General features: G+C 73.3%; 200 protein-coding genes, 1 tRNA gene and 2 pseudogenes (1 of these 203 only partly in view). 90 read left to right on the top strand and 113 right to left on the bottom strand.

Annotation, left to right across the window (positions count from 1 at the left end):
- The 3 genes from AB0424_RS12310 to AB0424_RS12300 all read left to right on the top strand — a co-directional run.
- On the top strand, positions 1–675 hold the 3' end of the coding sequence (locus tag AB0424_RS12310; RefSeq protein ID WP_366304500.1) for an ATP-binding protein. Its footprint begins 801 nt before the window's first position; 675 of the gene's 1,476 nt are visible here — the last part of the coding sequence; its start codon lies off the left edge, out of view; it ends in the stop codon at positions 673–675.
- Between the two features lie 460 nt (positions 676–1,135).
- On the top strand, positions 1,136–1,342 hold the full coding sequence (locus tag AB0424_RS12305; RefSeq protein ID WP_366304498.1) for a helix-turn-helix domain-containing protein: 207 nt from the start codon (positions 1,136–1,138) through the stop codon (positions 1,340–1,342).
- The gene (locus tag AB0424_RS12300) at positions 1,339–2,703 is read left to right on the top strand and encodes a tyrosine-type recombinase/integrase (RefSeq protein WP_366304496.1); all 1,365 of its coding nucleotides are present in this window, start codon (positions 1,339–1,341) and stop codon (positions 2,701–2,703) included. Before AB0424_RS12305 ends, AB0424_RS12300 begins: the two co-directional genes overlap by 4 nt.
- 198 nt (positions 2,704–2,901) lie before the next feature.
- Here AB0424_RS12300 and AB0424_RS12295 read toward each other — a convergent pair.
- Positions 2,902–2,983: transfer RNA gene (locus AB0424_RS12295), tRNA-Tyr, on the bottom strand.
- A gap of 170 nt (positions 2,984–3,153) precedes the next feature.
- Between AB0424_RS12295 and AB0424_RS12290 the strand changes: the two genes are divergently transcribed.
- From AB0424_RS12290 to AB0424_RS12275, 4 genes are all read left to right on the top strand, one after another.
- Positions 3,154–3,645: a YajQ family cyclic di-GMP-binding protein gene (locus AB0424_RS12290; RefSeq protein WP_366304495.1), complete on the top strand. Its 492-nt coding sequence runs from the start codon at positions 3,154–3,156 to the stop codon at positions 3,643–3,645.
- 106 nt (positions 3,646–3,751) lie between these two features.
- Positions 3,752–4,249, top strand: a complete 498-nt coding sequence (locus tag AB0424_RS12285; RefSeq protein WP_366304493.1) for a methylated-DNA--[protein]-cysteine S-methyltransferase — start codon at positions 3,752–3,754, stop codon at positions 4,247–4,249.
- Positions 4,246–4,875, top strand: coding sequence for an alpha-ketoglutarate-dependent dioxygenase AlkB (locus tag AB0424_RS12280; protein ID WP_366304491.1), 630 nt, complete (start codon positions 4,246–4,248; stop codon positions 4,873–4,875). The genes AB0424_RS12285 and AB0424_RS12280 overlap by 4 nt, the downstream gene beginning before the upstream one ends.
- Before the next feature lie 10 nt (positions 4,876–4,885).
- On the top strand, positions 4,886–6,124 hold the full coding sequence (locus tag AB0424_RS12275; protein ID WP_366304489.1) for an amino acid permease: 1,239 nt from the start codon (positions 4,886–4,888) through the stop codon (positions 6,122–6,124).
- On the opposite strand, the gene AB0424_RS12270 is transcribed toward AB0424_RS12275, so the two are convergent.
- The 14 genes from AB0424_RS12270 to AB0424_RS12205 form a co-directional block, all read right to left on the bottom strand.
- Complete coding sequence (locus tag AB0424_RS12270) at positions 6,090–7,109, bottom strand: hypothetical protein (RefSeq protein WP_366304488.1); 1,020 nt, start codon at positions 7,107–7,109, stop codon at positions 6,090–6,092. The two genes, AB0424_RS12275 and AB0424_RS12270, sit on opposite strands and share 35 nt — an antisense overlap.
- A 7-nt stretch (positions 7,110–7,116) precedes the next feature.
- Positions 7,117–7,512, bottom strand: a complete 396-nt coding sequence (locus tag AB0424_RS12265; RefSeq protein WP_366304486.1) for a YccF domain-containing protein — start codon at positions 7,510–7,512, stop codon at positions 7,117–7,119.
- A complete protein-coding gene (gene htpX / locus AB0424_RS12260; protein WP_366304484.1) occupies positions 7,509–8,372 on the bottom strand; it encodes a zinc metalloprotease HtpX in 864 nt (287 codons plus the stop codon). Before htpX ends, AB0424_RS12265 begins: the two co-directional genes overlap by 4 nt.
- Positions 8,373–8,545: 173 nt before the next feature.
- Positions 8,546–9,001, bottom strand: a complete 456-nt coding sequence (gene mscL / locus AB0424_RS12255) for a large conductance mechanosensitive channel protein MscL (protein WP_366304482.1) — start codon at positions 8,999–9,001, stop codon at positions 8,546–8,548.
- A 37-nt stretch (positions 9,002–9,038) separates the two neighbouring features.
- Positions 9,039–10,532, bottom strand: coding sequence for an NADH-quinone oxidoreductase subunit N (locus AB0424_RS12250; RefSeq protein WP_366304480.1), 1,494 nt, complete (start codon positions 10,530–10,532; stop codon positions 9,039–9,041).
- Positions 10,529–12,082, bottom strand: a complete 1,554-nt coding sequence (locus AB0424_RS12245; RefSeq protein ID WP_366304781.1) for an NADH-quinone oxidoreductase subunit M — start codon at positions 12,080–12,082, stop codon at positions 10,529–10,531. Before AB0424_RS12245 ends, AB0424_RS12250 begins: the two co-directional genes overlap by 4 nt.
- 27 nt (positions 12,083–12,109) lie before the next feature.
- A complete protein-coding gene (locus AB0424_RS12240) occupies positions 12,110–14,089 on the bottom strand; it encodes an NADH-quinone oxidoreductase subunit L (protein ID WP_366304479.1) in 1,980 nt (659 codons plus the stop codon).
- The gene (nuoK, locus tag AB0424_RS12235) at positions 14,086–14,460 is read right to left on the bottom strand and encodes an NADH-quinone oxidoreductase subunit NuoK (protein ID WP_366304477.1); all 375 of its coding nucleotides are present in this window, start codon (positions 14,458–14,460) and stop codon (positions 14,086–14,088) included. Before nuoK (AB0424_RS12235) ends, AB0424_RS12240 begins: the two co-directional genes overlap by 4 nt.
- Entirely contained in the window at positions 14,460–15,014 is a 555-nt protein-coding gene (locus AB0424_RS12230; RefSeq protein ID WP_366304475.1) for an NADH-quinone oxidoreductase subunit J, read from the bottom strand. The genes nuoK (AB0424_RS12235) and AB0424_RS12230 overlap by 1 nt, the downstream gene beginning before the upstream one ends.
- Positions 15,011–15,568 carry an NADH-quinone oxidoreductase subunit I gene (locus AB0424_RS12225; protein WP_366304474.1) on the bottom strand — a complete coding sequence of 186 codons (558 nt, stop codon included), beginning with the start codon at positions 15,566–15,568 and terminating at the stop codon, positions 15,011–15,013. The genes AB0424_RS12230 and AB0424_RS12225 overlap by 4 nt, the downstream gene beginning before the upstream one ends.
- Positions 15,568–16,536, bottom strand: coding sequence for a complex I subunit 1 family protein (locus AB0424_RS12220; protein ID WP_366304472.1), 969 nt, complete (start codon positions 16,534–16,536; stop codon positions 15,568–15,570). The genes AB0424_RS12225 and AB0424_RS12220 overlap by 1 nt, the downstream gene beginning before the upstream one ends.
- The gene (locus AB0424_RS12215) at positions 16,533–17,750 is read right to left on the bottom strand and encodes an NADH-quinone oxidoreductase subunit C (protein ID WP_366304470.1); all 1,218 of its coding nucleotides are present in this window, start codon (positions 17,748–17,750) and stop codon (positions 16,533–16,535) included. The genes AB0424_RS12220 and AB0424_RS12215 overlap by 4 nt, the downstream gene beginning before the upstream one ends.
- Positions 17,747–18,322: an NADH-quinone oxidoreductase subunit B family protein gene (locus AB0424_RS12210; RefSeq protein ID WP_366304468.1), complete on the bottom strand. Its 576-nt coding sequence runs from the start codon at positions 18,320–18,322 to the stop codon at positions 17,747–17,749. The genes AB0424_RS12215 and AB0424_RS12210 overlap by 4 nt, the downstream gene beginning before the upstream one ends.
- Entirely contained in the window at positions 18,313–18,741 is a 429-nt protein-coding gene (locus AB0424_RS12205; RefSeq protein ID WP_366304466.1) for an NADH-quinone oxidoreductase subunit A, read from the bottom strand. The genes AB0424_RS12210 and AB0424_RS12205 overlap by 10 nt, the downstream gene beginning before the upstream one ends.
- A 135-nt stretch (positions 18,742–18,876) precedes the next feature.
- On the opposite strand from AB0424_RS12205, the gene AB0424_RS12200 reads away from it, so the two are divergent.
- From AB0424_RS12200 to AB0424_RS12180, 5 genes are all read left to right on the top strand, one after another.
- Positions 18,877–20,058: a sensor domain-containing protein gene (locus AB0424_RS12200; protein WP_366304464.1), complete on the top strand. Its 1,182-nt coding sequence runs from the start codon at positions 18,877–18,879 to the stop codon at positions 20,056–20,058.
- Between the two features lie 179 nt (positions 20,059–20,237).
- The gene (locus AB0424_RS12195) at positions 20,238–21,527 is read left to right on the top strand and encodes a sensor domain-containing protein (protein ID WP_366304462.1); all 1,290 of its coding nucleotides are present in this window, start codon (positions 20,238–20,240) and stop codon (positions 21,525–21,527) included.
- 171 nt (positions 21,528–21,698) lie between these two features.
- Entirely contained in the window at positions 21,699–22,379 is a 681-nt protein-coding gene (locus tag AB0424_RS12190) for a response regulator transcription factor (RefSeq protein ID WP_366304779.1), read from the top strand.
- Positions 22,380–22,645: 266 nt separating this feature from the next.
- Positions 22,646–24,583, top strand: coding sequence for a 2-oxoacid:acceptor oxidoreductase subunit alpha (locus AB0424_RS12185; RefSeq protein WP_366304460.1), 1,938 nt, complete (start codon positions 22,646–22,648; stop codon positions 24,581–24,583).
- The gene (locus AB0424_RS12180) at positions 24,576–25,637 is read left to right on the top strand and encodes a 2-oxoacid:ferredoxin oxidoreductase subunit beta (protein WP_366304459.1); all 1,062 of its coding nucleotides are present in this window, start codon (positions 24,576–24,578) and stop codon (positions 25,635–25,637) included. The genes AB0424_RS12185 and AB0424_RS12180 overlap by 8 nt, the downstream gene beginning before the upstream one ends.
- Positions 25,638–25,693: 56 nt before the next feature.
- On the opposite strand, the gene AB0424_RS12175 is transcribed toward AB0424_RS12180, so the two are convergent.
- From AB0424_RS12175 to AB0424_RS12160, 4 genes are all read right to left on the bottom strand, one after another.
- On the bottom strand, positions 25,694–27,871 hold the full coding sequence (locus tag AB0424_RS12175; RefSeq protein ID WP_366304458.1) for a bifunctional serine/threonine-protein kinase/ABC transporter substrate-binding protein: 2,178 nt from the start codon (positions 27,869–27,871) through the stop codon (positions 25,694–25,696).
- Positions 27,872–27,874: 3 nt separating this feature from the next.
- Positions 27,875–30,112: a bifunctional serine/threonine-protein kinase/ABC transporter substrate-binding protein gene (locus AB0424_RS12170; protein WP_366304456.1), complete on the bottom strand. Its 2,238-nt coding sequence runs from the start codon at positions 30,110–30,112 to the stop codon at positions 27,875–27,877.
- Positions 30,109–30,954, bottom strand: coding sequence for a hypothetical protein (locus AB0424_RS12165; protein WP_366304454.1), 846 nt, complete (start codon positions 30,952–30,954; stop codon positions 30,109–30,111). Before AB0424_RS12165 ends, AB0424_RS12170 begins: the two co-directional genes overlap by 4 nt.
- An 85-nt stretch (positions 30,955–31,039) precedes the next feature.
- Entirely contained in the window at positions 31,040–31,462 is a 423-nt protein-coding gene (locus AB0424_RS12160; protein ID WP_366304453.1) for a helix-turn-helix domain-containing protein, read from the bottom strand.
- Positions 31,463–31,560: 98 nt separating this feature from the next.
- On the opposite strand from AB0424_RS12160, the gene AB0424_RS12155 reads away from it, so the two are divergent.
- Positions 31,561–32,427, top strand: coding sequence for an SDR family oxidoreductase (locus AB0424_RS12155; protein WP_366304452.1), 867 nt, complete (start codon positions 31,561–31,563; stop codon positions 32,425–32,427).
- Between the two features lie 93 nt (positions 32,428–32,520).
- Entirely contained in the window at positions 32,521–33,546 is a 1,026-nt protein-coding gene (rarD, locus tag AB0424_RS12150; RefSeq protein WP_366304450.1) for an EamA family transporter RarD, read from the top strand.
- 28 nt (positions 33,547–33,574) lie between these two features.
- On the opposite strand, the gene AB0424_RS12145 is transcribed toward rarD, so the two are convergent.
- Positions 33,575–33,895 carry a DUF6401 family natural product biosynthesis protein gene (locus tag AB0424_RS12145; RefSeq protein ID WP_366304448.1) on the bottom strand — a complete coding sequence of 107 codons (321 nt, stop codon included), beginning with the start codon at positions 33,893–33,895 and terminating at the stop codon, positions 33,575–33,577.
- Between the two features lie 140 nt (positions 33,896–34,035).
- On the opposite strand from AB0424_RS12145, the gene AB0424_RS12140 reads away from it, so the two are divergent.
- Positions 34,036–34,683: a DUF4291 domain-containing protein gene (locus tag AB0424_RS12140; protein ID WP_366304446.1), complete on the top strand. Its 648-nt coding sequence runs from the start codon at positions 34,036–34,038 to the stop codon at positions 34,681–34,683.
- On the opposite strand, the gene AB0424_RS12135 is transcribed toward AB0424_RS12140, so the two are convergent.
- Both AB0424_RS12135 and AB0424_RS12130 read right to left on the bottom strand, forming a co-directional pair.
- Entirely contained in the window at positions 34,626–35,279 is a 654-nt protein-coding gene (locus AB0424_RS12135; RefSeq protein WP_366304445.1) for an NAD(P)-binding domain-containing protein, read from the bottom strand. The genes AB0424_RS12140 and AB0424_RS12135 overlap by 58 nt on opposite strands.
- Positions 35,280–35,407: 128 nt before the next feature.
- Positions 35,408–35,995 carry an ABATE domain-containing protein gene (locus tag AB0424_RS12130; protein WP_366304777.1) on the bottom strand — a complete coding sequence of 196 codons (588 nt, stop codon included), beginning with the start codon at positions 35,993–35,995 and terminating at the stop codon, positions 35,408–35,410.
- A gap of 60 nt (positions 35,996–36,055) precedes the next feature.
- Between AB0424_RS12130 and AB0424_RS12125 the strand changes: the two genes are divergently transcribed.
- Positions 36,056–36,523 carry a VOC family protein gene (locus tag AB0424_RS12125; protein WP_366304443.1) on the top strand — a complete coding sequence of 156 codons (468 nt, stop codon included), beginning with the start codon at positions 36,056–36,058 and terminating at the stop codon, positions 36,521–36,523.
- 261 nt (positions 36,524–36,784) lie between these two features.
- A complete protein-coding gene (locus AB0424_RS12120; protein ID WP_366304441.1) occupies positions 36,785–38,092 on the top strand; it encodes a M28 family metallopeptidase in 1,308 nt (435 codons plus the stop codon).
- A gap of 82 nt (positions 38,093–38,174) precedes the next feature.
- Here the strand turns inward: AB0424_RS12120 and AB0424_RS12115 are convergent, their stop codons facing one another.
- Complete coding sequence (locus AB0424_RS12115) at positions 38,175–39,374, bottom strand: sigma-E factor regulatory protein RseB domain-containing protein (protein WP_366304439.1); 1,200 nt, start codon at positions 39,372–39,374, stop codon at positions 38,175–38,177.
- Between the two features lie 152 nt (positions 39,375–39,526).
- On the bottom strand, positions 39,527–40,537 hold the full coding sequence (locus AB0424_RS12110; RefSeq protein ID WP_366304437.1) for a polyprenyl synthetase family protein: 1,011 nt from the start codon (positions 40,535–40,537) through the stop codon (positions 39,527–39,529).
- Between the two features lie 166 nt (positions 40,538–40,703).
- On the opposite strand from AB0424_RS12110, the gene AB0424_RS12105 reads away from it, so the two are divergent.
- Together AB0424_RS12105 and AB0424_RS12100 are read left to right on the top strand one after the other, a co-directional pair.
- Positions 40,704–42,209 (top strand): peptide MFS transporter, encoded by a 1,506-nt coding sequence (locus AB0424_RS12105; protein ID WP_366304435.1) that lies wholly within the window; start codon positions 40,704–40,706, stop codon positions 42,207–42,209.
- Positions 42,210–42,238: 29 nt separating this feature from the next.
- A complete protein-coding gene (locus AB0424_RS12100) occupies positions 42,239–44,236 on the top strand; it encodes a CocE/NonD family hydrolase (RefSeq protein ID WP_366304434.1) in 1,998 nt (665 codons plus the stop codon).
- 58 nt (positions 44,237–44,294) lie between these two features.
- Here the strand turns inward: AB0424_RS12100 and AB0424_RS12095 are convergent, their stop codons facing one another.
- Positions 44,295–45,614, bottom strand: a complete 1,320-nt coding sequence (locus tag AB0424_RS12095; RefSeq protein ID WP_366304432.1) for a peptidase — start codon at positions 45,612–45,614, stop codon at positions 44,295–44,297.
- A 291-nt stretch (positions 45,615–45,905) separates the two neighbouring features.
- On the opposite strand from AB0424_RS12095, the gene fahA reads away from it, so the two are divergent.
- Positions 45,906–47,132, top strand: coding sequence for a fumarylacetoacetase (gene fahA, locus AB0424_RS12090; protein WP_366304430.1), 1,227 nt, complete (start codon positions 45,906–45,908; stop codon positions 47,130–47,132).
- On the opposite strand, the gene AB0424_RS12085 is transcribed toward fahA, so the two are convergent.
- The 16 genes from AB0424_RS12085 to AB0424_RS12010 all read right to left on the bottom strand — a co-directional run bounded on the left by AB0424_RS12085 (position 47,133) and on the right by AB0424_RS12010 (position 64,858).
- Complete coding sequence (locus AB0424_RS12085) at positions 47,133–47,954, bottom strand: carbohydrate-binding protein (protein WP_366304428.1); 822 nt, start codon at positions 47,952–47,954, stop codon at positions 47,133–47,135.
- A 42-nt stretch (positions 47,955–47,996) separates the two neighbouring features.
- A complete protein-coding gene (locus AB0424_RS12080; RefSeq protein WP_366304426.1) occupies positions 47,997–48,926 on the bottom strand; it encodes an AraC family transcriptional regulator in 930 nt (309 codons plus the stop codon).
- A gap of 191 nt (positions 48,927–49,117) precedes the next feature.
- Entirely contained in the window at positions 49,118–50,767 is a 1,650-nt protein-coding gene (gene nuoN, locus AB0424_RS12075) for an NADH-quinone oxidoreductase subunit NuoN (protein WP_366304424.1), read from the bottom strand.
- Positions 50,764–52,335 carry an NADH-quinone oxidoreductase subunit M gene (locus tag AB0424_RS12070; RefSeq protein ID WP_366304423.1) on the bottom strand — a complete coding sequence of 524 codons (1,572 nt, stop codon included), beginning with the start codon at positions 52,333–52,335 and terminating at the stop codon, positions 50,764–50,766. The genes nuoN and AB0424_RS12070 overlap by 4 nt, the downstream gene beginning before the upstream one ends.
- A gap of 5 nt (positions 52,336–52,340) precedes the next feature.
- Complete coding sequence (nuoL, locus tag AB0424_RS12065; protein ID WP_366304421.1) at positions 52,341–54,236, bottom strand: NADH-quinone oxidoreductase subunit L; 1,896 nt, start codon at positions 54,234–54,236, stop codon at positions 52,341–52,343.
- A gap of 10 nt (positions 54,237–54,246) precedes the next feature.
- Complete coding sequence (nuoK, locus tag AB0424_RS12060) at positions 54,247–54,546, bottom strand: NADH-quinone oxidoreductase subunit NuoK (RefSeq protein WP_017239464.1); 300 nt, start codon at positions 54,544–54,546, stop codon at positions 54,247–54,249.
- Positions 54,543–55,370: an NADH-quinone oxidoreductase subunit J gene (locus AB0424_RS12055; protein WP_366304419.1), complete on the bottom strand. Its 828-nt coding sequence runs from the start codon at positions 55,368–55,370 to the stop codon at positions 54,543–54,545. The genes nuoK (AB0424_RS12060) and AB0424_RS12055 overlap by 4 nt, the downstream gene beginning before the upstream one ends.
- Complete coding sequence (gene nuoI / locus AB0424_RS12050; protein WP_366304417.1) at positions 55,367–55,966, bottom strand: NADH-quinone oxidoreductase subunit NuoI; 600 nt, start codon at positions 55,964–55,966, stop codon at positions 55,367–55,369. Before nuoI ends, AB0424_RS12055 begins: the two co-directional genes overlap by 4 nt.
- On the bottom strand, positions 55,938–57,299 hold the full coding sequence (gene nuoH / locus AB0424_RS12045) for an NADH-quinone oxidoreductase subunit NuoH (protein WP_366304415.1): 1,362 nt from the start codon (positions 57,297–57,299) through the stop codon (positions 55,938–55,940). Before nuoH ends, nuoI begins: the two co-directional genes overlap by 29 nt.
- Positions 57,296–59,794 carry an NADH-quinone oxidoreductase subunit G gene (locus AB0424_RS12040; protein ID WP_366304414.1) on the bottom strand — a complete coding sequence of 833 codons (2,499 nt, stop codon included), beginning with the start codon at positions 59,792–59,794 and terminating at the stop codon, positions 57,296–57,298. The genes nuoH and AB0424_RS12040 overlap by 4 nt, the downstream gene beginning before the upstream one ends.
- Positions 59,791–61,140 (bottom strand): NADH-quinone oxidoreductase subunit NuoF, encoded by a 1,350-nt coding sequence (gene nuoF / locus AB0424_RS12035; protein WP_366304412.1) that lies wholly within the window; start codon positions 61,138–61,140, stop codon positions 59,791–59,793. Before nuoF ends, AB0424_RS12040 begins: the two co-directional genes overlap by 4 nt.
- Positions 61,140–61,880 (bottom strand): NADH-quinone oxidoreductase subunit NuoE, encoded by a 741-nt coding sequence (gene nuoE / locus AB0424_RS12030; RefSeq protein WP_366304410.1) that lies wholly within the window; start codon positions 61,878–61,880, stop codon positions 61,140–61,142. Before nuoE ends, nuoF begins: the two co-directional genes overlap by 1 nt.
- Entirely contained in the window at positions 61,877–63,199 is a 1,323-nt protein-coding gene (locus AB0424_RS12025; protein WP_366304408.1) for an NADH-quinone oxidoreductase subunit D, read from the bottom strand. The genes nuoE and AB0424_RS12025 overlap by 4 nt, the downstream gene beginning before the upstream one ends.
- Entirely contained in the window at positions 63,199–63,930 is a 732-nt protein-coding gene (locus AB0424_RS12020) for an NADH-quinone oxidoreductase subunit C (RefSeq protein WP_366304406.1), read from the bottom strand. The genes AB0424_RS12025 and AB0424_RS12020 overlap by 1 nt, the downstream gene beginning before the upstream one ends.
- Positions 63,927–64,481, bottom strand: a complete 555-nt coding sequence (locus tag AB0424_RS12015) for an NADH-quinone oxidoreductase subunit B family protein (protein WP_030318842.1) — start codon at positions 64,479–64,481, stop codon at positions 63,927–63,929. Before AB0424_RS12015 ends, AB0424_RS12020 begins: the two co-directional genes overlap by 4 nt.
- Before the next feature lie 17 nt (positions 64,482–64,498).
- On the bottom strand, positions 64,499–64,858 hold the full coding sequence (locus AB0424_RS12010) for an NADH-quinone oxidoreductase subunit A (RefSeq protein WP_019888619.1): 360 nt from the start codon (positions 64,856–64,858) through the stop codon (positions 64,499–64,501).
- 657 nt (positions 64,859–65,515) lie between these two features.
- Here AB0424_RS12010 and AB0424_RS12005 point away from each other — a divergent pair.
- On the top strand, positions 65,516–66,361 hold the full coding sequence (locus tag AB0424_RS12005; protein ID WP_366304404.1) for a C40 family peptidase: 846 nt from the start codon (positions 65,516–65,518) through the stop codon (positions 66,359–66,361).
- Positions 66,362–66,436: 75 nt separating this feature from the next.
- Here the strand turns inward: AB0424_RS12005 and AB0424_RS12000 are convergent, their stop codons facing one another.
- The 3 genes from AB0424_RS12000 to AB0424_RS11990 are packed head-to-tail and all read right to left on the bottom strand — an operon-like array spanning position 66,437 to position 69,896.
- Positions 66,437–67,678 (bottom strand): ABC transporter permease, encoded by a 1,242-nt coding sequence (locus AB0424_RS12000; RefSeq protein ID WP_366304403.1) that lies wholly within the window; start codon positions 67,676–67,678, stop codon positions 66,437–66,439.
- Positions 67,675–68,445, bottom strand: coding sequence for an ABC transporter ATP-binding protein (locus AB0424_RS11995; protein ID WP_366304401.1), 771 nt, complete (start codon positions 68,443–68,445; stop codon positions 67,675–67,677). Before AB0424_RS11995 ends, AB0424_RS12000 begins: the two co-directional genes overlap by 4 nt.
- Entirely contained in the window at positions 68,442–69,896 is a 1,455-nt protein-coding gene (locus tag AB0424_RS11990) for a peptidoglycan-binding domain-containing protein (protein ID WP_366304400.1), read from the bottom strand. The genes AB0424_RS11995 and AB0424_RS11990 overlap by 4 nt, the downstream gene beginning before the upstream one ends.
- 334 nt (positions 69,897–70,230) lie before the next feature.
- On the opposite strand from AB0424_RS11990, the gene AB0424_RS11985 reads away from it, so the two are divergent.
- Positions 70,231–70,644 (top strand): hypothetical protein, encoded by a 414-nt coding sequence (locus AB0424_RS11985; RefSeq protein WP_366304399.1) that lies wholly within the window; start codon positions 70,231–70,233, stop codon positions 70,642–70,644.
- A 38-nt stretch (positions 70,645–70,682) separates the two neighbouring features.
- The gene (locus AB0424_RS11980; protein WP_366304397.1) at positions 70,683–71,609 is read left to right on the top strand and encodes a hypothetical protein; all 927 of its coding nucleotides are present in this window, start codon (positions 70,683–70,685) and stop codon (positions 71,607–71,609) included.
- A gap of 49 nt (positions 71,610–71,658) precedes the next feature.
- Here AB0424_RS11980 and AB0424_RS11975 read toward each other — a convergent pair whose 3' ends face one another.
- The 5 genes from AB0424_RS11975 to AB0424_RS11955 all read right to left on the bottom strand — a co-directional run bounded on the left by AB0424_RS11975 (position 71,659) and on the right by AB0424_RS11955 (position 76,997).
- Complete coding sequence (locus AB0424_RS11975; RefSeq protein WP_366304395.1) at positions 71,659–72,945, bottom strand: geranylgeranyl reductase family protein; 1,287 nt, start codon at positions 72,943–72,945, stop codon at positions 71,659–71,661.
- 158 nt (positions 72,946–73,103) lie between these two features.
- Positions 73,104–73,799, bottom strand: coding sequence for a demethylmenaquinone methyltransferase (locus tag AB0424_RS11970; protein WP_366304394.1), 696 nt, complete (start codon positions 73,797–73,799; stop codon positions 73,104–73,106).
- Between the two features lie 63 nt (positions 73,800–73,862).
- Positions 73,863–74,462: a hypothetical protein gene (locus AB0424_RS11965; protein WP_366304392.1), complete on the bottom strand. Its 600-nt coding sequence runs from the start codon at positions 74,460–74,462 to the stop codon at positions 73,863–73,865.
- Between the two features lie 5 nt (positions 74,463–74,467).
- Complete coding sequence (mqnC, locus tag AB0424_RS11960) at positions 74,468–75,667, bottom strand: cyclic dehypoxanthinyl futalosine synthase (RefSeq protein WP_366304390.1); 1,200 nt, start codon at positions 75,665–75,667, stop codon at positions 74,468–74,470.
- Positions 75,668–76,124: 457 nt separating this feature from the next.
- Positions 76,125–76,997 (bottom strand): menaquinone biosynthesis protein, encoded by an 873-nt coding sequence (locus AB0424_RS11955; protein WP_366304388.1) that lies wholly within the window; start codon positions 76,995–76,997, stop codon positions 76,125–76,127.
- A gap of 340 nt (positions 76,998–77,337) precedes the next feature.
- On the opposite strand from AB0424_RS11955, the gene AB0424_RS11950 reads away from it, so the two are divergent.
- The 14 genes from AB0424_RS11950 to AB0424_RS11885 all read left to right on the top strand — a co-directional run bounded on the left by AB0424_RS11950 (position 77,338) and on the right by AB0424_RS11885 (position 100,724).
- A complete protein-coding gene (locus AB0424_RS11950) occupies positions 77,338–77,541 on the top strand; it encodes a cold-shock protein (RefSeq protein WP_015035453.1) in 204 nt (67 codons plus the stop codon).
- A 221-nt stretch (positions 77,542–77,762) separates the two neighbouring features.
- The gene (locus tag AB0424_RS11945) at positions 77,763–78,179 is read left to right on the top strand and encodes a DUF1992 domain-containing protein (protein ID WP_366304385.1); all 417 of its coding nucleotides are present in this window, start codon (positions 77,763–77,765) and stop codon (positions 78,177–78,179) included.
- A 79-nt stretch (positions 78,180–78,258) separates the two neighbouring features.
- A complete protein-coding gene (locus tag AB0424_RS11940) occupies positions 78,259–78,768 on the top strand; it encodes a DUF664 domain-containing protein (RefSeq protein ID WP_366304384.1) in 510 nt (169 codons plus the stop codon).
- 119 nt (positions 78,769–78,887) lie between these two features.
- A complete protein-coding gene (locus AB0424_RS11935; protein WP_366304382.1) occupies positions 78,888–80,996 on the top strand; it encodes a VCBS repeat-containing protein in 2,109 nt (702 codons plus the stop codon).
- A 159-nt stretch (positions 80,997–81,155) separates the two neighbouring features.
- Positions 81,156–83,420, top strand: coding sequence for an FG-GAP-like repeat-containing protein (locus AB0424_RS11930; protein WP_366304380.1), 2,265 nt, complete (start codon positions 81,156–81,158; stop codon positions 83,418–83,420).
- 69 nt (positions 83,421–83,489) lie between these two features.
- A complete protein-coding gene (locus AB0424_RS11925; RefSeq protein WP_366304378.1) occupies positions 83,490–85,805 on the top strand; it encodes a VCBS repeat-containing protein in 2,316 nt (771 codons plus the stop codon).
- A gap of 43 nt (positions 85,806–85,848) precedes the next feature.
- Entirely contained in the window at positions 85,849–88,137 is a 2,289-nt protein-coding gene (locus AB0424_RS11920) for a VCBS repeat-containing protein (RefSeq protein ID WP_366304376.1), read from the top strand.
- Between the two features lie 59 nt (positions 88,138–88,196).
- A complete protein-coding gene (locus AB0424_RS11915) occupies positions 88,197–90,467 on the top strand; it encodes a VCBS repeat-containing protein (RefSeq protein ID WP_366304375.1) in 2,271 nt (756 codons plus the stop codon).
- Positions 90,468–90,632: 165 nt separating this feature from the next.
- Complete coding sequence (locus AB0424_RS11910) at positions 90,633–92,873, top strand: VCBS repeat-containing protein (protein WP_366304373.1); 2,241 nt, start codon at positions 90,633–90,635, stop codon at positions 92,871–92,873.
- A 50-nt stretch (positions 92,874–92,923) separates the two neighbouring features.
- A complete protein-coding gene (locus tag AB0424_RS11905; RefSeq protein WP_366304371.1) occupies positions 92,924–93,256 on the top strand; it encodes a hypothetical protein in 333 nt (110 codons plus the stop codon).
- A gap of 48 nt (positions 93,257–93,304) precedes the next feature.
- A complete protein-coding gene (locus tag AB0424_RS11900; RefSeq protein WP_366304369.1) occupies positions 93,305–95,503 on the top strand; it encodes a VCBS repeat-containing protein in 2,199 nt (732 codons plus the stop codon).
- Between the two features lie 98 nt (positions 95,504–95,601).
- On the top strand, positions 95,602–97,896 hold the full coding sequence (locus AB0424_RS11895) for a VCBS repeat-containing protein (RefSeq protein WP_366304367.1): 2,295 nt from the start codon (positions 95,602–95,604) through the stop codon (positions 97,894–97,896).
- 58 nt (positions 97,897–97,954) lie between these two features.
- A complete protein-coding gene (locus AB0424_RS11890) occupies positions 97,955–98,605 on the top strand; it encodes an HAD-IA family hydrolase (RefSeq protein ID WP_366304776.1) in 651 nt (216 codons plus the stop codon).
- Between the two features lie 100 nt (positions 98,606–98,705).
- Complete coding sequence (locus AB0424_RS11885; RefSeq protein WP_366304365.1) at positions 98,706–100,724, top strand: protein kinase; 2,019 nt, start codon at positions 98,706–98,708, stop codon at positions 100,722–100,724.
- On the opposite strand, the gene AB0424_RS11880 is transcribed toward AB0424_RS11885, so the two are convergent.
- Together AB0424_RS11880 and AB0424_RS11875 are read right to left on the bottom strand one after the other, a co-directional pair.
- On the bottom strand, positions 100,713–101,117 hold the full coding sequence (locus tag AB0424_RS11880; RefSeq protein ID WP_366304363.1) for a Zn-ribbon domain-containing OB-fold protein: 405 nt from the start codon (positions 101,115–101,117) through the stop codon (positions 100,713–100,715). The two genes, AB0424_RS11885 and AB0424_RS11880, sit on opposite strands and share 12 nt — an antisense overlap.
- On the bottom strand, positions 101,117–101,566 hold the full coding sequence (locus AB0424_RS11875) for a DoxX family protein (RefSeq protein WP_366304362.1): 450 nt from the start codon (positions 101,564–101,566) through the stop codon (positions 101,117–101,119). The genes AB0424_RS11880 and AB0424_RS11875 overlap by 1 nt, the downstream gene beginning before the upstream one ends.
- Before the next feature lie 232 nt (positions 101,567–101,798).
- Between AB0424_RS11875 and AB0424_RS11870 the strand changes: the two genes are divergently transcribed.
- The 7 genes from AB0424_RS11870 to AB0424_RS11840 all read left to right on the top strand — a co-directional run bounded on the left by AB0424_RS11870 (position 101,799) and on the right by AB0424_RS11840 (position 109,913).
- On the top strand, positions 101,799–102,155 hold the full coding sequence (locus AB0424_RS11870; RefSeq protein WP_366304360.1) for a PadR family transcriptional regulator: 357 nt from the start codon (positions 101,799–101,801) through the stop codon (positions 102,153–102,155).
- Entirely contained in the window at positions 102,152–102,901 is a 750-nt protein-coding gene (locus tag AB0424_RS11865; protein WP_366304358.1) for a hypothetical protein, read from the top strand. The genes AB0424_RS11870 and AB0424_RS11865 overlap by 4 nt, the downstream gene beginning before the upstream one ends.
- Before the next feature lie 160 nt (positions 102,902–103,061).
- Positions 103,062–104,405, top strand: a complete 1,344-nt coding sequence (locus tag AB0424_RS11860) for an NAD(P)-binding domain-containing protein (RefSeq protein WP_366304356.1) — start codon at positions 103,062–103,064, stop codon at positions 104,403–104,405.
- Positions 104,406–104,596: 191 nt separating this feature from the next.
- The gene (locus tag AB0424_RS11855) at positions 104,597–105,964 is read left to right on the top strand and encodes an alpha/beta hydrolase (RefSeq protein WP_366304354.1); all 1,368 of its coding nucleotides are present in this window, start codon (positions 104,597–104,599) and stop codon (positions 105,962–105,964) included.
- Between the two features lie 158 nt (positions 105,965–106,122).
- Complete coding sequence (locus AB0424_RS11850) at positions 106,123–108,345, top strand: acetate--CoA ligase family protein (RefSeq protein WP_366304352.1); 2,223 nt, start codon at positions 106,123–106,125, stop codon at positions 108,343–108,345.
- Between the two features lie 12 nt (positions 108,346–108,357).
- Positions 108,358–109,146, top strand: coding sequence for an enoyl-CoA hydratase-related protein (locus tag AB0424_RS11845; RefSeq protein ID WP_366304350.1), 789 nt, complete (start codon positions 108,358–108,360; stop codon positions 109,144–109,146).
- Positions 109,147–109,304: 158 nt separating this feature from the next.
- Positions 109,305–109,913 (top strand): flavin reductase family protein, encoded by a 609-nt coding sequence (locus AB0424_RS11840; protein WP_366304349.1) that lies wholly within the window; start codon positions 109,305–109,307, stop codon positions 109,911–109,913.
- Between the two features lie 20 nt (positions 109,914–109,933).
- Here AB0424_RS11840 and AB0424_RS11835 read toward each other — a convergent pair whose 3' ends face one another.
- The 3 genes from AB0424_RS11835 to AB0424_RS11825 all read right to left on the bottom strand — a co-directional run bounded on the left by AB0424_RS11835 (position 109,934) and on the right by AB0424_RS11825 (position 113,096).
- Complete coding sequence (locus AB0424_RS11835) at positions 109,934–110,437, bottom strand: hypothetical protein (RefSeq protein ID WP_366304347.1); 504 nt, start codon at positions 110,435–110,437, stop codon at positions 109,934–109,936.
- A 23-nt stretch (positions 110,438–110,460) separates the two neighbouring features.
- Complete coding sequence (locus tag AB0424_RS11830) at positions 110,461–111,771, bottom strand: MFS transporter (RefSeq protein WP_366304346.1); 1,311 nt, start codon at positions 111,769–111,771, stop codon at positions 110,461–110,463.
- Positions 111,772–111,887: 116 nt separating this feature from the next.
- Complete coding sequence (locus AB0424_RS11825; RefSeq protein WP_366304775.1) at positions 111,888–113,096, bottom strand: MFS transporter; 1,209 nt, start codon at positions 113,094–113,096, stop codon at positions 111,888–111,890.
- A gap of 101 nt (positions 113,097–113,197) precedes the next feature.
- Here AB0424_RS11825 and AB0424_RS11820 point away from each other — a divergent pair, with 101 nt between their 5' ends.
- Positions 113,198–114,178 carry a helix-turn-helix domain-containing protein gene (locus tag AB0424_RS11820; protein ID WP_366304344.1) on the top strand — a complete coding sequence of 327 codons (981 nt, stop codon included), beginning with the start codon at positions 113,198–113,200 and terminating at the stop codon, positions 114,176–114,178.
- On the opposite strand, the gene AB0424_RS11815 is transcribed toward AB0424_RS11820, so the two are convergent.
- The 3 genes from AB0424_RS11815 to AB0424_RS11805 all read right to left on the bottom strand — a co-directional run bounded on the left by AB0424_RS11815 (position 114,139) and on the right by AB0424_RS11805 (position 117,457).
- A complete protein-coding gene (locus AB0424_RS11815) occupies positions 114,139–115,359 on the bottom strand; it encodes an MFS transporter (protein ID WP_366304342.1) in 1,221 nt (406 codons plus the stop codon). The genes AB0424_RS11820 and AB0424_RS11815 overlap by 40 nt on opposite strands.
- A gap of 98 nt (positions 115,360–115,457) precedes the next feature.
- On the bottom strand, positions 115,458–116,507 hold the full coding sequence (locus tag AB0424_RS11810) for an alcohol dehydrogenase catalytic domain-containing protein (RefSeq protein ID WP_366304340.1): 1,050 nt from the start codon (positions 116,505–116,507) through the stop codon (positions 115,458–115,460).
- The gene (locus AB0424_RS11805) at positions 116,504–117,457 is read right to left on the bottom strand and encodes an SDR family oxidoreductase (RefSeq protein WP_366304338.1); all 954 of its coding nucleotides are present in this window, start codon (positions 117,455–117,457) and stop codon (positions 116,504–116,506) included. The genes AB0424_RS11810 and AB0424_RS11805 overlap by 4 nt, the downstream gene beginning before the upstream one ends.
- Before the next feature lie 101 nt (positions 117,458–117,558).
- On the opposite strand from AB0424_RS11805, the gene AB0424_RS11800 reads away from it, so the two are divergent.
- Positions 117,559–118,485 carry a cyclase family protein gene (locus AB0424_RS11800; RefSeq protein WP_366304337.1) on the top strand — a complete coding sequence of 309 codons (927 nt, stop codon included), beginning with the start codon at positions 117,559–117,561 and terminating at the stop codon, positions 118,483–118,485.
- 175 nt (positions 118,486–118,660) lie between these two features.
- Here AB0424_RS11800 and AB0424_RS11795 read toward each other — a convergent pair whose 3' ends face one another.
- From AB0424_RS11795 to AB0424_RS11780, 4 genes are all read right to left on the bottom strand, one after another.
- Positions 118,661–119,104 (bottom strand): ATP-binding protein, encoded by a 444-nt coding sequence (locus AB0424_RS11795; protein ID WP_366304335.1) that lies wholly within the window; start codon positions 119,102–119,104, stop codon positions 118,661–118,663.
- A 355-nt stretch (positions 119,105–119,459) separates the two neighbouring features.
- The gene (locus AB0424_RS11790) at positions 119,460–120,329 is read right to left on the bottom strand and encodes an acyl-CoA dehydrogenase family protein (RefSeq protein ID WP_366304333.1); all 870 of its coding nucleotides are present in this window, start codon (positions 120,327–120,329) and stop codon (positions 119,460–119,462) included.
- Between the two features lie 6 nt (positions 120,330–120,335).
- The gene (locus AB0424_RS11785) at positions 120,336–121,472 is read right to left on the bottom strand and encodes an acyl-CoA dehydrogenase (RefSeq protein ID WP_366304331.1); all 1,137 of its coding nucleotides are present in this window, start codon (positions 121,470–121,472) and stop codon (positions 120,336–120,338) included.
- Positions 121,472–122,674 carry an amidohydrolase family protein gene (locus tag AB0424_RS11780; RefSeq protein ID WP_366304329.1) on the bottom strand — a complete coding sequence of 401 codons (1,203 nt, stop codon included), beginning with the start codon at positions 122,672–122,674 and terminating at the stop codon, positions 121,472–121,474. Before AB0424_RS11780 ends, AB0424_RS11785 begins: the two co-directional genes overlap by 1 nt.
- Positions 122,675–122,808: 134 nt before the next feature.
- Here AB0424_RS11780 and AB0424_RS11775 point away from each other — a divergent pair, with 134 nt between their 5' ends.
- Positions 122,809–124,320, top strand: coding sequence for an AMP-binding protein (locus AB0424_RS11775; RefSeq protein WP_366304327.1), 1,512 nt, complete (start codon positions 122,809–122,811; stop codon positions 124,318–124,320).
- On the opposite strand, the gene AB0424_RS11770 is transcribed toward AB0424_RS11775, so the two are convergent.
- Complete coding sequence (locus AB0424_RS11770) at positions 124,289–124,669, bottom strand: STAS domain-containing protein (protein WP_366304325.1); 381 nt, start codon at positions 124,667–124,669, stop codon at positions 124,289–124,291. The genes AB0424_RS11775 and AB0424_RS11770 overlap by 32 nt on opposite strands.
- Positions 124,670–124,850: 181 nt before the next feature.
- Here AB0424_RS11770 and AB0424_RS11765 point away from each other — a divergent pair, with 181 nt between their 5' ends.
- Both AB0424_RS11765 and AB0424_RS11760 read left to right on the top strand, forming a co-directional pair.
- On the top strand, positions 124,851–125,432 hold the full coding sequence (locus AB0424_RS11765) for a sigma-70 family RNA polymerase sigma factor (protein WP_366304323.1): 582 nt from the start codon (positions 124,851–124,853) through the stop codon (positions 125,430–125,432).
- Complete coding sequence (locus AB0424_RS11760; RefSeq protein WP_366304322.1) at positions 125,429–126,682, top strand: maleylpyruvate isomerase N-terminal domain-containing protein; 1,254 nt, start codon at positions 125,429–125,431, stop codon at positions 126,680–126,682. Before AB0424_RS11765 ends, AB0424_RS11760 begins: the two co-directional genes overlap by 4 nt.
- 557 nt (positions 126,683–127,239) lie before the next feature.
- Here the strand turns inward: AB0424_RS11760 and purU are convergent.
- Together purU and AB0424_RS11750 are read right to left on the bottom strand one after the other, a co-directional pair.
- A complete protein-coding gene (gene purU, locus AB0424_RS11755) occupies positions 127,240–128,091 on the bottom strand; it encodes a formyltetrahydrofolate deformylase (protein WP_366304320.1) in 852 nt (283 codons plus the stop codon).
- Positions 128,092–128,218: 127 nt separating this feature from the next.
- Positions 128,219–128,662 carry a hypothetical protein gene (locus AB0424_RS11750; RefSeq protein ID WP_366304773.1) on the bottom strand — a complete coding sequence of 148 codons (444 nt, stop codon included), beginning with the start codon at positions 128,660–128,662 and terminating at the stop codon, positions 128,219–128,221.
- Between the two features lie 191 nt (positions 128,663–128,853).
- Between AB0424_RS11750 and AB0424_RS11745 the strand changes: the two genes are divergently transcribed.
- Complete coding sequence (locus AB0424_RS11745) at positions 128,854–130,176, top strand: ABC transporter substrate-binding protein (RefSeq protein ID WP_366304318.1); 1,323 nt, start codon at positions 128,854–128,856, stop codon at positions 130,174–130,176.
- 54 nt (positions 130,177–130,230) lie between these two features.
- On the opposite strand, the gene AB0424_RS11740 is transcribed toward AB0424_RS11745, so the two are convergent.
- A complete protein-coding gene (locus tag AB0424_RS11740) occupies positions 130,231–131,697 on the bottom strand; it encodes a hypothetical protein (RefSeq protein WP_366304316.1) in 1,467 nt (488 codons plus the stop codon).
- A 133-nt stretch (positions 131,698–131,830) separates the two neighbouring features.
- A complete protein-coding gene (locus AB0424_RS11735; RefSeq protein WP_366304315.1) occupies positions 131,831–133,213 on the bottom strand; it encodes a transcriptional regulator in 1,383 nt (460 codons plus the stop codon).
- A 276-nt stretch (positions 133,214–133,489) separates the two neighbouring features.
- Here AB0424_RS11735 and AB0424_RS11730 point away from each other — a divergent pair, with 276 nt between their 5' ends.
- From AB0424_RS11730 to AB0424_RS11720, 3 genes are all read left to right on the top strand, one after another.
- On the top strand, positions 133,490–134,155 hold the full coding sequence (locus AB0424_RS11730; protein ID WP_366304314.1) for a bifunctional DNA primase/polymerase: 666 nt from the start codon (positions 133,490–133,492) through the stop codon (positions 134,153–134,155).
- A gap of 74 nt (positions 134,156–134,229) precedes the next feature.
- A complete protein-coding gene (locus tag AB0424_RS11725; protein WP_366304312.1) occupies positions 134,230–135,129 on the top strand; it encodes an ABC transporter ATP-binding protein in 900 nt (299 codons plus the stop codon).
- Complete coding sequence (locus tag AB0424_RS11720) at positions 135,126–136,778, top strand: transporter (protein ID WP_366304311.1); 1,653 nt, start codon at positions 135,126–135,128, stop codon at positions 136,776–136,778. Before AB0424_RS11725 ends, AB0424_RS11720 begins: the two co-directional genes overlap by 4 nt.
- A 113-nt stretch (positions 136,779–136,891) precedes the next feature.
- Here AB0424_RS11720 and AB0424_RS11715 read toward each other — a convergent pair whose 3' ends face one another.
- Positions 136,892–137,440 carry a precorrin-3B C(17)-methyltransferase gene (locus tag AB0424_RS11715; protein WP_366304309.1) on the bottom strand — a complete coding sequence of 183 codons (549 nt, stop codon included), beginning with the start codon at positions 137,438–137,440 and terminating at the stop codon, positions 136,892–136,894.
- A 130-nt stretch (positions 137,441–137,570) separates the two neighbouring features.
- Between AB0424_RS11715 and AB0424_RS11710 the strand changes: the two genes are divergently transcribed.
- Positions 137,571–138,125 carry a GNAT family N-acetyltransferase gene (locus AB0424_RS11710; protein ID WP_366304307.1) on the top strand — a complete coding sequence of 185 codons (555 nt, stop codon included), beginning with the start codon at positions 137,571–137,573 and terminating at the stop codon, positions 138,123–138,125.
- Positions 138,126–138,194: 69 nt separating this feature from the next.
- Here AB0424_RS11710 and AB0424_RS11705 read toward each other — a convergent pair whose 3' ends face one another.
- Positions 138,195–138,737: a GNAT family protein gene (locus tag AB0424_RS11705; protein ID WP_366304305.1), complete on the bottom strand. Its 543-nt coding sequence runs from the start codon at positions 138,735–138,737 to the stop codon at positions 138,195–138,197.
- 92 nt (positions 138,738–138,829) lie between these two features.
- Here AB0424_RS11705 and AB0424_RS11700 point away from each other — a divergent pair, with 92 nt between their 5' ends.
- Positions 138,830–139,360 carry a hypothetical protein gene (locus AB0424_RS11700; RefSeq protein WP_366304303.1) on the top strand — a complete coding sequence of 177 codons (531 nt, stop codon included), beginning with the start codon at positions 138,830–138,832 and terminating at the stop codon, positions 139,358–139,360.
- A gap of 45 nt (positions 139,361–139,405) precedes the next feature.
- Positions 139,406–139,960, top strand: a complete 555-nt coding sequence (locus AB0424_RS11695; RefSeq protein ID WP_366304302.1) for a GNAT family N-acetyltransferase — start codon at positions 139,406–139,408, stop codon at positions 139,958–139,960.
- Between the two features lie 75 nt (positions 139,961–140,035).
- Here AB0424_RS11695 and AB0424_RS11690 read toward each other — a convergent pair whose 3' ends face one another.
- The 3 genes from AB0424_RS11690 to AB0424_RS11680 all read right to left on the bottom strand — a co-directional run bounded on the left by AB0424_RS11690 (position 140,036) and on the right by AB0424_RS11680 (position 142,350).
- A complete protein-coding gene (locus AB0424_RS11690; protein ID WP_366304300.1) occupies positions 140,036–140,608 on the bottom strand; it encodes a dihydrofolate reductase family protein in 573 nt (190 codons plus the stop codon).
- Positions 140,609–140,779: 171 nt separating this feature from the next.
- Positions 140,780–141,346 (bottom strand): hypothetical protein, encoded by a 567-nt coding sequence (locus tag AB0424_RS11685; RefSeq protein ID WP_366304298.1) that lies wholly within the window; start codon positions 141,344–141,346, stop codon positions 140,780–140,782.
- 593 nt (positions 141,347–141,939) lie between these two features.
- Positions 141,940–142,350 (bottom strand): hypothetical protein, encoded by a 411-nt coding sequence (locus AB0424_RS11680; protein WP_366304296.1) that lies wholly within the window; start codon positions 142,348–142,350, stop codon positions 141,940–141,942.
- Between the two features lie 81 nt (positions 142,351–142,431).
- Between AB0424_RS11680 and AB0424_RS11675 the strand changes: the two genes are divergently transcribed.
- Positions 142,432–143,247 (top strand): helix-turn-helix transcriptional regulator, encoded by an 816-nt coding sequence (locus AB0424_RS11675; RefSeq protein WP_366304294.1) that lies wholly within the window; start codon positions 142,432–142,434, stop codon positions 143,245–143,247.
- A complete protein-coding gene (locus tag AB0424_RS11670) occupies positions 143,244–143,417 on the top strand; it encodes a DUF397 domain-containing protein (protein ID WP_366304292.1) in 174 nt (57 codons plus the stop codon). Before AB0424_RS11675 ends, AB0424_RS11670 begins: the two co-directional genes overlap by 4 nt.
- A 60-nt stretch (positions 143,418–143,477) precedes the next feature.
- Here the strand turns inward: AB0424_RS11670 and AB0424_RS11665 are convergent, their stop codons facing one another.
- Positions 143,478–144,701, bottom strand: coding sequence for an FG-GAP-like repeat-containing protein (locus AB0424_RS11665; RefSeq protein ID WP_366304291.1), 1,224 nt, complete (start codon positions 144,699–144,701; stop codon positions 143,478–143,480).
- Positions 144,702–144,890: 189 nt separating this feature from the next.
- Here AB0424_RS11665 and AB0424_RS11660 point away from each other — a divergent pair, with 189 nt between their 5' ends.
- Positions 144,891–146,096 (top strand): hypothetical protein, encoded by a 1,206-nt coding sequence (locus AB0424_RS11660; protein ID WP_366304289.1) that lies wholly within the window; start codon positions 144,891–144,893, stop codon positions 146,094–146,096.
- Here AB0424_RS11660 and AB0424_RS11655 read toward each other — a convergent pair.
- The 3 genes from AB0424_RS11655 to AB0424_RS11645 form a co-directional block, all read right to left on the bottom strand.
- Positions 146,077–146,886, bottom strand: coding sequence for a N,N-dimethylformamidase beta subunit family domain-containing protein (locus AB0424_RS11655; protein ID WP_366304287.1), 810 nt, complete (start codon positions 146,884–146,886; stop codon positions 146,077–146,079). The genes AB0424_RS11660 and AB0424_RS11655 overlap by 20 nt on opposite strands.
- A 96-nt stretch (positions 146,887–146,982) precedes the next feature.
- Positions 146,983–148,056 (bottom strand): alpha/beta hydrolase, encoded by a 1,074-nt coding sequence (locus AB0424_RS11650; RefSeq protein WP_366304285.1) that lies wholly within the window; start codon positions 148,054–148,056, stop codon positions 146,983–146,985.
- Positions 148,057–148,510: 454 nt separating this feature from the next.
- Positions 148,511–149,200 carry a metal-dependent transcriptional regulator gene (locus AB0424_RS11645; RefSeq protein ID WP_053644941.1) on the bottom strand — a complete coding sequence of 230 codons (690 nt, stop codon included), beginning with the start codon at positions 149,198–149,200 and terminating at the stop codon, positions 148,511–148,513.
- Between the two features lie 150 nt (positions 149,201–149,350).
- Here AB0424_RS11645 and AB0424_RS11640 point away from each other — a divergent pair, with 150 nt between their 5' ends.
- Entirely contained in the window at positions 149,351–150,106 is a 756-nt protein-coding gene (locus tag AB0424_RS11640; protein WP_366304283.1) for an SIS domain-containing protein, read from the top strand.
- A 68-nt stretch (positions 150,107–150,174) separates the two neighbouring features.
- On the opposite strand, the gene AB0424_RS11635 is transcribed toward AB0424_RS11640, so the two are convergent.
- Positions 150,175–151,068 carry an NAD(P)-binding domain-containing protein gene (locus AB0424_RS11635; RefSeq protein ID WP_366304281.1) on the bottom strand — a complete coding sequence of 298 codons (894 nt, stop codon included), beginning with the start codon at positions 151,066–151,068 and terminating at the stop codon, positions 150,175–150,177.
- Between the two features lie 61 nt (positions 151,069–151,129).
- Here AB0424_RS11635 and AB0424_RS11630 point away from each other — a divergent pair, with 61 nt between their 5' ends.
- Positions 151,130–151,480, top strand: a complete 351-nt coding sequence (locus tag AB0424_RS11630; protein ID WP_366304280.1) for a helix-turn-helix domain-containing protein — start codon at positions 151,130–151,132, stop codon at positions 151,478–151,480.
- A 103-nt stretch (positions 151,481–151,583) separates the two neighbouring features.
- Here the strand turns inward: AB0424_RS11630 and AB0424_RS11625 are convergent, their stop codons facing one another.
- Positions 151,584–152,912: a PAS domain-containing protein gene (locus AB0424_RS11625; protein ID WP_366304278.1), complete on the bottom strand. Its 1,329-nt coding sequence runs from the start codon at positions 152,910–152,912 to the stop codon at positions 151,584–151,586.
- A 334-nt stretch (positions 152,913–153,246) separates the two neighbouring features.
- Here AB0424_RS11625 and AB0424_RS11620 point away from each other — a divergent pair.
- Positions 153,247–153,669: pseudogene (locus tag AB0424_RS11620) on the top strand (RRXRR domain-containing protein); the annotation flags it as partial.
- 139 nt (positions 153,670–153,808) lie between these two features.
- A complete protein-coding gene (iscB, locus tag AB0424_RS11615; protein WP_366304771.1) occupies positions 153,809–154,801 on the top strand; it encodes an RNA-guided endonuclease IscB in 993 nt (330 codons plus the stop codon).
- Positions 154,802–155,058: 257 nt separating this feature from the next.
- On the opposite strand, the gene pdxH is transcribed toward iscB, so the two are convergent.
- Positions 155,059–155,685: a pyridoxamine 5'-phosphate oxidase gene (gene pdxH, locus AB0424_RS11610; protein WP_366304769.1), complete on the bottom strand. Its 627-nt coding sequence runs from the start codon at positions 155,683–155,685 to the stop codon at positions 155,059–155,061.
- A gap of 222 nt (positions 155,686–155,907) precedes the next feature.
- Between pdxH and AB0424_RS11605 the strand changes: the two genes are divergently transcribed.
- The gene (locus AB0424_RS11605) at positions 155,908–157,008 is read left to right on the top strand and encodes a citrate synthase 2 (RefSeq protein WP_366304277.1); all 1,101 of its coding nucleotides are present in this window, start codon (positions 155,908–155,910) and stop codon (positions 157,006–157,008) included.
- Between the two features lie 96 nt (positions 157,009–157,104).
- Here AB0424_RS11605 and AB0424_RS11600 read toward each other — a convergent pair whose 3' ends face one another.
- A complete protein-coding gene (locus AB0424_RS11600) occupies positions 157,105–158,184 on the bottom strand; it encodes a 2-oxoglutarate and iron-dependent oxygenase domain-containing protein (protein WP_366304276.1) in 1,080 nt (359 codons plus the stop codon).
- Between the two features lie 381 nt (positions 158,185–158,565).
- Here AB0424_RS11600 and AB0424_RS11595 point away from each other — a divergent pair, with 381 nt between their 5' ends.
- Positions 158,566–159,600 (top strand): M4 family metallopeptidase, encoded by a 1,035-nt coding sequence (locus tag AB0424_RS11595; RefSeq protein ID WP_366304274.1) that lies wholly within the window; start codon positions 158,566–158,568, stop codon positions 159,598–159,600.
- Positions 159,601–159,625: 25 nt separating this feature from the next.
- Here AB0424_RS11595 and AB0424_RS11590 read toward each other — a convergent pair whose 3' ends face one another.
- From AB0424_RS11590 to AB0424_RS11545, 10 genes are all read right to left on the bottom strand, one after another.
- Entirely contained in the window at positions 159,626–160,225 is a 600-nt protein-coding gene (locus tag AB0424_RS11590; RefSeq protein ID WP_366304273.1) for a TetR/AcrR family transcriptional regulator, read from the bottom strand.
- A complete protein-coding gene (locus AB0424_RS11585) occupies positions 160,213–160,941 on the bottom strand; it encodes an enoyl-CoA hydratase family protein (RefSeq protein ID WP_366304272.1) in 729 nt (242 codons plus the stop codon). Before AB0424_RS11585 ends, AB0424_RS11590 begins: the two co-directional genes overlap by 13 nt.
- Entirely contained in the window at positions 160,938–162,524 is a 1,587-nt protein-coding gene (locus tag AB0424_RS11580; RefSeq protein WP_366304270.1) for an AMP-binding protein, read from the bottom strand. Before AB0424_RS11580 ends, AB0424_RS11585 begins: the two co-directional genes overlap by 4 nt.
- A 125-nt stretch (positions 162,525–162,649) precedes the next feature.
- Positions 162,650–163,081, bottom strand: coding sequence for an excalibur calcium-binding domain-containing protein (locus AB0424_RS11575; RefSeq protein ID WP_366304768.1), 432 nt, complete (start codon positions 163,079–163,081; stop codon positions 162,650–162,652).
- Positions 163,082–163,412: 331 nt separating this feature from the next.
- Positions 163,413–164,546, bottom strand: a complete 1,134-nt coding sequence (locus tag AB0424_RS11570; RefSeq protein ID WP_366304268.1) for an acyl-CoA dehydrogenase — start codon at positions 164,544–164,546, stop codon at positions 163,413–163,415.
- Positions 164,543–166,426, bottom strand: coding sequence for a biotin carboxylase N-terminal domain-containing protein (locus AB0424_RS11565; protein WP_366304267.1), 1,884 nt, complete (start codon positions 166,424–166,426; stop codon positions 164,543–164,545). Before AB0424_RS11565 ends, AB0424_RS11570 begins: the two co-directional genes overlap by 4 nt.
- A gap of 11 nt (positions 166,427–166,437) precedes the next feature.
- On the bottom strand, positions 166,438–168,036 hold the full coding sequence (locus AB0424_RS11560) for a carboxyl transferase domain-containing protein (RefSeq protein WP_366304265.1): 1,599 nt from the start codon (positions 168,034–168,036) through the stop codon (positions 166,438–166,440).
- A complete protein-coding gene (locus AB0424_RS11555; RefSeq protein WP_366304263.1) occupies positions 168,033–169,793 on the bottom strand; it encodes an acyclic terpene utilization AtuA family protein in 1,761 nt (586 codons plus the stop codon). The genes AB0424_RS11560 and AB0424_RS11555 overlap by 4 nt, the downstream gene beginning before the upstream one ends.
- Positions 169,790–170,578 (bottom strand): TIGR03084 family metal-binding protein, encoded by a 789-nt coding sequence (locus AB0424_RS11550; protein WP_366304261.1) that lies wholly within the window; start codon positions 170,576–170,578, stop codon positions 169,790–169,792. The genes AB0424_RS11555 and AB0424_RS11550 overlap by 4 nt, the downstream gene beginning before the upstream one ends.
- Positions 170,579–170,827: 249 nt before the next feature.
- Entirely contained in the window at positions 170,828–171,988 is a 1,161-nt protein-coding gene (locus AB0424_RS11545) for an acyl-CoA dehydrogenase family protein (RefSeq protein WP_366304259.1), read from the bottom strand.
- A gap of 148 nt (positions 171,989–172,136) precedes the next feature.
- Between AB0424_RS11545 and AB0424_RS11540 the strand changes: the two genes are divergently transcribed.
- Positions 172,137–172,739 carry a helix-turn-helix domain-containing protein gene (locus tag AB0424_RS11540; RefSeq protein WP_366304257.1) on the top strand — a complete coding sequence of 201 codons (603 nt, stop codon included), beginning with the start codon at positions 172,137–172,139 and terminating at the stop codon, positions 172,737–172,739.
- A gap of 578 nt (positions 172,740–173,317) precedes the next feature.
- On the opposite strand, the gene AB0424_RS11535 is transcribed toward AB0424_RS11540, so the two are convergent.
- The 3 genes from AB0424_RS11535 to AB0424_RS11525 are packed head-to-tail and all read right to left on the bottom strand — an operon-like array spanning position 173,318 to position 175,883.
- Entirely contained in the window at positions 173,318–174,283 is a 966-nt protein-coding gene (locus AB0424_RS11535) for an HAD family hydrolase (RefSeq protein ID WP_366304255.1), read from the bottom strand.
- Complete coding sequence (locus AB0424_RS11530) at positions 174,280–174,636, bottom strand: LysR family transcriptional regulator (protein ID WP_366304253.1); 357 nt, start codon at positions 174,634–174,636, stop codon at positions 174,280–174,282. Before AB0424_RS11530 ends, AB0424_RS11535 begins: the two co-directional genes overlap by 4 nt.
- Before the next feature lie 59 nt (positions 174,637–174,695).
- Positions 174,696–175,883, bottom strand: a complete 1,188-nt coding sequence (locus AB0424_RS11525) for an AfsA-related hotdog domain-containing protein (protein WP_366304251.1) — start codon at positions 175,881–175,883, stop codon at positions 174,696–174,698.
- 121 nt (positions 175,884–176,004) lie between these two features.
- Here AB0424_RS11525 and AB0424_RS11520 point away from each other — a divergent pair, with 121 nt between their 5' ends.
- Complete coding sequence (locus AB0424_RS11520) at positions 176,005–176,607, top strand: ScbR family autoregulator-binding transcription factor (RefSeq protein ID WP_366304249.1); 603 nt, start codon at positions 176,005–176,007, stop codon at positions 176,605–176,607.
- A gap of 103 nt (positions 176,608–176,710) precedes the next feature.
- Here AB0424_RS11520 and AB0424_RS11515 read toward each other — a convergent pair whose 3' ends face one another.
- The 6 genes from AB0424_RS11515 to AB0424_RS11490 all read right to left on the bottom strand — a co-directional run bounded on the left by AB0424_RS11515 (position 176,711) and on the right by AB0424_RS11490 (position 183,342).
- Entirely contained in the window at positions 176,711–177,769 is a 1,059-nt protein-coding gene (locus AB0424_RS11515) for a DMT family transporter (RefSeq protein ID WP_366304247.1), read from the bottom strand.
- Positions 177,770–177,940: 171 nt separating this feature from the next.
- Entirely contained in the window at positions 177,941–179,572 is a 1,632-nt protein-coding gene (locus tag AB0424_RS11510) for a class I adenylate-forming enzyme family protein (protein WP_366304246.1), read from the bottom strand.
- Positions 179,573–179,600: 28 nt separating this feature from the next.
- The gene (locus AB0424_RS11505) at positions 179,601–181,496 is read right to left on the bottom strand and encodes an arginine decarboxylase (protein ID WP_366304244.1); all 1,896 of its coding nucleotides are present in this window, start codon (positions 181,494–181,496) and stop codon (positions 179,601–179,603) included.
- A gap of 104 nt (positions 181,497–181,600) precedes the next feature.
- Positions 181,601–181,783: a DUF1272 domain-containing protein gene (locus AB0424_RS11500; RefSeq protein ID WP_366304242.1), complete on the bottom strand. Its 183-nt coding sequence runs from the start codon at positions 181,781–181,783 to the stop codon at positions 181,601–181,603.
- A 101-nt stretch (positions 181,784–181,884) separates the two neighbouring features.
- Entirely contained in the window at positions 181,885–182,262 is a 378-nt protein-coding gene (locus AB0424_RS11495; protein WP_366304240.1) for a VOC family protein, read from the bottom strand.
- 216 nt (positions 182,263–182,478) lie between these two features.
- Positions 182,479–183,342 carry an EamA family transporter gene (locus AB0424_RS11490; RefSeq protein WP_366304766.1) on the bottom strand — a complete coding sequence of 288 codons (864 nt, stop codon included), beginning with the start codon at positions 183,340–183,342 and terminating at the stop codon, positions 182,479–182,481.
- 350 nt (positions 183,343–183,692) lie between these two features.
- Here AB0424_RS11490 and AB0424_RS11485 point away from each other — a divergent pair, with 350 nt between their 5' ends.
- Positions 183,693–184,550, top strand: a complete 858-nt coding sequence (locus AB0424_RS11485) for a LysR family transcriptional regulator (protein ID WP_366304239.1) — start codon at positions 183,693–183,695, stop codon at positions 184,548–184,550.
- Positions 184,551–184,728: 178 nt separating this feature from the next.
- Here AB0424_RS11485 and AB0424_RS11480 read toward each other — a convergent pair whose 3' ends face one another.
- Positions 184,729–185,661: a DUF2199 domain-containing protein gene (locus AB0424_RS11480; protein WP_366304237.1), complete on the bottom strand. Its 933-nt coding sequence runs from the start codon at positions 185,659–185,661 to the stop codon at positions 184,729–184,731.
- Between the two features lie 9 nt (positions 185,662–185,670).
- Positions 185,671–188,613, bottom strand: coding sequence for an FAD-binding and (Fe-S)-binding domain-containing protein (locus tag AB0424_RS11475; protein WP_366304235.1), 2,943 nt, complete (start codon positions 188,611–188,613; stop codon positions 185,671–185,673).
- Positions 188,614–188,664: 51 nt separating this feature from the next.
- On the opposite strand from AB0424_RS11475, the gene serC reads away from it, so the two are divergent.
- Complete coding sequence (gene serC / locus AB0424_RS11470) at positions 188,665–189,783, top strand: phosphoserine transaminase (protein ID WP_366304233.1); 1,119 nt, start codon at positions 188,665–188,667, stop codon at positions 189,781–189,783.
- Between the two features lie 100 nt (positions 189,784–189,883).
- Here serC and AB0424_RS11465 read toward each other — a convergent pair whose 3' ends face one another.
- A complete protein-coding gene (locus AB0424_RS11465) occupies positions 189,884–190,873 on the bottom strand; it encodes a WD40 repeat domain-containing protein (RefSeq protein ID WP_366304231.1) in 990 nt (329 codons plus the stop codon).
- Positions 190,874–190,979: 106 nt separating this feature from the next.
- On the opposite strand from AB0424_RS11465, the gene AB0424_RS11460 reads away from it, so the two are divergent.
- Both AB0424_RS11460 and AB0424_RS11455 read left to right on the top strand, forming a co-directional pair.
- Positions 190,980–191,831 (top strand): alpha/beta hydrolase, encoded by an 852-nt coding sequence (locus AB0424_RS11460; RefSeq protein ID WP_366304229.1) that lies wholly within the window; start codon positions 190,980–190,982, stop codon positions 191,829–191,831.
- A gap of 79 nt (positions 191,832–191,910) precedes the next feature.
- Positions 191,911–192,600: a GDSL-type esterase/lipase family protein gene (locus AB0424_RS11455; protein ID WP_366304227.1), complete on the top strand. Its 690-nt coding sequence runs from the start codon at positions 191,911–191,913 to the stop codon at positions 192,598–192,600.
- 47 nt (positions 192,601–192,647) lie between these two features.
- On the opposite strand, the gene AB0424_RS11450 is transcribed toward AB0424_RS11455, so the two are convergent.
- Together AB0424_RS11450 and thpR are read right to left on the bottom strand one after the other, a co-directional pair.
- The gene (locus AB0424_RS11450) at positions 192,648–193,637 is read right to left on the bottom strand and encodes an aldo/keto reductase (RefSeq protein WP_366304225.1); all 990 of its coding nucleotides are present in this window, start codon (positions 193,635–193,637) and stop codon (positions 192,648–192,650) included.
- Positions 193,638–193,813: 176 nt separating this feature from the next.
- Positions 193,814–194,398 carry an RNA 2',3'-cyclic phosphodiesterase gene (thpR, locus tag AB0424_RS11445; protein WP_366304223.1) on the bottom strand — a complete coding sequence of 195 codons (585 nt, stop codon included), beginning with the start codon at positions 194,396–194,398 and terminating at the stop codon, positions 193,814–193,816.
- Between the two features lie 33 nt (positions 194,399–194,431).
- Between thpR and AB0424_RS11440 the strand changes: the two genes are divergently transcribed.
- Positions 194,432–194,932, top strand: coding sequence for a GNAT family N-acetyltransferase (locus AB0424_RS11440; RefSeq protein ID WP_366304221.1), 501 nt, complete (start codon positions 194,432–194,434; stop codon positions 194,930–194,932).
- Positions 194,933–195,269: 337 nt separating this feature from the next.
- Here AB0424_RS11440 and AB0424_RS11435 read toward each other — a convergent pair whose 3' ends face one another.
- Positions 195,270–196,607 carry an MFS transporter gene (locus AB0424_RS11435; RefSeq protein ID WP_366304219.1) on the bottom strand — a complete coding sequence of 446 codons (1,338 nt, stop codon included), beginning with the start codon at positions 196,605–196,607 and terminating at the stop codon, positions 195,270–195,272.
- Between the two features lie 56 nt (positions 196,608–196,663).
- Positions 196,664–197,125 carry a MarR family transcriptional regulator gene (locus AB0424_RS11430; protein WP_366304217.1) on the bottom strand — a complete coding sequence of 154 codons (462 nt, stop codon included), beginning with the start codon at positions 197,123–197,125 and terminating at the stop codon, positions 196,664–196,666.
- Positions 197,126–197,325: 200 nt separating this feature from the next.
- Here AB0424_RS11430 and AB0424_RS11425 point away from each other — a divergent pair, with 200 nt between their 5' ends.
- Positions 197,326–197,550: a hypothetical protein gene (locus tag AB0424_RS11425; protein ID WP_366304215.1), complete on the top strand. Its 225-nt coding sequence runs from the start codon at positions 197,326–197,328 to the stop codon at positions 197,548–197,550.
- Here AB0424_RS11425 and AB0424_RS11420 read toward each other — a convergent pair.
- Positions 197,520–198,965, bottom strand: a complete 1,446-nt coding sequence (locus AB0424_RS11420; RefSeq protein WP_366304213.1) for an NCS2 family permease — start codon at positions 198,963–198,965, stop codon at positions 197,520–197,522. The genes AB0424_RS11425 and AB0424_RS11420 overlap by 31 nt on opposite strands.
- Positions 198,966–199,120: 155 nt before the next feature.
- On the opposite strand from AB0424_RS11420, the gene AB0424_RS11415 reads away from it, so the two are divergent.
- Together AB0424_RS11415 and AB0424_RS11410 are read left to right on the top strand one after the other, a co-directional pair.
- Positions 199,121–199,405, top strand: coding sequence for a DUF2530 domain-containing protein (locus tag AB0424_RS11415; RefSeq protein WP_366304211.1), 285 nt, complete (start codon positions 199,121–199,123; stop codon positions 199,403–199,405).
- A 96-nt stretch (positions 199,406–199,501) separates the two neighbouring features.
- Positions 199,502–201,910 (top strand): HAD-IC family P-type ATPase, encoded by a 2,409-nt coding sequence (locus AB0424_RS11410; protein WP_366304209.1) that lies wholly within the window; start codon positions 199,502–199,504, stop codon positions 201,908–201,910.
- A 10-nt stretch (positions 201,911–201,920) separates the two neighbouring features.
- Here AB0424_RS11410 and AB0424_RS11405 read toward each other — a convergent pair whose 3' ends face one another.
- Positions 201,921–205,064 carry a molecular chaperone Hsp90 gene (locus tag AB0424_RS11405; protein WP_366304207.1) on the bottom strand — a complete coding sequence of 1,048 codons (3,144 nt, stop codon included), beginning with the start codon at positions 205,062–205,064 and terminating at the stop codon, positions 201,921–201,923.
- A 227-nt stretch (positions 205,065–205,291) separates the two neighbouring features.
- A complete protein-coding gene (locus tag AB0424_RS11400) occupies positions 205,292–206,221 on the bottom strand; it encodes a DUF3027 domain-containing protein (protein ID WP_366304205.1) in 930 nt (309 codons plus the stop codon).
- A gap of 484 nt (positions 206,222–206,705) precedes the next feature.
- Here AB0424_RS11400 and AB0424_RS11395 point away from each other — a divergent pair, with 484 nt between their 5' ends.
- From AB0424_RS11395 to AB0424_RS11380, 4 genes are all read left to right on the top strand, one after another.
- A complete protein-coding gene (locus tag AB0424_RS11395) occupies positions 206,706–208,085 on the top strand; it encodes an MFS transporter (protein ID WP_366304203.1) in 1,380 nt (459 codons plus the stop codon).
- A gap of 75 nt (positions 208,086–208,160) precedes the next feature.
- Positions 208,161–208,640 carry a DUF2771 domain-containing protein gene (locus tag AB0424_RS11390; RefSeq protein ID WP_366304201.1) on the top strand — a complete coding sequence of 160 codons (480 nt, stop codon included), beginning with the start codon at positions 208,161–208,163 and terminating at the stop codon, positions 208,638–208,640.
- 7 nt (positions 208,641–208,647) lie between these two features.
- Positions 208,648–209,406, top strand: coding sequence for a futalosine hydrolase (locus tag AB0424_RS11385; protein WP_366304199.1), 759 nt, complete (start codon positions 208,648–208,650; stop codon positions 209,404–209,406).
- A complete protein-coding gene (locus tag AB0424_RS11380; RefSeq protein ID WP_366304197.1) occupies positions 209,403–210,257 on the top strand; it encodes a 1,4-dihydroxy-6-naphthoate synthase in 855 nt (284 codons plus the stop codon). The genes AB0424_RS11385 and AB0424_RS11380 overlap by 4 nt, the downstream gene beginning before the upstream one ends.
- 24 nt (positions 210,258–210,281) lie before the next feature.
- Here the strand turns inward: AB0424_RS11380 and AB0424_RS11375 are convergent, their stop codons facing one another.
- Positions 210,282–210,665, bottom strand: a complete 384-nt coding sequence (locus AB0424_RS11375) for a cold-shock protein (protein ID WP_033211384.1) — start codon at positions 210,663–210,665, stop codon at positions 210,282–210,284.
- A 141-nt stretch (positions 210,666–210,806) separates the two neighbouring features.
- Between AB0424_RS11375 and AB0424_RS11370 the strand changes: the two genes are divergently transcribed.
- A complete protein-coding gene (locus AB0424_RS11370; RefSeq protein ID WP_366304195.1) occupies positions 210,807–211,085 on the top strand; it encodes a hypothetical protein in 279 nt (92 codons plus the stop codon).
- Here the strand turns inward: AB0424_RS11370 and AB0424_RS11365 are convergent.
- Positions 211,073–211,693 (bottom strand): HAD family hydrolase, encoded by a 621-nt coding sequence (locus AB0424_RS11365; protein WP_366304193.1) that lies wholly within the window; start codon positions 211,691–211,693, stop codon positions 211,073–211,075. The two genes, AB0424_RS11370 and AB0424_RS11365, sit on opposite strands and share 13 nt — an antisense overlap.
- Before the next feature lie 101 nt (positions 211,694–211,794).
- On the opposite strand from AB0424_RS11365, the gene AB0424_RS11360 reads away from it, so the two are divergent.
- From AB0424_RS11360 to AB0424_RS11350, 3 genes are read left to right on the top strand one after another with little or no spacing between them, the layout of a single operon-like run.
- Positions 211,795–212,799, top strand: a complete 1,005-nt coding sequence (locus AB0424_RS11360) for an iron chelate uptake ABC transporter family permease subunit (protein ID WP_366304191.1) — start codon at positions 211,795–211,797, stop codon at positions 212,797–212,799.
- Positions 212,796–213,908, top strand: a complete 1,113-nt coding sequence (locus tag AB0424_RS11355; protein WP_366304189.1) for an iron chelate uptake ABC transporter family permease subunit — start codon at positions 212,796–212,798, stop codon at positions 213,906–213,908. Before AB0424_RS11360 ends, AB0424_RS11355 begins: the two co-directional genes overlap by 4 nt.
- A complete protein-coding gene (locus tag AB0424_RS11350; protein ID WP_366304187.1) occupies positions 213,905–214,726 on the top strand; it encodes an ABC transporter ATP-binding protein in 822 nt (273 codons plus the stop codon). Before AB0424_RS11355 ends, AB0424_RS11350 begins: the two co-directional genes overlap by 4 nt.
- Positions 214,727–214,748: 22 nt before the next feature.
- Here the strand turns inward: AB0424_RS11350 and AB0424_RS11345 are convergent, their stop codons facing one another.
- On the bottom strand, positions 214,749–215,924 hold the full coding sequence (locus AB0424_RS11345) for a hypothetical protein (protein WP_366304185.1): 1,176 nt from the start codon (positions 215,922–215,924) through the stop codon (positions 214,749–214,751).
- Positions 215,925–216,017: 93 nt separating this feature from the next.
- On the opposite strand from AB0424_RS11345, the gene AB0424_RS11340 reads away from it, so the two are divergent.
- Complete coding sequence (locus AB0424_RS11340) at positions 216,018–218,606, top strand: helicase C-terminal domain-containing protein (RefSeq protein WP_366304183.1); 2,589 nt, start codon at positions 216,018–216,020, stop codon at positions 218,604–218,606.
- Positions 218,607–218,612: 6 nt separating this feature from the next.
- Here the strand turns inward: AB0424_RS11340 and AB0424_RS11335 are convergent, their stop codons facing one another.
- The gene (locus AB0424_RS11335) at positions 218,613–218,978 is read right to left on the bottom strand and encodes a hypothetical protein (RefSeq protein ID WP_366304181.1); all 366 of its coding nucleotides are present in this window, start codon (positions 218,976–218,978) and stop codon (positions 218,613–218,615) included.
- Between the two features lie 283 nt (positions 218,979–219,261).
- Here AB0424_RS11335 and AB0424_RS11330 point away from each other — a divergent pair, with 283 nt between their 5' ends.
- From AB0424_RS11330 to AB0424_RS11315, 4 genes are all read left to right on the top strand, one after another.
- A complete protein-coding gene (locus AB0424_RS11330; protein ID WP_366304179.1) occupies positions 219,262–220,902 on the top strand; it encodes a DNA repair helicase XPB in 1,641 nt (546 codons plus the stop codon).
- Between the two features lie 414 nt (positions 220,903–221,316).
- Positions 221,317–223,338 (top strand): ATP-binding domain-containing protein, encoded by a 2,022-nt coding sequence (locus AB0424_RS11325; RefSeq protein WP_366304177.1) that lies wholly within the window; start codon positions 221,317–221,319, stop codon positions 223,336–223,338.
- The gene (locus AB0424_RS11320; RefSeq protein ID WP_366304175.1) at positions 223,335–223,733 is read left to right on the top strand and encodes a VOC family protein; all 399 of its coding nucleotides are present in this window, start codon (positions 223,335–223,337) and stop codon (positions 223,731–223,733) included. The genes AB0424_RS11325 and AB0424_RS11320 overlap by 4 nt, the downstream gene beginning before the upstream one ends.
- A gap of 120 nt (positions 223,734–223,853) precedes the next feature.
- The gene (locus AB0424_RS11315) at positions 223,854–224,885 is read left to right on the top strand and encodes a saccharopine dehydrogenase NADP-binding domain-containing protein (protein WP_366304173.1); all 1,032 of its coding nucleotides are present in this window, start codon (positions 223,854–223,856) and stop codon (positions 224,883–224,885) included.
- A gap of 24 nt (positions 224,886–224,909) precedes the next feature.
- Here the strand turns inward: AB0424_RS11315 and AB0424_RS11310 are convergent, their stop codons facing one another.
- Complete coding sequence (locus tag AB0424_RS11310; RefSeq protein ID WP_366304171.1) at positions 224,910–225,665, bottom strand: helix-turn-helix domain-containing protein; 756 nt, start codon at positions 225,663–225,665, stop codon at positions 224,910–224,912.
- A 268-nt stretch (positions 225,666–225,933) separates the two neighbouring features.
- On the opposite strand from AB0424_RS11310, the gene AB0424_RS11305 reads away from it, so the two are divergent.
- On the top strand, positions 225,934–226,599 hold the full coding sequence (locus tag AB0424_RS11305) for a DUF4097 family beta strand repeat-containing protein (RefSeq protein ID WP_366304169.1): 666 nt from the start codon (positions 225,934–225,936) through the stop codon (positions 226,597–226,599).
- A gap of 30 nt (positions 226,600–226,629) precedes the next feature.
- A pseudogene (locus AB0424_RS11300) lies at positions 226,630–226,734 on the top strand (ABC transporter); the annotation flags it as partial.

Raw genomic sequence — 226,734 nt, 5'->3', positions numbered from 1 at the left:
CGCGCCCTGTTCAGCGACGGCGACGTCTACCGCTCCCGCTATCGCCGCCCCCTGCTGCTGACCGGGATCGACGTCGGCGTCATCCGCCCCGACCTCGCCGAACGCCTCCTCCCCCTCCGTCTGGAGCGCCCGCAGGTGCGGCGGACCGAGGCGGAGCTGTGGGCGGAGTTTGAGGATGCCCTGCCGGTCATCCTCGGCTCCCTGCTCGACCTCACCGTCACCGTCCGCGCCACCGAGGCCGATATCCCCACCGACCTGCGCATGGCCGACTTCGCCCACCTGTGCGCCCGGCTCGACGCAGCGGCCAGCATGGGAGCTCTGGACGCCTACCGGGCCAGCCTGGACGACCTGAACGACGACGTCATCGAGGGCGACCTGCTCGCGCAGACCGTCCTCAAGCACGCCGCCGGCCTGGATGCGGGCAGGGAGGTACGGATGACGTCCTCGGAGTGGCTGCACTGCCTCACCCATCTCTACAGCGGCGAGGAGTGCCGCCCGGTGCCCAAGGGGTGGCCCACCACCGGCAAGGTCCTCTCCGACCGTCTCAAGCGGCTCCAGCCCACCCTCGCCGCCCGGGGCGTCCTCGTCGACTGGGGCCGCACCAGCGCCGCCCGCTACATCGAGGTCACCCGACCCGCCCCGCTGTCGCCCGCGCAGGCCGAGGGCATGTTCTGATCCGACCGGGACCCGCACAGGCAAGAGGAGCACGCCTCGCCCAGGGAGCGGGGTGCTCCTCTTGTTGTTCGGCGGCTTGCCGCCGCCATGGGTCGTGCCGCGACGCGGCTCCGCTTTCACGCTCGAAGACGCGCACAACAACAGACACCACCCCCTTCTCTTTTCCTAAGAAGAGAGACGCTGCGTCACCCGCGTCACGAGCACCCAGTAAACGGCCTGCCACCTGCGACTACAGCCGTGACGCAGACGCTCGACGGCTGCGTCATCCCGCGTCACCCGCGTCACCGGTGACAAAGCCCTGCGTCACCCATGACGCACCCCCAGAGCCCCCGCGTCACTGAAAACCGCAGGTCAGAAGCTCAAGTGACGCGCAGGACGCAGTGACGCAGGAATCCACACCTCGGACACACACGGGCGTGACCCCGCCCGCTCACCGAATCTCGCCGCGATGAGGAGACCCATGGCCCGCACCGTCCGCCGCCGTCCGCCCGTCGACGAGTGGCTCCCCCTGACCGACGTCCTCGACGAGATCGGCATCACCCGAGCCACCTACTACCGCTGGCGCAACCGCGGCTACGGCCCCGAGGTGAGGCGCCTGCCCAACGGGCACCTGCGGGTCCGCCGCAGTGTGCTCGACGCCTTTCTGAACGAACTGGAGACCGTGTGACCGAGTGGAGCTACACCGTACGAATCTGGAGCATCAGGAAGCGGCCGTATCGCAAGCCATACCAGCTCCGGTGGCAGGTCGGCACTCGGCCGCATTCCGAGTCGTTCCTGACGCTTGGGCTCGCTGAGAGCCGACGGGCGCAATTCATCACGGCGACTCGTGAGGGTGAGCCGTGGGACGTCGACAGCGGGCTGCCGAAGTCGATGGTTCAGAAGGCCAAGGACATCTCCTGGTACCAGCACGCCAGGAACTACGTGGAGTTGAAGTGGGACCACTCCCCTGCCTCCACCCGCCGGAACCTCGCCGAGGCCATGGCCACCGTGACGCTCGCCCTGGTGAAGGACACGAAGGGCATGGGCGATCAGAAAGCCGTACGCCGCGCGCTCTACACCTGGGGCTTCAACGTCAACCAGTGGAAGAAGGAGGCGCCGGAAAACGTGGCAGCACTGCTCGCGTGGGTGGAGCGGAAGTCGGTCCCCACGTCGCAGCTTTCCGACCGGATGCTCGTTCGCCGGGCCCTGGACGCCTGCGCCCGCAGGCTGGACGGGAAGACGTCCTCCGGCTCGGTCATCGCCAGGAAGCGGGCCATCTTTCACCAGGCCCTCGGCATCGCCGTGGACGCCGAGCTGCTGGCCGAGAACCCCATGTCCACGCTCAAGTGGAAGGCACCGGAGCGGGTAGAGGAGGAAGTCGACCCGGCAGCCGTGCCGGACCCGGTGCAGGCCGCCGCGCTCCTCGCCGCCGTCGGCCGGCAGGGCGACCGCGGGCGGCACCTGGAGGCGTTCTTCGGCTGCCTGTACTACGCCGGCGCCCGACCCGGGGAGCTGGTCGGCGTCCGGCTCCAGGACTTCGACCTGCCCCGTCGCGGGTGGGGGCTCGTCCGGCTTCGGGAGAGTCGGGCACGGTCGGGTAGCTCCTGGACGGACAGCGGTGAGGCTCACGACCGGCGCGGCCTGAAGCACCGGACTCGGAAGGCCGTCAGGCACGTGCCGATCCCGCCCGAGCTGGTCGCGAAGCTGCGGTGGCACGTCACTCTGTACGGCGCCCACGCGGACGGGCGGGTCTTCCGGACGGCGCGGGGCGGCATGGTGCAGGAGAGCGGGTACGGCGAGGTCTGGGCGAACGCGCGGCAGGAAGCTCTCAGCCCGTCCGAACAGGAATCGAAGCTGGCCAAGCGGCCGTATGACCTTCGTCACGCCGCCGTCTCGACGTGGCTCAGTTCCGGGGTGGAACCCCAGTTGGTCGCCCAGCGGGCCGGCCACTCGGTCGCCGTCCTCTTTCGGGTCTACGCGAAGTTCCTGAAGGGTGGCGACGAGGCCGCGAACGCCAAGATCTCCGCCAGGCTGAGCCAGCACCGATGAGTCACGCCGACGGCTGTTGACGGGCGGCCGGTCCACAGCCACACACGAGGGCTGGATTCCCGTCCACGGGCCGTCCAGAGGCGCTGGTAGAGAGGGTGATTCGGCGGGACAGAGCGAGACAGTCGGGCCCTGGTCTCACCTTTACACGCAAACGGCCCCTGATCGCGTTTCCGCAGATCAGGGGCCGTTTTTATCGCGTGGCGACGCCAGGATTCGAACCTGGGTAGGCTAAGCCGACGGATTTACAGTCCGCTCCCATTGGCCACTCGGGCACATCGCCATGAGATCGCTGCCGTGGAGCCGCTGTGAGGCGGTGTTCCCTGGCAACGACGTAAACAATACCTGATGCCGGGGGGTGGTCCGCCACCGGGTTGATCAGCGGTGGGGCCGTGGCGAACCCCCTAGGCTTTGGGCTGTACCCCACAGCATCCGAAGAAGGAGCCACGAGTCATGGCCGACTCCAGTTTCGACATCGTGTCCAAGGTCGAGCGGCAGGAGGTCGACAACGCCCTCAACCAGGCCGTGAAGGAGATCTCGCAGCGCTACGACTTCAAGGGAACGAACGCCTCGATCGCGTGGTCGGGCGAGAAGATCCTGATGCAGGCGAGCGGCGAGGAGCGGGTGAAGGCGATCCTCGACATCTTCCAGTCCAAGCTGATCAAGCGGGGCATCTCGCTGAAGTCGCTGGAGGTCGAGGGCGAGCCGCAGCTGTCCGGCAAGGAGTACAAGCTCTTCGCGTCGGTGCAGGAGGGCATCTCCCAGGAGAACGCCAAGAAGGTCGCCAAGGCCATCAGGGACGAGGGTCCGAAGGGCGTCAAGGCGCAGGTGCAGGGCGACGAGCTGCGGGTCAGCTCGAAGAGCCGGGACGACCTGCAGGCCGTGCAGGCGCTGCTCAAGGGCAAGGACTTCGACTTCGCGCTCCAGTTCGTGAACTACCGCTGACCTCGTAGCGGGTCGTGAGGGTCGTGTCCGAATACCGCCAGCCGCGGGTTCGGCGGTCCCCGCACACTGGTCTGAGGAAGACCCGTGCCGGGGAGAGGAACCAGTCATGACCGTGTACGCGTACGTCGACGGCCCCCTGGGCGAGATGCTGCTGGTCGGGCGGCTCGCCGAAGGGGGCCGTGCCGTGCTGCGCTCGCTGTCCCTGCCGGGGCAGAAGGGCGCCGTCGAGGTCGAGGACGGCTGGACGCTCGCGCCGGAGGCGTTCGAGGAGGCCGCCGGGCAGCTGGCCGAGTACTTCGCCGGCCGGCGGGACCGGTTCGACCTGCCGCTCGCGGCCGACGCCGGGACGGAGTTCCAGCGGCGGGTGTGGCGGGCCCTGGAGGAGATCCCGTACGGGACGACGGTGTCGTACGGGGAGATCGCGCGGCGGGTCGGCTCGCCGGGGGCGGGGGTGCGGGCCGTGGGCACCGCGATCGGGCGGAACCCGCTGCTGGTGGTGCGGCCCTGTCACCGGGTGATCGGGGCCGACGGGAGCCTGCGCGGGTACGCGGCGGGGCTGGAGCGCAAGGAGAGGCTGCTCGGCCTCGAAGGGGCCGGGGTGTGACCGAGGGGCTCTTCCCCCGGGAGCGGGCCGAGGTGGCGCCCGGCGCGGTGCACGTGCCGGGGTGGCTTCCGTTCGCGCGCCAGCGGGAGCTGGTGGACGCCTGCCGGGAGTGGGGGCGGGGGCCGGGGGCGTACCGGCGGACCGTGCTGCCGGGCGGAGGCGTCATGTCGGTGGCGTCGCTGTGTCTGGGCCGGCAGTGGGTGCCGTACCGCTATCTCGACGCGGCGGGGCCGGAACTGCCCGGCTGGCTGGCCGCGCTGGGCCGGGAGGCGCTGGTCGAGGCGTACGGCGACCACGGCGGCTTCGCGCCGGACACCGCGCTGGTGAACTTCTACGCGCCGGGGGCGCGGATGGGGATGCACCAGGACCGGGAGGAGCGGTCCGGTGCGCCGGTGGTGTCGCTGAGCCTCGGGGACCGGTGCGTCTTCCGGTTCGGGAACGAGGAGAACCGGGGACGGCCGTACCGGGACGTGGAGTTGTCCTCCGGCGATCTCTTCGTCTTCGGCGGGGACTCGCGGTGGGCGCACCACGGCGTGCCCGTCGTGCACCCGGGGACGGCGGAGCCGGCGCTCGGCCTGGCGGGGCGGCTGAACATCACCCTGAGGGAGACCGGGCTCACCCCTTAGTGTGCGGTCCATGACAGAGGAACTGCGCCGGTCGCTCGGCGTCTTCGACGCCGTCGTGATCGGGCTCGGCGCGATGGTCGGAGCCGGCATCTTCGTCGCGCTCGGACCGGCGGCCGAGGCGGCCGGTTCGGGCGCCGGAGTGCTGTGGGGGCTCGGGGTCGCCGCCGTCGTCGCGTACGCCAACGCCATGGCGTCGGCCCGGCTCGCCGCCCGGTATCCGGCCTCCGGCGGTACTTATATTTATGGTCGCGAACGCCTTGGTTCGTTCTGGGGGTATCTGGCCGGCTGGGCGTTCGTGGTCGGCAAGACGGCCTCCTGCGCGGCGATGGCGCTGACCGTCGGGGCGTACCTCTGGCCGGAGCGGGCCGCTGCGGTGGCGGTCGCGGCGGTGGTGGCCATGACGGCCGTCAACTACGGCGGAGTCCAGAAGTCCGCCCTGGTCACGCGGGTCGTCGTGGCGGTGGTGCTCGCGGTGCTCGCGGCCGTGGCCGCGGTGTCCCTGGGCGCCGGCGGGGCGTCCCGCGCCACCCTCGGCGGGGAGCTCGACGCGGGCGGGGTCCTGCAGGCCGCGGGTTTGCTCTTCTTCGCGTTCGCGGGGTACGCGCGGATCGCCACGCTCGGCGAGGAGGTCCGCGACCCGGCTCGCACGATCCCCCGGGCGGTGCCGGTCGCGCTCGGGATCGCGCTCGCCGTCTACGGGCTGGTCGCGGTGAGCGTGCTCACCGTGCTCGGCCCGCAGGCGCTCGCCCGGTCCGCCGCGCCGCTGGCCGACGCGGTCCGCGCGGCGGGCGCCGGGTGGCTGGTGCCGGCCGTCACCGCGGGCGCGGCGGTCGCGGCGCTCGGCTCGCTGCTCTCGCTGGTCCTCGGGGTGTCCCGGACGACCCTGGCGATGGCCAGGGACGGCTATCTGCCGGCCGCGCTGACGGCCGTGCACCCCCGCTTCCGGGTGCCGCACCGGGCGGAGGTCGCGGTGGGCGCGGTGGTGGCCGTGGTGGCGGCGACGGCGGACGTGCGGGGCGCGATCGGCTTCTCGTCGTTCGGCGTGCTGGTCTACTACGGGATCGCGAACGCCTCCGCGTGGACCCTCGGCGGCCGGAGCCGGCCGCTCGCCGCGCTCGGGCTCGCCGGGTGCGGGGCGCTGGCCTTCGCCCTGCCCCTCGGGTCCGTCCTCGCCGGGTCGGGGGTCGTCGCGGCGGGTGTGGTGGCGTGGGCCGTCAGTCGAGGACGAGCCGTACCCCCGCGGCCGTGAGGCCGTCGACGAACTCCCCGAAGGTGGCCGGGCGGTCCTCGACGTAGGGCAGGACGCCCAGGCAGGCGCGGGCCACGTCGGCACGGTGCCAGACGAGCGTGGCGCCCGCGAGGAGCTCGCCGACGGCCCGGGGCGCTCCGACGGCGAGGGCGCCGCCGGGACCGTGGACGGCCTCCCCCAGGGCGCAGAGGAGGGAGTCCTCGTCGACGACGTCGGCGCCGTCGAGGTGGTACGTGGTGCCGGGGACGATCTCCGGGGCTCCGGCGGACCTGCGGGCGGCCTGGGTGAGCCACTCGCCGCGCGCCGCCCCGGTGAACCGGCGCCAGGTCCCGGGTTCGGCGGGGCGGTCGCCCCGCCACAGCTCCCAGACCTCCCGGACCTGGTGCGGCACGAGGCCCGCCCGGGGGAAGGAGACGGTGAGGTCGACCAGGTCGTGGGCGCGGAGCGAGGCGCCCCAGCGGGTGATGCGGCCGGCGGCGGCCTCGTGGTGGACGCGGCCCACCGTGTCCAGGACCTGGTAGCGGACGGCGTCGAACTCGGCCGCTCCGGCGGCGAGGGCGTCCCGCAGCCCGCCGCGGGGCGAGCAGCCGACGAAGGTGACGTCGGTGTGGGTCCGGTCCGCCGGTTCCGGCGGCGAGACGCGGACGAGGTTCCCGCAGGGCACGGCCGGGGCCCCCGTGTACGACCTGCGGGGGCCCTCGTCCGACTCGACGGTCACGACGTCGCCGCGCGCGCCGAGGACCCGGACGCCGGTGAAGGCCCACGCGAGGCCGTCGGGGGTCTCGACGTGGAGCGTGCCGAGCGGCGCCGTGCCCTCCACGACGGCCTGGGTGACGGCCCGGGCCAGTTCGCCGCGCGGCTCGCAGCCGCGCAGCTCGTGGACGGGGCGCGGGGACGGTACGGGCTCCCCGTACAGGCCGTCGACGTCCTTGCAGAGGGCGACGGCGTACACGCCGGAGACGAGGGCGTACTTCGGTTTCCGCACCGGGGGCTCAGGCCCGGTAGCCGAATGCCTGGTCCGAGGGGACGATCTCCTTGCCGAGCGGCAGCAGGGAGACCGGGATCAGCTTGAAGTTCGCGATGCCGAGCGGGATGCCGATGATCGTGATGCAGAGGGCGATGCCGGTGGTGATGTGGCCGAGGGCGAGCCACCAGCCCGCGAGGATCAGCCACAGGACGTTGCCGACGCAGGAGGGCGCGCCGGCGTCGGGGCGGTCGACGACCGTGTGTCCGAACGGCCAGAGGGCGTAGACGCCGATGCGGAAGGCCGCGAGTCCGAAGGGGATGCCGATGATCGTGATGCAGAGGAGGACTCCCGCGAGCATGTAGCCGAGGAACATCCAGAATCCGCACAGGATCAGCCATATGACGTTGAGGATTGTCTTCACGGTCGTCGACCTGCCATCTGTTCGAGCCGGGCGATGCGCTCGGCCATCGGCGGATGGGTGGAGAACATCTTGGACATGCCCTTTCCGGGCCGGAAGGGGTTCGCGATCATCATGTGGCTCGCGGTCTCGATCCGCGGCTCGGGGGGCAGCGGCAGCTGCTTGGTGCCCGCGTCGAGCTTCCGCAGGGCGCTGGCGAGGGCGAGCGGGTCGCCGGTGAGCTGGGCGCCCGAGGCGTCGGCCTCGTACTCGCGGGAGCGGGAGATGGCGAGCTGGATGACCGAGGCCGCGATCGGGCCGAGGATGAGGATCAGGAGGTAGCCGAGGATGCCCGGGCCGTCGTCGTCGCTGGAGCGGCCGACCGGGATCAGCCAGGCGAAGTTGACCAGGAACATGATCACGGAGGCGAGAGCTCCGGCGACCGAGGAGATGAGGATGTCCCGGTTGTAGACGTGGCTCAGCTCGTGGCCGAGGACGCCCCGCAGCTCGCGCTCGTCGAGGATCGCGAGGATGCCCTCGGTGCAGCACACGGCGGCGTTGCGCGGGTTGCGGCCGGTGGCGAAGGCGTTGGGCGCCTGGGTCGGCGAGATGTAGAGCCGGGGCATGGGCTGGCGGGCCTGGGTCGAGAGCTCGCGCACCATCCGGTAGAGGGCGGGCGCCTCGAACTCGCTGACCGGGCGGGCGCGCATGGCGCGCAGGGCCAGCTTGTCGCTGTTCCAGTACGCGTACGCGTTGGTGCCGAGCGCCACGACGAGCGCGACGATCAGACCCGTACGGCCGAAGAAGCTGCCGATGACGATGATGAGGGCGGAGAGCCCTCCGAGGAGTACGGCGGTCCTCAGCCCGTTGTGCCGGCGGTGCACGGTACGCCCTCCTGGTGGTGCGGCAGGGGAACCCTTCGCTTCGTGGCGGTCCTCCCCCGGACTTCGTCAGGGGGGACCCTCACGTCCAGTGGACCCTCCCGTACAGGTCAACGCCAGGCGGGAGGCGCGGGTTCCCCCGGCCGCACCGGGACGGCCGTGGGCCGTTCGGGTGATCAGCGGGGGGCCGGGACGGCCAGCTTCTCCAGGGTGGTGGCGGTGGGCTCGACCTCGCTGGTGCAGTGGCCGCAGCGGGTGGCGATGGCCGGGATCTCGCTGAAGCAGCGGGGGCAGTCGCGCTTCTCCGACTTGGGGTCGGCGGCCTCGACCTTGACGAACCTGTCCTGGATCTTGGTCATGGGGACGACGATCACGAAGTAGAGGACGGCGGCCGTGATGAGGAAGGCGATGACGGCGGCGATGCCCAGGCCGTACGGGAAGACGGTGCCCTGGATCGTGAAGCTGGCTTCGCTGAAGTCGCCGACGGAGCCGGTGGCGAGACCGATGAGGGGGGTGATGAACGCCTTGCTGAAGCCGGTGACGACGGCCGTGAACGCCGATCCGACGGCCAGACCGATGGCCATCGAGATGACGTTCCCGCGAAGTATGAAGTCCTTGAATCCGTTCAGCACGGGGTGATGCTCCTCGGTGTCTCTCTGTGGGGGGAGGTCAGAACAGGGCCGTCGCCGCGAAGCGGAGGGCGAACTGCGGATAGCCCGACAGCACGACGCCGACGGCGGCGGTCAGCGCGATCGCCAGGGTGACCGGCGCGGGGGCCCGGTGGCGGACGGGGGTGCCTTCCGGGGTGCGGAAGAGCAGGGCCGTCCAGCGCAGGTAGTAGTACAACCCGATCACGACGTTCACGCCCATGATCACGGCGAGCCAGCCCAGGCCCGCGTCGACGGCCGCCGAGAAGACGGTCACCTTCGCGAAGAGGCCGATGATACCCGGGGGCAGTCCGGCCAGGTTCAGGAGGAAGAAGCCGAGCGCGAGGGCGGCCGCGGGGCTCGCGGCGTACAGCCCGCGGTAGTCCGCCAGCCGGTTGCCGGGGTGGGTGCGGGCGACGAGCGTGACGACCGCGAAGGCGCCGAGGTTCACGACGGCGTACATCAGGGCGTACGCGACGGTGGCCCCGACCTGGTCGTCGCCGGAGTACGCGGCGGCGGCGATGGGCACCAGGAGGTAGCCGGCCTGGGCGACGGACGACCAGGCGAGCAGCCGGACCGCGCTCCACGCGCGCGTGGAGACCTGGCGGAGGGCGGCGACGTTGCCGGCGGTCATCGTGACCGCGGCGAGGACGGCGAGCGCCGGGCCCCACACGTCCGCGTACGAGGGGAAGGCGACGACCGTCACCAGGATGAGCCCGGTGAAGCCGACGGCCTTGCCGACCACGGAGAGATAGGCGGCGACGGGCAGCGGGGCGCCGACGTACGTGTCGGGCACCCAGAAGTGGAAGGGGACGGCGGCCGTCTTGAAGGCGAAGCCGACCAGGGTGAGGGCGACGCCGGCCTCGGCGAGCGTCTGCAGCTGGCCGGGGACGTCGTCGAGGCGCTGGGCGATCTCGGTGAGGTGGAGGGTGCCGGTCGCGGCGTACACGAAGCTGACGCCGAGCAGCGTCACGGCGGTCGCCGTGACGGAGGAGAGGAAGAACTTCAGCGCGGCCTCGCCGGACATCCGGTCGCCGCGCCGGAGGCCGACGAGCGCGAAGGCGGGCAGCGAGGCCACCTCCAGGGCGACGACGAGGGTCGCCAGGTCCCGGGAGGCGGGCAGCAGCGCGGCGCCGGCGGCCGAGGACAGCAGCAGGAACCAGTACTCGCCGGCCGGCAGCTTCTCGCGGGTGTCGGCGAGCGAGAGCAGGGCCGTCAGGAGGGCGCCGCCGAGGACGAGCAGCTGGATGACGAGGGTGAACTCGTCGGCGGTGTAGCTGCACGCCGTGACGCGGGTGTCGGCGGTGAGGCAGAAGGTCTCGCGGTCCCCGGCCCGCAGCGGGACGAGCAGCGCGAGGGCGGCGGTGAGGCCGCCGATCGCGGTCCAGCCGAGGAGCTGCTTGCGCTCCTGGGGGACGAAGAGGTCGGCGACGAGGACGGCGAGCGCGACCGCGGCGGTGAGGGTCGGGGGCGCGATCGTGAGCCAGTCGACGGACTGGACGAGCGACGACGTCACTGGGTGCCTCCGGCGAGGAGCTGCTGGACGGCCGGGTCGGTGAGGCCGAGGAGGACGGCGGGCCAGAGTCCGGCGAGGACGGTGAGGGCGACGAGCGGGGTCCAGGCGGCGAACTCGTACCCCTGGACGTCGGCGATCGCCGTCTCCCCCGAGGGCCGCGGGCCGCCCATGCAGACGCGGCGCACGACGAGGAGGAGGTAGGCGGCGGTGAGCAGGGTGCCGAACGCGCCGATCGCCATGAAGGTGAGGAAGGCGGGGCGGCTGAGGCCCTCGGCGGGTTCGAAGGCGCCGAACAGGGCCAGCATCTCGCCCCAGAAGCCGGCCAGGCCGGGCAGTCCGAGGGAGGCGACGGCGGCGAAGGCGAGGAGCGCGCCGAGGCGGGGGGCGCGGCCGTAGAGGGCGGCGCCGGTGGCTCCGGCGAGGGTGTCGAGGTCGGCCGTGCCGTACCGGTCCTTCACTGCGCCGACCAGGAAGAACAGCAGGCCGGTGACGAGGCCGTGGGCGATGTTGGCGAACAGCGCGCCGTTGACGCCGGTGGGGGTCATGGTGGCGATGCCGAGGAGCACGAAGCCCATGTGGCCGACGGAGGAGTACGCGATCAGGCGCTTCAGGTCGCCCTTGCCGCCGGGCCGGACGAGGGCGAGGCAGGCGAGCGATCCGTAGATGATGCCGGCGACCGCGAAGGCGGCGAGGGCGGGCGCGAAGGTCCGCATGCCGTCGGGGGCGATCGGCAGCACGATCCGGACGAAGCCGTACGTGCCCATCTTCAGCAGCACGCCGGCGAGGAGCACCGAGCCGACCGTGGGGGCGGCGGTGTGGGCGTCCGGGAGCCAGCTGTGCAGCGGCCACATCGGGGTCTTCACCGCGAGCCCGACGCCGATCGCGAGGACCGCGATGATCTGCACGGAGGCGGTCAGGCCGCGGCCGTTGTCGGCGGCGAGCGCCACCATGTCGAAGGTGCCGGCCTTCACCCCGATCAGGAGCAGGCCGAGCAGCATGACGACGGAGCCGAGCAGCGTGTAGAGGATGAACTTCCAGGCGGCGGGCCCCCGGCCCCCGCCGCCCCAGCGGGCGATGAGGAAGTACATCGGGACCAGGACCGTCTCGAAGGCCAGGAAGAACAGGACGAGGTCGAGGACGGCGAAGGTGGCGAGGGTGCCGGACTCCAGGACGAGCAGGAGGGCGACGAAGCCCTTGGCGGACGGGCCGGCGGGCATCTTGAAGTAGCTGTACAGCGCGCAGAGGAAGGTCAGCAGCGCGGTCAGCACGAGAAGGGGGAGCGAGATGCCGTCGACGCCGAGGTGGATCCGCACGTCGAGCGCGCCGATCCAGACGACGTCGGTCGTGGCCTGCATCCTCGACGGGTCGTCGTGGTCGAAGCCGAGCGCGAGGACGACGGCGGCCAGCAGGATCACACCGGTGACGGTGACGCCGTGGCGGAGCACGGCCTGGTCGGGCGACGTCCCCTTCAGCCCCGGCGGGGCCGGGAGGAGGGCGGCGGCCGCGCCGAGCAGCGGGCCGGCGACGATCGCCACGAGGAGGAACTGCATCACGGATTCGCTGATATCGATCACGGCTCACGCTCCGGCGGCGGCGTTGGCGAGGGCGACGGCGGCGATCGCCAGGACGACGGAGCCGGCGAGCAGGGCGCTCAGATAGGTCTGGACGTTGCCCGTCTGGGCGCGGCGGACGAGCCAGCCGAGCCCCTTGGCGCCGTCCGCCGCGCCGCGGACGTAGGTGTCGACGACCTCGCGGTCCAGGAAGCGGACCAGGGACGCGGCGGCGAGGACGGGGCGGACGAAGGCGGCCCGGTAGACGGCGTCCAGGTGGAAGCCGTCGGCGGCCGGGCGGTGCAGCGGCCCGAGGAGGGCGCGGCCGGGGTCGGCCGGGTCCCGGGCGGGGTGCGGCAGGCGCAGCGCCTCGGCCTCGACCTGGCCGGCCTCCGCGTCGGGGTGGGCGACGTGCGGGACGGGCGCGGTCACGGGGGTCCTGGCGGCGAGGGTGCGCCAGACCGCGTAGGTGATCACCCCTCCGGCGACGGCGAGGCACGTGCCGAGGACGGCGGTGGTGAGGGTCGGGGTGAGGGCGTTCCCGTCGAACCAGTCGTCGAGGAAGGACGCCGACAGTCCGAAGCCCAGCGAGGGGATCGCGAGCACCCAGAGGACGGCCGTCATGGCGATCGGCTGGCGGCCGTGGTCGGGTGCCTCGGCGCCCCGGCCGCGGAAGGTGCGCAGCCAGAGGCGGAGCGCGTAGGCGGCCGTGAGCAGGGCGGTCAGGAGGCCCGCGACGAGCACGGTCCAGCCGGCCCCGGCGGGGGCGACGTCCCGCTCGCCGAGCGCGGTGTGCTCGGCGGCCACGAGGACGGCCTCCTTGGAGAAGAAGCCGGCGAAGGGCGGGATCGCGGCGAGCGCGAGGAGTGCCACGGTCATCGTCCAGTAGGCGTCCGGGACGCGCTTCGCGAGGCCGCTCATGCGGGACATGGCGGTGAGCGAGTTCGTGCCGGCGGCGTGGATGACGGTGCCGGCGGCGAGGAAGAGCAGCGCCTTGAAGGCGGCGTGGGACAGCAGGTGGAAGACGGCGGCGCCGCGGTCGCCGACGGCGAGGGCACCGGCCATGTAGCCGAGCTGGCCGATGGTCGAGTAGGCGAGGACGCGCTTGATGTCGTCCTGGGCGAGCGCGGCGAGCGCCGAGCCGACCATGGTGATCGCGGCCATCACGGCGAGCACGGTCATCGCGGCGGCCGAGGCGGCGAAGACGGGCAGCAGCCGGGCGGTGAAGTAGATGCCGGCGGCGACCATCGTCGCCGCGTGGATGAGCGCGGAGACGGGGGTGGGGCCGGCCATCGCGTCCGGAAGCCAGGTGTGCAGCGGGAACTGCGCGGACTTGCCGGCGACGCCCGCGAGCAGCAGCAGCGCGATCAGGGTGGGGTGGTCGAGGCCGCCGCTCGCGACGGCGCCGAGGACGCCCGGGATCCGGAAGGTGCCGGCGTCGGTGCCGAGGGCGAAGATACCGATGAGGAAGGGGACGTCGCCGAGCTTGGTGACGAGGAACGCCTTGAGGGAGGCGGAGCGCGCCTCGGGCGTCTCCCAGTAGTGGCCGACGAGGAAGTACGAGCAGATGCCCATGATCTCCCAGCCGACCAGCAGCACCATCAGGTCGCCGGAGTAGACGACGAGGAGCATCGCGGAGGTGAAGAGGGAGACGAGCGCGGCGTAGGAGGGGTAGCGCGGGTCGTCGCGGAGGTAGCCGGTGGAGTAGATCTGCACGCAGGTCGCGACGACGCCGACGAGCACCGCGACGAGGGCGGCGAAGCCGTCGACGTAGAGGCTCAGGTCGATGGGGACGGAGCCGGTCGGCGTGAGCTGGGTGGTGGCCTCGATCGTCTTCCCGCCGCCCTGGCGGACGGCGACGAGGACGGCGAGGACGGCCGCGGCGAGCGGCGGCAGCACGGCGAGCGGGCGGACGAAGCCGGGCGCGGTACGGCCCAGGAGGAGTCCGGCGACGGCGCCGAGGAAGGGCAGGACCGGGACGAGGACGGCCAGGGTCGTGGTGGTCACGCGGTGGCCTCGGCCTTCTCGCCGGTGGGCGTCTCGTCTGCGGGGGCGTCGTCCGGCGCCCCGGGGCGCTCCGCCGTGTCGCGGAGCCGGTCGACGTCGGAGGTGCCCTTGTTGCGGTGCACCATCAGGACGATCGCGAGACCGATGCCGATCTCCGCGGCCGCGATGGCGATGGTGAAGAGGGTGAGGGCCTGGCCCGCGTGCAGGGTGTCGCGGAGCCAGACGTCGAAGGCGACGAGGTTGAGGTTGACGGCGTTGAGCATCAGCTCGACCGACATCAGGACCAGGATCGCGTTGCGGCGGGCGAGGACGCCGTACAGGCCGACGCAGAAGAGCAGGGCGGCGAGGACGGCGGGGTAGGCGAGGTGCATCAGCGCTCCTGCTCCTTCTTCCGGGAGAGGACGATCGCGCCGACCAGCGCCGCGAGGAGGAGCACCGAGAGGGCCTCGAAGGGCAGCACCCAGTGCCGGAAGAGGATCTCGCCGGTGACCTCGGTCGAGCCCTGGACGGCGCCGTCGAGGTCGATCCACGTCGTGCGGAAGGCGTCGACGACCACCCAGACCAGGGCGACGGCGGCGGCGAGGGCGACGGCGAGGGCCACCGGCCGGTTGCCGGAGTCGGCGTCCGGGGAGCGGCCGATCGGCGCCTTGGTGAGCATCAGCCCGAAGAGGAGGAGGACGACGACGGAGCCGACGTAGATCAGAACCTGGACCCAGGCGATGAACTCGGCGGTCAGGAGGAGGTACTCGACGGCGAGGCCGCCGAGCGCCACGACCAGCCAGAGCGCGGCGTGCACGAGCTGCCGGGTGGTGACGGAGACGAGGGCCGCGCCGAGGGTCACGAGGCCGACGAGGACGAAGGCGATCTCGACGCCGGAGGGCGAGAGGAAGCCCTGCGTCTGCTGCGCCGTGGCGGCGAGGGTCACTGCTGGTCCTCCTGGGCCTCGGCCGCGGCGGCCGCGGCGGCGGCCTTCTCCGCGGCCTTGCGGGCGGCGGCGATCTCCTTCGGCTCCTCCGCGCGCGGGTCGAGCGCGGGCGGCTCGGGCACGGTCCACATCCACTCGCGGAGCTTGTCGCGCTCGTGGGTGAGCTCGTGGATGTCGGTCTCCGCGTACTCGAACTCGGGCGACCAGAACAGCGCGTCGAACGGGCACACCTCGATGCAGATCCCGCAGTACATGCAGAGCGAGAAGTCGATGGCGAAGCGGTCGAGGACGTTGCGGCTGCGCTCGCGGCCGCCGGGCGCGGCGGCGGGGACCGTCTCCTTGTGGGAGTCGATGTAGATGCACCAGTCGGGGCACTCGCGGGCGCACAGCATGCAGACCGTGCAGTTCTCCTCGAACAGGCCGATGACGCCGCGCGTGCGGGGCGGCAGCTCGGGCTGGACCTCCGGATACTGCGCGGTGACGTTCTTCCTGGTCATCGTGCGGAGGGTGACGGCGAGGCCCTTGGCCAGGCCGGATCCCGGGATCGGGGCCATTACTGGATCGCCACCTTCACGATGCCGGTGAGTGCGATCTGCGCGAGCGCGAGCGGGACGAGGGTCGTCCAGGCGAGCTTCTGGAGCTGGTCCTCGCGCAGGCGCGGGTAGGTCACCCGCAGCCAGATCACGACGAACGCGAGGACCGCGGTCTTGAGGAGGGTCCACACCCAGCCGAGGCCGTCGCCGCCGAACGGGCCGTGCCAGCCGCCGAGGAACAGGACGGTGGTGAGGCCGCACAGGACGACGATCCCGGCGTACTCGGCGAGCAGGAACAGCGCGAACCGCAGGCCGGTGTACTCCGTGTACGCGCCGAAGATGATCTCCGAGTCGGCGACGGGCATGTCGAACGGGGGCCGCTGGAGCTCCGCGAGCCCCGCGACGAAGAACACCGCGGCGCCGACGATCTGCCACGGCACCCACCACCACTCGAAGGCGTCCAGGACGCCGGGGAGGGAGACGGTGCCGGCGGCCATGGCGACGGACGCGGCGGCGAGCAGCATGGGGAGTTCGTACGCCAGCAGCTGTGCGGCCGTCCGCAGACCGCCGAGCAGCGAGAACTTGTTCGCCGACGCCCAGCCGGCCATCAGGCTGCCGAGCACCCCGACGCCCATCACGGCCAGCGCGAAGAAGACGCCGGCGTCGATCACCTGGCCGACGGCGCCCTCGCCGGGCCCGATCGGGATCACGACGAGCACGAGGAGGTACGGCAGGAGCGCGACGGCCGGCGCGATCTGGAAGACCCGGCGGTCGGCCTCGGCCGGCACCACGTTCTCCTTCTGCGCGAACTTCACGCCGTCCGCGACGAGCTGTGCCCAGCCGTGGAACCCGCCCGCGTACATGGGGCCGAGCCGGCCCTGCATGTGCGCCATGACCTTGTGCTCCGCCTGTCCCACGACGAGCGGCAGCACCAGGAACACCGCGAGCAGGATCACCAGCCGCAGGGCGACGTCGAGTGCGTCATTCACGCGGGATCGCCTCCGGCGGGGTCGGTCGGTTCGGGCTTGTCGGCACGCGGCTCGGGCTCGTCGGCCGGGGGCTCGGGCTGCTCGGCCGGGGGCGCCGCCCGCTCGGCCGAGGGCTCGGGCTTGTCGACCGGGGTCTCCGCCCGCTCGGCCGAGGGCTCGGGCTTGTCGGCCGGGGCGGGGCGGTCGTCGTCGAAGGCCGGGCGGGCGTGGTGCCACGGGGCGTCCGAGCTGCGGGTGCGCGGGGTGGCCGGGGCGGCGTCCTCCGTGCGGGGGGCCTGGCTCGCCGAGCCGTCGGCCGCCGAGCGGCTGCGGCGCGGCGGACGGGCCGCCGGGGTGTCGGCCGCCGGGGTGTCGGCCGCGGGGGCCTGGCTGACCGAGCCCTCCGTCACCGAGCGGGAGCGCCGCGGCGGGCGGGCCGCCGGGGCCGTGCCCGGCTCCGGGGCGTCCGGGGCCTGAGGCGCGGGCGTCTGGCCGGCGGAGCCCTCCGTCACCGAACGGGTGCGGCGCGCCGGACGGGCCGCCGGGGTCTCGGCCGCGGGGGTGTCGGCCGCGGAAGCCTGGCCGGCGGAGCCCTCCGTGACGGAGCGGGTGCGGCGGACGGGGCGGTCGCCGGCGGCGGGCCGGGCGGGGGCCGGGGGGAGCTGGCCCTTCAGCGGGCCCCACTCGTTGGGGTCGGGGACGCCGGGCGGCAGCATCTGGCGGCGCTTGGGGCCGCCCTCGTGGGACTCGCCCGGCTCCTTGGCGCCGGGCCACGCCTTGGCGACGCGGGCGGCGAGGACGAAGTCCTTGCGGAGGGGGTGGCCCTCGAAGTTCTCGGGGAGCAGGAGGGGGACGAGGTGGGGGTGGCCGGTGAAGTCGACGCCGAACATCTCGTGGGTCTCGCGCTCGTGCCAGCCCGCGCCCGCGTAGACGCCGATCGCCGTGGGGAGGACGGGGGCGGAGTGCGGGACGGTCGTGCGCAGGAGGAGGCGGCGGGGGCGGCCTCCGGCGAGCGCGACGACGTGGGCGCAGACGCGGAAGCCGGTGCCCGGCTCGTCGACGGCGCTCAGCCAGTCGAAGTAGGTGCAGCCCAGCGCGTCGCGCGCGGTGGTGAGGGCGGCGATCCAGGAGGCCGGCGGGACGTCGACGGTCAGCAGGTCGTACGCCTGCTCCGCCGTCGCCTCCTCGCCGAAGACCTCCGTCACGGCGTCGGGCAGGGAGTCGTAGCCGCTCATGCGGTGCCTCCCGGCGGCGGGACCAGGGGGCTGGTCAGCTGGGAGACGGAGGCGGCGGTCGCGTACCGCTCGGCCAGGTTCTCCCGCGCGATCTTCTCCTGGAGCTTGAGGATGCCCTGGAGCAGCGCCTCGGGGCGGGGCGGGCAGCCCGGCACGTACACGTCGACGGGGATGATCTGGTCGACGCCCTTGGTGACGGAGTACGAGTCCCAGTAGGGGCCGCCGCAGTTGGAGCAGGCGCCGAAGGAGATGACGTACTTCGGCTCGGGCATCTGCTCGTACAGGCGCTTCACGGCCGGGGCCATCTTGTCCGTCACCGTGCCGGAGACGATCATCAGGTCGGCCTGGCGCGGTCCGGGCGCGAAGGGGATGACGCCGAGCCGGATGAAGTCGTGGCGGGCCATGGACGCGGCGATGAACTCGATCGCGCAGCAGGCGAGGCCGAAGTTGAAGACCCACAGGCTGTAGCGGCGGCCCCAGTTCAGGACCACCTTCATGGGCTCGGGGGCGAGGCGGGCGAGCGGCCCCAGCTTCGGAGCGGGCACGGGGGTGGGCAGGGGTGTTACGTCCATGCCAGGACGCCCTTCCTGTACGCGTAGAGCAGGCCCACGGCGAGGAACCCGAGGAAGACGAACATCTCGACCAGGGTCGTGGCGCCGTAGCCGGGTGCGGCGAAGACCGTCGCCCAGGGGAAGAGGAAGATCGAGTCGACGGCGAAGACGACGTACAGGAAGGCGTAGACGTAGTAGCGGACCTGGGTGTGCGCCCAGCCCTCTCCCACGGGGTCGACGCCGCACTCGTAGGTGAGGAGTTTCTCCGGCGTCGGCACGACGGGCCTGAGCAGCCGGTTGGCCGTGAAGGCCACGGCCACGAAGAGCACGCCGACGACGGCGAGCAGGCCGACGACGGAGTACGTCTGGAAGTAGTCCGCCGCGTCGGCCGCGACAACGGTCGGTTCCCGCACGTCCGCCCCTCGGTCTCGTTGTCTCATGAGTCACTTCTGTACGGACGCGAGTGTAGGCCCTGCTAAAGGGACCGTAAGCAGTCGCGGGTGGGGTTATCCCCCCTCCACCTCACCCACCTCCCCCATGGCGTCGCGCCCTCGCCGACCGGCAGTCTGGGGACCATGAGCGCCGATCTTGAATCCGCCGGGACCCCCGGCTCCGCCGATGCCCCCCGTCCGCCGCTGCGGCTCGCCTACGGCAGGGAGACCTGGAAGGAGATCGCCTTCCTGCTCTCCAATCTCTTCACGGCGCTGGCCGGATTCGTCTACGCGGTGGTGAGCGTCCTGCTCGGCGTCGGGCTCTCGGTGACGGTCATCGGTCTCCCGCTGCTCGCGCTGGGGCTGGGCGGCGCGCGTCTGATCGGCCGGTCGGAGCGGGCGCGGGCCCGCGGCCTGCTGGGGGTGCGGGTCGCCGAGCCGTCCCGGCTGCCGCGGCGCCGCGGCTTCTTCCCGTGGCTGTGGAGCTCGCTGAAGGACCCGGTGGCGTGGCGGACCCAGCTGTACGGGCTGATCCGGCTGCCCTGGGGGATCGTGACGTTCACCGTCGGGCTGGTCTCGCTGCTCGTCCTCTGGCCGGTGCTGCCCTTCCTGGCCCGCGGCCTGTCCAACGCCGACCGCGGCATGGTGCGGGGACTGCTGTCGCCCTCCGACGAGCTGGAGCGGCGGATCGCCGAGCTGGAGTCGGACCGGGGCGTGGTCGTCGACACCGCGGCGGCGGACCTGCGGCGCATCGAGCGGGACCTGCACGACGGCGCGCAGGCCCGGCTCGTCGCCCTGGCGATGGGCCTGGGTCTGGCGAAGGAGAAGCTGCTGGACGACCCGGAGGCGGCCGCGGCGATGGTCGACGAGGCGCACGGCGAGGTGAAGCTCGCCCTCCAGGAGCTGCGGGACCTCGCCCGCGGCATCCATCCCGCCGTCCTCACCGACCGGGGGCTCGGCGCGGCGCTCTCGTCCGTCTCCGCGCGCTGCACGGTGCCGGTGAAGGTGGACGTGGACCTGGCCGAGCGGCCCGCGGAGGCCATCGAGGGCATCGCGTACTTCACGGTCTCGGAGCTGCTGCAGAACGTGTCCAAGCACGCGCGGGCCCGGTCGGCGTCCGTGGACGTGTGGCGGTCGGGCGACCGGCTGATGCTCCGGGTCGGGGACGACGGGGCCGGCGGGGCGCGCCTCGACGGCGGTACGGGGCTCGCGGGGCTCGCGGAGCGGCTCGGCGCCGTCGACGGCCTGCTGGTCCTCGACTCGCCCGAGGGCGGTCCGACGACGGTCACGGCGGAGCTGCCGTGGCGCTCACGCCCGGCCGCGTGACCCGCGTCCCGCGGTCCGCCCCGGGCGCGGGGTAGGGAAAACCCCCGCCCGGAGAGGCCCACCCGCCTCATGGTCCGCGGGACGGCGGAACGGAAGGCTGGAGCACGTACCGCCGGGCCCCTCGGTCCCGGCACCAGGGCACCCGGGCCCACGGCCCCGAGTAGAGAAGGACGACCGCGATGGCCTCCCACCGCCTCCCCGCCGCGATCCGCGCGCCGTTCGAGGCCCGCACCTGGCGCGCCTTCGGTTACGTGCTGGTCGGGCTGCCGCTCGGCGTCTGCTGGTTCGCGCTCTCCGTCGCCTTCGTGTCGGCCGGCGCGGGGCTGCTGATCACCTTCCTCGGGGTGCCGATCCTGGCCGGAGCGCTCGCGATGTGCCGGGGCTTCGGCGTGGTCGAGCGGGCCAGGGCGCGCGGTCTGCTGGGGCTGGACGTGGCCGCTCCGGAGCCGGTGCGGGGCCGGACGGGCGGGGCCTTCTCGTGGATGGGCGCGATGCTGAAGAGCGGCGCCTCGTGGCGGCACCTGCTGTACGCGGTCCTCCACATGCCGTGGGCGGTGTTCTCGTTCTCCGTGGCGGTGGCGCTCTGGGGCTGGGGCTGGGGCCTCTTCACGTATCCGCTGTGGCAGTGGGTCTTCCCCGTGTACGCGGGTCAGGACGGCCTGCAGCTGTACGGCGACGGGACCCACGACTTCTACCTCGACTCGCCCTTCGAGATCGGGGTGACCTGCGCCGTCGGGCTGCTGTTCGTGCTGATGGGGCCGTGGGTGCTGCGCGGGCTCGTGGGCGTGGACCGGCTGCTGGTCTCGGGGCTCCTGGGCCCCTCGCGGCTGGCCTCCCGCGTCACCGAGCTGGAGTCGGACCGGGGCGTGGTCGTCGACACCGCGGCGGCGGACCTGCGGCGCATCGAGCGGGACCTGCACGACGGCGCGCAGGCCCGGCTGGCGGCGCTCGCCATGGACCTGGGGCTGGCGAAGGAGAAGCTGCTGGCGCGGGACCCGGAGGCGGCGGCGGTGCTGGTCGACGAGGCGCACGGCGAGGTGAAGCTGGCGCTGAAGGAGCTGCGGGACCTGGCCCGGGGCATCCACCCGGCGGTCCTCACCGACCGGGGGCTCGACGCGGCGCTCTCCGCGGTCGCCTCCCGCTGCTCGGTGCCCGTCTCGGTCGACGTGGACCTGCCGGCCCGGCCCGTCCCGGCGATCGAGGGCATCGCCTACTTCACCGTCTCGGAGCTGCTGCGCAACGTCACCGAGCACGCGCGGGCGCGGCGGGCGTGGGTGGACGTGTGGCGGGCGGGCGACCGGCTGATGCTCCAGGTGCGCGACGACGGCGTGGGCGGGGCGGCCGTGACCTCCGGGGCGGGGCTGGCGAAGCTCTCGGGGCGGGTGGGCGCGGTGGACGGCGTCCTCGCCGTGGACTCCCCCGAGGGCGGTCCGACGACGGTGACGGTGGAGCTGCCCTGGCGGGCGTAGGGGGTGTCTTGTCGATCAGCCCGGCATGATCGGCAAGACACGCCCCAGGACGGGCGCGCCCCGGCCCGCGGGCCGCGCCGGGGCGGCCGGATCGCCCCCGCGGGGCGGGGGGCGGGTGCGATGCTGAGGTCCTCATCGGAAGATCGGACATGGGGGCTTCACGGCGTGGGTGTGCAAGACGTGGCGGGGCGGGTACGGGTGGTCATCGCCGAGGACTCCGTCCTGCTCAGGGAAGGGCTGACCCGGCTCCTGACCGACCTGGGGCACGAGGTCGTCGCCGGGGTGGGGGACGGTGAGGCGCTGGTCGAGACCGTCGCGGGGCTCGCGGGCGAGGGTGCGCTGCCGGACGTGGTGGTGGCGGACGTGCGGATGCCTCCGACCCACACGGACGAGGGGGTCCGGGCGGCCGTACGGCTCCGCAAGGAGCACCCGGGGCTGGGGGTGCTCGTGCTGTCGCAGTACGTGGAGGAGCAGTACGCCACCGAACTCCTGGCCGGTTCCAGCCGGGGTGTGGGCTATCTGCTGAAGGACCGGGTCGCGGAGGTCCGCGAGTTCGTGGACGCGGTCGTGCGGGTGGCCGGGGGCGGCACGGCCCTGGACCCGGAGGTGGTGCAGCAGTTGCTGGGCCGCAGCCGTCAGCAGGACGTGCTGGCGAACCTGACCCCGCGGGAGCGGGAGGTCCTCGGGCTGATGGCGGAGGGCCGGACGAACTCGGCGATCGCGAAGGCGCTGGTGGTGAGCGACGGCGCGGTGGAGAAGCACATCAGCAATATCTTCCTGAAGCTGGGCCTCTCCCCGAGTGACGGTGATCACCGACGGGTACTTGCGGTGTTGACGTATCTGAAGTCCTGATCATCTGACACTCTGTCAGATAGTCTGACTCTCGACCGGGGATAAGGCGGAATCCGACTTTCCGGAACACTCCGGGTGGCGGCAGAACGTGACAATTCATAGCAAGAGGGCGTCTCAAAAAGAGGTCCGTCATGTGGGAAGTCCCGGGAGGGCCCTCCCTGCCGTCGTAGGGTGGGCCTCGGGACGGACGGTGATCGGCCGACCGCATCCCGAGCCTTCTCCGCCTCCGGCGGAGAGTCCCCTTGCCGCGAGGGAGGTCCAGTTCAGTGACCAGCCAGGTCAGTAGCGAGGCCGGTGAGGCCCTGCTCGGGGAGCAGCGCAGCGCCCCGGCGACGCCCCACCACGGCACCGAGAAGGAAGTGCGCCGTCTCGATCGGGTGATCATCCGCTTCGCGGGCGACTCCGGTGACGGCATGCAGCTCACGGGTGACCGGTTCACCTCGGAGACGGCGTCCTTCGGGAACGACCTCTCCACGCTGCCGAACTTCCCGGCCGAGATCCGGGCACCCGCAGGGACCCTGCCGGGCGTCTCGTCCTTCCAGCTGCACTTCGCCGACCACGACATCCTGACGCCGGGCGACGCCCCGAACGTGCTGGTCGCGATGAACCCCGCCGCGCTGAAGGCCAACATCGGCGACGTGCCGCGGGGCGGCGAGATCATCGTCAACACCGACGAGTTCGCCAAGCGCGCCATGGCCAAGGTCGGCTACGCGGCCTCGCCCCTGGAAGACGGCTCCCTGGACGCGTACCACGTCCATCCGGTGCCGCTGACGACCCTGACGGTCGAGGCGCTCAAGGACTTCGGTCTCTCCCGGAAGGAGGCCGAGCGGAGCAAGAACATGTTCGCGCTCGGGCTGCTCTCGTGGATGTACCACCGGCCGACCGAGGGCACCGAGGCGTTCCTGCGCCGGAAGTTCGCGAAGAACCCGCAGATCGCCGAGGCCAACGTGGCCGCCTTCCGGGCCGGCTGGAACTTCGGCGAGACCACCGAGGACTTCGCCGTCTCCTACGAGGTCGCCCCGGCGACCCGGGCCTTCCCCACCGGCACGTACCGCAACATCTCGGGGAACCTCGCCCTCTCCTACGGGCTGATCGCCGCCGGCCGGCAGGCGGACCTGCCGCTCTACCTCGGCTCGTACCCCATCACCCCGGCCTCGGACATCCTCCACGAGCTGTCCCGGCACAAGAACTTCGGCGTCCGCACCTTCCAGGCCGAGGACGAGATCGCCGGCATCGGCGCCGCGCTCGGCGCGGCCTTCGGCGGCTCGCTCGCCGTGACGACCACCTCGGGCCCCGGCGTGGCGCTCAAGAGCGAGACGATCGGCCTCGCGGTCTCCCTGGAGCTGCCGCTGCTCGTCGTCGACATCCAGCGCGGCGGGCCCTCCACCGGCCTGCCCACCAAGACCGAGCAGGCCGACCTCCTCCAGGCCATGTACGGCCGCAACGGCGAGGCCCCGGTGCCGGTGGTGGCCCCGAAGACCCCCGCCGACTGCTTCGACGCCGCCCTGGAGGCGGCCCGGATCGCGCTCACCTACCGCACCCCGGTCTTCCTCCTCTCCGACGGCTACCTCGCCAACGGCTCCGAGCCCTGGCGCATCCCGGACGTCGAGGAGCTCCCCGACCTGCGGACGCTGTTCGCCACCGGCCCGAACCACACGCTCGACGACGGCACCGAGGTCTTCTGGCCGTACAAGCGCGACCCCGAGACCCTCGCCCGCCCCTGGGCCGTGCCCGGCACCCCCGGCCTCGAACACCGCATCGGCGGCATCGAGAAGCAGGACGGCACCGGCAACATCTCGTACGACCCGGCCAACCACGAGTTCATGGTCCGCACCCGGCAGGCCAAGATCGACGGCATCGACGTCCCCGACCTGGAGGTCGACGACCCGGACGGCGCGAGCACCCTCGTCCTCGGCTGGGGCTCCACCTACGGGCCGATCACGGCGGCCGTCCGCCGCCTCAGAGCCGCCGGCAAGCCCGTCGCCCAGGCCCATCTGCGCCACCTCAACCCCTTCCCGAGGAACCTCGGCGAGGTCCTGAAGCGGTACGAGAAGGTCGTCGTCCCGGAGATGAACCTCGGCCAGCTCGCCACCCTCGTCCGGGCGAAGTACCTCGTCGACGCCCGCAGCCACACCCAGGTCAACGGCATGCCGTTCAAGGCCGAGCAGCTCGCGGCCGTCCTCAAGGAGGCCATCGATGCCTGAGCCCACGGAGACCCTGCTCAGCCTGGTCCCCAAGGCCGAGGCGCAGCAGACCATGAAGGACTTCAAGTCCGACCAGGAGGTCCGCTGGTGTCCCGGCTGCGGTGACTACGCCGTCCTCGCCGCCGTCCAGGGCTTCATGCCCGAACTCGGCCTGGCGAAGGAGAACATCGTCTTCGTCTCCGGCATCGGCTGCTCCTCCCGCTTCCCGTACTACATGAACACCTACGGGATGCACTCCATCCACGGCCGCGCCCCGGCCATCGCCACCGGCCTCGCGACCTCCCGCCGCGACCTCTCCGTCTGGGTCGTCACCGGCGACGGCGACGCCCTCTCCATCGGCGGCAACCACCTCATCCACGCGCTCCGCCGCAACGTGAACCTCAAGATCCTGCTCTTCAACAACCGGATCTACGGCCTCACCAAGGGCCAGTACTCGCCCACCTCCGAGGTCGGCAAGATCACCAAGTCCACCCCGATGGGCTCCCTCGACGCACCCTTCAACCCGGTGTCGCTGGCGCTCGGCGCGGAGGCGTCCTTCGTCGCCCGGACCGTCGACTCCGACCGCAAGCACCTCACCGAGGTCCTGCGCCAGGCAGCCGCCCACGACGGGACCGCGCTCGTCGAGATCTACCAGAACTGCAACATCTTCAACGACGGCGCCTTCGAGGTCCTCAAGGACAAGGACCAGGCCCAGGAGGCGGTCATCCGCCTCGAACACGGCCGGCCCATCCGCTTCGGCACGGACGACGCCAAGGGCGTCGTCCGCGACCCGGTGACCGGCGACCTCCAGGTCGTCACCGTCACCCCGGAGAACGAGGCGCGCGTCCTCGTCCACGACGCCCACGCCGCCACGCCCACGACGGCGTTCGCCCTCTCCCGGCTCGCCGACCCCGACACCCTCCACCAGACGCCCATCGGCGTCTTCCGGTCCGTCGGACGCCCGGTCTACGACACGCTGATGGCCGATCAGCTGGAGACCGCCGTGGAGCAGTACGGCAAGGGCGACCTGGGCCAGCTCCTCACGGGCAACGACACGTGGACGGTCGTCGGCTAGGCCGCCCACCCCGTACGACCTCGGGGGCCCGGTCCGCGGCGCGGACCGGGCCCCTCTCACGTGCCCTTCACCGCCGCCTCGTCGAACTTGCCGAGGAAGCGCGGCACTCCGCCCTTCACCTGCCAGAGGAAGAGGCCGGCGAGGGCGATGGGCTTGCTCGCGTCCGTCAGGTGCGTGTACTTCCTGACCAGACCTTGGTACGGCTTCTGCACGAAGCCGTTGCGGACGCCCGTCGCGACCGCCTCGGCGTTGTTGCCGGCCGCCAGGCGCAGCGCCTGGAGCGCCCAGTTGGCGAGGTCGTACGCCTCGGTCGCGAACCGGTCCACCGGGGTCGTGCCGGCGAGGCCCCAGCGCTTCCGGTACGCGGCGGCGAACGCCCGGGCCGCCGTGAGTCCGTCGGGATCGACGTACCCCGTGCCGAAGTACCAGCCTTCGCCGGCCTGGCCCGCGACGGTCAGGAACTCCGGCTGGAGCGCGTGCTCGACGCTCCCGCAGGGTCCCCGGTATCCCTGGTCGCGCAGGGCGCGGGCGCACAGGGCGGCCCGGCGCGGCGAGGCCCCCGCGAACAGGACGCCCTGGGGGTCGGTCGCGAGGGCGGCGCGTACGGCGGGGCCGAAGTCCTCGCCGTCCGCCTCCACGGGATGCGAGGTCACCTTCGCGCCCTTCTCCGTCGACGGCGGGTACTCCTTCAGGTTCCTCACGAGCATCCAGCTGTACTCTCCGGCGGCCCGGTCCTCCACGATGGCGATCCGGAGGGCGTCGTGCTCGGCAAGGTAGCGGGCGAAGGGGATGGCCATCATCAGCTGACGGGTCCGCGGCTGGAAGTAGGTGGCCTTGGTCTCCTGACCGTTGATCTGCGTGCTCGGGACGTCGGCGACGACGCTGGCCAACGGCATCGCCTGGAGCACGAGTTCATTGGCCGCGGCCACCGCGGTCGGATTCGTCGTCGGCCCGAGGACGCCCACCAGCCGGGGGTCCTTGAGCAGCGCCGCCGCGGCGGCCTTCGCCCGCGCCGGGCTCCCCCCGTCGTCCTCGACCCGGAGCCGCACGTCGAAGGGCCGGTCGGCGCGGGCGTTGAACTCCTCCACGGCCAGCCGGATGCCGCGCTCCTGCCCCCGCCCGTCCGACTTGGTGGGGCCGCTCAGGTCGGTGAGGACGCCGACCGTGTAGGAGGCGAGGGGGCCGCCGGTGGCGCCCGTGCCCGCGCCGCCCGGTGAGCGGGTGAGGAGCCAGGCGGTGAGGCCGCCGGCGCCCGCGACGGCGGCGGCGGAGCCGACCATGAGGAACCGGCGGCGGGAGACGCCCGGGGCCGGTTCCTCGCCGGTGAGCAGGGTCGGTTCGGCGACGGGCAGGTCGAGAACGCGGGTGGAGCGCTGGGCGATCAGCGCGGGCAGGCCGGGCGGCAGCCAGTCGCCCGCGGGCCCGTCGGCCGCGCCCAGGGCCGCCTGTACCTCGGCGGCCGTGGGCCGGTCCGCCGGGTCCTTGGCGAGGCAGGCGGTGACCAGGGGCAGGAGGGTGTCGGGCACGTCGTCGAGGTCGGGTTCCTCGTGGACGGTGCGGTAGACGACGGCCGCCACCGCGCCCGCGCCGAAGGGCCGTTCGCCGGTGAGCGCGTACGCGAGGACGCAGCCCAGCGAGAAGACGTCGCTGGCCGGGCCGACCTCGCCCGCCCCGGCGACACGGGCCTGTTCCGGGGCGAGGAAGCCGGGGGTGCCGATCATCGCGTCGGTGGCGGTCAGGGCGGTCGCGCCGGCGGAGCGGGCGATGCCGAAGTCGATGAGCCGGGGCCCGTCGAGGGCGAGGAGGACATTGCCCGGCTTGACGTCGCGGTGGACGAGCCCCGCCTCGTGCATGTCGACGAGGGCGGAGGCGAGCCGCGCGCCCAGGGCCCGGACCGTCGGCTCGGGGAGGGCGCCGTGCAGGGCGACGGCCTCGGCGAGCGAGGGGCCGGGCACGTACTCGGTGGCGAGCCACGGTTCGCGGGCCTCGGGGTCGGCGCCGAGGACGCGGACGACCCAGCGGCCGGTGATGCGCTCGGCGGCGCGGGCCTCACGGCGGAACCGCTCCCGGAATCCGGGGTCGGCGGCGTGCTCGGCGCGGATGAGCTTGAGCGCGGCGAGCGTCCCGCCGGCGGCACGGGCGAGGAAGACCACGCCCATGCCGCCGGCGCCGAGCCGCCCGAGGAGGCGGTAGCCGGCGATCGTGGACGGGTCGGCCTTGCGCAGCGGCTGCACGGGTCACGCCTTCTTGTCGTTCTCGGGCTTGTTCGGCAGCAGGGGCGCGGAGCCGATCGGCTTGTACGCGCCGTTCTGCACCGCGAAGACGAAGGTGCCTCCGAGCCCCAGGTCGCCGAACTCGTTGAAGTGGTATCCGCCCATCACACCGGTGTACTTCTGCTTGCGCAGCGCGGCCCACAGGCCCTTGCGGGCGGGCTTGCCGCCCCCCTTCGCCTGGGCGGTCAGCTGCTGGATCGTCATGGAGACGACGTCGTACGACTCGCCCGCGTAGTACGCGGGGGCCGCGCCGAACCGCTTGCGGTGGGCGGCGACGAAGGCCGCGGCAGGCTTCTGCGCGGTGGGGTCGGCGACGGGCGCGCACACGAACCAGCCCTCGGCGGCGGCTCCGGCCTGCTGGAGGAAGTCCTGGCCGAAGACGGCCTGGCCGGTGAACCTGGGTCCGGTGAAGCCGAGCGCCACGAGGGCGCGGGCGGCGTGGACGGCGGTCTCGGTGACTCCGCAGTGGACGTACGCGTCCATGCCGGCGTCGATCATCTCGCCGAGCACGCGGCGGTACGTGGCGGCGTCGGCGTGAGCGGGGACGACCCGGAAGTGCGGGGCGATGCCGGCCTGACCGAAGCCGAAGCGCACGCCACCGGTGACCTGCCAGCTGTAGTGGTCCTCGGTCCGGTCCTCCAGGACCCCGGGCCGGCGGACCTGGGGCAGCAGGGTGGCGGCGAAGGAGAGATGGGTGCCCGCGCTGATGTGGTTGGGGATGGCCCGCAGGAACGTCTCGTTGGGCGTGGTGCCCGCGCGCAGGGTGAGCAGGTTGTATCCCGCCGAGACCGTGATCAGCGGGATGCCGGACTCCTCGAAGGCGGGCATCACGGCCTGGGCGACGGCGTCGCTGGTGGGGCCGAGGACGGCGAGGACCCCGGGGTCGGTGGTGAGCGTCTTGGCGGCCCCCAGGGCCCGGGGGGCGTCGCCGCGGTCGTCGACGACCTTGAGGGCGAGCGTGAAGGGCTTGTCCTTGCGGGCGTTGAACTGTTCGACGGCCAGGCGTGCGCCGCGCTCCTGGGCCTGGCCGATCTCCTTGGCGGGGCCGGACAGGTCGGCGAGGACACCGATCGTCCAGGCGGTCCGGGGCGGGGTGGCCTTCTTGCCGCCGCCCTTCGCGTCGTCCTCGTCGTCGCCGAGCCCCGCCCAGAGGGCCGCCGCGCCGCCGCCCGCGGCCAGCACGGCGGCGCCGGAGGCGAGCAGCAGGAAGCCGCGTCTGTTCTTCTTCGCGTCGGCCGGGACGGTGGTGCCGCCGGCCTCGGTGACGTCGATCTCAGGGAGGGCGAGCATCCGGGCCGAGCGTTCGGCGATGGTCCGGACGACGGGGGCGGGCAGCCATTCGGCGCCGTCGCCGGGCTTGTCCTCGACGAGCCGGACGCCGATCCCGGCCGCGGTGGGCCGTCCGGCGGGGTCCTTGGCGAGGCAGGCGCGGACCAGGTCGAGCAGTCCTTCGGGGACGCCGGTGAGGTCGGGTTCGTCGTGGACGGTCCGGTACATCAGGGCGTCCACGGCGCCGGTGCCGAACGGGGGCCGTCCGGTCGCCGCGTAGGCGAGGAGGCAGCCGAGGGCGAAGACGTCGGCGGGCGGGCCGATGGCGTCGGTACGGGCCTCGGCCTGCTCGGGGGCGAGGAAGCCAGGGGTGCCGACGACCATGTCGGTGGCGGTGAGCGCGGTCTCGCCGGTGGCGCGGGCGATGCCGAAGTCGATGAGGCGGGGTCCGTCGACGGCGAGCAGGACGTTGCCGGGCTTGACGTCGCGGTGGACGAGTCCGGCCGCGTGCACGGCGGCGAGGGCGCGGGCGACGGACCAGCCGAGGAGGCGGACGCTGCGCTCGGGCAGCGGGCCGTGCGCGGTGACGGCCTCGCCCAGGGACGGACCGGCGACGAAGGCGGTGGCCATCCACGGTTCCGGGGCGTCCGGGTCGGCGCCGGTGACGGGGACGGCCCAGGGGCTGGAGACCCGGCGGGCGGCCTCGACCTCGCGGCGGAAGCGGGCCCGGAAGTCGGGCTGGTCGGCCTGGTCGGCGTGGGTGACCTTGACGGCGGCGAGCTCGCCCGCGGCGGTGCGGCCGAGGTAGACCACGCCCATGCCGCCGGCGCCGAGGCGGCCGAGGAGCCGGTAGCCCGCGATCGCCGACGGGTCGGACGGCAGCAGCGGCTGGAGGGCGCCGGGCTCGGGACGGGGCTGCGGAGGGGTGCTCACGACTGGACCTCCAGCTCGCGCTGGGCGCGGTCGAGCATGGTGACGAGGGCCTGGACCTGCGCCTGGGACGTGCCGACGTGCTCGGCGTCGCTGAGCTCCTGGTAGCCGGGGGCGCCCTTGACGACGGTGGCGACGGTGACCTGGCCGAGCCGGGACTGGTACCAGCTGTAGGGCTGCTTCCCCTTCACGGCGTCGTTGAGGTAGTAGCCGCCCTCGCGGATGGAGTCGTGGGCGGTGGTGTTGCCGCCGACGCCGAAGGGGTTGCCGAGCGACATGAGGCCGGTGATGCTCTCGCCGTCGCGGAGTTTCTGGTCGGGGCAGTTCAGCGCCTCTTCGAGGGTCGAGGCCATCTCCCAGTCGGCGTCGGACTCGGTGCGGTGGATGGTGACGGTGGCGGCGACCCGCAGGACGCCCTTGCCTCCGACGGCGGGGAGTTCGGCGTAGGCGGTGACGCTGGCGAGGACGCCGGCGGGCCTGGCGCCGGTCTCCCAGGAGCAGTTGGCGCCGAGGACGGGCCAGTAGTCCGGGTTGCTGAGGTACGGGGTGCGCTTGACGTAGCCGGCGGCCCAGTCGTCGGGTCCGGCGACGACGGCGAGGGCGAGGCGGCGTGCCTCGGCCTCGGTCTTGGGCGCGCGCTTCGGGTCCGGGGTGAACTCCAGGGCGGTGGGGGTGGATGCCGGGGCGGTGGTCGACGCCTTGGCGGTTCCCGTCGTCGCGCTCGTACTCCCCTTGCCGTCGGGTCTCTTCCCGTCGTCGTCCCCGCCGGCGCACCCGGTGGCCATCAGCCCGCCCACCAGTACGGCGCAGCAGGCGCGCAGCAGTCTTCGGTCCCCGTACGTCACAGCTCCCCCTACGGTCCCTCACGGTTTCCCCCGAACGTGAGCAGATCGTACGGTGCGGCGCGGACAACTCGCCCGGGCTACAACGTCATTGGGACGAACCGGTAGCGGTCTCGCGACGCAGTGCGTCGTAGCGTTCGCGGGCGGCGGTGACCTCGGGGACGCGCTGGTCGGTCCAGCGGGCGAGCTCCCGGACGCGGCGGGCGGCCTCCTCGCCGAGGGGGGTGAGGGAGTAGTCGACGCGGGGCGGGATGACGGGCTTGGCGTCGCGGTGGACGAAGCCGTCGCGCTCCAGGGTCTGGAGGGTCTGGGTGAGCATCTTCTCGCTGACGCGGCCGACGTGCCGGCGGAGCTCGCTGAAGCGGTAGGAGCGCTCGTGGAGGGCGATGAGGATGAGGACCCCCCAGCGGCTGGTGACGTGCTCCAGGACGAGGCGGGCGGGGCACATGGCGCCGTCGACGTCGGCCAGCAGGCTCTTCGGCGGGTTCGTCGCTTCCTCACTTACTCCCATACCAGTACCTTACTTCAAAGTGGGTACTTACGAAAGGTTAGCGCCCGACGTACGGTGAGTGCATCGCCCACCGCACCCCCTCGGGAAGAGGAAGCATCATGAGCATCGTCGTCACCGGAGCCACCGGCCAGCTGGGCCGTCTCGTCATCGACGCCCTCCTCGCCACCGTCCCCGCCGGGACCGTCGCCGCCGTCGTCCGGAACAAGGAGAAGGCGGCCGACCTGGCCGAGCGCGGCGTCGAGCTGCGGATCGCCGACTACGGCAGGCCGGAGACGCTGGCGGAGGTCTTCGAGGCCGGCGACCGGGTGCTGCTGATCTCGGGCAGCGAGGTCGGGCAGCGCGTGGCGCAGCACGGCGCCGTGATCGACGCGGCCCGGGCGGCGGGGGTGGCCCAGCTCGCGTACACCGGCGTCCTCGGCGGCGACGACGCCGACTTCGACCTGGCGGCCGAGCACAAGGAGACCGAGCGGCTGATCCTCGCCTCGGGCCTGCCGCACACCTTCCTCCGCAACGGCTGGTACACGGAGAACTACACCGCCAACCTCGCCCCGGTCCTGGCGCACGGCGCCGTCGTCGCCAACGCCGGCGACGGCCGGATCGCCTCCGCGAGCCGCGCCGACTACGCCGCCGCCGCGGCCGCCGTCCTGACCGGACCGGCCGAGGAGCACCTGAACAGGGCGTACGAGCTGAGCGGCGACACCGCGTGGTCGCTCGCCGAGTACGCGGCCGAGGTCGCGGCGCAGTCCGGCCGGGAGATCGTCTACAGCGACGTCCCCGCCGAGGCCCACCTCGCGATCCTCACCGGCGCCGGAGTCCCGCAGGTCTTCGCCGAGATCCTGGTCGACGTCGACCGGGCCGTCCGGCACGGCGCGCTCGCCCTGCAGACCGGCGATCTGGCCCGCCTCATCGGCCGCCCCACCACCCCGATCGCCGTGACGATCAAGGAAGCGCTGGCCTCCGCGTAACGGGGTCATGACCGTATCGCGGTACGGGCATGACAACCCGCCCCGTGCGGCGCTACCTTCGACAGGACAGCGCGGCGCGGGGCAGGAGGTCCGGTGAAGACGGATGACGAAGGAAGAGCAGGCTTGCTCTACGGGATCGGCGCCTACGGGATGTGGGGCCTGGTCCCGCTCTTCTGGCCGCTCCTGAAGCCCGCGGGCGCGGTCGAGATCCTCGCCCACCGGATGGTGTGGTCCCTGGTCGTCGTCGGCGTGGCCCTGCTCGCGCTCCGCCGCTGGGGCTGGATACGCGAGCTGGTGCGCAGTCCGCGCAAGCTCGGCATGATCACGGTCGCCGCCACCGTCATCACGGTGAACTGGGGCCTGTACATCTGGTCCGTGAACACGGGGCACGTCGTCGAGGCGTCCCTCGGCTACTTCATCAACCCCCTCGTCACCATCGCCCTCGGGGTCCTCGTCCTCAAGGAACGGCTCCGCCCCGCGCAGTGGGCGGCCGTCGGCGTCGGCTTCGCCGCCGTCCTGGTCCTCGCGATCGGGTACGGGCAGCCGCCGTGGATCTCGCTCACCCTCGCGTTCTCCTTCGCCGTCTACGGCCTGGTGAAGAAGAAGGTCAACCTCGGCGGCCTGGAGTCCCTCGCCGCGGAGACCGCCGTCCAGTTCCTGCCCGCCCTGGCCTACCTGGTCTGGCTCGGCACCCAGGGCACCCTGGCCTTCGGCACCGAGGGAGCCGGCCACACCGCCCTCCTCGCCGCCACCGGTGTCGTCACGGCCGTCCCGCTGATCTGCTTCGGCGCGGCCGCCATCCGCGTACCGCTGTCGACGCTGGGCCTGCTCCAGTACCTGGCGCCGACCTTCCAGTTCCTCCTCGGGGTCGTCTACTTCCACGAGGCGATGCCGGCCGAGCGCTGGGCGGGCTTCTCGCTCGTCTGGCTGGCACTGACGCTGCTCACCTGGGACGCCCTGCGCACCGGCCGGCGGAGCAGGGCCGAGATCGAGGCGGCGAAGGCCGCGGCGGCCGCCGACGCCCCGCCCGCGGCACCGGCCGACGGCGACACCCCGCCCTCCACGCCGGCCGACGCCGACATCGCGGCCTCCCCGCCGCCGGCCCGGGCCGGCGGCTGACCCCGGGCCGGCGACGGAGGGTCGGCCCTCAGCCGGCCAGCAGGTCGTGCTCGCGGATCAGCCAGCAGACCGCCGTCAGCCGGAGGGTGGCGAAGTCGTGGCCGGCCGGCTCGGTCCACTCGACCTCGGAGAGCCGGTCGGTGAACCCGAGGACGTAGTCGGCGAGCTCCTCGCGCCGCGGGGCCGGGTTCGGCCGGCCGCGGCGGGGCGCCGGGACGAGCGCCTCGCGCACCGCCGCGGCGTGCTGGTCGACGGCGGCCACGAGCCCCGGCGCGGAGGCGAACTCCGCGAGCCGGGGCATGTACGTGGCGGCGACGCCGATCAGCGGGCAGCCGGGCGAATCGTTCATCCCCCCACATTAGGCCCGTACGGGGGCGCCCCGGCCGTGACGTCGGTCGCAGTCGGAGGGCCCCCGGCCCGAGCTCCGGAGTGCCCGAAGGCCCGGAAATCCGGTGGCCCCGCGTGGCCGCCGCCGAGCACCCTGGGCCCATGGAAGAGCCGACGTACCGGATCCGGGCGCTCCACACCCCGGACACCGTCACCGTCTACCAGGCGTACCCGCCCGCGATCGGGCTGCCCGCGGCCCGGGACGGGCGCTTTCCGGCCGCCTGGAAGCGGGACCGGATGACGTGGGTCAAGCCGTCGTTCCTGTGGATGATGTACCGCTCCGGCTGGGGGGCGAAGGAGGGCCAGGAGACCGTCCTCGCCGTGGAGATCGCCCGTGAGGGCTTCGAGTGGGCGCTGCGGAACGCCTGCCTCTCGCACTACGTCCACGGGTTCCACCCCGACCGGGACGGCTGGCGGCGACGGCTGCGCGAGGCCCCGGCCCGGGTCCAGTGGGATCCCGAGCGCGACCTCCGCCTGCGGCCGCTGCCGTACCGGTCGCTCCAGCTGGGCCTCTCGGGCGAGGCGTCCCGCGCGTACGCGGACGAGTGGACCGTCGGCGTCACCGACGTGACCGCGCTCGCCCACGAGGTCCACGGCCTCGTCCGGGCCGGTGAGCCGGAGGCCGCGGGCCGGCTGTTGCCCCGCGAGGAGCCGTACCCGACCCCCGACGGCCTCCTGGGCCACCTGGTCGTTCAGGAACCGGCGACGGAGACGGCGAGGTTGAAGTCGCCGGTGCCGAGCACCCCGTAGAGGCGCAGCCACAGCTGCATGAGCTGCTCGGTGGCGCGGGCGCTGGACAGGTCGCCGAGGTCGACGATCCGGTCGGCCGGCCAGCCGAAGGAGCCGAGCAGACCGGCGACGACGGCCTTCGCGGCCTCGTCGTCGCCGCTGAGGAACACGTTGTGGGCGCCGGGGACCCGGTCCGGGTCGACCATGACCGTGTTGGTCATGGTGTTGAGCGTCTTGACGACGCGGGTGTCGGGGAACGCCCGCTGGAGCTGCTCGGCGAGGCTGCCGCCCTCGGGGGTGACCACCTTGGGCGGGAAGCCCTCCGAGAAGTCGAGCGCGTTGGACACGTCGACGAGGACCTTGCCGCGCAGGTTGTCCGCGCCCGCGGCCTGCAGGACGGCGAGGGAGACGAGCCCGCCTGTCGCGTTGACCACCAGCTCGGCGGGGGCCGCGGCGTCGGCGAACGTGCCGTGTCCGCCGCCGTGCTCCTCGGCCCACTTCACGGCCTCGGCGTTGTCCGCGGTGCGGGAGCCCATGGTGACCTCGTGCCCGAGCGAGGCCAGCTTGGTGGCGAGGCGACGGCCGACCTCACCCGTTCCCAGTACGGCGATGTGCATGGGCGTGCGCTCCTTCGGGGCGGCGGGGACCGGAGGTCCGGGAGCCCGACCCTACGGCCTGCGGGGCGCGGCGGACGTCCCGTTCCGTCCCGGGACGGCGCCTGCCACCCGTACGCCGTCCCGGCCCCTCAGCCTTCCTCCTGCGCGGGGGTGCGGGCGCGGTGCGCCCGGACCTTGTGCCGGTTGCCGCACCGGTCCATCGAGCACCAACGGCGGCGCCCGGGGCGGGAGGTGTCGACGAAGAGCAGGGCGCAGTCGTCGGCGCCGCAGGTCCTGACGCGGTCGGCCCAGGCCCCGGTGAACAGCTCGACCGCGTCGCGGGCGACCGTCGCCAGGAGGCCGGTACCGGTGGCGCCGGGGGCCCAGGCGCGGGTGCCGTCGGCGGCGACGAGGGCGGCCAACGGGGTTCCGGCGGCGGCCGTGTTGAGGACCTCCAGGGGACCGGGCGGCAGGGCCCTCCCCTCGGCGCGGGCGAGCGCCAGGTCCCAGAGCGCGTCCCGGGTGTCCCGTACGGCGGCCAGCTCGGCGTCCGTGACCGTGACGGCGAGGCCGGGCGGCAGCCGGCAGTCGCGCACCCAGTCGTGGAGACCCTCGACGCGGTCGAGGGTCTCGTACTGGGAGGCGACGGGGCCGCGGCCGCCGGTGAGCAGCAGCTCCAGGCAGAGCGCGCCGGCGTCGAACCGGAAGCTCTGGCCGTGGCGGGGCCGGAGGGTCATTCCGGCGGATCGGGTGGTTCCGGTGGCGGACTCGGTCACGTAACCACTATAACGAGTTACATGACAGCGATCCATTGGAAGCTTGTGCTCGACGCCGCCGACCCGCACGCCCAGGCCACCTTCTGGGCGGCCGCGCTCGGCTACCTGGAGGAGGACCACGACCCGCAGATCCGTCGCCTCCTGGACCTGGGGGCGGCCCCCGCCGAGGCGACCGTCACCCTCCACGAGGGCACCGACCGGGCCCGTCTCGCCTGGCGCGACCTGGCCGCCGTCCGCCACCCGGACGACCCCCACGACCCGGTGACCGGCGGGGGCCTGGGCCGCCGCCTGCTCATCCAGCGCGTTCCCGAGCCGAAGACCACCAAGAACCGCCTCCACCTGGACCTGCACCCCGAGGCGGGCACCCGCGACGCGGAGGTCGACCGTCTGGGGGCCCTCGGCGCCACGGTCCTGCGCCGCGTCGACGAGCCCTCCGGCTCCTGGGTCGTCATGGCCGACCCCGAGGGCAACGAGTTCTGCGTGCACTGAGCGAACAGGGGGGGCAGGGGCACGGACGGAACAAGAGGGAAGAGGGAGGGGGGTACGGAGAGGTGCGTCCGGTGAGCGAACGGGGCTGACCGGTTTCCGCTCTTGACGCGGAGTCAAAATCTCGCTGAACATTCAGCACGCACAACAGCACAACTGAACACCGCACATGCACTCGCACAGCTCCAGCGCCTCGTGGCACCCAAGCCCGAGGCGTCTCGCACGTTCCGTCCCATCCCCGTTCGGAATCCGGAGCCCCCACAGATGAACATCTCCGTGCCCAGACGCATCACCGCGGCCGCCGCCCTCGCGGCGCTCGCGCTCGGCGGACTCACCGGCACCGCCTCCGCCGGTTCGCAGGCCGCCGCGGCCGCGCCCGACATCTCGCTGGCCAACGTCAAGCAGCACTTGACGGACCTCCAGTCGATCGCCACCTCCAACGGCGGCAACCGCGCCCACGGCCGTACCGGCTACAAGGCGTCGATCGACTTCGTGAAGGCCAAGCTGGACGCCGCCGGCTACACCACCACCCTGCAGACCTTCACCTCCAGCGGCGCCACCGGCTACAACCTGATAGCCGACTGGCCGGGCGGAGACCCGAACCAGGTCCTGATGGCCGGTTCGCACCTCGACTCGGTCACCTCGGGCCCCGGGATCAACGACAACGGCTCCGGCTCCGCCGCCGTCCTGGAGACGGCCCTGGCCGTCTCCCGTGCCGGCTACCAGCCCACCAAGCACCTGCGCTTCGGCTGGTGGGGCGCGGAGGAGCTCGGTCTCATCGGCTCGAAGTACTACGTCAACAACCTGCCGAGCACCGAGCGTTCGAAGGTCAAGGGCTACCTGAACTTCGACATGATCGGCTCGCCGAACCCGGGATACTTCGTCTACGACGACGACCCCACCATCGAGAAGACGTTCAAGGACTACTTCGCCGGTCTCGGCATCGCCACGGAGATCGAGACGGAGGGCGACGGCCGCTCCGACCACGCCCCGTTCAAGAACGTCGGCATCCCGGTCGGCGGCCTCTTCACCGGCGCCGACTACACCAAGACGGCGGCCCAGGCCCAGAAGTGGGGCGGCACCTCCGGTCAGGCGTTCGACCGCTGCTACCACTCGTCCTGCGACACGACGGCGAACATCAACGACACCGCCCTCGACCGCAACAGCGACGCCATCGCCCACGCGATCTGGACGCTCTCCGGGGCCACCACGCCGCCCACCGGCACGGTCTTCGAGAACACCGCGGACGTGACCATCCCGGACTCCCCCGGAGCCGCGGTGACCTCCTCGGTGACCGTCTCCGGCGTCACCGGCAACGCCCCGAGCAACCTCGCCGTCGGCGTGGACATCATCCACACCTACCGCGGTGACCTCGTGGTCGACCTGATCGCCCCCGACGGCTCGGTCTACAGCCTGAGCAACCGCTCCGGCGGCAGCGCCGACAACATCCAGCAGACCTTCACCGTCAACGCCTCCAGCGAGGTCGCCAACGGCGTCTGGAAGCTGCGCGCCCAGGACAAGGCCGGCGCCGACACCGGTTACATCAACGGCTTCAAGCTGACGTTCCCGTAGGGCCCGAGAGAACTCCCGGGTGGGTCGGTGACCATCGCCCCCGACCCGCCCGGGGTCCCAACCCGGCCGCGGCCGGACGCCGTCACTTCGCGGCGTCGGCCGCCTTCACCAGCGCGTCCTTCGTCACCGCGCCGACGTAGACCTTGCCGTCGTCGGTGAGGAGCGCGTTCACCAGCTTCGTCTTGAAGACGGTGCCCGAGCCGAACGTGCCGGTGACCTTGTCGCCGAAGGAGTCCAGGAAGCCCTGGAGCTCCTTCGGCGCCTCGTCCGTCTTCGGGGCCGGAGCACCCGTGTCGAAGGACGCGATCGCCGTCCAGCCCTCGCCGATCACCTTCGGTCCGGTGCCGCCGCCCGCGAGGTCCCCGAGGCCGCCGAAGCCCTTCCCGAGGCCGCCGAGACCGTCCTCGAAGCCCTCCGGCAGGTCGTCGCCGGACCCCTTCGGTCCCTTCTCCGCGGCGCCCTCGGTCACCTTCGCGCCCTTCGGCGCCTCGAAGGTGAACTCCGAGGCCGCCGGCCGGCCGAAGTCGACCTTCGTGAAGCCCGCGTCGACGACCGGCTTGCCGCCCTCGACCGAGGAGAGGGTGAACTTCAGCGGGGTGCCGGTGGACGCGTCGACCGCGATCTTCACCGACTCGACCGTCGAACCGGCCTGCTTCGGCTTGATCACCAGCTGGTACGCGTCCCGGCCGGCCACCTTCGCCGTGCCGCCGACGGTGATCGACGTGGTGTCGCCGGCCGCCTTCAGGACCTCGTCCGCGAGTTCCTTGGGCGTGCCCGGGAGCTCCTTGTCCGCCTCGGGGGCGCCGGCCGCGCCCTTCTCGTGGAAGACCTCGTTCGACTTGCTGTCGTAGCCCCAGACGTCGTCGCCGTTGTGGATCAGGCTGTACTCGTCGGAGCCGTCGAGCAGGGTGAGCCGCTGGCGCTCGGGGCCGTCGGCCGCCACGCGCAGCGTGTGGGTGCCCGAGACGAGCTCGGTGAGCTTCTCCGACGGGTCCGCGGAGGCGGAGCCCGAGCCGCCGCCCAGGCCGGACGCCAGGCCGCCGAGGGCCGGCAGCCCCAGGTCGGTGGAGATCCGGAAGGTGCCGGACAGGGTCTGGGTGTCCGACGCGGCGACCTTCTCGATGAGCTGCTGGGCCGTGATCTCGGGCAGGTCCGGGTCACCGGACGCCGCGAGCGCCGGGACGAGGCCGATGGTCGCCGCGGCCACTCCGGCCACCGCGACCGGGACGACGTACCGGCTCGCCTTGCGACGGGTCTCGCTACGGGCTTCGTTCGCTGCCATGGTCTCCGCTACCTCCGTGCGCCCTGTGTGGTCGATGTACCCATCTGACCAAAGCGGGCGCCGGAAGGCGTCAGCCCCCGGGATCAACTCGCGTACTGCTGCGGGATGACCCGCCGGCGCGGCGGCCTCGCCCGCGCGGCGTACGGGACCCCTCAGCCCGCGCGGTGGACCACCGCGTCGCAGAGCTCGCCCAGGGCCGACTTCGCGTACCCGTCGGGCAGCGGCGCCAGCATGGCGCGCGCCTCCTCCGCGTACCGCACGGTGTCCCGGCGGGCCTGCTCCAGGGCCGGGTGGACGCGCAGCCGGCGCAGGACCTCGGCGTGCCGGTCGTCGTCGGTGAGGTCGCCGTCGACGAGGGCGACGAGCTCGACGTCCTCGGGGCGGCCGTGGGCGGCGGCCGCGGCCCGCAGGTGCAGCACGGGCAGGGTCGGGATGCCCTCGCGCAGGTCGGTGCCGGGGGTCTTGCCGGACTCGTGGGAGTCGGAGGCGATGTCGAGGACGTCGTCGGCGAGCTGGAAGGCGACGCCGAGCCGCTCGCCGTACTGGGTGAGGGTGTCGACGACGCTCTCGTCGGCGCCGGCCATCATGGCGCCGAAGCGGCAGGAGACGGCGACGAGGGAGCCGGTCTTGCCGCCGAGGACGTCGAGGTAGTGGTCGACGGGGTCCCGGCCGTCGGTCGGTCCCGCCGTCTCCAGGATCTGGCCGGTCACCAGGCGTTCGAACGCCTCGGACTGGATCCGAACGGCCTCGGGGCCGAGGTCCGCCAGCGTGTGCGAGGCACGGGCGAAGAGGAAGTCACCCGTGAGGACGGCGATCGAGTTGCCCCAACGGGTGTTGGCGCTGTCGACACCGCGCCGCACGTCGGCCTCGTCCATGACGTCGTCGTGGTAGAGCGTGGCCAGGTGGGTCAGCTCGACGACCACGGCGGAGGGCACGACGCCCGGCGCGTAGGGGTCGCCGAACTGGGCGGCGAGCATCACGAGCAGGGGACGGAAACGCTTGCCACCGGCGAGGACCAGGTGCTGCGCGGCCTCGGTGATGAAGGGGACATCGCTCTTGGTGGCGTCCAGGAGGCCCGCCTCCACAGCCGCCAAACCGGTCTGGACATCGGCCTCAAGAGCCTGGTCCCGCACGCTAAGACCGAACGGCCCGACGACGGTCACGAGGGGGTCTCCTGTCTGCTGACGCCTGCTGACGATCACATGGATTGTCGATGTGTCGCTGGATGCACTCCAGCCAGCGTATCCGGTCACCTTTCGATCACCGTGGGCGCCTTCCCGTCACCCCCGGTATGTTCGTGATCAGCTGATACGACCAGGAGTAGCCGTTTTGTCCCGAACAACGATCGACACCGACCCGAACGGCGAGCAGCCGCCCCCCGAGGACGACCACGCCTTCCTCGGCCACCCGCGGGGCCTGCTGACCCTGTCCGGCCTGGAGGTCTGGGAGCGGTTCTCGTTCCTGGGCATGCAGGCCATCCTCGTCCTGTACTTCGCCGCCGCCGTCGCCGACGGCGGCCTCGGCATGGACCCCGGCAACGCCGCCTCGGTGGCCGCCGCCTACGGCACCCTGGTCTACCTCGTCTCGGTCGCCGGCGGCTGGCTCGCCGACCGCATCCTCGGCTCCTACCGGGCCGTCCTGTGGGGCGGCATCCTGATCGCCTGCGGCCACTACGCCATGGCGGTGCCGACGGCCGCCATGACCTGGGTGGGCCTCGGCCTGATCAGCGCCGGCACCGGCCTGCTCAAGCCGAACGTGGCGACCATGGTCGGCAAGCTCTACCGCACCGACGACGACCGCCGCGACGCCGGATTCGCCCTCTACTACATGGCGATCAACATCGGCGCCTTCGCCGGCCCGCTGATCACCGGCTGGCTCGCCGACCACCAGGGCTACCACTGGGGCTTCTCGGCCGCCGCGCTCGGCATGACCCTCGGCCTCATCCAGTACGTCGCCGGCCGCCGTCACCTGGCCGGACGCAAGCACTCCGCCGAGTTCGCCCTCGCCCCGGACGCCATGCGCCGGGCCGTCCGGACGATCGTCGTCGGCGCCGTCGTGGTGGCCGTCGCCGCCACCGGGCTCGCCCTCGCGGGCTGGCTCACCCTGGACCGGTTCGTGGACGTGCTCACCGTGATCTCGGTGATCGCCCCCGTCGTCTACTTCTGGGTGATGTTCACCAGTCCCCGGGTGACGGCCGAGGAGCGCGGCCGCCTCAAGCCGTACATCGTGCTCTTCCTGGCCTCGGTGGTCTTCAACTTCATCCTCTTCCAGGCGTACTCGACGATGATCCTGCTCGCGTCCACCAACGCCCGCACGACCATCCTCGGCTTCGACTTCCCGGCGAGCTGGTACGCCTCCGCGCTGGGCGCCTTCGAGGTCCTCCTCGCCCCCGTGGTGGCCGGCGTCTGGGCCCGGATGGGACACCGGCAGCCGCACGCCTCCAACAAGATCGCGTTCGGGGTGATCCTCGGCGGCCTGTCGTTCCTCCTGATGGTGCTGCCGACCTCGGGCCACGCCGACGACAGCTACCGGATGGCCGCCTGGTGGATCGTCGGCTCGTACCTGCTGCTCGGCCTCGGCGACGTCCTCCTGGAGACCTCCGGGATGTCCGCCACCAGCAAGCTCGCCCCCAAGGCGTTCTCCAGCCAGACGATGTCGCTCTGGTTCCTCTCCCTCGCGCTCGCCAACGGCATCCAGGCGCAGACCGTGAAGCTCTACGACGACGTCTCCAAGCCCGTCTACTTCGGCGTGAACGGCGCCGTGGCCGTCGCCGTCGGCCTCGTCGTGATCGCCCTGGCGCCCTGGCTGCGCCGCACCATGCACCCCGTCCACTGAGGCCGCCCGAGGTACACGAGGTAACCGCGATGAAGATCCGCACCGACTTCCCGTACGAGACCCGCCACGAGGACGTCCGCATCCCCCTGCCGGACGGCACCAGGCTGTACGCGCGCGTCTGGCGGCCCGTCACCGACGAGCCCGTGCCGGCGCTCCTGGAGTACCTGCCGTACCGGCTCACCGACTGGACGGCGCCCCGCGACCACCAGCGCCACCCCTGGTACGCGGGACACGGCTACGCCTCCGTGCGGGTCGACGTCCGCGGCCACGGCAACAGCGAGGGCCTGCCGGGCGACGAGTACGACGCGGTCGAGCTCGCCGACGGCGTGGCGGTGGTGAACTGGCTCGCCGAGCAGGAGTGGTGCACCGGCAAGGTCGGCATGTTCGGCATCTCCTGGGGCGGCTTCAACTCGCTCCAGATCGCCGCCCTCGCCCCCGAGCCGCTCAAGGCGGTCGTCACCGTCTGCTCCACCGACGACCGGTACGACAACGACGTCCACTACATGGGCGGCTCGGTCCTCGGCGTCGACATGCACGCCTGGGCGGCCACCATGCTCGCCTTCGCCGCCCGCCCGCCGGACCCCGCCCACGTCGGCGACGAGTGGCGCGGGATGTGGCTGCGGCGCCTGGAGGCCGTGGAGCCCCTCATCCACACCTGGCTCGCCCACCAGACCCGCGACGCGTACTGGAAGCACGGCAGCGTCTGCGAGGACTACGGGGCCGTCCGCGCCGCCGTCCTCGCCGTCGGCGGCTGGCACGACCCCTACCGCGACACCGTCCTGCGGCTCGTCCGGCACCTCCCCCAGGACCGGGTGCGGGGGATCATCGGCCCCTGGTCCCACCAGTACCCGGACCGCGGACTGCCGCCGGGCCCCGCCATCGGCTTCCTCCAGGAGACCCTGCGCTGGTGGGACCACCACCTCAAGGGCGTCGAGAACGACGTGATGGCCGAACCGCTGCTGCGCTCCTGGATCAGCGAGACGCACCCGCCGGCCACCGTCTACGAGGAGCTGCCCGGCCGCTGGGTCGCCGACCCGTCCTGGCCCTCCCCGCACGTCACCCCCGTCACGTACGGCTTCCAGGGCGAGCCCGTGGTCGTCGACTCGCCGCAGCAGACCGGGCTCGACGCGGGCCGCTTCTTCCCCTTCGGCAACGACGCCGACCTCCCTCCCGACCAGCGCGAGGAGGACGCCCACTCGGCGTGCTTCGACTTCCCCGTGCCCGACGACGGCGGACCCATCGAGATCCTGGGCCGGCCGTCGGTCAGCCTCGCCCTGCGGAGCGCCGCGCCCACCGGGCAGGTGATCGCCCGGCTCTGCGACATCGCCCCGGACGGCTCCTCCACCCTCGTCACCCGCGGCGCGCTCAACTTCTCCGCCCGCTACGGCCGCGACCGGGCCGTGGAGGCGCAGATCGGCGAGACGGAGAGCTTCGACTTCGAGCTGAACGCCATCGGGCACACCTTCCCGCCCGGTCACCGGGTCCGCCTCGCGGTCTCCTCCACGTACTGGCCGTGGATCTGGCCCCAGCCCGACGCGGCGGGCTTCACCCTCGACCCGGCGGGCTCGCACCTCACCCTGCCGGTGCGCGCCCCCACCGAGGACGCCGTGGAGTGGGAGGAGCCGGAGCAGTCCGCGCCGCTCGGCGTCGTCTACCCGAGCACCCTGGAGGAGCCCCGCCCGGAGCGGGTGGTGGTCCGGGACGTCGCCAAGGGCGAGTGGCGGCTGGACGTCGACCCGAAGTACGGCGGCACGCGCGTGTACCCCGACGGCCTGGAGTTCACCGAGGACGCCGTGGAGACGTACACGATCGACGAGAGCGGGCCGCTGTCCGCCCGGACCCGCTCGGAGTGGTCGATCCGGCTGCACCGGCCCGAACTCGCCTGGGACTGCACCGTCGACACCCGCTCGGAGATCTCCTGCGACGCGGACGCCTTCTTCACCCGGAACGAGGTGGTGTGCAAGGAGGGCGGCGAGGTCCTCTTCCACCGCACCTGGGAGGAGCGGATCGTCCGCACGGCGGGCTGAGGACGCGCGAAGGCGCCCGCGCCCCCGGCGGGGGGGGTGCGGGCGCCTCCGTGTCGGATCAGGCGCTGGCGCCGGCCTTGCGGCGGCGGGCGACGACCATCGCGCCGGCGCCCAGGGCGACGGCCCCGGCGGCGGCGAGGCCCAGCGGCAGGGTGTCGTTCGCACCGGTGGCGGCGAGCGTGCCGGTCACGGGGGTGTTCGACGAGCCGCCCTGCTGGGTGGTGTTCGTGGTGCCCGTCGTCGGGGCGGGAGTGGCGGTGGTCTCCGACGGGGCCGGCGTCGGCTTGCCGCCCTTGTCGGCCGCCTTGATGACGAAGTCGACGTCGGGGTAGTCGTCGCTCATGCCGCACGAGCCGTCGTTGTTCTCGTACTCGGCGTAGGCAAAGGCGACACCCCGGCCGGCGGGCGCGTCGGCGGCGACCGTCAGCCGCAGCTTCACGTCGTACGAGGCGCCCTTGGCGAGCCTGCCGACATCGACGGACTCGTACTTGTCGGTGAACGGCGTCCACTCCAGGACGTCGGGGGACGACCACTCGATCGGGATGAGACGGCCCTGGAGGGCGGTCTCGTCGTCGATCTCCTCGCCCGGGTCCGGGAGGCGCACGGCGTTCGCGAAGGCGTCGACGACGTCCAGGGCGTGGTCGGACGTGTTGGTGAGGCGCAGCGAGAAGACGGCCGGCTTGCCCGCGGTGAGCGTCTTCGGGCCGCTCAGGGTCAGCTTGAGGGCGTCGTCGACCTTGCACTCCCCCTCGATCTCCTCGGCGATCTCCAGGGCTTCCTTGGCCTCGTCGAGGTCGCGCTTGGCGGCCTTCTCGACCTTCTGCGCGAGGCCGAGCACGTGGAACGCGGCGACGTTCGCGTCCTCCACCGCCTTCTGGGCCTCCTTGGCCTTGGCGTCGGCCGCGGTCTTCGCGGCGGCGGCCTCGTCGGCGGTCTTCTTCGCGGCGGTGACGGCGTCGGCGGCGGCCTTCTTCTCCTCGTCCGTCGCGGTCTCGGGCAGCTTCGTCACGGCCTCCTCGGCCTTGGCGAGCGCCTCGTCGGCGGCGGTCTTCGCGGCGGCGGCCGCCTCGGCGGTCTGCCGGGCGGTCGAGAGCGCGGCCCTCAGCGGGTGGTCGGCCTTGTCCAGGGCCTCGATGGCGGCCTCGGCCTCGGCGACCTCGGCCACGGCCTCGTCGTACGCCTTCCGGGCCGCGGCGACGGCGGCCTTGAGCTCCTCGACGGACGGCATGTCGTCCTCGTCGTCCTCGTGGGAGGAGGGCTTCTGGGACTGCGGCGCGGCCGGCTTGGTGTCGGCGAAGGCGGGAGCGGCCGAGAGGAACACCACCGGCGTGGTCACGGCGGCGGCCACGGCGGTCGCGAGTATGCGGCGGATCTTCACGTTGCGGACCTTTTCCTGGTCAGAGAAAGAGTGCGAAGTGTGGGGGCGGGCGGTTGCTGCGGGGGGCTTCACGCGGCGCCGCGCCACCGCGATCGTAAAGCGCGGCGGTCTCCCCCGGCGCCCTGTTTCCGCAGCTCACGGCCGGGTTCGGAGCACGTCTCGCGCGCATACGGGACATACGAGGGCAGTTGCTCACGGAGGCCGCGGTTTCTGTGTGATCCATGTCATCAGCGCCCGGCGGCCCGGCCCGTAACGTGTCCCCCACACACCTGGAAAGCGAGGCACGCACCGATGTCCGAGCACAGCCCGCTCGACCTGGCCGACGGCGATCCCTTCGGCCCGCACAACCTCCCGTACGGCGTCTTCTCCACCGCCGACGAGCCCGGCCGCCGCCGGGTCGGCGTCCGGATCGGCGACCACGTGCTGGACGCGGGTGCCGCGGCGCACGCGCTCGGCTCCCCGTACGCGGACCTGCTCGCGCAGCCCACCCTGAACCCGCTGCTCGCGGCCGGGCGGACCGCCTGGCGCGACGTGCGCCGCGCGCTCACCGCGTGGGTGACGGTGCCCGCGCACCGGGCGGACGTCGAGCCGCTGCTGCACCCGCTGGACACGGTGACGCTGCACCTGCCGTACGAGGTCGCGGACTACGTCGACTTCTACGCGAGCGAGCACCACGCCACGAACGTCGGCCGGATGTTCCGCCCCGACGGCGACGCGCTCACGCCCAACTGGAAGCACCTGCCCATCGGTTACCACGGCCGCGCGGGCACGGTCGCCGTCTCCGGCACCGACGTCGTACGCCCCTCGGGCCAGCGCAAGGCGCCGTCGGACCCGGCCCCGGTGTTCGGCCCGTCCGTCAAGCTGGACATCGAGGCGGAGGTCGGCTTCGTCGTCGGCACCCCGTCGCGGCTCGGCCGGCCGGTGCCGCTCGCCGACTTCCGCGAGCACGTCTTCGGCCTGACGCTGCTCAACGACTGGTCGGCGCGGGACGTGCAGGCGTGGGAGTACGTGCCGCTGGGCCCCTTCCTCGGCAAGTCGTTCCAGACCTCGGTCTCGGCGTGGGTGACGCCCCTGGAGGCGCTGGACGCCGCCCGCACCGCCCCGCCCGCGCGGGACTACCCGCTCCTGCCGTACCTGGACGACGCGGACGCGGAGGAGCAGGGCGGCTTCGACCTGCGCATCACGGTGGAGATCAACGGCGAGGTGGTCGCCGAGCCGCCGTTCTCCTCCATGTACTGGACGGCGGCCCAGCAGCTCGCCCACATGACGGTGAACGGCGCCTCGCTGCGCACGGGTGACCTCTACGGCTCCGGGACCGTCTCCGGGCCCGAGGTGAACCAGCGCGGTTCGCTCCTGGAGCTCACCTGGAACGGCCGGGACGCGCTCGAACTGGCCGGTGGCAAGCGGACGTTCCTGGAGGACGGCGACGAGGTCGTCCTGACGGCCTGGGCGCCCGGCCCGGACGGCACCCGTGTGGCGCTGGGCGAGGTCCGGGGCCGGGTCGTGCCCGCCGCGTAGTTACCGGAGCCGCCAGAGCGCGGGGACGTTCGGCGGCTCCCAGCCGGCCTGGGCCGTGTGTGCCTGGAGGCACACATAGCCCGGGCCGCCGTACGTGACGGTGTCCCCCGCCCGGTAGGCGGTCCCGGCGGCCCAGGTGCCGCCCGGGGAGCCGGTGGGGGTCGCGGTCGGCGTCGGCCCCGGGTCCTGCGGGACGTTCAGGACGAAGTCGAAGGCGGCCTCCCGGGCGCCGCCCGCGTCCCGGACCGTCATGAGCAGCCGCGGGTCGAAGATGGTGTCGGTGTTGTTGCGGGGCTCGTTCGGGAAGTACAGCTGGGTGGTCAGCACCGGGCGGCCGGGGGCCTGGAGCTTGACGTGGATGTGCCGGGTGCGGCCCGGGTAGAGGCCGGGCACGATCGTGGTCAGCCGGAAGGCGCCGGACGCGTCGGTGAACTGGTGCCCCCGGAAGCGGAATCCGGAGTTGTCGTAGGCGCCGTTGGTGTCGGCCTGCCAGAAGTCGAGCAGCACGCCGGATATCGGCCGGCAGGCCAGCCCGAAGACGTAGCCGCTGACGGTGAGCCGCACGCCGGCGGTGCCGGCCTCCACCAGGCTGCTGCGCAGCGGTGAGTTGGGCTTGAAGTACGGGCCCTCGGTCTGCGCGGGGGTCGGGTCGTCGCCGTCGTCGCACTCCGGGGTGAGCGCGGGTGCCGCCTCGCCGGCGGTGAGGGTACGGGCGAGTGCCGGTACGCCCATGAGCACGGCGGGCGCCGCCATGCCGGCGGCCAGCGCGGCGCGCAACACCGTCTTGCGGGTGACGTGCCCGGTGGTGGTCTCGTTGTCCATGCCTGCTCCTCGGATGTGGGGGGCTGGGGGATCGGCACGAACCTAGGCGCGGGGGCCGTCGCCTTCGAGGGACGGAGTGCGGCGGTCGTGGTGTTTTCGGAAGTTCCCCGGGCTCCGTCCGGTCTCGCGGCGGAAGAAGCGGCAGAAGTACGCGGGGTCGTCGAAGCCGACCCGGGCCGCGACCTGACGGATCGACAGGCTGGTCCCCACGAGAAGCCGTTGGGCCTCGGCGGTGCGGGCGGCGCGCAGCAGGTCCCCGGGGGTGCGGCCGGTGGCGGCGCGGACGGCCTCGGCGAGGTAGCCGGGGGTGACGCCGATCAGCTCCGCGCACTCCCGTACGGTCCGGCCCTCCGCGCCGGTACGGGCGGCCAGCCGGGCGAACTCCTCGGCGACGGCGCCGGGCCTGCCGGGCGGGGGTCCTGCCGCGCCCGGCCCCGGCAGCCGCGCCGTGCGGACCAGGAGGACGTGCAGCAGGCTGCGCAGCACGGTCGCGAAGCCGTCGGCGCCGTGTCCGTACTCCTCGACGAGTTCGGCCATCAGGCGGGCGGTCCGGGCGTGTGTGGGCCCGTCGAGGGTGAGCCAGGGCTGTTCGCCGAGGCGGTGCAGGAGGTCGCGGTCGCCGGGGTGGTCGAGGAGGAAGTCCTCGGTGAAGAGGACGACGGTGCCGTCGAGGCCGCGGGCGTCCTCCCAGTGGTGGAGCCGGCCGGGCAGGATCAGGCCGAGGTGGGGCGGGCGGAGCGGCCAGCGGGCGAGGTCGAGGACGTGGGCGCCGGTGCCGGAGGTGACGTGGACGATCTCGTAGAAGGTGTGCCGGTGCGGGAAGGCGGCCCTGGACATGGGGCCGATGGTGTCGAAGGTCCCGGCGGCGAAGGGCACCCGGTCGGGCAGCCGGACCTCCAGGCGGTGCATGGGCGGGTCGCCGGCCCGGGGGGCGGCGCACGGGGTACCCGGTAAGACGGTGGTGTCGCTCATCGCGCCGCTTCCCTCTCGACGACTGGTACAGACCATTCGGGGCGGCCCCCACGATGGCACGGGCACCTCCCGCGGGTCACCCCCGCGTCCGGCAGCCGGCAGTCGGCAGTCGGACCGCGCGACGCCCGCCCCGGACACGCCGGAGGGGCCCGGCTCGCCGTGAGCCGGGCCCCTCCACGCGCGCGGGGCGCCTACCGGACGAACACGCTCGCCTGGCCCGCCAGATCCAGGAAGTACTGCGGCGCGAAGCCGAGCACCAGCGTGACCACCACGCCCGTCGCGATGGTCAGCGTCGTCAGGGCCGACGGCACGGCGACCGTGGGGCCGTCCGCCTTCGGCTCGCTGAAGAACATCAGCACGATGACCCGGATGTAGAAGAACGCGGCGATCGCCGAGGAGATCACACCGACCACGACGAGCGCTCCCGCGCCGCCCTCCGCCGCCGCCGAGAAGACGGCGAACTTGCCGGAGAACCCGGAGGTCAGCGGAATGCCGGCGAAGGCGAGCAGGAAGACCGCGAACACCGCCGCGACGAGCGGCGAACGGCGTCCGAGCCCGGCCCACTTGGAGAGGTGGGTGGCCTCGCCGCCCGCGTCCCTGACCAGGGTGACGACGGCGAAGGCGCCGATCGTCACGAACGAGTACGCGCCCAGGTAGAAGAGGACGGAGGAGATCCCGCTCGGCGTGGCCGCGATGACACCGGCGAGCAGGAAGCCCGCGTGCGCGATCGACGAGTACGCCAGGAGCCGCTTGATGTCGGTCTGGGTGATGGCGACGATCGCACCGCCCAGCATGGTGACGATGGCGACGCCCCACATGACCGGCCGCCAGTCCCAGGTGAGGCCCGGCAGCACCACGTACAGCAGGCGCAGCAGCGCGCCGAACGCGGCGACCTTGGTCGCGGCGGCCATGAAGCCGGTGACCGGGGTCGGGGCGCCCTGGTAGACGTCCGGGGTCCACATGTGGAACGGCACGGCGCCGACCTTGAAGAGGAGCCCCGTCAGGACCATGGCGAAGCCGATGAGGAGCAGCGCGTCGTTGCCCATGGTGTCGGCGAGCGCCGGGTCGACGGAGGCGACCGTGCCGTCGACGACGTTGGCGATGGTGGCGTACGAGACGGAGCCCGCGTAGCCGTAGAGCAGGGCGATCCCGAAGAGCAGGAAGGCCGAGGAGAAGGCGCCGAGCAGGAAGTACTTGACGGCCGCCTCCTGCGACATCAGCCGCTTGCGGCGGGCGACGGCGCAGAGCAGGTACAGCGGGAGGGAGAAGACCTCCAGGGCGACGAAGAGCGTCAGGAGGTCGTTGGCCGCCGGGAAGACCAGCATGCCGGCGATCGCGAACAGCGCGAGCGGGAAGACCTCCGTGGTGGTGAACCCGGCCTTGACGGCCGCCTTCTCCTGCTCGCTGCCCGGGACGGCGGCGGCCTCGGCTGCGAAGGAGTCGACCTTGTGGCCGTGGTCGGCCGGGTCGAGCCTGCGCTCGGCGAAGGTGAAGACCGCGACGATCGACGCGAGGAGGATGGTGCCCTGGAGGAAGAGGGCGGGCCCGTCGACGGCGATGGCGCCCATCGCCGCGATGTGGGCCTTGGTGGAGCCGTAGCCGCCGGCGGCCAGGCCGACGACGGCGGCGAAGGCGGCGGCGAGCGCGAGGACGGACAGGAAGACCTGGCCGAGGTAGCGGCCCTTGCGGGGCACGAACGCCTCGACGAGGACGCTGAGGATCGCGGCGCCGATCACGATGAGCACGGGCGAGAGCTGCGTGTACTCGATGTGGGGCGCCGGGATCTTGGCGATCGGCTCGGCGGCCGTCGTCCACAAGCTGTGGACAGCCAGGGAACTCACTTGGCGGCCTCCACTTCGGGCTGGGGGTCCTTCTGCTGGACGTCGGACATGGTGTGCCGGACCGCCGGGTTCACGACGTCCGTCAGGGGCTTCGGGAAGACGCCCAGGAAGATCAGGACGGCGATCAGCGGGACGACCACCGCGAGTTCGCGCGGCCGCAGGTCCGGCAGGCTCCGGACCTCCTCCTTCACGGGCCCGGTCATCGTCCGCTGGTACAGGACGAGGGTGTAGAGCGCGGCGAGGACGATGCCGGTGGTGGCGATGACGCCGGCCACCGGGTACCGCACGTACGTCCCGACCAGGACGAGGAACTCGCTGACGAACGGGGCGAGTCCGGGCAGCGACAGGGTCGCGAGCCCGCCGATCAGGAAGGTGCCGGCGAGCACCGGGGCGACCTTCTGCACACCGCCGTAGTCGGCGATGAGCCGCGAGCCGCGCCGGGAGATCAGGAAGCCGGCGACGAGCATCAGGGCGGCCGTCGAGATGCCGTGGTTGACCATGTAGAGCGTGGCACCGGACTGGCCCTGGGTGGTCATCGCGAAGATGCCCAGGATGATGAAGCCGAAGTGCGAGATCGACGCGTAGGCCACCAGGCGCTTGATGTCCCGCTGGCCGACGGCGAGCAGCGCGCCGTAGACGATGCTGATCAGGGCGAGCACGATGATCGCGGGGGTGGCCCACTTGCTCGCCTCGGGGAAGAGGCCGAGGCAGAAGCGGAGCATCGCGAACGTGCCGACCTTGTCGACGACGGCGGTGATGAGGACCGCGACCGGGGCGGTCGCCTCCCCCATCGCGTTCGGCAGCCAGGTGTGCAGCGGCCAGAGCGGCGCCTTCACCGCGAAGGCGAAGAAGAAGCCGAGGAAGAGCCACCGCTCGGTGCTGGTCGCCATCTCCAGCGAGCCGTTGGCCCGCGCCTCGGCGATCTCCGTGAGCGAGAAGTTCCCCGCGACCACGTAGAGCCCGATGACGGCGGCCAGCATGATGAGGCCGCCGACCAGGTTGTAGAGCAGGAACTTGACCGCCGCGTAGGAGCGCTGGGCGGCCGCGTTCTCGTCGGAGCCCGTGTGGGCCCGGTCGCCGAAGCCGCCGATGAGGAAGTACATCGGGATGAGCATGGCTTCGAAGAGGATGTAGAAGAGGAAGACGTCGGTGGCCTCGAAGGAGAGGATCACCATCGCCTCGACCATGAGGATCAGGGCGAAGAAGCCCTGGGTCGGGCGCCAGCGCGAGGAGGTCGTCTCCAGCGGGTCGGCGTCGTGCCAGCCGGCCAGGATGACGAAGGGGATCAGCAGGGCGGTGAGCGCGATGAGCGCCACCCCGATGCCGTCCACCCCCAGCTCGTAGCGGACCCCGAAGTCCTTGATCCAGGCGTGCGACTCGGTCAGCTGGTACCGCTCGCCGCCCGGCTCGAAGCGCGCGAAGACGACGCCGGCGAGGACCAGGGTGGCGAGCGAGACCAGCAGCGCCAGCCACTTGGCGGCGGTGCGGCGGGCGGCGGGGACGGCGGCGGTGAGGATCGCACCGACCGCCGGAACCGCTGCCGTCGCCGTAAGGAGCGGGAATGACATGGTGGTTACACCGCCCTCATCAGCAGGGTCGCGGCGATCAGCACCGCAGTACCTCCGAACATGGAGACCGCGTAGGTGCGGGCGTAGCCGTTCTGGAGCTTGCGCAGCCGGCCGGAGAGTCCGCCGACGGAGGCCGCGGTGCCGTTGACCACGCCGTCGACGAGGGTGTGGTCGACGTACACGAGCGAGCGGGTGAGGTGCGTGCCGCCCGTGACGAACACGGCGTGGTTGAAGTCGTCCTGGAGGAGGTCGCGGCGGGCGGCCCGGGTGAGCAGCGAGCCGCGGGGGGCGACCACCGGGACGGGCCGGCGGCCGTACTGGAGGTAGGCGATGCCGACGCCGATCACCATGACGGTGACGGTGGCGGTGGTGATGACCCCGGCGCCGATCGGCGGGTGGCCGTGCTCGAAGCTCGTCACCGGCTCCAGCCAGGCGACGAACCGGTCGCCGATCCCGAAGAAGGCGCCCGCGAAGACGGAGCCGAGGGCCAGCAGGACCATCGGCACCGTCATCGACGCGGGCGACTCGTGCGGGTGGGGCGCGTGGCCCTCGGCGTCGGGCTGCCAGCGCTTCTCGCCGAAGAAGGTCATGAGCATCACGCGGGTCATGTAGTACGCGGTGATGGCCGCGCCCAGCAGGGTGACCGAGCCGAGGATCCAGCCCTCGGTGCCGCCCTTGGCGAAGGCCGCCTCGATGATCTTGTCCTTGGAGAAGAAGCCGGACAGGCCGGGGAAGCCGATGATCGCCAGATAGCCGAGGCCGAAGGTGGCGAAGGTGACCGGCATGTACTTCCGCAGGCCGCCGTACCTCCTCATGTCGACCTCGTCGTTCATGCCGTGCATGACCGAACCGGCGCCGAGGAAGAGACCGGCCTTGAAGAAGCCGTGGGTGACCAGGTGCATGATCGCGAAGGCGTAGCCGATGGGGCCGAGGCCGGCCGCCAGGATCATGTAGCCGATCTGCGACATCGTCGAGCCGGCGAGCGCCTTCTTGATGTCGTCCTTGGCGCAACCGACGATCGCACCGAAGAGGAGCGTGACGGCGCCGACCACGGTGACGACCAGCTGGGCGTCCGGGGCGGCGTTGAAGATGTCGGCGGAGCGGACGATCAGGTAGACGCCCGCGGTCACCATCGTGGCCGCGTGGATGAGGGCCGAGACCGGGGTCGGGCCCTCCATCGCGTCCCCGAGCCAGGACTGCAGCGGCACCTGGGCCGACTTGCCGCAGGCCGCGAGGAGCAGCATCAGGCCGATCGCGGTCAGGGTGCCCTGGCCGGCCTTGTCGGTCTCCGCGAAGACCGGCCCGAAGGCGAAGGTGCCGAAGGTGGTGAACATGATCATGATGGCGACCGAGAGGCCGATGTCGCCGACCCGGTTGACCAGGAACGCCTTCTTCGCGGCGGTGGCCGCGGAGGGCTTGTGCTGCCAGAAGCCGATCAGGAGGTACGAGGCGAGGCCGACGCCCTCCCAGCCGAAGTACAGCAGCAGGTAGTTGTCGGCGAGGACCAGCAGCAGCATCGCCGCGACGAACAGGTTGAGGTAGCCGAAGAAGCGGCGGCGGCGCTCGTCGTGCTCCATGTAGCCGATGGAGTACACGTGGATGAGCGTGCCGACCCCGCTGATCAGCAGGACGAACGTCATCGACAGCTGGTCGAGCTGGAAGGCGACGTCCGCCTGGAAGCCCTCGACGGGGATCCAGGTGTAGAGCCGCTGGTGCATGGCCCGGTCGTCGGCGCTCCTGCCGAGCATGTCGGCGAAGAGCGCCAGGCCGACGGCGAAGGACGCGGCCGCGAGCAGCGTGCCGATCCAGTGCCCGGACCTGTCGAGCCTGCGGCCGCCGCAGAGCAGGACGATCGCGCCGAGCAGGGGCGCGCCGATGAGCAGCGCAATGAGATTTTCCACGGTCAGCCCCTCACAGCTTCATCAGGCTGGCGTCGTCGACCGAGGCCGAATGGCGGGCACGGAAGACGGACACGATGATCGCGAGCCCGACGACGACCTCCGCGGCGGCGACGACCATCGTGAAGAACGCGATGATCTGGCCGTCGAGGTTGCCGTGCATGCGGGAGAAGGTGACGAACGCGAGGTTGCAGGCGTTGAGCATCAGCTCGACGCACATGAAGACCACGATCGCGTTGCGCCGGATCAGGACCCCGGCCGCACCGATGGTGAACAGCAGGGCGGCGAGGTACAGGTAGTTGACGGGATTCACCGGGTGGCCTCCTCTTCGTCCCGGTCCCGGCCGAGCCGCTCCGAGGAGCGCTGCTCCAGGGCCTTGAGGTCGGCCATCGCCTCGGCGGACACGTCCCGGATCTGGCCCCGCTTGCGCAGGGTCTGCATGACGGTGAGCTCCGCGGGCGTGCCGTCCGGCAGCAGGCCGGCGACGTCCACGGCGTTGTGCCGGGCGTAGACGCCGGGCGCGGGCAGCGGCGGCAGGTGCTTGCCGTCCCGTACGCGCTGCTCGGAGAGCTCGCGCTGGGTGCGGGCCCGCTCGGTGCGCTCCCGGTGGGTGAGCACCATCGCGCCGACGGCGGCGGTGATCAGGAGCGCGCCGGTGATCTCGAAGGCGAAGACGTACTTGGTGAAGATGAGGGCGGCGAGGCCCTCGACGTTCCCGCCGTAGGCCGCGTTGGCGGCGCCGAGGCCGGCGAACTCGGTCAGCGACGCCTGGCCGATCCCGGCGATCAGCAGGATGCCGAAGCCGAGGCCGCAGGCCGCCGCCCACCAGCGCTGCCCCTTGATGGTCTCCTTCAGCGAGTCCGCGGCGGTGACGCCGACGAGCATGACGATGAAGAGGAAGAGCATCATGATCGCGCCGGTGTAGACGACGATCTGGACGATGCCGAGGAAGTACGCGCCGTTGGCGAGGTAGAAGACCGCGAGGACGATCATCGTGCCGGCCAGCGACAGGGCGCTGTGCATGGCCTTCTTCATCAGGATCGTGGCGAGCGCGCCGATGACGGCGACGGTGCCGAGGACCCAGAACTGGAACGCCTCGCCGGTGGAGGTCGTGTAGGCCGCGAGGGTGGCGTTCATGCGTCCGCCCCCTCCGGCTCGCCCTTCTCGCCCCGGGAGACGGCGACCTGCCGGACGGTGCCGGGGGCGGCCTCGGTGACCAGGCCCCGGTAGTAGTCCTGCTCGGTCATGCCGGGGAAGATCGCGTGCGGGGAGTCGACCATGGTCTCCTCCAGGCCCGCGAGCAGCTGCTCCTTGGTGTAGATCAGGTTCTCGCGGGAGGAGTCGGCCAGTTCGAACTCGTTGGTCATCGTGAGCGCGCGCGTGGGGCACGCCTCGATGCACAGCCCGCACAGGATGCAGCGGGCGTAGTTGATCTGGTAGACGGCGCCGTAGCGCTCACCGGGCGAGTAGCGCTCCTCGTCGGTGTTGTCCGCGCCCTCGACGTAGATGGCGTCGGCGGGACAGGCCCAGGCACACAGCTCGCAGCCGACGCACTTCTCCAGGCCGTCGGGGTGACGGTTGAGCTGGTGCCGGCCGTGGAAGCGGGGCGCCGTCGTCTTCTGCTGCTCCGGGTACTGCTCGGTCAGCCGCTTCTTGAACATGGCCTTGAAGGTCACGCCGAAACCGGCCACCGGATTCTGGAAGTCAGACACCGTCCGTCTCCTTTCCGTCATTCGCAGTAGCGGTATCGGGGGCGCCACTGGCCACGAGGTCCCGGTCGCGCCGGGGCCTGCGCCGCGGCACGGGGGGCAGCGACTGCCCGGGCTTGGGCGGTACGGGGAAGCCGCCGGCCAGCGGGTCGAAGGCGGGCGCGGACTCGGGGGCCGCGGGCCCGGCCTTCGTCCTCCGGTCGCGGAACAGGTCCACGAGGAAGGAGAGCAGCAGCAGTCCGAGGACGGCGCCGGCGACGTACAGGACGATGTTCGAGAAGGCGATGTTCTCGTTCCGCATGGCCCGGACGGTGGCGACCAGCATCAGCCAGACCACGGAGACGGGGATGAGGACCTTCCAGCCGAGCTTCATCAGCTGGTCGTAGCGGACCCGGGGCAGGGTGCCGCGGAGCCAGATGAAGAAGAACAGCAGCAGCTGGACCTTGACGACGAACCAGAGCATCGGCCACCAGCCGTGGTTCGCGCCCTCCCAGAACGTGGAGACGGGGTACGGGGCCCGCCAGCCGCCCAGGAAGAGGGTCACCGACACGGCCGAGACCGTCACCATGTTCACGTACTCGGCGAGCATGAACATCGCGAACTTGATGGACGAGTACTCGGTGTTGAAGCCGCCGACGAGGTCGCCCTCGGACTCCGGCATGTCGAACGGGGCGCGGTTGGTCTCGCCGACCATCGTGATGATGTAGATGATGAACGAGACCGGCAGCAGGATCACGAACCAGCGGTCCGCCTGCGCCTCGACGATCGCCGACGTCGACATCGACCCGGAGTAGAGGAAGACGGAGGCGAAGGCCGCGCCCATCGCGATCTCGTACGAGATCATCTGCGCGCAGGAGCGGAGACCGCCGAGCAGCGGGTACGTGGAGCCGGAGGACCAGCCCGCGAGGACGATGCCGTAGATGCCGACGGAGGCGACCGCGAGCACGTACAGCATCGCGATCGGCAGGTCGGTGAGCTGCATCGTGGTGCGCTGGCCGAAGATCGAGACCTCGTTGCCGGCCGGGCCGAAGGGGATCACGGCGATCGCCATGAAGGCGGGGATCGCGGCGATGATCGGGGCGAGGACGTAGACGACCTCGTCGGCCTTCCGGACGATCACGTCCTCCTTGAGCATCAGCTTGATGCCGTCCGCGAGGGACTGGAGCATGCCCCAGGGGCCGTGCCGGTTGGGGCCGATGCGCAGCTGCATCCAGGCGACGACCTTGCGCTCCCACACGATGGAGAAGAGCACGGTCACCATGAGGAAGGCGAAGCAGAAGACGGCCTTGATCAGGACGAGCCACCAGGGGTCCGTGCCGAACATGGACAGGTCTTCTGCGGCGAGCGGCATGCTCATGCCTGCACCTCCGTGACGTCGGCGGGGCGCGGGGCCGCCGGACCGATGCGGACCAGGTCGCCGGGGCGGGCGCCGGTGTCGGAGAGGACGCCGCGGCCCACGGAGTTCAGCGGGAGCCAGACCACGCGGTCGGGCATCTCGGTGACCTGGAGCGGAAGGGCCGTGGAGCCGGCCGGGCCGGTCACCTCCAGGACGTCGCCGTCCTTGACGCCGGTGTCGGCGGCGGTGGCGGCGGAGAGCCGGGCGACCGCCGCGTGCCGGGTGCCGGCCAGCGCGGTGTCGCCCTCCTGGAGCCTGCCGAGGTCGAGCAGGAGGCGGTGTCCGGCGAGGACGGCCTCGCCGTCGCCGGGCCGGGGCGCCGACTGACCGGGCTCGGCGGGCTCGGTGGCCCGCTCCTCGGTCCAGCCGCCCAGCCGGTCCATCTCCCGCCGCACCGACCGCAGGTCGGGCAGGGCCAGGTGGGCGTCGAGGGCGTCGGCGAGCATGTGCAGGACGCGCGCGTCGGACGGGGCGAGCGGCCGGGTCATCTGCTCGGGCTTGAGCGCGGCCTCGAAGAGCCGGGCCCTGCCTTCCCAGTTGAGGAAGGTGCCGGGCTTCTCGGCGACGGCGGCGACCGGGAGGACGACGTCGGCGCGCCGGGTGACCTCGCTCGGGCGCAGCTCCAGGGAGACCACGAAGGCGGCGTCGAGCGCCTCGCGCGCGCGGGCCGGGTCCGGCAGGTCGGCGACCTCGACGCCGGCGACGAGCAGCGCGCCGAGTTCGCCGGTGGCGGCGGCCTCCAGGATCTGGCCGGTGTCGCGGCCGTAGCGGTGCGGGAGTTCGCGGACGCCCCAGGCGGCGGCGACCTCCTCCCGGGCGCGCGGGTCGGTCGCGGGCCGGCCGCCGGGCAGCAGCGCCGGGAGGGCGCCCGCCTCGACGGCTCCGCGTTCGCCGGAGCGGCGCGGGATCCACACGAGCCGGGCGCCGGTGGCGGCGGAGGCGCGCAGGGCGGCGGTGAGCGCGCCGGGCACGCCGGCGAGCCGCTCGCCGACGGCGATGACGGCGCCCTCCCGGCGCAGCGCGTCGGCGGCGGCGGGGCCTTCGCCCTCCAGGCCGACCCGGGAGGTCAGCGCGTCGAGCCATTCGGTCTCGGTGCCGGGCGCGGCCGGCAGCAGGGTGCCGCCCGCCTTCTCCAGGCCGCGGGTGGCGAACGGGGCGACGGCGAAGGTCCGCTGGCCGTGCTTGCGCCATGCCTTGCGGAGCCGGAGGAAGACGCCGGGGGCCTCCTCCTCGGACTCCAGGCCGACGAGGAGCACGGCGGGCGCGGCTTCGAGCGAGGTGTAGGTGACGCCGCTGCCGTCCAGGTCCCGGCCGCGGCCGGCGACGGCGGAGGCCAGGAAGTCGGCCTCCTCGCCGGAGTGGACCCGGGCCCGGAAGTCGACGTCGTTGGTGTCGAGGGCGACCCGGGCGAACTTGGCGTACGCGTAGGAGTCCTCGACGGTCAGCCGGCCTCCGGTGAGGACGCCGGTGCGGCCCCGGACGAGACCGCGGGCGGCGGCCTCCAGGGCCTCGGGCCAGGAGGCGGGCTGCAGCTCGCCGGTCCCCGGGTCACGGACGAGCGGGGTGGTGAGCCGGTCGCGCTGCTGCGCGTACCGGAAGCCGAAGCGGCCCTTGTCGCAGATCCACTCCTCGTTGACCTCGGGGTCGTCGGCGGCGAGCCGCCGCATGACCTTGCCGCGCCGGTGGTCGGTGCGGGTGGCGCAGCCGCCGGCGCACTGCTCGCAGACGGACGGCGAGGAGACCAGGTCGAAGGGGCGGGAGCGGAAGCGGTAGGCGGCCGAGGTGAGGGCGCCGACCGGGCAGATCTGGATGGTGTTGCCGGAGAAGTACGACTCGAAGGGGTCGCCCTCGCCGGTGCCGACCTGCTGGAGCGCGCCCCGCTCGATCAGTTCGATCATCGGGTCGCCCGCGACCTGGTTGGAGAAGCGGGTGCAGCGGGCGCAGAGGACGCACCGCTCGCGGTCGAGCAGGACCTGGGTGGAGATGGGGACCGGCTTCTCGTACGTCCGCTTGACGCCCTCGAAGCGGGACTCGGCCTGTCCGTGGGACATGGCCTGGTTCTGCAGGGGGCACTCGCCGCCCTTGTCGCAGACGGGGCAGTCCAGCGGGTGGTTGACGAGCAGCAGCTCCATCACGCCGTGCTGGGCCTTCTCGGCGACGGGGCTGGTCAGCTGCGACTTCACCACCATGCCGTCGGTGCACGTGATGGTGCAGGAGGCCATCGGCTTGCGCTGGCCCTCGACCTCGACGATGCACTGGCGGCAGGCGCCCGCGGGGTCGAGGAGCGGGTGGTCGCAGAAGCGCGGGATCTCGATGCCGAGCTGTTCGGCGGCGCGGATGACGAGCGTCCCCTTGGGGACGGAGATCTCGGCGCCGTCGATGGTCAGCGTCACGAGATCCTCGGGCGGCACCGGCGCGCTGCCGCCGCCACTGGGGGTGGACGCGATGACGGTCATGCGGTCACCTCCTTGTGGTTGTCCGCCCAGGCGGTCGACTTGGCCGGGTCGAAGGGGCAGGCCCGGCCGGTGATGTGCTGCTCGTACTCCTCGCGGAAGTACTTCAGCGAGGAGAAGATCGGGGAGGCGGCGCCGTCGCCGAGGGCGCAGAACGACTTGCCGTTGATGTTGTCGGCGATGTCGCCCAGCTTGTCGAGGTCGGACAGCTTGCCCCGGCCCGCCTCGATGTCGCGGAGCAGCTGGACGAGCCAGTACGTGCCCTCGCGGCAGGGGGTGCACTTGCCGCAGGACTCGTGGGCGTAGAACTCGGTCCAGCGGGTGACGGCCCGGACGACGCAGGTGGTCTCGTCGAAGCACTGGAGCGCCTTGGTGCCGAGCATGGAGCCGGCGGCGCCGACGCCCTCGTAGTCGAGGGGGACGTCGAGGTGCTCGTCGGTGAACATCGGGGTGGAGGAGCCGCCGGGGGTCCAGAACTTGAGGCGGTGGCCGGGGCGCATGCCGCCGCTCATGTCGAGGAGCTGGCGCAGGGTGATGCCGAGGGGGGCCTCGTACTGGCCGGGCGAGGCGACGTGCCCGCTGAGCGAGTAGAGCGTGAAGCCGGGGGACTTCTCGCTGCCCATCGACGTGAACCATTCCTTGCCCCGGTGGAGGATCGCGGGAACGGAGGCGATGGACTCGACGTTGTTCACCACGGTGGGGCAGGCGTACAGACCGGCGACCGCGGGGAAGGGCGGGCGCAGCCGGGGCTGGCCGCGGCGCCCTTCGAGCGAGTCGAGCAGAGCGGTCTCCTCGCCGCAGATGTACGCGCCGGCGCCGGCGTGCACGGTGAGTTCGAGGTCGAGGCCGCTGCCGAGGATGTTCCGGCCGAGGTAGCCGGCCGCGTACGCCTCGCGCACGGCCTCGTGGAGGCGGCGCAGGACGGGGACGACCTCGCCGCGCAGGTAGATGAACGCGTGCTGGGAGCGGATCGCGTAGCAGGCGATGATCATTCCCTCGATGAGGGAGTGCGGGTTGGCGAAGAGGAGGGGGATGTCCTTGCAGGTGCCGGGCTCGGACTCGTCGGCGTTGACGACGAGGTAGTGCGGCTTGCCGTCGCCCTGCGGGATGAACTGCCACTTCATGCCGGTGGGGAAGCCGGCGCCGCCGCGTCCGCGGAGGCCGGACTCCTTGACGTAGGCGATGAGGTCGTCGGGGCTCATCGCGAGGGCCCGCTTGAGTCCCTGGTAGCCTTCGTGGCGCTCGTAGGTCTCCAGCGTCCAGGAGTCGGGCTGGTCCCAGAACGCCGAGAGGACGGGCGCCAGGAGCTTCTCGGGGCTGGTGTTGTCGATCTCGGCGGCCAAGGTCATCACTCCCCCTCCTGTCCGGAGGTCTCGCCACGCGGGTGGATGATGCGGTGCTTCGGGTTCTCGCCCTTCGCCAGGCGCAGCCCGACGAGGGAGGCGGGGCCCGCCCCGCCGGTGGCCTCGACGGCGCCGGGGCGCTCGTCGGGGAAGCCGGCGAGGATGCGGGCGGTCTCCTTGAAGGTGCAGAGCGGGGCGCCGCGGGTGGGTTCGACGGTCCGGCCGGCCCGCAGGTCGTCCACCATCTGCTTGGCGGAGGCGGGGGTCTGGTTGTCGAAGAACTCCCAGTTGACCATCACGACGGGCGCGAAGTCGCAGGCGGCGTTGCACTCGATGTGTTCGAGGGTGATCTTGCCGTCGTCGGTGGTCTCGTTGTTGCCGACGGCGAGGTGCTCCTTGAGCTCCTCGAAGATGGCGTCGCCGCCCATGACCGCGCAGAGCGTGTTGGTGCAGACGCCCACCTGGTAGTCGCCGGAGGGCTTGCGCCGGTACATCGAGTAGAAGGTGGCGACGGCGGTGACCTCGGCGGTGGTCAGGCCGAGGAGTTCGGCGCAGAACCGCATGCCGGTGCGGGTCACGTGGCCCTCCTCCGACTGCACGAGGTGCAGCATCGGCAGGAGCGCGGAGCGGGAGTCCGGGTAGCGGTCGATGATCGCGCGGGCGTCGTCCGTCAGGCGGGCGAGGACCTCGGCCGGGTAGGCGGGGGCGGGGAGCTGGGGCATCCCCAGGCTGACGTTCTCCGTCATCGGTCGACGCCTCCCATCACGGGGTCGATGGAGGCGACGGCGACGATGACGTCGGCGACCTGGCCGCCCTCGCACATCGCGGCCATGGCCTGGAGGTTGGTGAAGGACGGGTCGCGGAAGTGGACCCGGTAGGGACGGGTGCCGCCGTCGGAGACGACGTGCACGCCGAGCTCGCCCTTGGGGGACTCGACGGCCGCGTACGCCTGTCCGGCCGGGACCCGGAAGCCCTCGGTGACCAGCTTGAAGTGGTGGATCAGGGCCTCCATGGAGGTGCCCATGATCTTCGCGATGTGGTCGGGCGAGTTGCCGAGGCCGTCGGGGCCGAGGGCGAGCTGCGCGGGCCAGGCGATCTTCTTGTCGCCGACCATGACGGGGCCGGGCTCCAGGCGGTCGAGGCACTGCTCGACGATCCGGAGCGACTGGCGCATCTCCTCCAGGCGGACGAGGAAGCGTCCGTAGGAGTCGCAGGTGTCGGCGGTCGGGACCTCGAAGTCGTAGTCCTCGTAGCCGCAGTACGGGTCGGACTTGCGCAGGTCGTGCGGGAGGCCCGCCGACCGGAGGATCGGTCCGGTGGCGCCGAGGGCCATGCAGCCGGTGAGGTCGAGGTAGCCGACGTCCTGCATGCGGGCCTTGAAGATGGGGTTGCCGGTGGCGAGCTTGTCGTACTCCGGCAGGTTCTTCTTCATGGTCTTCACGAACTCGCGGACGGCGTCGACGGCGCCGGGCGGGAGGTCCTGGGCGAGGCCGCCGGGGCGGATGAACGCGTGGTTCATGCGCAGGCCGGTGATCAGCTCGTACAGGTCCAGGATCATCTCGCGGTCCCGGAAGCCGTAGATCATGATCGTGGTGGCGCCGAGCTCCATGCCGCCGGTGGCGATGCACACCAGGTGGGAGGAGAGCCGGTTGAGCTCCATGAGCAGGACGCGGATGACGCTGGCGCGGTCCGGGATCTGCTCGGTGATGCCGAGGAGCTTCTCCACGCCGAGGCAGTACGCCGTCTCGTTGTAGAACGAGGTGAGGTAGTCCATGCGCGTGACGAAGGTGGTGCCCTGCGTCCAGGTCCGGTATTCGAGGTTCTTCTCGATGCCGGTGTGGAGGTAGCCGATGCCGCAGCGGGCCTCGGTGACGGTCTCGCCGTCGATCTCCAGGATGAGGCGGAGCACTCCGTGGGTGGACGGGTGTTGGGGGCCCATGTTGACGACGATCCGCTCGTCGTCGGCCTTGGCCGCGGACTGGACGACCTCGTCCCAGTCGCCGCCGGTCACCGTGTAGACGGTGCCTTCGGTGGTCTCGCGGGGAGACGCTTCTGAGGTGGACATCAGCTGTACGACCTCCGCTGGTCCGGAGCCGGGATCTGGGCGCCCTTGTACTCGACCGCGATGCCGCCGAGGGGATAGTCCTTGCGCTGCGGGTGGCCCTGCCAGTCGTCCGGCATCATGATCCGGGTGAGGGCGGGGTGGCCGTCGAAGACGATGCCGAAGAAGTCGTACGCCTCGCGCTCGTGCCAGTCGTTCGTCGGGTAGACGGCGACCAGCGACGGGATGCGCGGCTCGGCGTCGGGGGCCGAGACCTCCAGGCGGATCAGCCTTCCGTGGGTGAGCGAGCGCAGGTGGTAGACGGCGTGCAGCTCGCGGCCCTTGTCGCCCGGGTAGTGGACGCCGGAGACGCCCGTACAGAGCTCGAAGCGGAGCGCCGGGTCGTCGCGCAGGGTGCGGGCCACGCGGACGAGGTGCTCGCGCTCGATGTGGAAGGTGAGCTCGTCGCGGTCGACGACGGTCTTCTCGATGGCGTTCTCAGGGAGCAGTCCCTGCTCCTCCAGGGCGCCTTCGAGTTCGTCCGCGACCTCGTCGAACCAGCCGCCGTACGGGCGGACGGCCGGGCCGGGGAGCCGGACCGAGCGGACGAGGCCGCCGTATCCGGTGGTGTCGCCGCCGTTGTTCGCGCCGAACATGCCACGCTGGAGGCGTACCTCCTCGCCGTGGTCCCCGCGCTGGCCCGGCAGGTTCTGCGCGCTCAGCTCCTTCTCGGGGTTGGGTGTCTCGTCACTCACCGGAGCAGACCCTTCAATTCAATGGTCGGCAGCGCCTTGAGCGCCGCTTCCTCCGCCTCGCGGGCCGCCTCCTCGGCGTTCACGCCGAGCTTGGAGCTCTGGATCTTCTGGTGGAGCTTGAGGATCGCGTCGAGCAGCATCTCCGGGCGCGGCGGGCAGCCGGGGAGGTAGATGTCGACCGGCACGATGTGGTCGACGCCCTGCACGATCGCGTAGTTGTTGAACATGCCGCCCGAGGAGGCGCAGACGCCCATGGAGATCACCCACTTGGGGTTGGGCATCTGGTCGTAGACCTGCCTCAGGACGGGCGCCATCTTCTGGCTGACCCGGCCGGCCACGATCATCAGGTCGGCCTGGCGCGGCGAGCCGCGGAAGACCTCCATGCCGAAGCGGGCCAGGTCGTACCGGCCGGCTCCGGTGGTCATCATCTCGATGGCGCAGCAGGCGAGGCCGAAGGTCGCGGGGAAGACGGACGCCTTGCGCACCCAGCCCGCGGCCTGTTCGACCGTCGTCAGAAGAAAGCCGCTCGGGAGTTTCTCTTCGAGTCCCATAGGTGCCCCTCAGCCCCTCAGTCCCATTCCAGACCGCCGCGGCGCCACACGTAGGCGTAGGCGACGAAGACGGTGAGCACGAAGAGCAGCATCTCCACGAGCCCGAAAAGCCCCAGGGCGTCGAAGGTGACGGCCCAGGGGTAGAGGAAGACGATCTCGATGTCGAAGACGATGAAGAGCATCGCCGTCAGGTAGTACTTGATCGGGAAGCGACCGCCTCCGGCGGGAGTGGGCGTCGGTTCGATGCCGCACTCGTACGCCTCAAGCTTTGCCCTGTTGTACCGCTTTGGCCCGATAAGCGTGGCCATGACCACGGAGAAGATCGCAAACCCCGCACCCAGGGCACCGAGCACGAGGACGGGCGCGTACGCATTCACGCTCCTCGCTCCTTCCAGTCGTCCTTGACCGTTGGACCGCACCGCCGGCGTGAAAGATCGCCCCCATGTGAGGCAGTTCACAAGCCCGGCTGCCCCGCATCCTATGCCCGCCCCTCTGTGATCTGCGACACGGGGTACACCAAGGACTTTGTGATCTCCACCACCTGACGAAGGATCATGAAGTCGGATGAGCGGTGATCTTGTCGCGCGAAGCGCCCAGGTGATCACCAGATGTGACATCCGGACCGGAAGTCGCTGCTCGGAGGGGGTGTCGCACTATCAAGTGTTGGCCGATGCAAGCAAATTGGTGGTGGACGCATCCGGGTGATAAAGGAAGCCGCCGTCCCCCGGTCGGGGGGTCCGGCGTACGGAGATGGACGCGTGCACGGATTCACGAGCGTTCATGTGACCTGCGTCACGCCACAAGGCCGCCAAAAATGTGGGGCTTGGCCATCGGCGTCAAGAGGTGGTAAGCGTCGGGCAATTCGGACCTTTCAATGAAAACCCGTGATCACGGGCCAGATGAGTGATGCCCGATTTGCCCGTTACGGCGTCAATAAGGGCGCCAGAGAAGCGGATTGAGTGGTTCCGAACGTAACTGTGGCGCAACCCACGTTTCTTGAAGGGAACCGCGAACCCCTGATAGCGGTTGTCCCCATGTCCCACACCGCTCACATACCCAGCCACCGGAAGCCCCGCCGCAGCGCTTCGAAGCTCGCCCTGCGCGCCGGAGTTGCCGGTGGCGTCCTCGGCACCATCGCGGTGGCCGGAGCTGCCGGGCCGGCCAACGCCGAGCCGGTGACCGAGACCATCGAAATGCCCACCCTGGGCTCCCTCGACGTCGGCGGCCTCGCGAGCGCCGTCGCCGCCTCCGCCGAGGCGTCGCAGCAGGAGGCCCTCGACCAGAGCCTGGAGAGCCAGGAGAACCTGGCCCTCCAGAAGGCCGCCAAGGACGCCAAGAAGGCCAAGGCCGAGGCGGACCGCAAGGCCGAGGCCGAGCGCGCCGAGAAGGCCCGCGCCAAGGCCGAGCAGGAGCGCCAGGAGGCCGCCGCCCGCGCCTCCCGCGACAGCGAGCGGACCCAGCTCTCCGCCCAGTCGTCCGGCGACACCTCCGGCTCCTCCGTCGGCGACAGCACGCAGGCCCCGACCGGCTCCGCCGCCGCGATCGTGGCCTTCGCCCGTGCCCAGGTCGGCGACGCCTACGTCTCCGGCGGCACCGGCCCCAACTCGTGGGACTGCTCCGGCCTCGTCCAGGCCGCGTACCGCGAGGCCGGCATCGACCTGCCCCGCATCTCGTACCAGCAGTCGAGCATGGGCACCTCCGTCTCCCTGAGCAGCCTCCAGCCGGGCGACGTCCTCTACTGGGGCAGCCGCAGCGGCTCGTACCACGTCGCCATCTACGTCGGCGGCGGCAAGTACGTCGGTGCGCAGAACTCCTCCACCGGTGTGGTCGAGCGCTCCCTGGACTGGGACATGCCCTCGGGCGCGGTCCGCATCCTCTGATCTCCGCACGACGAAGGGCCGTCACTCCTCGGGGGAGTGACGGCCCTTCGTCGTGCCCGCCGCCGGGCGCGGACGTCAGTGGCGCAGCGCCTCGGCCGGTTCGATCCGGGCGGCCCGCCACGCCGGGTAGAGGCCGGCCGCCAGGCCGGTGGCGAGGCCGATCGCCGGGGCCGCGGCCGCGGTCAGCGGATGGACGACCGGCGTCCAGGCCCGCACCAGCGCCACCCCGACCACCGCGCATACGCCCAGCGCCGTGCCGACGAGCCCGCCGAGAGCACCCAGAACGCCCGATTCCGCCATGAATTGGGCGGTGATGTGCCGTCGCCGCGCCCCCAGCGCCCGGCGCAGCCCGATCTCGCCGGTCCGCTCCAGTACGGCGACGAGGGTGGTGTTGGCGATGCCGACCGCCCCGATGGCCAGACAGACCGCCGCGAGCAGCAGGAAGAGCCGGTCGAGGTCGCCCGTCACGCCGGCCCGCAGGGTCCTCGGGTCCGGCGGCGGCACCGCCTTCAGGTACTCCGGATGGTCCGGGCGGAGCGCGACCGGCGCCTCGTCCGCGATCTGACGGGCGGCGCCGGGTTCCGTCGCGACGAGCATCCGCGCCGCTCCGTCCGCCGGCGGGCCCCAGATCCGCTCGGCCGTGGTCCGGGGCACCGTCACCGCCATCAGCAGGTCCGGCCGGCGCCGTACGTCGTCGACGATCCCCGTCACCGTGAACGGCTCGTCCCCGATGAACACCGCGGGCCGCGTCCGCAGCGTGGTGATGCCGAGCCGGGCCGCGACCGACGACCCGAGGACCGCCACCGGCTGCGCCGCCTCCGACGCGAACCCGTCGTACAGCCGGCCCTGCGCGACCCGGGGGACGGTGGCCCGCAGCGCTCCCGGCGAGGCCGCGACGACGTCGATCCGTTCGCCGTCCGCGCCGTCGCCGACGGGTGCGGCGCGGACGGTGGTGCCCGGCGCGAGGCGCACGGTCCACAGGACGCCGGCGTCCCGCACCCCGCCGAGCCGCTCGATCCGGGCATCGGCGTCGGCGGGGAAGCCGGGGCCGGCGAACTCGTCGCGCTCCCGGGCGACGTCCTCCACGGTGACCTCGGTGGCGGTCAGCAGGTCGAAGCGGGAGTCGATCCGCGCGGACGCCGTCGCCGTCAGGCCGAGGACGGCGACGAACGCGCCCACCCCGAGGACCGTGCCGAGCGCGGTGAGCGCCGACCGCCCGGGGCGCCGCGCCAGCCCCGCGACCGCCTCGGAGAGGACGTCGCGCGGGGAGAGGCGCGAGGGCTCCACGGCCCGGGGGGCGCGGCCCGGGCGCCTCATCCGGGGCTCCGCTCCGCCGCCGCCCGGGGCCGTTCGGTCAGGACGCCGTCCCTGATCGTCACCGTGCGCTCCGCGCGGGCGGCGACCTCGCGGTCGTGGGTGATGACGAGGACGGTCAGGCCGGCGGCGTGGAGCGCGCCCAGGAGCGCGAGGACCGTCTCCGCGTTCCCGGAGTCGAGGTTGCCCGTGGGTTCGTCGCAGAGCAGCAGCGACGGCCCGGCGGCGAGCGCCCGGGCGATGGCGACGCGCTGGCGCTCCCCGCCGGAGAGCCGCGCGGGCAGGGAGTCCGCCCGGTGGCCGAGCCCGACCCGGTCCAGTGCCTCGCGCGCGCGTCCCTCGCGTGCGGCGCGGGGCACGCCCGCGTACACCGTGGAGAGCATGACGTTCTCCGTCGCGCTGCGGTGCGGCAGGAGGTGGAACGCCTGGAAGACGAAGCCGATGCGGCGGCCGCGCAGGGCCGTGCGTTCGCCGTCGCGGAGGGCGGAGGTGTCGATGCCGTCGAGCAGATAGCTGCCCTCGGTGGGGGCGTCGAGCAGCCCCACGACGTTCAGGAAGGTGGACTTGCCCGAGCCGGAGGGTCCGACGACCGTGACGAACTCCCCTGCGTGGACGACGAGTTCGCAGGGACGCAGGGCTCGGACGGGCGGCGGGCCCGGGTAGGTGAGGCCGACTCCGCGGAACTCGACGACGGGGGGCGCGGGGGTGGGGTGGGGGGTGCGCGGGTCCGGCTCGCGGTCCCGCGCCCGTGCGCGTCCGGGCGGGGTCACGGTGTCCCTCCGGTGTCCGGGTCGGTGCCGGTCGCCGCCACCCCGGTCACCACGCTGTCGCCCTCGGCGAGGGCGCCCGGGGTGAGGGGGACGACCTCCACGCAGCCGTCTCCGAGGGTGCCGGTCCGCACCTCGACCGGCTCCTGGCGGCCGCCGCCGCGGACCGCGGTGACGACGGTCCTGCCGTCCGCGCCGGCGGACACGGCGGTGACGGGCACCACGAGGGCCTCGCCGTCGGTGGAGGCCGCCTCGACGGTGAGGCGCACCTCCCGGCCGGCGAGGTCGGCCGGGAGCTCCCGGTCGGGAGTGACGGTCAGGAGGTAGCCGACGGGGCCGTCGGCGGCGGGGGCGGCGCTCCCGGTCTCCTCGGGGCCGGCGGCGCCGTCCGGGGGCGGAGCGCCGCGGCGGCGGGTGGCCGTGCCGGCCACGGAGGTGACCTCGGCGGTGCGTTCGGCGCCGGTCTCCTCGTCCAGGACGCGCACCGTCCGGCCGGGCCGGACCATCCCCCTCTGGTGCTCCTGGAGGTAGCCGCGGGCCATGAGCCGCCCGGAGGAGAGCGTCATCGGGGAGCCGCTGACCGGGGAGCCGGGGGCCACGTCGACGGTGGCGACCCGGGCGGGGAAGCGCTCCACGAAGACGATCTCCGCGGCGGGGACCATGGGTCCGGCGGCCGCCCTCGCCGCGGCCAGCGCGGTCCGGGCGTCGGCGAGGTCGGCGGCGGCCCGGTCACGGGCCTTGCGCAGCGCCCTGAGCGCCGTGGCGTCCGGCGGGGCGAGCAGGGCGTCCCGAGTGTCCTCGGCGGCGCGTTCGGCGCCCGTGACGGCCCGGCGGGCGCCGTCGACGGCGGCGCCGCCGTCGTCGACCGCGGGGCGTGGGTCGTACCCGGCGGAGGAGTAGAACTCCGTCACCGCCTCCTCGGTCCCGGCGCCGAACGTGCCCCTCGGGTCGCCGCCGCGGCCGTGTCCGAGGGCGGCCAGCGCGTCCTGGAGCTGGGCGACGTCGGTGCCCCTGGCCCCCGGTCGGAGGTCGCGGTAGGCGGGGAGACGCCCCGGCAGGACGACGACCGGGCGGCCCGACACCTCCAGGACGACCTGCCCGGGGCGGACCGTCGCACCCGCGGCGACCGGCACCTTCGTCACGACGGCCGCGCCGCCCTCGCCGCCCGCCGCGGGCGCCGCGACGCGGACGGTCTGCCCGGCGACGACCGTCCCGCGCAGGACGACCGTCTCGTGCAGCACGCGGCGCTCGACCCGGGCGGTGAGCACGTCGGGCGGCGGCGGGCCGGCGGCGGCGGCGAGCTGCGCCGGCGAGGTGACGAGGGTTCCGGCGACGACGCCGGCGCCGGTGAGGAGCACGGCGCCGGCGGTCAGGGCCGCGACCCCGGCGACGCCCCGCGACGGGCGCGGACGGCGGTCGGCGGGCTCGCCGTCCGGGGTGGAGGTCTCAGCCATCTGCGACCGCCCCGTCGCGGTCGCCGCCGGACACCGGGGCGTACGCGGGAAGGGTCTCGGGCGGCAGGAGGGCGGCCTGGGGACGGGTCATCGGTGCGGTCCTTCCGGGGGGTTTCCCGTGACCCTAGCCATGCGGACGATCGTTCGGTGGCCGCATCAAGAGACAGTGAAATCAGGCCAGTTACCGGGTGTAAACCGTGTCTTCTCTGGCGCGAAGAGCCGTAGACCGCGACCGATTCATGACGTGTACTTCTCAATCGGCGCCGCACGGTCCCCCGGTGTCCCGCGGCTCCGTCCCGCCCCGCCACCCCCTCCCGTCCCGAAAGGCCACGGCATGCAGAGCACGATCGCCCGGCGCGCCATCAGCACGGTGGTCGCCCTCGCCGCCCTCGGAGCGGGTGTCCTGGCCAGCGGCGGCACCGCCGCGGCCGAGACCAAGGACGGCGAGCTGGAACTCCGCGAGTTCGGCCTCTTCTACAACTCGTCCCTGCTGGGCTCGGTCTTCGACCTCTACCTGGGCGACTCGAACCTCGCCGACGACCGCTTCGCCGGCTACGGCTCCGGTCAGGGCCAGATCGTCGACAACAACGCCGCCTCGTACTTCAACCGCGACCGGGTCGTCTGGTACGTCTACACCGGCGCCTTCGCCGGCGGCGTCGAGGGCAGCCTGCCGGCGAACTACTACGGCAACGCCTCCGCGACGTTCAAGAACCAGGTCTCCTCGGCGTACCACTACAAGGCCCGCTGACCCGCCCCTCGTTCCGCCCGGACCACCGGAGCAGCCCCATGCGCCCGCGCGCCCCGCACGCCGCCGCCGTCCTGCTGGGCGCGGCACTCCTCACCGCCTGCGCCTCCGGCACCGACGGCCCCTCCGCCGCCGCCCCCGCCCCGCCGTCCGACGTGACGGACGCGGCACGGCTGTCGTACCCGCTGGACGGCTACAAGCCCACGGACGAGGAGAGCCGCGGCATCGAGCGGGCCCAGGCGCTGCTGACCGCCGACTGCATGCGGCGGTTCGGCTTCTCCTACCGGCCGCCGGAGCAGCCGCGGCCGGTCCGGTCCGCCGCCGCGTCCCGATACGGACTCACCGACGCGGCGACCGCCTCCCGGTACGGCTACGCGCCCCGCGGCGGAGCGCTGCCCCCGCCCAAGGCCCCCGCGGACGACGGCCTCGGCGCCACCGGCGAACTGGTCCTGGGCGGACCGCCGCTCCGCGGCCGCGTCCCGACGAGCCTGGCCGAGTCCGAGCGGACCGACAGCGGACGGACGGTCAACGGCCGGAAGGTCCCCGTCGGCGGCTGCGGACGCGAGGGCTTCCTGCGGATGTACGCGCCGAGGGAGGGCGCGGTCGACGCCCTCTTCGTCTTCCGGCTGGAGACGGAGGCGTACACCAGGGCCCGGCAGGACCCGTCGGTCGCGCGGGCCGTCGACGCGTGGTCGCGCTGCATGGCGGAGAAGGGCTACCGGACCGACGACCCCGTCAGCCCCCAGCAGGACCTGGGGCTCCCCCCGGACGCGTTCGGCGGGCCGAGGGCGATCGCCGCCGCCGCGCAGGACGTCGCCTGCAAGAGGAGGACCCGGCTCGTCGGCCTCTGGTACGCCGCCGAGGCCGGCTTCCAGAGGGAGGCCGCCGAGCGGCACGCCGAGACCCTGACCCGGGCCAAGTCGGAACTCGACGCCCGGATCAGGCTGGCGGCGGCGCGCAACGGCTGACCGTCCCGGCCCGGGAGCGGCGGCGCGGGCCGTCGGCCCCCGCCCCGGCTCATGCCTTCGGCGCGACCTTCGACAGGCCGTTGATGATGCGGTCCATGGCGTCGCCGCCCGTCGGGTCCGTGAGGTTGGCGAGCATCTTCAGCGTGAACTTCATCAGGAGCGGGTGGGTCAGACCGTGCTGGGTCGCGAGCTTCATGATCTTCGGGTTGCCGATGAGCTTCACGAAGGCGCGGCCCAGCGTGTAGTAGCCGCCGTAGGTGTCCTTGAGGATCTGCGGGTAGTTGCGCAGCGCCAGCTCGCGCTGGGCGGGCGTCGCGCGGGCGTGCGCCTGGACGATGACGTCGGCCGCGATCTGGCCGGACTCCATGGCGTACGCGATGCCCTCGCCGTTGAACGGGTTGACCAGGCCGCCCGCGTCGCCGACGAGCAGCAGGCCCTTGGTGTAGTGCGGCTGGCGGTTGAAGGCCATGGGCAGCGCGGCGCCGCGGATCGGCGTCGTCATGTTCTCCGGGGTGTAGCCCCAGTCCTCCGGCATGGACGCGCACCACGCCTTGAGGACCTCGCGCCAGTCCAGCTCCTTGAAGGCGGAGGAGGAGTTGAGGATGCCGAGGCCGACGTTCGACGTGCCGTCGCCCATCGGGAAGATCCAGCCGTAGCCGGGCAGCAGCCGGTCCTGCGGACCGCGCTTGTCCCACAGCTCCAGCCACGACTCCAGGTAGTCGTCGTCGTGGCGCGGGCTCGTGAAGTACGTCCGCACCGCCACGCCCATCGGACGGTCCTCGCGCCGGTGCAGGCCCATGGCGACGGAGAGCCGGGTCGAGTTGCCGTCGGCGGCGACGACGAGGGGCGCGTGGAAGGTCACCTCGCGCTTCTCCTCGCCGAGCTTGGCGTGGACGCCGGTGATCCGGCCCGTGCGGTCGTCGATGACCGGGGCGCCGACGTTGCAGCGCTCGTAGAGCCGCGCGCCGGCCTTCTGCGCCTGCCGGGCGAGCTGCTCGTCGAAGTCGTCGCGCTTGCGGACGAGTCCGTAGTCCGGGTACGAGGCGAGGTCCGGCCAGTCGAGCTCCAGGCGGACGCCGCCGCCGATGATCCGCAGGCCCTTGTTCCGCAGCCAGCCGGCCTCCTCGGAGATGTCGATGCCCATCGACACGAGCTGCTTGGTGGCGCGGGGGGTGAGGCCGTCGCCGCAGACCTTCTCGCGGGGGAACGCCGTCTTCTCCAGGAGCAGGACGTCGAGTCCCGCCTTCGCCAGGTAGTACGCGGTGGTGGAACCCGCCGGGCCCGCCCCGACGACGATCACATCTGCGGTGTGCTCGGAGAGGGGCTGCTCAGTCACGGCGGGGTCTCCCGAAGGTTCGGCGATGAGGACGTATCGCAGTCTATGGCGGGCGGACCCGGCGGAAACGGAGGGCCCTCGCCCGCCTCGCCCCGCTCCCCCGCGGCCCGCCGCGCGCGGGGGACGCGGCCCGGGCGCGGCCGGGACGCGGCGCCCGGTCAGTCGGTCTTGAAGCCCCGGTGGAGGGCCACGATGCCGCCGGTCAGGTTGCGCCAGGCCACCTTCGACCAGCCGGCCTTCCGCAGCAGGCCCGCCAGGGTCGGCTGGTCCGGCCAGGACTGGATGGACTCGGCGAGGTACACGTACGCGTCGGGGTTGGAGGAGACGGCACGGGCCACCGGCGGCAGCGCCCGCATGAGGTACTCCTCGTACACGGTGCGGAACGGCGCCCACGTCGGGTGCGAGAACTCGCTGATGACGACCCGGCCGCCCGGCTTCGTCACCCGGTACAGCTCGCGCAGCGCCTGCTCGGTGTCCTGGATGTTCCGCAGCCCGAAGGAGATGGTGACGGCGTCGAAGACGTCGTCACGGAAGGGCAGCTTCGTGCCGTCGCCGGCCGTGAACGGCATCCACGGGTGCCGCTTCTTGCCGACCCGCAGCATCCCGATCGAGAAGTCGCAGGGCACGACGTACGCCCCCGCCCGCGCGAACGGCTGCGACGAGGTGGCCGTGCCGGCGGCGAGGTCCAGGATCCGCTGCGCCGGCCGCGCGTCGACCGCCTTCGCGACCTCCTTGCGCCAGCGCCGGTCCTGCCCGAGGGAGAGCACGTCGTTCGTGAGGTCGTAGTTCGCCGCCACGTCGTCGAACATCGTGGCGACTTCGTGCGGCTGCTTGTCCAGGGATGCTCGCGTCACCCGGCCATTGTGGCAGCCGCCGGATTTCCCCCTCGTACCGCTTCGACCTTTTCGGCCCGGGAGCTACCTGCGGCGGAAGACCAGGCGGCCGGCGAGGACGGTCGCCACGCAGGTGGCGGGGCCGAGGCGGACGAGGGAGGCCCGGTCGGGGACGTCGAAGACGGCGAAGCGGGCCGGTGCGCCGGGGGCGAGGCGCGGGAGGAGGACGAGGGGGCGCGGGGAGAGGGACGGCGGGCCCGGCAGGGAGGCGGGGCGCTGCCCGACCGCCAGGCCGGCGCGGCGGACGGCGTCCTGGGCGGCCCGGGAGCGCAGGTCGCCGGCGACGGCGACGGTGCCGTGGGCGAGGAGTCGCTGGACGCCGCGGCGGGCGGACGCGCCGAGCCGCGCCGGGTCGGCGCGGAAGAGCTCCGCGGCCCGCTCCCCGGTGATCGGCGCGGTGCCGAACGTGTCGGCCTCGCGCGGGTCGGGGTGGTAGGTGCCTTCGAGGAGTTCGGGCCCGTACGGGTTGAGCAGGCCGGGCGTGAGGATGCCCGGCCAGCGGCGCAGCCGGGCGTCCTCGTGGGTGGCGGCCAGCTCGTCGTAGGGACCGACGGCGGCGATGCGGTCGCCGTCGGCCAGCACGGCGGTCTCGGGGGACGCCTCGGCGACGTGGAGGGTGAGCACGGGCGTCAGTTCGCGTCGAGGAGCTTCAGCTCGGGGTGGGCCGTGCCGCCCTCGATCGCCGTGGACGAGATGTGCGAGGCCACGCGCTCGTCGACCGGGTCGTTCGCCGGGTCGTCGTGGACGACGATGTGCTCGTACGTCGTGGTGCGCTGCGCCGGGACGCGGTCCGCGGTGCGGATCATGTCGATCATCTCGCGCAGGTTGGAGCGGTGCCTGGCGCCGGCGGAGGAGACGACGTTCTCCTCCAGCATGATCGAGCCGAGGTCGTCCGCGCCGTAGTGCAGGGTCAGCTGGCCGATCTCCTTGCCCGTGGTCAGCCACGAGCCCTGGATGTGGGCGACGTTGTCCAGGAAGAGCCGGGCGATCGCGATCATGCGCAGGTACTCGAAGAGCGTGGCCTGCGTGCGGCCCTTCAGGTGGTTGTTCTCGGGCTGGTAGGTGTACGGGATGAAGGCCCGGAAGCCGCCCGTCCGGTCCTGCACGTCACGGATCATCCGGAGGTGCTCGATCCGCTCGGCGTTGGTCTCGCCGGTGCCCATGAGCATGGTGGAGGTGGACTCGACGCCCAGCTTGTGGGCGATCTCCATGATCTCCAGCCAGCGCTCGCCGCTCTCCTTCAGCGGGGCGATCGCCTTGCGCGGCCGCTCGGGGAGCAGCTCGGCGCCGGCGCCGGCGAAGGAGTCGAGGCCGGCCGCGTGGATGCGGGTGATCGCCTCCTCGACGGAGACGCCGGAGATGCGGGCCATGTGCTCGACCTCGGAGGCGCCGAGGGAGTGGATGACCAGCTGCGGGAAGTCCTTCTTGATGGCGGCGAAGTGCTTCTCGTAGTACTCGACGCCGTAGTCCGGGTGGTGGCCGCCCTGGAACATGATCTGGGTGCCGCCGAGCTCCACGGTCTCCGCGCAGCGGCGCAGGATGTCGTCGAGGTCGCGGCTCCAGCCCTTCTTGGTGTCCTTCGGCGCGGCGTAGAAGGCGCAGAACTTGCACGCCGTCACGCAGACGTTCGTGTAGTTGATGTTCCGCTCGATGATGTACGTCGCGATGTGCTCGGTCCCCGCGTACCGGCGGCGGCGCACCGCGTCGGCGGCCGAGCCCAGCGCGTGCAGGGGGGCCGAGCGGTACAGGTCGAGCGCCTCCTCGGGGGTGATCCGGCCACCCGCGGCGGCGCGGTCGAGAACGGACTGGAGTTCGGCCTTCTCGGTCACCGGGTGCGTCCCTTTCGGAGGGGTTCTGATCGACCGAACCAGCCTACGCCAGCGGTCCCGGCGGCTTCCGCAGGGTGCCCGGTGGGGGCGGCGGGTGCGGCCGGGCGACCCGTCCACCGGGGCGGCCCGGCGAATGTCCGGTGAATTGCCGGGGCCGGAGGAATACCCTCGGCGGCTCGGGAACCCGGCATTCCGTGCACTCCCCACCGGACCGGAGACGTGGAATGCCTCCGCTCCCGCACGGCGGCGGGCCGCATTCCGCGACACCGTCCGCGGGAACCGGAACGGCCGCATTCCACGGGCGTCCGAAAGGGTGCGCGCCGGGGAGCCCGCCGGAGACGGGCCGGTATTTCTTTCGGGTAATTCGGGAGGACCGGCGGCGCCCGGCCGTCGAGACCCGGCGCCTATCGCCTGACGGTGCCTTTCGGTGCGCCGGCGGCCGTCGACGCGCGGCCGGCTATCGGTGCGCCGGCGGCAGGAGTTCGACGGTGACGTCGGCCGGATAGCCGGTCGTGGCGCCGGTCCTGCGGGCGAACTCCCGGACCCCGGCGAGCTGCTCGGGCCCGAAGCGGAAGTCGAGGGTGCGGAAGTACCGCTCCAGGAGTTCGGCGTCGAAGGTCTCCCAGCGGGCCGCCTGCTCGGCGACCTTGGCGACCTCCTCCAGGGAGAGGTCGCGCGAGGCCAGGAACGCCTGGTGCACCTCGTGGACCGTCTCCGGCTCACGGGCGAGGAAGTCCTTGCGGGCGGCCCAGACGGCGAAGACGAACGGGAGGCCCGTCCAGTCCTTCCACATCTGCCCGAGGTCGTGGACCTGGAGGCCCAGCCGGGGCGCGTCGTGCAGCGAGGCCCGGAGCGCGGCGTCGCCGATGAGGACGGCGGCCTCCGCCTCCTGCATCATCAGGCCGAGGTCCGGCGGGCAGGTGTAGTAGTCCGGTGCGACCCCGAACCGCTCGGAAAGCAGCAGCTGGGCGAGGCGCACAGAGGTGCGGGAGGTGGAGCCGAGCGCCACGCGCGCGCCGTCCAGCTCCTCCAGGGGGCGCTGGGAGACGATCACGCAGGACATGACGGGGCCGTCGCAGCCGACGGCGATGTCCGGGAGGGCGACGAGGTCCGACGCGTTGCGGAGGTACTCGACGAGGGTGATGGGGCCGATGTCGAGATCGCCCCGGACGAGCCTCTCGCTGAGCTTCTCCGGGGTGTCCTTCGTGAGCTCGAGATCGAGGAGCGTTCCGGTCCGTGCGAGCCCCCAGTAGAGGGGAAGGCAGTTCAGGAACTGGATGTGTCCGACGCGGGGCCGGCTGCGCTGGTGGTCATCGGTTGCATTGTCCACATCGCGAGGCTAGACCCGTCTCGCCCCGTGGGCATCGCCGGGTCGCCGGGACGGCGTCGGCGGGTCGGGGAGGCGGGTGCCGCCGGGGCGCGAGCGCGGTGTCGGCGGGGCCTCGCCGGAGGGATCCGCGTCAGCACGCGGAAGAAGATCAAACATGTGGGTGACGTGATCTTTCCCTCTACCGCCCCGAGCGTCCTGCGTGCTACGCTCAACGCAAGTTGCAGTTTGGTTTCCCTTGCAGTACAGAGCCTGCGGAGCATGTGACCCGCAGGCTTTTGTAGTTTTCAGACTTGTTTGCAGGTTCTGGAGCAGGGCGACCCTTTGGCCCATAGGAGGGCTCATGGCTACCGGAACCGTGAAGTGGTTCAACGCTGAAAAGGGCTTCGGCTTCATCGCCCAGGACGGCGGCGGCCCGGATGTCTTCGTCCACTACTCCGCGATCAACGCGAACGGCTTCCGTTCGCTCGAGGAGAACCAGCTCGTGACCTTCGACGTCACGCAGGGCCCGAAGGGCCCGCAGGCGGAGAACGTCTCCCCGGCCTAAGGTGCCTGGGTCGGCGAACACGCACGACTAGAGCAGTACCCAAGGAGCCCCGCTCCGTGCCTCCGGGCACGAGCGGGGCTCCTGCCTTTCCCGTCGGGCCTCCCGTCGGGACGGTACGTGAGCACGGACGTACGCTTCGTGGCCGTGCCGTCGAAGCGCGTGCCGCGGTGACCTGCCGCGAGAACCGCCCCCGTCCCGTCGCGGTTACGTAGGCTGGACACATGACCGAACGGAAACCCCCCGGCGTCGACTTCGAGTCATTCGTGGACAAGCAGATCCGCGAGGCGGCGGAGCGCGGCGAGTTCCGGAACCTGCCCGGCTTCGGCAAGCCCTTCGCGGACGACTCGGCGCCCTACGACGACCTGTGGTGGATCAAGGGCAAGATGCACCGCGAGGGCGGCTCGGTACTGCCCCCCTCGCTCGCCCTGCGCAAGGAGGCCGAGGACGCGCGGGAGGCGGTGGCCGCCGCCGTCTCCGAGAGCCAGGTCCGGCGCATCCTCGGCGAGATCAACACCAAGATCGCCGCGGCCCTCGCCCGGCCGCCGGCCGGTCCGCCGCTGGGCCTCCGGCCCTTCGACGTCGACGAGACGCTGGAGTGGTGGCGCGAGGAGCGGTCGGACCGGGAGCAGCGGGGGTAGTCCCCGCACCGTCAGGGGGGTGTCGTGCCGGTCGGGGCCCCGTCCCGCCCGACCGGATCTCCGGGCGAGAGGAGCCCCCATGAACAGCGCCGGTCTGCTGGTCGACTCGTTCGGCCGGATCAGGGAGGTCGTCCACGAGGCCGTGGAGGGCCTGGACGACGCGGAGCTCGCCGCACGGGTCACGCCGGACGCCAACCCGGTCGCCTGGCTCGTCTGGCACCTCACCCGCGTCCAGGACGACCATCTCGCGGACGCCTTCGGCACCGCCCAGCTGTGGACCTCGGACGGCTGGGCGGACCGCTTCGCCCTGCCCTTCCCCGAGCACGCCACCGGCTACGGCCAGACCCGTGCCCAGGTGGGGAGGGTCCGCGCCCCGGGAGACCTCCTGCTGGGCTACCACGACGCCGTGCACGCCCGGACCGTCGACCTGGTCGGCGGGCTGACCGACGCCGATCTGGACCGGATCGTGGACGCGTCCTGGGACCCGCCGGTGACCCTCGGCGTCCGGCTCGTCTCGGTGATCGCGGACGACCTCCAGCACGCGGGCCAGGCGGCGTACGCACGGGGTCTGTTGAACGCGCAAACATAGGGCAACCATCCGGGGTCCCCACGTGTCTGACGGTACGACACGTGGGGATTCCCCTGTGTGCTTGCCGAGGGCGCCGCCGACCGCACGCCGCACCCTCTCCGGGGGAGGAACGTTTCATCTTGTCGAGCACCGCCGCATCCCGCCGCCGCCTCGCCGCGGCCGTCACCGTCACCCTGGCCGTCACGCTGGCCGCCGGAACCGTCGGGGCGCCGGCGTTCGCGGCGCCGGCCGCCGTCGCGCCGCCGAGCGGCGCCGCGCAGGCGACTTCGGCGGCCCTGACCTTCCCGAGGAGGGCCGAGATCGCCTTCTCGGGCACGACGGGGTTCCTCTCCAGCGACGGACTGTGGACCGGATACGACGGCGTCACGGCCCAACGCGGCTTCTCCCACGACTGGCAGGCCACCGGGGCGCCCGACCTCATGGCGACGGACGGGGCGTTCGAGTCCCGGATCTTCGACGTGGCCAGGGGCACCACGGTGCTCCACATCAACAGCCAGATCCAGGGGCCGATCGGGACGTTCGTGGGAGCCGCCGGCACCTCGCTCTTCACGTACACCCAGACCCGCGCCTTCCTGATGCACACCAGGTCCGGCGCCACGACGACCAGCCGCGCGGTGACAGGAGTACCGGCCGGCGCCTCGGACGTCTCCGTCCAGGCCGGCAACGCGTCGTACGGTGTGGTCACCTACTCGGCGACGGTGGACGGCACGCCGAAGCGGTACCGGGGGCTCGTCGACCTGGCCGCCGGAGGAGTCGTCGAGACCTACGAGGTACCGGCGGACATCTCGGGCAACGCCGCCGTCTCGGACGAGGTCGTCGCCTGGTCCGAGGGCGGCGACGTGGTCGTGATCACGCGGGCCACGGGTGCGCGGAAGCGCATCGCCGCCAACCGGACCGGCACGCCGAGTCACGTCGGTCTGATGGGCGACTGGGTGACCTACACGACGGCCTCGGCGATCGACCACGGCAACGCCATCGCCCACCACCTGACCGACGGCCGCACCCTCAGATTCCTCTACGAGGCCACCTCGGTCGTCAGCGACCCGAGCGGCTTCCAGCTCCTCCGGGGCACCGACCAGGGTGTCGAGGGGCTCTACCGACTCGCGTTGGGCACCGACGGAACCCCGGCCGTCACCCTTGTCGCTCCCCTGGCACCGATCCCGCCGCTCCGGTTGCTCGGGCACACCGTGCCGGCCGTCGCCGACCTCGACCGGCCGGGCGATCACACCATCGCGTGGAAGTTCAGCGCGAACTTCGACGGCTGGGCCGAGGTGCGGCATGTGAAGACCGGCATGTCGAGAATGGTGTTCGCCGGGCTGGACGGCCTCATGCCGGCCGAGATCGACCTGCAGGATCCGCGCCGGGACGCGCTGCCCAACGGTGACTACACGTGGACGGTGGACGTCACAGGAGAGGGAGGCTACGTCCTGAAGAAGTCCGGCACGTTCCGGATCACGCGGAAGACCAAGCCGCACGACTTCGACGACAACGGTTCCGCCGACCTCCTCGCGCGGGACGCGAGCGGGACGCTGTGGAGCCGTCAGGGGCTCGGCGGCCCGCTGAAGGTGGGTACCGGCTGGGGCGTGTACGACCGGATCGAGGCGGCCGGGAACCTCGGCGGCTCCGCGGTGGGCGACGTCGTCGCGCGGGACAGGACCGGGGTCCTGTGGCTGCACAAGGGCACCGGCGACGGCCGGTTGGCGAACCGGATCCGGGTCGGCACGGGGTGGAACACGTACGGCCTCCTCGCGGGGGGCAGCGACGTCACCGGCGACGGCCGGCCCGACCTCCTCGGCGTCAACGCGGCCGGCGTCCTCTGGGTCCACCAGGGCACCGGCAGGGACACCGCGCCGTTCGCCGCCACGCGCAGGAGCGCCGGCACCGGCTGGGGCGTCTACAACGAGATCGCGGCCGTCGGGAACGTCGCCGGAGCCGCCGCGGGCGACCTCGTCGCCCGCGACCGGGCCGGTGTCCTCTGGCTCCACCTCGGCAAGGGCGACGGCACGTTCGCGCCGCGTGTCCGGATCGGCTCCGGCTGGAACGAGTACACCCAGCTGGTCGCCGTCGGCGACGCCGACCGCGACAGCCGCAACGACCTGGTCGCGTACAGCCCGGTCGGCGGCCAGGTCTACCTCTACTCCGGCACGGGCAGGTGGCAGGCCCCGTTCAAGGGGCGCGTGAGCACGGCGTACCGCGCCGAGGGCGCCACGTACGACCACTGGTCCTGATCGCCCGCGTCCCACCGGCCGGGGCGCCCGCGCCGGCCGATGGGACGACGGACCGAATCCGGCCACACGGCCGTACAACCACCGGCGCACACCACGAGTCTCATCGGGCGGGGGCACGCACGCGTGTGCGAACCGCCCGCTACTCACAGGGGGAAACACTTGCTCTCCGTACGCTCCACCCAGCGGCGTCTCGGCGCGTCCGTCGCCACCGTCCTCGCCGTGACGCTCGGCGCGGGCGCGCTCACCGTCCCCGCGGCCTCGGCCGCGGTGCTCCCGGCCGCCGGGGCGAGCACGACCGGCACGACACAGCAGGCCGCGGTCGCCTTCCCCGGCGGCGCCGCCGTGATCATCGCCTCGGGCACGACCGGCTTCCTCAGCTACGACAAGACGGTCCCCGAGTACCGCTGGACGCCGTACGACGGCGGCGCGCCGACCGTCATGCCCGGGGTCCCCGCCACGACGGGCACCGGCAGCGGCGACCTGGTCGTCTCCGTCGAGTCCGACAAGGTGTCGCTGCGCGACATGGGGACGAACGGCACGCTCCACAGCGTCTGGCTGGGCACCCTCGACGGCCCCGGCGGCGAGGGCAGCGTCACCGTGGCCTACGGCGGGGCCGCCGGCAGCGCCCTCTTCACCACCGTGAAGCGCGAGGCCGGCCTCTCCCTCGTCCAGCACGTCCAGGGCAAGAGCCCCGTCACCGTCACCGGCCTGCCCACCGGCCTGCAGTACGCCAGGGTGCACCCCGGCACCGCCGAGCACGCCCTGGTCACCTACGTCACCGCCGCGGGCGCGCGCCACCGCGCGGTGCTCGACCTCGCCACCGGCGCGGTGACGGAGACGTACGAGACCCCCGCGTCCGCCACCTACGGCGACGTCGCCGTCTCCGCGACCAGCATCGCCTGGGTCGAGTACGACACGAACGCCCACACGGCCCGCGTGGTCGTCCGCGCCCGCGGCGGGAGCGCGACCGACACGATCGTGCCGCTGGGCGAGACCTGGATGCTCGGCGCGATCGAGATCGGTCTCGTCGGCGACCGGCTGACCGTCTCGCAGCGCGGCGGCCTCGACAGCACCGCGCCCGACCCGCTGCACGCCCTCACCGCCCACAGCCTCACGGGCGGCGCCGCGGTCCCGCTCCTGGACCACGTCACCTCGGCCGTCGCCACGGCCGACGGCGGCCAGTTGGTCCGCGGCGGCCGGATCGACGGCGGCGAGGGGCTCTACCGGATCACCCCCGGCCAGGACGGCACGCCCGTCGCCACGCTCGTCGCCTCGACCGGCAAGCCGACCGGGCTCGTGTTCACGAAGCCGGCGGACGTGCCGGCCACGGTCGAACTCGACAGGTACCGCGGCAACGTCACCTTCAAGTGGCACCTGAACCGCGGCAACGCGGACTACCGGGTGACCCTGCGCCACGTCCGGACCGGCAAGAGCATCACCGTCTCCCGGCCGCAGATCGGAACCGACCTCGTCGCCCACCTCGACTGGCGCGGCGACCTGTTCAGCGAGGCCGGGCCCGTCCCCGACCTCAGCGCGTACAACGGCGCGTACACCTGGGAGATCACCTCCAGGCCGCTCAACGGCATCGGCACGCCGATCACGGACCAGGGCACCTTCACCGTCGTCCGCAAGGCCAACCCGCACGACTTCGACGACAACGGCTCCCCCGACCTCCTGTCGCGGGACACCGGCGGCGTCCTGTGGCGGGACAGCACCTTCGACAGCCCGTACACCCACGAGATCACCTCGCAGCGCTCGCGGGTGGGAGCCGGCTGGAACGTCTACGACCGCGTCGAGGCGGCCGGTGACATCGCCGGTTCGACCGTCGGCGACCTCGTCGCCCGCGACAAGGCCGGCGTCCTCTGGCTCTACCAGGGCGACGGACGCGGCAGCTTCACGACCCGTACCCGGATCGGCGGCGGCTGGCAGGTCTACGACCGGATCGCGGCCGGCAGCGACCTGGACGTCGACGGCCGTCCCGACCTCGTCGCCACCGACAAGGCCGGCGTCATGTGGCTCTACAAGGGCACCGGCAAGGCCAACGCCCCCTACACCGGCCGCACCCGCGTCGGCGCCGGCTGGAACGTCTACGACCACCTCACCGCCACCGGCGACCTGTACGGCGTCGACGCCCCCGCCGGCGACCTCGTCGCCCGCGACAAGGCCGGCGTCCTCTGGCTCTACGAGGGCGACGGACGCGGCAGCTTCCGCACCCGCATCAGGATCAGCGCCGGCTGGAACTCCTTCTCCGACATCGTCGGCTCCGGCGACGTCAACCGCGACGGCATCCCCGACCTCGTCGCCCGCGACGCGGTCAACCACCACGCCTACGCGTACCTCGGCACGCACATCAAGAACCGGCCGCTCGACAACCCCCGGCTGACCGAACTCGAAGCGAACAAGGCGTACAACCTTTTCTCCTGACTGATTGTCTGATCGGACGGTATGCACGGACATGTGCCTGCCGTCCGATCTCTCTTCAAGGAGATGCCCGTGACCCCAGGCACGACCCGGCTCCGGCTCACCGCCGCCGTCGTCACCGTCCTCACGATCACCGCGGGCGCGGCGTTCACCGCCGCCCCGGCCGGTGCGGCGCCCGTGACCGGTACGGTCTCCGCCGCCCCGGCGGCGGACCCGCGGCCGGGGTACGTGCTCGGCGCGAACGTGGACGTCGTCAGCTGGGGCAGGAGCGGCTTCCTCGGCTCCACCAGCAGATCCCTCTACCCCGAAGGGGTGGAGACGGTGTACCGCTGGTATCGGGCGGACGGCACGTCGACCTTCCTCGCACGGTCCGTGGAGGGGGAGCAGACCATGACGGGCGACCTCGGCGGCTCCGACATCGTGGCGAAGAAGTCCTACGTCTCGGGCAGCACCCGGATCGAGCTCCGCGACATGGCCGCGCCCGCCGGCACGGCCCCCGTCGTCTTCGACCTCACTGCACGGGGTTCCGGGTACACGTACCTGGCCACGGCGGGCTTCGGCATCCTCGTCGAGGTGGGACCCACCAACGGCCCGAAGGAGCTGCGTCTCCTCACCAAGAGCGGCGCCACGGTCTCCGAACGCAAGGTCACCGGAGTCCCGGCGACGTTCGGCAGCGCCGTCGGGGGGGTGACAGGGACGCCCGACGCGGCCGTCCTCTCGTACTACCCGGTCCGCGAGGGCGGCAAGACCGGTGTGGTCGTGGTCGACCTGACCGCCGGCGCGGTGACGCGTACGTACGATCCCCTGCCGTACGGCACGGACGGCTATCGGCGGGCGACGGCCTCATCGACGAAGCTCGCGGTGTGGCGGGGCGCGGACCTGGTCGTGACCGACCGTGCCACCGGGACGGACACGTCGGTCCCCGTCGGCCGGGCCACGGCTCCCGCGCTGGTCGGTCTGCTCGGCGACTGGGTCGCCTACGGCACGCGCACCGGCCCGTACGCGCACCAGGACGGCCCCCTCCAACAGTTCACGGCCCGCTCGCTCGCCGACGGCCGGACGGTCGGGCTGCTCGATTCCGCGACGGGCGAGGTGGTGCGCGCCCCGGACGGCACCCTCCTCGTCGAGGGCCGGACCGCCGCGAAGGGCGAGGGCGTCTACCGGATCGCCCCGGGCGCCGACGGCACCCCGGTCGCCGAACTCGTCTTCGCCACCGGCGAGTCGGCTCCGCTGGCCGTCCTCTCGACGGACTTCGCCCCCGTCCTCGACCTCGACGCCGCGCGGTACGGGCAACTCGGCATGGAGTGGTCGCTGTCCCACGGCGCGTTCTCCTACACCCTGGAGATGATCCACAAGCGGACCGGCGAGAAGTTCGTCCACACCGGCAGGGACGACGTCTACACCTACGGCAGGCTGGCCTTCTCCTGGGACGCCGCGGCCGCCGGCGCCACCACCGGGAGCGCCACGCGCGGGAATCCGTACAACGGCGACTACACCTGGAACCTGACCGTCACGCCGGACAACGGCGTCGGCCCCGACGTCCACGCCACCGGGGAGGTCAGGATCGTCCGCAAGCCGAAGATGCACGACTTCGACGACAACGGCTCTCCCGACGTGCTCTTCCGCGACGAACTCGGCTACCTGGGGGGCATCGACACCCGGTACGACACCGAGTCCCGGCGGGTCGAGTCCACCGGGCGAACCCAGTCCTTCGGCGGCGGCTGGAACGGCTACAAGCTGATCTCCGCCGTCGGCGACATCGCCGGGACGACCGCGCCGGACGTCGTCGGCCGGGACACCGCCGGCGTCCTCTGGCTGCACCAGGGCACCGGCGACACCCGCAACCCCCTCGCCGACCGCGTCCGCATAGGCGCCGGCTGGAACATCTACACCCAGCTCACCGGCGGCAGCGACGTCACCGGCGACGGCCGCGCCGACGTCCTCGCCACCGACACCGCCGGCGTCATGTGGCTCTACAAGGGCACCGGCAAACCCACCGCACCCCTCGCCAACCGCGTCAAGGTCGGTGCCGGCTGGAACATCTACAACCAGATCACCGCCGTCGGCGACATCGGCGGAGCCCCCGCGGGGGACTTCGTCGCCCGTGACAAGGCCGGCGTCCTCTGGCTCTACCTCGGCCGGGGCAACGGCACCTTCACCACCCGCGCACGGCTCGGAGCCGGCTGGAACGAGTACAGCCGGCTCGTCGGCGTCGGGGACGCGACCGGGGACGGCCGCGCCGACCTTTACGCGTACGGGCCGAACCACTCCTCGTACGTCTACGCGGGGTCGGGAAGCCCCTCGATGCCCTTCGCGCGCCGGACGCCCACCGACCTGCTGATCTTCGGCAGCACCAGCGGCGACCCGTACGTCACCCACGTCACCTGACAGCCCGCGTCCGACCGTTCCGATCCGAGAGGAATCGATTCCCTTGTCTCCCTCCCGCACAGCACGACGACGCCTCACCGCCGCGGTCCTCACCGCCCTCGCCGTCACCGCCGGTACCGCGGTGACCTCGGTCCCGGCCACCGCGGTACCGGCCGCGGCGGGGACCGCCGCCGGGACGGCGGCGGATCCCGCGCCCGTGCCCGCGGTGCCGGCCACGACGTCCCTCCTCGGCTCGGGTCCGCACGGCTTCCTCGGCTCCACGGAGCACTACGACAGCGAGGGGATGTTCGGCTACGACTACGTCTGGTACCGGCCGGACGGCACGTCCACCCTGCTGTCCAAGGCGTACACCGGGGGGCCCGCGTCCCCGAACGGGTTCGTGTCCGACGTCGTGGCGGTCGCCGACGACCACGACTACCGGGTGATCCGGCTGCACGACATGGCGAAGCCGGCCGGTACGGCCCCGGTCGTGATCGACCTCAAGCAGCTGGGCCCGACGCACCGGTTCGTGGCGGCGTACGGCTCGACGCTCCTGGTGGAGGTGGGGACGTACGACGCGCCGAAGGAGCTGCACCTGGTCACGAAGAACGGGAACAGCCTCGACGACCGCAAGGTCACCGGTGTCCCGGCCGACATCGGCCAGGTGGCCACGGCGAGCGGAGCGGACGGCACCGCCTTCGTCACCTACAGGCTGCCCGGCGCCGGCTACACCAAGAGCGCCCATGCCGTGATCGACCTGGCGTCGGCCGCGGTGACGCGGACGTACCCGCCCCTGACCGCCGGGAACGGCGGCTACTGGAACGCGGCCGTCTCCCCGGAGAAGCTCGCCGTGTGGAGGGGCGCGGACCTGGTCGTGACCGACCGGGCCACCGGCACGGACACCTCGATCGCCGTCGGGCAGGCCGGGGGCGCCTCGACGCTGGGCCTGTTCGGGGAGTGGGTCGCCTACGGCAAGTCCACTGCGCCCGGCGGGGGAAGGGCCGGCGACCCGCTGCTGCCCCTCACGGTCCGCTCGCTCGCCGACGGCCGCACGCTACAGGTGCTCGACCGTGTGTCGGGCGTCGCCCCCGGCCCGGACGGCACCCTTCTCGCCCGCGGCGGCACGGTCGACCAGGGCGAGGGCGTGTACCGGATCGCCGTCGGCGAGGACGGCGTCCCGACCGCCGAACTCATCGCCTCCACCGGCGAGTCGACCGCGCTGACGTTCCTCTCGACGAGCATCGGCCCCGTCGTCGACCTGGACGCCCAGAACAACCGGGTGTACCTGAACTGGAAGCTGTCGCACGGCGACTTCACGTACACGGTGGAGCTGATCCACAAGCGGAGCAGGCAGCGCTACCACCACGAGATGTCGAGCGGCTACGGCAGTTTCGCCTTCCTCTGGCGCGGCAACTTCGCCCGGAGCGAGGGCGATCCGGGCAAGGCGGCGTTCAACGGCGACTACACGTGGGAGCTGACCGCCAAGCCGACCAACGGCATCGGCCCGGACCTGAAGCGGTCCGGCGACTTCACGATCGCCCGCAAGCCCCGGATGCACGACTTCGACGACAACGGGGCCCCCGACCTGCTCTTCCGCGACAGCCAGGGCACCCTGCGCCGCCAGGACACCATGTACGACGTGTGGAAGAGCAAGGTCGTACCCGCCGAGGACCCCGAGTACATCGGCGGCGGCTGGAACGGCTACAAGCTCATCGAGGCGGTCGGCGACGTCGCCGGGACGACCGCGCCGGACGTCGTCGGCCGCGACGCCGCCGGCGTGCTCTGGCTGCACCAGGGCACCGGCGACGAGCGGAAGCCGCTCGCGGACCGCGTCCGCATCGGCGCGGGATGGAACATCTACACCCAGCTCGCGGGCGGCAGCGACGTCACCGGCGACGGCCGGGCCGACGTCCTCGCCACCGACACCGCCGGCGTCATGTGGCTCTACAAGGGCACCGGCAAACCCACCGCACCCCTGGCCAACCGCGTCCGCCTCGGCGGCGGCTGGAACATCTACCCCCAGATCACCGCCGTCGGCAACGTCGCCGGAGCCCCCGCGGGAGACCTCGTCGCCCGCGACAAGGCCGGCGTCCTCTGGCTCTACCTCGGCAACGGCAACGGCACCTTCGCCAGCCGGGTCCGCATCGGCGGCGGCTGGAACCAGTACAGCCAGATCGTCGGCATCGGCGACGCCACCATGGACGGCCGCGCCGACCTGTACGTCTTCGGCCCGCAGAACACCTCGTACGTCTACCCGGGCACCGGCAGCTGGCGGACTCCGTTCGCGACCCGCGTGCCCACCGACGCACTGGTCATCAACAGCTCCGGCTGGGGCATCGACCACGTCACCTGATGCCGTCCGCATCCCCCACGCGCCCCGACACGTCACGCATCCCAGAGGAAACGATCCCCTTGACTCGTTCGCACAGACCCCGCCACCTCGCCGCCGCCGTGACGGCCGTCCTCGCCGTCACCGCGGGCGTCGCCGTCACCGCGGTGCCGGCCGCCACCGCCGCCCCGAACGCCGTGCGGGAGGCGCAGGCGCCGCAGGCCGCCGAGGCGGTGACCACCCTCCCGAGGAACTCGCAGGTCGTCAGCGCCGGAACCACCGGGTTCCTCAGCACGGTCGGGACCCCGACCGGCTCCGAGTACCGCTGGACGAACCACACGACGGGCGTCACCACGGTCCTCGCCGAACCGCTCACCTCCTACATCGGCAGCGGCTCCGACATCGTCTTCTCCCGCAAGCAGGGGGAGAGCGTCTACTGGATCAACGACATGGCCCACCCGAGCGGCATGCGGACGGGCATCACGCCGCCCGCCTCGTACTACGTGCGCGCGGCCGTCGGCTCGTCGCTCGTGGCGTCCTCGGTCAGCGAGACCGACCAGCTCAGCGTCGTCCTGCTCCGCAAGGACAGCGGCACGACGGGCATCACCACCACCCCCGTGCGGACCGGCACCGACGGCAAGGGCATCCCGGCCGACGCGCGGCTCGGCAGGATCGCCCTGACGGCCCCCGGCATCGCCGTCCTCCAGTACTCCACGGGCACCCTCGACGACGCCCGGTACTACGCCGCCGCCGTGGACACCTACACCGGCGAGGTACTGGAGACGCTCCCGGCGGGCACGAAGCCGATCGCCGCCTCCTACGCGACCGCCACGCACTGGTCCTGGATCGAGTACACGAACCCCGACCGGGTCCGCCTCTTCACCGCCCCGCGCGGCGGCCTCGGCTCGCCCGCGTCGACCTCCACCGACCTCGGGTACCTCGACGGCGGCTCCGGCATGCACGTGGGCGTCGTCGGCGACTGGGTCACCTACGCCCGGCCGTTCGGCGGCTCGGCCGACTCCCCGTCGGCGCTCTACCCGCTGACCGCGCGTTCCCTCACGGACGGGAGGACCGTCAAGCTCCTGGACCACGTGGCCACCGTCTCCACCGCCTCCGACGGCTCCCTCCTCGTCCGCGGCGGCACCCTCGCCCAGGGCGAGGGCATCTACCGGATCGCGCCGGGCGGCGACGGCACCCCGGCCGCCACCCTCGTCGCGGGCACCGACGCGCCGACGGCACTCAAGCTCACGGGCAACGACGTCCCGCCCGTCGTCGACCCGGACCAGAACGGCGGCACGACGACCTTCACCTGGGGCCTCTCCCGCGGCAACGCCTCCGGCACCGTCACCCTGCGGCACACCCGCACCGGCAGGGCGGAGACGATCAGCTTCTCCGGCCTCGGCGACACCGTCGCCAACACGGGCACGGTCCGGTTCAAGTGGCAGGGCACGCTCACCGGCTTCTCCGCGTACAACGGCGACTACACCTGGGACTTCCGCGCCAAGCCGAACAACGGCATCGGCCCGGAGGTGCGGCAGACCGGCGCCTTCAAGGTGGTCCGCAAGCCCGCCGGGCACGACTACACGGACAACGGCACCCCCGACCTGCTGCTCCGGGACTCCGCCGGCCGGCTGTGGCGCGACGACCTCGTCAAGGGCCAGTTCTCGGACTACATCCACGAGACCGAGCACAAGCTGCTCGGCGCCGGCTGGAACGCCTACGACCAGATCGAGGCCGTCGGCAACGTCGCTGGCGGCAGCGCCGGCGACCTCGTCGCCCGCGACACCGCCGGCGTCCTGTGGAGCTACCTCGGCAAGGGCGACGGCACCTTCGCCACCCGCACGAAGATCAGCGCGGGCTGGCAGGGCTACAACAAGATCACCGGTGGCAGCGACGTCACCGGCGACGGCTGGGCCGACCTCTTCGCCACCGACACCGCCGGCGTCCTGTGGCTCTACCAGGGCACCGGCAACTGGAAGACCCCCTACTCGGGCCGCACCCGCGTCGGCGCCGGCTGGAACGGCTTCAACCAGATCGTCGCCACCGGCGACCTCATCGGCACCGCCCACGGCGACCTCGTCGCCCGCGACACCGCCGGCGTCCTGTGGCTCTACCCCAGCACCGGCGGCGCCGGCTTCGGCGCCCGCGTCCGCCTCGGCGGCGGCTGGGGCGGCTTCACCCACCTCGTCGGCACCGGCGACGCCGACCGTGACGGCCGCAGCGACCTCCTCGCCTACTCCCCCACCGGCGGCACGCTCGTCTACGTCGGCACGGGCAACCCGTCGGCGCCCCTCACCCGCACCTACACCTCGCTGTACCCGTCGGGCTCGACCTCGTACAACCTGATCGGCTGAGCAGGACACCCGTCCCGTCCCCCCCGGCGTCGCCCCGCCGTGGGGACGGGACAGGCGAAAGATCGAACTGGTGAAGGAGATGCGCACAACCCTTCGCCGCCCCCAAGAGTCCCCTCCTTGACGGCGGATCACCGCCGCCGCAGCACTCCGGGGGGAAGGATCCCTTTGATCCGCGTTCACACACCTCAGCGCCTGCTCGTCACGGCCGTCACGGCCGTCCTCGCCGTCACCGCCGCGGGCATGACCACCCCCGCGGCTGCGGCGCCCTCCACCACCGCGTTCACGGCCGCCGCCCTCGCGGTCACGGCGGGCGAGCAGGACGCTGCCCCCGCCCTGCCCGCCGGCTCGCACCTCGCCGCCGGAGGCCCGTCGGGCGTCCTGACCTCCGTCGCCACCGAGACGGGGACCGAGTACCGCTGGACGCGGTACTCGACCGGCGTCACCACCGTGCTCCCTCCCGGCCCCTACCTGGGCAGCGTCGGGACCGACCTCGCCGTGACGTCCGCGGAGGGCGTCCACACGCTGTACGACCTCGGCACCGGCGCGGACCCCGTCGTCGTGGACACCACCGCCCTGGGCCCGAACGCCGACCTCCAGCGCCTGGCCGGATCCACCCTCGTCATGGCCCGGCCGAACGCCGTCGGCGGCACCGAGGTCCACCTCGTCGACAAGCCGGAAGACACGGTCGTCGACCGCACCGTCACCGGCCTGCCCGCGAACGCGTGGGTCTACCGCTACGAGGTGTCCACCCCCGACACCCTGCTCCTCGCCTACAACACGGCCGGTGCCCCCGGGAAGCACCTCGCCATCGTGGACGTCGCCACCGGCGCCGTCACGGACACGAGGCCCCTCCCCTTCGTCGCCAACGAGGGCGACGCCACCGCCACCGCCCGCCTCGTGGCCTGGACCGAGCCCGCCGCCGACGGCTCCGTAACGCTGGCCGTGGCCCCCCGCGGCGACACCTCGGTCACGCGCACCCCGCTCGGCACCGGCAACGTCCAGGTCGAGCTCCTCGGCGACCAGTGGGTGACGTACGGCGTCGGCTCCTACCGACAGACCGCCCCCAACCCCCTGCACGGCCTCACCGCCCGCTCCCTGACGACCGGAAGGACCGTCAAGCTCCTCGACAGCATGGAGCGCGTCGTCGGCGACGCCCACGGCGGGCTGCTCGTGCGGGGCGGCACCGCCGCCCACGGCGAAGGCGTCTACCGCGTCTCCGTCGACGCCGCCGGCGCCCCCACCGCCACCCTCGTCGCGACCACCGGCGAGCCCACCGCCATCGGCGCGGTGACCCGGCAGACCCCCGGCACCGTCGACTTCGGCACGGGCGGGAACGCCCGGTGGTCGTGGGAGTTCGACCGGGGCAACGTCGAACTCCGGCTCCAGCTGACCCACACCGCCACCGGCCGGCGGTGGACGTCCGAACCCCAGCACCTGGACCGGGCGCACGTCCTCGGGGTCGAGTGGACCGGCATGACCGACAACCGCACCTCCGCTCCCAACGGCGCCTACACCTGGCGGATGACCGCCCGCCCCACCGACGGCATCGGCCCGGTCCTGGAGCGGACCGGCGCCCTCACCGTCGCCAACAGGCCCGCCCCCCACGACTTCTCCGACAGCGGCGCCCCCGACCTCCTGGTCCGCGACGGCTCGGGCCGGCTCCTCGGCTACGACGCCCGCCAGACCCTGTACGAGACCGGGCGATGGGGCACCCCGTCGCAGCGCGAGCGCGTCGACCACGGCCCCGGCTGGAACGCCTACGACCGCCTCACCGTCCCCGGCGACGCGGGCGGCTCCGCCCACGCCGACGTCCTCGGCCGCGACAGGACCGGTGTCCTCTGGCTCCACCAGGGCACCGGCAAGGGCTTCTCGCCCCGGACGCGGATCGGCGGCGGCTGGCAGATCTACGACCAGCTCGCCGCCGGCAGCGACGTCACCGGCGACAACCGCCCCGACCTCGTCGCCACCGACAAGGCGGGCGTCATGTGGCTCTACAAGGGCACGGGTTCGTCCTCCACCCCGTACGCGAACCGTGTCCGCGTCGGCGCCGGCTGGACCATCTACGACCGGGTCACCGCCACCGGCAACATCGCCGGAGCACCCGCCGGCGACCTCCTCGCCCGCGACAGGGCCGGCGTCCTGTGGATGTACCTCGGCAAGGGCGACGGCACCTTCGCCACCCGCATCCGCGTCGGCGCCGGCTGGAACCGCTACTCCGACATCGTCGGCGTCGGCGACACCAACCGCGACGGCCGCCCCGACCTCGTCGTCCAGGGCGTCGCCGGCGGCACCCACGAAACCCTCGCCCACTACCTCGGCACCGGCGACTGGCGCGCGCCCTTCGGCTCCCGCCAGGGGGTCTACAACCCGGAGCCGCTCGGCACCGGCGACGTCACCCTGTTCTGACCCTCGGACCACCCCGAGCGCCCCGACCCCTTCAAGGAAGGCATCCCCCCTTGCTCCGCACCCGCGCCCGTGCTCCGTTCCGCCTCGCCGCAGCCGCCGCCCCGGTCGGGGCGGCGGTGACCGCCGACGACCCGGTGCAGGACGAGACCGTCGGCAAGGGCGACGGCACCTTCGACACCCGCATCCGCGTCGGGGGCGGCTGGAACGAGTTCGCCACCACCTTCGGCATCGGCGACGCCGACCGTGACGGCCGCAACGGCCTGGTGGCCCTCGACGACAGCGGCATGCCGTACCTCTACAAGGGCACGGGCAGCCGGCGCGCCCCCTTCCAGGGCCGCACTCCCGCCTACTCCTATGCCCGCCTTCCCATCAGCACGTTCTGAACAGCGGCCGCGGTGTCTTTGCACCGCGCCATCCCAGGGGGTAACACCATGAAGCACGCACACACACGTCACGGCCGGCGGCTGGCCGTAGCGGTCACGGCGGTCCTGGCGGTCACGGCCACGGCCGGGACGCTGGTGACCGCTCCCGTGGCGGGGGCCACGGTCGTGGCGGGGGTGCAGGACGCGTCGGTGACGCTGCCGGCGGGCGAGGTCCTCGCCAGCGCGGGCACGACCGGGTTCCTCACCTCGAAGGACGACGGGACCGGCGGGGCCACGCTGACGTGGACGAAGTTCGCCGACGGGTCGAGGACGACGATTCCGGGGGCGTACGGCCTCCCGACGCGCTCGGACACCGTGATCGCGCAGCAGGACGGACAGTTCGTCCTGCGGGACATGGCCTCGGGCGGCTACCCCGTCTACGTGAAGCCGGCCGGGCGCATCGAGGACTACATGGTCGTCGGGGCGGTGGGCTCGACGGTGTACCTGAGCGCGCCCAACAACAACGGCGCCCAGGACCTCTACCGGCTGACCCGGGTGAACGGGGTGCAGCAGCAGGAGAAGATCTCGTACCAGATCGACGCGCAGAACTTCCGGGTCATGGCGCACTCGGGCGCCGACGTCCTCATCCTCTTCACCCGGAAGGGGAGCGGCGACACGCACACGTACTGGCAGGCGACGGCGAGCGTGCTCGGCGGCTTCATGCGGACGCCGTGGACCACCGGGGCCCGCGTGTCGAGCGCGACCGCCGCGATCTCCCCGTCGTACCTCGCGTGGACGGAGTACCCGGACGGAGTCACGCGGCTGGCCGTGCAGAAGCGGAGCGAGTACGCCCCGTTCAAGAGCATCAACCTGGGAGTGGGGACCGGTGGCGAGCTCGTCGGGTTCTCCGGGGACTGGGTGCTGTACGGGGTGCCGGGCGGGCTGAACGCGTCCGTCCGCAACCCGCTGCACGCGCTGACCGCGCAGAACCTCGTCACGGGGGCGACCACCACCCTGCTCGACCACTTCACGGCGGCGACGGTCACGCCGGACGGGATCGTCGTCCAGGGCGGCAGGATGACCGACGGCGAGGGACTGTTCAGGATCACCGAGTCCGCCACCGAGCCGCAGGTTGCGCTCGTGGCACCGACGCCCGGTGCCTCGTCGACGCCGTCCGTGGTCGGCAGCAAGGTCCCGGCCGTGGCCCAGCTGGACCGCAACGGCGGGCTCGTGCCGATGGAGTGGACGCTCTCGCGCTCCAACGTGACCCTCGACGTGACGCTGCGGCACAACGCGACCGGGAAGGCGTTCACGAAGCGCCTGGTGGAGCCGACGGCTCCGGCGCGGCTCACCTGGGACGGCCTGACGGGCGGGGTGAGCGCCCCGAACGGCGCCTACACGTGGCAGGTCGTCGCGACGCCGCTGAACGGCATCGGCGGCCAGGGCTACGCGACCGGCTCCTTCACGGTGGCCCGACAGGCCAACCCCCACGACCTCACCGACAACGGCTCCCCCGACCTCCTCGCGCGGGACGCCTCCGGCACCCTGTGGCGGGACGACACCCTCGACTGGCCGGTGGCCGGCCAGGTGACGCCGGCGAAGCCGCGCGTGAAGGTCGGTGCCGGGTGGAACGCGTACAACCTGATCGAGTCGGCGGGGAACATCGCGGGCGCCCCCGCCGGTGACCTCATCGCCCGGGACACGACCGGTGTCCTGTGGAGCTTCCTCGGCAAGGGCGACGGCACGTTCGCGAACCGCGTCAAGATCGGCCCCGGCTGGGGCGTCTACACCGCGATGGCCCCGGGCTCCGACCTCACCGGCGACGGAAAGGCCGACATGGTCGCCACCGACACCGCCGGCGTCCTCTGGCTCTACAAGGGCACCGGCGCCTGGAACGCGCCCTACTCCGGCCGCACGAGGCTCGGACCGGGCTGGGGCGCCTACAACCAGATCACCGCCACCGGCAACATCTCCGGCGGCCCGGCCGGCGATCTCGTCGCACGGGACGCGTCGGGCGTGCTGTGGCTGTACCAGGGCAAGGGCGACGGCACGTTCGCGGGCCGCGTGCGGATCGGCGGGGGCTGGAACGCGTACAGCCAGCTGGTGGGCGTCGGGGACGCGAACAACGACGGGCGGCCCGACCTCCTCGCCTACGGCGCCGCCGGCACCCACGTGTTCCTGGGCACGGGCTCGTGGTCGGCCCCCTTCACCAAGTCGACGACGCCGCTGTACGCGGGCGAGGGAACGAAGTTCACCTCGGTGTCGTGACGCGGGCGACCCCGGCGTACAACCTTTCGAAACCCTCTTGAGTCTTGTGGGCGTGGAGGTGCCCGCCACGCCCGCAACTCTGGGGGAGGAACACCGTTTTGTCCGGAGCACGTACGTCCCGCCACCGGCTCGCCGCCGCCGTCGCACTCGCCGTCACCGTCGGCACGCTCTCGGCCGCGCCGGCGGCGGTGGCCACGACCACGGCCGCCGGCGAGGCGGCCCCCGGTGCCACGACGGAACAAGGCCCCCTCGCCATGCCGGCCGGCGCGCAGGTCGTCGGCAGCGGCCCTTCGGGGTTCCTTGCGACGCACCTGGAGGGCACGACGCGCGTCTACACGTGGACGCGGCACGAGGACGGTGTCCAGACCCGGCTGCCCGGGTCGCGGTACGCGGCGAGCCCCGGCACGGACATCGTCGTGCGCATCGAGGGCACCACGTACACGTACGTCGACATGTCCACCGGGGCCGAGGTGGCGGCCTTCGACACCGCCACGTTCGGCGGAGCCTATTCGCTGTTCCACCACACGGGCACCACGCTCGTCGCGGCCACCTACGTGAACAACCATCGCGAAGTGCACCTGTTCAGCAGGGACGGGCAGGGGCGGCTCGTCGACCGCAAGTTGACCGGCGTGCCCGACGACGCCGCCTACATGCGCTTCGACACCGGAGCGCGGTCCGGCACCGGCGCGCCGGACACGCTCCTCGTCCTCTACGGCACCCGCCCGGACCGCGTGGAGAAGTACCGGGTGGCGCTGGTGGACGTGGCCACGGCCGCCGTAGTGGAGACGTACGACGCCCCCGGGACCCGATCGACGTCCGCCTCGGCCGTGTCGTCGACCCACGCGGTCTGGACCGAGTGGCCCAGCCCGGGCGGGTTGGCCCTCGCCGTGACCCGGCGGGGCAGCACGGAGACCGAGCGACTGCCCCTGGGCAAGGCGTACTCCTCGTCCAGCGTGAAGCTGATGGGCGACTGGGTCGTCTACGGCACGCTCGGCGGGGGCACCTCGACCCTCTCCACCCCTCTTCACAAGCTGACCGCGCGCTCGCTGAAGACCGGCGAGACGGTCGAGCTCCTGGACCACGCGTCCAACGTCACACAGTCCGCCGACGGCTCCCTGATGGTCACCGCCGGCACGGTCGCCCAGGGCGAGGGCATCTACCGGATCGCCCCGGACGAGACGGGCAGGCCCGCCGCGTCCCTCCGGGTGACCACCGGCGTCCCGACGGTCCTCACCGTCAAGGGCGAGACCGCGCCTCCCAGCGGCGTGGTCGACCTCGACCGCAACGGCGGCTCGCTGAAGACGTCGTGGACGTTCAACCGCCACAATGCCACGGTGCGCCTGGTCATCCGGCACACCGGGACCGGCAGGCAGTGGGACTCCCTCGCCCAGGCGCCGCGCACGGCGGACAAGCCCTTCGACATCACCTGGGACGGCACCTTCAACGGCACCGGCGCCGGCCTTCCCGCCCACAACGGCGACTACACCTGGACGATGACGGCGCAGCCCGCCAACGGCATCGGCCCGGACGTCGTCCGGAACGGCGCCTTCACGGTGGCCCGCGCGGTGCGCCCGCACGACTTCAACGACAACGGATCGCCGGACCTGCTGATCCGCAGCCGCCAGGGCCTCCTGAACGCCTTCGACGGCAAGCACGTCCTGAACACCGCGGAGACCAACGTCTTCCAGCCTCACGCCCTCGGCGCCGGCTGGGGCGTGTACGACGAGATCCTCACTCCTGGCAACGCCGCCGGCACCCCGTACCCCGACCTCCTCGGCCGCGACAGGACCGGCGTCCTCTGGCTGTACCAGGGCACCGGGAAGGGCTTCTCCACGCGCGCCCGCATCGGCGGCGGGTGGCAGATCTACAACAAGCTCGCCGCCGGCAGCGACGTCACCGGCGACGGCCGAACCGACCTCCTCGCCACCGACACAGCAGGCGTCATGTGGCTCTACAAGGGCACGGGATCGACCTCCACCCCGTACGCGAACCGTGTCCGCGTCGGTGCCGGATGGAACATCTACGACCGGGTCACCGCGACCGGCAACCTCGCCGGAGCCCCCGCGGGCGACCTCGTCGCCCGCGACAAGGCCGGCGTCCTCTGGACGTACCTCGGCAAGGGGGACGGCACCTTCGACACCCGCACCCGCGTCAGCGGCGGCTGGAGCAGGTTCGACACCCTCGTCGCCGCGGGCGACACCGACGGCGACAGCAGGAACGACCTCGTCGCCTACGACCGTGACACCGACTCCGTCACATCCGTCATCCTGTACCGGGGAACGGGCAGCTGGAAGGCACCCTTCGCGTCCGGCTCCTCGCTGTACAACTACCCCCTGCACAACATGGACCCGTCGGGCATCGCCCTCGGCGGATACGGCGAGACCGTCCACTGACGGGTTCCCGAAGCGGCCGGCGCCCCGGATGCGAGGACGACGTAGCATCCGGGGCGTGATCACCGAGAACCCCGCCCCCGTACCCGCCCACACCCACGTCCTCTTCGACGTCGACGGCACGCTGATGGACGCCGTGGCCAACCAGCGGCGGATGTGGCACGCCTGGGCCGGGCGGCAAGGGCTGGACGGGGAGGAGGTGTACGCCGTCGCGCTGCGGACGCGTCCGGTCGAGACGTTCGCGACCGTGGCTCCCGGGCTCGACGCGGACGCCTGCCTCGCCCTGCTCCACGAGCTGGAGGACGAGGACGTCCGTACGGGGACGTACACGGCGTTCGACGGAGCGGCCGAGCTGCTCGCCGCGCTTCCCGCCGACCGCTGGGCGCTGGTGACGTCGAACTACGAGCACCGCGTCCGCGGCCGTTTCGAGCGGACCGGGCTCCCCCTTCCCGGGCTCGTCGTGGACGCGGCGTCGGTGACGGAGGGGAAGCCCTCCCCCGTCCCGTACCTGCTCGCCGCGGAGAGGCTGGGCGTCGATCCGGCCGACTGCCTGGTCGTCGAGGACGCGCCGTCCGGGGTCCGTTCGGGGCTCGCCGCCGGCATGACGGTCTGGTCGGTGAACGGCCCGGCTCCCGTGGCCGGCGCCCACCGCCACTTCCCCACCCTCGCCGAGGCGGCCGAGGAGATCCTGGCGCCGCTGATCCGGACCTGAGCCCTCCGGCCAGACCCCTTTCCTCACCCTCAACAACAGGACCGCAACGAGGAGTTGGGTTCCGTTCAGATGGCAATCACCCTCGGCTAGGGTGTGGCCCATGCAGGGGGAACCGGAGAATCGTTCTACTTTCGAGCGCCTGAAGGGCAGCGGGGCCATGCCGCTGGAGCCGGGGGACCCCCGGCGGATCGGGGCGTTCAGGCTGCTCGGGGTGCTGGGGTCCGGAGGGATGGGCCGCGTCTATCTCGGCGCGGTGGAGGGCAAGTTCGCGGCGGTGAAGCGGGTCCTGCCCGTACTCGCCGAGGACGTCGACTTCCTCAACCACTTCGGACACGAGCTGGACAACCTCGCCCGGCTGCCCGCGGGCGCCAACACCAGGCTGCTCGCCAGCGACCGCACGGCGAAGCCCCCGTGGTTCGCCACCGAGTTCATCCCCGGGATCACGCTCAACGAGGCGATCCGCCTGCACGGCGGCCCGCTGCCCGGCGACTCCCTCTGGCGCCTCCTCCGCGGCGCGGCGGCGGGCCTGCGGGTCGTGCACGGCGCCGAGATGGTGCACCGCGACCTCAAGCCGTCCAACGTCATGCTGACCGGCGACGGGCTCTCCCTCATCGACTTCGGCGTCGCCCGCGCCGCCGACCAGAGCCGGCTGACCAGGACCGGCATGGTGATCGGGACGCCCGCCTACATGGCGCCCGAGCAGGCCGTCGCGGACCGCCGGCTGAGCGGCGCGGCGGACGTCTTCGCGCTCGGCAGCCTCCTCCTCTACGCGGCCAACGGCCGGCCTCCCTTCGGCGACGGCTCGGGTCCGGACCTGCTCTACCGGGTCGTCCACGCGGAACCCGACTTCGGGGGGCTGGCCGAGACCGAGCCCGCGCTGGCGGAGCTCGTACGGCGGTGTCTGGCGAAGGATCCGGCGGACCGGCCGACCGCCGACGACCTCGTCGGGCTCGCCGAGGAGCGGGCGGCGGGCGCCGTGTGGCCCGCGGCGGTGGCCGAGCGGATCGGCGAGCGGGCGGCGTTCGCGGCGGAGGCACCGACGGCCGCGCAGCTGGCGGCGCTGGAGGAGGCCGAGCCCGCCGAGGACGTCGCGACGGCGTCGCTGACCCCGCAGGGCGGCCGGGAGCCTGCGACGGCCTCGCCCGACCCGCTGGCCGTCACCGGCGGCGGGGCCGCCCCCGGCGAGCGGAGCAAGCGCCGCAACCGCTTCGTCATGCTCGCCGTGCCCGTCGTGGTGGCGACCGGCACCACCCTCACCGTCGCCCTCGGCCCGTACGAGATGGGCCGCCTGGGCGCCGGTCCCGGCGCCTCCCCCTCCCCCTCCGCGGTCGTCTCGCAGCCGGCGGCCGTGCCGCCGTCGGGCGGGACCGGCTCCCCGTCCGGCACGACCCCGGCCCCGAAGCCGCCGGCGTCCACCCCGCCCGGCGCCTCTCCCGGCGTCCCCGTCCCGCCGCCGGCCGACGGGGGCGGGGCGGACGGAGGCGCGGCCGTCGGCGGCGCGGCGGGCGGTGGCGGTGGCGGTGCGGGCGGCACGGGCGCGGTGCCCGGCGGGTCCGGTTCGGGCTCCGCTTCCGGATCGGGGGCCGGGTCGGGTTCCGGGTCCGGTTCCGGGTCCGGTTCCGGGTCCGGTGGGGCGGCGACGACCCGGCCCGCTCCCCCGCCGGCCCCGACGACCACGAAGCCGGCGCCACCGCCGTCCGGAGGGAGTTCGGCGCCGTCGGGGACGTACTCCCTGGAGAACGCGAACACCGGCGACTGCCTGGCGGAGTACAACGCCGGCTTCGGCGACATCGTCACCACGGCCGAGTGCGGCGCCCCGGGCAACAGCGGCGCGACCTACTGGTACTCCTGGACGTACTCGCCCGGCGCGAACGGAACCTTCCGCCTGGTCAACAGGCACTCCGGCCGCTGCCTCCAGCCGGCCGGCAACACCGCCGTCACCACCGCCGCCTGCAACGGCGCGAGTCTCCAGTCCTGGAAGGTCGTCTCCTCGTCGTCGTCCGGACGGAGCTTCAGGAACATGAGCGACGGACGGTGTCTGACGTCGGGTTCCTTCGCCATGACCTACACCTGCGGTTCCGGCGCCGGCCAGCTCTGGCGGAACATCTCAGCCCTGTGAGCGGGGCGGCCCGAACACGGGGACGGTGACCTCGCCCTCCGGCCGGAAGGCGACCTCCAGGTCCATGCCGATGCGCAGGTCGTCGTGCGGCACGTCGACGACCTGCGTCATCATGCGGGGGCCTTCGGGCAGGTCGACGACGGCGGCGACATAGGGGACGCGGTCGCCGAACGGCGGCAGGTCGTTCCGGTGCACGACGGACCAGGTGTAGAGCGTGGCGCGGCCGCTCGCCGGCTCCCACCCGACCTCCTCGCTCCAGCAGTACGGGCAGAACTCGCGCGGATAGTGATGGGCGCGGGCACAGGCCGTGCAGCGGCGGACGAGGAGACGCCCCTCGGCGGCGGCGTCCCAGTACGGGCGGGTGAAGGCGTCGACGTCGGGGCCGGCGGTCATCAGAAGAGTCCGATCGCGGAGTCGAGGGACCAGGTCTGCCAGGACACGGCGAAGAGCGCGACGACGGAGATGAGCGCCATCATCGCGTTCTGCCCCTGCTCGGCCCAGTCGTGGATCATCAGGACGAGGTAGAGAAGGTTGAGGAGCAGGCCGCCGACGAGGGCGACCGGCGTGAGCAGACCCGCCACCAGGCCCAGGCCGAGGGCGAGTTCGGCGTAGACGACGACGTACGCCATCAGCCGGGGCCGCGGCGCGACGACCGCGTCGAAGCCCTTCCTCACCGGCGCCCAGCGGTGCCTGCCCGCGACGTCGGCCGCCCACGCGATGCCGGTGCCGCGCTCGAACCAGCCCTTCCTGTCCTTGTGCCGCCAGCTCTCCAGCCACCACAGGCCGAGGCCGATGCGGAGGACGGCGAGCCATTCGGCGCCGGTGAGCCAGAGGGTCTGCATGGGCGTCCTCTCGACGGAGCTCGATGGACCGGGTGGGGCGTTCGCCCGTTTCTGACGGTACGTCAGTTCAGCGCAGGGCGGGCGGGGAGCGCAAGAGGCGGGAGCCTCGGGGCACTCCGAGGTCACCCCGGGGCACTCCGGCCGGCATCCCGGAACTCCGGCGCCGGCATCCCGGAACTCCGGCGCCGGCAAGGCTTGCAGGAATCATTCGTCAGCAGGTACCTTGCGACACATGGTACTGCCGGGTGGGTCGCGATCAGGAGTGAGTCAACTCCGCCGAGGAATCCTGCAGTTCTGCGTCCTGGCGCTCCTGCGCGACGGCGAGAGGTACGCCTTCGACCTGGTGCGGGAGCTCTGCGACGCCCACGGCCTCGTCACCAGCGAGGGCACCATCTACCCGCTGCTCTCCCGCCTCCGCAAGGAAGGCTGGGTCGACACGGCCTGGCGGGAGTCCGACTCGGGCCCCCCTCGGCGCTACTACACCCTGACCCCCACCGGGCGGGCAGCCCTGGACGAGTTCTCAGGCGAGTGGGGCACCTTCAAGACCACCGTCGACAACCTCCTCAGCAGTGAAGGGAGCCACGGGTGATCTCGAGGCGAGAACAGCTCATCGACGAGTACCTGCGCCGCTTCGACAACGCGGCCGTGTTCCTCCCCGCCGACCGCCGGGAGGAACTCAGGCAGGAGATCGTCGAGCACATAGACGCCGGTCTGGAAGAGGCCGACGCCGTCCACTCCGCAGTGGTCCGCAGCGTCCTCGAACGCCTCGGACCCCCCGCCGACATCGTCGCGGCCGAAGTGGGCGGCCCGCGCTCGACCGGGTCCACCCCGGTGGTGATCCCGGCGATCCCCCCGACGGCTCCCCCGAGCACCCCGCCCGCCCCGTCGGCCCCGCCCGTCCCGCCGGCCCCGCCCGCCCTGGACAAGGCCGAGGGCGGGAGCGAAGGCGCGACCGGGTCGTTCGCCGCGCCCCACCCCCTCCCCTCTCCCCCCTCTCCCGCCGCGACCGGTTCGTTCCCGCCGCCCCCGACCCCCTCGCCGCTCCCGTCGCCCACGCGGCGGAGGACCGCCGTCCTGATCGGGGCGGCGGCGGCGGTGATCGCCTTCGGCGTGCTCACCCTGGGCGTTGCTGCGTCGAGCGGCGACGCGGGGACGGCGCCGTCGTACGAGGCCCCCGTCGCCACCGCCACGGCCGACGAAGGCCCCGGCGGCACCCCCACCGACGCGCCCACCGAGGAAGGCGGCGAACCCACCGACGCGCCCTCGCCGTCGTCCCTCGAGCCCACGTCGCCCCCGTCCCCGACCTCGGTCGAACCCACGGCGTCGCCCTCCTGACCCTCGCGGACAGAGGCCCGGGCGGCGGGTGCCGGACCCGCAGCCGGGACCCGCCGCCGGGTCCGGTAGCGGGGATTCCGGTCGGTACGTGACCGATTCGCAACCGAAATCCCTCTTGACCGAGACCCACTACGTGTACACGTCATTACGCTCAGCATTCATGGCCACCACCCCCCGTTCACCGCACGTCGAACCGCCCGCCCAGCCCGTGTACGTCATCGGCGGCGGCCCCGGCGGGCTCGCCGTCGCCGCCGCCCTCGGCGCGCGAGGCGTCCGGGCCGTCGTGCTGGAGAAGTCCGACGCCGTCGGCGCCTCCTGGCGCACCCACTACGACCGGCTGCGGCTCCACACCACCCGCCGGCTCTCCGCCCTCCCCGGCCTCGGGATGCCCCGCTCCTTCGGCCGCTGGGTGGCCCGCGCCGACGTCGTCCGCTACCTGGAGAAGTACACCGAGCAGCACGAGCTGGAGGTCGTCACCGGCGTCGAGGTCTTCCGCGTCGAACGGGTCGGCACCGAGTGGATCCTCCACGCCACCGGCGGCCGCCGCCTCACCGCCCGCGCCGTCGTCGTGGCCACGGGCTACAACCACACCCCCCGTATACCCGACTGGCCGGGGCTGGCGGAGTACGCGGGCGGGGACGCGGGGGCTTCCGGGGGCGGCGCGGAGACCGATGCCGCAGCCGTGACCGACTCCCCCGCCGAGACCGGCGGCGGCGCGGAGACCGGTGCCGCCGCGGACGGTTCCGCCGTCGCGGTGGTGGCCGACCCCGAGGCACCCGTCGCCCCCTCCGGCACCCCGCGGCTCGTGCACGCGCGGGAGTACCGCAACCCCGAGCCGTACCGGGGCAAGGACGTCCTCGTCGTCGGGGCCGGGAACACCGGGGCCGAGATCGCCGCCGATCTCGCCGGGGGCGGCGCCGCGCGGGTACGCCTCGCGATCCGCACCGTGCCGCACATCGTGCGGCGCACCACCGCCGGCTGGCCCGCCCAGCGGACCGGCATCCTCGTCCGCCGGCTCCCCGTCCCCCTCGTCGACCGGATGGGCGGCCTGATGGCCCGGTTCGCCGTGCCCGACCTCTCCGCGTACGGGCTGCCGCGGCCGACCACCGGCCTCGCCACCCGCCAGCGCCAGGGCGCCGTCCCCGTCCAGGACGTCGGCCTCATCGACGCCGTACGGGCCGGCACCGTCGAGATCGTCGCCGCCGTCGACGGCTTCGACGCCGGCGAGGTCCTCCTCGCCGACGGCACCCGTGTCGCCCCCGACAGCGTCATCGCCGCCACCGGCTACCGGCGCGGCCTCGAACCGCTCCTCGGCCACCTCGACGTCCTCGACGCGACCGGCCGCCCCGTCGTCCACGGGGCCCGCACCGCGCGCTCCGCCCCCGGCCTCTACTTCACCGGCTTCACCAACCCCATCAGCGGCATGTTCCGCGAACTCGCCCTCGACGCGGAACGCATCGCCCGCCGCATCTCGAAGACCAAGCCCCACCCGGCCACCACCTGACCACCCGGCCACCCGGCCACCCGGCCACCCCTCGTCACGTGCCGGGTGGCACGCACCCGACTGCTCGTCACCACCCGCTTCACGTACGCCCGCTCAGGGGGATTCCCCGGTTCCGGGGTAGGGCTGGCCACCCTCCTCGCCGGGGGGCCGTCGGATGTCCCGGCGATCACCGGCTCCGTAGCGTCGTCGTCATGACCCAGACGACAGACCGGACGACAGACCGCACCACGGACCGCACCAAGGACCGCACCACGGCCCGCACCGCGAGCCGGGCCACGCCCCGCGCCACGACGCCCGCCCGCGCGGGTCTGCCCGGGCGGCGACGCAGGGCCCGCCGGGCACTCGCCGCCGCGACGGCCGTCGTCGTCACCGCCCTGGCCGTCGCCCCGGCGTCGGCCGCGTCCGCACCCCGTCCCGCGCCGGCCCCGGCCCCCGCGCACCAGGCCCTCGGGCGCGGCACCCTCCTCGGCGTCACCCCCGTGGCCGACCTGAGCCGGGCCGAGGTGGCGGCGTTCCTCGAGGGTGCCGGCGTCGACACGTCGACCGTGCGCCACGGTCTGCGGGGCTACCGGCTCACCTACCGGACGGTGACGCCACAGGGGGCGCCGACGACCGCCACCGGACTGCTGGTGCTCCCCCAGGGCGGCGAGCGTCGGCTCGATCTGGTGGCGGACACGCACGGCACGATGGTCCACCGTGACTACGCACCTTCCGTGGCGGAGGACTTCGGCCTCTACGCGCCCTATCTGCACGCCGCGGCGGGCCGCGCCGTCGCCGCCCCGGACTATCTCGGGCTCGGCAAGGGCCCCGGCCTCCACCCGTACATGGACACCGCCTCCTCCGTCTCGGCCTCGCTCGACATGCTGCGGGCCTCCCGGACCGCAGCGGCCTCGCTCGGCAGGCCGCTCACCGGGGACGTGTACGGCACGGGGTTCTCGCAGGGCGGCCAGGTCGCCATGGCGCTCGGCCGCGAGCTGGCGCGGGGCGCGGACCGGCGCTTCAGGCTGCGGGCCCTCGCGCCGGTGGCCGGACCGTACGACCTGCGGGGCGCCGAGGTCCCCGCCCTGCTCGACGGCCGGGTCAACGACATCAGCGGCGTCTTCTACATGGCGTACTTCCTCACCGCGCAGAACCGGCTCCACCCCGTCTACGCCGACGCGGCCGAGGCGTTCCGGCAGCCGTACGCGGGGTACGTGGAGCGGCTCTTCGACACCCGGCACACCGAGGAGGACATCGTCACGAAGCTCCCCGGCTCCGTGCGGGAGCTGCTGACCGACGCGTTCCTCCGTCGGCTGGGCCACCCGACCGGCGGCCTGCTGTCCGCGCTCAAGGCGCAGGACGGCACCTGCGACTGGAGGCCCGAGGTCCCGGTGCGGCTGCACGCCGCGGCCGGCGACACGGACGTGGTGATCGCCAACTCCGTCAGCTGCGCGGCCGACCTGGCCCGCAACGGCGTGAAGGCCCCCGTGATCGACCACGGGAAGGCCGACCACAACGGCTCCTTCAAGCTGGCGGGTCCGCAGATCGTGCGCTGGTTCGACCGGCTGGCACGCGACTAGAGGACGCCCGGGGGCGCCGCCGGGTCCACGGAGCGAGGGAGGGGGAGGGGAAGCCCACGCGAAGAGACCAGCGCACGAGCATTCCTGACTGAGTGTCAGTTAGGTAATCTGATGATGCGTCAGGTCAGTTGGCAGGGGCGGAAAGGTGGAGCGGAACGATGCTCGGATCGACTCACGGCACCTTCACCACCGATCTCCGCGCACGGGTGGACGCGTGCGGGGAGGGGCCGAGGACGGCGGTGCACGGCGTGACCGCGGCGCCGGGCGACACGGATGTCAGCGGGAGGCCGCTGTACGCGCCGGTGCCGGACCTGGACCGCTTCTTCCGGCCCGAGTCGGTGGCGGTGGTGGGGGCGTCGGACGCGGAGGGACGGCCGAACACCGGGATCACCCGCCAGTTGATGGCGTGGGCGGAGCGGGTGGGGGCGCGGATCGTGCCGGTGCACCCGACGCGGGAGAGCGTGTTCGGGATCGCCTGCGTGCCGTCGGTGCGCGCCCTCGCGGAGCCGGTGGACCTGGCGGTGCTGCTGGTGGCCGACCCACTGCCGTTGATCGAGGAACTGGCCGAGACGAAGGTGAAGTTCGCGGTGGCCTTCGCCTCGGGTTTCGCCGAGACAGGGGAGACGGGGGCGGCCGCGCAGGAACGTCTCGCCGCCGCCGTGCGCGGCTCGGGGCTGCGGCTGCTCGGCCCCAACACGAACCTGAACGCGTTCGAGCGGTTCCGGGAGGACCTGGACGGTCCGGCCGTGGCGCTCATCACCCAGTCCGGCCACCAGGGACGGCCGGTGTTCACGCTGCAGGAGCTGGGCGTGCGGCTCTCGCACTGGGCGCCGACCGGGAACGAGGCGGACCTGGAGACCGCGGACTTCCTGTCGTACTTCGCGGGGCGGCCCGAGGTGGGGGCCATCGCCTGTTACGTGGAGGGGCTGAAGGACGGCAGGTCGTTCCTGCTGGCGGCCGACCGGGCCGCGCGCCAGGGGGTGCCCGTCGTGGCCGTGAAGGTGGGCCGGACGGAGACCGGGGCGCGTACGGCCGCGTCGCACACGGGGAAGATGACGGGGGCGGACCGGGTCGTCGACGCGGCCATGCGCCAGTTCGGGGTGATCCGGGTCGACGGGCTCGACCAGCTCCAGGACACCGCGACCCTGCTCGCCCGGGCGCGCCGGCCGCTGGCGGACGGGGTCGTCGTCTACTCGATCTCCGGGGGCACGGGCGCCCACTTCGCGGACCTCGCCACGGCGGCCGGGCTCGAACTGCCCACGCTCGGGCAGGGCAAGCAGGACGAGCTGCACCAGTGGATCCCGGAGTACCTGAACGTCGCCAACCCGGTGGACAACGGCGGTCATCCGGTGGGCGACTGGCGCGGCCGGAAGATCATCGACGCGATCCTCGCGGACCCGTCGGTCGGCGTCCTCATCTGTCCGATCACCGGCCCCTTCCCGCCCATGAGCGACAAGCTCGCGCAGGACCTGGTCGACGCGGCCGAGGCGACGGACAAGCTGGTGTGCGTGGTGTGGGGGTCGCCGCTCGGGACGGAGGAGGCGTACCGCACGACGCTGCTGGGGTCGTCGCGCGTGGCCACCTTCCGAACGTTCGGCAACTGCATCGGGGCGGTCAAGGCGTATCTCGACCACCACGCCTTCACCACCGGCTACCGCTCCCCGTTCGACGAGGCCCCGCGCACCCCGTCGCCGTCGTTCCGCAAGGCGCAGGCGCTGATGCGGCCGGGCCGGCGGCTCAGCGAGCACGCGGCGAAGCAGCTGCTGCGGGCGTACGGGATACGGGTGCCGCGCGAGCAGCTCGTCACGAGCGCGGCGGCGGCGGTGCGGGCGGCGGGGCTCGTGGGCTATCCGGTGGTGATGAAGGCGTCGGGGGCGCAGCTGGCGCACAAGACGGAGCTCGGGCTCGTGAAGGTGGGGCTGACCTCGGCCAGCCAGGTGCGGGACGCGTACCGCGAGCTCACGGACATCGCCCGGTTCGAGTCGATCGACCTCGACGGCATCCTGGTCTGCCAGATGGTGGGGCGCGGGGTCGAGATGGTCGTGGGCGTGACCCGGGACGAGCTGTTCGGCCCGACGGTGACGGTGGGTCTCGGCGGTGTCCTCGTCGAGGTCCTGGGCGACACGGCCGTGCGGGTCCCGCCGTTCGGCGAGCCCGAGGCGCGTTCCATGCTCGACGAGCTGCGCGGGCGGGCCCTCCTGGACGGCGTCCGCGGCGCCCCGCCGGCCGACGTCGACGCGCTCGTCGAGGTCGTCCTGCGCGTGCAGCGGATGGCCCTGGAGCTCGACGGCGACCTCGCCGAACTCGACATCAACCCGCTGATGGTGCTGCCGCGCGGCCAGGGCGCGGTCGCCCTGGACGCCCTCGCGGTCTGCCGATAGGAGTCCTCCTCGATGTCCGACGTCCTGCACAGTGTCGAGAACGGCGTCCTGCGGATCACCCTCAACCGCCCCGAGGCGATGAACGCCGTGACCTGGGACCAGCGCGAGCGGATCATCTCCCTCCTCGCCGACGCCTCGGCCGACGCCGCCGTCCGGGCGGTGGTGGTGACCGCCACGGGCCGCGGCTTCTGCGCGGGCGCGGACCTGCGCGGAGGTCCGGCGGCCGGCGGCGAGCGGGTGGCGGGGGACGTGGCCCGGATGATCCGTCGCGGCGCACAGCGCTTCATCGGGGCCGTACTGGACTGCGAGAAGCCGGTCGTCGCCGCCGTCAACGGCACCGCGGCGGGCATCGGCGCGCACCTGGCCTTCGCCTGCGACCTGGTGATCGCCGCGGACTCGGCCCGTTTCGTCGAGGTGTTCGCGCGGCGCGGCCTGGTCCCGGACGGCGGCGGCGCCTACCTGCTGCCCCGGCTCGTCGGCCCGCAGCGCGCCAAGGAGCTGCTGTTCTTCGGCGACGCGGTGTCCGCGGCCGAGGCGAAGGACCTCGGCCTGGTGAACCGCGTCGTCCCGGCCGCCGATCTGGACGAGGCGGCCCGCGAGTGGGCCGAGCGCCTCGCCCAGGGCCCCACCCGCGCCCTCGCCCTCACCAAGCAGCTCGTCAACGCCTCCTTCGACTCCGACCGCGCCACCGCCTTCGCGGCCGAGGCCGTCGCCCAGGAGCTCAACATGACCACCCGCGACGCCCAGGAGGGCGTGGCGAGCTTCGTGGAGCGCCGGGAGGCGAAGTACGAGGGCCGCTAGGGCCTGTCGTCACATTCCCCTCTGCCCCGCGGGCAACGAGGGGATTTTGACGACAGGCCCTAGCGGAGGCCGTCCCACCGGGGCGGTCCGGGAGGCCCCCGGCGCGGCGGTTCGTCCGTCGTGCCGGGGGCTTCCTATCTGACGAAGCGTCAGTTTCAATGGGGGATGTGATGGGACATGCGGGGATGGCGGCCACCGTCGTCCGACACCTGAGAGCGGCCGGTTCGCCGACGGCCGTGGAGCCACTGCCCCGACCGGTGCTGCGCGCGGTGCGGGAGGACGAGCGGCCACCGGTCGATCCGGCGGAGTTCCGCCGGGTCCTGGGTCACTTCGCGAGCGGGGTGACGATCGTGACGGCCGTGGACGCGGAGGGGCCGGCGGGGTTCGCCTGCCAGTCGTTCGCGTCGCTGTCGCTCGATCCGCCGCTGGTCGCGTTCATGGTCGCCCGTACGTCGACGACATGGCCGCGGATCGCGGGCGCCGGCTCGTTCTGCGTGAACGTGCTGGGTGCCGACCAGGGCGGTCTGTGCCGGTCGTTCGCGGTGAGCGGCGCCGACAAGTTCGCCGGGGTGGAGTGGGCTCCGGCCCCGGTCACCGGCGCCCCGCGGCTCGCGGGCGCCCCGGCGTGGATCGACTGCGCGATCACCGCCGTCCACACGGGCGGCGACCATCTGATCGTGGTGGGCCGGGTCGACGCCCTGGGAGCGGCCGAGGAAGGGGATCCCCTGCTGTTCCACCGGGGCCGGTTCGGGCGGTTCAGCGCCTGAACCGCCCGGGGGCCCGCTCGTCAGTCCTGTGCGTACAGGACGATCCCGCCGGCCAGGAAGGCGGTGACGACGACGAGGGCGCCCCACAGGAGGAGCGTCACGAAGTGGCCCTGGCGGACGTGGCGGGTGAGGAGCACCGCCACGGCCAGGGCCGTCGCGCCGGCCGCCCAGCCCCAGGCCCCGGCGAGGGGGGCGAGGAGGCCGCCCGCGAGGGCGGCCAGGGCGAGCTGCCAGCGGAGGGGACCGCTCTCGAAGCGGCGGCCGAGGTCCTCACCGAACAGGACGGCGGGCAGGACGAGGACGGCGGAGACCGCGAAGGCGGCCAGCACGCCGAACACCGCCACCAGCGGCAGGCCCAGCAGGAACAGGCCGCCGCCGCCCCCGGACTCCTCGCCGGACGCCGGCTCACGGCTCAGACCGACGGTCATCAGCGCCGCCAGCGCCACCCCGGCCTCCAGGCACAGCGCCAGCGTCGAGACCCTCAGCATCCGGGCGTGCGTGCGCCCCATGTCAGGACCGCTCATCGGCGATCACCCCCTGGGGCCCATCATGCTCCTGCCGGGGCGGGGAGCTTCGTCCGGGGCCGCCGGATGACCAGGGCCATCAGGGCCGCCGCGGCGCACAGGGCGCCGGAGGCGTACCAGACGACGTCGTAGCTGCCGAAGACGTCGCGGGCGACGCCGCCGGCGAAGGCGACGGCGGCGGCGCCGACCTGGTGGGAGGCGAGGACCCAGCCGAAGACGATCGCGGAGTCGTCCCCGTAGTGCTCGCGGCAGAGGGCGATCGTCGGCGGGACGGTGGCGACCCAGTCCAGTCCGTAGAACACGATGAAGAACACCATCGGCGGGTGGACGGAGGGTGCGAGCAGCATCGGCAGGAAGAGCAGCGAGACGCCGCGCAGGGCGTAGTAGACGGCGAGGAGCCGGCGCGCCTCGAAGCGGTCGGTGAACCACCCGGAGGCGATCGTGCCGACGACGTCGAAGACGCCGATGACGGCGAGGAGTCCGGCGGCGGCGGTGACCGGCATGCCGTGGTCGTGGGCGGCCGGCACGAAGTGGGTCTTGACCAGCCCGTTCGTTGAGGCGCCGCAGATCGCGAAGGTGCCGGCGAGGAGCCAGAAGGGGCCGGTGCGGGCGGCCTTGAGGAGGACGGTGACGGCGCGGCGGGCCGCGCCGGTGACGGGGGCGGGCTTGTCGGCGTACTCCCCGCCGTACGGGGCGAGGCCGACGTCCGCCGGGTGGTCGCGCAGCAGCAGCCAGACGAACGGGACGACGGCGAGCGCGGAGAGGGCGACGGTGACGGCGGCGGGGCGCCAGCCGTGGTGCTCCACCAGCCAGGACAGCAGCGGCAGGAAGACGAGCTGGCCGGAGGCGCCGGCGGCGGTGAGGATGCCGGTGACCAGGCCGCGGCGGCCGACGAACCAGCGGTTGGTGACGGTCGCGGCGAAGGCGAGGGCCATGGAGCCGCTGCCGAGGCCGACGAGGAGGCCCCAGTAGAGGACGAGCTGCCAGGCCGCCGTCATCCAGACCGTCAGGAGGGACCCGGCGGAGATGATCGTGAGGGCGACGGCGACGACCCGGCGGATGCCGAAGCGGTCCATGAGCGCGGCGGCGAAGGGGGCGGTGAGGCCGTAGAGGGCGAGGTTCACCGAGACGGCGAAGCCGATGGTGCCGCGCGACCAGTCGAACTCGGCGTGCAGCGGCTCGATGAGCAGGCCCGGCAGGGAGGCGAAGGCCGCGGCGCCGATGATCGTGACGAAGGTGACCGCCGCGACGAACCAGGCGCGGTGGACCCGGGGGGCGTGGGCGGGGGGACGGTCGGATGCGGGGCCGGCGGGGCGCTCGGTTGTCTGGGCCATGCCACTGAGCATCCCGTCCGGGCCGCGCCCCCCACCATTGGCCCGAACGACAGCTTTCCAAAGGATCGGGACACGGCCGGTGGCCGCATGCGCACGCCCGGCCTCCGCCCCCCGCCTCAGAGCCGCGGCAGCGTCCTGATCGGCCGGACGACGAGGAGGGCCGCCACCACGAGCACCGCGATCCCCGCGCCGGTGAGCAGGACCCGGTCGGTGCCGACGGCCGCGGCGACGGGCCCGGAGAGGGTGCGGCCGACGCCCATCATGAGGAGGGAGCCGGCCACGTCGTACGCGTGCATCCGGTTGAGGGCCTCCTGCGGGACGTGGGTCTGCACGGAGGTGGACCACATCACCAGCCAGAACGCGAAGGCGGCGCCGCCGACGAACTGGCCGGCGCCGAGGAGGGCGACCGGTGCGCCGAGGCCGAGCAGGAGGAGGTTGACGGGGAGGCCGAGGAGGGCGACCGCGCCGGAGGCGAGGGGGCGGCGGGGGCGGAGCCGGATGGCGAGGAGCCCGCCGACGGCGCTGCCGGCGCCGTTGACGGCCATGAGCACGCCGTACGCGGCCGAGCCGTGGTCCTCGGTGACCAGGCTCGCGGTGAGCGGGACCATGGGGCCGGCGACGGTCAGCCCGTAGACGGTCCAGATGGAGATGACGCCCCAGAGCCAGCTGCGGGAGCGGAACTCGCGCCATCCGCCCGCGAGTTCGGCGCCGAGGGAGTCACGCCGGGCGGTGTCGGAGGGGAGCGGCACGAGGCGCATCAGGGTGAAGCAGACGGCACTGACGGCGAAGGTGACACCGTTGACGGCGAAGGCGGCGCCGGCGTTCCACAGGGCGACGAGGAGGCCGGCCGCGGCGGGTCCGGCCATGGTCATGAGGGCCTCGACGACCCGGAGGACGGCGTTGGCGCGCTGCACGTCGGGGGCGATGCGCGGGATGGTGGAGGCGACGCCGGGCTGGAAGAGGGCGGCGCCGACGCCGCTGAGCACGGAGAGGGTGTAGACGGCCCAGAGCGGTGGGCTGCCCAGGCTGAAGGAGACGGCGAGGACGGCGGCTCCGGGCAGCCGCAGGAGGTCGGCGAGGATCATCATGCGGCGGGCGGTGAACCGGTCGGCGAGGACGCCGCCGAAGAGGACGAAGAGCGCGAAGGCGGCGGTCCAGCCGCCGAGCGCGTACCCGACGGTGGAGCCGGGGTGGCCCGCGCCGAGGAGTCCGGCGGCGAAGGCGACCGGGACCATGCCCTCGCCGAGGACGGCGACCGCGCGGGCGACGAAGAAGAGCCGGAAGTTGCGGTTCCACAGTGCGGGGGGCTCGGCCGGGGCGGGAATCCGCGCGGCTGCCTCAGACTTGTACGTGTTGTCCGTCACGGACAAGCAGAACTACCGGAAAGTGGTCTGGACCACCACCGAATTTCGGAGGAGTACCGCCCGTGCACCGTCCGCACCGCGTCGCCGTCCTCGCCCTGCCCGGGCTCCTCCCCTTCGAGCTCGGCATCCCGCACCGGATCTTCGGCCGTGCCAAGGACGCCGAGGGGCGGCCGCTGTACGAGATCGTCACCTGCTCGACGGCGGCGGGCCCGGTGCCCACCGACGCCGACTTCGCGGTGTACGTGGAGCACGGCCCCGAGATCCTCGCCACCGCCGACACGGTCGTGGTTCCCGCCTCGTACGAACTCGGGCCGGTCTACGCCGAGGGCAGGCTCACCGAGGAGCTGGCGGCCGCGCTCGCGCACATCCGGCCCGGCACCCGGCTCGTCTCCATCTGTACCGGCGGGTACGTGCTGGCCGCCGCCGGCTACCTCGACGGCCGACCGGCCACCACCCACTGGTCCTCGGCCGCGCACTTCCAGCGGCTCTTCCCGAGCGTCCGGGTCGACGCGGACGTCCTCTTCGTCGACGACGGCGACGTCCTCACCTCCGCGGGCGTGGCCGCCGGCATCGACCTCTGCCTGCACATCGTGCGCCGCGACCACGGCACGGCCGTCGCCAACGACGTCGCCCGCCGGACGGTCGTGCCGCCGCACCGGGACGGCGGCCAGGCCCAGTACATCGAGCGGCCCCTGCCCGAGGCGGGCACGCACACCACGACCACGGCGCGGGCCTGGGCGCTCGCCCACCTCCACGAGCCGATCCAGCTGCGGGACCTCGCCGGGAAGGAGTCGATGAGCGTGCGGACGTTCACCCGCCGCTTCCGCGACGAGGTGGGCATCAGCCCCGGCCAGTGGCTCACCCAGCAGCGCGTCGAACGCGCCCGGCACCTCCTGGAGTCCACCGGGCTGCCCGTCGACCGGATCGCCCGGGACGCCGGCTTCGGCACCGCGCAGTCGCTGCGGGTGCATCTGATGAGCGCGATCGGGGTGACGCCGACGGCCTACCGCCGGACCTTCCGGGCCGGCGCCGACGCCGTCTGAACCTCCGGCGCGCCGCCGCCGCGCGCGATGCGCCGCTCGCCCACCGCGCCGACCGTCGTCAGCAGCACCGTCAGGCCCACCCCGCAGAGGATCGCCGTCGACGGCGCCACCACCTTCAGGAGGGCGCCCGCGAGGGTGCCGCTGAGGGCGTACCCCGCGCCGACGGCCGCGTACATCACGGAGTACCCGGCGGCGAGCGCGGACGGCGGGAGGAGTTCGCGCAGGGCGAGGTTGCGGGTCAGCATGGCGGGCGCCATGAGCAGCCCGGAGGCCGCGAGGGCGACGCCGACGGCGGGCGCGCCGGGCAGCACGGCGACGAGGGCGACCCCGGCGGTCACGCCCGTGATCAGGACGACGGACTGCACCGGCAGCGAGCCGGGCCAGCCGCCGCCGCGCAGCCCGTACAGGAACGCGCCGACCGCCGAGCCGACCGAGAAGCCGGCGAGCAGCGGGCCCGCCCAGCCGATGCCGATGCCGCGCTGTTCGAGCAGGGCGGGCAGGATCAGTTCGGCGAGGGCGAGGAGGGTGAGGGCGCCGGCTCCGAGGACGTAGATGGGCCAGACCCGCAGGAGGGCCCGTCGCGCTTCGGCCCCCTTGGCGGGCTCCGCCGCCGCCCAGCCGGCCGGCAGCAGCCAGAGCCCGGCGACCGACAGGCCCATCAGGACGCCCTGGAGCAGCAGCGGCACGGCCGGGTCGACGCCGAGCGCGAGGCCGGTGGCGAGCGCGGGGGCCGCCGCCCAGATGGCGAAGGTCAGCACGGACTCCATGCTCATCGCCTGGGTGACGGCGCGCTCCGGCACGAGGCTGGTGAGCATCGCCCGCAGCCCGCCCGGCACGGCGGCGGGACCCGCCCCGGCGCACACCGCGAGCGCGGCGAGGACGGCGGGGTGGGCCTGCGGGACGGCCCCGAGTCCGGCGAACCCCAGGGCTCCGACGGCGAGTCCGGCCACCAGCTGCGGCCGTGCCCGCTCGGCCCGCATCCGCAGCCCGAGGACGGGCGCGGCGACGATCTCGCCGAGCACGTACGCCGCGGCGAGCACGGCCCCGAGGGTGTACCCGCCGGGCCTTTCCCGGACGAGGAACACCAGCGCGAGCGGTGCCATGGCGACGGGCAGCCGGCCGGTGACGGTGACGGCGGACCAGGCGAGGACGGGGCGGGTGGCGAGCTCGCGGTAGGACATGTCCAGGACCGTAACGGCCTACGGCCCTGGTGCCCAGTGCGTTTCGACCGCGCCCCGTCCGGGGGCGGGCGGGCCGGCCCCGCCTGCTCCGCCCGGCCTCAGAAGGTGAGGACGCCTCGGGCGACCCTGCCCCGTTCGGCGTCCTCGGCGGCCCGGGCGAACTCCTCGACGGGGTAGGTCCGGGTGACCAGCTCGTCGAGGAGGAGGGTGCCCGTCCGGTACAGCTCCGCGTAGAGGGCGATGTCCTTCTGCGGGCGGGAGGAGCCGTAGCGGCAGCCCAGGATCGACTTGTCCAGGAACATGGCGGCGGGCAGGAACGTCGCCTCCGCCCTGGGCGCGGTCATCCCGAGGAGGACCGCCTGGCCGTGGCGGTCGAGCAGGTCGACGGCGGTACGGACGAGGCCGGTGTGCCCGACGCACTCGAAGACGTGGTCGGCGCCGGTGGGCAGGACGTCCCGGACGGCGTCCGTGGAGCCGAGGAAGTGGGTGGCGCCGAACCGCCGGGCCACGGCCTCCTTGTCCGGGTTGGTGTCGACGGCCACGATCGTCAGGGACCCCGCGATCCGGGCGCCCTGGATCACGTTGAGCCCGATCCCCCCGGTGCCGATGACGACCACCGTCTCGCCCCGGCCGACCTTGGCGCGGTTGAGCACCGCGCCGACGCCGGTGAGGACGCCGCAGCCCATGAGGGCGGCGGAGGCGAGCGGGATGTCCTGCGGGATCCGCACGGCCTGGACCGCCTTGACGACGGTCCGTTCGGCGAAGGAGGAGTTCGAGGCGAACTGGTAGAGCGGCTGCCCGTCGCGGGAGAACGGCTGCCCGGGCATCCCGATCGCCTTGCGGCACATGGTCGGCCTGCCGCGGTCGCAGTCGGGGCAGGCCCCGCAGTTCGCGAGGGTGGACAGGGCGACGTGGTCGCCGGGGACGACGTGGACGACGCCCGGGCCGACGGCCTCGACGACGCCGGCGCCCTCGTGGCCGAGGACGACGGGCGGCGGGAAGGGGATGGTGCCGTCGATGACGGACAGGTCGCTGTGGCAGAGCCCGGCGGCGGCGACGGCGACGAGGACCTCGCCGGGCCCGGGGTCGCGCACCTCCAGGTCGTCGACGACCCGGACCTCCTTGCCGTCGAACACGACGCCCCTCATGACGACTCCCCCCGGGCGGCGTTCGGGCGGTCCCCCGCGGCGTTCGGGCGGTCCCCCGCGGCCGCGGCGCGGGCCATCTCCTCCAGCCGGGCCAGCATGGGCATGGGGTCGGTGCCGACGGTCCCGGGCAGGAAGTCGGCGATCCGCTCGGGGGTCCAGGCGGCTCCCTCGGCGTATCCGGCGCGCAGTTCGCGGGGCTGGGCCCAGACGGCGATCTTGGGGCCGGCGATCGTGTAGACCTGGCCGGTGATCCGCTCGGCACGGGCCCGCTCGGAGAGGAGGTAGACGACGAGGGCGGCGACGTCCTCGGGCTCGCCGATCTCCTTGAGCTCCATGGGGACGTTGGCGGACATCCGGGTGCGGGCGACCGGCGCGACGGCGTTCGCGGTGACGCCGTACTTGTGGAGTCCGAGCGCGGCCGAGCGGACCAGCGAGATGATCCCGCCCTTGGCGGCGGAGTAGTTGGCCTGGGCGACGGAGCCCTGGTGGTTGCCGCTGGTGAAGCCGATGAGGGTGCCGGTGCCCTGCCTGCGCATGACGGCCGAGGCCGCCCGGAAGACGGTGAACGTGCCCTTGAGGTGGGTGGCCACGACGGGGTCCCACTCCTCCTCGGACATGTTGAAGAGCATCCGCTCGCGCAGGATGCCGGCGACGCAGACGACCCCGTCGATGCGCCCGTACTCGGCGAGGGCGACGTCGACGATCCGCTGTCCGCCCGCCATGGTGGAGATGTCGTCGGCGACGGCGACGGCCGAGCCGCCCGCCGCCTCGATCTCCTTCACCACCGCGAGGGCGACCTCGGAGGTCGGTTCACCGCCCTCGATCGACACCCCGTAGTCGTTGACGACGACCTTCGCGCCCTCCGCCGCGCACGCGAGGGCGACGGCGCGGCCGATGCCCCGCCCCGCGCCCGTCACGGCGACGACCTTGCCAGCCAAGAAGTTCCCCACGCCCGGCCCCTTCCCGCACTTTCTGACGGTCCGTTAGATTCATTCGTCGTCAGGATTCTACGGTCCGTCAGATACCGGAAAACAAGACCCCGGAGGCCCCGATGTCCCTCCCCGCCGCATTTCACGAGATCGCCAAGCGCGTCAACAACTGGGGCCGTTGGGGCCGGGACGACGAGATCGGCACCCTCAACCTCGTCACCGACGAGGTCGTGCGCGCGGCCGTCGCCACCGTCCGCACCGGCCGGCGCGTCCCCCTCGCCGTCGACCTGAAGCAGGACGGCGTGCAGACCGGGATGATCCCCGGCCGGGTGAACCCGCTCCACGTCATGGTCCAGGTCAACCAGGAGCTCTTCGGCCCCGGAACCGTCGCCACCAGCGACGACGCCGTGACCCTGGGCCTCCAGGCCGGCACCCACTGGGACGCCCTGACCCACGCCTCCCACTCGGGCCACATCTACAACGGCCGCCCCGCCGCCACCGTCACCGCGCACGGCCGCTCCGAGTTCAGCGGCATCCACACCGCCCGCCATGTCGTCAGCCGCGGGGTCCTCCTGGACGTCGCCGCCGCGAAGGGCCTGGACCGGCTGCCCGGCGGCCACGCCGTCACCCCCGAGGACCTCGACGAGGCCGCCGACTTCGGCGGGGTCACGGTCGGACCCGGGGACGTGGTGCTCGTACGGACGGGCCAGATGCAGGTGTACCTGGCCGGGGACAAGCACGGGTACGCCTTCCCCTCACCGGGGCTCTCGGTCCGCACCCCGGAGTGGTTCCACGCGCGGGACGTCGCGGCGGTCGCCAACGACACGCTCACCTTCGAGATCTTCCCGCCGGAGATCGAGGACCTGTGGCTGCCCGTGCACGCCCTCGACCTGGTCGAGATGGGGATGCTCCAGGGGCAGAACTGGAATCTCGAAGAGCTGTCCACAGCCTGTGCACAAGAGCGGCGCTACGCGTTCCTGCTCTCCGCCATGCCGGAGCCCTTCGTCGGCGGCACGGGCACGCCGGTGGCTCCGGTCGCCGTCCTCTGAGGCGGAAAACCCCAGGCGGAGCGGGTTTCGACGGGTGGCGGCGCGCTCGCGCGCGCCCCGAGCACGGCACGGCCGCCGCCACCCGGCCACGACCCGCACACGCCGAGGGCACACGGCCCTCGGCTCCCCTCGCCACGAATCGCTCACACCAGAGTGGGCAAAACGACACGAACCGTCAACAGTGCACCCGTCCGGGCGACACCACGGCCTGCACGTGCGCGGGGGCCCCGGCGACCCGGTCCACCTCGCACCAGATGCTCTTCCCGGCCCCTTCGGGCTGCCAGCCCCACCGGTCCGCGAGGCCGTCCACGAGCTCCAGGCCGCGCCCGTTGGTGTCGTCGCCCTGCGCGTGCCGGGGCCGCGGCGGGCGGTCGCTCGTGTCGGCGACCTCGACCCGCACCCCGCCCTCCGCCGCGAAGAGCATCCGCAGCACGGCCGGGCAGCCCGTGTGCACCACGGCGTTGGTCACGAGCTCCGAGATGAGCAGCACCAGCGTGTCGGCCAGCGGCTCGTCATCGCCTATGCCCGATCCGGCGAGCCGCGAGCGCGCCCACCTCCGGGCCCGCCCCACTTCGGCCGGGTCGGGCCCGACCTCCAACTGCACCTGAAGCACCTGCACCGCTCACACCATCCGAACCGGCGGACAACACACCTTCACGGAACGTGATTTCCTTGTGGGACAGCATGGTTGACGTACAGTCACCGCAACAAGCGCTTCGGGCATATTCCAGCGCGAAGGAGTACGCGTAGTCCATACTGTGCGACGCACGCTGCGGGTAGTCGAACGCCGGGTGCGAGCGCCGGGCATTCCCGGACAGGGGGCCACCCCGGGGGCGACACCCAGACGATCCGGGCAGGCGGAGACTCGCATCCCACGGAGCGTACCGGAGCCGGAGGCCGACTCCGGGCCGTGACGGCCCCGCCGAAGGACACAACCCGGTATCGACATTCCGTGACCACGGAATGACGCAGCGTCACAGGCTCGCCGCCACCGCCTCCTCGGCCCGCTCGGCCGTCATCCCGAGCCGCGCCCGCACCCACGCCCGCTTCAGATGCAGATGGACGTCGGCCTCCCAGGTGAAGCCCATCCCGCCGTGCACCTGGAGACAGTCCCGCGCGTTGCCGACGGCGGCCTCGTCGGCCAGCAGCTTCGCCCCGGCGATCTCGACGGGATCAGCGGTGACGGAGGCGGCCCGGACCGCCGCCCGGGCCAGTTCCGCCCTCACCAGCATGCCCGCGCACAGGTGCTTGACCGCCTGGAAGCCTCCGATCACCTGGCCGAACTGCTCACGCTCCCGTGCGTACGCGACGGCAGCCTCCGTGGTCCGCTCGGCGCTCCCGACCTGCTCGGCGGCGTGGAGCAGGGCCGCCGTCGGTCCCCCGGCGGCGACGGCGGCGCCGGCGCCGGGGACCCGGTGCAGCGGGGTCAGCGGGTCGACGGACCGCATCGGCACCGCGCCCGACGCGTCCCCCAGCACCACGTCCGCCTCATCGCGCCAGACGACCAGCCCCGCGTCGACCGAGGTCACCACGGCGGACCCCTCCGCCGCCCCCGGCACGGTGCCCGCCGCGAGGTGCGTCGCCACCAGCGGCCCCGGCAGCAGCGCCCTGCCCGCCTCCTCGAAGAGGAGCACCGCCTCGGGGAGGCCGAGGCCGACGCCTCCCTCCTCCTCCGGGAGCCGCAGGGCGAAGAACCCGGCGTCGCCGAGCTCCCGCCACAGCGCGCGGTCGAGCGTCGGCGCGTCCACGGCGGCCCGGAGCGCCTCGCGGTCGAAGCGGCGCGCGAGCAGCTCCCGCACGCCCCGGCGCAGCGCCCGCTGGTCGTCGGTGAGTCGGAAGTCCACGGCGGGTCACCGGCCCTTCGGCAGGCCGAGGATGCGCTCGGCGACGATGTTGCGCTGGATCTGGGAGGTGCCGGCGGCGATCGTGTACGAGAGCGAGGACAGGCGGTCGAGGGTCCAGTCGCGGCCGAGGTCGAGCGCGTCCGGGCCGAGGACGGCGGCGGCGGCCTCGTACAGCTCCTGGCGGGCGTGGGAGTAGTGGAGCTTGAAGACGGAGCCGCCGGTGCCGGGGACGCCGCCGGTGGCCTGGGCCTCGCTGACGTTGGCCTGGGTGAGCCGCCACAGGGCCTGGAACTCCGCGGCGAGCCTCCCGAGGCGGCGGCGGAGGGCGGAGTCGTCCCAGGTGCCGTTCTTGCGCGCGGCGGCGGCGAGTTCGCCCAGGAGGCGGCGGCAGGCGACGACCTCGCCGACGAAGGCGGTGCCGCGTTCGAAGGAGAGGGTCACCATGGTCACCCGCCAGCCGTCGTTCTCGTCGCCGACGCGGTTCCCGACGGGGACGCGCACCTCGTCGAGGAAGACCTCGGCGAACTCGGCGGATCCGGCGAGGGTGCGCAGCGGCCGTACGGTGATGCCGGGCGCGTCCATGGGCAGGGCGAGCCAGGTGATGCCCCGGTGGCGGGAGGGGGCGTCCGGGTCGGTGCGGACGAGGAGCTCGCACCAGTCGGCGACCTCGGCGTGGGAGGTCCAGATCTTCTGTCCGGTGACCACGTAGTCGTCGCCGTCCCGTACCGCCCGGGTGCGCAGGGACGCGAGGTCGGAGCCGGCGCCGGGTTCGGAGAAGCCCTGGCACCAGACCTCGTCGCCGCGGAGGATCGGCGGCAGCCAGCGCGCGCGCTGCGCGTCGGTGCCCTCGGCGGCGACGGTCGGTCCGGCGTGGAGGAGGCCCACGAAGTTGGCGCCGACGTAGGGCGCCCCGGCGCGTTCGGTCTCCTCCAGGAAGACCAGCCGCTGGGTGGGGGAGGCGTCCCAGTGGACGTCGGCGTATCCGGCGTCGTACAGCCTGCGCTGCCAGCCGCAGTCGTAGGCGCGCCGGCCCGGCCAGTCGAGCGGGTCCGGCCTCGGCGGGAGGGTGGGCAGGGTGGCGGCGAGCCACCGCCGCAGCCCGGCGCGGAACTCCTCCTCCTCGTCGGTGCAGGTGAGGTCCATCAGGCGGGGCCCCGGTCGAGGTCGAGGCCGAGCATGCGGATGGCGTTGCCCCGCATGAGCTTGTAGACGGTCTCGTCGTCGAGGCCGCGGACGTGGTCGAGGGCGACGTCCTTGGTGTGCGGGAAGGTCGAGTCGACGTGCGGGTAGTCGGTCTCGAAGGTGGCGTTGTCGCGGCCGACGACGTCGAGCGAGGCGATGCCGTGCTTGTCCCGGAAGAAGCAGCAGTAGATCTGCCGGTAGTAGTACGTGGAGGGGGGTTCGGGGATGAGGTCGCGGACGCCGCCCCAGGCGCGGTGTTCCCGCCAGACGTCGTCGGCGCGCTCCAGGGCGTAGGGGATCCAGCCCATCTGGCCCTCGCTGTAGGCGAGCGTGAGGCGGGGGAACTTCACGAGGACGCCGCTGAAGAGGAAGTCCATCATCGAGGCCATGGCGTTGTTGAAGCTGAGGCTGGCCTGGACGGCGGGCGGGGCGTCGGGGGAGGCGGCGGGCATCTGGCTGCTGGAGCCGATGTGCATGTTGACGACCGTGCCGGTCTCCTGGCAGACGGCGAAGAAGGGGTCCCAGTAGCCGGAGTGGATCGAGGGGAGTCCGAGGTGGGTGGGGATCTCGGAGAAGGTGACGGCCCGGACGCCCCGGGCGGCGTTGCGGCGGATCTCGGCGACCGCGAGGCCGATGTCCCACAGGGGGATGATGCAGAGCGGGATGAGGCGCCCGCCGCTGTCCCCGCACCACTCCTCGACCATCCAGTCGTTGTAGGCGCGGACGCAGGCGAGGGCGACCTCCTTGTCGTGGGCCTCGGCGAAGGTCTGGCCGCAGAAGCGGGGGAAGGTCGGGAAGCAGAGGGACGCCTCGACGTGGTTGAGGTCCATGTCCTTCAGGCGGGCGGCGGGGTCCCAGCAGCCGCGGCGCATCTCCTCGCGGGTGATGCCCTCCAGGGTCATGTCGTCGCGGTCGAAGCCGACGGCGGCGATGTTGCGCTTGTACGGGAACTTGAGGTCCTCGTAGATCCACCAGTCGGTGGGCGGGCCGTCGGGGTCCATCGTGATCTGGTACTTGCCGGCGACGTAGGCGAGCTCGCCGATGCCGGCGGTGAGGGGGCGGGGGCCGCGGTCGCGGTACTTCTTCGGGAGCCAGGTGTCGAAGAGGTGGGCCGGTTCGATCACGTGGTCGTCGACGCTGATGATGCGGGGCAGTTCCGTCATGGAGCCCTCTCCCATTTCTGATGACCCGTCAGATCCGATGGGGTCAGGCTAGCCCCGCACCCCTGGACCGACAAGCGCCGGACCTCTACGCTCACCGCACTATCTGACGGAACGTCAGCCAGGAGGAGTACGGGATGAACGAGACCGCACACGCCCTGGGCGACTCCCGCACGCTCTGGGAGCTCGTCGAACGCCGCGCCGAGCTCACCCCCGACCGGCCCGTCCTGCTCCAGGGCGACCGCGTCCTGACCTTCGGAGGTCTGCGCGAGCGCGCCGAGCGGTGCGCCGCCGGGCTGTACGCGCGGGGCGTGCGCCCCGGCACCGTCGTCGCCTGGCAGCTGCCCACCCGCATCGAGACGGCCGTGCTCTCCTTCGCGCTCGCCCGCCTCGGAGCCGTCCAGACGCCGGTGATCCCCTTCTACCGGGACAAGGAGGTCGGCTTCGCCCTGCGCGCCTCGCACGCCGAGTTCTTCGCCGTCCCCGGAATCTGGCGCGGATTCGACCATGCGGAGATGGCGAGGAGGCTCGGCGCACCCCACGTCCTGGAGGCGTACGACGACCTGCCGGACGGCGACCCGGCCGTGCTGCCCCCACCGCCGTCCTCCGGCACCGACGTCCGCTGGATCTACTGGACCTCCGGCACCACCTCCGACCCCAAGGGCGTCCTGCACACCGACCGCTCGCTCCTCGCCGGCGGCTCCTGCCTCGCCCACGCGCTGAAGCTCACCGAGGCGGACGTCGGCTCGATGGCCTTCCCCTACGCCCACATCGCCGGCCCCGACTACACGGTGATGCTGCTGCTGTACGGGTTCCCCGCCGTGATGTTCGAACAGTTCGCGCTGCCCGACGCCCTGGACGAGTACAACCGGCACGGCGTCACGGTGGCCGGCGGCTCCACCGCCTTCTACTCCATGTTCCTCGCCGAGCAGCGCAAGCAGCCCGACAAGCCCGTCATCCCCACCCTGCGGCTCCTCGCCGGCGGCGGCGCGCCCAAGCCGCCGGAGATCTACCACGCCGTCCGCCGGGAACTGGGCTGCCAGCTCACCCACGGGTACGGCATGACCGAGGTCCCCATGATCACCATGGGCGCGCCCGACGACACCGCCGAGAACCTCGCCGGCACCGAGGGACGCCCGCCCGCGGGCATGGAGATACGCATCACCGACGGCGGCGAGGTGCGCCTCCGCGGCGAGGCCGTCTGCCGCGGCTACCTGGACCCGGCGCAGACGGCGGCCGCCTTCGACGACGAGGGCTTCCTGATCACCGGCGACGTCGGGCACCTGACCCCGACCGGCCATCTCGTGCTCACCGGACGGATCAAGGACATCATCATCCGGAAGGGAGAGAACATCTCGGCCAAGGAGGTCGAGGACCTCCTCCACCGCCATCCGGACGTCGGCGACGCGGCCGTCGTCGGCCTCCCCGACGCCGAGCGCGGCGAACGCGTCTGCGCCGTCGTCGAACAGCCCCCGGGCGCCGCCCCGCTCACCCTCCCCGCGCTCACGGCCTTCCTGCGGGAGGCCGGCCTCTCCGTCCACAAGCTGCCGGAGCAGCTGGAGGTGGTGGAGGCCCTCCCCCGCAACGAGACCCTGCGCAAGGTCCTCAAGTACAAGCTCAGGGAGCGGTTCGGGCCCGCTCCTCGCTGAGCGCCTCGTCCACGTCCTCGTACACCTCGAAGAGGCGCCGCACGCCCAGCGCGGACAGCACCCGGTCGACGTGCGTCTCCCCGCCGCCGTCCGCCTCGCCGGGCAGGATCAGCCGCAGCCGCCCCCCGCAGGAACGCAGCAGCCGGCGGGCGGCGATCAGGACGCCCACCCCGCTGGAGTCGCAGAACCTGACGCCCGACAGGTCCACCACCAGGTCGTGACGGCCGACCGCGACGGCGTCGTGGACGCCGCGGCGTATCCGGGGGGAGGTGACCAGGTCCAGTTCTCCCCGGATCCGCAGAACAGTCCAGGAGCCGTACTCGTCCTCGTCGACCTCGATCGCTGTCACGGAACGGCGCCTCCCCCCTGGGGCGGCGGCGAAACCAAAGATTCCGGGGATGACGCGTTCCTTACCATCCGGTAGGTCGTCAAGGGCGCACTTGCGGCAAACGGGCGTACGTCGTCCGCACGGCGCACTACTTTGGAGAGGAAAGCGCAGGCATCGGCAACCAGGAGGGGCGGCAGGTCGGATGGCGATGGACACACCACCGCGCTGGGACCGCAAGATGCAGCAGCGCCTCGCCCGCGGCGAGGCCGCCGCCCTCGGCGAGCTCTACGACCGGTTCGCCTCCCTGGTGCACAGCCTCGCCCACCGCGTCCTCGACGACGACGACGCGGCCGACCAGGTCACCCGCGAGGTCTTCGGCTACATCTGGGAGAACCCCGACGCCTACGACCCCAAGCAGGGCAACATGCGCTCCTGGGTCGCCCGGCTCACCCAGCGGCAGGCCGTCCACCGCCTGCGGCAGGCCGAGGCCACGGCGTACGCGGAGACCGGGCTCGGCTCCGCCGAGGAGCTGGAGCAGAAGGTCCGCCGCGCCAACGTCGCGGCCCGCGCCGACTACATCGTCACCTCCATGCCCGCCCCGCTGCGCGCCGCCCTCGAACTCGCCTACTTCCAGCGGCGCGACTACCGGCAGACCGCCGCCGACCTCGGCGTCACCGACGACGAGGCCCGCCGCCGCCTCCGGCTCGGCCTCCAGCTGCTCTCCACCGCCAACACCCGGCCCCTCGGCGGCTCCTCCCCGCCCGGATACGGAACGGCGCTGTGAGCGGGACGGACGACGACGCCGACGACGTCGCACGCGCCCCCTGGATACCCGGGCCGCGCCAGGCCGCCGACGACCACGCCGACCTCTCGGCCGCCGCGTGGCCCCGGACCGACGGCCCCCGGGACGACGCCGACGAACCCGACGTCCCCGAACTCAGCCACGCCGTGCTCAAGTCCCTCCTCGGTGCCTGGGCGCTCTCCGCGTGCTCCGGCGGCGAGACGAAGGCCGTCGAGGACCACCTCACCGCCTGCGCGCCCTGCGCCGACGAGGCCCTGCGGCTGCGCGACGCCGTCGCCCTCCTCCACGAGGACCGCGATCTCGACCTCGACCCGCTGCTGCGCTCCCGCGTCCTGGAGAACTGCCTCGGCCGCCGCCCCGCACGCATCCCCGTCCCCGGCTGGGCCACGCCGTACGACGCCGAGACCGCCCGGCTCGACGCGCTCCTGCGCGACATCGGCGAATCCGAATGGCACGCGCCGGTACGGCTCAAGTGGTACGAGGAGGACCGGGTCGTCCGCCGCAAGGCCACCGTCGCCGGGGTCATCGGCCACCTCCTGGCCGTCGACGGCCTCGTCTCCGCCGCGCTCGGCCTGGACGACCCGCTGGGCGCCGGCACCCCCGAGCTCTCCCCCGCCGAACGGACCGAGGCGTTCTGGTCCGGCCTCGACCGGCCGCCCAACCGCGCCCTGCGCGGGCCCTGGCGCGAGCAGAGCCACACCCTGATCCGCACGGTCTCCTTCGCCGGGCGCGGCGTCGCCGACCTCACCGTCACCTACAAGGACTTCGCCCTGCCGCTGCGGGACTCGCTCCTGGAGCGCGCCTTCGAGTGCTGGGTGCACGCCGACGACATCGCCACCGCGGTCGCCTACCCCTACGCCCCGCCCTCCGGCGCCCACCTGCACGGCATGATCGACCTCGCCGCCCGCCTGCTGCCCGCCGCGCTCGCCGGCCGCCGCCGGGCCGGCCTCGCCTCCCCCGCCCGCGAGCTCGTCGCCGCGGGTTCGCCCGGCCGGTCCCTCCACCTCGAGGTCGAGGGCGCCGGCGGCGGTCACTGGTACATCGCCCTCGACTCCCCCGCGGCCGTCGGCTCCCCCGAACACTCCGTCGCCCAGGTCGCCATGGACGGCGTCGAGTTCTGCCAGCTCGTCGCGGGCCACATCTCCCCCGAGGAGGCCGCGGCCGGCCAGGACGGCGACCGCGAGGCCATCCGCGACGTCCTCTCCGCCGCCGCCTCCCTCAGCCGCCTCTGACCCCACCGCGCCCGAGCCCCTCGCACGGCGCCCTGCCGACCCGGCCGAGCGACCCCCGGCCGGTGCCCCCGTTGTGCGCAACCGTTCCGCCGGGCCGAGCCCCCCCGTTGTGGGCAATCGTTCCGCCGGGGCGATGCCCACCCCCGCGCCTGGCCGGGGCCACCCCGTTGTGGGCAATCGTTCCGCTGGGGCGGAACGGGTGGGCACAACGGAACGGCGCCCCCTGCCGGGCCCAGGCTTCCGCGCCCTGACCCGCACCCCCGTGCGGCGCACTGCTGGTGCGGGTCCAGGCACAAGAGGCGGAGGCGCGGCCAAGCGCGCCGTCCCATGTGCCCACCCGTCCCGCCCCAGCGGGACGATTGCCCACACGGAGGGCGGCCAGGGCCCGTCCCAGCCACGGCGTGCGCCCGCACGAGGGCGCGGGCCGGGGGCCCGTACGACGGGCACGGGCGCACAGGGACCGCGCAGGGGCCAGCGCGAAGGCGGGCGCACAGGGACCGGGCGGGGGCCCGCACGAGGGCGGGGGTACAGGGACCGGGCGGGGCCCTGTGAGGGGGTCAGGCGAAGACGACGGTGCGGCGGCCGTTGAGGAGGATGCGGCGTTCGGCGTGCCACTTGACGGCGCGGGCAAGCGCCTGGCACTCGACGTCGCGGCCGATGGCGACGAGCTGGTCGGGGGTGACCTCGTGGCCGACCCGTTCGACCTCCTGCTCGATGATCGGGCCTTCGTCGAGGTCGGCGGTGACGTAGTGCGCGGTGGCGCCGATGAGCTTGACGCCACGGGTGTGGGCCTGGTGGTACGGCTTGGCGCCCTTGAAGCTGGGGAGGAAGGAGTGGTGGATGTTGATGATCCGGCCGGACAGCTGCTTGCAGAGGTCGTCGGAGAGGACCTGCATGTAGCGGGCGAGGACGACGAGCTCGACGTTCTGCTCGCGGACGAGTTCGAGGAGTTCGGCCTCGGCCTCGGCCTTGGTGTCCTTGGTGACGGGGATGTGCCGGAAGGGCAGCCCGTAGGAGCCGACGAGTTCGGCGAAGTCGGTGTGGTTGGAGACGACGGCGACGATGTCGACGGGCAGCGCGCCGATCCGGGAACGGAACAGCAGGTCGTTGAGGCAGTGCCCGAACTTGGAGACCATGAGGACGACCCGCATGCGCTGGTCGGCGAGGTTGATCTGCCAGTCCATGCCGTAGGAGTCGCCGACCGCGGTGAAGCTCGCCCGCAGCTTGTCCACGTTCACCGGCGCTTCGGCGGAGAAGTGGACGCGCATGAAGAAGAGACCCGTGTCCCGGTCTCCGAACTGCTGGCTGTCCTCGATGTTGCAGCCGGTGATGAAGAGATAGCTCGACACGGCGTGCACGATGCCCTGCTTGTCGGGGCACGAGAGGGTGAGGACGTACTGGTCGGTCATGTCGGTCAGCCTGCCACACGCGGGTGCGCCGGGTGAGCCCCTGTCCGTCAGGCGGAACGGTCGGGGGAGGGTTCGCGAGCGCCTCGCGGGCGGGGCGCGAGGGGGTCGCGAGCGGGGTGGCAGCGGTTCAGGAGCGGGTCATGATGCGGAGGACGTCGAGGGGGCGCGGAGGGGTGTCGGGGTCTTCCCCGTCGGCCTGTGCCATCCGTACGTGTGCCTCGCGGGAGGCACGTACGGCTTCGGGCCAGCCGTGGTGCTGGAGGTAGGCGGAGACGGGGGCGTCGGGTCCGACCTGGTGCATGATCCGGAGCACGCGGAGGACGGCGACGTCGACGAGGGCGGCCTCGCCGGTGTCGCGGAAGATCGCGCCGACGTACTTCTCGGCGGACCAGTTGTCGAGCCAGGTGTCCTCGACCAGGCGGTAGACGGCGTCGGTGACGTCGCCGTACCCGTCCAGGCCGGCCAGCCAGGTCGTCTCGTGGAACCCGGGGTCGGAGAGCATGTGCAGCGCCGAGCGCACGTTGATGCGCCAGCGCCACCACGGCATGTCGTTGAGCGGCATGTCGCCCATGGTGGAGGAGCGACGGCCGCGACGGGAAGAGTTAACCGAACCGGAGACTGGACTGGACACGTTTCGATCGTACGTTCCCTTGCGGCATAAGCGGACTCACCCCCTCCTCATCCGGCCCCGGCTCCCGTAATTCACCTTCACGTCACCCACCGTTGAACCGTGCTCACTCCCGCGTTACCCATGAGGCGGAAATGTGCATGCCCATGACCGGTAGGCGACTGACCTCACTCCTCGCGTACGTCACGACCGCGGCGACCGGAGCATCGCTGCTCACCGGGTGCGGCGTGCTCCCTGGGGCCACGGGGGGCTCCAGGGAGCCCGTCACCGTGATGACCTGGGCGCCCGACCAGACCCGAGCGACCAACATGCCCGGAATGCCCGCCATGGCACAGGCTTACGCACGCTGGGTCAACGCACAGGGCGGCATCGACGGCCACGAACTGCGCGTCCTCACCTGCAACGAACAGAACACCTCCGCCGGCGCCTCCGACTGCGCCCGCCGCGCCGTCCGCGAGAACGCGGTCGCGGTCGTCGGCTCCTACAGCCAGAACGGGCGCGCCTTCATGGCCCCGCTGGAGGCCGCGGGCATCCCGTACATCGGCGGCTACGGGATCTCGGAGGACGAGTTCACCAGCCCGCTCTCCTACCCCGTCAACGGCGGGCAGGCGTCCCTCATCGCCGGCCACGGCATGCAGCTCGCCGCGTCCTGCCGCAAGGTCTCCCTCGTCCGCCCCGACACCATCGCCGGCGACAAGCTGCCCGGGCTCCTCAACTCCGGCCTGCGCAAGGCGAGTCACCGCAGCGCCACGGACATCCCGGCGCTGGAGGACGCGGCCGAGTACTCCCACCAGGCCGACCGGGCCCGCGACCAGGCGGGCCGCGAGGACGGCTGCGTCACCGCCGTGCTCGGCGAGCGCACCCAGACCTTCTTCGACTCCTTCCGCCGCCTTCCGGAGAGCGACGGCGGGCGGCGCGACGGGGCGAAGGGCGGCGCAGGGGACGGGGAAGGGGACGGCAAGGAGGGCGGCGTCCGCATCTCCTCGGTACTCGGCAGCGTCGGCCAGCCCGTGATCGACCGCACCGGCGGCGCCCACAGCCCCTTCGAGGGCGCGTACGTCACCGGCTGGTACCCGGAGGCCGGCGACAAGAGCTGGGCGCCGATGCGCAAGGTCATCCAGGAGCACGCCTTCGCCGACAACCGGGTCGACCCGGCCGACGCGGGCGTGCAGACCACGTGGATCGCCTACACGGTGCTGCGCGAGGTCGTCGAGTCGCTCGACAAGGACCGGGTCACCGCCGCGCAGATCTCCCACGCCCTCGACCGCGGCGCGCGCATCGACACCGGCGGCCTGACGCCCGTCCTGCGCTGGAAGTACGAGGACCTGCTCGGCGCGCCCGGCTTCCCCCGGATCGTCAACCACGAGGTGACCTTCCAGGTCGTCCGCCAGGGCCGTCTCGTCGCCCAGAAGCCCGGCTTCGTCGACGTCGGCGAGACCGTCCTCAGCGCGCCCTAGGGACGCGCCCGCACGGGCCGGCGGCGCCGCTCCCGCGGCGCCGTCGGAGTCCGCTCAGAGCTGGGTGTAGGTCCGCTTCTCCAGTCCGTACTTGTCCGCGGTCGGGTTCCACAGCCCGGCCGCCTTCTTCTTGGCCGCGGTGGCCTCGCCGCTCTTGGCGCTCGCCTCGGCGAGCTGGCTGGTCGAGCGGGCCTTGCCGCCCTTGCACGCCTTCTTCGCCTTCATCTGGTCGGCCCAGGCCGCGTAGTGGTCGTCGGCGGACGCCGACGCCTGCCACGCCTTGGTGAGCGCCGCCGTCAGGGCCGCGTTGTCCGGGATCTTGTCGACCGACAGCGACTGGAGCCGCGTCACCAGGCCGCGGCGCTGCTCGGCTGCGCCCCGCAGGTCGGTGGCGGCCTTGTCGAGGTTCTTGCACTGCTTGATCGACTCGACCGAGCTGATCACCGTGTCACGGCTGCTGCTGCTGGTCGCGAGCAGCTTGCTCAGCTCCTGGGCCTGCGGCTCGGCCGGGTCGGCCGGCTTCTCGGCGGGGGTCTCGCCGGCCGAGGGCGCGGCGGAGCTGGCCGCCACGTTCTGGCCGCCCTTCTCGGGCTTCTTGTCCTCGTCGCCGCCGCTGAGCAGCGCCCCGGCGCCCAGGCCGACGACCGCGCAGCCGACGACGACGGCGGCTATCAGCGCGACCGGCGACTTGCGGCGCGGGGCGGGCTCGTCGCCGTCGTCGTAGTAGGCGTCCTGGTAGGGGTACTGCCCACCGGGGCCCTGCGCCCCGGGACCGCCCGGCTGCTGCTGGGACGGGTAGCCCTGCTGCGGGTAGCCCTGCTGCTGGTGCTGCTGGTAGGCGGGAGGAGTGGGCTGCTGCGGGTAGCCCTGGGTCTGCTGCGGGCGCTGCGGCGCCTGGGGTGCCTCGGTCCGGAAGAGGCTGTCGAACTCCGCAGGGGGCTGCCGCTCGCCGGGGACCTGGGGCGGCACGGGGGCGATGTACTGGGTGGCGTCCGACGCGCCGGCGACCCCGGCGCCCGGTCCCTGCTGCGGGAGCGAGCCGGTGCCGAGGAACTGGGTCGCCTGCCCGCCGCCCTGCTGCTGCGGCGGCACGGGTGCGATGAACTGCGTGGCCTGGAGGTCCCCGGCGGTCGGGGCGGCCGGCTGCGGGTACCCGTATCCGGGCTGCGCCGGCGGCATCCCGCCCGGGACCGGCGCGATGTGCTGGGTCGCCTGCATGTCGGCGGCCGCGGCCCCGGGCTGCGGGTAGCCGTAGCCCGGCTGGGGCTGCGCCTGGTGCGGGAAGCCCTGAGCGGCCTGCTGCGGCGGGACCGGCGGCAGGTACTGCGTCGACTGCATGTCGGCGCCGCCCGGCGGCGCCTCCGGGGGCAGCGGCTGCGCGGGCGGCAGCGGCTGCCCGCCCGGCGCGGCACCGGCGGGACCCCAGCCGCCGTCCCACGGCTGCGCTCCCCCGTGGGCACCGTCGTGCGCGGGGGGCACCGCCGGGTACTGCGGCTCCGGACCCTGTCCGTTCTGCGTCACCGGGACTCCTACCGATAAACCTATGGAATCGTCGGCTCACGCTACCGGGTGCGCCCGGGGCTCCGCACACACGTGTGAGCCCGGTTACACAACCTCCCCGCCCGGCGGCGCGGTCCACGCCGGACAAGAGGACCTAAGCCGCCGCAAGATCCATGCGCGCTCCGAACTCCCGCACCACCGGCTCGCCCGCGTACGGCTCCAGGCGCTCCCTCAGGTCCTCCAGGTACTCCGCGCCCCGCGACGACCGCAGGGTGCCCAGCAGTTCGAGCGCCTCCGTCCCCGTCCGGCACGCCTGCTCCACCTCGCGCTGCTGGATCCGCGCCGACGCCAGCAGGGCGAGCCCGATCGCGCGCCGCCGCACGCGCGTCGCGGGATGGCCGGCGACGGACGCCTCCGCCGCCCGCGCCGCGGCGTCCGCCTGCCCCAGGTCCCGGTGGCAGTGGGCCAGTTCGTCCGCGAGGTACGCGTGGTCGAAGTGGGCGATCCACACCGGGTCGTCGCCCGCCTCCGGGTCGGCCTGGTCCAGGGCCTGCGCGGCGCGGCCCGCGGTCGACTCGAAGGCGGCGACGTCGCCGAGCAGCGCGTGCCCGCGGGCCTCGGCCGCGAGGAACATCGCCTCCGCCCGCGGCGGCACCTTCCCGCGCGCGCCCTCCTGCGCGGCCCGCGCCAACTGGGCGATCTCCCGCGGGTTCCCGAGCTGCGCGGCGAGGTGGCTCATCGACGCGGCGAGCACGTATCCGCCGTACCCGCGGTCGCCGGCCGCCTGCGCGAGCCGCAGCGCCTGGATGTAGTACCGCTGCGCGAGGCCCGGTTCGCCGGTGTCCACCGCCATGTACCCGGCGAGCTCGGTGAGTCGGGAGACCGCCCCGAAGAGCTGCCGGCCCACCGCCTCCCGGTACGAGCCGGACAGCATCCCCGACACCACGCTGTCGAGGTAGTGGACCACCACCGGCCGCACGTGCCCGCTGCCGAACCGCCGGTCGAGGTCGACGAGGGCGCTCGTCATCTCCCGGACCGCGGCCACGTCCGCGACCCCCACCCGCGCGCCCGCGAGCCGGGCCACGTGCGGGTCCGGGACGGTGATCAGCCAGTCCCGGCTGGGCTCGACCAGCGCCGAGGCCGCCACGGCGGACCCCGCGAGGAAGTCCCGGCGTCCCACGTCGCTGCGCCACAGCTCGCAGACCTGCTCGATCGCCGCGGGCACGGTGGGCGCGAACTGGAGGCCGACCCCGGCGGCGAGGTTCCGGCCGTTGGCCATGCCGACCTCGTCGATCGTGACCGAGCGTCCCAGCTTGCGGCCCAGCGCCTCCGCGATGATCCCCGGCGCCCGGCCGCGCGGCTGCTGCCCGCGCAGCCAGCGGGCCACCGACGTCTTGTCGTACCGCAGGTCGAGGCCGCGCTCCGCGCCGACCATGTTGACCCTGCGCGCGAGGCCGGCGTTGGAACAGGCCGCCTCCTGAATGAGCGCCTGGAGCCGTTCGTTGAGCTGGCGCGGAACGAGTGGCCTGGCTGCCATGTGTACCCCCTGAGGCCGTGCGGTGATCACCGGAGGAGTGATCAATGCCCGGCGGATATCCGGTCAATGCCGATGTGAACACGCGAAACCGGACACGTCCGCCGCGACCCCGCCGACGCCCCCACCACTCCGTACCCACCCCCGCTTCCCACACCTCCACGCGCCCCCGTACATGCACCCATGCGCCCCGCGTGCGGGATCGATGCGTCAACACGCTCACCACCACGCCCGTAACCCCAGGTGACCGGGGAAGTTGTGCTGACCGTGGAAGAGACCATGGGAGTCACGGACGCCGCACAGATCCCCCAGCAGCGCGGCGAGCAACTGCTGGACAGCGCCGTGCGGTACGCGGAAGAGCGGCACTGGGACGTGTTCCCCGGGACCTGGCTGGAGGCCGTCGAGGGCAGGGAGCGCTGCTCCTGCGGCGCGGAGGCGTGCGCCGTCCCCGGCGCCCACGCGGTCAGGCCCGACTGGTCGACCCAGGCCACCGGGAGCGGCGTCGGCGCGCGGCGCATGTGGTCCAAGACGCCCAAGGCGTCGATCCTGCTGCCGACCGGACGCACCTTCGACGCCATCGAGGTCCCCGAGTCCGCCGGCTTCCTCGCGCTCGCCCGCATGGAGCGCATGGAGCTGACGCTCGGCCCCGTGACCTGCACCCCCGACCGCCGGATGTTCTTCTTCGTCCTGCCCGGCGCCGCCGCCAAGGTGCCCGACCTCGTCCGCAAGCTCGGCTGGACGCCCGCCGCGATCGACCTCGTGACGCGCGGCGAGGGCCACTACGTCGCCGCCCCGCCGACCCGCGTCGGCGGCTGCGGCGCCGTCCAGTGGGCCCGCCGCCCCACCCCCGCCAACCGCTGGCTCCCGGACGCCGAGGAGCTGATCAGCGCCCTCGCGTACGCGTGTGGCCGGGAGGCGGCGGAGGCGCGCGACCGCCGGGCGTGAACCCCGGAGGCCGTACGGCCTCACCCGTATGGTGGTGCCCGTAAACACGGGGACCACCGAAGGGTTGACCGACCATGCCTGACCAGGCATTTGACGGAGCGTTCGACAAGGCGGGCACCGCACCGGGGGACGGTGCGGTGCCCGCGGTGCGTGTCGAGGGGCTGTGGAAGAGATTCGGCCAGCAGGTCGCGGTGAACGGGATCGATCTCGTCCTGCCGGCCGGCCGGTTCATCGGGCTGGTGGGGCCCAACGGCGCCGGCAAGACCACCACCCTCTCCATGATCACCGGTCTGCTGCGGCCCGACCACGGCCGGGTCCTCGTCGCCGGACACGACGTGTGGGCCGACCCGGAGTCGGTCGCACAGGTCAAGGCCCGCATCGGTGTCCTCCCGGAGGGCCTGCGCCTCTTCGAGCGCCTCTCCGGCCGCGAGCTCCTCGCCTACAGCGGCCGGCTGCGCGGGCTGCCGGGCGCCGAGGTCGACAAGCGCGCCGCGCAGCTCCTCGACGTCCTCGACCTCACCGGCTCGCAGAACAAGCTGGTCGTCGACTACTCGACCGGCATGCGGAAGAAGATCGGCCTGGCCGCCGCCCTCCTCCACAACCCCGAGGTCCTCTTCCTCGACGAGCCCTTCGAGGGCGTCGACCCGGTCTCCGCCCAGACCATCCGCGGCGTCCTGGAGCGGTACACCGCCTCCGGCGCGACCGTCGTCTTCTCCAGCCACGTCATGGAGCTCGTCGAGTCGCTCTGCGACTGGGTCGCCGTGATGGCCGGCGGCCAGATCCGCGCCCAGGGCACGCTGGCCGAGGTCCGCGGCGCGGCGCCCTCCCTCCAGGCCGCGTTCCTGGAGCTGGTCGGCGCGAACGGCCGCGAGGCGGCCGGCGACTCCCTCGACTGGCTGGGCGGCGGGGCCGTCCCCGGCGCCGGTGCGACGGGCGGGGCGGGCTCGGGCGCCACGGGCGGTACGCAGCGATGAGCACCGCCACGACCGCCACCGGCGGCTCCCCCGTCCTCCCCGACGCCCCGGCCGCCCCCGTGCCGTCGCTGACCTCGGTCTTCGTACGGCTCAAGCTGTCGCTGCTGCGCAACGGGCTGCGGCAGTCCGGCGGGCGCACCGCCGCCTACATCGTCTCGATCGTCTTCGGCGCCCTCTTCGCGGCGGCGATAGTGCTCGCCTTCGTCCTCCTGCGCGGCAACGCCGACGCCGACGTCGTCGCGCTCCTCCTCGTGGGCGTCCTCGCGCTGTCCTGGACGGTGATGCCGCTGTTCATCCCGAGCGGCGACGAGACCCTCGACCCCTCGCGGCTCGTGATGCTGCCGCTGATGCCCCGGCCGCTGATCCGGGCGCTGCTCGTGGCCTCCCTCGTCGGCGTCGGGCCCGTCCTCACCCTCGTCCTCGCCCTGGGTGCGGCCCTGTCCCTCGCGCACGGCGCGGCGGCCGTCGCCGTCGCCGTCCTCGCCGTGCCGCTCACCGCCGTGACGTGCGTGGCGCTGTCGCGGGCCGTCGCCGCCGCCAACGTCCGTCTCCTCACCTCCCGCAAGGGCCGCGACCTGGCCCTCCTCAGCGGTCTGGTCATCGCCGTCGGCATGCAGTTCGTGAACTTCGGCGCCCAGCGCCTGGGCCAGGCCGGCGGCCTGGAGTCACTCGAACCGGCCTCGGCCGTCGTCGCCTGGCTCCCGCCCGCCGCCGCGATCGGCGCGGTCGACTCCGCGAGCCAGGGCGACCACGCCGTCGCCGTCGCCCGCCTGCTGCTGACAGCGGCCTCCCTGGTCGCGCTCCTCTACTGGTGGCAGCGGAGCCTGGTGCGCCTCATGGTCGAGCCCGACGGCTCCACGATCGGCGCCGCCCCCGACTCCCGCGAGAAGTCCGGCACGGGACGGCTCGGCCGCCTCCTGCCGGCCGGACGCACCGGCACCGTCATGGAGCGCACCCTGCGGTACGTGTGGCGCGACCCGAAGACGAAGGCGGCGTGGGTGACCTCGCTCGCCATCGGCCTGATCGTGCCGCTCTTCAACGCCTTCCAGGGGCAGGGCTCGATCTACTTCGCCTGCTTCGCTTCCGGCATGCTCGGCATGCTCATGTACAACCAGTTCGGCCAGGACAACTCGGCGTTCTGGATGGTCGCGCAGACCATCTCGACACCCGCCGACGCCTACGCCGAGCTCCGGGCGCGCGCCCTCGCGCTGCTCGTCATCACGCTGCCGTTCACGGTGCTCGTCACCGCGGCCACCGCCGCCGTCCTCGGCGACTGGTCCGACTTCCCCGAGGCCCTCGGGCTCGCGCTCGGCCTCCTCGGCGCGATGGTCGGCACCGGCGCCGTGACCACGGCCAGCTTCCCGTACTCGATCCCCCAGGACAGCGGCTACAAGAACGTGGTGCCCGGCCAGGGCGGTCTGGCCTGGATCTCGATCATGGGCGGCATGCTCGCGGCCGCGCTCCTCTGCTCCCCGCTCATCGGCGCCACGATCTACCTGCACGTCTCCGACGGGCATTCCCTGCTCTGGCTCCTCCTCCCCGCCGGCACCCTCTACGGCGCCGTCCTCCTCTACGCGGGCCTCAGGCTCGCCGCACCCCGGACGGCCGCACGCCTCCCGGAGATCCTCACGGCGGTCAGCAAGGGCTGACCCCCGGCCCACCCGGCACCCGACGGCCCGCCCGCGTTCCGGGCGGGCCGTCGGCGTTCAGGGCGGGCCGTCGGCGTTCAGGGCGGGCCGTCGGCGTTCCCCTCCCCGCCGGGTCAGTGGCCGCCCAGGCCCGGCAGGCAGGTGCCGTCCAGGGTGCGGCCGGTGACCTCGGCCGTGGCGGTGCCCTGTTCGTCCACGCGGCCGTTGACGCAGACCTTGGCGGGGCCGCCGCCGACCTCGATGTTGGTCAGGGGCTTGCCGCGACGGCCCTCCCGGTACTCGACGCTGCCGGGGTCGAGGCCGAGCGCGGCGCCGGCCGCGGCCTGGACCTCCGCCCGGCCCACCGGCTTGCCCGCGAGGTCCCGCAGGGCCTCGGCGAGGGCCCGCGCCTTGCCTTGGGCCGCGGCGCGTTCCGCGTCGCCGATCTTCTGCTCCTGCCGGTAGGCGTGGTTCTCCGCGTACTTCCGCGCGGGGTCCTGGGGGATGCACTGCGTGCCCGGCGGGAGCGGGGGTTCCTCGGGGGACGGGCAGAACCGCATGGCCTCGCGGGACGGGGTCGCCCGCGGGTCGTCGGCGGGGTCGGCGCACCCGGCGGCGAGGGGCGCGAGGGCGAGGAGCAGGAGGGCGCCGGCGGCGGGGCGGGAGAACGGGCGGGGAAGCATGCGTCCCATCCTCGGCGATGTTCCCGAACTGCCGCGTGGCCGACGGCAGATGTGACCGAGCCGTAGCCTCGCGCCCACCGCCGGTGGAATTCCCTTGCCCGGCGTGATCGCCTCGTACGATCCTCGCCCCATGACCGTCATCCAGCCGCGCCCCCTGCTCGAAGTCGACGCCGGTCTCGTCCTGCGCGCGCTCGACGCCGAGACGGACCTCGACGAGTACTTCCGGGTGATCGAGGAGTCGCTCGACCATCTGCGGCCCTGGATGCCCTGGGTCGCCGAGCACAGCCTGGCCCGGACGATCGCCTTCCTGCGCTGCCGGGCCGAGCGCTGGGAGAACGGGACCGAGCACACGTACGCGATCGTCCTCGACGGGGCGATCGTCGGCTCCACGGGGCTGCACCGGTACGAGGACTCGCCGCCCGGCACCCGCGAGATCGGCTACTGGCTCCACCCGGCGGCCACCGGCCGCGGGATCGCGACGCGGGCCGCCCGCGCCCTCACCGAGGAGGCGTTCCTGCTGCCGGGCGTCGACCGGGTCGAGATCGTCCACGACGCCGCCAACCACGCGAGCGGCGCCGTCCCCGCACGGCTCGGCTTCACCGACACCCTGCGTCCCGGCGACCCCACCGCACCCCGGGCGCCGGCGGAGACGGGCGAGGACCGGGTCTGGCACCTCACGCGGTAGGAGGGGAACGCCGAAGGGCCGGCGATCGCCGGCCCTCCCGTCCTCGGCCCATGTCTCCCGACTCCCGGCTCAGGAGTTCGTGGTCTGCTTCCACTCGTCGGCAAGCAGTCCGAGCAGCACCTCGTCGAGGAACTCGCCCAGCACCCATGCCGAGGAGCGCAGCACGCCCTCGCGCACGAAGCCGTTCCGCTCGGCCGAGCGCAGCATCCCCACGTTGTCCGCGAGCGTCTCGATCTGCAGCCGGTGCATGCCGCGGACGACGAAGCCGTAGTGGCACAGCACCGCGACCACGTCCGTGCCGTAGCCCTTGCCCCGGGCGGCGGGCAGCAGCCCGAGCCCGATGTGCGCGGCCCGGCTGTGGTTGTCGATCCCCCACAGCGTCGCCGTACCGATCAGCGTCCCGCCCTCCAGCTCCACCACGGAGAAGGGGACGTGCTGCTCCCGGGTGTCGTCCACCACGAGCCGGGGGTCCTTCGACCCCGGCGTGATGGGCCGCCAGGGCCCGCTCTCCGCCCGCGAGCCGTTCACCACGTCGTCGTAGAGCTCGGTCCGCAGGATCGGGATGTCATCGTCGTGGCGGGCCCTCAGCCCGACCTTGCTGCCCTTCAACATGCGAACCTTCCTATCGGACGCGGACGGCGGTCGACAAACCAATTCCGGTTCGTCGCCGCCCTCATGGGGTGCGGGGCGTGAGGGGGACCAGGGTGCCGAGGAGCGCGCGGGCCGGCCGGGCGACGGCCGTGGCGGTGGGTGTGGCGATCGCGGCCGGCGGGGCCGGCGGGTGCTCGGAACTGCCCGAGCCCCGCCGGGCCTGCGTCGGGAGCAGTGGGCGCGTGCCGGAACTGGCGCGGGAGGAGATCCTGGGGATGCGCCCCGCGGGAGCGACCGTTCCCCGGGGATACGAGAAGGTCGACGCCGCCTGCTGGTTCGACAGTGGGCACGCGCAGGCGTACGCGGAGCGGACCTACGCCTACGCGGGCAGCCGGGAAGACGTCCTCCTGTACTACCGGACGGCGGCGGAACAGGACGGCTGGACGCAGCAGCGGGCCGAACCGGATCTCCTCTGCCTCACCCGCGACGGGGACTCGGCCCGGACGATGCTGACGGTCGCGTTCCTGCCCGCCGATGCCTTCGCCTACGACGACCGGAAGCCCGGGCCGGAGCTGACCGCGGGCCACCCCTTTCGCGTGACGGTGAGCAAGGTGCTGAGCGGCGACGGCGGCTGCGACGGGTGATCCGGCGCCGGCGCGAGAAGCGGGATCGCTGCGATCATCCGAGGCATGTCGGTTGACCGGAACAGCAGCAGGGTTGTCTTCGAGGTGGCGTCCGACGGTCGCACGGACGAGGTCCTGGGGGTGCTCGACGAGGCGGCGGAGTGGCTGGGCGCGCAGGGCATCGCACAGTGGCCGCCCCGGTTCGAGGCGGAGTGGGTCGCCGGGGCGATAGCGCGGGGCGAGACGTGGCTCGTCCGTGTCGACGACAGGACCGCCGGCACGATCACGCTGGACTGGCACGACCCGCTGTGGGCGGATCGAGGCGGTGTCGCGGGCTACGTGCACCGGATGGCCGCCCGCCGCTGGGCCGCCGGGCTGGGGCCGGTGATGCTCGACTGGGCGTCCGACGCCGCACGCCGCCGCGGCGTCGACGCCCTGCGGCTGGACTGCGTGCGGTCCAACGTCCGTTTGCGCGCCTACTACGAGGACCGCGGGTTCGTGCACCGCGGCGACGTGCCGGTGGGCGGCGCCCCCGGACAGCGGGACGAGGCGGGGCCCGTCACCTGGGTGAGCCGGTACGAACGGGGCTTGCCCGCCGGTCGACCATCCTCCTCGCGGTGACCACCGGGCCGTCCCCACGCACGGACGGCCCGGCTCGATCCCCGGCGGCGGACACGGTTCGACCCGGGCCCGGTGCTAGCGGACGACGTCGAAGACGTTCTTCTGGATGCCGTTCGCGTACGCCTCGTGCTCGACCAGCTTGAGCTTCTGGGCGTCCTTGTCGGTGGCGCTGAAGAGGCGCTTGCCGGCGCCGAGGAGGAGCGGGAAGACGAGCAGGTGGTAGCGGTCGATCAGACCGGCGTCGGACAGGGCGTGGTTCAGGGCGGCGCTGCCGTGGACGATGATCGGGCCGCCCTCGGTCTCCTTGAGGGCGGCGACCTCTTCGAGGTTGCGGAGGATCGTCGTCTCGCCCCAGTTCGACACCAGGTCGTCGTCGGTGAGCGTCGTGGAGACGACGTACTTCGGCATGACCTTGTACTCGGCGAACTCCTCCATGTCCGGCCACACGGGGCTGAAAGCCTCGTAGCTCGTCCGGCCCAGCAGCAGCGCCGCCGCCTCCTTCTGCTCCCGCCCCTTGATCTCGAACGCCTCCGGGAGGAACTCGACCTCCTTGAACGTCCATCCCGAGTTGCGGTAGCCGGGCTCGCCGCCCGGGCCCTCCACGACGCCGTCGAGGGAGATGAAGGCGGTGCTGATGAGAGTGCGCATCTGGGGTTCCTCTGTGTCTCGCGTCGTCCGGGTCTCGGTCGCTCGGCGGTGCCCGCCCGCCGCTCCTGAGCGGCTGTCGCGCACCATCCATGAACTATGACCGGCGACCCCCGGAAAACTCATCGCTCTTCGAGAACTTGATCCACACGAGTCTTCCGGGACGTGGCCCGCTCACGGTGACGGCGCTGCGGCCACCTGCTCCACGAGGGTGCGCCAGGGGGCCCGGGGCGCCCGTTCCCGCGGGTGGATCCCATGGGCCCTGCGCGCCAGTTCCGTGCGACAGGAGCCGCACCGCGTCTCGTCGCCCACCGGACGGAAGACGTGCTCCTCGCCCAGCCCGTCACAGGTGACCAGGGCGGGCGGCGGGACCACCGGGCGGCCCTGGTCCCACACCGAGGACGCGGAGGGTCCGGACGGGCCGGACGAGGCGGCCGCCGGGGCCGGGGCCGGAAGCTTCTCGGTCAGCCGGTGCCGCAGGAAGCCGACGGCCGACCGGATCCCGTTGCGCGGCAGGTGCGCCGTCAGCGCGTGCCGGAGGTCCGCCGCCGAGACCCCCCGCCTCAGCCACTCCGCCGCCATCTCGGCCAGCCCCCGGGCCTCCCTGACACCGAGCAGCAGGTCCCGGCTCTGATGCCGCAGCGACAGCAGGAGCCGCTCGGCCTGGGCGACTTCCGGGGACTGCGCCTGATCGGGGGCCGGGTCCGGGTCCGGTGCCTTCTCCGGGTCCGGGTCCTGCACTGGACCTTGCTCCGGCTCCCGCTGCGGCTCCGGCTCCGGCTGGTCTTCGGTGGGTGGGTGGGAAGAAGTCTTCTCCCGGTCTTTGTCTACCGGTGTACAGGAACCGACGTGCCGGGCCTTCGGAAAACCGACTGTCGGTTCCCCGTGAGCCGGAGACCCGGTCGCGACCCCGGTCCTGACCGCGTCCGCCTCTTCACGCGTAAGGGTGACAGTGGACAGCAGCTGCGACGTCGCCCAATACCCGCGCCGGTTCTGCGACTTCCATTCGTGGAGGAACCCGCACTCGGCCAGACCCTGCCTGGCCCGGTTGTACGCCCGCGGCTTCATGCCCAGGTCGGCGGCGTGCTCCCCGAGGGGCTTGTCGCTCTCGGACTCGGGGAGGCCCTGGACGTAGATGAGGAGGAGCTTCGCGTCGCTGTTCAGACGCGGATGGCGCACGACACCGTTCGAGACCTTGGTGAAACACCGAACGGGAGCGATAGCATGCCGAAGCATTTCTGGTGGACTCCTGATCCACTAGCAGTGAAGGCCCTCGGATGGTGTTGGCGCACCCCCGGGGGCCGCTCCAATTTTCACGGAGCGTGATGGCGAGCTCACCGTAGCGCACACATCACCGTACGATGCAACAACTCTCCCTCCACGAACGGATCTTCGAGCGTCGGCCTCGACCTCCAGTCCAGCGGCCACGTCGCCCCCCGCAGCGCCGGGATCCCGACGTACGACTCGCTCCGCCCACCGCCGCTCAACGCCCGCGCCGGGGCCGGCCATTCGTACTCCCCCGCCGTCCTGGGCGCCAGCAGGAAGTACAGGTTCTTCTCCCCCGTCGCCTCCCGGACGATCGGGCCCGCCTGGAAGTCCGTGAACGACATCAGGCGGTACGCCACGTCCTCACCCAGGAACCCACCGATCCGTACCGCGTCGAAGTGGATCCCCGCGTGACGCAGCGCGTGCCCGGTCTCCGGCACCCAAGCGGGCTTCGTGTCAAGCGACTTGCGCAGATTCATGCGGCCAGCCTGCTGTGCGTGATTGCCTGTGACCAGGGCCGCAGTCCGGTTGTGCAGGACTGTGCACTCGGGAGGTCGGGTGTGAACAACGAGAAGAAGAGCCCCGGCGCCGCCAAGGCGTTCGGCGCGCTGCTCCGCTTCCATCGCGAGCGGGCGGGCGTCTCGCAGGAGGCGCTGGGCCGGGAGACCGGTTATTCCAAGTCCCAGGTCGCCATGATCGAACGGGGAGAGCGGCGAGCCAGGGGGCGGTTCGTCGAACTCTCGGACGAGATGCTGGGTGCACAAGGTGCACTGCTGAAGGTGGCGGACGAGGTCACGGCGAGTGGTGTCGCCGCGTGGTTCGAGGACTATCTGGAGGAGGAAGCCAGGGCGGCCGGAATCCACAAGTACGAGATCCAGCTGATCCCGGGACTGCTTCAGACCGCGGAGTACGCGCGGGCCGTGTTCCACTGCGCCGTACCGGCCCTGGAGGACGAGGACATAGAGGCCGGAGTCCTTGCGCGCGTGAAACGACAGGAGTTGTTCTTCCGCAAGCCCCCACCGCTCGTGACCTTCGTCCTGGAGAAGGCAGCGCTGGTCAAACCCATCGGCGGTCCTGACATCCTGCGGAAGAACCTCCTCCACGTACGCGAGTGCGCCGATCTACGGAACGTGACCATCCAGGTGATGCCGGAGGACCGGTGGACCCACGCGGGCCTCGACGGTTCGTTCACCCTCCTGGAGACCGAGGAGCGTCGGAGCCAAATCGTCTTTATCGAGGGACAGAGCGGCAGGTACTTTCTCAGCGAACAACCGGACGTGGGAGATGTCGCCGCCCGCTACAGCGCTCTGCGCGCACAGGCTCTCTCCCCGGAGGACTCCGCACGACTCATCGAACAGGTGGCACGAGACCTATGAGCACCGACCTCAACTGGTTCAAGAGCAGCTACAGCGGCCCCCAGGGCGGCGACTGCGTCGAGGTCGCCACCTCCCCCGCCGCCGTTCTCGTCCGGGACTCCAAGGACACCTCCCTCCCCTCGTTCGAGGTCTCGCCCGCCGCCTGGGAGGCGTTCGTCGCCAGCAGGTGAAAGAGGTGAGGGCCTCCGCCCGGTTCCGGGTGAGGCCCTCGTGGGGTCAGGGGATACGGGTCAGAAGGCGCCGTTGAGGCCCCACCAGTCGCCGTCGTCGACGACGCCCGCGTTCAGGGTGCCGGTGCCCTTGCCCGGGTAGAGGAGGAGGCAGCCGACGCCGCGGCACTCGGGGGAGACGTAGCCGCTGTTGGTGATCGTGGCGAGGTCGTTGCGGCCGTCGGCGTTGAAGTCGCCGACGGCGAGGAAGGAGGCCATGACGTTCCAGCCGGCGCCGATGAGGACGCGGGAGCCGACGCCGCCGGCGGCGGTGCCGGGGTAGAGCCAGAGCTTGCCGGTGGAGGGTTCGCGGGCGAGCAGGTCGGCCCGGCCGTCGCCGTTCATGTCGCCGGGGGCGACGAGCGCGTTCATGCCGTTCCAGCCGCCGGAGCCGACGAGGCGGCGGGAGCCGAGCGCGCCGGTGGCGGTGCCGGGGTACAGCCAGAGCTTGCCCGTGGCGGACTCGACGGCCATGAGGTCGGAGCGGCCGTCGCCGGTGAGGTCGCCGAAGGCGGTGATCTTGTTCATGGCGTTCCAGCCGCCGGAGCCGATCAGCTTCCGCGTGCCGACCGCGCCGGTGCCGGTGCCGGGGTAGGCCCACAGCTTGCCGGTGGCGGACTCGCGGGCGATGACGTCCTCGCGGCCGTCGCCGGTGAAGTCGCCGTGGCGGGTGAGGGCGCTCATCGCGTTCCAGCCGCCGGTGCCGATGAGGCGGCCGGTGGTGTCGCCGGGCAGGAACCAGAGGCGGCCGGCCTTGTCGCGGACGAGGGCGTCGGGCTTCCTGTCGGCGTTCATGTCGCCGAAGCCGGCCGCCTTGGTGCCGGTGGCCGCGTACCACTCGGGGTAGGCGGGCAGGACGCACTCGCGCTCGGTGGGGACGAACCTGAGCGAGCTGACCGAGTTGGTGCCCGGGCCGCCCCATTCGGTGCCGGCCGGGTCCGGCGGGCTGCTGTAGACGGCGCCCGACTGTCCGTAGTTGGCGTCCTCGTGGAAGCAGACGAACTTGTTGGTGCGGTTGACGACCGAACGGAACGCGTTGTCCCAGCTCCCGAGCGTGGGGGCGTTGACGTTCGTCTTGTACATGGTGCCGGTGCCGTTGTCGGACTTCCAGGCGCAGAAGTAGCCGGACGGGCAGTCGCGGATCGCGGCCTGCGCCGGCGCCGCGCCCGCGCCGAAGAGGCCGAGCGAGGTGAGCCCCAGCGTCGTGGCCACGGTGGCCACGCGCCGCAGCAGGGACATGCGCATTGGTTTCCTCCCCACCGGCGCGGAGACGAGCTGCTCGACGCGCCGTGGGAGGGAACGTACCGCGCGGGGTCGGGGGCGGTGCCGCAGGGGTGGCCACTTTCCGGAATGCCCGCTTCACCCGGGTCTCCCCGACCCGTCCGGCGGGCGGGCCGTAGTCTCGGCCACTTGTCGATCTTGAGAGGTGTTCGGATGATCACGCTGGCCTCCGCCGTCGCGCCCCCGGTCCTGCTGAACTCGGTGCAACTGGCGTCCCCGGTCCGCGTCGGGCAGTCGTTGTACTGGGAGGTCGTCGGCCGGCACTGGTACGTGTGCCAGCGGGACACCACCACCGGCGACCAGGAACGGATCCTCGTCACCCGGTTCACCGAGAACGGCGAGACGGTGGACTCGATGCACGTCGAGCGCGCGGGGCACGGGGCGAACATAGGCGTCGAGCGGACCGGGGACGCGGTCTTCCTGTGGACCGACGCGATGCCGAAGGGGCACTGGGCGTCGGCCCTGGCCCGCATCCCGTACGTGCCGGGCGGCACGGTCGACGCCTCGAAGGCCGACGAGCCGTCCTCGCGGATCACCTTCCACCGGCCCCGGCCGAGCGAGTCCGTGTACCGGGTGTCCGCGACGATCGACCCGACGCGCCGGGAGCTGGTCTACCGCTGGCAGTCGAACGACGACCCGTCCCACGAGGGGGTCGGCGGCATCGACCGCTACGCGCTGGACGCGGTCGTCGCCGGTACGTGCACCCCGCTGGCCACACTGCCCTTCACCGCGTCCGGCCGGACCCTCCAGGGCTACACGAGCCTCGGGGACCACGTGTACACCCTCTACGGCGTGCCGAAGGAGGAGTCCCGGGTCACCTGCACCCGGTGGGACACCGGCGAGGTGGTGCAGGACGTGCCGCTCACGGCGTTCCCGTCGCTCTCGAACCGCGAGCCCGAGGGACTCTGCGTGTACGAGAGGGACGGCGCTCCGGCCACCCTGGCGTTCGGCATCGCGAGCGGCAGCGTCGGGGCGCACCGCTACCACGCGGGCCGCTTCCCGCACCCCGAGACCAACCCGTGGGTGCAGGTCGCCCTCGACCCCGCGCAGTACGTGCCGAGCAGCTCGTCGTACGTCCCGCAGTACCGGATCCACGGTGACCAGGTCCACCTGCACTTCTCGATCGACCGGGTGGACAGGGAGAGCCTCTGGCCGAGTACGGCGAAGCTGTTCCGGCTGCCGATGCCCGCGCGTCCGAACCGGACCCAGCGGCTGGTCGGCGTGGTCTCCGGCACGTACGTGACGGGCCAGCCCCTGACCGTACGCATGGAGGTGACGGCCGACGGCTGGGTGACGCTCTACGACGACCGCGGCCTCAAGGGCTGGATCGGCGCCGACGTCAGCTTCTGGACCTGCTGACGGCCGTCCCGGCGGCCGCCTCGATCGCCTCGGAGGCGGCCCGCCGGGCCGCCTCCTCGGTCCGGCCCGGCTCGCTGAGGGCGAGGGGGCGGGGCAGGGCGACCACGCGGGCGCCGCGGACGGCGGCGGGCCGGGTGCCGGCATGGACGAGGACGCCGTGACGGGCCGGGTCCACCCGGCCCTCGCGGACGTCGCGGCGGGTGGCGTACGTGACGTCGTAGCCCTCCTCCTCCAGCCAGCGGACGACGCTCGCCTCCGCGCCCACGTCGCCGGAGAGGACGTGGAGGACGCCCGAGGGGCGGGCGGGCTCCCGGACGACGAAGTGGACGTGGGCGCGCCGGCCGGCGGGGGTGGTGAGCACGGCGAGGTGGAGTCCCGACACCCAGGCGGCGGGGACCTCCAGGGTCCAGACGGTCCCGGCGGCGGCCTCGGTCAGGAGCCGGCGCGCGCGGGCGCCGCCGTAGTGGCCGACGCGGTAGACCGACACGGTCGCGCCCGCCGCGGAGAGGCGAAGCCGCAGGGTCTCGCCGGGGGCGACGGAGTCCCGGTCCGCGCGGCCCTCGATCTCGGGTCGGGCCGGGTCCACCCCGGAGGTCTCGTCGTCGCCGATCGCCCAGCCGCCCGAGCCGGGCGCCCGGTTCTCGCGGACGACCGGGTTGTCGCCGGTACGGGCGGGCGGGACGGCCGGAGCGGCCGCCGCCGTGCCGGCGAGCAGCGCGGGGGCCGCGACCGCGGCGCCCGTTCCGGCACCGAGGCCGCGCAGGACCGTACGGCGGGACAGCTGCGGCATGGGGCGACCTCCGGGCCGGGCGTCAGGGAACGATCATGGTACGGCCGCCCGTCCGGACGCCGCCGCCGTTCCCGTGAGGACGTCCGGCCCGGGCCGTCAGGGGGTGAGCACCCCGTTCAGGAAGGGCTCGACGGCTTCGCTCCATGCCTCCGGGTGGGTGTAGTGGAGGAGGTGGCCCGCGTCGGGGATCTCCGCGTACGCCCCGTGGGGCAGGACCCGGACCATCTCCTGGGCCTCCGCACGGCCCAGTTCGCCGTCGAGGCCGCGGACGACGAGGGTGGGGCAGCGGACCTGGGCGAGGGAGTCCCAGTGGGCGTCGTGCACCCACGTCTCGCGGGAGGTCAGCATCTGCTCGGGGTCGAACACCGGCCGCCAGCCGTCCGGGTGCCGGGTCATCACCTCGGCGAAGAACGCGCCCCTCGCCGGGTTCGGCGTCTCCACCCAGGGATCGTCGGCACCGAACCAGCGGTGGACCGCCTCCAGCGACGGGAACGGCGCCGGCCAGCCGCGGAACCACTGCTGCCAGGCGCGCTGCGAGGCCGCCCCGAGCGCCGAGGCGCGCATGTCGCAGATGACCAGGGCCTTCACCAGGTCCGGGCGCTCGGCCGCCAGCTGCCAGGCCGTCAGGGCGCCCATGGAGTGGCCGACGAGCGTGACCGGGCCGAGGCCGAGCTGCTCGACGACGGCGGCGGCGTCCGCCACGTACGCCTCGCGGGTGAAGGGCCCGCCGGCGGGCTTCTCGCTCGCGCCGTGACCGCGCTGATCGAGGGCCACGACCCGGTGACCGCCCGTCAGGCGGCCGACGGCCGGGGCCCAGTGGCCCGCGTGGCCCATCAGGCCGTGGAGCAGTAACACCCCCGGGGCCGGGGCCCGCCCGGCCTCCGGGGACGTGCCCCGCGACGGCTGCGCGGGGCGGGGGACGGAGCCCGGCCGGCCGCCTCCGGCGCGCGCGCCGGCGTCCGGTCCGGGCTGGGGGACGATGCCGGCGCCGCCGGGCACGGGGACGCGGGCGCCGGGCGCGGGCGGATGGCCGCCCGGCACCGACGGGCGGCCGTCGGGCACGGTCGGGTGGCCCCCCGGACCGGGTGCGGTGCCGCCGGGTCCGGGTGTGTGGTCCCAGGCCGCCAGCCGGACGCCGTCGGCCCCGGTGACGTCGAGTCGTCGCGCCATGGTTGCGGCACCCCCTCTTTTCCGTCGAACCTCGCCAGACTATCGAACTCGCATTCGAAAATGCGCTCCTGCCACACAACACCCCTCGTTCGAGTGACAGGGCTCAAGGATTGACGCGCGCTGCCGAGGGGAGATCTTGAGCGGGAGGCGGACCGCTCGGGGAAAAACGGTCCGAGGGGAATGACCTTGAGAGCTCGGGGCTCCAGGTCAGCACAGGGGAGGACAGGCCCCGGCGCCGGGAGGCGCCGGGGCCCTCCGTCTTCCGTAGCCCTCATGGCCCCACCCCCTCCACGCCCGGCCCTTACCAATGTGGCACGACGAGGGCGCGGGCGTAGCCATTCCGGCGTAAAACGGGGCGCACGGCGAGACGCCGCGCCGTGTCTCCGACGGGGAACGCGATCGAGGGGCGCCCGGCCTGGCCGGGCGCCCCTCGATCGCGTACGGGAAGAAGACGTCAGCGCTTCGCGACGAAGACGTGCGCCGCGACCTCCGCGTCCAGCTCCGCGGCCTCGCCGCTGCTGCCCACCAGGACACCGCCCGGCGACTCCGACACCGACACCACGGAACCGGGCTGCACGCCCGCCCTCCGCAGCGTGTACATCAGCTGGGCGTCCGTCTGGATCGGCTCCCCGATCCGGCGCACCACGACCGTCTTGCCGCCGCTCGCGTCCAGGTCGGCGAGGGAGACCATCGAGTCGTCGAGGAACGCCTCCGCCTCCGCCTTCTCACCCAGCTCCTCCAGGCCCGGGATCGGGTTCCCGTACGGCGACTCCGTCGGGTGACGCAGCAGCTCCAGCACCCGCCGCTCCACGGCCTCGCTCATCACGTGCTCCCAGCGGCACGCCTCCGCGTGCACCTGCTCCCACTCCAGGCCGATCACGTCGACGAGCAGACACTCGGCCAGCCGGTGCTTGCGCATCACCCGGGTGGCCAGGCGGCGGCCCTCGTCCGTCAGCTCCAGATGGCGGTCGCTCGCCACGGCCACCAGGCCGTCGCGCTCCATCCGCGCCACCGTCTGGCTCACCGTCGGGCCGCTCTGGTCGAGCCGCTCGGCGATCCGGGCACGCATGGGGACCACACCTTCCTCCTCAAGCTCGAGGATGGTGCGGAGATACATCTCCGTTGTGTCGATCAGTCCGGACATTCGTGCCCCTCGATCAGTCGTGCGCTGGCCCTGGCACCAATTCTGACGCATCGCGCCGACAACCGGGCCTCACCGGGTGAGGCGGTATTGACAGAGCAATGGTCCAGACCGCACCGTGAGCCGCGACCACGACGAGAAGGAGCCGCCGCCATGGGCGAGAGCAAGCTGGCCGGACAGTTCTTCGACGCCGCGATCGGCCTGCTCCAGCAGGTCCGCGACGAGGACTCCGCCGAGATCGCCGCCGCCGGCGCGGCGATCGCCGAAGCCGTCGCGAACGGCAACCGGCTCTTCGCCTTCGGAGCGGGCCACTCCTCCCTCGCCGCCCAGGACGTCGTCTACCGGGCCGGCGGCCTCGCCCTCATGAACCTGCTCGTCGTCCCCGGCGTCGTCGGCGTCGACGTCATGCCCGCCACGCTCGGCTCCGCACTGGAGCGCGTCGACGGCCTCGCCGGCGCCGTCCTCGACTCCTCCCCCGCCAAGGCCGGGGACGTCCTGATCATCATCTCGCTCTCCGGACGCAACGCCCTGCCCGTCGAGATGGCCATGAACGCCCGCGCCCTCGGCCTCACCGTCATCGGCGTCACCTCGGTGGCCTACGCGACCGGGACGAAGTCGCGCCACGTGTCCGGCACGTTCCTCAAGGACCACTGCGACATCGTCCTCGACTCCCGGATCGACGTCGGCGACGCCGAGCTCACCCACGAGGGCATCGAGGCCCCCTTCGCCCCCGCCTCCACCGTCGTCACCAGCGCCCTCATGCAGGCCACCATGGCCGCCGCCGCCGAGGACCTCGTCCGCCGGGGCATCGAGCCGCCCCTCCTGCGCTCGGGGAACGTGGACGGCGGGCACGAGTGGAACGGACGCGTGATGACCGAGTACGGGGACCGGATCTTCTACCGGCACTGAGCCGGCACCCGGTGGGCCCGGGCGGGCGGGGTCCGGGTCAGCGCCCCGGACCCCGAGCGCCGTCCGGGTCAGCCGCGGTCCAGGACCGTGGTCACGCGCGTGAAGCCGTCCGCGCCGTACCCCAGGTCCACGGCCCGGACCGCCAGCGCCTCGGCCGCCCGCATGACGCTCGCGTCGATGCCGTGCGCCTCGGCCGCGTGCACCACGTGCCCCATCGTGGAGACGGCCGACGTCAGCGGATTGCCCTCGCCCGAGAACCCGCCGCCGTCCACGTCGTCCGCCCACTCCTCGAACAGCGGCGGCAGGATCGCCCCGATGCCCTGCGCGAACGGCGCCAGCTCCCGCGCCGAGATCCCCTCGGCCCGGGCCACCGCCAGGGCGTGCACGTACCCCGCCATCGACGTCCAGAAGATGTCCAGGAGAGCGACGTCGAAGGCCGCCGCCCGGCCGATGTCCTCGCCGAGGTGGGTGTGGACGCCGCCCAGGGCGTCGAGCACCGGCGCGTGCTCCCGGTACAGCGGCTCGGGGCCGCTGTACAGGAACACCCCGGCGGGCGTCCCGATGCTCGGCGTCGGCGTCATGATCGCGCCGTCCAGATAGCCGACGCCGTGCTCCTCGGCCCAGCGACCGGTGTCCCGGGCCCGCACCGGGGTGTCGGCGCTCAGGTTCACCACCGTCCGCCCCTTCAGCGCGGCCGTGACCGCCGGCTGCCGCAGGACGGCGTCCGTGGCGTCGTAGTTGACCAGGCAGATCACCGTCAGGCCGCTCGCCGCGACCGCCTCCTCGGCGCTCCCCGCCAGGACCGCGCCCCGCTCGACGAGATCGCCCTCCCGGCCCGGGGTCCGGTTCCACACGGTGGTCCGCACACCGGCGTCCAGGAACGCGCCGGCCAGCGCACGGCCCATCGGACCGAGGCCGAGCACCGTGACCGAGGCGTGAGCGTCGGATCGGGAAGAAGACATGGCTGAACTCCCTTGCACATGGGTGAAATAGAGAAACGACCGTCGAAGGAGAGGAACGCGCATGACACGCCTCCGGGCCCAGGACACCGGCGTCTGCGGAGTGACCGCCGCGATCGCCGTCATCGACGGCAAATGGAAGACGTCGCTGCTGTGGCTGCTGGAGTCCGGCCCTCGCCGGCCCGGCGCACTGCGCCGCGAACTCCCCGGGATCAGCGAGAAGGTGCTGACCGAGGCACTGCGGGAGATGGAGGCCCACGACCTCGTGCACCGCGAGGTGCACGACGTACTGCCCCCGAAGACCGTCTACTCCCTGACGGCGTACGGACGCGAACTGTCCGAACTGCTCGCCCCGTTGTCCGACTGGGGCCATCGCCGGCTGGACCGGCTCACGGAAGCGGCCGCCGCCTCCTGAGGCCCTGTCACTCCCTCGCGTCCGGGCCACCACCAGGTTCTCCCGGGCGCCCGGGACCGACAAGTACCCACAAAAAAGTGGGTGTACGGAGGCCCCCCGGCCCTCAGTCCCGGTCGCCCAGCTCCAGCAGCGCGGCCACCCGCGCGGCCACCGTCTCCCCGAACACCACGTCCTCCCGCTCGAAGGGCGACCGGCAGGCCGCCCGCAGGAAGGTCAGCACACCCAGCGTGCGGCCCCGCGACCGCAGCACCAGGCACAGGGCGTGCGCCGCGTCCCCCGGCCACTGGTGGGCCTCCGCCCAGACCTCGGCCGTACGGCCCGCGCTCGCCCGCACCGTGCCGAGCCGGTCCCACGCCTGGAGCGCCGGATGCCTCGGCCCGTACCGCAGCGGGATGCCGCCGCCGACGACCGGGGACGACGGGCCGGGCGCGCCGCCCGCGGGCGTGGCGAGCGCCCGCGTCAGCCGTCGCTCCCCCGCCACCCGGTCCACGACCGCGTGGTCCGCGAAACCGGCCAGTGCGAAGTCCAACAGGACCGTCGCCGCCTCGCCCGGGTCCTCGCACTCCGCGGCCGCCATGCCCGCCCGGTGCAGCTGGCTCCACCGGAACCGCAGCCGGTCCGCCTCACGCGCCGCGAGCCGCTCCTCCGTCACGTCCTGGAACAGCCACGCCACCCCCAGCGGCACCGGCTCCTCCGCCATCGGCGACGCCAGCAGCAGGAAACCGCTGCGCCAGCACCTGCGCCGCTCCCCCGAGGCCGTCCGCAGCGTCACCCACACCTCGGCGGGCGCCGGCGGCGTCCCCTCCGCCAGCACGTGCTGGAAGGCCGCCTCCAGCTCCTCCGCGCCGTGCACGACCACATCGCCGAGCGGCCGCCCCAGCAGCGCCGTACGCCCCGTCCCGAAGGACCGGGCCGCATGGCCGTTGATCATCGCGGGCCGCAGATCGGCGTCCACCAGCACGACCCCCCACGAGGCGTCGTGGAACAGCGCCTCGCTCAGGGCCACCGACCGCTCCAGGTCCAGCTGCACGTGGACCTCGCTGAACGCGCAGTACACCCCCACCGGCGACCCGTCGGCCCCCCGCACCCCCGCCGCCTGGCTCCGCACGAGCACCCGCCCGCCGTCCTTGCGCAGCAGCACGAACTCGTGGACCTGCCGCCCCGGACCCTTCATCGCCCCCATCAGCCGGCCCAGCGTCTCCTCGGCGTCGGCGCTCCGCGCCGCCCACCCGGCGAACCCCCGCTTGCCGACCGCCTCGCCCGCCGACCACCCGAGGATCCGCTCCGCCTCCCGGTTCCAGTGCGTCACCGTCCCCCCGGCGTCGAACGCGCACAACGCCGCGTCCATCCCGTCCAGCAGCGCCGCCAGCAGATCTCCCCCGGCCCCCGGAACGGAAGCGGTCTCGCTGGCCGACCCCGTGAAAGCACTCATCCGGCACTCCCCCCATACTCCGGCCATTCAACTGGAACGTGACACAGAGCACACCACCTTCACCGAAATCACCGCCTCACGAAAACGAATGAAACAGCGCTCGAAGGAAGCGCCCGCGACCCCCTTCGCCACCGGCGCACTCCGGCCGGCCCGCCCGACAGTGACCCATGTCACATCACCCCCTCGTGGGCGAGGCCACGTGCATCGCGATCCCTAGGGTGATCACACGGACTCGTGAGGTCACTCGCTCCCCGGCGCGCGCCGGACTCCCCTGCGGAATCGGAGTGACCAGCCCCAGTCATCATGATCGTCGGATCGGAAGCGGGCGCCTTCGATGACTACGTTCCCGACAGGCCGGAAGACCCACCAGGCCGTGCTTCCTCAGCGGCCTGCTCTGGAATCCGCGAGCGCAGACACCCCTGGGAGCAGGGACGAAACGGCTCGTGGAGACCTCGCGAAGACGCGCGGCGCCGGTCGGGGACATGGGCGAGGGGAGACCGGCGGGCTCGGCACCCGGGCTCGTCGGCGTCACGCCGAACAGGCAGAGAACAAGGGCGGTAACGCCCCACCGGCGCCGATCAGGCGAGGCAGTCACCGCGTTTTCGTCCTCTCGCGGGACGGGCTGCCGCTCATGCCGTGCCATCCCGCGCGCGCCCGGGCTCTCCTGGCGAGGGGACGCGCCGTGGTGGCTCGGCACACGCCGTTCACCATCCGGCTCAAGGACCGCAGCCACGCCGAAGCCGAGGTCAGCGGGGTCGAGTTGCGGATCGACCCGGGTTCCCGAGGTACCGGGCTCGCCCTCACCGAGACGAGGCGGCAGCGCGCGGTGGACGGCAGCCTCGTCGTGGTCCGCCGTGGCCTCGCTCCGGCACCGGGGACCGCAGATCCACCAGGCGATGGTGCGCCGCGCCGGATACCGACGCAGGCGGCGGTCCGCGCTCAGGTACCGGCCGGCCCGCTTCGCCAACCGGGCGCGTCGGCCGGGTTGGCTCGCCCCGTCCCTGCGCCATCGCGTCGAATCGGTCCGGGCTGTCGTCGACCGCCTCCTCCGCTCCGCTCCGGTCCTCGCGATCCACCTCGAGGAGAATGCCTTCGCCATCCCCACGCTGAGCGCGTCGGAGGACGCCATCGCCGCCGCCCTCCCCGAGCGAGCGGGCGGGAGCTGTGCCTACTGCGGTGCGGCCGATGTCCCGTTGGCCGTCGATCACGTCCGGGCACGGGCGAGGGGCGGCACGGACCGACGCGCGAACCTTCTGCTCGCCTGCGTCCCGTGCAATCAGGCCAAGGCGGCTCGCCCCGTGGAGGAGTTCCTGGCCGACAAGCCCGACGTTCTGGCCCGTGTCCTCAGCCGTCTGCGGCGCCCTCTGAGCGATGCGGCCGCCATGAACGCCACACGGGTTCGGCTGGTCACTCTGCTCGTGGAGACCGGGCTGCCGGTCCACGTCTGGCCGGCGTCCCTGACCGCCTCGAACCGGGCCGCCTCGGCCCTGCCGAAGTCCCACACGCTCGACGCGCTCTCGGTCGGGTCGCCGGGTACCGGAGCAAGAGACGGCCTGGTGCGCATCCCCGACGCCGTGTACGTCCTGACGGCGACGGGTCGCGGCTCCTACGCCCGCACCACTCCGGACCGGTTCGGCTTTCCTCGGCTGGTGCGCCCCCGTCGGAAGCGGCACCAGGGGTTCGCCAGCGGCGATCTCGTACGGGCCACGGTGCGGAAAGGGCGGTGGGCCGGCGTCTGGACGGGGCGGGTGGCGGTGCGCAGCACGGGGCGGCACAGCGTCGCCACACCGTTCGGGCGGTTCAACGCGTCGCACGAGAACCTGCGCATGCTCCAGCGGGCCGACGGGTTCGCGTACTCCTGGGGGAGGGAAGCCAGGGGGTCCGAATAAATCGGTTGAGCGCCCCGCCCGGCGTTCGTAGTGTGTGAGTCACGCATGAAAGGAGGTGATCCGGAAGTGATTTCTTACCGGACCAGCGAGGTGACTGCGGGCTAGCGCCTGCCAGTCGCACTCTGTGCACCTCGGCAGGCAGTCTGCCGAACACCAACGCAGTCACCCGACCCGTGAGTCGCCGGTAAGTCCGGCCGGCTTCTGTCCGAACCTAGGCGGACAGGGACCCGACTCACGGGTCGTCTGCGTTTTCGGGGTCAGGGGGCGAGGCGGTCGACGTGCCAGGAGTCGGGGGTGCGGGTGTAGCGGAGGCGGTCGTGGAGACGGTTCTCGTGGCCCTGCCAGAACTCGACGGTGTCGGGGATGACGCGGATGCCGCCCCACTCCGGGGGGACGGGGACCTGTTCGTCCTCGGGGTAGCGGGCGGCGAGCTCGTCGTAGCGGGCGAGGAGGTCGGCCCGGGACGGGATGACGGTGGACTGGGGGCTGGCCCAGGCGCCGAGCTGGGAGCCGTGGGGGCGGGTGCGGAAGTAGGCGACGGTCTCGTCGCGGCCGGTGCGGACGGCACGGCCGGTGACGATGACCTGGCGCGCGAGGGGGTGCCAGGGGAAGAGGAGGGCGGCGTGCGGGTTGGCCGCCAGTTCCTCGCCCTTGCGGGAGGCGTAGTTGGTGAAGAAGACGAATCCCGCGTCGTCGTAGTGCTTGAGGAGGACCGTCCGGGAGGACGGGCGGCCGTCGGGGGTCGCGGTGGAGACGATCATCGCGTTCGGCTCGTGGATCGCCGGATTGGCGGCGGTCTCCTTGAACCAGCGGGTGAACTGCTCGATCGGCTCGGGCGCGAGGTCGGCCGCGGAGAGCTCCGTGGTGCGGTACTGCTCGCGCATGTCGGCGGGGTCCAGAGCGTCGGTCACAGGGCCATCCTGCCGCAGCGGCGCAGTGTGCCCGGCACCACGTGGCCCTAATCCTCACTCGCCGGATCGGCGCAGTGTGCCGGATGTCACGCTTCCCGGCATCATCGGAACCGTACAGACTCTTGGGCTGGATGACTGTTGATTCCCCACCATCGACCAACTCGGTTGATCGATCATCGATAGAGGAGCCGCCTGATGTCCGACTTCGTACCCGGGCTCGAGGGAGTCGTCGCGTTCGAGACGGAGATCGCCGAACCCGACAAGGAGGGCGGCGCCCTCCGCTACCGCGGGGTCGACATCGAGGATCTCGTCGGCCACGTCTCGTTCGGCAATGTCTGGGGTCTGCTCGTCGACGGCGCGTTCAACCCGGGCCTGCCGGCCGCCGAGCCGTTCCCGATCCCGGTGCACTCCGGTGACATCCGGGTCGACGTGCAGTCGGCGCTGGCGATGCTGGCGCCGGTGTGGGGCCTCAAGCCGCTCCTGGACATCTCCGCCGAGCAGGCCCGTGACGACCTGGCCCGCGCGGCCGTGATGGCGCTGTCCTACGTGGCGCAGTCGGCGCGCGGCCAGGGCCAGCCGATGGTGCCGCAGAGCGAGATCGACAAGGCCGAGTCGGTCGTCGAGCGGTTCATGATCCGCTGGCGCGGCGAGCCGGACCCGAAGCACGTCAAGGCCGTCGACGCGTACTGGACGTCGGCCGCCGAGCACGGCATGAACGCGTCGACGTTCACCGCGCGGGTCATCGCCTCGACGGGCGCGGACGTGGCGGCCGCCCTGTCCGGCGCCGTCGGCGCCATGTCGGGTCCGCTGCACGGCGGCGCGCCCTCCCGGGTCCTCGGCATGGTCGAGGAGATCGAGCGGACCGGCGACGCGAGGGCGTACGTGCGGCAGGCGCTGGACAAGGGCGAGCGCCTGATGGGCTTCGGGCACCGCGTGTACCGCGCCGAGGACCCCCGTGCGCGCGTGCTGCGCCGGACGGCCCGTGAGCTGGCCGCGCCACGCTTCGAGGTCGCGGAGGCGCTGGAGAAGGCCGCTCTGGAGGAGCTGCACGAGCGCCGCCCGGACCGGATCCTGGCGACGAACGTGGAGTTCTGGGCGGCGATCGTCCTGGACTTCGCCGAGGTCCCGGCGCACATGTTCACGTCGATGTTCAGCTGTGCACGGACGGCCGGCTGGTCGGCGCACATCCTGGAGCAGAAGCGCACCGGCCGGCTCGTGCGTCCGTCGGCCCGCTACACGGGTCCCGGCCGCCGGGACCCGCGCGACATCGAGGGTTACGGCGACATCGCGGGCTGATCCCGCACACCGCGACCCGCCACGGCGACGCCCGGCCCGCACAGTCGGGGCCGTCGCCGTGCGGGCGCGCGGCGCGCACCCGCCGAGAGCGACCCCCTAGACCAGCTGCGCGGGGCGCTCCTCGGGGTGGAGCAGGAGCTCCGCGTGGTGGCGGGCGGCGACCGAGGGGTGGGCGCGGAGCTTGCCCTTGAGCTCGTTGCGGCCGTACTCGGCGAAGAGCGGGTTGGCCGGGTCGACGGTGACGCCGGGGGCCCGGTCGGCGTACGGGAAGTCGAGCGGGGCGATCCGGGCGTCGAGCCGCGGGTTGTAGAAGAACGGGACGGAGTAGCGTTCCGTGGCCCCGGGCGGGGAGACCACCCGGTGGTTGGTGGCGACGAGGTAGCCGTCGGTGGCGACCTCCAGGAGTTCGCCGAGGTTGACGACGAAGGCGCCGGGCAGCGGCGGCACGTCGTGGAACTCGCCGTCCTCGCGCTGGACCTGGAGGCCGCCGACCTGGTCCTGGAGCAGCAGGGTGAGGAAGCCGTAGTCCTTGTGGGCGCCGACGCCCTGGTCGTCGCCCTCGCCGCTGCTGCCGGGGTAGCGCACCAGCTTGAGGTGCGGGTGGGCGCGGGGGCCGAAGATGTCGTCGTAGAAGTCCACGGGCGCGCCGATGGAGGCGAGCAGTTCGTGGAGGAGGCGCTCGGCGACGCCGCTGAGGCGGTCGATCCAGTGCAGGGCGGCGGTGCGCAGCTCGGGGAGGGCGGCGGGCCACTGGTTGGGGCCTTCGAGCCACCAGTAGGGCGGTTCCCAGGGGGCGGGGACGCGGGCGGGGCGCTCGGCGCCGATGTCGAGCTGGTCGCGCCAGTCGCGGGCGCCGGCGGTGCGTTCGTCGCCGATGCGGGTGTAGCCGCGGAAGTGCGGCGAGTTGAGGTTGTCGAGGGAGAGCCGGTCGGCCTCGGGCAGGGCGAAGAAGGCGCGCATGGCGGAGGTGAGGGCCCGGGTCTCGGCCTCGGTCACGCCGTGTCCGACGAGCTGGAAGAAGCCGACGTCGTGGGCGGCCGAGTGCAGCTGGGCGTGGAGCAGCTTGCGGGCCTGGGGGCCGCGGTCGGCGGCGGCGAGGTCGACGATGGGGAGCTGGGAGGCGTAGGGGCCCGCGGTCCGGGAGGTGCGGGTCGGGGAGTACGAGCTGTGCGTCATGGGGTGCGTCCGCGGGGTCTACGGGTGCCCGGGGCGGCCGCTGGGGATGGTGCGGGGGCCACGGGTGCCGGTCGGCTGGGGGCTCTGACGAGGGGACCCGGTGGGCGGGGGCGGGTGTGGTGCCCCGGTGCCGTGTGGGTCAGGCGGAGCGGCGACAGCTCATGCTCGTGACGCGGACGAAGTCCACGTGGCGACGGCGTACGAGCGTAGGCATGCGAACAGAATACTGCGGAGGGGCGCGGAGGGATGTGGTCCGGGTCACGTTCGGGTGGGGGGTCCGGGGGGCTGGCCAAAGGGGCGGGGGTACGCGAAGATCGCCGCCACGCGTGTTGAGTACACGCCAAGCTTCCCGTCGCAGCAGCCCTACGCAGGAGGATGTCCATGACCCGCCGCACCCCTCGTGGCCTGGTCGCCGCGGTCGCCGTCGCCGGTACGGCCGCCGCCGCCCTGCTTCCGTCCTCGGGCGCCTCGGCCGCCGCGCCGCCCCAGGCCCGGGTCTTCATGGTGAACCCGGTCCAGTCCTCGGGCGACCAGTCCCTCGCCGACCACAAGGACGCGGCGGCCGACGTGCCGGCCTCCGCGTACGCCACCGTCACCCTGCGCAACCTGGACGCGGGCGGCGGCCTGTCGGGGAGGTGGGTGGCCGTCCGCTCAGAGACGGGCAAGCCCGCGGCGCTCGCCGACGCCGGCGCGTACGACCGGTCCGACGACGGTTTCGAGCAGGTCATGGCGTACTTCTGGGTCAACGAGGCGCAGGAGTACCTCCAGGGCCTCGGCTTCGGCACCGAGCTGCGGGGCGCGAACGACCGCGTCCAGCCGGTGCGCCTCAACCAGTGGGGTGCCGACAACTCCTTCTTCACCGACAAGAAGGCCGAGATCCGCTTCGGCAAGGGCGGGGTGGACGACGCCGAGGACGCGGAGGTGATCGTCCACGAGTACGGCCACGCGGTGCACAACGCGCAGGTGCCCGGGTTCGGCACCTCCCCGGAGGCCGGGGCGATCGGCGAGGCGTTCGGCGACTACCTGGCGGTGGCCGTCGGCACGCAGGCGGTCGCGAAGTACGGCTGGCCGATGAAGGCCGACCAGGCGTGCGTGGCCGACTGGGACTCGACCGGGTACAGCGCGGCCCTGCACTGCCTGCGCCGGACCGACTCCTCCAAGACGTACGCGGACCGCGAGGGCGAGGTCCACGCCGACGGCGAGATCTGGTCCCGGGCGCTGTTCGACATCCGGGGCAGGCTCGGTGCGCGGACGGCCGACCGGATCATCGTGAACGCGCAGTTCGGCTTCGCCGCGGACACCGACTTCGCCGACGCGGCGCTCACCACGATCGCGACCGCGCGGCAGATGTACGGCACGGCGGCCGCGGACGCGGTGCGGGACGCCTTCCGGGCCCGCGCGATCCCGGGCGTCTGACCGCCGCCCCCGGGCGGGGGGCGGCTCAGCCGCTCAGCGCCTCCTCCACCAGCCGCGCCCACTGGGAGACCACACGTTCCCGGCGGGCGCGGTCGTCCGTGAGGAGGGTGGCGAGGCCGAGGCCGCGGGCCATGTCCAGGAGGCCCTGGACGGTCTCGCGGACGCCGGGGCGCGACTCGTCGGCGCCGAGCACCTCGACCGCGATGCGGTGGGACTCGCGGCCGACGCGGGCCTCCAGCTCGGTGACGCGGGCGCGGAGCTGCTCCTCGTCGGCGGCGGCCACCCAGAGGTGCAGGGCGGCCCGGAAGAGGGGGCCGGTGTAGAGGTCGACGAGGGCGGCGACGGCCTCCTTGCGGTCCCGGGACGGCAGGGCGCGCAGGGCGTGGGACCGCTCCTCGGCGACGTACTCGACGGCGGCGGTGAAGAGGTCCTCGCGGGTCGGGAAGTGGTGCTGGGCGGCGCCCCGGGAGACACCGGCCCGTTCCGCGACGACGGCGACGGTGGAGCCGGCCCAGCCGTGCTCGGCGAGGCAGGCCACGGCCGCTTCCAGGAGCCGCTGCCGGGTGGCGCGGCTCCGGTCCTGCTTGGGGTTCCGGTCCGGCTTGGGTGCGGTCAGAGCCGCCATGCGGGGTCCCGTCGTTCGAGGAAGGCCGTCATCCCTTCGCGTGCCTCGGCGGAGGCGAAGAGCGTGGCGGACCTCTGCACCAGGTCCTCGGCGTCACGCTCGAAGGTCTCCAGGACTCTAGCGGTGACCAGTCGTTTCGACTCCCGCAGGCCCTGGGGGGAGCCGGCGCGCAGGGCGTCGAGGACGGTGTCGAGCTCCGTGTCGGGGGCGGTGACCAGGCCCATGGCGACGGCCTGGGGGACGCCGAACCGCTCGCCGGTCAGGTAGTGGCGGGCGGCGGCGCGCGGTTCGAGCCGGGGCAGCAGGGTCAGGGAGATGACGGCGGGGGCGACGCCGATGCGGACCTCGGTGAGCGCGAAGTCGGCGCCTTCGCCGGCGAGCACGATGTCGGCCGCGCCGAGCAGGCCGAGGCCGCCGGCCCGGGTGTGGCTGCCGGGGCGGACGTGGGCGACGACGGGTTTGGGCAGTTCGACGATCTGCCGGAGCAGGTCGACGAAGGCGTACGGGCTCGGGGGCGCCTTCAGGTCGGCGCCGGCGCTGAAGGTGGTGCCGGTGTGGGTGAGGACGACGGCGCGGACGGCGGGGTCCTTGCCGCAGGCGGTGAGCGCGTCGGCGAGTTCGCCGACGAGGGGGGCGGAGAGGGCGTTGCGCGTGTCGGGGGAGTTCAGGGCGAGGGTGGTGATGCCCCGCTCCTCGCCGATGGTCACCAGGGTCATGCGCGGTCCCTCAACTCTCTGCGGAGGATCTTCCCGGACGCTGCCCGGGGAACGGTGTCGACGAACTCCACGGCGCGGACCTTCTTGTACGGGGAGACGCGCGCGGCGACGTGGGCGAGGACGTCCTCGGCGGTGAGTCCGGCGGCGGTGGGCTGGCGGACGACGAACGCCTTGGGGATCTCGGTGCCGTCGGCGTCGGTGACGCCGATGACGGCGGCGTCGGCGATGCCGTCGTGGGTGAGGAGGAGGGCTTCGAGCTCGGCGGGGGCGACCTGGAAGCCCTTGTACTTGATGAGCTCCTTGACGCGGTCGACGACGAACAGCCAGCCGTCCTCGTCGACGCGTCCGACGTCGCCGGTGTGCACCCAGCCGTCGGCGTCGATCATGGCGGCGGTGGCGTCGGGCCGGCCGAGGTATCCCTTCATCACCTGGGGTCCGCGGATGGCGACCTCGCCGTCCGCGCCGGGTGCCGCGTCCTCGGAGGGGTCGTCGAGGGAGAGGATGCGCATCTCGGTGGAGGGCAGGAGCCGGCCGACGGTCCCCGGCGGCGGGTTCTCGGCGTCGAGGGGGACGACGTGGGTGCCCGGGGAGAGTTCGGTCATGCCGTACGCCTGGCGGACCGGCGGGAGGCCGAGCCGGGTGGAGCACGCCTCGGCGAGGGCCGCGTCCAGCGGGGCGGCGGCGCTGACGATGTACCGCAGGGACGACAGGTCGTAGTCGGCGACGGCCGGGTGCTTGGCGAGCGCGAGGACGATGGGCGGGGCGACGTAGAGGCCGTCGATGCGGTGGTTCTGGATGGCGGCGAGGAAGGTGTCGAGCTCGAAGCGGGGCAGGACGACGACGGTGGCGCCGCGGCGGAGCGGGGCGTTCATGAGGGCCGTGAGCCCGTAGATGTGGAAGAACGGCAGGACGGCGAGGATCCGGTCGCCGGGGCCCATGGGGACGAAGGGTTCGAGCTGGGCCAGGTTGGTGGCGATGGACGTGTGGGTGAGCATCACGCCCTTGGGGATCCCGGTGGTGCCGGAGGAGTACGGCAGGGCCGCGACGTCCTCGTCGGGGTCGACCTCGATCTCCGGTACGGGTCCGGTGCTGCCGAGGAAGGACTGCAGCGACCGGACGCCCGCTGCCTCGGGCGCCTGGTCGCAGACGAATATCTCCTCGACGCCGCCGGCGAGTTCGGCGGCGGCGCGGGCGGCGGGCAGCAGCGGCGAGACGGTCACGATCCACCGTGCGGAGGAGTCGCGGAGCTGCCTGGCGAACTCCTCGGCCGTGGCGAGCGGGTGGACGGTCGTGACGGCCGCGCCGGCCCGGGTGGCCGCGTAGAACGCGATGGGGAAGAGCACGGTGTTGGGGCTGTGCAGGGCGAGCACGTCACCCTTGCGCACCCCCGCCTCGGCCAGGCCGGCGGCCACCAGCCGGTGGAACGCGTCGACCTGGGCGTAGGTGAGGGTCAGGGCCCCCTCCCCGCCGGTGCCGTCGATCAGGGCGGGGGTGTCGCCGTGCTCGGCGGCCCCGCCGAGCACGGCGTCGTGGATGGGCAGGGAGAGGGTGGGAACGGCCTCGTACGCGCTGTGGAACACCATGCGTTGACCCCCTGGGGAGAGGAAGGGCGGATGCCGGGATCACTGCCGTGTGCGGAACTCGGGGAGACCCTGTCAGCCCTCCCGAAATCAATCAAGCGTGCCTGCATGGTTTCCGGCGCGGCGGTTCACCTTTCGCAGGCGACCCCGTCGCCGTCGCGGTCGAGACGGCTGCTGTAGCCGGGGTCCCCGCGGTGGATGGGGGCGGCTCCGGCGTCGCGCACCTCGGTGCAGTTGGCGTAGTGGACCTCCGGCTCCGGCTCGGCGGTCTCCGCCGGCCGGGTCGTCTGGGCGGGCCTCGGCTTCACGGGCTTCGGCGTGGTGTGCGCCGGCTCCGGGGCCTCGGTGGTCGGGGCCTGGGTGGTCGGCTCGGGGGCCTCGGTCGTCGGGGCCTGGGTGGTCGGTTCCGGCGTGGGCGTGGGCGCCTCCGTGGTGGCCGGGGGCGTCGTCGGCTCGGCGGTCGTCGGGGTCGCGGAGGCCGTGGCGGTCGTGGCGGGCTTGGGGTCGTCCGCGCCCTTCTCCTTCGGGTCGTCGCTGACGAGGACGGCGAGGAACCACAGCCCCGACACCACCGTGACCACGATCTTCGTCCGGCCGCTCCAGCGGCTCAGCCAGGCCAGGGCCATGCCGGCCGGGGGGATGAGCACCAGCAGGGTGATGATCAGGGCGGGATGCTGCCACCAGCGGCGCGGCGGCGCCCACGACGGCTGTCCCCGGTACGGGTCGGGCTGCTGGTACACGTACGTCTCCCCTGTCCAGGCGCCCGGATGTGAGCGAAATGGGGGGATCGTACACGCGTTCTCCACAACTGGGGGCGGAATGCGCCGAGATGGGATCCACGACCCCGCGGGCCGACCGCCGTGGGGGCGGCCCGCGGGGCCCCGGAGGGGGTCAGTAGGACTTGGGGAGGCCGAGGGTGTGGGTGGAGACGTAGTTGAGGATCATCTCCCGGCTGACGGGCGCGATGCGGGCGACGCGGGCGGCGGTGACGAGGCGGGCGAGGCCGAACTCGCGGGTGAGGCCGTTGCCTCCGAGGGTGTGGACGGAGGTGTCGACCGCGCGGACACAGGCTTCCGCGGCCGCGTACTTGGCCATGTTGGCCGCCTCGCCGGCACCGATGTCGTCGCCGGCGTCGTACAGCCGGGCCGCCTTCTGCATCATCAGACGGGCGAGTTCGAGCTCGATGTGCGCCTGCGCGAGGGGGTGCGCGATGGCCTGGTGGGCGCCGATGGGGGCCTTCCAGACCTGGCGCTCCTTGGCGTAGGCCACGGCCTTCTCCAGGGCGTGGCGGCCCATGCCGATCGCGAACGCGGCCGTCATGATCCGCTCGGGGTTGAGGCCCGCGAAGAGCTGGAGGAGACCCGCGTCCTCGTCGCCGACCAGGGCGTCCGCCGGAAGGTGCACGTCGTCGATGGTGAGCTCGAACTGCTTCTCGTCCGCGTCGAGTTCCATCTCGATGTGCCGGCGGCCGAAGCCCGGCGTGTCGCGCGGGACGATGAACAGGCACGGCTTGAGGTTGCCCGTGCGGGCGTCGGAGGTGCGGCCGACGATCAGGGTGGCGTCGGCGATGTCGACGCCCGAGACGAAGACCTTGCGCCCGTTCAGGACCCAGCCGTCCTCGGTGCGGGCGGCGGTGGTGGTGATCCGGTGGGAGTTGGACCCCGCGTCGGGCTCGGTGATGCCGAAGGCCATCGTGCGGCTGCCGTCGGCCAGGCCGGGGAGCCAGGCCCGCTTCTGCTCCTCGGTGCCGAAGCGGGCGATCACGGTGCCGCAGATCGCGGGCGAGACGACCATCATCAGGAGCGGGGCACCGGCGGCGCCCGCCTCCTCCAGGACGATGGACAGTTCGGCGATGCCGCCGCCCCCGCCGCCGTACTCCTCGGGCAGGTTCACGCCCAGGTAGCCGAGCTTCCCGGCCTCCGCCCACAGCGCGGCCCGGTCGAACCCGGGGCCGTGGCGCCGGCCGAGGGCGGAGACGGCGGACCGGAGTGCGGTGTGTTCCTGCGGCTCGATGTCGGTGCTCATACGGGGTCTTCCTCCAGTGCCTCGGTCTGTACGACGGCGAGCAGGGCGCCGACCTCGACCTGGCGGCCGGGGACGGCGTGGAGCGCGGTGAGCGTGCCGGAGGCGGGAGCGGTGACGCGGTGCTCCATCTTCATGGCCTCCAGCCAGAGCAGGGGCTGTCCGGCGGTGACCGGGTCGCCGACGGCGAGGCCGTCCGCGACCCGGACGACGGTGCCGGGCATGGGGGCGAGCAGCGAGCCGGGGGCGGTCTGCTCGCTCGGGTCGGTGAAGCGGGGGCGGACGGTGAGCCGGTGGGGCCCGGCGTGCACGGTGCCGTCGCCGTAGGAGTCGACCGTGTACGCGCGTACGACGCCGTCGACTTCGAGCCGGACGCGGTCGGGGGACGCGGAGACGACCCGCACGCCCGCCGGGGAGGTGACCTCGTGGCCGCCGCCCCGGGTCGGCCGGTAGCGGACCTCGTGATCGCCGTACGTCCTCGTCTCGTCCTGCGAGCGGAGGTTGCGCCAGCCGCCGCCGAAGCGGCCCGCGCCGGCGGCGGCCTCGGCGAGCGCGGCGGCGACCGCCGCGTACGCCTCGCCGACCGGGGCCGTGGTCAGCTCGGGCAGGTTCCGCCCGTAGAAGCCGGTGTCGAGGGCTTCCGGGGCGGTGTACTCGGGGTGGCGCAGCGAGGCGACCAGCAGGTCGCGGTTGGTGACCGGGCCGTGAACGCGGGCCCGCTCCAGCGCGTGGGCGAGCTTGCGGGCCGCCTCGGCGCGGGTGGGCGCGTGGACGATCACCTTGGCGAGCATCGGGTCGTAGTGGACGCCGACGGCGTCGCCGGAGGCGTACCCGGTGTCGAGCCGCACCCGCCCCTCCGCCGGGACCTCGAAGCGGTGCAGCACGCCCGTCTGCGGCGCCCACTCCCGCGCCGGGTCCTCCGCGTAGAGGCGGGCCTCGATCGCGTGGCCGCGGGGGGCCGGGGGCTCGGGGGGCAGGGCCCGGCCCTCGGCGACGGCGAGCTGGAGGGCGACGAGGTCGACGCCGTACACCTCCTCGGTGACCGGGTGCTCCACCTGGAGGCGGGTGTTCATCTCCAGGAAGTGCGCCCGGCCGTCGGCGACGAGGAACTCGACCGTGCCCGCGCCGGTGTAGCCGACGGCCTTCGCCGCGCGGACGGCGGTGTCCAGGAGCGACGCCTCCAGGGCGGCGGGCAGTCCGGGTGCCGGGGCCTCCTCGATCACCTTCTGGTGACGGCGCTGGAGCGAGCAGTCGCGGGTGCCGAGCGCCCAGACGGTGCCGTGGGTGTCGCAGAGGAGCTGCACCTCGACGTGCCGCCCGTTCTCCACGTACGGCTCGACGAACACCTCCCCGTCCCCGAAGGCGCTCTCGGCCTCCGCCGACGCGGCCCGCAGCTCCCCTTCCAGGGCGCCCAGTTCGCGGACGATCCGCATGCCGCGGCCGCCGCCGCCCGCCGCCGCCTTCACCAGGACGGGCAGGTCGTCCTCGGTCACCTCGGACAGCGGCCGGATGCCGAGGAGTTCCTTGGCGCGGGTCTTGGAGGCCATCGCCTCGATGGCCTCGGGCGGCGGGCCGATCCAGAGCAGCCCGGCGTCGGTCACCGCCCGCGCGAAGGCGGCGTTCTCCGACAGGAAGCCGTAGCCGGGGTGGACGGCGTCCGCGCCCGCGGCGAGCGCCGCCGCCACCACCAGGTCGCCGCGCAGATACGTCTCCGAGGGCGTCGCCCCCGGCAGGCGTACCGCCGCGTCGGCCTCCCGGACGTGCAGGGCGTCGGCGTCCGCGTCGGAGTGGACGGCGACGGTGGAGATGCCCATTTCGCGGCAGGTGCGGAAGACCCGGCAGGCGATCTCGCCCCGGTTCGCGACCAGTACGGTCGACATCATCTGATGAGCCCTCACATTCGGAAGACGCCGAAGCCGCCGCGGGCGCCCTCGACCGGTGCCGTGTGGATCGCGGAGAGGCACAGCCCGAGGACCGTGCGGGTGTCGCGGGGGTCGATGACCCCGTCGTCGTAGAGGCGGCCGGAGAGGAACATCGGCAGCGACTCGGACTCGATCTGCGCCTCGACGAGGGCGCGGAGCCCGGCGTCGGCCTCGTCGTCGTACGGCCGGCCCTTCGCGGCGGCGGAGGCGCGGGCGACGATGGACAGGACGCCGGCGAGCTGCTGGGGGCCCATGACGGCGGACTTGGCGCTGGGCCAGGCGAAGAGGAACCGGGGGTCGTAGGCCCGGCCGCACATGCCGTAGTGGCCGGCGCCGTAGCTCGCGCCCATCAGGACGGACAGGTGGGGGACGCGGGAGTTGGAGACCGCGTTGATCATCATCGCGCCGTGCTTGATGATGCCGCCCTGCTCGTACTCCTTGCCGACCATGTAGCCGGTGGTGTTGTGGAGGAAGACCAGCGGGATGTCGCGCTGGTTCGCGAGCTGGATGAACTGGGCGGCCTTCTGCGACTCGGCGGAGAAGAGGACGCCCTGCGCATTGGCGAGGATGCCGACGGGGTGGCCGTGGAGGCTCGCCCAGCCCGTCACGAGCGAGGGCCCGTACAGCGGCTTGAACTCGTCGAAGTCGGAGCCGTCGACGATCCGGGCGATCACCTCGCGCGGGTCGAAGGGGGTCTTGAGGTCGCCGGGGACGATGCCGAGGAGCTCCTCCTCGTCGTACTTCGGCGGCGCGGCGGGCAGCGGATCCGGGTGCGCCTTGCGGTGGTTGAGGCGGGCCACGATCCGGCGGGCCTGGCGCAGGGCGTCGGCCTCGTCGACGGCGTAGTGGTCGGCGAGACCGGAGGTGCGGGCGTGCATGGCGGCGCCGCCGAGGGACTCGTCGTCGCTCTCCTCCCCCGTCGCCATCTTCACCAGCGGCGGACCGCCGAGGAAGACCTTCGACCGCTCCTTGATCATCACGGTGTGGTCGGACATGCCGGGGACGTAGGCGCCGCCGGCCGTCGAGTTGCCGAAGACGACCGCGACGGTCGGGATGCCGGCGGCGGAGAGGCGGGTGAGGTCCCGGAAGAGCGCCCCGCCGGGGATGAAGATCTCCTTCTGCGAGGGCAGGTCGGCGCCGCCCGACTCGACGAGGGAGACGACGGGCAGCCGGTTGGCGTACGCGATCTCGTTCGCCCGCAGGGCCTTCTTCAGGGTCCACGGGTTGGAGGCGCCGCCGCGCACGGTCGGGTCGTTGGCGGTGATGAGGCACTCGACGCCCTCGACGGTCCCGATGCCGGTGATCAGCGAGGCGCCCACGGTGTAGTCGCTGCCCCAGGCGGCGAGCGGCGACAGCTCCAGGAACGGGGTGTCGGGGTCGAGGAGCAGCTCGATCCGCTCGCGGGCGAGCATCTTGCCGCGTCCGCGGTGCCGGGCCGTGTACTTCTCGCCGCCGCCCGCGAGGGCCTTGGCGTGCTCGGCCTCCAGGACGGTCAGCTTGTCGAGCATCGCGGCGCGGTGGGCCGCGTAGTCGGGTCCGCCGGTGTCGAGGGCGGAGGCGAGGACGGTCACTGGGGTCCCTCCGTCGGGCTCTCCGGTGCGGCGGCCGCGGCGGGGTCGCCGGGCGGGCGGTTCTCCGGTACGGCGGTCAACAGTTCCTCCGGTACGTCGAGTTCGCGGGAGCGGAGCCACTCGCCGAGCGCCTTGGCCTGGGGGTCGAAGCGGGCCTGGGAGGCCACGCCCTCGCCGAGGATCCCGGCGACGGTGAAGTTGAGGGCCTTCAGGTTCGGCAGGACGTGCCGGGTCACGGCCGACCCCGCGGTCTCCGGCAGGAGGGCGCGGAACCTCTCGACGGTGAGGGTGTGGGCGAGCCACCGCCACTCCTCCTCCGTGCGGACCCAGACGCCGACGTTGGCGTCGCCGCCCTTGTCGCCGCTGCGGGCCCCGGCGATCCGGCCGAGGGGCGCCCGCCGCACGGGACCTTCCGGGAGCGGCGGCGGGAGCGGCGGGTCGGGTACGGGTGCCAGGTCGAGGGTCCGCTCCGGGGCGGGGACGTCCCGGCGGGTCCCGTCGGGCAGGACCGCGGTGTGCGGGACCTCGGAGGCGGGCACGTACGCGGCCTCGAAGACGCCGTAGGGGGCGCCCTTGCCGGGCGGGGCCGTCACGTGGAAGCCGGGGTAGCTGGCGAGGGCGAGTTCGATGGCGGCGCCGGTGAGGGCGCGGCCGACGGGCTCGGGCGCGGGATCGCGCACGACGAGCCGGAGCAGGGCGCTCGCGGTCTCCTCGGTGGGGGCGTCGGGCCGGTCGGTGCGGGAGAGCTCCCACCGCACGGAGGCCGGCCGGGAGCCGGTCAGCGCGTCCTCGATCTGGTCGCGCACCAGCCGCGCCTTGGCCTCGACGTCGAGGCCGGTGAGGACGAAGACGACCTCGTTGCGGAAGCCGCCGAGCCGGCTGCGGCCGACCTTGAGCGTCGGCGGCGGCGCCTCTCCCCGTACGCCGTCGATCCTGACCCGGTCGGGCCCCTCGCGGGTGAGCCGCACGGTGTCGAGCCGGGCGGTCGCGTCGGGGCCGGCGTAGCGGGCGCCGGCGGTCTCGTAGAGGAGCTGGGCGGTGACCGTGCCGATGTCGACGAGGCCGCCGGTGCCGGGGTGCTTGGTGACGACGGACGAGCCGTCGGCGTGGATCTCCGCGACGGGGAAGCCGGGGCGGCGCAGGGCCCCGGGGCCGAGCTCCGTGAAGAAGGCGTAGTTGCCGCCGGTGGCCTGGGTGCCGCACTCCAGGACGTGCCCGGCGACGACGGCCCCCGCCAGCTTGTCGTACTCCTCCGGGCCCCAGCCGAACCGCCACTGCGCGGGCCCGGTGACGAGGGCGGCGTCGGTGACCCGGCCGGTGACGACGACGTCGGCCCCGGCGGCGAGGCAGGCGGCGATCCCGGCGCCGCCGAGGTAGGCGTTCGACGTCAGCGCGCCGTCCGCCGGGGTGAGCCGGTCGCCCTCGACGTGGGCGACGCGGGTCGGCAGGCCGAGCTTCGCGGCGAGCGCGCGGAGCGCGTCGGCGAGTCCGGCCGGGTTCAGGCCGCCGGCGTTGGCGACGATCCGCACGCCCCGTTCGTGGGCGAGGCCGAGCCCCTCCTCCATCTGCCGGAGGAAGGTCCTGGCGTATCCGGCCGCCGGGTCCTTCAGCTGGTCGCGGCCGAGGATCAGCATGGTCAGTTCGGCGAGGTAGTCGCCGGTGAGCACGTCGAGTTCGCCGCCTGTGAGCATCTCGCGGACCGCGTCGAACCGGTCGCCGTAGAAGCCGGAGGCGTTGCCGATGCGGAGCACCCTCACGCCTCCCGGGGGGCGCGGCCGCCGCCGGCCGGTCCCGCGAACGCCTGGGCGATGTCCAGCCACCGCTCGGCGTCGGGCCCGTCCGCGACCAGGGCGGTGTCGGTGCGGTGGACGCGCTGGGTGACGAGGAGGCAGAAGTCGAGGGCGGGGCCGGTGACCCGCTGCGCCGCGTCCTCGGGGCCGTACTCCCACGACGTTCCGTCGGGTGCGGTCAGTTCGACCCGGAACGGCCCGGCGGGCGCCGGGACGCCCCGGACCAGATAGGCGTAGTCGCGGGCCCGGACGCCGATCCAGGCGACGTGCCGGAGCCGGGCGGTGGGCGCCCGGACGGCCCCGAGGGCGTCGGCGACGTCCTGGCCGTGCGCCCAGGTCTCCATCAGGCGGGCCGTGGCCATCGCGGGCGCGCTCATGGGCGGCCCGTACCAGGGGAACCGGGCGCCGGGTGCGACCGCGCCCAGGGCCGCCCGGAGGAGCTCCCGGCCCTCCCGCCAGTGGGCGAGCAGCTCCGCGGGCGGCAGCTTCGTGCCCTCCTCCGCACCCTCGTCGACGAACAGGTCGGGCGCGGCGAGCGCCTTCGCGGTCTCGGCGGCGAACGCCTCCGCGTCGGTCGCGGCGAGGAGGGCCGCGCGGTCGGTCCAGGCCAGGTGCGCGATCTGGTGGGCGATCGTCCAGCCGGGCGCGGGGGTCGGCACACCCCACTGCTCCTCGGTCAACTCGGCTACCAGCGCGTCGAGTTCTTCACTCTCGTCGCGCAGGTCGTCGAGGACGACGACGGGGTCGGACACGGTGCGCTCCCCTCGGGGACGGGCGTTCACGGGCCTTCGCGAGGAGCATGGCAGCGACGCCAGAAACAATCAAGCGTGCTTGCTTTACTTTCCCCGGGGCGGCGGCACCCGCCCCCACGGGGCCGGCCCCGCGCCCCGCCCGGCCACGCCCCGCCCGGCCACGCGCCCCGCCCGGCCGCACCCCCCCTGCCCGGCCACGCCCCCCCTGCCCGGCCACGCCCCGGCCCGGAGGCGCGGCACGGCGCGGGGTCAGCGGTGGGAGGGGAAGACGGTCGCCGCGTAGGCGGCGGCAGCCGGGGCGGGCTGGAGGGCGGCATGGGCGGCGACCGCGTGGATGTCGCGCCACGCGCGCTCCAGGCCGCCGCCGGCGATGAGGCCGCGGGCGCCGCCGGTGCGCATCAGCCGCTCCACCGCGCCGGCGAGGAGGTCGACGGCGACGGCGGCGTCGCGCTGGTTCAGGGCGGCGTCCATCAGCCCCCCGGCCGGGTGGTCGGCGCGCGCGGCGGCGGTCTCCAGCATCAGGCGCGCCGCGTCGATCTCGGCCGAGCAGCGGGCCAGGGTCTGCTGCACCGCCGGATCCTCCGTCAGCGGGGTCCCGTCGGGAAGGCGGCGCAGCCCCACCAGGACCGTCCACGCCTCCAGCGCGCCACGGGCCGCACCGAGCGCCGGCGCGGCGAAGAGGAGCGCGGCGACCAGCTGGTACGGCACCCGGTGGCAGGGCGCCGCGTCCGCGTCGCGGACCCCGGTGAGCAGGGTCTCCCGCAGGAAGGTGCGGTGCTCCGGCACGAACACCCCGTCGACCGAGACGCTGTGGCTGCCCGAGGCCCGCAGGCCCACCGCGTCCCAGGTCTCCCGGATCAGGACGTGCTCGCGCGGCACCGCGAGGACCCGGTAGGCGGGGGCCTCGGGGTCGCCGTGGTCCAGGGAGGCGAGCAGGACCCACTCGGCGTGCTCCACGCCGCTCGCGAAGGCCCACTCCCCCGTCAGGGTCCAGCCGCCGGGCACCCGGGCGAGCCGGCCCGCCGGCGGCACGACCGCCGCCGCGATCCGCGTGTCGGGCGAGTCGCCCCACAGCTCCCGCTGCCCCTCGACCGGGAGGTGCGCGGCGAGGCGGGCATGGGCGGCGAACAGCACGCCGCACCAGGCGGCCGACGTGCAGGCCGCGCCCACCCCGGAGGTCGCGTCGACCACGGCGGCGAAGGTCCCGGCGGCGCCGCCCCACGCCCGGGGCACGAAGTGCCGGGTCAGACCCGCGGCGGTCATCGCCGCGACGACCTCGGGGTGGAGCCGGCCGGCACGCTCCGACTCCTCGGCGTGCCGCGCGGCGGCGGCGTAGAGGTGTCCGGCGGCGAGGGGATCGGGGCTTCCGACACGAGGGGCCCCGGCTGCGGAGGTCTCGACGACTGTCATGACGCGTACTCCTTGAGTGGCGGTGCTGATGCGAGTAGAAAAAGATTCGGTCTGGAAGGTATTTTCTGAGAACCCGTCATGAAAGAGGCGGACAGGTGGACGGCAAACGGAAGGTGGACGCTCGGTGAGGCAACAGGACAGGGCCCGCATGACCTATGACCTGGTGCTCGGCGCGGCAGCCGCCGAGTTCGCCCTGCACGGTTTCGCGGGGACGAACCTCGCCGACATCACGGCCCGCACCGGGCTGACCAAGGGAGCCCTCTACGGACACTTCTCGTCCAAGGCCGACCTCGCCGGCGAGCTGACCCGCTCCTTCGAGTCCGCCTGGGCCGACACCCTGGCCGCCGCCGTCCGCGAGGCGGAGGAGACCGGCGCGGCCCTGCCGACCCTGCGCACCCTGCTCCTCGGCCTCGCCCGCCGCGTGCACGAGGACCTCCCCTTCGCCGCCGGCCTGCGCCTGGTCCTGGACGCCGCCCGCGCCGAGGGCACCACCCCCGTCCACCTCGCCAACCTCTGCGGCGTCGTGGCCCTCCTCGTCCGCAGGGGCCGGCAGGACGGCTCCGTCACCACCTCCCACCCCCCCGAACTCCTCGCCCGGCTCGCCGTCGCCCTCCTCGTCGGCGCCCCCGCCGTCGTGACGGCCACCGACACGGCCGACCCCGCCGCCCTCGTCACCGAGGTCTGGGACCTCCTGGAACCCTCCCTCTCCGGATCGGGTCCGGGGACGGGAGCGGGCGCCGGGGCGGGGTAGGCCGGGAGCAGGCCGGACGGGTCCGGCGGATCGGGCGGGTACGGCGCGTCGGGCAGGCGCGGCACGTCGATCGGGACCGGCGGGCCGGGAGGTGCGGCGGGCCGGGCGGGCTTCCGGCCGCGGGTCCGGGGTCTCCGGGTCACGCGCGGCGCCGCGCCACGGGGTCGCCGTGGCACGGGGTCTCCGGGTCACGGGCTCGGGGCTTCGGTGTTTCGGTGTTTCGGTGTTTCGGGCGGGGATCCCTGCCGGGGTCTCCGGGCCGGGATCCCCAGTGCCGGGGGGACGGCGGTGATCGCTCCTGAACCGGGTTCTCCGGAAGGGGAGTTCGGTCACCGGGCCCACGGCTCGCGGCCGGTCGACGAGGTGGGCCGAAGCGCGCGGTCGACGTGACGGGTCGAAGCACGCGGTCGACATGGGGGCCACGATGTCGCGGGCGACGTCCTCGGTGCGGCCGACGCCGAGGGATCGACGCGTGCGGGGAACGCGGTGGGGCGAGACGTCCGTGGCCCGACGGAGCCACCGTGGCGGCGGGGCTTCGGGAGCCGGCCGAGCAAGTATGTGGGGGGCGGCGGGGAGCCTCAGGCCGCCTGCGACGCGAGGGCGCGGGGGACGCCGGGGGCGCCGGGGGCACCGGGACCGCTCGGGGAGTCGGGCGCGAGCTCCGTACCCGGGACGCCAGGGACGCCCGGGGAGCAGGGGCGGCCCGGCGCGCTCGCCACGCCCGATGTGCTCGACGCCGTCGAACCGCTCGGCGTGCGGGACGCGTTCGGCGTGCTCGACGCACTCGACGCACTCTGCGTGCTCTGCGTGCTCCGCGGTCGGGCGGCCGATCGGACGGCCGTGGACCGGACGGGCCGGGCGGAGGGAGCGGGGGCGGGGCCGGGAAGCCAGGACCAGGCGGCCGTCTCGACGAGCGGGGCGGAGACCGGTCCGTCGCCGACGAGGACCGGGTGGCCGACCGCACGGAGGAGGGGCAGGTCGCTGTCGTCGTCGGCGTAGGCGAAGCAGTCCGCGGGATCCAGGTCGAAGGCCGTCATGATCCCGCGCGCGGCCTGGGCCTTGGCCTCGCCGATCATGGGCGGGCCGTTCAGCCGGCCGGTCAGGACGCCCTCCGAGGTCACCTCGGGCACGGTGCAGACGACGAGGTCCGCGCCGACCTCGCGGGCCAGCGGGTCCAGGCAGGCGGAGAAGGCCCCGGAGACGAGGACGATCAGGTCGCCGGCGTGGGCGTGGCGTCGCAGCGCGTCGTACACAGGGGTGTGGACGAGTCCGCCCGCGCGGGCCTTCTCGTACCACTCCCGCCCGCACGCCTCCAGTTCGTCGAGGCGGCTGCCGGCGAGGAAGCGGAAGAAGGAACGGTTCACCTGCTCACGGGGCACGCCGTCGCGGAGCTGCGCCTGAAGTGAGGAGCGCGCCGCGGCGAGCCGGCGGGCGGCAGCCTCCCCGCGCCCCCAGAACCGGGCGAGGACGCAGGCCATGCTCTTGCAGGTGATCAGGGTCTCGTCCACGTCGAAGAACGCGGCCCGGGTGACGGCGATGCTCATGCCCGCCCCCCTCTCTCCCCGAGCCGGACGCCTCCGGTGAGGGAGCCGACGCGCCGTTCGCCGCCGGTCGGGCCGGGCTTCGTGCGCCCGGTCGCCGGGCAGGCGATCTCGTACTGCGCCGTCTCGACCAGGTCGAGGATCTGCTCCGCGAGCGGACGCAGACGCGCCCCGGCCGGCGTCAACTCCACGGAACGGTTGCCGCGTCGTTGGAAGAGCGACGCCCCCATGTCCTCTTCCAGGCCCTTGATCTGGGCGGTCACCGCGGGCTGGGAGTAGTGCAGGTTGTGCGCCGCGCGGGTGAAGCTGAGCTCTCGGGCCACTTCGCGGAAGGCCCGTAAGTGCTGGAGTTCCATTCTTCTGCCTCTTCCTCTGAACGCTCGTCCGTACATGCCCTGAACGTGTCGCGGCGCCGTCACGCGCAGCGGGCCCCGGCCGTGGCGAGGAGCCGTCCGCGCTGGGTGGCCGACAGCCGTATCCGGCCGCCCTCGGTCCGCGCGGCATGGACCTTCACCGGCTCGGCCAGCTCGCCGAAGACGGCGAACTCGGCCTCCATGGAGCTCAGTACGCCCCCCTCGCCGGTCACCAGCTCGGCGGCCTGCCGGAAGGACTCCAGAAGGAGCATCCCGGGCACGTGGTCCGAGGGGTGCTCGAAGTAGCCGGGGTGCGTGGGGTCGACGTGCAGCCGCCACTCCCCCGTCCCGTCCGGCCGGGTCGTCGGGCCGGAATCCGGTCCGGGGCGCAGGACGTCCCGCGATCCGGCACCGCTCCGCGTCCCTGCGCGATCCCGGCCCGCCTGCTTCCCGAACCGGACCTCGGAGCAACCCCCCTGGCCGACCTGACCCCCCTGACCCCCCTGGTCGATCTGGCCTGTCTGATCGCCCTGACCCTTCTGCCCGCTCGGCCCGGTGCGACGGTCGGCCCCCGGTCTGCCGCCGGCCGCCGCCTCCGGTCTGCTTCCGGCCGCCGCCTCCGGTCTGCCCGCCGCCGTCGCCTCGGCGACGCGCCCGCGCTGCCGCAGCCGGCCGTAGCGGACCCCGTCGATGACGACGACCCCGGCGGAGGCACGGGCGCACTCGCGGCCCCCGACCTCGATCACCATGTCGAAACGGGCGTCGAACCGGCGCGAGGTGCGCGTGCCCGCCGGTGTCACGACCTTCACGTCCAGGGCCACCGCGAGCGGACCGCTGCCGACCCGGAGTGCGGCCGGGTCGACGATGTGCAGCGACAGCGCCTTGAAGATGAAGTGATGGCCGAGCGGTACGTCGTGGTAGCGGTGGCTCAGGAAGATGCCGGCCTGCCGCACCGTCTCGACGAGCAGCATGAAGTCGCACCGTCCGCTCTCCTCCGGGCGGTACAGGGCGTGGTTGCGGGGCAGTTGGGCGCCGACCAGGAACCGGTCCGCACCGGCGACGACCGAGTCGGTGAGGAAGACCTCCGTCACCGAGGCGCGGTGGACGAGGCGGCGGGAGATGGTGCGGTCGAAGCTGAGCCCCTCCTTGGCCTCCCGTACGAGAGACTCCAGGGATTCCAGGGGACCGAGTGCCTCCATCGGGTCGATCGACCCGAAAGGCGGCACGGTCTGGAGCACACCGATGGACATCCTTTTCCCCCTCAAGGTGAATCATCGTGGCGAAGGGGGATTTGGTCCGTCCCCCGACAGCAAGAAATATACCTTCGAGAATGTATATTGCAAGGCATAGGAACGAGAGAGGCGGACAGGCATGGCGACACCCCGGAGCGAACCGAAGCAAGAGCGCGCCCGGCGCACGAAGGTGCACATCCTCCAGTCGGCGGCCGAGCTCTTCGCGGAGCGCGGCTACGCGACGGTCACCCTCCAGGACGTGGCCGAACGCGCGGCCATGACCAAGGGCGCGGTGTACTTCCACTACACGAACAAGGAGGCCCTCGCCGTCGCGGTCGTCCAGGAGCACTACGCCCGCTGGCCCGGGATCCTCCAGGGCGCGGAGGGCACCCACGAGAAGCCCTTCGACACGCTCGTCGCCGTGCTCGACACCGTCACCGCGGCGTTCGCCCGGGACATCGTCGTCCAGGCCGGCGCCCGGCTCCAGATCGAGCGGGCCCTCATCGACGCCGAACTCCCCGAGCCCTACGTGGGCTGGGAGGACTACCTCTCCCGGCTCATCGCCGAGGCCCGGGACGCCGGCGAACTGCGCGAGGGAGTGGAACCCCGCGCGGCGGCCCGCGTCATGGTCTCCGCCTTCTTCGGCATGCAGCACATCTCCGACGTGCTCAGCCGGCGCAAGGACCTCACCGAGCGGTACGCGGAGATGCGGAGCGTCCTCCTCGACGGCCTGCGCGCCTGATCGGCCGCGTGGCCGCGGTGAACAGACCCCGGAGACGCGGACGTCCGGAAGACGGCGTGGCCCCCCACGAAGGTGGGAGGCCACGCCGAGTGCGTACCGGGGGTCAGGACCTGGTGCCCGATCCGACCGGCGCCGGAGCCTGGGCGGAACCGGAACCGGAAGCGGAAGCCGAACCGGAAGCCGGGGCCGAGCCCGCGACCGGAGTCGCGGCGGGGGCGGGAGCCGCGGCGGCCCTGGCGGCCGCGCGCCGCAGGTAGAGGTTGTTGAGGACCAGCGCGGCCGCCGTCAGCGAGGCGCCGACGATCTGTACGCCCGCCGGGACCACACCGGTGAGGGCCGAGATGACGAAGGCCGTGATCGGCACGACGTCCATGAACAGGACGCCGTTGAGCGGGCCGAGGTAGCGGTTGCCGAAGTTCCAGCCGAGGACGCCGACGAAGCCGGCGACGACGCTCATGTAGGCGAGCTGGGGCAGGATCGACCCCACGGAACCGGCCGTCGGGACCGGGACGCCGCCGGCGGCCAGGATGACCGCCGTGATGACGGTGGCGCTGGCGAGGCCCAGGACCGTGGTGATCGCCGTGTACTTGATCGGGGACCAGGTCGGGAAGAAGCTCGCGCCCGACGTGTAGACCACCCAGCACAGTGCGGCGAAGAGCAGCAGGGCGTCGGCGCCGGCCTCCTTCGGGGAGGCGATCAGCGAGCCGATGTCACCGTCGGAGACGACCAGGATCGTGCCGACGAAGGACATCGCGATGAAGGCGAGCGAGACCTTCGGGGGCACGACCTTCTTGAGCACCCAGTTCACCAGGAAGCCCATCATCGGCATGGTCGCCATCATGATCGAGGCGTTGAGGGCGCCCCGCTCGCCGATGAGGTCCTGTCCGAAGAAGACCAGGAACTGGAAGCCCGCGAAGCCGGCCGTGCCGAACAGCCAGGCCAGGCCGATGCGTTCGCCCTTCAGGCGCAGCCCCTCCCGGCCCTCGCGGACCCGGAGGAAGACGAGGAACATCGCGCCGGCGATCGCGTACCGCATGCAGGTGAAGGTGAAGGGGTCGATGTGCTTCAGGGTGGAGTCCATGAGGGGGAACATCGCGCCCCAGGACACCGTGGCCAGGAGGCAGAGAAGGACGCCTCGCATGTACGTGTTCTGACTGTTCATGACTCTTCCTGTCGGGCCTGAGCCGGCCGGGAGGGGAGGGAACGGGAGGAGAGGGGGAAGGGGTGGAGCGGGGAGGGGGAGGTGCGGCCGGGGCCTCGGGAGGGGGGCGGGCCCCGGCCGCCCCGCGGAACCACGGTGGTTCCGCGGACGGGCCGCGGAGGATCCGCGGGGTCAGACGCCGACCGGCTGGGCCTCGCGCGCGGTGCCCTCGCCCGCCGGGTCCGTCCCGTCCGGCTCCGTGGGCCGGATGTCGAGGAGGGGCATCACCGAGGCGAGGAGCTGGGCGGCCCGGACCTTGCCGGTCGGGCTGTACGGGATGGCGTCGACGGGGACCACGTACGCCGGGAGGCAGGGGACGCGGCGGGCGCAGGCGGCGCTCACCGCCCGGTAGCCGCTCTCCTGGCGCTCCGGGGCGACCGGGGTGAAGGGGACGACGAGCACCTCGCCCGCACCGGGGAGGCTGGTCCGCAGGACGGCGGTCTCCCGGACGCAGGGCAGGTCCATGAGGTCCGCCTCCAGCCCGAATATGTTGACGTCGAGCGGCTTGCCCGCCTCCGCCTTGGCCACGCCGTCGTTGCGGCCGGTGAGTTCGAGACGGCCCGCCTCGTCGACGAGTCCGCTGTCGCCGGTGAGCAGGAACCGCTGGGTGCGGCCGCCGTAGTCGAGCGTCATGAAGTCGGGCTCGCTGGTCGCGTAACTGTCCATCAACTGGTAGCTGGCGATGGCCACTCTGCCCCGGCTGCCCTTGGGCAGCGGCTTGTTGTCGGCGTCGAGGACGACGACGGTGTTGCCGGGCATGGGGCGGCCGGAACGGCACGGGGCCACGTGCAGCTCCTCGGGGCCGATCATGACGTTCACGCCGGTCTCGGTGGTCCCGTAGTAGAGGTGGAGGACCGGGCCGAGGCGGTCCCAGGCGTTGTTGACGACCCACCGGTTGAGGTGGCGCCCGCCGGAGAGGACGAAGTGCAGCCGCGAGGTCTTGTGCAGGTGCTCCGAGTTCGGGTGGGCGACGACCCGGGCCAGGACCGGCGGCACCATCAGGGTGGTGGAGACGCCCTCCTCCTGGATGATCCGGATCAGCTCCTCGGCGTCGTCGTGCGGGCCGAGGACGACCGTGCCGCCGAGCGTGAGGAAGATGCGCGCCCACCCGGGCCCGGAGGCGTGGTAGAGCGGCACCGTGACGAGGTGGACGTCCTCCTCGTCGAAGGCGTACTGGTCGACCAGGTCGGCGAACCGGCGGGCCTCGAAGGACGTGCGCCGGACGACCATCTTCGGGACGCCGCTGGTGCCGGAGGTGAAGGAGAACGCCTCGAACGGCTGCTCCACCGGCTGCGGTTCGCCGGGCGCCGACACGAGGAGGTCGGTGAAGCTCACCGCCACGGTCTGCCCGTCGGGGAGGCCCACCGGTTCACTGTCCACGAATATGTCGAGTATGTCCCGGCCGTTCGGCCAGCCGCACTCCTCGACGAGCGCCCGGTGGGCGCGGGAGGTGATGACGACCGTGGGCTCCAGCTGGTCGAGGGCCGCGCGGGTCGCGACGGCGCCGGCCGTGTAGTCGAGTCCGACGCACGGGATGCCGAGCGAGCCGACGGCGGCCATGGAGACCACCAGCTCCCAGCTGTTCTCGGCGAGGAACACCGCACGCGCGGGCCGGGTATCGGGCAGCAGGTCCTGGATGGCGCAGGCCACCCGGCTGACCTTGTCGGCGAAGCTCGCCCACGTCATGCGGGTCTCGCCGTCGACGACGGCGACGCGCTGCGGCCAGCGGGCGGCGTGCTTGCGGATGTCCGCGATCTTGATCATGGAAGTGCTCTCCCTCGGGTTCGGGCGGTCAGCTGGTGACGACGGCGGTGGCGGCGGCGGCGGAGACGGTCGCCGCGGTGGCGGCGGCGGCGGAGACGGTCGCCGCGGTGGTGCCGGCGGCGGAGACGGCCGCGGCGGTGCCGGCGAGGCGCTCGGTGGCGGTGGCGCCGCGCCGATCGGTGACGGTGACGGTGGCGGTGGCGGCGGTGAGGCGCTCCCCGGCGGCCGCGGCGGCACCGGCGAGCCGCTCGGCGGTGACGGACCCGGCCAGGGACCCGGTCGTCGGCCCGGTCGCGGCCCCCTTCGCCGGGCCGATGACGGCTCCCTTCACCGCCCCGGTCAGGGGCCCGCTCACGGACCCGGCGACAGGCCCGGTGACGGGGCCGGTGACAGGCCCGGTGACAGGCCCGGTGACGGCATGGGCGGCCAGGTCGCCGACGGACACGGTCGGGTTCCGCAGCGTGTAGATCTCGCATCCGCTGGAGCGCAGGGAGTCGATCTGGCTGAGGGTCCGCTCGCAGAGCTTCTCGCCGGGCACGGTGATCGGGATGCCGGGCGGGTAGGCGATGATGAAGTGCTCGGACGTGCCCGCCGCCAGGGCCGCGGAGGCGCTCCGGTAGGTGCGCTGGATGGTGCGCAGCGCGTCGAGCAGCCGCAGCAGGGTCGCCTCGTCCACGCCGATGTGGATGTGGAAGAGGACGGCGTCGCCGCTCTCGCGGGCCACGTACAGGGCGTACTCGTCGAAGAGCATCCGGCGGAAGTCCGCCGCGGTGATGCCGAGGGCGCTGATGTCGACGAGGACCCGCGTCGGGTCGTCGCTGACGAGCTGGGCGGCGTCGGTGAGGTGGCCGTCGGGGCCCAGCGGGCGGTACGCGGAGAGTCGCGGGTCGGTGGCGAGCTCGACGCGCAGGGTGCCGGCGAGACCGAGCGAGCGGCCGAGGAGCGACTCGCCCTCCGTCTCGGCCTGGAGCCGGGCCAGGTCGAGGCTGGCCAGGACGGGCCAGCTCGGCGAGGTGGTGTGGTGCTGGAACAGGGCCTGCGCGGTCCGCTCCTGGGCCTCCCCGTCACCGATGAGGTGCAGGTACGAGCCCTGGCGCAGGGCCGACATCGACTTGTGCGCGGAGTGGGTGACGGCGACGTTCATGGCGAGGCCGGGGTCGGCGGCGCGCAGCGCCTCGACGGCGTGGAGCGCGGTGAGCGGGCGCAGCCGGGGGTGGAAGCGGTGCGCCGCTCCCCATGCCTCGTCGACCAGGACCGCCACCCCGGGGTGGACGGCGGCCAGTTCGGCGAGGACGGTCGGCAGGTCGTAGCGGACCCCGTCGTACGAGACGGCGGAGAGGACGACGGTGTCGAACGGCCGGCCCTCGACGGCGGCGGCCCGGAACATCTCCAGGAGCCGGGGCAGGTCCGCGTAGGTCCGCGGGCAGTCGTCGCAGCAGCGCTGCATCGGGGCGTACGCGACGTCGACGCCGAGCTCGTTGAGGGCGAAGTGCACCGACTGGTGGCAGGAGCGGTCCGCGAGCACCCGGGAGCCGGGCTGCGTCAGCGCGGTGAGCGCGACCCGGTTGGCGGTGCTGGTGCCGGCCGACAGGAAGAAGGTCGCGTCGGCGCCGAAGCTGCGGGCGGCGAGGCGCTGGGCCTCGCGGAGCGGACCGCGCGGCCGGAAGAAGGAGTCCAGCATCGTGCCGCTGTAGGACACGTCGGCCGCGAGCTGCGCGACGCCGAACAGCGCCTCGTAGGTCTCCCGCATGTGGGAGTCGCGGATAGACCGGCCGTGCGACAGCGGCAGCGCGTGGAACGTGGCGATGTCCCGTCGGGCCACTGCGAGTACGGCGTCAGCGAGAGGGGTCCTGCCGTCCGGGTAGGCCCCCGAACGAGCCGGCCGAGGGGCCGGCTCCGGAGTGGAGCTGGTGGATGCGGTCATGCACCCATGAAATAAAAACCTTCGCGAAGGTATCAACTATCATCAGGGACCCTGATGGACGCCCGCCCCCACCCCTCGTCCGACCAGCGGGGAAACCACCCCGCCTAGGCGGCGGCCCGGCGCGGACGCGGGACGAGTTCACCTCCGCAGTTGGGGCAGACGTCCTCCATCGCGTCCGCGCACGGCACGCAGTAGCTGCACTCGTACGAGCAGATCCGCGCCGGCCCGTCCGGCGTCAGCTCCGCCGTCCCGCAGCGCTCGCACCGGTCCCTCATCTCCAGAGCCACGACCGGCCCCCCTTTCCGTCGCCCGGCGGGCGACACCCCATGATCGGCTCCGGCCGCCGGGCCGCTCAATCGCCTGACGGCCAACCGTCGACCGGATCGGGTCACTCCCTGACCAGGCAGAACGGATGACCCGCAGGATCCGCGTACACCCGCCAGCTCCGCGTCCCCGCCCCGTCGTCGAGCAGGCGCGCGCCGCACGCGAGGACCCGCTCCTGCGCCGCGTCCAGGTCGGCGACCCCGAAGTCGAGATGGGACTGCTGCGGTCGCTCCGGACCCGGCCAGGTCGGCGGGCGGTGGTCCGCCACGCCCTGGAAGCACAGGACCGACCCGCCCGGGAGGTGGAGCGTCGACCATCCCTCGCCGAGGGACCAGCGGGGGTCCGGCCGGTCCACCTCCCCGCCGACCACCGCCCGGTAGAACGCGGCGAGTTCCCGGGGCGCGGGGCAGTCGATCACGAGGCACTGCAGGGTGGCGATCATGCGGGGAGTCTAGGGCGGGTGCCGCGGACGGAAGCCGGCGCGAGCACCGTGGCCGGCGGACCCGTGGCCGGCGGACCCGTGGCCCGCGGACCCGTGGCCGGCGGACTCCCGTACGAGCCTCGATCGGGCTCGGGATCGGGCTCGGGATCGGGCTCGGCGGCGGCGAAGCCCCGGCCGTGGGGCCGGGGCTTCGGGGGTGCGGGGAGGGCGGGTCTCCTACGTGTCGCGGCGGCGGGTCTGGGTGCGGACGGCGCCCATGCTGGCGGCGATGACGAGGGCGATGGCCAGGGCGTCGAGGAGGGAGAGGGCCTGGCTGAGGATGAGGAAGCCGGCGGTGGCGGCGATGGCCGGTTCGAGGCTCATCAGGATGGCGAAGGTGGGGGCGGGCAGCCGGCGGAGGGCGAGGAGTTCGAGGGTGTAGGGCAGGACGGAGGACATCAGGGCGACGCAGAGGCCGAGGCCGATCGTCGACGGGACCAGCAGCTTGTCGCCGGCCTCCACGATGCCGAAGGGCAGGCTGAGGACAGCGCCGAACGCCATCGCGAGCGCGAGCCCGTCGGCCTGCGGGAAGCGTCGGCCGGTGCGGGCGCTGAAGACGATGTACGTCGCCCACATGGCGCCCGCGGCGAGCGCGAAGGCGGCTCCCACCGGATCGAGGCGGTCGAAGCCCCCGCCGCCGAGGAGGACGACGCCGCCGAGCGCGAGCCCGGCCCAGAGCAGGTTCACCAGCCGGCGCGAGGCGACCACCGAGAGGATCAGCGGGCCGAGGACCTCCAGGGTCACGGCGGCGCCCAGCGGGATCCGGTCCGCTGCCTGGTAGAAGAGGATGTTCATGCCCGCCATGGCGGTGCCGAAGGCGAGGACCGTGCCCCAGTCGGCGCGGCCGTAGCCGCGGACCTTGGGGCGGCAGACGATCAGCAGCACCGCGGCGGCGAGGACGAGCCGCAGGGTGACGACCCCGAGGGCGCCGGCGCGCGGCATGAGCAGCACGGCGACGGCGGAGCCGAACTGGACGGAGAGCCCGCCCGCGACGACGAGCGCGACGGGCCCGAGACGGTGGCCCGCGAGCCTCCGGCCCACGGCGGCGCGGTGCGGCCCGGTGTCGCCGGCGCCGCTCGGACCGGCTCCGGCCGCGAGGCCGTCCGGCCCCGCCTGCCCGACGGCCGGGGCACCCGCGGCGGCCGGAGCCGCGAGGGCGGCCGCATCCTTGACCGGACTGTCCACCGGTTACTCCTCCTGCTCCCGCCGCCACTGCTTCCGGCGCTGATGCCCCACACGATCATTCAGTCCATGAAACTGAACCTTAAGTTCAGGATAATGCACTACGCCCGAGGCTGTCGTCCTGTTTCCCCTCCCCCGTCACCGACCACGCTAGAAGTCTTCGCGCGGCACCGGAAATGCCGATTGGGCTGCGGTTATGCTCCGGACGCATGAGCATCGAGCTGCGTCACCTCCGCTGCTTCCTCGCCATCGCCGAGGAATCCAGCCTGACCAGGGCGGCTGCCCGGCTCCACCTCACCCAGCCCGCCGTCTCCCGCACCCTCGCCGCCCTCGAACACCACCTCGGCGCCCGGCTCGTCGACCGCTCGACCCACCACCTCGCCCTGACGGCGGAGGGCCGCGCCTTCCAGGACCGGGCCGCCGCAGCGCTCGCCGCCTTCGAGGCCGCCGTCGACCCGGCCAGGCTGCGGCACCGCCCGCTCCGTCTCGGACACGCCTGGTCGGCCTTCGGGCCGTACACCACCCCCCTGCTCCGGCGCTGGCAGCGCGAACACCCCGAGACGCCGCTCGAACTCCTCCGCATCGACGACCGCACGGCCGGACTCGCCCGGGGCGAGGTCGACGCCGCCCTGCTCCGGGGCGCGGTGGACGCACCGGGCCTGGTCACCGAGGAGCTCGCCACGGAGGAGCGCGTCGCCGCCCTGCCCGCCGACAGCCCGCTCGCCGACCGCGCCCGCCTCGTCCTCGGCGACCTGACCCACGAGACCGTCGTCCTCAACACGGTCTCGGGCGCGACCACGCTCGCGCTCTGGCCGCCCGCCGTCCGGCCGTCCGCGACCCTGACCGTCGGCAACACCGACGACTGGCTCACCGCGATCGCCGCGGGCCGCGGCATCGGTGTCTCCTCCGCCTCCACCGCCGCGCTCCACTCCCACCCGGGGGTCGCCTACCGCCCCCTCGTCGACGCGCCCGCGCTGCCGGTGGTCCTGGCCTGGCGCGACGCCTTCCCGCACCCGGCGACGGGCGCGCTGGTCGCGATGGCCCGGGAGATCGTCGGCGACGACTGAGCCCGCACGCGGTCCGGCGGCGTGGGAGGCCGCCCCACCCGGCGAGCGCATCCGGAACCGCCGTCGGGAGAAGAGCGGTCGAAGCGTCCACGCCGCGCCCGACCCGTCGGCCCGTGGCGCGGGCGGGCCGTGGTGCGGGCGGGCCGTTGCGCGGGCGGGCCGTCGCGGCCGGAGACCGTCAGCCGGCGGACGCCGGTGCGGCCTCGTGCCGTCGCAGGGAGCGCCAGACGTGACCCGCCCAGGTGTGCGCCTCGGGTTCCGCGTGCGAGCAGTAGAGCCCGGCGGCGGACCCGTCCGGCTCGACGGCGTAGGCGGTGAGCTCGTGCCGTCCGCGGCCGGTGTCCTCCGGCGTGCACCAGAAGGCGTGCCGCACACCGCCGCCCGGCAGGTGCTCGGTGTGCCGCCGGGACTCCGGGACCTCGGGCGCGCCGTCGAGGAGCGCGGCGAGGAAGTCCTCGGCGGCGCGGCCGGCCCGGTCGTCCTGGAAGAGCGCGACGGCGACGCTGCGGTCGGGACCGGCGAACTGGTCGGCACCGTCGGCGAAGCGTGCGGAGAGACCCGCGCTGCGCTCCACCGACCAGCCGTCGCCCAGGTCGGTGCGGACGGCGACGGGCAGCGGCGTCGGGAAGCGCTCCAGGACGTGGTCCCGGCCCCAGACGTCCCCGAGCAGCCCCACCGCGGTCGGCTCGTGGCCCTCCACGAGGTACGGCAGTTCGCCCGGGTCCGCGATCCGCGCCGTCATCTCCAGGCCGAGGACCTCCCCGCCCCACGGCTCGACCGCGTTGGCGAGCCGGCCGCGCACGACGAGGCCGGGGTAGGCGGCCTCGTCGTGCCAGACGGATGCCGTCCGCCGGAGCGTCTCCTCGTCGACCTCCAGCCAGGTCCCCAGGACCAGTTCGGTGTCCCCGGAGAGCTTCAGCGGCAGCAGGCACCGGACGAAGGACCCGACCCCGTCCACCTTGAGCAGCGCGTCCGCGCCGGCCGTGCGCCGCGCCTCCTCGGGCGTCCCGAGGGCCGCGTCGGGGAGTCCGAAGCGGATGTCGATCCGCCGTTCGTCGGCGAGGGCGTCGCCGCAGCAGGAACAGGAGGCGGGAGGGGGTGCGGTGCTCATCCCCGCAGCCTAGGGGGTGTCCGGAAAGTAGCGCCGTCTGCCCGCAGGGCCCTCCTTCGCCCCCTCCTCGATGGCCTCGGCCAGCAGCTCGGCGAGGTGGCGGCCCCGGTGGTCGGTCAGGTCGCCGATCTGCGTGCGGCAGGAGAAGCCGTCCGCCAGGACGGCGGCGTCGGGGGCCGCGTCCGCGAGCGCGGGGAGGAGCCGGTCCTCGGCGCAGGCGACCGACACGTCGTAGTGGCCGGGTTCGAAGCCGAAGTTGCCGGCCAGACCGCAGCAGCCGCCCACAAGGTCGCCGGTGAGGCCCGCGCGGTCGCGGAGGCGTCGGTCGGCGGCGTCGCCGAGCACGGCGTGCTGGTGGCAGTGGGTCTGGCCGGTGACCGGGCGGTCGAGGCGGGGCGGCGTCCAGTCGGGGGCGAGGGTCTCCAGGGCCTCGGCGAAGGTGACAACGGACGCGGCGAGACGGGCCGCCCTCGGGTCGTCGGGGAGCAGTTCGGGCAGGTCGGTGCGGAGGGTCGCGGCGCAGGACGGTTCGAGGACGACGACGGGGCCGCCCATCCCGCCGGCCCCGCTGGCCTTGCCCATCCCGCCGGCCTTGCCCATCCCGCCAACCCCGCCAGCCTCGCCAACCCCGCCACCCCCTTCGACCCCTACAGCCCCTTCAGCCCCGTAGAGGACGTCGAGCGTCCGGCTCATCACCTTCCGCGCCGCCGCGAGTTGGCCGGTGGAGACGTAGGTGAGGCCGCAGCAGACGCGGCCCGGGGGGAGCCGGACGCCGAGGCCGGCGTCCTCCAGGACGCGGACGGCGGAGCGGCCGACGTGGGGGGCGAGGTGGTCGGTGAAGGTGTCGGGCCAGAGGGTGAGGTCGGGCGGGCGCGTGGAGGCACGGTCCGCGAACCAGGAGACGAAGGACTGCTCCGCCACCCTGGGCAGGGCGCGCTCGGGGGTGACGCCGGCGATCCGGGCGGCGAACGGCAGGGCCATGGCCGCGTTGAGTCCGCGACCGAAGCGGGCGAGCCACCCCGGGAGGCGGCCCATCGTCCAGTGGGAGCGCGGCCGGCGCCAGACACCGGTGGGACCCGCGTAGTGGCGGTCGAGGAACTCGGCCTTGTACGCGGCCATGTCGACGCCGACCGGGCAGTCGCTGCGGCAGCCCTTGCAGGAGAGGCAGAGGTCGAGCGCCTCGCGGACCTCCTCGGAGCGCCATCCGCCGGTGACGACCTCGCCGAGCGCCATCTCGTGCAGCAGCCGGGCCCGGCCCCGGGTGGAGTGCCGCTCCTCCCCGGTGGCGCGGAACGAGGGGCACATGACGTCGGCGCCCTGACTCGGCCCGGCGACACGGCACTTGGCGACGCCGACACACCGCGCGGCCGCCTGCCCCAGGTGCGCGCCGGAGCCGTCGCCGGCATCCGGGACGATCACCGGAAGCCCCGCGAAGCGCAGTCCGGAGTCCAGCGGCCTGGGGCGTACGAGCATGCCCGGGTTGAGTCCCCCGTCGGGATCCCACACGTCCTTCACGGCGCCGAAGAGGCCGACGAGCTCCTCGCCGTACATCCGGGGGAGGAGTTCGGCGCGGGCCTGTCCGTCGCCGTGCTCGCCGGAGAGGGAGCCGCCGTGGGCGACGACCAGGTCGGCCATCGCCTCGGAGAAGCGGCGGAAGTGGCGGACGCCCCGGTCGGTCCGGAGGTCGAAGTCGATGCGGACGTGGACGCAGCCGTCGCCGAAGTGGCCGTAGGGGACGCCGCGCAGACCGAACTCGGCGAGCAGGGCGCGGAACGCGCGCAGGTACGCGCCGAGGCGGGCGGGCGGTACGGCGCAGTCCTCCCAGCCGGGCCATGCCTCGCCGCCGCCGGGCATGCGGGTCGCGGTGCCGGCGGCGTCCTCGCGGATCCGCCACAGGGCCCGCTGTCCGGCCGGGTCGCGCACCACGGCGCTGTCGAGGGCGTCGGCCGCGCGGACGAGGGCGGCCGCCGCGTCCGGGCCGTCGGCCTCGACGAACAGCCACGCCCCGCCACGGGGCAGGCCCGTGGCGCCCCGCACGAGGTCCTCGGCCATGCCCTCGACGGTCAGCGGGCCCAGGGGCAGGAGGCCGGCCGCCGCCTCCGCGGCCGCGCTCTCGTCGGCGTATCCGAGGACGACGAGGACGGGGTCGGCGGGGAGCGGGACCAGCCGCAGGGTCGCCTCGGTCACCACGCCGAGCGTGCCCTCGCTGCCGCAGAAGGAGCGGGCCACGTCGACGCCCCGCTCGGGGAGCAGCGCGTCGAGGGCGTAGCCGGAGATGCGGCGCGGGAGCCCGGCCGGGTAGCCGGTGCGGAGCAGGGAGAGGTGGCGGTCGACGAGGGGGAGGAGTCCGGGCGGGGCGCCCTGTCCGTCGCGGCCGAGCGTCAGCCGCGCTCCCCGGTACGTCACCACTTCGAGGGAGCGCACGTTGTCCGCGGTGGTCCCCCAGGCGACCGAGTGCGCCCCGCAGGCGTTGTTGCCGATCATGCCGCCGAGGGTGCAGCGGCTGTGCGTGGAGGGGTCGGGTCCGAAGGTCAGCCCGTACGGCCGGGCCGCCTCCCTCAGCCGGCCGAGGACGAGCCCGGGCCGGACGACGGCGGTCCGCTCCCCGGGGTCGAGGGAGACGACGCCGCCCATGTGCCGTGTGAGGTCGAGCACGACGCCGGTGCCGGTCGCCTGGCCTCCGATCGAGGTCCCCGCGCCGCGCGCGACCACCGGGGTGACGCCGTGCGCGCGGCACACCTCCAGGGCCGCCGCGACGTCGTCGGCGTCGCGCGGGGCGACCGTACCGACCGGCACACGGCGGTAGTTGGAGGCGTCCATGGTCGTCAGGGCTCTCGCCGTGACGGAGAAGTCGACGTCCCCGGCCAGGGCGGCGCGCAGGTCGGCGGCGAGTGCGGACGCGTGTTCCTGGTGTCTTCCCACAAGGCCAGGATGTCCCAGTCCTCGTCTCATCCGGCGGACATCGGGCGACCGGCCCCTTCCCGACCCGATACTCTCCGCCTCGTGGCTGATATCCAGATTCCCGCTGACATCAAGCCCGCCGACGGCCGTTTCGGCGCGGGCCCCTCCAAGGTGCGTACGGAGGCGCTGGACGCCCTGGCCGCCACCGGCACCTCTCTCCTCGGCACGTCCCACCGCCAGGCTCCGGTCAAGAACCTGGTCGGCGAGGTACGTTCCGGCATCAGTGACCTCTTCTCGCTGCCCGAGGGCTACGAGGTGATCCTGGGCAACGGCGGCTCCACCGCCTTCTGGGACGTCGCGACGCACGGTCTCATCGAGAACAAGTCGCAGCACCTCACCTTCGGCGAGTTCTCGTCCAAGTTCGCCAAGGCCGCCAAGCTGGCGCCGTGGCTGGCCGAGCCGACCGTGATCTCCTCCGACCCGGGCACGCACCCGGAGCCGGTGGCCGAGGCGGGCGTCGACGTCTACGCGTACACCCACAACGAGACCTCCACCGGTGTCGCCGCCCCGATCAAGCGGGTCGCCGGTGCCGACGAGGGCGCGCTCGTGCTGGTCGACGCGACCTCGGGTGCGGGCGGCCTGCCCGTCGACATCACCGAGACGGACGTCTACTACTTCGCCCCGCAGAAGTCCTTCGCCGCCGAGGGCGGTCTGTGGCTCGCGGCGTTCTCGCCGGCCGCCCTGGAGCGCGCCGCCCGTGTGCACGCCTCCGGCCGACACATCCCCGAGTTCTTCTCGCTGCCGACGGCGATCGACAACTCGCTGAAGAACCAGACGTACAACACCCCGGCGCTCTCGACCCTCTTCCTGCTCAACGAGCAGCTGAAGTGGATCAACGGCCAGGGCGGCCTCGACTGGGCGGTCGCCCGGACGAAGGAGTCCTCGGACGCGCTGTACGGCTGGGCCGAGGAGTCCAAGTACGCCTCGGCGTTCGTCACGGACGCGGCCAAGCGCTCGCAGGTCATCGGCACGATCGACTTCGCGGACGACATCGACGCGGCGGCGGTCGCCAAGGTCCTGCGCGCCAACGGGATCGTCGACACCGAGCCGTACCGCAAGCTGGGCCGCAACCAGCTGCGCGTCGCGATGTTCCCGGCGATCGACCCGGCGGACGTGCGGGCGCTGACGGCCTGCATCGACTACGTCATCGAGAAGCTCTGACCTCTCGCCGCACGAGCGGTACGAAGGGCCCGGCATCGCAGCGCGTCGATGCCGGGCCCTTCGGCGTCCCCGCCCGGTGAGGCCGGTCGGGGACGGGGGGTCAGCCCTTGCGCAGCAGGCGTTTGGCGCCGACCACGAGGACGGTGGCGCCGGCGAGGACGAGGAAGCCGAGGGTGGCGTTGCCGCCCTCGCCCTGGGCCGCGGGGGCCGAGGGGGACTGCGGGGAGCCGCCCGGCGCCTTCGTCGGCGTGCCGGAGGGGCGGTCGGCCTCCGGGCGGTCCACGCGGACCACCCGGCTGTTGCGGCCCTCGGAGCCGAACATGAAGGCCGAGCCGTCCGGCGTGTACGTCACCGACTCGGCCTGGCCCTGGAAGGGGGCGCCGACGGAGGTGCCGTCGTCGCCGAGGCGGCCGTCCTTCCAGGTGTACTCCCGGGCGCTGAAGTAGCCGCGCAGGACGAGCCGTCCGCCGTCGGGGGAGAAGGCGCCGTCGGTCACCCAGGGGACCTCGTCGACGCGCCGGAAGACGTTCGTGCCGGACGAGGAGAGGCGCTCGGGGCCCGCGTAGAGGCCGCCGCCGTCCTCGTTCTTGCTCGCGATGTAGACCCGGCCGGTCCGGGGGTGGACCATCAGGGCCTCGGCGTTGCGCGGCCCGTCGGCGTACTTCACGACGTACTGGCGGGCTTCGACCGTCTGGTCCTTCAGGGTCTTCGGCTCGGGGAAGCGGTAGATCCAGACGTGGTCCCAGCTGCCGTCGAGGTTGTCGCCGATGTCGCCGACGTAGAGGTCGCCGTCGGGGCCGACGGCGATGGCCTCCATGTCACGGGGGGTGCCGACGCCCTTCATCGTCAGGGTCGCGACGGTCTCCCCCGTGCGGGAGTCGATGCCGTAGATCAGGGGCGCGTCCTGGTCGTTGTGCGTCCAGTAGATCCCGGGGTGGGAGCGGCTCGCGGCGAGGCCGCTGGACTCCTTGATCCGGGCGTCCTGGATCGTGAAGTCCCGGTCGGGGTCCTGCCCTTCGGCACGGGCATGGCCGGCCGGGAGCAGCACCAGGGCCGCCGCGGCACCGAGGGCGCACAGAGCAGATCGCATGGTCACCAGCCTGCCACGGCGGGGGCGCGGACGCCGGGCGGTGGTGTGTGCCCGGGGACGTGAAACCGGGTTGACCTGCTGCGGAGGCCCTGTCAGGGTCGCGCGCATGCCCACTTTCACCGCGCCCGACGGCACGGAACTCGCCTATCACCTCTCCGGCTCCGGCTCCGGGGAGCCGCTGCTCTGTCTGCCGGGCGGTCCGCTCCAGGACTCCGCCTATCTCGGCGACCTCGGCGGGCTGGCCGCCCGCCGGCCGCTGGTCCGGCTCGATCTGCGCGGCACCGGGGACTCCGCGGCGCCGGACGACCCGGCCTCGTTCCGGTGCGACCGGCTCGTCGAGGACGTGGAGGCGCTGCGCGCGCATCTGGGCCTGGAGACGGTCGACGTGCTGGGGCACTCGGCGGGCGCGAACCTGGCCGCGCTGTACGTGACCCGGCACGCCGAGCGGGTGGGCCGGCTGGTGCTGGTCACGCCGGGCGCGGCGGCGGCCGGTCTGGACACGACCGGCGAGGAGCGGCTCGCGGCGGCGCGGCAGCCCTGGCGCACGCAGGAGCCGTGGTTCGCGGAGGCGTACACGGCTCTGGAGGAGCTCGCGGCGGGGCGGGGTTCCGCGGCGGCCTTCGCGGCGGTCGCGCCGTTCTTCCACGGCACCTGGGACGAGGCGGCGCGGGAGCGGCACGCGGAGAGCGACCGCCGGCGCAACGCCGAGGGGGCGGCGGTGTACGGCGCCGAGGGCGCGTACGAACCGGCGGCCACGCGCGCGGTGTTCGCCGCGTTCGGGCGGCCGGTCCTCGTCGTCGCCGGGGAGGGCGACGCGAACACGCCGGTCCCGACGGCGGCCGCGTACGCCGCTCTCTTCCCGGAGGCCGAGCTCGCCGTCCTGCCGGGCGCCGGGCACTTCCCGTGGCACGACGACGCGGAGTGGTTCGTGGAGAAGGTCGGCGCGTTCGTGGCGTAGGGCGGGGCGCGGCGGGGGCGCCGGGCCCGTGTTCCGGATCACGTCGCAGCCGCGGGAGACGGTCCGCGATGATATGACCATGCGTTTTCTGTTCGTCGGCGACAGCATGACCATCGGACGCGTCGGCGACTGGACCTGGCGTCACCGGATGTGGCAGCACCTGGAGGCCACGCTCCCCGGCGGGTACGAGATCGTGGGTCCGCGGACCGGTCTGTACGACCCCGAGGCGGCCGACGCGCCCGAGGGCGCCGAGGCGTACGCCGACCCCGGCTTCCCCGCCCCGGCCCGGCGCCATCTGGCCGGCTGGGGCGAGGGCTGGCTGCACATGGCGCCGGTGATCGGCGAGACGGTGGCGGCCACGGGGGCGGACGTCCTGCTGATCTCGCTGGGCCTGATCGACCTCGGCTTCTACACCAACAGCGACCAGACGGAGGAGAACGTCCGGGCGTTCGTCGCGGCGGCCCGCGCCGCGAACCCGCGGGTGCGGGCCGTGCTCCTGCCGGTCATCCCCAACGTCCGCGCCGGGTACGACGCCCCCTTCGCCGCCGAGTGCGCCCGCTTCAACGAGCTCCTCGCCAAGGCGGTCGCCGACCTGGACACCGCCGCCTCGCCGCTCCTGCTGGCCACGATCCCCGAGTCGTACGACCTGGGGGCCGACACCTACGACGGCACCCACCCGGGCCCCACCGGGGAGCACAAACTGGCCGCCGCCTTCGCCGACGCGATGCACCAGGCGTGGGGGCTCGGCGGCCCGTACCCGGCCCGCTGACGCGCGCCGGACCCCGGCGGGCCGGGGCCCGGCGCGCCGTCACGGGATCACCAGGCGAACGCCTCCGGCGACGGGCCGGGGCCCGGGAAGATCTCGTCGAGGCCGGCCAGCAGCTCGTCGCTCAGCTCGACCTCCAGCGCGCGCAGCGCACCGGCGAGCTGGTCGGGCGTGCGCGGGCCGACGATCGGGCCCGTCACGCCGGGACGGGTGAGCAGCCAGGCGAGGGCCGTCTCGCCGGGCGCCAGACCGTGCTTGTCGAGCAGGTCCTCGTACGCCTGGAGTTTGGCCCGGGCCGCCGGGTCGGCGAGGGTGGCGGCCGCGCGGCCCTCGGTGCGCCGCTTGCCCTCGGACTCCTTCTTCAGGACGCCGCCGAGCAGGCCGCCGTGCAGCGGGGACCAGGGGATGACCCCGAGGCCGTACTCCTGGGCGGCGGGGACGACCTCCATCTCCGCGCTCCGCTCGAAGAGGTTGTAGAGGCACTGCTCGCTGACGAGGCCGACGGAGCCGCGCCGGGCGGCGATCTCGTTGGCCTGGGCGATCTTGTAGCCGGGGAAGTTCGACGAGCCCGCGTAGAGGATCTTGCCCTGGCCGATCAGGACGTCGACCGCCTGCCAGATCTCCTCGAAGGGGGTCGCGCGGTCGATGTGGTGGAACTGGTAGACGTCGATGTAGTCGGTGCCGAGCCGCTTGAGGCTGGCCTCCACCGCGCGGCGGATGTTCAGCGCCGAGAGCTTGTCGTGGTTGGGCCAGGCGTCGCCGTCGGTGCCCATGTTCCCGTAGACCTTGGTGGCGAGGACGGTCCGGTCGCGGCGGCCGTCGCCCTTGGCGAACCAGGAGCCGACGATCTCCTCGGTCCGCCCCTTGTTCTCACCCCACCCGTACACGTTGGCGGTGTCGAAGAAGTTGAGGCCCGCGTCCAGCGCCGTGTCCATGATCGCGTGGCTGGTGGGTTCGTCGGTCTGCGGTCCGAAGTTCATCGTCCCGAGGACGAGTCGGCTGACCTTGAGTCCGGTGCGTCCGAGCTGCGTGTACTCCATGGTCGCCAAGCCAACTGCTTCGAGTGCGCTCGAAGCAAGAGGCTTCCCACGGGGTGGCAGGGTCCGGCTACGCGGGGTTACCGTCCGACCAGCGACGCCACCGCGATGATCGCGAACATCAGTACGAGCACGCCGGCCATGATCCGGTTACGGGTCTTCGGGTCCACCCGACGAGGTTAACCCGAGCGCCCCTCGGCCCCCTCAAGGGGCCAGACACCGACCGTCTCGTACCGGGGCCGCTCCCCCGGGATCCCGTCCCCGGGCAGGTGGGACCGCACGAGCGCGAGCTCGGTGACGGCCCACCGCTCGCCCTCGAAGGAGCCGAGTTCGTCGACGAGGGAACGCAGCGACATCCCGTCCCCCCGGACGCGGCCGACGGTCAGGTGCGCCTGGTAGCGACGGTGCTCCTCCATCGCCACCCCGGCCCGGCGGGCGGCGGCGTCGGACCGCTCGGCGAGGAGCCGCAGCGTGTCCAGGTCCCCGGCGACCCCGGCCCACAGGGCCCGCCGCCCGAAGTGCCCGCCGCCGTGCAGCCGCAGCGGGAACGGCGGCGTCCGGTGCGCGGCCCTCCCGAGCCGCGTCCGCAGCTCGGGCAGCAGCTCCTCGTCGACCTCCCCCATGAAGGCGAGCGTCAGGTGCCAGCCGGGCCGCGAGGTCCAGCGCAGCCCGTCGGCCCCGGGCAGCCGGTGCAGCCGGTCGACGACCCGGCCGAGTTCGTCCAGCCGCGCCGGCGGCGGCACGACGGCGGCGAAGAGCCTCATGGGACAAGTCTGGCAGCCGCTAGCCTCGGCGGCATGAAGATCCGAAAGGGCGGGGCCGACGACCTCCCCGCGATACTCGCGATACTCGACAGCGCGGTGGTCTGGCTGAACGGCAGGGGGATCACCGCCCAGTGGGGCACGGAGCCGTTCTCGGCGCGGCCCAAGGCGGTGGAGCAGGTCGAACGGACGATGTCCGAGGGCGACCCGTGGATCGTCGAGATCGACGGCGTACCGGCCGGCACCATGACCCTGACCCCCCACCCCGGCCCGCACATCGAGCCCGCCGCCGAGCCGGAGGTCTACGTCCGCCTCCTCGCCACCGACGCCCGCTTCCACGGCCACGGCGTGGGCGCGGCGCTCCTGGCCCACGCCGAGGCGGAGACCCGCCGCCAGGGGGTGTCCCTCCTCCGGGTGGACTGCTTCGCCGGCAGCGAGGGCCGCCTCATCCGGTACTACGAACACCAGGGCTTCACCCGCACGCACCCCTTCCAGGTCGGCGACTGGCCCGGCCAGGTCCTGGAACGACGCGTCTGACAACGACGGCGGGAGGGGCCGGGGCCGGAGCGGGGGAGGTGGTGTCCGGACGTGAAAGCGTCTTGAACTCGCGCGAAGCGCGGTGAGACGCAGTCCGGACACCACCTCCCCCGCGGAGGCCCCGGCCCCGGGCACACGCGGAAACCCGGCGCCGGACCGCCGCCCGCCCAGGGCTAGGTCGTCTCTTTCGGATCTTGCCGGTCAAGCCCGTGTCGTCCGGTGCCGTGCATCGCAAGGCGGAGGGGCTCCCGCGTACTGGACGTACTCGGGTGCCTCGACAACACGGCGAGGTGCGGTGCCGGGCGGCACGGGTCAGGCAAGATCCGGAAGAGACGGCCTACGCCGCCGTCGCCAGCCGCTCGCGCGCCACGAAACGCACCTGCGGGTGGCCGCGGCGCCAGCCGACCGCGACCTTCAGGCCGCCGACGCGGGCGAGGACGAGGCCGATGACGCCGGCGGCGGCCAGCGAGATCGCTCCGCCGGTGGCGAAGCCGACGCGGGCCCCGTAGGTGTCGGTGACCCAGCCGAGGAGCGGCGCGCCGATCGGCGTGCCACCGGCGAAGACCATCATGTAGAGGCTCATCACACGGCCCCGCATGGCCGGGTCGGTCGCCATCTGGACGGCCGAGTTCGCGGTGATGTTGACCGTGAGGCCGATCATGCCGATCGGCACGAGCAGCAGCGCGAAGAGCCAGAACGCGGGCGACAGGGCGGCCGCGATCTCCAGGGCGCCGAAGACGGCCGCCGCGACGACCAGCATCCGCAGCCGCGTCGAGCCGCGCCGGGCGGCGGCGAGGGCGCCGACCAGCGAGCCGGCCGCCATCAGGGTGTTGAGGAAGCCGTACGTCCCGGCGCCGACGTGGAAGACGTCGCCGGAGAAGGCGGTGAGCCAGATCGGGAAGTTGAAGCCGAACGTGCCGATGAAGCCGACGAGGACGATCGGCCAGATCAGGTCCGGTCGCCCGGCCACGTACCGCAGGCCCTCCCGCAGCTGGCCCTTGCCGCGCGGGGCGCGCTCCACCTTGTGGAGCTCGCTCGGCCGCATGAGCAGCAGGCTCACGAGCGGGGCGAGGAAGGACAGGCCGTTGAGGAGGAAGGCCCAGCCGCTGCCGACCCCGGCGATGAGGACACCGGCGACGGCGGGGCCGACGAGCCGGGCGGACTGGAAGTTCGCCGAGTTCAGGGAGACGGCGTTGCGCAGCTGGTCCGGGCCGACCATCTCGGAGACGAAGGACTGCCGGGCCGGGTTGTCGACGACGGTCACCATGCCGAGCAGGAAGGCGATCAGGTAGACGTGCCACACCTGGATCTGGCCGGAGAGGGTCAGGACGGCGAGGGCGAGGCCGCACAGGCCCAGGGCGCCCTGGCTGAAGAGGAGTAGGAGCCGCTTCGGGTAGCGGTCGGCGATGACTCCGCCGTACAGGCCGAAGAGGAGCATCGGGAGGAACTGCAGGGCCGTCGTGACGCCGACGGCGGCGGCCGAGCCGGTGAGGCTCAGGACCAGCCAGTCCTGGGTGATGCGGGCCATCCACGTACCGGTGTTGGAGACGATCGCACCGGTGAAGAACAGCCGGTAGTTACGGATTCTGAGCGAGGAGAAGGTGTCCCCCCGCCCACGGGTGTCGAGGGTGGGTTGATGGACGGGTGCGGAGTCTGCTCCGTGTCCCGTACTCAAAGTGCGTCGCCTCCTTGGCGCGTCGGCTGGGTCCGGGGGCCGCCCCGGTCCGTGGGCTACCCCCGTGAGGCGGGGGGCAGGTGGGCGAGCTTCTCCAGGACCGGGGCGGCCGCGCGCAGCTTGGCCCATTCGTCCTCGTCCAGTCCCTCGGCGAGGGCTGCCAGCCAGGCGTTCCGCTTGCGGCGGGACTCCTCGAGCATGGCCTCGGCCTGCTCGGTCTGGCTGACCACCTTCTGCCGGCGGTCGTCGGGGTGCGGCTCCAGCCGGACCAGTCCCTTGGCCTCCAGCAGCGCCACGATGCGGGTCATCGACGGCGGCTGGACGTGCTCCTTGCGGGCCAGCTCACCGGGGGTGGCCGAGCCGCAGAGCTTCAGAGTGCCCAGGACCGACATCTCGGTCGGGCTGAGCGACTCGTCGACGCGCTGGTGCTTGAGGCGTCGGCCCAGTCGCATGACGGAGGAGCGGAGCGCGTTCACGGCCGCGGCGTCGTCGGCTGTGCCGTGGGACAGGTCAGGCATGTTCGTTAGCCTAACTCATTACTCTGCCTAAATACCAACGGGAACACGCCGACGTCGCACGGATCACACCCGTAAGCCCCATAGCGGGTGACAACGGGGCGCCCGCAGGTCACGCTTCCGTATCCATGTATCACCCAAATGAGTGAGTCAGATCCGGAAAGTGACGCAAAGAGGCCCCGGGTGCCCCGACCCTGAACGGCATGGGATCGACAGTGCTCAGCCTGCGCATCGACGGTGAGCTGCTCGACCGGCTCAGGAGTCACGCCGCGAAAAGAGGAATGAGCGTCCAGGACTACGTGGCCCGGACGCTCATTCGCGAGGATTTCGACGAGCGGTTCAAGACCGCCGTCGACGAGACGGAGAAGTTCTACGGGGCGCCCGAGGCGCCCGGGGATCACGTGAGGCCGAGCGCCGGCATCGCGTAGTAGAAGACGAAGACCGCCGACACGACGTACATGGCCACCGGGACCTCACGGCCCCGTCCGGCCGCCAGCCGCAGCACGCTGAACGCGATGAAGCCGATGCCGATGCCGTTCGTGATCGAGTAGGTGAACGGCATCATCACCATGGCCAGGAACGCCGGCACCGCGATGGTGAAGTCGCTCCAGTCGATGTCCTTGACCGAACCGGCCAGGATCAGGAAGCCGACCGCGAGCAGCGCGGGCGTGGCCGCCTGGGACGGGACCATCGTCGCCAGCGGCGTGAGGAACAGCGCGACCGAGAAGAGAGCACCGGTCACCACCGAGGCGAGGCCCGTGCGCGCGCCTTCGCCGACCCCCGCCGTGGACTCCACGAAGCAGGTGGTGGCCGAGGAGGAGGTCGCGCCGCCGGAGGCGACGGCCAGGCCGTCGACGAGCAGGACCTTGTTGATGCCGGGGAAGTTGCCGTCCGCGTCGATCAGCTTGGCCTCGTCGCCGACGCCCAGGATCGTGCCCATCGCGTCGAAGAAGCAGGACAGCAGCACGGTGAAGACGAACAGGATGCCGGTGAGCATCCCGACCTTCCCGAAACCGCCGAAGAGGCTGACCTGACCGACCAGGCCGAAGTCCGGCGAGGCGACCGGGTTGCCCGGCCACTCCGGGGTGGTCAGGCCCCAGGACGGGACGGTGGCGACCGCGTTGATCACCATCGCGACGATCGTCATGACGACGATCGAGATGAGGATGGCGCCCGGCACCTTGCGGATGATCAGGGCGAGCGTCAGGAGCGTGCCCAGGATGAAGACGAGGACCGGCCAGCCGGTGAGGTGACCGTCGCCGCCGAGCTGGAGCGGGACGGTGGTGTGGGCGGCGTCGGGGATGCGGGAGACGAAGCCCGAGTCGACGAGGCCGATCAGCATGATGAAGAGGCCGATGCCGATCGCGATGCCCTTGCGCAGGCCGACCGGGACCGCGTTCATGACGCGCTCGCGCAGGCCGGTCGCGACGAGCAGCATCACGACGATGCCGGCGAGGACGACCATGCCCATGGCGTCGGGCCAGGACATCTTCGGCGCGAGCTGGAGCGCGACGACGGTGTTGACGCCGAGACCGGCGGCCAGGGCGATCGGCACGTTGCCGATGACACCCATGAGGAGCGTCGTGAACGCCGCCGTCAGGACGGTGGCGGTGACGAGCTGGCCGCTGTCGAGCTGGTGCCCGTACATGTCCTTGGCGCTGCCGAGGATGATCGGGTTCAGCACGATGATGTAGGCCATCGCGAAGAAGGTGGCGAAACCGCCCCGGATCTCGCGGCCGACCGTCGAGCCGCGCTCGGAGATCTTGAAGTAGCGGTCGAGGCCCGACGAAGGGGTTTCGGGGCTCTCGGGGGACGGGGCCGTGGCGGTGGCCGTGGTGCTCATGGGGTTCCTCTTCGGAAGAAGTCCTTTTTGGCGGTTCATACGAGGGAAACCCGCCAGAGGCAAACCGTTTCAGTATGAACACATGAACGAGTGAGCGTCCATCTCCGCGCGTAGACCACGTCTGAGGACGCATTCGGGCCACCTAGACTGAGCCCATGGCGAAGTGGACACCGAAGCACGAGGCACCCGAGCCCCTCGAAGGGCCCGTCGTCGCCACCATCACCGGCGGAACGATCCTCTGGTTCGTCCTCTTCCTCGTCCAGATCCCGTTCTACGGCTGGTTCGACGAGCGGGGGATCACCTCCTGGATCTGGACCTGCCTGGCCGGCGCCGGCCTCGGGCTGATCGGCATCTGGTACGTGCGCAAGCGCGACGCGGCGATCAAGCGGCACGCGGCGGCCCTGGCGGCCCAGGACCCCGGTACGCCCCAGGTCCCGTAGGCGGGTAGGCCCGGGGTCGGATTCCCCTCCTCCCCCGGTCTGATCTTCGCCTTCCTCGGCAGGTGAACGGCAGGAACCGGTCGTACCGTCGAAGACATGACTCAGCGGGCGAAGATCGACACCGGCGGCGGCGAGCCCCGGGCGGTGGAACCGCCCGTCGTGCACCACCCCGCCGGACTCACCTCCGCCGAGGTGGCCGAGCGCGTCGCGCGCGGCGAGGTCAACGACGTCCCCCTGCGCAGCTCGCGTTCCACCGCCGACATCGTCCGCGGCAACGTCTTCACCCGCTTCAACGCGATCATCGGCGTGCTCTGGGTGATCATGCTGATCGTCGCGCCGATCCAGGACAGCCTCTTCGGCTTCGTGATCGTCGCCAACACCGGCATCGGCATCATCCAGGAACTCCGCGCCAAGAAGACCCTCGACGGACTCGCGGTGATCGGCGAGGCCAAACCGACCGTCCGGCGCGACGGCGTCTCCGCCGAGCTCTCCACCTCCGAGATCGTCCTCGGCGACCTCATCGAGCTCGGCCCCGGCGACAAGGTCGTCGTCGACGGCGTGGTCGCCGAGGCCGACGGCCTGGAGATCGACGAGTCCCTGCTGACCGGCGAGGCCGACCCGGTCCTGAAGAAGCCCGGCGACCGCATGATGTCGGGCTCGTTCGTCGTCGCCGGCGGCGGCGCCTTCACCGCCACCAAGGTCGGCCGCGAGGCGTACGCCGCCCAGCTCGCCGAGGAGGCGTCCCGCTTCACGCTGGTCCACTCGGAGCTGCGCAACGGCATCTCCACGATCCTGAAGTACGTGACGTGGATGATGATCCCGACCGCGATCGGGCTCGTCATCAGCCAGCTGGTCGTCAAGGAGAACAACTTCAAGGACGCGGTCGCCCGCACGGTCGGCGGCATCGTCCCGATGATCCCCGAGGGCCTCGTCCTGCTGACCTCCGTCGCCTTCGCGGTCGGCGTGATCCGGCTCGGCCGCAAGCAGTGCCTCGTGCAGGAGCTGCCCGCCATCGAGGGCCTCGCCCGCGTCGACGTCGTCTGCCTCGACAAGACGGGCACCCTCACCGAGGGCGGCATGGACGTCACCGAGCTGAGGCCGCTGAACGGCGCGGACGAGACCTACGTACGCAAGGTGCTCGGCGCCCTCGGCGAGTCCGACCCGCGTCCCAACGCCTCGCTCCAGGCGATCATCGACGCCTACCCGGAGACCGTCGAGTGGCGCTGCACGGAGAGCCTGCCCTTCTCCTCCGCCCGGAAGTACAGCGGCGCCGCGTTCAGCGAGGGCGACGGCGAGGACTCCACCTGGCTCCTCGGCGCCCCCGACGTCCTCCTCCGGGCCGGCGACCCGGCGCTCGCCGAGATCGACCACCTCAACCAGCAGGGCCTGCGGGTCCTTCTCCTCGCCCGGACGGCCCACGAGCTCGACTCCCCCGCGGTCGCCGACGGCACCCGCCCCACCGCGCTCGTCGTCCTCGAACAGCGGCTGCGGCCCGACGCCGGCGACACCCTCGCCTACTTCGCCGACCAGAACGTCGCCACCAAGGTCATCTCCGGCGACAACGCCGTCTCGGTCGGCGCGGTCGCCGGCAAGCTCGACATGCCCGGCGCGGAGCACACCGTGGACGCCCGCACCCTTCCCACCGACCGGGAGGAGATGGCGAAGGTCCTCGACGAGAACGCCGTCTTCGGCCGGGTCACCCCCCAGCAGAAGCGCGACATGGTCGCCGCCCTCCAGTCACGCGGCCACACCGTCGCCATGACCGGCGACGGCGTCAACGACGTCCTCGCCCTCAAGGACGCCGACATCGGCGTCTCCATGGGCTCCGGCTCGGAGGCGACCCGGGCCGTCGCCCAGATCGTCCTGCTGAACAACTCCTTCGCCACGCTCCCCTCCGTCGTCGCCGAGGGCCGCCGCGTCATCGGCAACATCACCCGCGTGGCCACCCTCTTCCTCACCAAGACGGTCTACTCCGTCCTCCTGGCGGTCCTGGTGGTCTGCTCGCAGGTGGAGTACCCGTTCCTCCCCCGCCACCTCACGCTGCTCTCCACCCTCACGATCGGCGTCCCGGCCTTCTTCCTCGCCCTCGCCCCCAACAAGGAACGGGCCAGGCCGAACTTCGTACGCCGTGTCATGCGGTACGCCATCCCCGGCGGCGTCATCGCGGCGGCCGCCACGTTCACCACGTACCTGATCGCCCGCCACCACTACAGCGGCCCGAACGCCCTCCAGGCGGAGACCAGCGCCGCGACCCTGACGCTCTTCCTGGTCTCCATGTGGGTCCTCGCGATCGTCGCCCGCCCCTACACCTGGTGGCGCCTCGCCCTGGTCGCCTCCATGGCGGGCGCCTTCCTCCTCGTCCTCGTCGTCCCCTGGCTCCAGCACTTCTTCGCGCTCAAGCTCGTCGGCGTCACCATGCCCTGGACCGCGGTCGCCGTCGCCGCCGCCGCCGGCCTCCTCCTGGAGATCGCCTGGCGCTGGGTGGACCGCAGGTTCCCTGCCTGATCGGGCCGGGTCAGTCGAACCAGCGGTCGCGGGCGAGCTCCGGGGTGCGCGAGGGGTCTTCGAGGAGGGCGGCGACCTCGAAGCGGCGGGGCCACTGGCCGGCCGCCCAGGCGAGGCCGGCGGCCACGCCTTCGAGGGTGGCGGCGTGGAGCACCCCGTCGGGGGTGTGCCGCCAGTCGAGTTCGACGCCCGCCGCGCGGAGCTCGTCGTGCTCGATGTAGGAGGCGGGGGTCGAGGGTCCGAGCAGGGCGTGGACCGAGGACGGCACCTCGTGCTCCTCGCCCACGGTGGTGACCTCGGCCTCGACGGCCTCGCTGAGACGGCGGACCTGGAAGAGCTCGGCGAGGTCGGCCGCGCGGGACGGGGAGACGGGCAGGAGCGGGACGCCGTCCGCCAGCGGCAGGAGGTCGGGGGCGTCCGCGACCACGGCGTCCGCCGCGTCGACGACGACGAGGGCGCCGTCCACGACCGCGCGCAGCTCGTCGGGGAGGGTCACCTGCTCGGGGTCGAGGTCGGCCAGGGCCGTGTAGAGGGCGTGCAGCTGGACGGCCGTGACCTCGCGGGAGGGGTCGGACAGCCGGGTGAGGAGCTCCGCCGCGCCGCCCGGCTCGTCCAGGAGCGCCGCCACGGAGGTACGGACGCCGAGGGCCCGGAGGACCTGCTCGTCGTCGAAGCCCGTCGCGTCGGCGGAGTCGTACAGACCGGCGAGGAGGGGGTCGGAGCCCTCGGCGCGGAGTCCCGCCGGGCGGCGGCCGTCCAGGACGGGGTGGTCGCGCAGCCACCAGGCCGTGTAGGAGCGGACCGTCTCCGTCGTGCCGTCGGGGAGGAGGATACGGACGGGCTGGGTGAGGGCGTCGCGCAGCGGCGGCCGCGCGAGCAGGGAGAGCGCCTGGGGCCAGGCGTCGTCGTCGACGAGGTCCAGGTCCCGGACGGCGACGATCTCGGTCGCCACCGGCGGCACGGGCGTGTCGGGCAGCCGGTCCAGGACGTCCTCGCACCACACGTCGACGGCGTCGAGGAGACCGGCGTCGTCGGGCTCCGGGTAGTCGCCGTCCCGGGGCTCGACCTCGTCGGGGTCGAGGACGAGGTCGGTGGCGCGGACCAGGGCGAAGGTCGCCAGGACGCCGCAGGCGGCGAGGGGCTGCTCGCCCCAGCGGGCGGCGATCTCGGAGTCGACGAAGGCGAGTTCGTCCTCGCGCATGACGGCGGCGAAGGGCGATCCGGGGAGGACGAGTTCGCCCGCCGGGGAGAGTTCGCCGTCCTCGTCGGGGAGGGCGAGCGCACCGAGCCACGGCTCCTCGCCCGGGTCGAGCTCCGCGTCGCGGACGAGACCGAGGACCGTGTCGGCGAGTTCGTCCGCGTCGAGGGTGTCGGCGTCCTCGTCCCAGATCTCGCCCGCGTCCAGGGACGCGGCGACCGCCGCCCGCACCTGCGGGGTCGTGAGGACCGCGCGGGGCGTGGCGGGCAGGGCGCCCAGCTTCTCCAGGAGCGGGTGGGCGGCCTCGGGGTGGGCGACCTTCAGGCCGAGGCGGGTCAGCTCGGCGGGGGTGCGGTCCTGCGGGAGGAGGACCTGGCGGGGGCCGATCGTCGTGCGGATCCGGACGCCCTCGGCGCCCTCCGCGAGCGGCACGGGGAGACCGGTCAGCCGGTCGGGGTCGACGCCGGCGAGGGAGTCGTACAGCCGCCACCACCAGATCGGGGCCCGGTCCACGCCGGCGAGCCGGTCGATCGCCTCGGTCAGGGGGACGCGGCCGATGCCGAGGGTGCGCAGCTCCGGCCGCCGCTCCAGGCCGGCCGGGAGGAGCGTCGGGAAGACCTCGGCGAGGACGTCGACGGTCTCCGCGCCGGCGCCCTCGACCACCTCGGCCTCGATGGGGCGGAGCGCGGGCATCTCCTCGGAGGGGGCGGCGGGCGCCAGGAAGGCGACCCGGGGCAGCCGGTCCAGGATCGCCTCGCGCAGCGCCCCGTCGAGGGGGCCCTTGCCGAGCGGGCCGGGCACGAGGTCGAGGGTGCCGGTCGTCACCGGCCGCCAGCCGGCGAGGAGTTCGGCGTACGCGTCGGCCGCACGCTGCACCAGGAAGTCGGTGAGGGGGCCGGGCGCGGGGTGGCGCCGCGCGGTGTCGAGCGGGAGGGAGGCGATGAGGAGGGCGGGGATGCCGAGGGGCTCGTCGGTGGGCGTGGGGGCGTGCACGACCGACGCGGTCCGCGGGTGGAGGGGGGCGCCCTCGGGGTCCACGGGGACGGCCCAGGTGACGGTCCAGTGGGGGCGCAGGCGCTCCTCGACCGGGCGGTCCGCGAGGAGTTCGGGCTCGATCGGCCCGCCGTGGGAGACGGTGCGCCAGCGGTGGGTGCCGGTGGCGGTGTCGTCGATGCGGACGTAGCCGTCGTCCTCGGAGCGGCGCAGGGTCCGGACGCCCTCGGGCGTCTCCACGACGATCTCCGCGAGTCCCGGGAGGGTGAGGAGCAGGGCGTCGTCGACGGAGGCGAGGAGCCGCTCGGCGAGGTCGCGGGCGGCGGCGTCGCGCAGCGGGAGGACGACGACGGTGTCGTAGCCGTCGGGGGCGGTGCCCTCGGCGGGCAGCGGGAGCCGCAGCAGGGGTACGTGGCCGTCGCGGCGGCGCAGTTCGTCGCCGAGGCCGGGGCTGTGGCGGGCGGCGTCGGCGGCGAGCTCGCGGGCCTCGGCGAGGGACCAGCGGACGCCGCCGTGGCGGCCGAGGACGGCGGGCTCGTCGCTGACGGCGAGGACGGCGGCGAAGCCGACGCCGAAGCGGCCGACGGCGCCCTGGCCCTGCTCGCGCTTGGCGGAGGCGCGGAGCGTCGACAGCGACTCGGTGCCCGCGGCGTCGAGGGGGGCTCCGGTGTTGGCGGCGGCGAGGACGGCGGGGCCCTCGTGGTCGGCCGGGTGGAGGGTGAGGCGGAGGCGGCCGGTGACGCCGGCGCGGTGGGCGGCGTCGGCGGCGTTCTGCGCGAGTTCGACGACGAGCCGGTCGCGGTAGCCGCCGAGCGCGAGGTCCTCCTCGGCGTTGGCGTCCTCCCGGAACCGGGCGGGCGAGGCGCCCCAGGCGCCGAGCACGCCCCGCCGCAGCCGTGCGGTGCCGAAGGGGTCGGTTCCGTCGGTCGTCGTCCGGACGCTGACGCTCACGTCTGACTCCACTCTGCGGGGCGGTGATCGGGCGGTGACGCTCCCGGACCGCTGAGGTCCGGGGCCCGAAGGTACCGCGCCCCGGCCCACGCCGGACGCCGGGGCACGTGCGGTCCCCCGGGGCGCGCGGAAGCACATCCCGGGGAGCCGTGCGGACGGCGTCGGCGCGGGGCGCCCGGCGGGTGTCCGGAAAGGAGCCCCGTCCGCTCGCAGGTCGGACGGGACTTTCCGGGTACCCCCTACGAGTGGCCGAGGTCCTCGGAGCCGGCGTCCGGCTCGGTGGTGGAGCCGGAGTCCTTGGCGGGGCGGAGCGGGAAGGCGTCCGCGGCCATGGAGTCGAGGACCGGCGGCGCGGGGCGCGGCGGCTTGGGCATGACGGCGGCCTCGGAGTGGCCTCCGCAGCCGTAGGCGAGGGAGACGACGCGGCCGTCCGCCGGGGAGAACTCGTTGGCGCAGACGCCGAACGCCTGCTTCAGGGAGCCTGCGATCGGCACCAGGAAGGCGCAGGACTCGCAGGAGGCGGGGGCGGCCTGGGCCATCGGCGTCTTGGCGCCGAACGCCTCGTCCCAGCGGTCCGCGGCGACGTGGAGGCCGTACCGGGACAGGACCCGGGCGCGGCGCATGCCGAGTTCGTCGGCGACCGCGGCGATCGCACCCCGCGAGGGGGTGCGGGTCACGATCTCGGCGTCCTCGGCGTCGAGGTGGTCGGCCATCTCCTCGGAGACCGCGGAGTTCGGCGGCGGCGCGTCCTCGCCGGAGTAGCCGGGTTCCAGGCGCAGGTCGTCCTGCTCGGTGGGGAGGAGGTCGCCGGGGCCCATGTCGCCGGGCCGGAGCCGCTCGCTCCACGGCACCCACTCGGGGGCGAGGAGGGCGTCGGCGCCGGGCAGCAGGACGGTTTCGTCAAGCGTGACGTTCTTGGCGCGGGAGGCGCGGGTGACCGTCACCGCCCAGCGCCAGCCCCGGTATCCGGGTTCCTTGGACTCGAAGTAGTGCGTGACGACCCGGTCGCCCTCCGCGACGACCTCGACGTGTGCGCCTACGATGCCGGGCGCGGCCGCCTCCTCGGCGGCCTCCCGCGCGAGGTCCACGGCCTCGGCGCACAGGCGGTCGGGGGTACGCGTGGCTCGCGGGGTACGCGGGGTACCGCTTCGCGTCGTCGCAGCACTCACAGGTCTCGCTTCTCTCCTACGCCGTCTCACGGGTGCGCCGGCCGAGGGGCGGGAGCGAAGCCACGGGCGGCGGGCGGAGCGGACCAGGGGGCCGCATCGACGTCCGCGCACCCGACTCGTATCTCGCGTGTCTCGGGCACACCTAACGCCATCCATTCTGCGGGATGCCGAAGAGGCGCGCGGCCGAGAGCTTCCGCCGGTGACGCGCTACGCACGCTACCCCGTTCGCGGGCCTCCGCCCACCTGCCCGTCCCAAGTGGCCCGGATCGCGGACACCCGGGGCGGCGCGCGCGGCCCCGTCCACGGGTGTCCGCGGGCGGCGGCGGCCCGCGCGCGGACCCGATCGCGGGCGTGTCCGGGGCCCGGACACGGGCCCGTCCGGGGGCCGCGGGGTACGGGCGGGACGTCCGGGTCGTGGCGGTCCGTGGCCTCTCCACCGTCGTGGCACGGTTCGTCCGGCGCGCCGGTGGGGCACTATGACGGAGTGGCAGCCGCACGGTCTCCCGCACGATCCGAAGATCATGCCGGACCGCTCCGCCGAGCGGGCCGGGCGATCGGTCGTGCCCTGCACCTGCCCTTCACGGGCACGGCACGGGGCATCAGGAAGGCGACGCACGCGCACGGGGCGGGTGAGTCGGGGCTCGGGAAACTGATCGAGCTGCACGCCGTGAACGGCGCCGGGGACGTCATGATCACCGTCGCCCTCGCCTCCACGGTGTTCTTCTCGGTGCCCACCGACGAGGCCCGCGGCAGGGTGGCGCTCTACCTGGCCGTCACGATGGCGCCCTTCACCCTCCTGGCGCCGGTGATCGGGCCGCTCCTCGACCGGGTGCCGCACGGCCGGCGCGCGGCGATGGCGGGCGCGATGCTGACCCGCGCCGTCCTGGCGGTCATGATGTCGGGGCTGGTGGCCACCGGCGGCATCGAGCTGTACCCGGCGGCGCTGGGGGTCCTGGTGGCCTCGAAGGCGTACGGCGTGGTGCGCAGCGCGGTGGTGCCACGGCTGCTGCCACCGAACTTCTCCCTGGTGAAGGCGAACTCGCGGGTGACCCTGGCCGGGCTGCTCGCCACCGGCATCGCCGCGCCCATCGGGGCGGGGCTTCAGCTGATCGGTCCGGGCTGGCCGCTCTACGGGGCCTGCGCGCTGTTCCTGCTGGGCACGTTCTGGGCGCTGCGGATGCCGCCGAAGGTGGACTCGGCGAAGGGTGAGCGGCGGGCGCACCTGCTGACGCACGGCGAGCGGAAGCCGAGTCTGCGGACCGTCGGGCCCTCGGTCCTGCACGGGCTGCAGGCGAACGCGGCGCAGCGGATGCTGTCGGGTTTCCTGATCTTCTTCCTGGCGTTCCTGCTCCGTGAGCATCCGCTCTCGGGGCAGAGCGCCGCCGTCTCGCTCGGCGTCGTGGCCGTCGCGGCGGGCGTGGGGAACGCCTGCGGGACGGCGGCCGGCTCGCTGCTGCGGGACCGGGGCCACGGACCGGAGGTGATCATCGCCACGATGATCAGCATCGTGCTGGGGACGGCGATCTGCACGGCGGTGTTCTTCGGCGGCGTGATGGTCGCCGTCCTGGTCGCGGTGGCGGGCCTCACCCAGGCCCTGTCGAAGCTGTCCCTGGACGCGCTGATCCAGCGCGACGTGCCGGAGGTGGTGCGGACTTCGGCGTTCGCCCGTTCCGAGACGGCGCTGCAGATGGCGTGGGTCGTGGGCGGCGCGATCGGCATCGCCCTGCCCCTGAACGGCACCCTCGGCATGGCCGTGGCGGCCGGGATCCTCGCCCTGGGCGCGGCGCTCGCGGTCCGTGGCCTGCTGGGCGCGGCCCGTCAGCGGCCCGGTCCCAAGGGCCGCACCAAGGCACGGGTGGCGTAGCACCTGGCGGTACCGGGAGGCGGCACGCCGTACCCCCGCGTGGCGCGGACGCGACGGCCCGATAGCCTTCGGCTCATGACCGTTGCGTTCTTCTCCGGCTCGCGCCGCCGGGCCGCCGTCGCCCTCGGGGCCGTCTCCGCCGGCCTCCTCGTCCTCTCCGCCTGCGACAAGCCGACTCCGCTCGCGACCGTGACGGTCGGGACCGAATCGATCCACTCCGAGGCCGCCTGCTACAACAACGGCGACCCCATCAAGGAGTCGCAGATCCAGCAGTGCCTCAACAAGAAGGCGGAGAAGTCCATCACCGTCGCGATGGACGACAAGATCCGCTTCGGCGTGGACCCGGAGATCGCGGACCGCGGCTGGACGATCTTCCTGGGCGGCCAGCAGGCCGAGCCCGAGCCGTACAAGAAGACGTACCGGACCATTCCGGCCAGCGCCTTCTTCTCGACCCAGACCGGCGAGGCCACCGACCAGACCCAGGTGACCATCGTCGAGAACACCGGCAAGACGCTCACCGGCATCTGGCACTTCCAGCTGAAGAAGGAATCCTGATCCGCCGGTGGTCCACCGGATCCTGATCGTCACGGCCGTGGCGGCGGAGGCGGACTCCGTCACCGCGGGCCTCGGCCCGGGCGGCCTCGACGACGCCGGGCTCCTCCCGCTGCCGGGAGGCTCCGTCCTGCGCCGTCACACCGGTGACTCCGGTCGCGTGCGGGTCGACGTGCTCGTCGGCGGGGTGGGCCCCGCCGCCGTCGCCGCCGCCACGGGCACCGCGCTGGCCTGCGCCGCGCTCGACGACCCCGGCCGCGCCCCGTACGACCTGGTCGTCTCCGCCGGGATCGCCGGCGGGTTCCCGACGGTGGCGCCGCTCGGGAGCGTCGTCGTCTCCCGGTCCGTCGTCGCCGCCGATCTCGGGGCGCAGACGCCCGACGGCCATCTGACCGTCGAGGAGCTCGGCTTCGGCCGCTCCGCGCACCCCGTGCCCGAGGCACTCGCCGCCGCCGTCGCCGCCGCCCTGGCCGCCGGGGGCCTGCCGCACACCGTGGGGCCGGTCCTGACCGTCTCCACCGTCACCGGGACCGCCGCGCGGGCCGCCGAGCTCGCGGACCGGTATCCCGGGGCCGCCGCCGAGGCGATGGAGGGGTTCGGCGTCGCCGAGGCCGCCGCCGCGCACGGCGTGCCGGTGGTCGAGATCCGGGCCGTGTCGAACGCCGTGGGGCCCCGCGACCGCGCCGCCTGGCGCATCGGACCGGCCCTGGACGCGCTCCGGCGCGCCGTCGAGCTGCTCAGCAGCACCGTCTTCGTGGAGCCGTCGTGACCAAGCTGAAGATCGCCTACTCGCCCTGCCCGAACGACACCTTCGTCTTCGACGCCTGGGCGCACGGCCGGGTGCCCGGCGCGCCGCGGCTCGACGTGACGTTCGCCGACATCGACGTGACCAACGGCTGGGCGGAGGGCGGCACCGACGACCACGACGTCCTGAAGGTGTCGTACGCCGTGCTGCCGTGGATCCTCGACGAGTACGCGCTGCTGCCCTGCGGCGGCGCCCTCGGCCGGGGCTGCGGGCCGCTGGTGCTGACCCGGGACGCCGGTTCCGGTGCGGATCTCGCGGGGAGGACGGTCGCGGTGCCGAGCGAGCGCTCGACGGCGTACCTGCTCTTCCGGCTGTGGGCGGCGGAGGCCGTGCCCGGCGGGGTCGGGAACGTCGTCGTGATGCCGTTCCACGAGATCATGCCCGCCGTGCGCGACGGGAAGGTCGACGCGGGGCTCGTCATCCACGAGGCCCGCTTCACCTACGGCGAGTACGGCCTGCACTGCCTGGCCGACATGGGCGAGCACTGGGAGTCGACGACGGGGCTGCCGATCCCGCTCGGCGCGATCGTCGCCCGCCGCTCCCTCGGCGCGGAGACCCTGGGGCGGCTCGCCGACGCGGCCCGCGCCTCGGTGCGGATGGCCTGGGACGACCCGGCGGCCTCGCGTCCGTACGTCCTGGAGCACGCCCAGGAGATGGACCCCAAGGTCGCCGACCAGCACATCGGTCTCTACGTCAACGAGTTCACCGCGGACCTGGGCGAGCACGGCTACGCGGCGGTCCGCGGGCTGCTGACCCGCGCCGCGGCCGAGGGGCTCGTGCCGCCCCTCGCGCCGGACGCGCTGTCGTTCCCGTAGGTCCCGAGGACCGGCGGGCGGGTCCTACACGTCGAGCTGGTCCGCCACCGCCCGCAGCAGACCGGCGATCTTCTTGCCCTGCGTCTTCTCGGGGTAGCGGCCGCGCTCCAGGGCCGGGGTGATGTTCTCCAGGAGCGTCGTCAGGTCCTGGACGATGGACGCCAGTTCGTCGGGCTTACGGCGCTGCGCGGCGGCGACGGACGGGGTCGGGTCGAGGATCGCGACGGACAGGGCCTGGTCGCCGCGCTGGCCGGCGACCACTCCGAACTCCACCCGCTGCCCCGGCTTCAGTGCGTCGACTCCGGCAGGGAGCACCGACGAGTGGACGAAGACGTCGCCGCCGTCGTCGCGGGAGAGAAAGCCGAAGCCCTTCTCGCTGTTGAACCATTTGACCTTGCCGGTAGGCACGTCTGTCCTCGTCCTCGTACTCGTCGCTGGGGATGGCGAACGGCGGGTCGCCCGACCCGCCGGCACCAAGGCTAGTGCTCCGGGGACCGCCGCGAAGACGTCGCCGGATTGTTCCTCCGGCCTGGGAACTACCCTGGCGGGATGCGTAGTGAAACCCCCGCCGTGCCGGTGAACGACAGCGCTCCCGGCGACGGCCTCGTCAAGGCCGGTGTCGTGCTGTTCGCGATCGGCGCGGTAGCCACGCTGGTCACGGTGGCTCCGCTGTTCCTCGGGACGGACCCGTTCCCCACCGTCGCGTACACCGTGTCGATGCTGATGGGCGTCGGATTCCTCGTCGCCGCCGCCGGGGTGCTGCGGTCGATCGCGGCCCAGCGGCGGCAGGCCCGGGAGGGTTCCGCCGCGGCGGCTCAGCCGCGGTAGTCCTCCCACCAGGCACGGAAGTCCGTCAGGTCCGCGAGGACCACGTCGGCACCGGCCGCGCGGAGCTCCTCGGGGCTGCAGGGGCCGGTGGCCACGGCCACCGAGACGGCGCCCGCGGTCGCCGCGCCGCGGACGTCTCCGACGTGGTCGCCGACGTACACCCCGGCGCCGTGGGCGCGCAGCGCCTCCGCCTTGCCCTCGGCCCACAGGCCGCCGACGACCGCGTCGGGCTCGATGCCGAGGTGGTCGAGGTGCAGTTCGGCGTGCGGCCCGTTCTTCGCGGTGACGACAAGGGTCCGGCCGCCCGCCTCGCGGACGGCGGCGACGGCGTCCCGCGCCCCCGGCATCGGCACGGTGGGCTCGATCGCGTACGAGGGGTACAGGGCGCGGTAGCGGGCGGTCATCTCGGTGACCCGGTCCGCGGGGAACCAGTTCGCCATCTCCTGCTCCAGCGGCGGGCCGAGGCGGCTCACGACGAGGTCGGCGTCGATCGGGACGCCGACCTCGGCGGAGAAGGCGACGTAGGCCGCCCTGATGCCCGGACGGGTGTCGAGCAGGGTCAGGTCGAGGTCGAAACCGACGGTGAGCTGCGGTTGCGTGGTCGTCATGGGTCCATTCTCGGGGACACCCGGCCCCGGCCGTCCGCATTTGAGTGCTGCTTACACTGAGGCGAGCCTTACCGAACCTGTACTCCCCCGAGGGGTCCCGCATGTCAGCCGCAGTCCCCTCCAGACGGGTCCTCGCGACCTCGGCGGCCGTCGTCGCCCTGCTCGTCGCCGTCCTCCTCAGCCTCGCCGTGGGCGCCCGGGCCATCGCCCCGTCCACCGTGGTCGACGCGCTCCTGCACGGCGGGACGAGCGCCGACGCCGAGGTCGTCCGGCAGCTCCGGGTGCCGCGCACGCTCATCGGGCTGATGGTCGGCGCCGCACTGGCGCTCGCCGGGACCGCGCTCCAGGGCATCACCCGCAATCCGATCGCCGACCCGGGCATCCTCGGCATCAGCCAGGGCTCCTCGGTGGCCGTCGTGCTCGCCATCGCCTTCCTCGGGGTGCACAGCCTCGGCGGGTACGTGTGGTTCGCCTTCGCCGGCGCCGCGGTCGCCTCCGTCGCCGTCTACGCGATCGCGTCCGGCGGACGCGGCGGGGCGACCCCGGTGAAACTGGCGCTCGGCGGCGCCGCGATCAACGCGCTGCTGCTCTCCGTCACCACCGGCGTCCTCACCACGAAGGCGTCGGCGCTCGACGAGTTCCGGTTCTGGCAGATCGGCTCGCTCGACGGGCGCGACGCCCAGCTGGTCGGGCAGATCTGGCCGTTCCTGCTCCTCGGCGCGGTCCTGGTGCTGTCGGTGGCGCGGGGCCTCGACGCCCTCGCGCTCGGCGAGGACGTCGCCAAGGGCCTCGGGCAGCGCGTCGCGACCGTGCGGATCGTCGGCGGGCTCGGCGCGACCGTGCTGACCGGGGCCGCGGTGGCCGCCGCCGGACCCGTCGCCTTCGTCGGCCTCGCCGTCCCGCACATCGCGCGGGCCGTGGTCGGCTCCGACCACCGCTGGGTGCTGCCGATGGCCGCGCTCATCGGGCCGGTGATGCTGCTCGTCGCCGACGTCGCCGGCCGGGTCGTGTTCCCGCCGGGCGAGGTCCCGGCCGGGGTGATGACGGCCCTCATCGGGGTGCCGTTCCTGGTGGCCCTCGTGCGCCGGAAGGCGGTGCCGGCGTGACCGCCCCCGCCGACGTCCGTACGGCCGCCCCCGCCCCCGCCCGGGCCGGCGTCCGGCCCGCCGGGTACGGGCTCGTGCGCGCCGGACGGGGCTCCTTCCTGGTCCACCGGCGCTCGGCCGTCGTCGCCGCGGGCCTCCTGCTGCTCCTGGCCGCGGCCTCGGTGGCGTACCTCTGCGTCGGCGAGCGGTTCGTCTCCCCCTCGGAGGTGCTGCGGATCCTCCTGGGGCAGCCGTCGCCCTCCGCGTTCGTCGTGGCGGAGCTGCGCGAGCCCCGGCTCGTCGTCGCCCTCGCCGTCGGCGCCGCCTTCGGGATCGCGGGCGCCCTCATCCAGACCGTCGCCCGCAACCCGCTCGCCAGCCCCGACATCATCGGCATCAGCCAGGGCGCGGGGGCCGTCACGGTCGCCGCCATGACCTTCGGCCTCACCTCGTACACCGTCCTGCCGTACCTCTCGATCGCCGGCGGCATCCTGGCCGCCGCGCTCGTGTACGTGTTCGCCTGGCGCGGCGGACTGCACGCGACCCGGTTCGTGCTCATCGGCATCGGCTTCGCGATCGCCCTGCGGTCGCTGACGACGCTCTTCATGACGAAGGGCGACTACCTCGTCGCCCAGCAGGCCCAGATCTGGATGACGGGCTCGCTCAACGGCCGCGGCTGGGAGGAGTCGGCGCCGGTCCGCTGGACGCTGCTGCTCATGCTGCCCGCCGTGCTGTGGGCGGCCCGCGCCCAGCGGACCGTCTCCCTCGACGACGACACGGCGACCGCGCTCGGCGTCCGGCTCGGCCGGGTCCGGCTCGGGCTCGTCGCCGTCGGCGTCGTCCTCGCGTCGGTCGCGACGGGCGTCGCCGGGCCCGTCGACTTCGTGGCCCTGCTCGCCCCGCAGATCGCCCGCCGCATGACGCGGACCGCGCAGATCCCGCTCCTTGGCTCCGCGCTCGCCGGCGCGGTGATCGTGGTCGTCGCCGACCTCGCGGGCCGGCGGCTCCTCTCCCCCGTCGAACTGCCCGTGGGCGTCCTCACGGCCGCGGTCGGCGCCCCGTACCTCATCTGGCTCATCGTCCGGAGCCGTACCGCCGCACACTCGGGAACCGCTGGAGGCAAGGCGTGAGCAGCAGGCTGACCGCACGCGGGCTGACGCTCGCCTACGAGGACCGCACGGTCGTCGACGGACTGGACCTCGCGGTCCCCGACGGCCGGGTGACCGTCATCGTCGGCCCCAACGCCTGCGGCAAGTCGACCACCCTGCGCGCGCTGGGCCGGCTCCTCAGGCCCGCCGGCGGCGCGGTCCTCCTCGACGGCGAGGAGCTGGCGAAGCTCCCCACCAAGCGGATCGCCCGCTCCATCGGGCTGCTGCCGCAGACCCCCGTGGCCCCCGAGGCGATCACCGTCGCCGACCTGGTCTCCCGCGGCCGCCAGCCGCACCAGGCGTGGTGGCGGCAGTGGTCCGACGAGGACGAGCGGGCCGTCGTCGACGCCATGGCCCGCACCGACGTGACGGCGCTGGCCGACCGCTCCGTGGACGAACTCTCCGGCGGCCAGCGCCAGCGGGTCTGGATCGCGATGGCCCTCGCCCAGGAGACCGACCTGCTGCTGCTCGACGAGCCCACCACCTACCTGGACATCTCCCACCAGGTCGAGGTCCTCGACCTGGTGCGCCGCCTCAACCGCCTGCGCGGCCGGACCGTCGTCCTCGTCCTCCACGACCTCAACCAGGCCGCCCGCTACGCCGACCACCTGGTCGCCATGAAGGCCGGCCGCGTCGTCGCCGAGGGGCCCCCGGAAGAGATCGTGACCGCCGACCTCGTCCGGGACGTCTTCGGCCTGGAGTCCGTCGTCGTCCCCGACCCGGTCACCGGCTCCCCTCTGGTCGTCCCGGGCGCCCCCTGGCACGCGGACGCCGAGGCGGCGGCGAAGACCGTCCCGTAGCCGGGGTGGCGCGGGCGCGGGCTCAGTACCTGCGGGCGCGCCACAGCAGGAACAGGCCGGACGCGACCGCGGCGCCCCGGAGGGTCCACGGCCAGGTCTCGGAGAGGGCCGCGCCCAGCGCCTCGCCGCCGGGGGCCACGGCGGCGCCCCACCGGCCTCCCACCCGGCCCCACAGCCAGACCGCGCCGGCCGTGACGGCCAGGCCGGGAAGGACGAGGACCGCGCCCTTCACCTCGGCCGGGGTGAGACGGCGGGAGGCGTACGCCAGCAGCCAGCCGGCGGCCAGGGCGAGCAGCGATCCGAAGGCCGCGCCGCCGAGGAGCAGCAGCGCGGCGAGGACGACGAACGGGCTGCCCAGCCGCAGGACGGACCGCCCGGCCGGCCCGTCGACGGCCTCCGGCGCCGCCTCGGTCCCGGGGGCGGATGCGGCGTCCTTCCTCCGCGGCCGCAGGACGCGGGCGAGGCGGCGGCGTCCGTCCGGCGCGGGCTCCGCCGGCTCCTCCTCGTCCTCCTCCGGCTCCGGCGGCGTAAAGAGGTCCGGCCGCTCGACGCCGCCGGAGAACCCGGGAAGGCCGTCGGCGGCGTCCGTCTCCCACCAGTCCCGGTCCGCCCCCGGGCCGGCGAGGCCGTCGGCCCCGAGGCCGGCGGAGGCGGCGGAATCCGTCGGCGGGGCGTTCCGCGTCTCCGCGGAGACCGACGCGCCCGGGCCCGGAACCTTCTTGCCGGAGGCGCCGGAGCGGCGACGGCGGCCGAACCGGAGGAGGCCGCCCCGTTCCGGCCGGTCCTCCCCTGACCGCCCGGGGCCCGGCCGGCCGGCGCCCTTCCCTGGGCCGCGTCCCCGGCCGCCGGCCGCGTCCCCGGCCGCGTCCTCCTCCGGGTCCCGGCCGGGCCCGTCGCCCGCGCGGGGCTTCGGGAACGGCGCTCCGTCCGGGGAGGCCGACGCCGGGGAGGGCGGCGGGAACGGGGAAGGGGACGGGGCGGCGCGGTCGACGACCTCGTCCGGGGTGCCGAGCGAGCCGAGGATGGTGCGGACGGCGGCGGGGCTCGTCTCGCCGTGGGTGGCGCGGCGCCGGTCGATCTCGTTGCGGAGACCGGAGACCAGGCGCATGCGGTCGCTCGCGGGCAGATGCCGTTGCTGGGCCAGATCGCCGACCCGGCTCAGATAGTCGTAGACCAGCTGGTCGCTCTCGATCCCCACGGTGCCCCTCCACGGCCGGTTCGCCCGGTACGGGCCGACGTTAGCGCCTGCGCGGCGGGCTCCGCCGTGCGGATTGGGGCTAACGTGGGGCGGATGGGGATCGGTGAGCTCGACCGGGAGGCGCACGTGCCCGAGGTAACTGGCGCCGGCGGGGCGCCGCGCACGCTCGCGGAGGCGCTGCGCACGCGGGGCGACGACGGGCTCGCCGCGCTGCTCCGGGCCCGCCCGGACCTGCTGAGCCCCGTGCCGAACGACCTGACGCAGCTGGCGACCCGCGCCGGCACGCGGGGTTCGGTGGTGCGCGCCCTGGAGCGGCTGGACCGGTTCGCCCTCCAGACGGCGGAAGCGCTCGCGATCGCCCCCGACCCGGCGCCGTACTCCGTCCTCCTCGGGCTGCTGACCGGCGACGAGGGGGACGCCGAGATCGAGGCGGCCCTGCCGGGCGCGGTGGCGCTGCTGCGCGAGCAGGCGCTGGTGTGGGGCGAGGACGACCGGCTGCGGCTCGTGCGGACCGCCCGGGAGCTGCTGGCGCCGTCGGCGCAGCACCCCTCCCCGACGGGCCTGGGGCCGACGGTCGCGGAGGCGACGGCCGGCATGTCGCCGGGCCGCGTGCAGGAGATCATCGCGGCGGCCGGGCTGACGTCGACGCACGACCCGGTGTCGGCGGTGGCGGTCCTGACGGGACTGTTCACCGACCGGGCGCGGATGGGCGAGCTGCTCGACACGGCGTCACCGGAGGCGCTGACCGTCCTGGACCGCCTCGTCTGGGGTCCGCCGTACGGCGAGGTGACGGCGAACCCGGCACCGCCCGTGCGCTGGCTGCGCGACCGGGGCCTGCTGCTGCCGGTGTCGCCGCGGACGATGGTGCTGCCGCGCGAGGTGGCGCTGCATCTGCGCGGCGGACGGGCCCACCGGATGCCGGAGCCGGTCGCACCGGAGCCGGCGGTGCTGCGCGAGTACCGTCCCCAGGTGGTGGACAGCGCGGCCGCCGGGCAGGCGCACGTGGCCCTGGCGACCGTCGAGGAGCTGCTGAAGTCCTGGGACCAGGGCGGCCCCCCGGTGCTGCGGGCCGGCGGTCTCGCGGTGCGGGACCTCAAGCGGACGGCCGCGGCCCTGGACGTCACCGAGGAGACGGCCTGCTTCTGGCTGGAGCTGGCGTTCGGCGCCGGGCTGCTCGCCTCCGACGGCGAGGCCGACGAGCGGTACGCCCCGACGCCCGCCTGGGACGACTGGCTCGACCTGCCGCCCGCCGAGCGCTGGGCGCGGCTCGTCACCCCCTGGCTGACCGCGACCCGCACGTCGGGTCTGGTCGGCGGCCAGGACACCAAGGGCCGCACGCTCTCCGCCCTCGGTCCCGACCTGGACCGGGCGCCGGCCCCCGAGGTCCGCCACCGGGTCCTCGAACTCCTCGCGACGCTGCCGCCGGGCGCCGCCGCCGATCCCGGGACGCTCTTCGCCCGGATGCGCTGGGAGCGTCCGCCGCGGGGCGCCGCCCCGGCCGGTCCGCCGCGGCCGCCGCGCCCGACGAACGGCGTGGACGACGGCCCGGAGCCCGCTCCGGTCCCCGAGACCCACGGCGACCTGCGGTCGCGGCTGGCGCGCTGGACGCTCGCCGAGGCCGAGCTCCTCGGGCTGACCGGCCGCGGCGCGCTGTCGGCGCCGGCCCGCGCCCTGCTCAACCTGCCGCTGGCGGAGGCCGCGACCCCGGCCGACCACGGCGGCCGGGTCGAGCTGTCGGTGGCCGCCGGGCGCGCGGCGACGCTCCTGGCGCCGCTGCTCCCCGAGGCCGTCGACCACGTCCTCCTCCAGGCCGACCTGACGGCCGTCGCGCCCGGTCCGCTGCTGCGGCCGCTCGCCGACGCCCTCGCCGTCCTGGCGGACGTGGAGTCGAAGGGTGGCGCCACGGTCTACCGGTTCACCCCGGGCTCCGTGCGGCGGGCCCTCGACTCCGGGCAGACCGCCTCCGACCTGCACTCCTTCCTCGCCGCGCACTCCCGCACGCCCGTGCCGCAGCCGCTGGCCTACCTCGTCGACGACGTGGCGCGGCGGCACGGGCACCTGAAGGTGGGGGCGGCGTCGGCGTATCTGCGGTGCGACGACGACACGGTCCTCGGCGAGATCCTGGCCGACCGGCGCTCGGCGGCGCTCGGGCTGCGCCGGCTCGCGCCGACCGTGCTCGCCGCGCAGACCGATCCGGCGTCCCTGCTCGCCGGGCTGCGGTCGATGGGGTACGCGCCGGCGGCCGAGTCCGCGGAGGGCGACGTCCTCGTCACCCGCGCCGACGCCTACCGCACCCCCGCCCGCACGGCCCCCGTGCCGGTCCCCGACGGCCCGCCCGCCCCCGACGCGACGCTCCTCGGCGCGGCGGTGAAGGCGATCCGCGCCGGCGACCGGGCCGCGACGGCGGTGCGCAGGGAGCCCGCGCCCGCGACCGCCGCCGGCGCGCTCCCCCGTACCTCCGCCGCCGAGACCCTCGCCACGGTGCAGGCCGCGGCGATGACCGGTTCGGCCGTCTGGATCGGCTACGTGAACGCCGACGGCGCCGCCAGCCAGCGCGTCATCGCCCCGGTCCGGGTCGAGGGCGGCTTCGTCACCGGCTACGACCACACGGCCGACGAGGTCCGCACCTATCCGCTGCACCGCATCACGGGCGTGGCGGAACTCGCCGACGACCAGGTCTGACCCCGTTCACGGGCCGACGGTGCCGGCCGTCGGCGGCACCGTCGCGAGGGACTCGACGCCCAGGACTCCCACGCACACGGGAAAGGCGAGTCCGACGGCGCACGCCAGCCCCGCGAGGAGCCGGCGGGCCCGGCGCCACCGCAGCGTGCGCGGGAGGAACCACGTGGGGGCCGCCGTCAGGAGCGGCGGCAGCAGACTCGCGGCGATCACGGCCGGGGGCGCGGCCGGCAGTCCGACCGTCGCACCGGTCAGCAGCACGAGCAACGGCCCGCCGAGGCTGCCGGTCAGCGGCGCCGCCCACCAGATCGGGTCGTGCGCGGCGGACGGGAGTGCGGGCTCGGGCCGCTCCCCGGCCCCGGCGGTCGGCGGCATGCCCCCATCCCAGCGCCCCCGCCCGGCCCTGCACCAGAGTGCGCCTACTCATCCGGCATGTGCCACGTACTCATGACACGACGTCCGGGCGGCCTCGCCGTCCCGGTCGGCCGCTGCCCCGGGACAGTGGCCCCGGTCCGGCCGCTCCCCCGTGGCCGCCGGACCGGACCCGGCGGGCCTCCGGCCGGCCCGCGACGCCGACGGACACCCCGGGACGGCTCTCCATCGGGCAGACTGGAGGATTGGCCGACGTCGGAGCGGCCCGGGAAGGACCTGATCGCACGTGAATGGGCCACTCATCGTCCAGAGCGACAAAACGCTCCTCCTGGAGGTCGACCACGAGCTCGCCGAGGCGTGCCGGCGGGCGATCGCGCCGTTCGCCGAGCTGGAGCGGGCGCCGGAGCACATCCACACCTACCGGCTGACGCCGCTGGGGCTGTGGAACGCGCGGGCCGCCGGGCACGACGCCGAGCAGGTCGTCGACGCGCTGGTCGAGTACTCGCGGTACCCGGTGCCGCACGCGCTGCTGGTCGACATCGCGGAGACCATGGCGCGGTACGGCCGGCTGACGCTGTCCAAGCACCCGACGCACGGTCTGGTGCTGACCAGCACGGACCGGCCGGTCCTGGAGGAGATCCTCCGGTCGAGGAAGGTGCAGCCGCTGGTCGGGGAGCGGATCGACGCGGACACCGTCGCCGTGCACCCCTCCGAGCGGGGGCAGATCAAGCAGACGCTGCTGAAGCTGGGCTGGCCGGCGGAGGACCTCGCCGGGTACGTGGACGGCGAGGCGCACCGGATCGACCTGGCGGAGGACGGCTGGAGCCTGCGGCCGTACCAGAAGCAGGCGGTCGACGGCTTCTGGCACGGCGGTTCCGGCGTGGTCGTGCTGCCCTGCGGCGCGGGGAAGACGCTGGTCGGCGCGGGCGCGATGGCGCAGGCGAAGGCGACGACGCTGATCCTGGTGACCAACACGGTCTCGGCGCGGCAGTGGAAGCACGAGCTGGTGAAGCGGACCTCGCTGACCGAGGACGAGATCGGCGAGTACAGCGGGACGAAGAAGGAGATCCGTCCGGTCACCATCGCCACGTACCAGGTGCTGACGACCCGGCGGAAGGGCGTCTATCCGCACCTGGAGCTGTTCGACTCCCGGGACTGGGGCCTGATCGTCTACGACGAGGTGCACCTGCTGCCCGCGCCGGTCTTCAAGTTCACGGCGGACCTCCAGGCACGCCGGCGGCTCGGGCTGACCGCGACGCTCGTCCGCGAGGACGGCCGCGAGTCGGACGTGTTCTCGCTGATCGGGCCGAAGCGGTTCGACGCCCCGTGGAAGGAGATCGAGGCGCAGGGGTACATCGCGCCCGCCGACTGCGTCGAGGTCCGGGTGAACCTGACCGACTCCGAGCGGCTGGCGTACGCGACGGCCGAGGCGGAGGAGAAGTACCGCTTCTGCGCGACGACGGCGACGAAGCGGAAGGTGACGGAGGCCCTGGTGAAGAAGTTCGCCGGGCAGCAGATCCTCGTCATCGGCCAGTACATCGACCAGCTGGACGAGCTCGGCGAGCACCTGGACGCGCCGGTCATCAAGGGCGAGACGTCCAACGCGCAGCGGGAGAAGCTCTTCGACGCGTTCCGCAACGGCGAGATCAGCGTGCTGGTCGTGTCGAAGGTCGCGAACTTCTCGATCGACCTGCCGGAGGCGACGGTGGCGATCCAGGTGTCGGGCACCTTCGGTTCCCGGCAGGAGGAGGCGCAGCGGCTGGGGCGGGTGCTGCGGCCGAAGTCCGACGGCCACCAGGCGCACTTCTACTCGGTGGTCGCCCGGGACACCATCGACCAGGACTTCGCGGCGCACCGCCAGCGGTTCCTGGCGGAGCAGGGGTACGCGTACCGGATCATGGACGCGGACGAGCTGCTGGCGCCGTAGGGACCGGGCGCGGGTTCCCGACGCCGGCCTCCGGCGGGCCGTAGTCGCCCAGGAGAGTGACCGCGGCCGCCGCGCCGCCGAAGGCGCGTATCGCCCGCAGTGCGGTGGCGAGGCGGTGGGGTCGGGGGACGGTGGTCACGAGGGTGAAGGTCGTCGCGGTCATGCCTCCATCATGGAATCCGGACATTCCGAACACATCGCCCTGGGGGTGGAACCCGGGGTCCGTCGTGAGACGGACCCCGGGACCTGAGACGGACCTTCCCCCCTAAGGGGGGAAAAGGGTTTCGTGGGGTGCGGCGGCCGGAGTTAGACTTGCCGGCTTCCCCGCCTCCCGTCCGTGGAGCGCCGCCGCCCGGTCGGAAACCGGCGGCCACCTCGTCGTGTCCGCGTATCCACCTGCCCGGAGGCTTCACCGTGTCCGCATCCGACCCGCTCTCGCGGGAGCGTGCCCATCTGTCCTCGTCCCGCGCCGCCCTGCGCGCTATGCGCGAGGACGTCGAGGCGCTCGACATCAAGGACGTCACGGCGAACTGGGTCAACTCACTGGTCCTGGGGCGCCAGATCGAGGACCGGATCAAGGCGCTGGCCGACCTCTCCGGCACGCCGCTGTTCTTCGGGCGGCTCGACTACCTGCACACCACGCAGGAGGGCCAGCGCTTCTACATCGGGCGCCGGCACGTGCACGACGCCGACGGCGACCCGATGGTGATCGACTGGCGCGCCCCGGTGTCGCAGCCGTTCTACCGGGCGTCGAAGAAGGACCCGCAGGACGTGGGACTGCGCCGCCGCTTCGGGTACACGGGCGGCGAGCTGACCGCCTACGAGGACGAGCACCTGTCCGACCCGGCGGAGCTGGAGCGGACGAGCCGGCTGCTCCAGGCGGAGATCGAGCGGCCGCGCGTGGGCCCCATGCGGGACATCGTGGCGACGATCCAGCCGGAGCAGGACGAGATCGTCCGGTCCGACCTCTCGGGGTCCGTCTGCGTGCAGGGGGGTCCCGGCACCGGCAAGACGGCCGTCGGCCTGCACCGTGTCGCCTACCTGCTCTACGCGCACCGGGAGCGGCTCGCCCGCACCGGCACCCTGGTCATCGGGCCGAACCGGTCCTTCCTCCAGTACATCGAGCAGGTCCTGCCCGCCCTGGGCGAGCTGGAGGTGCGGCAGGCGACCGTCGACGACCTCGTCGCGCACGTCGAGGTCCGCGGCACCGACGAGGCGGCGACGGCGGTCGTCAAGGGCGACGCCCGGATGGCGGAGGTGCTGCGGCGGGCGGTCCGCTCCCACATCGCGCTGCCCAAGGAGTCCCTGATGGTGGTGCGCGGCTCGCGCCGCTGGCGGGTGCCCGCGTACGAACTGGAGGAGATCGTCCAGGAGTTGATCGACCGCGACATCCGGTACGGGGCGGCCCGCGACGCGCTGCCGCAGCGCGTCGCGCACGCCGTCCTGGTGCGGATGGAGCAGGCCGGCGAGGCGCCCGACGACCGCGTGCAGAACGCCGTCGCGCGCAACCCCGCGGTGAAGGCCGTCGTGAAGGAGTGCTGGCCGCCCGTGGAGCCCGCCAAGCTGGTGCTGCGACTGCTGAGCGACCCGGAGTTCCTGGCGGAGCACGCCGAGGGGCTGCTCACGGAGGACGAGCAGAAGCTGCTGCTGTGGGCGAAGCCGGCCCGCAGCGTGCGGACGGCGAAGTGGTCGGCGGCCGACGCGGTCCTGATCGACGAGGCGAAGGACCTGGTGGAGCGGACGCACTCGCTGGGCCACGTGGTCCTCGACGAGGCGCAGGACCTCTCCCCGATGCAGTACCGCGCCGTCGGCCGGCGCTGCACGACGGGTTCGGCGACCGTGCTGGGCGACCTGGCGCAGGGCACCACCCCGTGGGCCACGGAGAGCTGGGCGCAGGCGCTCGGCCATCTGGGCAAGCCGGAGGCGGTGGTGGAGGAGCTGACCGCCGGTTTCCGCGTGCCGCGCGAGGTCATCGCGTACGCCTCGCGGCTCCTCCCGCACATGTCCCCGGGGCTCGCGGCGGTGGAGTCGGTCCGTGAGAACCCCGGCTCGCTGGTCGTCCGCCCCGCCGACGACCTCGACGCCGACGTCGTCGCGGCCTGCGTCGAGGCCCTCGTCCACGAGGGTTCCGTCGGTCTGATCGCGGCCGACGCGCGGATCGCGCCCCTCGCGGAGGCCCTGACGGCGGCCGGTCTCGCCCACCTCTCCCCCGGCGAGGAGACGACGGCCGAGTCGCGGCTGACGCTCGTCCCCGCCTCGCTCGCCAAGGGCCTGGAGTACGACTACGTGGTCCTCGACGAGCCCGCGGCCGTCGTCGACGGCGAGCCGGACGAACGGACCGGCCTGCGGCGGCTGTACGTGGCCCTGACCCGCGCCGTCTCCGGCCTGACAGTCCTTCACGCGACGCCGCTACCGGCCCAGTTGGGCGCCGCGTGACCGGCGTCGGGGCCCTGCACCACGTCGAGGTATGGGTGGGCGACCTGGCGGGCGCCGAGGCGAGCTTCGGCTGGTTGCTCGGCGCCCTCGGGTACGCGCCCTTCCAGCGCTGGGAGGGCGGGCGCAGCTGGGTCCTCGGCCCCACCTACCTCGTCCTCGAACAGTCGCCCGCCCGTTCCGACGACCGTCACGACCGGCTCCGCCCGGGCCTCAACCACCTCGCCTTCCACGCGGGCGACCGCGCCGCCGTCGACGCCCTCACCGCCGAGGCGCAGGAGCACGGCTGGCGGCTGCTGTTCCCCGACCGGCATCCGCACGCGGGGGGCGAGGGCACGTACGCGGCCTACCTGGAGAACGCCGACGGCTTCGAGGTGGAGCTGGTCGCGAGCTCCTGAGTCGACCGCGGGGGCGTGTCCGGAAGTGTGCGGGGCGTGTCGGTTCCGGACCTCGCGGGGGCCGGCGGGCCGCGCCAAGATTGTTCACAGTTGAACAAACGAGGACGGCGGGAGAGCGCGATGACTTCGGGGTACACGGTGACGGTGTTCGGCGCGTACGGGCACACCGGGCGGTTCGTGGTGGCGGAACTGCTCCGCCGGGGCTTCACGCCGGTGCTCTCGGGGCGGGACGCGGCCCGTCTCGGGGCGCTCGCGGCGGAGCACGGCGGGCTCGCCGTGCGCCCGGCGGCGGTCGACGACCCGGCGGCGCTCGACCGGGCGCTGGCCGGCGCGGACGCCGTGGTCAACTGCGCGGGACCGTTCGCGACGACGGCCGCGCCGGTGATCGACGCGGCGCTGCGGGCGGGGATCCCGTACGTGGACGTGGCGGCCGAGATCGAGGCCAACCTCGACACCTTCGCGCTTTACGCGGACCGCGCGAAGGCCACGGGCACCCTGGTGATCCCCGCCATGGCCTTCTTCGGGGGCCTCGGAGACCTGCTGGTCACGGCCGCCATGGGCGACTGGGAGACGGCCGACGAGGCGCACGTCGCGTACGGGCTGAGCGGCTGGCACCCCACCGCGGGGACGCTCGCCGCGGGGACGGTCTCCCGCGAACGGCGGGACGGCCGGCGGGTCGTGTTCGCGAACGGGCGCATCGAGTACCGCGACGACAGCGCGCCGACCCTGGAGTGGGTCTTCCCCGAGCCGATGGGCGCCCGCGCGGTGATCGGGGAGTTCACCATGGCCGACGTCGTCACCGTCCCGAGCCACCTCGCCGTCCCCGACGTGCGCACCTACATGGCCGTCGAGGCCGCGCGGGAGCTCGCGGCCCCGGACACCCCCGCACCGGCGGCGGTCGACGAGCACGGCCGGTCCGCGCAGACCTTCCTGGTCGACGTCCTCGTCCGCAACGGCGGCGAGGAGCGGCGCGCCGCGGTGAGCGGGCGGGACATCTACGCCGTCAGCGCGCCGCTCGCCGTGGAGGCCCTCCGCCACGTCCTCACGGGGCGGACCCGGACGGTGGGCGTCGCCTCGGCCGGGGCGGTCTTCGACGCGCCCGCCTTCCTCCGCGACCTGGCCCCGCACCTGACGGTCGAGCGGCTCGGCTGACCGTACCCACTGGCCCCCGGCCCCTCAGGACTCCTCCGGCTCCCCGCCGTCGGTGTCCTCGGGGGCCTTCTCGGGCTTGGCCGAGAGGATCTCGCGGGCCTGCTCGGCGGCGCGCAGGATGCTCTCGGAGACGTAGTCGAGGAAGCGGGCGACGTTCTCCAGGCGCACGGCGGCGGGGGTGTCGGGGCCGAGGACGCCCACGCCCTCCCGGGCGATGCCGACGATCTGGGCGGTGGACCGCGCGCTGGAGATCATCGACTGGTACCAGATGTCGTCGTCGACGACGTAGCGCTCGCGGCGGCGGTCGTCGCGCTCCCGGCGGACGAAGCCCTGGCTCTCCAGGAAGGCGATCGCCTTGGAGATGGACGCCGGGCTGACCTGGAGCCGCTGGACCAGTTCGGCGGCGGTGAGGCTGCCGCTGTCGGTGAGGGTGAGACAGGCCATCACCCGGGACATCATCGCGGGCATGCCCGAGCCCGCGAGGACGGTCGTGAACGTCTCCTCGTACGCGCGCACCGCCTCCGCGTCGCGCCCGTGGGGCTGCGGCGGCGCCTCCGTGTCCCGGGGTGCGCTCTGCCCGCGGCGCTGGGCGCGGCGCTCGGTGGCGCGGTGGGCGAGCTCGGCGCGGTAGGAGGTGGGGCCGCCGTTGCGCATGACCTCGCGCGTGACGGTGGAGGTCGGCCGGTCGAGGCGGCGGGCGATCTCCGCGTACGCCAGACCGTCGGCCAGACCGACGGCGATCTGCTGGCGTTCGGACTGGGTGAGTCGGCCTCCCGGCATCGCGGTCTCCTCTGTGGTGCTGGGCTCTGTGGTGCTCGGCGCTTCCTGGCAGCGTCAGCGTAGCGTTCACCGTCAGCCCATTGCAATGCTCACCGCGCATTGCGTTGCATTACATCCAGAACCATTGCAATGAAATTGCCGCTCTGGCCTGGGATTTCAAGTTTCCAGGGCAACGAAGTCGTTGCCGCAACCTCGAACGCAACGTAGCTTTTCCCTTGTCGGAAAGAGCGGGACGACGAAGAGCCCGCCCCTGAGAAGGAGAAAGACCATGCAGAAGTTCGCCACCCCCGCCGCCGTCTCCACCGTCCTCGACATCCCCGCCGGCACCATCCGCCTCATCGCCGCCGACCGCACCGACACCACCGTCGAGATCCTCCCCGCCAACGCCTCCAAGAGCCGCGACGTGAAGGCCGCCGAGCGGATCGAGGTCGACTACAAGGACGGCGTCCTGCGCATCGAGGCCCCCGCCCCCGAGAAGCGGCTCCTCGGTGACTCCGGCTCCGTCGAGATCACCGTCCAGCTGCCCGCCGGCTCCCGGGTCCTGGCCAAGGCCGCCCTCGCCGAACTCCGCGGCGTCGGACGCCTCGGAGACGTCACCTTCGAGGCCGCCCAGGCCACCGTCAAGCTCGACGAGACCGCGGGCGCCCACCTCGCCGTCCAGGCCGGGGACATCACCGTCGGCCGCCTCGGCGGGCCCGCCGAGATCACCACCCGGAAGGGCGCCCTGCGCGTCGCCGAGGCCCACCGCGGCACCGTCACCCTGCGCACCGACCACGGCGACATCACCGTCGGCGCCGCCCGCGGCGCCTCCGCCGCCCTCGACGCCGGCACCGCCTACGGCCGGGTGACCAACTCCCTCCGGAACGACGGCACCACCGACCTCTTCATCAACGCCACCACCGCCTACGGCGACATCACCGCCCGCAGCAACTGACCCGTCCGCACACCCGAAGGAGCACCCGCCATGACCACCCCCGCCGTCTCGGCCGTCGGACTGCGCAAGTCCTACGGTGACAAGACCGTCCTCGACGGCATCGACCTGACCATCCCCGAGGGAACCGTCTTCGCC

It is taken from the genome of Streptomyces sp. NPDC051180, from assembly GCF_040689545.1.
Taxonomy (GTDB): Bacteria; Actinomycetota; Actinomycetes; order Streptomycetales; family Streptomycetaceae; genus Streptomyces.
This window is presented reverse-complemented; position numbering and strand designations above follow the sequence as displayed.

What these genes read in the sequence shown, in the direction of transcription:
- AB0424_RS12055 (WP_366304419.1), bottom strand. Translation starts at nt 55,370, where the DNA reads ATGAACGCCACCCTCGCGGCCTACACGACCTCCACCGGCGAGGCGTTC.
- AB0424_RS12180 (WP_366304459.1), top strand. Translation starts at nt 24,576, where the DNA reads ATGCCTGAGCCCACGGAGACCCTGCTCAGCCTGGTCCCCAAGGCCGAG.
- AB0424_RS11945 (WP_366304385.1), top strand. Translation starts at nt 77,763, where the DNA reads ATGACCGAACGGAAACCCCCCGGCGTCGACTTCGAGTCATTCGTGGAC.
- AB0424_RS11630 (WP_366304280.1), top strand. Translation starts at nt 151,130, where the DNA reads ATGACACGCCTCCGGGCCCAGGACACCGGCGTCTGCGGAGTGACCGCC.
- AB0424_RS11840 (WP_366304349.1), top strand. Translation starts at nt 109,305, where the DNA reads ATGGGGGATGTGATGGGACATGCGGGGATGGCGGCCACCGTCGTCCGA.
- AB0424_RS11465 (WP_366304231.1), bottom strand. Translation starts at nt 190,873, where the DNA reads ATGCGATCTGCTCTGTGCGCCCTCGGTGCCGCGGCGGCCCTGGTGCTG.
- AB0424_RS11495 (WP_366304240.1), bottom strand. Translation starts at nt 182,262, where the DNA reads ATGATCGCCACCCTGCAGTGCCTCGTGATCGACTGCCCCGCGCCCCGG.
- AB0424_RS11950 (WP_015035453.1), top strand. Translation starts at nt 77,338, where the DNA reads ATGGCTACCGGAACCGTGAAGTGGTTCAACGCTGAAAAGGGCTTCGGC.
- AB0424_RS11640 (WP_366304283.1), top strand. Translation starts at nt 149,351, where the DNA reads ATGGGCGAGAGCAAGCTGGCCGGACAGTTCTTCGACGCCGCGATCGGC.
- AB0424_RS11875 (WP_366304362.1), bottom strand. Translation starts at nt 101,566, where the DNA reads ATGCAGACCCTCTGGCTCACCGGCGCCGAATGGCTCGCCGTCCTCCGC.
- AB0424_RS12145 (WP_366304448.1), bottom strand. Translation starts at nt 33,895, where the DNA reads ATGAACGATTCGCCCGGCTGCCCGCTGATCGGCGTCGCCGCCACGTAC.
- AB0424_RS11585 (WP_366304272.1), bottom strand. Translation starts at nt 160,941, where the DNA reads ATGACCCTGGTGACCATCGGCGAGGAGCGGGGCATCACCACCCTCGCC.
- AB0424_RS11815 (WP_366304342.1), bottom strand. Translation starts at nt 115,359, where the DNA reads ATGTCCTACCGCGAGCTCGCCACCCGCCCCGTCCTCGCCTGGTCCGCC.
- AB0424_RS11705 (WP_366304305.1), bottom strand. Translation starts at nt 138,737, where the DNA reads ATGTTGAAGGGCAGCAAGGTCGGGCTGAGGGCCCGCCACGACGATGAC.
- AB0424_RS11570 (WP_366304268.1), bottom strand. Translation starts at nt 164,546, where the DNA reads ATGAGCACCGACATCGAGCCGCAGGAACACACCGCACTCCGGTCCGCC.
- AB0424_RS11515 (WP_366304247.1), bottom strand. Translation starts at nt 177,769, where the DNA reads ATGAACAGTCAGAACACGTACATGCGAGGCGTCCTTCTCTGCCTCCTG.
- fahA (WP_366304430.1), top strand. Translation starts at nt 45,906, where the DNA reads ATGTCCGAGCACAGCCCGCTCGACCTGGCCGACGGCGATCCCTTCGGC.
- AB0424_RS11860 (WP_366304356.1), top strand. Translation starts at nt 103,062, where the DNA reads ATGGCCACCACCCCCCGTTCACCGCACGTCGAACCGCCCGCCCAGCCC.
- AB0424_RS11885 (WP_366304365.1), top strand. Translation starts at nt 98,706, where the DNA reads ATGCAGGGGGAACCGGAGAATCGTTCTACTTTCGAGCGCCTGAAGGGC.
- AB0424_RS11520 (WP_366304249.1), top strand. Translation starts at nt 176,005, where the DNA reads ATGGCGACACCCCGGAGCGAACCGAAGCAAGAGCGCGCCCGGCGCACG.
- AB0424_RS11745 (WP_366304318.1), top strand. Translation starts at nt 128,854, where the DNA reads ATGTGCATGCCCATGACCGGTAGGCGACTGACCTCACTCCTCGCGTAC.
- nuoE (WP_366304410.1), bottom strand. Translation starts at nt 61,880, where the DNA reads ATGACGGAGAACGTCAGCCTGGGGATGCCCCAGCTCCCCGCCCCCGCC.
- AB0424_RS11660 (WP_366304289.1), top strand. Translation starts at nt 144,891, where the DNA reads ATGATCACGCTGGCCTCCGCCGTCGCGCCCCCGGTCCTGCTGAACTCG.
- AB0424_RS12000 (WP_366304403.1), bottom strand. Translation starts at nt 67,678, where the DNA reads ATGAGGCGCCCGGGCCGCGCCCCCCGGGCCGTGGAGCCCTCGCGCCTC.
- AB0424_RS11315 (WP_366304173.1), top strand. Translation starts at nt 223,854, where the DNA reads ATGACTTCGGGGTACACGGTGACGGTGTTCGGCGCGTACGGGCACACC.
- AB0424_RS11420 (WP_366304213.1), bottom strand. Translation starts at nt 198,965, where the DNA reads ATGAGCACCACGGCCACCGCCACGGCCCCGTCCCCCGAGAGCCCCGAA.
- AB0424_RS11715 (WP_366304309.1), bottom strand. Translation starts at nt 137,440, where the DNA reads ATGCTTCCCCGCCCGTTCTCCCGCCCCGCCGCCGGCGCCCTCCTGCTC.
- AB0424_RS11480 (WP_366304237.1), bottom strand. Translation starts at nt 185,661, where the DNA reads ATGAGCACCGCACCCCCTCCCGCCTCCTGTTCCTGCTGCGGCGACGCC.
- AB0424_RS11985 (WP_366304399.1), top strand. Translation starts at nt 70,231, where the DNA reads ATGCAGAGCACGATCGCCCGGCGCGCCATCAGCACGGTGGTCGCCCTC.
- AB0424_RS12025 (WP_366304408.1), bottom strand. Translation starts at nt 63,199, where the DNA reads ATGTCCACCTCAGAAGCGTCTCCCCGCGAGACCACCGAAGGCACCGTC.
- AB0424_RS12290 (WP_366304495.1), top strand. Translation starts at nt 3,154, where the DNA reads ATGGCCGACTCCAGTTTCGACATCGTGTCCAAGGTCGAGCGGCAGGAG.
- AB0424_RS11725 (WP_366304312.1), top strand. Translation starts at nt 134,230, where the DNA reads ATGCCTGACCAGGCATTTGACGGAGCGTTCGACAAGGCGGGCACCGCA.
- AB0424_RS11990 (WP_366304400.1), bottom strand. Translation starts at nt 69,896, where the DNA reads ATGGCTGAGACCTCCACCCCGGACGGCGAGCCCGCCGACCGCCGTCCG.
- iscB (WP_366304771.1), top strand. Translation starts at nt 153,809, where the DNA reads ATGGTGCGCCGCGCCGGATACCGACGCAGGCGGCGGTCCGCGCTCAGG.
- AB0424_RS11900 (WP_366304369.1), top strand. Translation starts at nt 93,305, where the DNA reads ATGAAGCACGCACACACACGTCACGGCCGGCGGCTGGCCGTAGCGGTC.
- AB0424_RS11780 (WP_366304329.1), bottom strand. Translation starts at nt 122,674, where the DNA reads ATGACGGAACTGCCCCGCATCATCAGCGTCGACGACCACGTGATCGAA.
- AB0424_RS11695 (WP_366304302.1), top strand. Translation starts at nt 139,406, where the DNA reads ATGTCGGTTGACCGGAACAGCAGCAGGGTTGTCTTCGAGGTGGCGTCC.
- AB0424_RS11475 (WP_366304235.1), bottom strand. Translation starts at nt 188,613, where the DNA reads ATGAGACGAGGACTGGGACATCCTGGCCTTGTGGGAAGACACCAGGAA.
- AB0424_RS11720 (WP_366304311.1), top strand. Translation starts at nt 135,126, where the DNA reads ATGAGCACCGCCACGACCGCCACCGGCGGCTCCCCCGTCCTCCCCGAC.
- nuoI (WP_366304417.1), bottom strand. Translation starts at nt 55,966, where the DNA reads ATGACGGAAAGGAGACGGACGGTGTCTGACTTCCAGAATCCGGTGGCC.
- AB0424_RS11655 (WP_366304287.1), bottom strand. Translation starts at nt 146,886, where the DNA reads ATGCCGCAGCTGTCCCGCCGTACGGTCCTGCGCGGCCTCGGTGCCGGA.
- AB0424_RS11360 (WP_366304191.1), top strand. Translation starts at nt 211,795, where the DNA reads ATGTCAGCCGCAGTCCCCTCCAGACGGGTCCTCGCGACCTCGGCGGCC.
- AB0424_RS12200 (WP_366304464.1), top strand. Translation starts at nt 18,877, where the DNA reads ATGAGCGCCGATCTTGAATCCGCCGGGACCCCCGGCTCCGCCGATGCC.
- AB0424_RS11830 (WP_366304346.1), bottom strand. Translation starts at nt 111,771, where the DNA reads ATGGCCCAGACAACCGAGCGCCCCGCCGGCCCCGCATCCGACCGTCCC.
- AB0424_RS11835 (WP_366304347.1), bottom strand. Translation starts at nt 110,437, where the DNA reads ATGAGCGGTCCTGACATGGGGCGCACGCACGCCCGGATGCTGAGGGTC.
- AB0424_RS11540 (WP_366304257.1), top strand. Translation starts at nt 172,137, where the DNA reads ATGACCTATGACCTGGTGCTCGGCGCGGCAGCCGCCGAGTTCGCCCTG.
- AB0424_RS11530 (WP_366304253.1), bottom strand. Translation starts at nt 174,636, where the DNA reads ATGGAACTCCAGCACTTACGGGCCTTCCGCGAAGTGGCCCGAGAGCTC.
- AB0424_RS11650 (WP_366304285.1), bottom strand. Translation starts at nt 148,056, where the DNA reads ATGGCGCGACGACTCGACGTCACCGGGGCCGACGGCGTCCGGCTGGCG.
- AB0424_RS11565 (WP_366304267.1), bottom strand. Translation starts at nt 166,426, where the DNA reads ATGATGTCGACCGTACTGGTCGCGAACCGGGGCGAGATCGCCTGCCGG.
- AB0424_RS11455 (WP_366304227.1), top strand. Translation starts at nt 191,911, where the DNA reads ATGCGTTTTCTGTTCGTCGGCGACAGCATGACCATCGGACGCGTCGGC.
- AB0424_RS11600 (WP_366304276.1), bottom strand. Translation starts at nt 158,184, where the DNA reads ATGACGCACAGCTCGTACTCCCCGACCCGCACCTCCCGGACCGCGGGC.
- AB0424_RS11305 (WP_366304169.1), top strand. Translation starts at nt 225,934, where the DNA reads ATGCAGAAGTTCGCCACCCCCGCCGCCGTCTCCACCGTCCTCGACATC.
- AB0424_RS12195 (WP_366304462.1), top strand. Translation starts at nt 20,238, where the DNA reads ATGGCCTCCCACCGCCTCCCCGCCGCGATCCGCGCGCCGTTCGAGGCC.
- AB0424_RS11460 (WP_366304229.1), top strand. Translation starts at nt 190,980, where the DNA reads ATGCCCACTTTCACCGCGCCCGACGGCACGGAACTCGCCTATCACCTC.
- AB0424_RS11535 (WP_366304255.1), bottom strand. Translation starts at nt 174,283, where the DNA reads ATGAGCATCGCCGTCACCCGGGCCGCGTTCTTCGACGTGGACGAGACC.
- AB0424_RS11645 (WP_053644941.1), bottom strand. Translation starts at nt 149,200, where the DNA reads ATGTCCGGACTGATCGACACAACGGAGATGTATCTCCGCACCATCCTC.
- pdxH (WP_366304769.1), bottom strand. Translation starts at nt 155,685, where the DNA reads ATGCGCGAGCAGTACCGCACCACGGAGCTCTCCGCGGCCGACCTCGCG.
- AB0424_RS11595 (WP_366304274.1), top strand. Translation starts at nt 158,566, where the DNA reads ATGACCCGCCGCACCCCTCGTGGCCTGGTCGCCGCGGTCGCCGTCGCC.
- AB0424_RS11855 (WP_366304354.1), top strand. Translation starts at nt 104,597, where the DNA reads ATGACCCAGACGACAGACCGGACGACAGACCGCACCACGGACCGCACC.
- AB0424_RS11980 (WP_366304397.1), top strand. Translation starts at nt 70,683, where the DNA reads ATGCGCCCGCGCGCCCCGCACGCCGCCGCCGTCCTGCTGGGCGCGGCA.
- AB0424_RS12160 (WP_366304453.1), bottom strand. Translation starts at nt 31,462, where the DNA reads ATGGGAGTAAGTGAGGAAGCGACGAACCCGCCGAAGAGCCTGCTGGCC.
- AB0424_RS12285 (WP_366304493.1), top strand. Translation starts at nt 3,752, where the DNA reads ATGACCGTGTACGCGTACGTCGACGGCCCCCTGGGCGAGATGCTGCTG.
- AB0424_RS11735 (WP_366304315.1), bottom strand. Translation starts at nt 133,213, where the DNA reads ATGGCAGCCAGGCCACTCGTTCCGCGCCAGCTCAACGAACGGCTCCAG.
- AB0424_RS11505 (WP_366304244.1), bottom strand. Translation starts at nt 181,496, where the DNA reads ATGACCGCATCCACCAGCTCCACTCCGGAGCCGGCCCCTCGGCCGGCT.
- AB0424_RS11940 (WP_366304384.1), top strand. Translation starts at nt 78,259, where the DNA reads ATGAACAGCGCCGGTCTGCTGGTCGACTCGTTCGGCCGGATCAGGGAG.
- AB0424_RS12115 (WP_366304439.1), bottom strand. Translation starts at nt 39,374, where the DNA reads ATGGCAGCGAACGAAGCCCGTAGCGAGACCCGTCGCAAGGCGAGCCGG.
- purU (WP_366304320.1), bottom strand. Translation starts at nt 128,091, where the DNA reads ATGACCGACCAGTACGTCCTCACCCTCTCGTGCCCCGACAAGCAGGGC.
- AB0424_RS11690 (WP_366304300.1), bottom strand. Translation starts at nt 140,608, where the DNA reads ATGCGCACTCTCATCAGCACCGCCTTCATCTCCCTCGACGGCGTCGTG.
- AB0424_RS11415 (WP_366304211.1), top strand. Translation starts at nt 199,121, where the DNA reads ATGGCGAAGTGGACACCGAAGCACGAGGCACCCGAGCCCCTCGAAGGG.
- AB0424_RS12120 (WP_366304441.1), top strand. Translation starts at nt 36,785, where the DNA reads ATGAACATCTCCGTGCCCAGACGCATCACCGCGGCCGCCGCCCTCGCG.
- AB0424_RS11870 (WP_366304360.1), top strand. Translation starts at nt 101,799, where the DNA reads ATGGTACTGCCGGGTGGGTCGCGATCAGGAGTGAGTCAACTCCGCCGA.
- AB0424_RS11425 (WP_366304215.1), top strand. Translation starts at nt 197,326, where the DNA reads ATGGGATCGACAGTGCTCAGCCTGCGCATCGACGGTGAGCTGCTCGAC.
- AB0424_RS11525 (WP_366304251.1), bottom strand. Translation starts at nt 175,883, where the DNA reads ATGTCCATCGGTGTGCTCCAGACCGTGCCGCCTTTCGGGTCGATCGAC.
- AB0424_RS12080 (WP_366304426.1), bottom strand. Translation starts at nt 48,926, where the DNA reads ATGAGCGACACCACCGTCTTACCGGGTACCCCGTGCGCCGCCCCCCGG.
- AB0424_RS11450 (WP_366304225.1), bottom strand. Translation starts at nt 193,637, where the DNA reads ATGGAGTACACGCAGCTCGGACGCACCGGACTCAAGGTCAGCCGACTC.
- nuoH (WP_366304415.1), bottom strand. Translation starts at nt 57,299, where the DNA reads ATGAGCATGCCGCTCGCCGCAGAAGACCTGTCCATGTTCGGCACGGAC.
- AB0424_RS12100 (WP_366304434.1), top strand. Translation starts at nt 42,239, where the DNA reads ATGAAGATCCGCACCGACTTCCCGTACGAGACCCGCCACGAGGACGTC.
- AB0424_RS12275 (WP_366304489.1), top strand. Translation starts at nt 4,886, where the DNA reads ATGACAGAGGAACTGCGCCGGTCGCTCGGCGTCTTCGACGCCGTCGTG.
- AB0424_RS12155 (WP_366304452.1), top strand. Translation starts at nt 31,561, where the DNA reads ATGAGCATCGTCGTCACCGGAGCCACCGGCCAGCTGGGCCGTCTCGTC.
- AB0424_RS11365 (WP_366304193.1), bottom strand. Translation starts at nt 211,693, where the DNA reads ATGACGACCACGCAACCGCAGCTCACCGTCGGTTTCGACCTCGACCTG.
- AB0424_RS12070 (WP_366304423.1), bottom strand. Translation starts at nt 52,335, where the DNA reads ATGTCATTCCCGCTCCTTACGGCGACGGCAGCGGTTCCGGCGGTCGGT.
- AB0424_RS11800 (WP_366304337.1), top strand. Translation starts at nt 117,559, where the DNA reads ATGTCCCTCCCCGCCGCATTTCACGAGATCGCCAAGCGCGTCAACAAC.
- AB0424_RS11410 (WP_366304209.1), top strand. Translation starts at nt 199,502, where the DNA reads ATGACTCAGCGGGCGAAGATCGACACCGGCGGCGGCGAGCCCCGGGCG.
- AB0424_RS12215 (WP_366304470.1), bottom strand. Translation starts at nt 17,750, where the DNA reads ATGAGCGGCTACGACTCCCTGCCCGACGCCGTGACGGAGGTCTTCGGC.
- AB0424_RS11440 (WP_366304221.1), top strand. Translation starts at nt 194,432, where the DNA reads ATGAAGATCCGAAAGGGCGGGGCCGACGACCTCCCCGCGATACTCGCG.
- thpR (WP_366304223.1), bottom strand. Translation starts at nt 194,398, where the DNA reads ATGAGGCTCTTCGCCGCCGTCGTGCCGCCGCCGGCGCGGCTGGACGAA.
- AB0424_RS12005 (WP_366304404.1), top strand. Translation starts at nt 65,516, where the DNA reads ATGTCCCACACCGCTCACATACCCAGCCACCGGAAGCCCCGCCGCAGC.
- AB0424_RS11545 (WP_366304259.1), bottom strand. Translation starts at nt 171,988, where the DNA reads ATGACAGTCGTCGAGACCTCCGCAGCCGGGGCCCCTCGTGTCGGAAGC.
- AB0424_RS11335 (WP_366304181.1), bottom strand. Translation starts at nt 218,978, where the DNA reads ATGCCGCCGACCGCCGGGGCCGGGGAGCGGCCCGAGCCCGCACTCCCG.
- AB0424_RS11510 (WP_366304246.1), bottom strand. Translation starts at nt 179,572, where the DNA reads ATGATCAAGATCGCGGACATCCGCAAGCACGCCGCCCGCTGGCCGCAG.
- AB0424_RS12205 (WP_366304466.1), bottom strand. Translation starts at nt 18,741, where the DNA reads ATGAGACAACGAGACCGAGGGGCGGACGTGCGGGAACCGACCGTTGTC.
- AB0424_RS12040 (WP_366304414.1), bottom strand. Translation starts at nt 59,794, where the DNA reads ATGACCGTCATCGCGTCCACCCCCAGTGGCGGCGGCAGCGCGCCGGTG.
- nuoK (WP_366304477.1), bottom strand. Translation starts at nt 14,460, where the DNA reads ATGCACCTCGCCTACCCCGCCGTCCTCGCCGCCCTGCTCTTCTGCGTC.
- AB0424_RS12210 (WP_366304468.1), bottom strand. Translation starts at nt 18,322, where the DNA reads ATGGACGTAACACCCCTGCCCACCCCCGTGCCCGCTCCGAAGCTGGGG.
- AB0424_RS11680 (WP_366304296.1), bottom strand. Translation starts at nt 142,350, where the DNA reads ATGAATCTGCGCAAGTCGCTTGACACGAAGCCCGCTTGGGTGCCGGAG.
- AB0424_RS11730 (WP_366304314.1), top strand. Translation starts at nt 133,490, where the DNA reads ATGGGAGTCACGGACGCCGCACAGATCCCCCAGCAGCGCGGCGAGCAA.
- AB0424_RS11310 (WP_366304171.1), bottom strand. Translation starts at nt 225,665, where the DNA reads ATGCCGGGAGGCCGACTCACCCAGTCCGAACGCCAGCAGATCGCCGTC.
- AB0424_RS11430 (WP_366304217.1), bottom strand. Translation starts at nt 197,125, where the DNA reads ATGCCTGACCTGTCCCACGGCACAGCCGACGACGCCGCGGCCGTGAAC.
- AB0424_RS11710 (WP_366304307.1), top strand. Translation starts at nt 137,571, where the DNA reads ATGACCGTCATCCAGCCGCGCCCCCTGCTCGAAGTCGACGCCGGTCTC.
- AB0424_RS11850 (WP_366304352.1), top strand. Translation starts at nt 106,123, where the DNA reads ATGCTCGGATCGACTCACGGCACCTTCACCACCGATCTCCGCGCACGG.
- AB0424_RS11605 (WP_366304277.1), top strand. Translation starts at nt 155,908, where the DNA reads ATGTCCGACTTCGTACCCGGGCTCGAGGGAGTCGTCGCGTTCGAGACG.
- AB0424_RS12135 (WP_366304445.1), bottom strand. Translation starts at nt 35,279, where the DNA reads ATGCACATCGCCGTACTGGGAACGGGTGAGGTCGGCCGTCGCCTCGCC.
- AB0424_RS12225 (WP_366304474.1), bottom strand. Translation starts at nt 15,568, where the DNA reads ATGGCCCCGATCCCGGGATCCGGCCTGGCCAAGGGCCTCGCCGTCACC.
- AB0424_RS12140 (WP_366304446.1), top strand. Translation starts at nt 34,036, where the DNA reads ATGGAAGAGCCGACGTACCGGATCCGGGCGCTCCACACCCCGGACACC.
- AB0424_RS12125 (WP_366304443.1), top strand. Translation starts at nt 36,056, where the DNA reads ATGACAGCGATCCATTGGAAGCTTGTGCTCGACGCCGCCGACCCGCAC.
- AB0424_RS12130 (WP_366304777.1), bottom strand. Translation starts at nt 35,995, where the DNA reads ATGACCCTCCGGCCCCGCCACGGCCAGAGCTTCCGGTTCGACGCCGGC.
- AB0424_RS11845 (WP_366304350.1), top strand. Translation starts at nt 108,358, where the DNA reads ATGTCCGACGTCCTGCACAGTGTCGAGAACGGCGTCCTGCGGATCACC.
- AB0424_RS11370 (WP_366304195.1), top strand. Translation starts at nt 210,807, where the DNA reads ATGCGTAGTGAAACCCCCGCCGTGCCGGTGAACGACAGCGCTCCCGGC.
- AB0424_RS12245 (WP_366304781.1), bottom strand. Translation starts at nt 12,082, where the DNA reads ATGCAGTTCCTCCTCGTGGCGATCGTCGCCGGCCCGCTGCTCGGCGCG.
- AB0424_RS11670 (WP_366304292.1), top strand. Translation starts at nt 143,244, where the DNA reads ATGAGCACCGACCTCAACTGGTTCAAGAGCAGCTACAGCGGCCCCCAG.
- AB0424_RS11390 (WP_366304201.1), top strand. Translation starts at nt 208,161, where the DNA reads ATGACCGTTGCGTTCTTCTCCGGCTCGCGCCGCCGGGCCGCCGTCGCC.
- AB0424_RS11880 (WP_366304363.1), bottom strand. Translation starts at nt 101,117, where the DNA reads ATGACCGCCGGCCCCGACGTCGACGCCTTCACCCGCCCGTACTGGGAC.
- AB0424_RS11765 (WP_366304323.1), top strand. Translation starts at nt 124,851, where the DNA reads ATGGCGATGGACACACCACCGCGCTGGGACCGCAAGATGCAGCAGCGC.
- AB0424_RS12085 (WP_366304428.1), bottom strand. Translation starts at nt 47,954, where the DNA reads ATGGACAACGAGACCACCACCGGGCACGTCACCCGCAAGACGGTGTTG.
- AB0424_RS12305 (WP_366304498.1), top strand. Translation starts at nt 1,136, where the DNA reads ATGGCCCGCACCGTCCGCCGCCGTCCGCCCGTCGACGAGTGGCTCCCC.
- AB0424_RS11810 (WP_366304340.1), bottom strand. Translation starts at nt 116,507, where the DNA reads ATGAGGGGCGTCGTGTTCGACGGCAAGGAGGTCCGGGTCGTCGACGAC.
- AB0424_RS11340 (WP_366304183.1), top strand. Translation starts at nt 216,018, where the DNA reads ATGGGGATCGGTGAGCTCGACCGGGAGGCGCACGTGCCCGAGGTAACT.
- AB0424_RS11625 (WP_366304278.1), bottom strand. Translation starts at nt 152,912, where the DNA reads ATGAGTGCTTTCACGGGGTCGGCCAGCGAGACCGCTTCCGTTCCGGGG.
- AB0424_RS11580 (WP_366304270.1), bottom strand. Translation starts at nt 162,524, where the DNA reads ATGGTGTTCCACAGCGCGTACGAGGCCGTTCCCACCCTCTCCCTGCCC.
- nuoF (WP_366304412.1), bottom strand. Translation starts at nt 61,140, where the DNA reads ATGACCTTGGCCGCCGAGATCGACAACACCAGCCCCGAGAAGCTCCTG.
- AB0424_RS11750 (WP_366304773.1), bottom strand. Translation starts at nt 128,662, where the DNA reads ATGGGCGACATGCCGCTCAACGACATGCCGTGGTGGCGCTGGCGCATC.
- AB0424_RS11665 (WP_366304291.1), bottom strand. Translation starts at nt 144,701, where the DNA reads ATGCGCATGTCCCTGCTGCGGCGCGTGGCCACCGTGGCCACGACGCTG.
- AB0424_RS12015 (WP_030318842.1), bottom strand. Translation starts at nt 64,481, where the DNA reads ATGGGACTCGAAGAGAAACTCCCGAGCGGCTTTCTTCTGACGACGGTC.
- AB0424_RS11485 (WP_366304239.1), top strand. Translation starts at nt 183,693, where the DNA reads ATGAGCATCGAGCTGCGTCACCTCCGCTGCTTCCTCGCCATCGCCGAG.
- AB0424_RS11775 (WP_366304327.1), top strand. Translation starts at nt 122,809, where the DNA reads ATGAACGAGACCGCACACGCCCTGGGCGACTCCCGCACGCTCTGGGAG.
- AB0424_RS11635 (WP_366304281.1), bottom strand. Translation starts at nt 151,068, where the DNA reads ATGTCTTCTTCCCGATCCGACGCTCACGCCTCGGTCACGGTGCTCGGC.
- AB0424_RS11785 (WP_366304331.1), bottom strand. Translation starts at nt 121,472, where the DNA reads ATGGACCTCACCTGCACCGACGAGGAGGAGGAGTTCCGCGCCGGGCTG.
- AB0424_RS11590 (WP_366304273.1), bottom strand. Translation starts at nt 160,225, where the DNA reads ATGGCGGCTCTGACCGCACCCAAGCCGGACCGGAACCCCAAGCAGGAC.